Origin of the sequence: Janthinobacterium sp. LS2A, from assembly GCF_036543145.1 — a bacterium.
Taxonomy (GTDB): Bacteria; Pseudomonadota; Gammaproteobacteria; order Burkholderiales; family Burkholderiaceae_D; genus Janthinobacterium; species Janthinobacterium aestuarii.
Genome location: NZ_JAZHPB010000001.1, coordinates 572402 through 800716 on the forward strand (window position 1 = coordinate 572402; position 228315 = coordinate 800716).

Here is a 228315-nt window from a genome sequence, read left to right on the forward strand (position 1 = left end):
CTGGCGGCGGCCAGGCGCCGTTCGGCGGCGATCAGGTCGGGCCGGCGCCGCAGCAGTTCGCCCGGCGAGCCGCCGGCCGTGATGCGCGGCGCGCGCGCCATCACGCCGGCGGCTGCCATGTCATCGCCATAAGTGCCTGGCGCCGCGCCCAGCATGACGTCGAGCGCATGCAGCGCCACTTCGCGTGCCGTGTCCAGGCCGGGTACGACGGCGCGCGCCTGCGCCAGCGACGCTTCGGCCTGCCGCAGCGCCGGCTCGTTCGCCAACCCCTTGTCATATAACAGCGTGGCCAGTTCCAGCAGCGCCGCGTCCGTGCCGACCTGCCGGCGCGCCAGGTCGAGCCGCACCTGCAGCCCCTGGATCGTCAGGTACAGGTCGGCCGTTTGCGCCGCCACGGCCAGCCGCGTGGCGGCCCATCCCGCTTCGCTCGCTGCGTAATCGGCGCGCGCCGCTTCGCGTTCGCGGCGCAGGCCGCCGAACAGGTCGAGTTCCCACGATGCTTGCAGGTTCAATTCGCGCGCGCTGCCGGCGCGTTCATAGCCTGGCGTGGCGTTCAAGACCTGGCCCAGCGGCGTTTGCACGGACTGGTAGGCGCGCGCCGCCTGGCCGCCAAGGCTGGCCGACGGCAGCAGCGCGGCGTCGGCCGCACCGATGGCCGCCCGCGCCTGGCTGACCCTGGCCTGCGCTTGCGCCAGGTCGAGGTTTTGCGCGAGCGCCACCGTCACCAGGCGGGTCAGGCGCGGGTCGCCGAAGGCCGTCCACCACTGCCGCAGTTCGGCAGAGTCAGCGTCCTGGCGCGCGCCGAGCGCCGCCTGGTGCAGGTATTGCGCCGCTTGCGGCAGCTCGGGCCGGTGGTGATCGTTGCCGACGGTGCAGCCGGTGGCGGCCAGGCCGGCAGCGATCAGCAGAAAGGGGAGGCGCAGGCGTGGCAGTGGCATGGTGGTCTTCCAGTTCAAAAGAGAATAATGTGTGACTATAATACAGTTTGGTCACTTATTGTGCATTCCGGCGCGGCGCGTTAAGCTGTCGCCATGAATTCCACCACACCCGACACACCCAGCCCAGCACGCGGCCCCGCCGGCCACGACGTGCGCGACCAGATCGTTGCCGCCGCCACCGATTACTTCAGCCGCTACGGCTATGAAAAGACGACCGTCTCCGACCTGGCCAGGGCAATCGGCTTTTCCAAGGCCTATATCTACAAATTCTTCGAATCGAAGCAAGCGATCGGCGAGCATATCTGCGGCAACTGCCTGCACCAGATCGAGACCGAGGTGAAGGCGGCTGTCGCGGCGGCCGGGCGGCCGCCAGAGCAGCTGCGGCGCATGTTCAAGGCCAGCGTCGAGGCCAGCTTGCGGCTGTTTTTCCAGGACCGCAAGCTGTACGACATCGCCGCTTCGGCCGCCACCGAGCGCTGGCCGGCCGTGCAGGCCTACGAGCTGGCGATGGGGGCCTTGCTGCAGGATATCTTGCAGCAGGGGCGCAAGACGGGCGACTTCGAACGCAAGACGCCGCTCGACGAAACGGCCAGCGCGATCTACCTGGTGATGCGCCCCTATGTCAATCCCTTGCTGCTGCAACACAGCGTCGACAGCAGCGAAACGGCCGTGGTGCAGCTGTCCAGTCTGGTGTTGCGCAGTTTGTCGCCATAGCCGCTTCAATGATAAGTGACGATTGACTTAATTGGTCACTAGTACCAGAATGAGGGCTCTGATCACTCATTCATGGAATTCCTATGCGCTGGCCCCGCCTCGCTTCATCTGTTGTCATTTCCACTTTACCCCTGGTGTTGAGCGCCTGCGCCGACAAGGCGCAGGCCGATCCGCGCACGGCCACGCCGCTGGTGCGTGCCGTCACGGTGCAGGGCGCCGAAGCGGGCACGCGCAGCTTCACGGGCGTGGTCGCGCCGCGCGTGCAGAGCGATCTCGGTTTTCGCGTGGCCGGCAAGGTGCGCGAACGGCTGGTCGACGCTGGCCAGGCCGTGCGCCGTGGCCAGCCATTGATGCGCCTCGACGCCGACGACTTGCAACTGCTGGCGCAGGCGCGCCACGAAACAGTCGTCGCCGACCGCGCCCGCGCGCGCCAGGCGGCGGATGAAGAAGCGCGCTACCGCGACTTGCGCGGCACGGGCGCCATCTCGGCATCCAGCTACGACCAGGTAAAGGCGGCGGCTGACGCGGCCGCCGCCCAGCTCAAGGCGTCCGAAGCCCAGGCCGGGGTGGCGCGCAATGCGCTGCAGTACGCGGTGCTGCTGGCCGACGCCGACGGCGTCGTGATGGATACCCTGGCCGAACCGGGCCAGGTGGTCGCGGCCGGGCAGGTGGTGGTGCGCCTGGCCCATGACGGCCGGCGCGAAGCGGCGATCCAGCTGCCGGAAACCTTGCGTCCCGCGCTCGGCTCCACGGGCCAGGCCACCTTGTTCGGCCGTCCGGGCGCCGGCGTACCGGCCACCTTGCGCCAGCTGTCGCAGACGGCGGACCGGCAAACGCGCACCTTCGAGGCGCGCTATGTGCTCGACGCGGCGCTGTCAAGCGCGCCGTTGGGCGCCACCGTCACCTTGCGCCTGCCCGGCGCGCAAGCTGGCGCCACCAGCGTGCAAGTACCGCTGGCGGCCCTGCATGACGCGGGCAAGGGGCAGGGCGTGTGGGTGATCGGCGGCGCGCCGTCGCAGGTCAGTTGGCGGCCCGTCAGGTTGCTGCGGCTGCACGAGGATGGCGCCGACGTGAATGGCCTGAAGGCGGGCGAACGCATCGTCGCGCTGGGCGCCCATCTGCTGCGCCAGGGCGAGCAGGTCAGGGTCGAACAGGCGCCAGTGGCCGCCGCCGCGGGAGCGCGTCCATGAGCGCGGCCGGCTTCAACCTGTCCGCGCTGGCCGTGCGCGAGCGATCCGTCACCCTGTTCCTGATCTGTCTCATTTCGCTGGCTGGTCTGCTGTCGTTCTTCAAGCTGGGGCGCGCGGAAGACCCGGCGTTCACGGTCAAGGTGATGACCATCGTCACCGCCTGGCCAGGCGCCAGCGCGCGCGAAATGCAGGACCAGGTGGCCGAGAAGATCGAAAAGCGCCTGCAGGAGCTGCGCTGGTACGAACGGGCCGAGACCTATACCACGCCGGGCCTGGCCTTCACGACACTGACCCTGCTCGACGGCACGCCGCCCGACCAGGTGCAGGCCGAGTTTTACCAGGCGCGCAAGAAGGCCGGCGACGAGGCGGCCAATTTGCCGGCCGGCGTGATCGGCCCCATGATCAATGACGAATACGCCGACGTCACCTTTGCCCTGTATGCGCTGAAAGCCAAGGGCGAGCCGCAGCGCCTGCTGGTGCGCGAGGCGGAAACCCTGCGCCAGCGGCTGCTGCACGTGCCGGGGGTGAAAAAGGTCAATATCATCGGCGAGCAGGCCGAACGCATCTACGTGGAGTTTTCGCAGGAGCGCCTGGCCACCCTGGGCGTGCGGGCGCAGGACGTGTTCGCCGCGCTGAACGGCCAGAATGCCTTGAGCCCGGCCGGCTCGGTCGAGACGCGCGGGCCGCAGGTATTCATCCGCCTCGACGGCGCGCTCGACGCGTTGCAAAAGATCCGCGATACACCTGTGGCGTCACAGGGGCGCACCCTGGCCCTGTCCGATATCGCCACCGTGCGCCGTGGCCAGGAAGATCCGGCCAGTTTCATGGTGCGCAATGGCGGCGAGCCGGCGCTGCTGCTGGGCGTGGTCATGCGCGACGGCTGGAACGGGCTGGATCTGGGCAAGGCGCTGGACGGGGAAGTGACGGCCATCGGCGCCGCCATGCCGCTGGGCATGAGCCTGGTCAAGGTTACCGACCAGGCCGTCAATATCGGCGCGGCTGTCGACGAATTCATGCTCAAGTTCCTCGCCGCGCTGCTGGTGGTGATGCTGGTGTGCTTTGTCAGCATGGGCTGGCGGGTCGGCATCGTGGTGGCCGCCGCCGTGCCGCTGACGTTGGCCGTGGTGTTCATCGTGATGGCGGCGACGGGCAAGAACTTCGACCGCATCACCTTGGGTTCATTGATCCTGGGCCTGGGCCTGCTGGTGGACGACGCGATCATTGCCATCGAAATGATGGTCGTGAAAATGGAAGAGGGCTACAGCCGCATCGCCGCCTCCGCCTATGCCTGGAGCCACACGGCCGCGCCCATGCTGGCCGGCACCCTGGTCACGGCCGTCGGCTTCATGCCGAACGGCTTTGCCCGCTCCAGCGCCGGCGAATACACGAGCAATATGTTCTGGATCGTCGGCATCGCCCTGATCGCCTCGTGGGTGGTGGCGGTGGTGTTCACTCCCTACCTGGGCGTGAAGCTGCTGCCTGAACTCAAACACGTCGCTGGCGGCCATGACGCGCTGTACGATACGCCGCGCTACCACCGTTTTCGCCGGCTGCTGGGGCGCGTGATCGCCCGCAAATGGCTGGTGTTCTGCACCGTGATCGGCCTGTTCGTGCTGGCCGTGCTGGGCATGGCCATCGTCAAGAAGCAGTTTTTTCCCATCTCGGACCGCCCTGAAGTGCTGATCGAAGTGCAGCTGCCCTACGGCAGCGCGATCGGGCAGACCAGCGGCGCGGCGGCCAAGGTGGAAGCGTGGCTGGCGCGCCAACCCGAGGCGAAGATCGTCACGGCCTATGTCGGCCAGGGCGCGCCGCGCTTTTACCTGGCGATGGGGCCAGAATTGCCCGACCCGTCGTTTGCCAAGATCGTCGTGCGCACCGACAGCCAGCAGGCGCGCGACGCCCTGAAGCAGCGTTTGCGCGTGGCGGTGGCCGCCGGGCTGGCGCCCGAGGCCAGGGTGCGCGTCACGCAACTGGTGTTCGGCCCGTATTCGCCGTTTCCCGTCGCCTACCGGGTCAGCGGCCCCGATCCCGAGGTGTTGCGCGGCATCGCCGGCCAGGTGCAAGCCGTGATGCAGGCCAGCCCCTTGATGCGCACCGTCAATACCGACTGGGGCACGCGTATGCCGACCCTGCATTTCAGCCTGCAGCAGGAGCGCTTGCAGGCGATGGGCCTGACGTCGGCCGCGGTGGCGCAGCAACTGCAGTTCCTGCTCAGCGGCGTGCCTGTCACGGCCGTGCGCGAAGATATCCGCACGGTGCAGGTGGTGGCGCGCGCGGCCGGCGACGTGCGGCTGGACCCGGCGCGCATCGCCGACCTGACCCTGGCCGGCGCGAATGGCGAGCGCATCGCGCTGTCGCAGGTTGGCAGCGTCGAGGTGCGCTCGGAAGAACCGGTGATGCGCCGGCGCGACCGCCAGCCGACGATTACCGTACGCGGCGACATCGCCGACGGCATGCAGCCGCCCGACGTCTCGGGCGCCATCACGGCGCAGCTGCAAACGGTCATCGACAAGCTGCCGGCCGGCTACCGCATCGAGCAGGCCGGCTCCATCGAGGAATCGGCCAAGGCCACGCAAGCCATGCTGCCGCTGTTCCCCATCATGCTGGCATTGACCTTGCTGATGATCATCCTGCAGGTACGTTCGATCTCGGCGATGGTGATGGTGTTCCTGACCAGCCCATTGGGCCTGATCGGCGTGGTGCCTACCTTGCTGCTGTTCCAGCAGCCGTTCGGCATCAATGCGCTGGTCGGCCTGATCGCGCTGTCGGGCATTTTGATGCGCAATACCCTGATCCTGATCGGCCAGATCCACCAGAACGAGGCGGCCGGCCTGGCGCCGTTCGACGCCGTGGTGGAAGCGACCGTGCAGCGCGCGCGTCCCGTGATCCTCACGGCGCTGGCGGCCATTCTGGCGTTTATCCCGCTGACCCATTCGGTATTCTGGGGTACTTTGGCCTATACCCTGATCGGCGGCACGTTTGCCGGCACGGTGCTGACCTTGGTGTTCTTGCCCGCCATGTATGCGATATGGTTCCGGATACGGGGGCAGGCAACGGTGGCGGAGATTGAAAACAGCGGGCCGGAGACGCGGGCCTGAGAAAATGCCGAGGGCGGCGTTGCAGCTTCCTTGCCGTACTTGCGTACTGTCTGCGTCGCTGCGCCTTGCCCTCGGCATTTTTCAGGCTCGCTTGACCCGGGGAGCCTGGGTTTTGGACTTGGGCCGTTTCGTGGTTTGCCGGTTTGCTTGTTTCTTATTTCTTGTTTCTTGTTTCTTGTTGCTTGTTGTTTGTCTCTTTCTCTAGGCGCCAGTTGCATCCTGCCGGTAGCGCGCCGGCGGCAGTTCGAACTGGTTCTTGAAGAAGCGGGTGAACGCGCTTTGCGAGGAAAAGCCCAGGCGGTCGCCGATTTCCGCCACGCTCAGGCTTGTTTCGCGCAGCAAACGGCGCGATTCGCGGCTCTTGGCGCGCAGTTCCAGTGCGCGGAACGAGGTCTGCTCCTGTTGCAGCTGGCGCTGCAGGGTCCAGCGGTTCATCGCCAGGCCGTCGCACAGGGCCGGCAGCAGCGAGGCGCTATCGGCGTCGCCCGCGCCTTGCCGGCCCAGCAGATCGATGATGGCTTGCTCCACGCGGGCCGAAAACAGCTGCGCCCCCTGCAGCTGCTGCAATTGCCCCTGCGCATGCCGCAGCGCGTGCGGCGCCAGCATGGCGTTGAACTGGGCGAAGGGTCGGTCCAGCGCCGGTGCGTCGAACGTCAATGTATTGCGCGCCTGGCCAAAAGTGGCGGCGGCGCCGAAGCACTCGGAAATGGCCGGCGCGAACCATGGCGCCTTGCCCTGGAAGCCGGCACGGAAGGCGGTGGGCGCGCCATCGTCGTAGGCGCGCGCCACCAGCGACAGCATGCGGAAATTGGCCAGCGCCTGCATGGCGCCGCCCGACGGGCAGAACTCGGACAGGTATTCGATCTCGATGCGCGTACCATTTTCGCTCATCAGCATGAAATCGAATTCGCCGATCAATCCCCGCAAGTGCAGCAGCTCGTGCAGCGCGCTGCGCAGGGTGGGGCGGTTGAAGCAGACGTGGGCGATGCCCGAGTAATGCGCGAACCAGTGCGTTACGTCGAGGTCGAGCAAGCCGCGGTGCTGCGGCAGTTGTTGGGCGTAGGCCGTCATGCGGCGGTGCCGCTCGGCGTTGATGCGGCCGCCCGGTTCGTCCAGCTGCGCCGGCGTGATGCCCGTGCGCTGAAAAAACTCGGCGGGATCGTGGCCATCGGCCTGCATGGCGCGCGCGCATTGCTGCGCGATCCGGTTCGAAACCGTACGCGTGTCGGGTTTGTGCAAGGCTGTCTCCTGCTTATCCTGCTTGTTGTAGTAATTTTTCACAAATATTAGCACTTTGTAGGAGATTGTTGGTTGTTGTGCCATCTAACCAAAAATTGTTCTCGCGGGTATAAAACGCGTGCTGCGCGGTCAAGAAACTCACGCATTCTCACGCTATATTGTTTTCGGCCGGCCTTGCTGCCGCGCCTTGATACCTACAAAAACAGTCTTGGAGATAATGATGAATTGCACTTTGAAACCGATGGCCCGCATGGTCGCCGGCTGCGTCGCCACGCTTGCCCTGGCCGCCTGCGGCAATAACGGCAGCGTGGAATACAAGCAGCCCGTGTTCGGCACCACCACCTACAGCCAGATCCAGGTCGACGGCTATGCCTTCAAGGATATGAACCGCAACGGCAAGATCGAGCCGTATGAAGACTGGCGCTTGCCGGCCGAGGTGCGCGCCGACGATCTGCTGTCGCACATGAGCCTCGATGAAAAAGCGGGGCTGATGATGCACGGTACGGCGCCCACCGTGGCCGATCCCACCGGCATCGGCCAGGGCGGCGCGTATGATTTGACGGCCCTGCAAGATCTGATCGTCAAGCAGTACGTCAACACCTTCATCACGCGCATGGCGGGCGACACGGCCAACATGGCGACCCAGTACAACAAGGTGCAAGCGCTGAGCGAAACATCGCGCCACGGCATCCCGGTGTCCATCAGCACGGACCCGCGCCACCATTTCCAGTACACGGTGGGCGCCAGCGCCGGCACCAAGGGCTTCTCGCAATGGCCTGAAACCCTGGGCCTGGCCGCCATCGGCGACGATGCGCTGGTGCGCCGCTTCGGCGACATCGCGCGCCAGGAATACCTGGCCGTCGGCATCACGCAGGCCCTGTCGCCGCAGGCTGACCTGGCCACCGAGCCGCGCTGGTCGCGCATCAACGGCACTTTTGGCGAAGACGCGGACCTGGCCAAGCGCATGGTGCAGTACTATATCGAGGGCTTCCAGGACGGGAACACGGGCCTGCATGACGGCAGCGTGGTGGCCGTCGTCAAGCACTGGGTCGGCTACGGCGCCACGAAAGAGGGTTACGACGGCCACAATTACTATGGCCGCTACATGACCTATCCGGGCAACAACTTCGCCTACCACGTGAAACCGTTCGAAGGCGCCTTCACGGCCAAGGCGGCTTCCGTCATGCCGACCTATGCTCTGCCGGACGGCAATATCACGATCGACGGCATCACCCTGGAACAGGTGGCGGCCGGCTTCAGCAAGACCATGCTGACGGATCTGCTGCGCGGCAAATACGGTTTTGAAGGCGTGATCCTGTCCGACTGGGGCATCACCTCCGACTGCGACGCCAACTGCCGCAACGGCACGGCGCCTGGCGTCGCGCCTTCCTTCATGGGCTTTGGCACGCCGTGGGGCATGGAAGACGCCACCAAGGCCGAGCGCTACGTGAAGGCCGTGACGGCGGGGATGGACCAGTTTGGCGGCGTGACGGAAGCGCCGTACCTGACGCAAGCCGTGCAGCGCGGCCAACTGACGGAAGCGCGCATCAACGCGTCGGCGCGCCGTATCCTGATCCAGAAATTCAAGCAGGGCCTGTTCGAGCATCCGTTCGTCGATGCGGCCAAGGCGGCCACCACGGTGGGCAAGGCGGACTTCATCGAGGCTGGCCTGGACGCGCAGCGCCGCTCGCTGGTCTTGCTGGAAAACAAGGACAAGGTCTTGCCGCTGGCGGCCACCGTCAAGAAGGTCTACCTGTACGGCATCGATGCGGCCGTGGCCAAGCAGTATGGCTACACGGTGGTCGCCACGCCGCAGGAAGCGGACGTGGCCCTGCTGCGCGTGGCCGCGCCGTATGAAATCCTGCACCCGAACTACATCTTCGGCAGCATGCAGCATGAAGGGCGCCTGAACTATGTCGACGGCGACGCTGACTACGAGGCGATCAAGAACGCGGCAAAATTCGCGCCGAAGACGGTGGTCACCGTGTACCTGGACCGCCCGGCCATCCTCGGCAACGTGCAGGACAAGGCCAGCGCCATCGTCGCCAACTTCGGCGTGAGCGACGGCGCGCTGTTCGATGTCCTGACGGGCAAGGCCAAGCCGCAAGGCAAGCTGCCGTTCGAGCTGCCATCGTCGATGGCCGAAGTGCAGGTGCAGAAATCGGACGTTCCGTATGACACGGCGCATCCGCTGTACAAGTTCGGTTACGGCTTGGGCTACTAAACGCCGTTCAACGTACGGTAATCCAGCTGCGCTCTTGCATGGAGCGCCGCGCCGCGGCTATCAGCCGGTCCACCTCGTAGCCGTCGCGGAAGGTGGGCCAGACCGGCTGGCCGCTGGCGATGGCCTGCAGAAAGTCGCGCGCTTCAATGACGATTTGCTCGTTGTAGCCGGTGCCGTGCCCGGCGCCCTGGCTGAACGCCAGGTAGTCGGGGTGGGCGGGGCCCATCAGCAGGCGCTGGAAACCCTGGCGCTGCGCGGGGCGGCCGGCGTCGTACAGCCATAGTGCATTCTGGTCTTCCTGGTCGAAGGCGAGCGCGCCTTTCGTCCCCGTGATGCGGTAGGTGTAACCCATCTTGCGCCCGGCCGCCACGCGGCTGAAGGTCAGGGCGCCCAGCGCGCCGCTGGCAAAGCGCAGCATCACATTTCCCTGGTCGTCATTCTCCACCGCTTCCATGCCAGCCGGCCCTTGCCGCTGCGCGTGCACGGTGTTCATGTCCGCCACCAGCGAGTCGACGGGGCCGCCCAGGCGCAGGGCCAGGTTGAGCAGGTGCGAGCCCACGTCGGCCAGCGCACCTGCCCTGGTGGCCGTCGCTTCGCGCGTGCGCCACGAGGCAGGCGTGCGCGGGTCGTGCAGATAGTCTTCCACATGTTCGGCGGCGACGTGGATGATCTCGCCGATTTCGCCCGATTCGATGATCTGCCGCGCCAGCTGGCTGGCCGGCGTGCGGATGTAGTTATAGCCGACCATGTTGGCCACGCCCGCCGCTTCCGCCGCCTGCGCCAGCAGCAGGGATTCGGCGGCCGTCATGCCCAGCGGTTTTTCGCAAAACACGGGTTTGCCCAGGGCCAGCGCGGCCAGCACGATGTCCTTGTGCGTGGCCGGCGGCGTGGCGACGATGATGGCGTCGATGGCGCGATCATTGACCAGCGCGCGCCAGTCGCCCGTAGAGCGGTTCCAGCCCAGTTCCTGCGCGCTGCGGGCGGCGCCTTCCGCGCTGCTGGTGCTGATGCACTCGCATACGGGGTTCAAGGCTGTGTGAAAAATGCTGCGCACGGCCTTGTAGGCGATGGTGTGCGCCTTGCCCATGTAGCCAGCGCCGATCAGGCCGATGTTGATGTCTTGCATAGGGAGTCTCCGAGGTTGTCGCGGTAGGGGATTCAGGCTTGCTGGCGCCAGGCATGGCTGTCCAGGGCGTCGAGGAAGCGGGCGGCGGGCCAGTCCTGTGCCAGCGCTTCGTGCATGAGCTGCTGCTGCGTGGGCGGCGCCATGCCGGCTATGGGCTGGTCGCGATCGAGGTTGCTGGGGAAAGCATAGCCCTCGGCGCAGGCGGCAATCGCGTGGCCGATGCCGTCGCCGGACAGGGCACCCTGGTCGCGCAGCGCCTGCAGTGCCGGATACAGCGCGGCGCTCATGGCGCGGCGGTCCAGCGCTTCCATGGCGCGCCCGAACGGCGACGACACTTGCAGCAAATTCGCCATGCGGCGGATGTCGGACGAACGGTTATGGCCCGCCGCATGGAACAGGGCGGGATTGAAGAAGACGGCGTCGCCCTGGGAGAGCGGCAGTTGCACGCAATGCCGGGCGAAATAATCGCGGAAGGGCGGTTGCTGCCAGGCGAGGAAACCGGCCTGGTAGCGCTGCGAATACGGCAGGTACAGGGTGGGACCGGATTCGACCGGCATGTTGCAGTGGGCGACGGCACCCTGCAAGGTCAATAAGGCCGACATCTGGTGCACGGGAGCGGGATAGGCGGCGCAACTGGCGGCGCTCTGGAAGCCCAGGTGATAGTCGCGGTGCGGCGCCTGGGCGGCGGCGCCCGGGTTGACGACGTTGACTTGTGCCGTCATCTGGTAGGCGGGGCCCAGCCACGCCTCGGCGATCCACGCAAACACGGGATTGGCGTAGTAGCGCGCGAACGCTTCGGGCGCGCGCAGACACAGTTTTTGCTGGGCGTTCCAGATGCGCTCGTTCGCGCCCGGTTTGGCGAAATGGTCGCCGCCCGCCTGGCCGCTCGCGTGCTGTTCGGCGATCAGCGCGCGAAACACGCCGCTGGCCTGTTCCAGCGTCGCCGTGTCGTCGACGGCGCGCCGGAACACGATGACGCCTGGGCCATCCATCAGCGCCTTGCCCCATTCTGCCTGCAGCGCGCGCAGCGACGCGGTACTGGCGGCCAGAGTGCGCACCTGGTCGCAGTCGTAGACGAGGATATTGTCTTCCACCGCAGCGGCGTGGGGATAGTCGGCCAGCACCGTGCATTGGCTGACAGTGTGGATGAAATCATCGAGCTGGCAGTCTTGCGGCGACAGCCAGAAGGGGGCGGGCGGCGCGGCGTCTTGGGTGGTCATGCGGTGTCTCCTGAGTTTTACGTTGTAGAATCAGTATAGGGATGAAAATCCGCATTTTTCATCAGGAAATCCATCAAAAAACCATCAATGGATTGGACATGGCATGACGCATCCGTTTCCCGTCAAGGTCGTGGCGCTGCAGGCTGGCGTCAGCGTGGCGACCGTCGACCGCGTGATCAAGCAGCGCGGGGGCGTACACGCCAATACGGTGCGCCGCGTGATGCAGGCGCTCGATGAACTGGCGCGGCAAAGCACGCAGGTGGGCCTCGCCGGCAGGAAGTTCATGCTCGACATGCTGATGGTGGCGCCGCGCCGTTTTACGGATGCCGTGCGCGCCGCACTCGAATCGGAACTGCCGTCCCTGCATCCGGCCGTGCTGCGCTCGCGCTTTCACCTGCATGAAACCCTGGAAGTGGACGGCATCGTCGACCAGCTGGAACGCATCCGCAAGAACGGCAGCCACGGCGTGCTGCTGAAAGCGCCGGACTTGCCGTCGGTGGCCGAGGCGGTGGACCGGCTGGCGGCGGCCGGCATTCCCGTGGTGACCCTGGTGACGGACTTGCCAGCTTCCGCGCGCCGCGGCTACGTGGGCATGGATAACCGCGCGGCGGGCGAGACGGCCGCGTGTCTGATCGGCCAGTGGCTGGGCGCGGGCCAGCGGCCCAGGAAACAGCAAGTGCTGGTCACCCTGAGCAGCAACCGTTTTCATGGCGAGGAAGAGCGCGAGATCGGCTTTCGCCGCGCGCTGCGCGAACGGCACCGCCATTTATCCATCGTCGAAGTGAGCGAAGGCCACGGCATCGATGGCGCCACGGGGGCGCTGGTGCGTGAAGCACTGGCTACGCATCCAGGCATCGCCGCCGTGTATTCGATCGGCGGCGGCAATGCCGCTATCGTGCAGGCATTCGCGCAGGCGGGCCGGCCGTGCAAGGTCTTCATCGGCCACGACCTCGATACGGACAACGTGGCGCTGCTCAAGTCGGGCGCCATCCAGGCCGTGCTGCACCATGACCTGGGCCAGGACATGCGCCGCGCCTGCCAAGAGATACTGCGGGCGCAGGGCGCGCTGCCGGCCCTGGCGCAGGTGCCGCCCTTGTCCGCCATCCAGATCGTCACGCCATGGAACCTGCCGCGCTGAACGGGGTGAATTGACAGTTACCCGGGGCTGGCCGATACTCGCCGCTTCGCTCATCGCTCACCTCAGGAAGGAATCTCCCGATGTCCGTCACTCCGCAATTGTGCAAGACCGTGCTGGTAGCCGCACTCTCCATCGCGTTTACCATGCCCGCCATGGCCGCCGTCCCTGCCACTGCCGGCGCTTCATCGGCCTGGGTTGAAGCGAGCAACCGCAACGCGGCCATCGTGCTGGCGGCGCAGGCGCAGTTTTCGCCCGAAGACGCCTCCGACACGGGCTTGGCCCAGTACGACGGCCTGGCCGCCGACCTGGGGCCGAACATCACCGAGCGCCATGTGGCGGCCATGCAGAAGGCGCGCGCGCAATTGCAGCAAAAGCTGGAACTGGAACGCGACGAGCGCATACGCCAGGACCTGGAAATCCTGATCGGCGCCGTCGACCAGGAAATCATGGGCACGCAGCTGGAAGCCAAATACACCCTGCCGTGGGTCGATGTGCCGCAAATGGTCTTTGGCAGCATGCAAAGCCTGCTGCAGGAGCAGCGTCCGGCAGCGCGCCGCGCCAAGGCACTCGAACGCCTGCAACGCTACGTGGGCCAGTTCCCGGGCAGCACGCCGATCACGGCGCAGGCCAAGGCGCGTTTCACGGAAAAGATCGGCCAGCCTGGCCTGGCGGGCCCCGTGCGCCTGCAGGTGGAACAGTCGCTGGAAAACGTGCCGACGTATATCGCCGGCATCCGCAAGCTGTTCGCCGACATGAAGATCACGGGGGCAGAAAGCGCGTTGGCGGCCATGGAGCAGCAGCTGAACGAGTATGCGGCATGGGAAAAGCAAGTGGTGCTGCCCCTGTCGCGCACGGATTTCCGCATGGCGCCCGAGCTGTATGCATTCCGCCTGAAACAGGTGGGCATCGACATCGAGCCGCGCGCGCTGGTCGAACGGGCGCAGGTGGCCTATCTGGAAACGCGCGCCGCCATGCAGGCGCTGGCGCCCGTGGTGGCGGCCAAGCTGGCCTTGAAGGGCGTCGACGGCACGGACTACCGCCAGGTGCTGCGCGCGCTGAAAAGCGATTCCATCCCCAACGAGCAGCTCGAAGCGCACTACAAGGGTGTCAATACGCAGCTGGAACAGCGCATCGCCTGGCAGCGCGTGGTCGATATTCCTGCCCGCGCCATGACCATGCGCCTGGCGTCCGCCGCAGAATCGGCGGCCCAGCCGGCGCCGCATATGCGTCCGCCTCCGCTGATTGGCAATACGGGCGAGCACGGCCAGTTCGTCCTCCCCGTCAGCAATCCGGCCGCCAGCGGCAAGGGCGAAGCGTATGACGATTTCAATTTCGCGGGCGCCGCCTGGACCCTGAGCGCGCATGAAGGCCGCCCTGGCCACGAGCTGCAGTTCAGCGCCATGGTGGAGCGGGGCGTATCGCAGGCGCGTAGCCTGTACGCGTTCAACAGCGTCAACGTCGAAGGCTGGGCGCTGTACGCGGAAGCGGAGATGATCCCGTACGAGCCGGCCGAAGGCCAGTTCATCGCGCTGCAGTTCCGCATGCTGCGCGCGGCGCGCGCCATGCTCGACCCGATGCTGAACCTGGGGCAGGTCACGCGCGAGGAAGCGGGGCGCATCCTGACGGATGAAGTGATGCTGTCGAAACCGATGGCGCGCCAGGAGCTGGACCGCTACACCTTCAACATGCCGGGCCAGGCGGGCAGCTATTTCTATGGCTATACGCGCATCCTGCAGCTGCGCGCGGAAACGGAGCTGGCGCTGGGCGAGAAATTCGACCGCCTGGCGTTCAACAACTTCCTGCTGGGGCAGGGCTTGCTGCCGCCGGACTTGCTGGCCAAGGCCGTGCGCGAACACTTCATCCCCGAGCAGAGAAAAGCCAAAAGCTGACGCCATGGCACGGGAGCGGCAGGGAAGGGGAATTTTGCCGCTATTGTCCGCGGGCCAGTCGTATAATGACGCTCATTGTGCTGGCCCACCCAGGAGTTCCACTTGCAGCTACCGATCCGTTATCCGAACATGCCGCAACTGCTGCTGAAGGCCCGCGACAGCCTGCTCCAGCATTTCCGCCCCATCCTCAATCACTTCGGCGTGACGGAGCAGCAGTGGCGCATCATGCGCGCGCTGAATGAAAGCCCGACCCTGGAACCGCGCGAGCTGTGCGAGATCTGCCAGATTTCGAGCCCCAGCATGAGCGGCATCCTGGCGCGCATGGAAGAGATCGGCCTGATCGGGCGCAGCAAGTTCGAAGGCGACCAACGCCGCCGCAAGGTGCACCTGTCCGAAGCGGGCGCCAGTTTGCTGATGCAGATGGGTAAGCTGATCGACCTGCAATATGCGCATCTGGAAGCGGCGTACGGCAAGCAAGTGTTTGAAGACATGCGCCGCGCCCTGGAAGCGTTTATTGCTCTTGAAACTCTGCCGGTGGCGCCCGCCATCCTGCGCTGAGCGGCAACCCCGCTCCCATCTTTCCCTTTCCGTACGGCCTTCGGGCGCGTGTTTTTCAGCATGCGCTGCCGCTGCTTTTTCCATGCCTGTTCCTGTGATTTCCCCGTGCTGCCGGGCGTGCGTCCGCACGTCTGCCGGATTTGCTATAAGACACAAGAAAGTTTTGCTATAAGACTAAGCCCTACAGTCAATCACTTACATATGAGTAAATAAGCGTATAATTTGCTTCACTTGATCCAAGTCAAGAAGAACAGCGGACGCCCATATCCATGGATGGGGCGGCAACGCGGCGCCACGCCCGTATTTCGCCAGATAAAACAGCAAAGTCAGGAAAAAAATGAACACACCATGCATGCGCGCTGCGGCGCTCGCCGTCTCCACGCTCGTCGGCGCAAACGTTTGCGCCCAAAGCAATGTCACCATCTACGGCGTGGTCGACGCGGCCACCGCGTACGCGAGCAACCAGGGCGGCAAGTCGACTACCTATATGCGCAGCGGCAGCTTGTCCGCCAGCAAGATCGGTTTCCAGGGCGTGGAAGACCTGGGCGGCGACCTGAAGGCGCTGTTCCTGCTGGAAAACGGCTTTGAAAGCGATACAGGCGCGCAAAGTTCGGCCAGCGCCCTGTTCAACCGCCAGGCCTATGTGGGCTTGCAATCGGCAGCCTACGGCACCGTGACGGCGGGCCGCCAGTACACGCCGTACTACCTGCTCGTGGGTTCCCTGGCGTCGAGCAACGTCTTGACGGGCGCCACCGGCGCCCACCCGGGCGACATCGACGGCCTCGACACGACCGTGCGCATCAGCAATTCCGTCACCTACAGCATGCCCGCCTGGCGTGGCTTGCAGGCCAGCGCGCAATACGGCTTTGGCGAAGCGGCCGACGGCAATGCCGTGGGCAGCAGCTTCAGCGCCGCCGTCAAGTACAGCACGTCGCCAGCCGAATTCGCGCTCGGCTACCTGAAACTGAAAAATGGGAAGAACGGCGCCGGCTGGAGCGATAACGCATCGGGCAGCTTCGGCATCTCGGCCCTCAACCAGGGCTACGCCTCGGCGGAAAGCATAACGTTCATCGCCGCCAGCGCGCGCTACACCATGGGCAAGTGGATGGTGGGCGCGAATGCCAGCAACGTGCAATACCAGGCGGGCAGCCGCTCGGCCTTCCGCGACACGGTCATCTTCAACACTGCCGGCCTGATCTCGAGCTACCAGCTGACGCCGCAGTGGTTCCTGTCCGCCGGCTACAGCGACACCTTCGCCAGCCACGCCAACGGCATCGCCGATCGCGCGCGCTACCGCCAGCTGTCGTTCGAACAGAATTACGCGCTGTCCAAGCGCACGGCGATCTATCTGATCGAAGCGCGCCAGCTGGCGCGCGGCCAGACCCTGGGCCAGGACGGCGCGATCGTCAACGCCGTCGCCTCGGTCGGCGATTCGCAAAACGGCACGCCGTCGTCGAACGGCGGGCAGACGGTGGTGATGGTCGGTCTCAAGCATTCTTTCTGAACGGTTGCTGAACTCACGGGAGCTTCAATTGGACGCTACACACAATAAGGAGGGCCGCGGCCCTCTGAATCCCGGCCGCCGCATGGTGCTGGCCGGCCTGCTGTCGGCGTCGGCCGCGGCGCTGATTCCCTGGGCGCTGGCCGAACCGGTCGCCAATGCGGAGCAGGGCGCTTTCCTCGGCGTGTCGGCCATGCTGGTCGGGCGCCAGGTGCTCGACCCTGTGCTGGCCACACGCCTGTATGACGCGCTGGTGGCGCAGGACGCCGCCTTCCCCGCGAAGGTGCGTGCGCTGCTGGCGCTGATCAATGCGCAGGGCCTGCAGGCGGCCGGCTTGCAGGAAGCGCTCGACGCGCTGGACCCGGCCCAGTCGCCGCTGGCGGCCTTGCCGCGCCAGATCGCCAGCGCCTGGTACCTGGGCATCGTCGGCACGGGCGAGGCGGCCGTCTGCGTCGCCTACGAGCAGGCCTTGAACGCGGCCGTCGTCGCCGACGTGCTCAAACCTCCCACGTATTCCTACGGCGCCTACGGCAGCTGGGCCAGAAAACCAATTTAAGGAGCCATCATGGCTGAAGAACTCTCCGCCGATTACCTTGTGATCGGCTCCGGCATCATCGGTTCGCTGGCTGCGCGCAAGCTCGCGCTGGCCGGTGCCTCGGTGCTGATACTGGAAGCGGGTCCGCGCGTGTCGCGCGGCGAAATCGTCGCCCGTTTCCGCAACACGACGCGCCGCAGCGACTGGATGTCGCCGTATCCATCGGTGGCCACGGCGCCGCACCCGATCTACCAGCCGAAGGACAACGGCTACCTGGTGCAGGCCGGCCCGTATCCATACCCGGCCGAATACATCCGTCAGTTCGGCGGCACTTCGTGGCACTGGGCCGCGCAAGCGTGGCGCAACGTGCCGAACGACTTCCGCATCCATACCCTGTATGGCGTGGGCGTCGACTGGCCGATCAGCTATGAAGATCTGGAGCCGTTCTACCAGGAAGCGGAAGAGATCATGGGCGTTTCGGGTGCCGAGAACACGGGTTCGCCGCGCAAGCAGCCATTCCCAATGGACTCCGTGACGGAACCGTACGCCATGCGCCGCATCCGCGAGCGCCTCGACCCGTCGTTCAAGGTGGTTGGCAACACGGTGGCGCGCAACAGCGTCAGCTACGATGGCCGCCCGGCCTGCTGCGGCAATAACAGCTGCCAGCCGATCTGCCCCATCGACGCGCAATACCATGGCGGCATCGCCGCGCTGCAGGCGGAAGCAGCGGGCGTCAAGATCGTCTGCAACGCCAACGTCTACAAGCTGGAACACGATGCGCAGGGCCGCATCACGGCCGCCCTGTACTACGACGTCGACAAGAAGAGCCACCGGGTCACGGCCAAGACCTTCATCCTGGCCGCGAACGGCATTGAAAGCCCCCGTTTGCTGCTCGTTTCCGCCTCGGACAAATACCCGAACGGCCTGGCCAACAGCAGCGACATGGTGGGCCGCAACCTGATGGACCACCCGAGCACCTCGATCACCTTCGACGCCGATGAAGACCTGTGGCTGGGCCGGGGGCCGCAAAGCCCCAATTCCATCAACACCATGCGCGATGGCGATTTCCGCAGCCGGCATTCGCCGTACCGCCTGGATTTCACGAACATCTCGAGAGTCGATGGCGCCACCAGGGAATTGATCGGCAAGGGTGTGTTTGGCGAAGCATTCGAACAGCAGCTGCGTTTCCGCTCGGCGCGTGAAATGAGCTTGAAAAACGTGCTGGAAGTACTGCCGAACCCGGCAAACCGCATCGCCCTCAGCAGCGAGAAAGATGCCATGGGCATTCCCAAGCCACAGGCGCATTATGCGATCGACGAGTACACCAAGCGGGGCCACGAGCGCTCGAAGCAGGATTTCGAGCGCATCGCCAAGCTGATGGGCGGCACCAATCTGCGTCACAGCAAGGAAGGCGTGTTCGCCAACAACCAGCACATCTGCGGCACCCTGTCGATGGGTTCCGACCCGGCCAAGGCCGTATGCGACCAGTGGGGCCGTACTTTCGACCACGCCAACCTGTTCCTGTGCAGCACGGGCGTGCTGCCCACGTCCGGCACCTGCAATTCGACGGAAAACGGCCTGGCCGTGGCCCTGCGCACCGTCAAGCATATCCTCGACGAACAACAGGGAGGCACGGCATGATGGCGATCTTCAGACTGGCGGCCGGCGCCGCCTTGCTGTCCCTGGCCTTGCCCGTGCTGGCGGCACAAGCGCCGGGCGCGGACGTGCAGGCGATCGAACGCGGCCGCTACCTGGCCACGGCCGGCGACTGCATCGCCTGCCACAGCGTGCCTGGCGGGAAGCCGATGGCGGGCGGCCTGGCCCTGGCCACGCCGCTGGGCGCCATCGTCGCCACCAACATCACGCCGTCGACAACGCATGGCATCGGCAACTACACGCTGGCGCAGTTTTCCGCCGCCGTGCGCCACGGCGTGCGGGCCGACGGCGCCAATCTGTACCCGGCCATGCCCTACACGGCCTACGCCAAGGTGACGGATGACGACACGGCCGCCCTGTACGCCTACTTCATGCATGGCGTGGCGGCAGTGGACACGGCGCCGGCGCAAAAGACGGACTTGCCATTCCCGTTCAATATCCGTTTGTCGATGGCGGGCTGGAATCTGCTCTTCCTCGATAAAAAACCGTTCGTGGCCGATGCGTCGAAAAGCATGGAGTGGAACCGTGGCGCCTACCTGGCGCAAGGCCTGGCCCACTGCGCCACGTGCCATACGCCGCGCAACGCGCTGATGGCCGAGCAGCTGTCGAAGGAGCTGGGCGGCGCCGACCTGGGCACCTGGTATGCGCCGAACATCACGTCGGACGTCAACAGCGGCATCGGCAGCTGGAGCCAGCAGGAACTGGCCGGCTACCTGCGCTCGGGCCGCGCCGCGCACCGGGGCCAGGCGGCAGGCCCGATGGCCGAGGCCATCGACCATAGCCTCAAGCACCTGAGCGACGCGGACTTGAACGCCATCGCGCACTACATCAAGAGCGTGCCCGCCATCCGCGACAAGGCGGACGTGAAACCGGTGACGCAATGGGGCCAGGCTGGCGACGAGTTGAGCAGCATCCGCGGCGTGCCGCTGCCGCAAAACCTGAACACGATGTCGGGTGCGCAGCTCTACGATGCGCAGTGCGCCAGCTGCCACCAGGCCAAGGGCGAGGGCAGTTTCGATGGCAGCTTGCCGCCCCTGTTCCACAACTCGGCGACGGGCCGCGGCAACAGCAATAACCTGGTGATGGCGATACTCGATGGCGTGGAACGGCAGGGTGGCAAGGGTAGCCATGCCGGCCACCTGATGCCCGCATTTCGCCAGACCCTGTCGGACGAGCAGATCGTCACCCTCGGCAATTACGTGCAGCGGATGTACGGCAATCCCGCCATCAAGGTGACGGCGGAGCAGGTGACGACCTTGCGCAATGGCGGCGCACCGTCGAACCTGATCGGCCTGGCCCGCGCGGGCATCATCGTCGGCGTGCTGGTGCTGCTGGCTTTGCTGCTGTGGTGGCGGGGTCGCAGGCGCAAGGAAACATCAGCAGCGTAAAAAGACGTCCTGAAGCAAAGGCTGGGGCCAGACTGAAAAGTCTGGCCCTTTTTTACGCAAAAATTTGCAACTGGTTTGCATCTGTGGGGATTATGTACTATCATTAGTTACATGAGGCGCGACAGCAAACTATCATCGATCCTCCATGTGCTGCTGCACATGGCCCATGCGGGACGCCCGATGACGTCCGAGGAACTCTCCGGCTACCTGGATACGAACCCCGTGCTGGTGCGGCGCGTGATGGCTGGCTTGCGCGAGCGCGGCTACGTGGCGTCGGACAAGGGCCATGGCGGCGGCTGGCGCATCGTCTGCGACCTGCACAAGGTGACCCTGCAAGACATCTACGTGGCCGTGGGTTCGCCCACCATCTTCGCCATGGGCAACCGTGTCGATCAGCCGGGCTGTTTGGTCGAGCAGGTTGTCAACCAGTCGCTGGCCGGCGCCTTCGATGAAGCCGAGGCGCTGCTGATCCAGCGCTTTGGCGCCGTCACCCTGGCCGACCTGGCCGACCGTTTCAGCCAACAATACGCCACCCACAAAGGAGCACCACATGCACATTCCTGAATCGCCTGGCATCCCGTTCGATGCCATCATCGTTGGCGGCAGCTACGCGGGTCTGTCCGCCGCCACGCAACTGGCGCGCGCCCGCCGCCGCGTGCTGGTGATCGACGGCGGCCAGCGGCGCAACCGTTACGCCAGCCATTCCCACGGTTTCCTGACCCAGGACGGCAGCGGCACGGCCGCCATCGCGGCCGAGGGCAAGGCGCAGTTGATGGCGTATGCCACCGTCACCTGGCTGGACGGCATGGCCGTGCAGGCGGCGGCCAGCAGCGATGGCGATGGCTTCGGCGTGACCCTGGCGGACGGCCATGTCGTCCACGGCCGCCGCCTCGTGCTGGCCACCGGCGTGATCGATGAACTGCCGCCCGTCGATGGCCTGGCCGAGCGCTGGGGCGGCAGCGTCTTTCACTGCCCGTATTGCCACGGCTATGAACTGGAGCAGGGCGCCATCGGCGTACTGGCCACCGGCCCCCTGTCCATGCACCATGCCTTGATGCTGCCCGACTGGGGCACGGTCACTTTTTTCCTCAATGGCGCGTTCGAGCCTGATGCGGCGCAGCTGGCGCAACTGGAGGTGCGCGGCGTCAAGCTGGTGCGTACGGCCGTGGCGCGGATCGACGCGGTGGCCGACGTGGTCATGGCCGATGGCAGCCGCCACGCGATGGCCGGCCTGTTCGTGGCGACCCGCACCCGCCTGGCCAGTTCCCTGGCCGGCGAATTGGGCTGCGCGCTGGAAGAGGGGCTCATGGGACCGTTCGTGCGCACCGACGAGCAAAAGGCCAGCAGCGTGCCTGGCGTCTTTTGCTGCGGTGACGCGGGCCGCATGGCGGGCAGCGTGGCGTTTGCGGTGGCCGATGGCGCCATGGCCGGCGTGGCGGCGCACCGCTCGCTGATGTTCGGACTCGATCAGGCGGCAAAACCGCCATCGATCTTCAGCCCGGCGCCCGTGACGAACGCCGCTTCCGCGCTGGCCAGATAGGCGACCATGCCGGCGATTTCATCGGCCGTGCCGTGGCGGGCCAGGGCCATCAGGCCGTGCATCAGGTCGGCAAAGTCGCCCGTCGGCGGGTTCATGTCCGTGGCGACGGGGCCCGGTTCCACATTATTGATGGTGATGCCGCGCGGGCCCAGGTCGCGCGACAGGCCTTGCGTCAGGCCGCTCAGCGCCGATTTGCTCATGGCGTAGGCGGCCGCGCCGCCGAACGGCATGCGGTGCGCATTCGTGCTGCCGATATTGATGATGCGCCCGCCCGTCGGCATGTGCGCCACGGCCGCCTTGATGGCGACGAAGACGGCGCGCACGTTGACGTTCAAGGTCTTGTCGAAGTCTTCCAGCGAAAAATCGTCGATGGCGCCAGGCAGGAACACGCCCGCATTGTTGACGAGGATGTCGACACGGCCAAACTGCGCCGCCACCTTGGCGATGGCCGCCGTCAGGGCGGAGGCGTCGGCCGCATCGGCCTGCACGCCCAGGGCCTTGCCGCCGGCTGCCTCCACTTTGGCGGCCAGCGCCTGCGCTTCGGCGGCGGAGCTTTGATAGGTGAAGACGACGTTGGCGCCCTGGCTGGCAAGGCGGCGTACGATGGCGGCGCCGATGCCGCGCGAGCCGCCCGTCACGAACGCGATCTTGTCTTGCAGTGGCAGGGAGGTGCTGATGGTGGCTTGGGTTTGCATGATGAGCTTTCTGAGTGGGGAGTCGAGGAATTCAGTATCTGCCTTTCATTCCTGCCGCGCTAGCCATGAATCGCTACAATCACTTTCAACCATTGGTATCAAATGAGCGGGTAGAATAGGCGCATGGAAGCCCTCAATCACTTGCAATCGTTTGTGTTGTCTGCCGAGCTGGGCAGCTTTTCGGCCGCCGCGCGCCGCCTGGGCCTGACGCCAGCGGCCGTCAGCAAGAACGTGGCGCGGCTGGAAGCGAGCCTGGGGTTGCGGCTGTTCCAGCGCAGCACACGCCGTTTGACCCTGACGGAAGGGGGCGAGCGCTTCCTGCAGCAGATCGGCGGTGCCCTGTCCACCTTGCGCGAAGCGATTGCCGGCGTGGCGGAAGAGGGCGGCCAGCCGGCCGGCATACTGAAAATCAGTATGGCGCCGTCGTTCGGACGCAGCTATGTGGTGCCCTTGCTGGGCGACTTCATCGCGCGCTATCCCGGCGTCATTCCCGACTGCCATTTCGACAACCGGCAAGTGGACCTGGTCGGCGAAGGGTTTGACGTGGCCATCGGCGGCGGCATCGAGCTGACGCCGGGCGTGGTGGCGCGCGAACTGGGCCACGCCCACATCGTCGCCACGGCATCGCCCGCCTTCATGCGGGGCAAGGCCATGCCCATGCACCCGTCGGACCTGGCACAATTCGACGGCGTGGCGCGCCGCTCGGCCGGCAGCGGCCGATTGCGCAGCTGGATACTGCGCGACGGTTCGGGCGGCGAAGGCGTGGCCGAATGCCGGCCGCGCGCCATTTTCGACGATCCGGAAGCGATGGCGCAGGCGGCCATTCTTGGCGTCGGCGTGGCGCTGCTGCCCATGCCGCACGCGCTGGCCCATTTGCGCAGCGGCGCCCTGGTCCGGCTGCTGCCCGGCTGGCATGCCGATTCCGGCCCTTTGTCCGTGTACTATCCGAGCAAGAAACTGCTGCCCGCAAAGACGCGCGTGTTCGTCGATTTTTTGCTGGAACAGTTCCGCCAGCGCGATTTCGCCGCGCAGATACGGCCCGATTAATCGATGAAAAATCTTATGCCTGACAACTACAGCCTGTTTTACACCTTTGACCATGATCAGCCGGCCCGCTTCCAGGAAGCGCGCGTGTTCGGCACCACCGTGTGGACGGCCAGCGGCGCGGCCATGACCTGGGGCGCGGAGACGCGCACGCAGTATGCGAGCGTCGCCGAAGCGCAGGCTGCCTATCTGTCCCATTGCGATGCTGCTGTCGCCGGTGGCCATACCCTGGCGCGCGGCATGCTCATCGACCCGGCCGTCTTTGATTTCGCGCTGCTGCACACCCTGGTGGCGGACGCCGCGCGCCGGGCATTTGGGGCCGTGCGCCGTGCCCATCCTGATCAGCACATCGACGCTTTCGCGCTCGTCAGCGACGACAGCGCCATGACCATCGGCCCGGCGGCCAACAGCTGCGAAGCGCTGGCGGCCTCGGAGTACGGCGAAGAGATGCTGTGGAATCCGGCGGAATGGGCGTTTGATGACGGGGTCGCGTATTTCGACAGCGCCTACCGCTTGCTGCTGCAGGCGCACCGCGACTTGCCCTTCGACGTCGATTTCGATACCTTCCGCAGCGGCGTGTTCGACGCCTGCATCGCGGCGCTGGCGCAGCTCGATGCCGAAGGCTGTTTTGGTGCGGGCGCGCAGCGCGACGATTTCGTGCTGCTGTTCGAGGTCAGCGACAGCGAGGCGGTGGAAGGAGCGATGGAACGATTGAATCCGCCGGCCGTGGCGGCGCGTTTTGAGGTGTGGATGGCCAGCTGGGCCGATTAGGTTCTACGCCGCCACCAGCCTCAGTCTCGTAATCTCCGCCGGCGCGCCGATGCGTTTCGGCGGGCCCCAGTAACCGGTGCCGCGGCTCACATAAATCCACAAGCGGCCTTGCCGGTGCAGGCCCGCCACATACGGCTGCTGCAGCGGCACGAACAGATTCCAGGGCCAGAATTGTCCGCCGTGCGTGTGGCCCGACAGTTGCAGATCGTAGCCGGCCGCTTCGGCCCCGGGCGCGCTGCGCGGCTGGTGCGCCAGCAGAATGCGGGGGATATCGGCGGGTGCGCCGGAGATGGCCGCTTGCGGGTCGCTTTTCTGGGCAGGGTCGAAACTGGCCGCGTTGAAATCGGTGACGCCGGCCAGGGCCAGGCGTGCGCCGTCGTGTTCGAGCACCGTGTGCTCGTTCATCAGCACGCGCAAGCCCAGGCGGCGGAACTCCGCCACCCACGGCGCGGCGCCCGAATAGTATTCGTGGTTGCCCGTCACGAGGAAGACGCCATGGCGCGCGCGCAGCTCGCCCAGCGGCGCCGTGTGGCTGGCCAGTTGCGCCACCGTGCCGTCGACCACGTCGCCCGTGATGGCGATGATGTCGGCCCGCAGGCCGTTGGCGCGCGCGACAATGGCTTCCACGTAGGCGCGCTTGATGGTGGCGCCCACGTGGATGTCGCTCAGCTGCACGATGGTCAAGCCCTGCAAGGCGGCCGGCAGGCCGGCGATGGGCACGTCGACCTCGCGCACGCGCGCCACCCTGCGGGCGTTGAGGTAGCCGATGGCGGTGGCCAGCAGCGCCAGGAGCAGGACAAGCACGGCGGACGCCTGCGCGTGCTGGCGGGCGGCGGGAATCAGCATCAGCAGCTCGCGCAGCACCGTGAGCACGAACAGCGAGGAAAAAAAGCCCATGCACAGCGAGCCGGCCCAGCTCAAGCGGTCGGCCAGGCGCCCATCGTTGGTGACGGCGCGCGCGAAGATGGTCATAGGCATGAGCATGGTCGAAGCCAGCAAGACCAGGCCGCCCAGCAGCCAGCCGGCCAGGCCGACGGGCAGGGCAGGCAGCAGCAGCCAGCCCAGCAGGGCGTGCAGGGCGCCCAGTATCATGGTGATGCGCAGCAGCGGCGTGCGGGTTTTCATGGCGTGATTCCAGTGGTGGGGCGGCCGCCGATTATAGCGGACGCCCTGGCAACACGCAGCCGCCACCGCGCTCACGGTGCGATATGCAATCCCAGCATGGCCAGCTTGCCAAAATCGACAGGCTTGGCGAAGTGTTCGTTGAAACCCGACGCCAGGGCCGCCTGGCGGTCGTGTTCCTGGCCATAGCCGGTCAGCGCCACGAGCAGGAACTGCTGCGGTATCGGCAGCTGGCGCATTTTGACGGCCACGTCGTAGCCGCTCATGTCGGGCAGGCCGATGTCGAGAAAGACGATGTCGGGCTTGAATTCCAGGGTGCGCTCGGTTGCCTGCGTGCCCGTGTAGGCCGTGCGCACCGTGTGGCCGTACATTTCCAGCAGTTCGGCCAGGGTGTCGGCCGCATCGCAGTTGTCGTCGACAACGAGGATGCGCTGGCTGCTGCTGGTGGCCGCCTCCGGCGCTGGCGCGGCCGGCTGCGGCAGGTTGGCATCGAGCGGCAGGATGACTTCGAAGGTGCTGCCCAGCCCCACGCCAGGGCTGTGCACGCTGACCTGGCCGCCGTGCAAGGTCACCAGATTGCGCACCAGCGACAGGCCGATGCCCAGGCCGTCCTGCACCCGGTCGGGCGAGTGGCCGCTCTGCTCGAACAGGCCGAAGATGCTGTCGATGCTGGCGGCGGCGATGCCGATGCCGTTGTCGCTCAGGCGGATGCGCACGTTGTCGCCTTCGCGCACGGCGGTGATGGCGATGCGCCCGCCCGGCGCCGTGAACTTGGCCGCGTTGAGCAGCAGGTTGGCGACGATCTGCGACAGGCGCACGGCGTCGCCGCAGACCCACAGTTCTTCCTTGGGCAGGTTCACGTCCAGCGCATGGCCGCGCGCCTCGACGCTGTGCGAGCTCGTCTCCAGCGCGCTGCGGATCACGCTGGCCAGGCTCACGCTTTCCCATTGCAGCGAGATTTTGCCCTGCGAAATGCGCGATACGTCGAGCAGGTCGTCTACCAGGCGCACCAGGTGGTCGGTATGGCGCCCGATGGTGCGGCGCGCGTTGTCCTGCACTGCCGGCACGACCGGGTCGAGCTTGCACAGCAGGGCCAGCGCCGTGCGGATGGGGCCCAGCGGGTTGCGCAATTCGTGCGCCAGGGTGGCCAGGAATTCATCCTTGCGGCGGTCCACGTCGCGCAGCGCGCGCTCGACCCGTCCCAGGCGCAGCAGCGCCTTGACGTTGGCGATCAGTTCATCGGCCTCGATCGGCTCGACCAGATAATTGTCGGCGCCGCCATCGAGGGCGCGGATCTTGTCGGCCGTGCCGATGCAGGAAGCGGACGTCTGCAGCACCAGGATGGTGTTCGTCTCGGCGCCGCCCTTCAACTGACGGCACACTTCCAGGCCGTTGATGTCGGGCAGCTTGACGTCGAGGAGGATCAGGTTGGGGCGGTCCTGGCGGGCGCGCAGCAGCGCGTCGCCGCCGTTCGACGCTTCGATGACCTTGAAGCCGGCGCGTTTGAGGATGCGCGATTTGGCGTAGCGTGCGCCGTCGCTGTCATCGACGTTCAGGATCAGAGCATCGCTGTTGTTATCCGGTAGCATGCGCATTGTCCCATGTGGTTGTGCCTTGCGGCGGAGCCGGCTCTTGCCGGTGATGTGTATTGCCGATCAGCGCGCGCAGGGTCGCCAGCAATTGCTGGCGCGACAGCGGCTTGATGTAGTAGGCCTCGGCGCCCAGGGCCAGGCCCTTGCGCACGTCGTCGATCTCGGTGGCGACGATGACGGGCACCTGGCGCCGCAGCGGGTCGTTTTTCAGCTCGGCCAGCCAGTGCCAGGCCGTTTCGCCGTGCAGCAGGATGTCGAGGATGACGGCGGCGGGGCGCTGCTGTTCCCAGCGCTCCTGCGCCTCGCGCACGCTGCGCGCGGGAACGACGCGAAATTCGCTGCCGGCCAAAAACTTTTCATACAGCAGGCGCACGGGCGGATTGTCTTCCACCACCAGCACGGCGACGCGCTGGTCGTTGCCATTGTCGTTGGCCGGCGCGCATGGCGGCAGGCTGCCTTCGGGCGCATGGTAGCTGGTGGGCAGGACGACGGAAAACAGCGAGCCCTCGCCAGGCGTGCTTTCCACGGACACCGTGCCATTGAGCAGTGTAGCCAGGTTGCGGCACAGGGGCAGGCCCAGGCCCGTGCCCTTGACCTTGCGCTGCATGTGGTTTTCCACCTGGCTGAATTCCTCGAAGATCAGCTGCACGTCTTCGGCATCGATGCCGAGGCCCGTGTCGGAGACGGAAAAGCGGATGGCGTCCTGCTCCGGCAAGGGCGTGGCGCTGACGACGATGGCGCCGGCCTCGGTGAACTTGAGGGCGTTGGAGATGAAGTTGCGCAGGATTTGCGACAGCTTGCCTTCATCCGTATGGATGTGCAGCGCCGGGTCAGGGTCGATGAAGGTCAGGGTGAGCGACTCGGACACCAGCAGCGGGCGCAGCATGCCGCGCAGGGCGCTGAACAGGTCGGCCACCTGGAAGCTGTTGGCGTGCACGTCGACCTTGCCCGCCTCGATCTTGGCCAGGTCCAGCAGGTCGTTGACCAGGTCGCTCAGGCTGACGGCGCTTTGCAGGATGAACATCACCTGCTTTTCCTGCTCTTCCGACAGATCGCCGTCGATGCGGTCGAGCAGCAGCTTGGACAGGGCGCGGATGGAGCTGAGCGGGGTGCGGAATTCATGGCTCATGTTCGACAGGAAGCGCGATTTCATCTGGTCGGCGCGGCGCAGGTGGTCGGCTTTTTCGTCGAGTTCCGCGAACAGCGCCACCACGCCGCGGTTGGTGTCTTCCAGCTCGCGCGTCAGCTGCAGCAGGTCGTCCTGGCGCGTCTTCAGTTCGGCCAGCGTGGTCAAAAGCTCGCGGTTCTGCTGCTGCACTTCGGACAGCGTGATATCCGAAGGCAGCGCCTGCAGGCTGCCGGACAGCGTGCCGATCATGCTTCCGTCGAGCAGGCGCGCGTCGCGCGGGAACAGCTTGTGCAGCGTGATCTGCGTGCCTTCGCCGGGCGTGCTGTGGATATGGCAGCGGTCCATCAGGCGCTGGGCGCCCAGGATGCCCAGGCCCATGCCCGTCGGCGAGCGGTAGGTGCCGGCCAGTATCTTGTCGAGCTGTGCGATGCCGGGACCCTGGTCCTCGATGCGGATGCTGAGCACCTGCGGCGCCGTCTGGCCGTCGATGGCGAAATGCACCTTGCCGCTGCCGGCGTAGTTATAGACGTTGCGCGCCAGTTCCGACACGGCCGTGGCGATGCGCACCTGGTCCTGCACGCCGAAGCCGCACAGGGCGGCGATCTGCCGCGCACGCTGGCGTGCGCCCACCACATCGAGTTCGCTGCCGATATGGGCCGTCAATATGCGTTGCGTCATGCTGTTTCGCTCCTTTCCGCGGTGACGGCCTGGCATTCCTCATGTTCGCGCAGCACCACCACCGTGACGTCGTCGCGCCCGCGCGCAAAATCGCGGTACAGCACGGCGGCGACGAGGCTGGGGTGGCATTGCGCCAGGCCCGGATACTGTTCCAGGTCCCAGCGCGTGTGCAAGCCGTCCGAGTGCATGATCAAGGTCGTGCCCAGCTGCCATGGATAGCAGAACTCCTGCACCTTGCGCAGGTTGCTGCCGACGATGCCGTTATGCGACAGCAGATGCCGGCGCTGCTGCGCATCGAAGGCGCAGGCGGCGATATTGCCCACGCCCGCATAGCGCAATTCGCGGCGCGCGCTGTCGATATGCGCCACCGCCATGGCCGCGCCGCGCGTCGTGCGCAGGGCGCCGTGGGCCAGTTCGATGAAGGGGGCGGGCAGGGGCGGCAAGCCGGGCGTGTCGGTTTCCAGCAAGGCGCTGGCGCGTTCCGAGGCGCGCGCCGCCAACGGGCCGTGGCCCAGGCCATCGGCCACCATCAGGCTCAGTTCATGGCCTTCGCAGACCACGTTCCAGGCGTCGCCGCACACCTGTTCCGAGGCCAGCGGCAGGCACACGGCGCCGATGCGCCAGTTCGGATGGGCGGGGATGGCGCTGCTGGCGTGCTGCCCCCAGACCACCACCATCAGCACCGTGCCCTTGCCAGGCGCCGTGTACAGGTCGAATTCCTGGCCCAGGCGGCGTATCGCGCCCAGCCCCACGCCATAGGTGCCCGTGGTGGAATGGCCATCCTGCATGTGCTGGCGTACATTGGCCATGCCGGGGCCGTTGTCGATGGCCAGCACTTCGATGCCGCTGGTGCCGCCGCGCAGCACCTTGCGCAGCAGGATTTCGCCGCGCTGTGCGTGCTTGACGATGTTGGTCGCCGCTTCACTGATGATGATGGCCAGCTGGCCCGTGCGCACGTCGTCGAAGCCGATGCGGCGCGCCAGCTCGTTGCCGGCGCGGCGGGCCGCGGCGATCTCGCTCGGTTCGCCGATGGGAAAACTTCTTTGCCTGAGAATGTCAGGCTGTGGTTCCTGGTGGTTCAAAACAGCTTCCATTTCGCGATGGTGACGGTGGTGCCCGCGCCGGGCGCCGTGTCGATGTGAAATGCGTCGGCAAGGCGCTTGGCGCCGCCCAGCCCCAGTCCCAGCCCGCCGCCGCTGGTGTAGCCATCGGTCAGCGCCAGGGGAATATCGTCGATGCCCGGTCCCGCATCGACAAAGCGCAGCTCCAGTCCCTGCCGCGCGCCATCGCAGACGCGCGCGATGCGCGCTTCGCCGCCGCCGCCGTAGCGCAGGGTGTTGCGCGCCAGCTCGCTGGCCGCCGTGATGATCTTGGTCTGTTCGATCAGGCCAAACCCCATGGCGACCATGCTGTCGCGCACCTGCTTGCGCAGCCGCACGACGTCTTCGTCGCTGTGCAGGGGCAGGATCTGCTGCGTCTGCGGCCCTCCCGTCTGAGTCCGCTCCTGTGCCTGCGCGCCTAGCATGGCGCCCCCGTCATGCGCATGCGCCGCCCCGTTCCAGCATCCTGATGCCCAGCTCCACGTTGAGCGCCGTGCTCACGCCTTCCAGGGTCAGCCCCAGTTCCACCAGGGTGATGGCGACGGCTGGCTGCATGCCGACGACGACGGTGCGCGCGTCGAGGATTTTCGCCATCGCCGCCGTGTTGCTGATCATGCGGCCGATGAAGGAGTCGACGATGTCGAGCGCGGAAATGTCGATCAGCACGCCCGTGGCACGGTCCGTCACGATGCGGGTGGTCAGGTCGTCCTGCAAGGTCATCGCCAGGCGGTCGTGCATGTCCACCTGTATCGTCACCAGCAGCAGACGGCCCATGCGTAAAATGGGGATTCTTTCCATAGGCTCCTCAGTGTGCTTGCTGCTGGTAGCTGATGCTGGAGCCCGTGCGTTTCAGGGCCACGACGAAGGCGTCGGCCAAAGTGGCCTTGGTCATCACGTCTTCCAGGTTGACGCCCAGGTGCACGATCGTTTGCGCGATCTGCGGGCGGATGCCGCTGATAATGCAGTCGGCGCCCATCAGGCGCGCGGCGGCGATGGTTTTCAGCAGGTGCTGCGCCACCAGGGTGTCGACGGTCGGCACGCCCGTGATGTCGATGATGGCGATCAGGGCGCCCGTATCGACGATCTTTTGCAGCAGGCTTTCCATCACCACCTGCGTGCGTGCGCTGTCGAGGGTGCCGATCAGGGGCAGGGCCAGCACGTTTTGCCACAGTTGCACGACGGGCGTGGACAGTTCCAGCAATTCCTGCTGCTGGCGCAGAATCACCTGTTCGCGCGCCTTCTGGTAGATGGCGATGGTCAGCAGGCCCAGCTCGTCGAACAGTTTGCTGGTGCTGACGATGGCATCGCCCAGCTGCTCCGGCTGCGCCGTGATCGCCTTGCGCAGGTAGCCGAACAGCGGTTCCTTGAGGGCGAACATGAAGCTGGCCGTGTCGATCGGCGAATAGCCCTGGCGCACGCGCGACTGCGATATTTCCGCGATCAGCTGGCGCGTATCGTCCCAGGCGCCGCCTTCGATGTCGAACGAGTCGCCGCTTTCCAGCGCGCCCGCCAGCAGCGGCAGCAATTGCGATGCCTGCTGGCGCAGCTCGTTTTCCGCGATCTTGTCGCGCCGCACGAGGCGGGCGATCAGGCCGGCCATCCAGCCATCCAGCAGTTCCGTGTGGTGTTCGTTGATGATGCCGGCCAGTTGCTGCGCCTGGCCCGTGCCCGTTTTGTTTTTCATGCTCATCCTTGGCTTGAGTGGAGGGTGCGGCACGGCCGCAAACGGGCCCGCGCTGTGATGAGCAAATTATAGGCAGGCATCGCGGAAGCTTGTGTTCTGTGCCGCACATAGTGGCACATGTCGATTTACATTCCTCCAGGAAACGTTGAAGCTTTAAAGATGCATGTAATTTGCATGTTTATGCCAATTCCGCTACACTGGCTACACTCAACAAGAGAAAAACGCCATGAATATCGACAAATTCAAACAGCAGCATCTGGCCATCCTGGCCGCCATCGACGACTTGCGCCAGCTGGCGCGCGGCGGTGTGGCCGCGCAGGCGCAGGCCATTGCCGAACAGATCATCGCCATGAGCGGCTTGATCAAGCTGCACCTGGCCGTCGAGCAGCGCTACCTGTATCCGGCCGCGCAAGCGTCCGGCGTGGCCAAGGTGGCCCAGCTGGGGCGCCAGTACGAAAACGAGATGCACGGCATCGCCGGCGCCTATCTCGATTTCGCCGGCCGCTGGAATACGCCCGTGCGCCTGGAAGCCGAACCGGAAGCCTTCCGCAGCGAAGCCAATACCGTGCTGCACGCGCTGTTCCAGCGCATGCGCCGCGAAGACCATGAGTTATATCCAGCTGTAGAGACGCTGGCCTGAGACCGCTTACCCATATCCACACAGGAGTTTTACATGCTGACCCAAGAACAACGCGCCATCATCACGGCCACCGTGCCCATCCTCGAGCAGGGTGGCGAAGCGCTGACGCGCCACTTCTACAAGAATCTGTTCCGCGACCATCCGGAAGTGCTGCCGTACTTTAACCAGGCGCACCAGCACAGCGGCGACCAGCAGCGCGCGCTGGCCAATGGCGTGCTGATGTATGCCAAGCATATCGATCAACTGGATGCGCTGGGTGACCTGGTGGCCACCATCGTCAACAAGCACGTGGCCCTGCAAATTCGCGCCGAGCACTATCCGCTGGTCGGTGCCAGCCTGCTGCAAGCGATCCGCGAAGTGCTGGGCGCAGAGGTGGCCAGCGATGCCGTCATCGACGCCTGGGGCGCGGCCTACGGCCAGCTGGCCGACATCCTGGCCGGCGAAGAAGGGCGCATCTACAAGGCGCAGGCGGCCGCGCCCGGCGGCTGGAGCGGCGCGCGCGACTTTACCGTGCGCAGCAAGACGGTGGAAAGCGGCGAGATCACGTCCTTCCTGCTGGCGCCCGCCGATGGCCAGGCCGTGCTGGATTTTGCGCCCGGCCAGTACATCGGCGTGCTGGCCACCGTCGATGGCGTGCCCATGCGCCGCCAATACTCGCTGTCGGCCGCCAGCAATGGCCAGACGTACCGCATCAGCGTCAAGCGCGAAGCGGGCGGCAAGGTGTCGAACCATTTCCACGACCACGTGCAGGCGGGCGGCACTGTGCAGCTGACGCCGCCATCGGGCGACTTCGTGCTGAAAGACAGCGACAAGCCGCTGGTGCTGATCAGCGGCGGCGTGGGCATCACGCCGACCTTGGCCATGCTGACGGCGGCCCTGCGCGGCAAGCGTCCCGTGCACTTCATCCACGCGGCGCGCAACCACGGCGTGCATGCGTTTCGCGCGCAGATCGACGAGCTGGCCGCGCAGCACCCGCAGTTGCAGCGCTATTACTGCTATGCGGAACATGGTGGCGAGCACGATGCGCCGGATGCCGTCGGCTTGCTGAATAAAGAGCAGCTGAAAAACTGGCTGCCAGCCTCGCGTGACGTCGACGCCTATTTCCTGGGACCGCAGCCGTTCATGCGGGCCGTCAAGCAATACTTGCGCGAACTGGGCGTGCCGGAACAGCAGACGCACCATGAATTCTTCGGACCGGCTGCCGCCTTGAACTGATTTTTCTGCCTGCCTTGTGTTGTCCCCGCGAGAAAAAACGCTGCCGTAAGGGGCGGGTAAGCCTCGCGCTGTACTGTGAATCCAAGCTCGCACAAAAGAGCACGCTTTTACATAACAGGAGGCAACACAATGCATGACGATCTGGTTCAAAAAATCAAGAGCGACCCCAGCTATCATCAGCTGGTCAAGGTGCGTTCCCGCTTCGGCTGGGCGCTGACGGGCCTGATGATGCTCGTGTACTACGGCTACATCCTGCTCATCGCCTTCAACAAGGAATTCCTGGCCACGAAAACGGGCGCCGGCGTGATGACCTGGGGCATGCCGATCGGCCTGTTCGTCATCGTGTTTACCGTGCTCGTCACCGGCATCTATGTGCGCCGCGCCAACAAGCAATTCGACGACCTGAGCAACGCCATCCAGGCACGGGTGCAGGCATGAGCGCCGCCAAGCATGCGCTGCGCGGCGTGTCCTGTCTGAGCGTCCTGGCCTTGCTGGGTGCCAGCAATGCCGCGTTTGCGGCCGGTGCCGACCTCGGCCAGGCAGTCAAGCAACCGACCAACTGGACGGCGATCATCATGTTCGCCGCCTTCGTCATCTTCACCTTGTTCGTCACCAAGTGGGCGGCCGCGAAGACCAAGTCGGCTTCCGATTTCTACACGGCCGGCGGCGGCATCACGGGCTTCCAGAACGGCCTGGCCATCGCGGGCGACTATATGTCGGCCGCATCGTTCCTCGGCATTTCCGCCGCCGTCTTTTTGAACGGCTACGATGGCCTGATCTATGCCATCGGCTTTCTCGTCGGCTGGCCCATCATCACCTTTTTGATGGCCGAGCGCTTGCGCAATCTGGGCCGCTACACGTTTGCCGACGTGGCCGCCTACCGCTTCAAGCAGGCGCCGATCCGCATCTTTTCCGCGTCCGGCACGCTCGTCGTGGTGGCGTTTTACCTGATCGCGCAGATGGTGGGCGCGGGCCAGCTGATCAAGCTGCTGTTCGGCCTCGAATACTGGATCGCCGTCGTCCTTGTCGGTACCTTGATGATGATCTACGTGCTGTTCGGCGGCATGACGGCCACCACCTGGGTACAGATCATCAAGGCCGTGATGCTGCTGGGCGGCGCCACCTTCATGGCCGTTGCCGTGCTGGCGCAATTCAACTTCAGCCCGGAAGCGCTGTTCGCCAAGTCGGTCGACGTGCACGCCACCAAGGAAGCCATCATGGGCCCTGGTTCCTTCATCAAGGACCCGATCTCGGCCATCTCGTTCGGCATGGCGCTGATGTTCGGCACGGCCGGTTTGCCGCACATTTTGATGCGTTTCTTCACGGTGCCGAGCGCCAAGGAAGCGCGCAAATCCGTGTTCTGGGCCACCACCTGGATCGCCTATTTCTACATCCTGACCTTCATCATCGGCTTTGGCGCCATCGTGCTGGTGAGCACCAATCCCGAGTTCAAGGATGCGGCCGGCAAGCTGCTGGGCGGTAACAACATGGCGGCCGTGCACCTGGCCAAGGCCGTGGGCGGCAACGTCTTCCTCGGCTTCATGTCGGCGGTCGCGTTTGCCACGATTCTGGCCGTCGTGGCGGGCTTGACCCTGTCGGGCGCGTCGGCCGTGTCGCACGATCTGTATGCCACCGTCATCAAGAAGGGCAAGGCCACGGGCGCCAACGAATTGAAAGTGTCGCGCGTGACGACGATCGTGCTGGGCATCATCGCCGTGGTCCTCGGCATCGCCTTTGAAAAGCAGAACATCGCCTTCATGGTCTCGCTGGCATTCGCCATTGCCGCCTCGGCCAACTTCCCCGTACTGTTCATGTCGGTGCTGTGGAAGGATTGCACGACGCGGGGCGCCACCATCGGCGGCTTCCTCGGCTTAACCACGGCCGTCGCGCTGACGGTGGTGTCGAAGTCCGTGTGGGTCGACGTGCTCGGCCATGGCGAAGCGCTGTTTCCTTACGCCTCGCCGGCGCTGTTCTCGATGACGGCCGGCTTTGTCGGCATCTGGCTGTTCTCGGTGCTCGACAAGAGCCCGCGCGCGCGCATCGACCGCGCCGGCTACGAAGCGCAGCAAATGCGTTCGGAGACGGGCATCGGCGCGGCAGGCGCCAGCGCGCATTGATGTTTTAAATAGTCTCTGCAGGAAACAATGCCCGGTTCGCCGGGCATTGTTGTTTTTGGCGCGCCTACTTTGCCACGCGCAGGGGAATCACGCCGGCCGCCAGCGCGGGGGCGCCCGGCGTCGCTTCGAGTATCGACGCCAGGGTCACCGTGTCGAGCACGGCCAGGAAGGCGGCCGTTGCCTGGCCCAGCTTGGCTTTCAGCAGGCAATCGGGTGTCAGCGGGCAGGTATTGTTTTCCTTGTTAAAACATTCCGCCATGAAAAAATCGTTTTCCGTCTCGCGCACGACGGTGCCGATATTGATCTCGGCCGGATCGCGCGCCAGGCGCAGGCCGCCATTGCGCCCACGCACCGTTTCCACGATGCCGGACAGGCCCAGCTGGTGCACCACCTTCATCAAATGATTTTTCGAGATGGCATGCAGGTCGGCGATGTCCTGGATGGTGACGAGGCGGTCGCGGTGCACGCCCAGGTACATCAGGGTGCGCAGGGTGTAGTCGGTATAGGCAGTCAGTCGCATGGGAGTAGAGAGTAAACACCCGACAAAGCTACTGCGCGTCGCGATTTGCGGCCTGCGATGCTCACTGTGCATCCGCACAGCTGCGCATCTCGGCCACAACTCTCATCCGCTCGCTACGTTTTTGTCAGGTGTGTGAAAGATGTGGATTACATCCTTGTTTCATCCGCAGCATACAGGAGAGCGCCGGCCGTGTGTGTTGCGCCGTCACTTTTCCGCCTCGAAAGACAAAAGTTGATTGCCTTTCGCTTAAATGCGTAGTAAATTTTCATATTGTTGCCCTGGCAAACAGCTTGCAAGCCCTTGTTGACCCTTTGAGTAGGATTTTTTTTGATGGAAATCAAGAGGATGGTGAAGCAATAAGGTAAATTTACTACAAATTCGACGATGGGCGTTTCCCGGGCCGGGAAGCGCGAACTACGCAATCTGTGCGGTGCCGCCGTGGCCGCCCCAGGAAATACATACCATGCAAATGAATGAAGTGAAAGACGAGCTGCTGAGCAGCGATATCCGCCAGCTGGGCCGTCTGCTGGGCGACGCCATCCGCAACCATCTGGGCGACCCCGCCTTCGAGCGCATCGAACATGTGCGCCAGCTGGCCATCCGTTTCCGCCGCGACAATGATGAAGCGGCGCGCGCGCAGCTGTCGGACGCGCTGCAAGCGCTGTCGCAGGAAGAAACCACGCAATTGACGCGCGCTTTCAGCTATTTCTCGCTGCTGGCCAATATTGCGGAAGACCAGCATCACATCCGCCGCACGCGCGCCCACTTGATCGCCGGCTCGCCGCCGCGCCAGGGTAGCCTCAGCCATGCCGTCGGCAATGTGTTTGACGCGGGCAAGGCAGATGCATTGGAAACCTTCTTTGAAGATGCGTTCGTCAGCCCCGTCTTCACGGCGCATCCGACGGAAGTGCAGCGCAAGAGCATCCAGAATTGCCAGATGGCCATCGCCCGCCTGTTGAGCGAGCGCGACCGCGTGCAGATGACGCCGGAAGAAGCCGAGCAAAACGAAGAAGCGCTGGGCCGCGGCATCGTGACCCTTTGGCAGACGCGTTTGCTGCGTACGAGCAAGCTGTCCGTCATGGATGAAGTGGCCAATGGCCTGTCGTTCTACGACCACACGATTCTGCGCGAACTGCCAAAATTGTATTCTTCGCTGGAAACCATGCTGGCCCAGCGCGATGCCCGCTGGGAAGATGCGGAATTACCGAATTTCATGAAGGTCGGCAGCTGGATAGGCGGCGACCGCGACGGCAACCCGTTCGTCACGGCCGACATCCTGCGCAGCACCCTGCAAACGCAGGCCGACAAGGTGCTCGACTTTTACCTCGGCGAATTGCGCAAGCTCGCTTCGCAACTGTCGCTGGCGCAAATACTGAACGCCTGCAGCGAGCCGCTGCGCGCGCTGGCCGAACGCTCGGCCGATGCGTCGCCGCATCGCGTCGACGAACCATACCGCCGTGCCCTGCACGGCATCCATGCGCGCCTGGAAAACACGCGCGTGGTTCTTTCCGGCAAGGGCAAGCAAGCCGACGGTGTGCAGCCTTACGCCGCGGCTGCCGAACTGCTGGCCGACCTGGACGTGGTCCAGCATTCGCTTGTAAGCAATGGCTTGCGCGCACTGGCACGCGGCCGCTTGCGCCAGCTGCGCCGCGCCGTCAAGGTGTTTGGTTTCTCGCTGGCGCCGCTCGACTTGCGCCAGAATTCCGACGTGCATGAGCGTGTCGTGGGCGAACTGTTCGCGGGCGCCCAGCCGGGCCTCGTCTACCTGGACCTCGACGAAGAGCAGCGCATCAGCTTGCTGCTGGCCGAACTGGAATCGCCACGCCTGCTGGCGTCGCCGTATGCGCAATACTCGGAAGAAACCACGTCCGAACTCGACATCTTCCGCGCCGTGCGCGAAGCCCACGTCAAATACGGCAAGGAATCGGTGCCGAACTGCATCATCTCAAAGGCGGCCAGCGTGTCGGACTTGCTGGAAGTGGCCTTGCTGCTGAAAGAGGTGGGCTTGCTGCGCCAGGACAGCCGCGAAGCGGACGTCAACATCATCCCGCTGTTTGAAACGATCGACGACTTGCGCGCCGGCCCCGCCATCATGGCGCGCGCGTTCGGCTTGCCGTTCTACCGTGGCTTGCTTGCCTCGCGCGCGGACCAGCAGGAAGTCATGCTCGGCTATTCGGACAGCAACAAGGACGGCGGCTTTTTGACGTCGGGCTGGGAACTCTACAAGGCCGAGATCGAACTGGTGACCGTCTTCAAGGAGTATCAGATCAAGCTGCGCCTGTTCCACGGCCGCGGCGGTTCCGTGGGACGCGGCGGTGGACCCAGCTATGAAGCCATCCTGGCCCAGCCGGCAGGCGCCGTGCAGGGACAGATCCGGCTGACGGAGCAGGGCGAAGTCATCACGGCCAAGTATGCGAACCCGGAAGTGGGGCGCCGCAACCTGGAAGTGCTGGTGGCCGCCACCATCCAGTCGACCCTGCTGCCGCAGGCCCAGCTGCAGCCGAAGGCTTCGGCCGGCGCGGGCCACCTGGCTGCGATGGAAGAGCTGTCCGGCACGGCCCTGAACGCCTACCGCGACCTCGTGTATGGCACGGATGGCTTCGAGCAGTATTTCTGGGAATCGACGGTGATTGCGGAGATTGCCGCGCTGAACATCGGCAGCCGTCCCGCTTCGCGCAAGAAATCCACGTCCATCGAGGATTTGCGCGCCATTCCCTGGGTCTTGAGCTGGGCGCAATGCCGCTTGATGCTGCCGGGCTGGTTCGGTTTCGGTTTCGCCGTGCAAGCCTACCTGGCCGCCCATCCCACCGATGGCGCGGACGTGCTGCGCGGCATGTACACGGACTGGCCATTCTTCACGTCCTTGCTGTCGAACATGGATATGGTCCTGGCCAAGAGCGACATCGCCATTGCCGGCAAGTATGCGGAACTGGTCAAGGACAAGGCCTTGCGCGACGCCATCTTTACGCGCATCCGCGCCGAATACGCGGCCACCCTGGACGCCTTGAAGCTGATCACAGGCCAGGAAGAGTTACAGCAGGCCAATCCGCTGATGCAGCGTTCGATACGCAACCGTTTCCCCTATATCGACCCGCTCAATCACGTGCAAGTGGAGTTGTTGAAACGCTTCCGCGAGGGCAAGCAGGATGCGGCGGCGCGCACGGGGATCCATTTGTCGATCAATGGCATTGCGGCAGGGTTGCGGAATAGCGGTTAATTTTTAGGGCAGAGCCGCCGAAAATCCGGGGTCAGACCCGCCGGGTCTGACCCCAGCAGTTGCACTTTGGGTGGCTTTACGAACTCAGCAGAAAACATCAAGGAGACAGCATGACCATCAAAGTTGCCATCAATGGCTATGGCCGCATCGGCCGCAACGTCTTGCGCGCGTTTTATGAAGGCGGCAAGCAACAGGATATCGAGATCGTCGCCATCAATGACCTGGGCGACGCCAAGTCGAATGCGCATTTGACGCGCTACGACACGGTGCACGGCAAGTTTCCCGGCGTCGTCACCATCGACGGCGACAATATGCTCGTCAATGGCGACCGCATCCGCGTCTTCGCGCAGCGCGACCCGGCCCTGATACCGTGGGGCGAACTCGGCGTCGACGTGGTGCTCGAATGCACGGGTTTCTTCACGACCAAGGAAAAAGCGTCGGCCCACCTGAAGGGCGGGGCGAAAAAAGTCATCATTTCCGCGCCGGGCGGCAAGGACGTGGACGCCACCATCGTGTTCGGTGTCAACCAGCAGGTGCTGAAAGCCACGGACGCGGTCATCTCGAATGCCTCGTGCACGACGAATTGTCTCGCGCCATTAGTAAAACCGCTCAACGACGCCATCGGCATCGAATCGGGCTTGATGACCACCGTGCATGCCTACACGAACGACCAGGTGCTGTCCGACGTGATGCATGAAGACTTGCGCCGCGCCCGTTCGGCCACGCATTCGATGATTCCCACCAAGACGGGCGCCGCTGCCGCCGTCGGCCTCGTCTTGCCGGAATTGAATGGCAAGCTCGATGGCTTTGCCATCCGCGTGCCGACGATCAACGTCTCGCTGGTCGACCTGTCCTTTATCGCCAAGCGCGATACGACGGTGGAAGAGGTGAATGCCTTGCTGAAAACGGCGTCGGAAGGCGCGCTGAAGGGCATCCTGACGTACCAGACGGAACCGCTTGTTTCCATCGATTTCAACCATAACCCGGCCTCGTCGAATTTCGATTCGACCCTGACCAAGGTTTCGGGCCGCCTCGTGAAAGTGTCGTCGTGGTACGACAACGAGTGGGGCTTCTCGAACCGCATGCTCGACACGACGGTCGCCCTGATGGCGGCCAAGTAAGAACGTAGTACCGCTGATCCAGCGCACCAGGACGGCCGGCCCACAAGGCTGGCCCTTGTAGCAACTTATTTTAGAAAGCAGCAACCATGACCATGCAAGTACAGCAACGCGCCACCAAGATCGTTTCCACCATCGGCCCCGCTTCGAACGATATCGATACCCTGGTCCGCATGTTCAAGGCCGGCGTCGACGTCGTGCGCCTGAACTTTTCGCATGGCAAGGCGCAAGACCATATCGACCGCGCCCGCATGGTGCGCGAAGCGGCAGCCCTGTGCGGCCGGGAAGTGGCCATCATGGCCGACTTGCAAGGCCCGAAAATTCGCGTCGGCAAGTTTGAAGAAGGCAAGATTTTCCTGGAAAACGGCGCCAAGTTCATCCTCGACGCGAAATGGGGCGAGAACGGCGAACTGGGCAACATCGAGCGCTGCGGCCTCGACTACAAGGAATTGCCGCGCGACTTGCGCACGGCCGACGTGCTGCTGCTCAACGACGGCCTCATCGTACTGACGGTCGACAAGGTCGTCGGCAGCGAAATCCATACGACCGTCAAGATCGGCGGCGAGTTGTCGAACAACAAAGGCATCAACCGCCAGGGCGGCGGCTTGTCGGCGCCGGCCCTGACGGCGAAAGACATGGAAGACGTGAAAACGGCGATGAGTTTCCAGGCCGATTACGTGGCCGTGTCTTTCCCGAAAAACGCCACCGACATGGTCATGGCGCGCCAGCTGGCCAATATCGCCGGCGAAGCGTGGGACCACAAGCCGATGATGATCGCCAAGATCGAGCGCGCGGAAGCCATTCCTGCGCTGCAAGAAATTCTCGACGCGTCCGACGGCATCATGGTGGCCCGCGGCGACCTGGCCGTGGAAGTGGGCAATGCGGCCGTGCCGGCCTTGCAAAAGCGCATGATCAAGATGGCGCGCGCGTCGAACAAGCTGGCCATCACGGCCACGCAGATGATGGAATCGATGATCGTCAACGCCGTGCCGACCCGCGCGGAAGTGTCCGACGTGGCGAATGCCGTGCTCGATGGCACGGATGCCGTTATGACGTCGGCAGAAACGGCGTCGGGCCGTTACCCGATCGAAACGGTGGAGGCGATGGCCGCCATCTGCCTGGATGCGGAAAAGTGGGACACCTGCAAGCTGGACGCCGATTTCCTCAACGCCACGTTCTCGCGCATCGACCAGTCGATCGCCTACGGCGCCCTATTTACGGCCCACCATCTGCGCGTAAAGGCCATCGCCACCCTGACGGAATCGGGCTCCACGGCACTGTGGATGAGCCGCTGCAACATCGACATCCCCATCGTGGCGCTGACCCCGAGCGTGGGCACGCGCCGCAAGCTGGCTCTGTACCGCAACGTCAGCACCCTGGAACTGACGTCCGGCACGGACCGCGACAAGGTCTTGCAGCAGGCGGAAGATTTGCTGGTCGAACATAAAGTCGTGGCCAAGGGCGACACCGTCGTGCTGACCTGGGGCGAGCCGATGGGCAAGGTTGGCGGCACGAACGCGCTGAAGATCATGAAGATCGGCCAGCACTGATCGTATTACGACCCTATCCACCGCAAGGCAGATGCCCAATCTGCCATTGCGGTGGCCGCATTTCCGTGTCAGCATGGTTTTCCTGCCTTCCAGGGCGCCTCCGGAGTTCATGATGACCGAGTACCTGCCTGCCTTGATCTGGTCGCTGTCGGCCTTCGCCTGCCTCTTCATCGCCAAACGCCGCGCCTTACGAATAACGGCCATCCGTGCCATCCTGGTGACTTTCCTGGGTCCGTTTGCCATTCCCTTCGCGCTGGCGGCAAAGCCCGGGATGTACGGCTAAGCGTGTGGCCTGCGCGCATTCCTCTTTGCTATATTCAAACTTTTAGCTAGAGGAATGCCCATGAAGCGTAGCGCCACCTTGCTCCTGATGACTATTTTCCCCCTGTGCGCGGCCACGTTCGCTTCGGCGGCCGAGCCTGTGCAGCGCTTGCAACGCGCCACGGGGCTGTGGAAGGTGACGCCCGCCACCTCGCCATTTTCCTGGGAAATCTGCGTCGACCACGCGCGCGACCGCCTGATCGACGACGACCTGTGGTCCGGCTTCGAGCAGGAATGCAAGATCGAGTCGCAAAGCCGCCAGGGCGACAGCTACCAATTCGCGTCCAGCTGTCCGGACGCCAGGCTGGCCGGCACCTTCAAGGGCGATCTGGCCAAGGCATATACCCTGAGCGCCGACACCACCGTGCAAGTCAATGGCAAGAGCGAGGTGCAGCGCACGGAACTGGCAGCCGTGTTTCAGGGCGCTTGTCCGGCGGGGCTGGCGCCGGGCGCGAAGAAAATGCGCGGCGGCATGGTGATGAAGAGCTTGTATACCGACCGCTAGAAGAGCGCAGCCACGCTGAAACAACAGTTTCCTGGGATAGGCGGGCGCCGGCATTGACGCCAGCGGCAATGATTTGTGATAATGAGAATTATTATCAATTAGCCGCGCCTTGCCTTGCGCGCATCGGAGTCCAAGTGAACATTGCGCAGTCCAGCGAGTCGATAGCCGGCATCTACAGCCACCACCATGGCTGGCTGATGCGCTGGCTGCGCGCGAAGCTGCAGTGCGCCGACCATGCGGCCGACCTGGCGCACGATACCTTCGTGCGCCTGCTGATGGCGCCGCCGGAGAACCGGCAAAGTTTGCGCGAACCGCGCGCCTACCTGACCACCGTGGCGCAGCGCCTGCTGATCGACCATTACCGGCGCCTGTCGCTGGAGCAGGCGTGGCTGGAAACCCTGGCGCAGCAACCTGAATTGCTGATGCAATCGCCGGAAGAGCGGCTGCTCGTGCGTGAAGCTCTGCAGCGCATTGATGCCATGCTCGACGGCTTGCCGCCACTCGTGCGCAGCGCCTTCCTGCTGGCCCATGTCGACGGCCTCGGCTATGGGGAAATCGCCCGGCGCCTGGCCGTGAGCGAGCGCAGCATCAAGCGTTACATGGTGCAGGCGTTCGAGCGCTGCATCCTCTTGATCCTGTGAACGCCGCGATCGACCCACGCGCCGCCCGCGCTGCGGCGCAATGGCTGGTGCGCCTGCACGGGGGCGCCTTGACGCCAAGCGAGCAACTGGCGTTCCAGGCCTGGCGCGCCAGCGATCCCGCGCACGAAACGGCGTGGCAGCGGGCCGAGCTGGTGTGCAGCACCCTGGCCAGCGTGCCGCCTGCATTGCGCCAGACGGCGGACGCGTTGCCGCAGTCACCGCAGCGGCGCGCCGTGCTCTACGGGCTGGCTGGGCTGATCGCGGCCGGACCTGTCCTGTGGCTGGCCAGCCAGTCGGCGCCGTGGCAAGCGTGGCGCGCCACCATCCGCACGGCCAGGGGCGAGATCCGCCACATGACATTACCCGACGGCACGCAACTGGTGCTCAATACGGACACGGCCATCGACGTGCGTTTTGACGGCGCGGCGCGGCTGGTGGACTTGCATGCCGGGGAAATCCACGTCGCCACGGCGCACGACGCAGCCGTGCCCGCGCGCCCCTTCCTCGTGCGCAGCAGCAATGGCGCCGTGCGCGCGCTGGGCACGCACTTCAGCGTGCGCCACCTTGGCAACATGCTGGCGCCACGCACGCAGGTGAGCGTCAGCGAGGGTGCCGTCGAAATCCAGCCCGGCGAAGCTCGCGACGCCTTGCGCAGGATCGATGCGGGCCGGCAGGGCAGTTTCGATGACCGTGCCGTTTCTGCCTTGACGCCGCTGGCGCCGCATGCGGACGCTTGGCTGCGGGGCGTGCTGATCGCCGAACGCATGTCGCTGGGCGAGCTGCTGGAACAGGTGGCGCGCTATCGCTATGGGATGCTGCGCTGCGATCCCGCGCTGGCGGCCATGCCCGTGGACGGCATCTTCCAGTTGAGCGACCCCGACAACATCCTGCTGTTGCTGCAGCGCTCCTTGCCGATCCGGCTGGCGTACCGCACGCGCTACTGGATCATTGTCGAGGCGGTTTGAGCTAGCCCGCAGGACTTAAGCCGACAGGCAATACCGGCTGGCCTTGTCGGCTTACGCGCGGCTGCGCCCCGCTAAGCCGACCTACGGTTTGTGCGGATATGAGCAGCTTGGTGTGCTTGTGTAGGTCGGCTTAGCCCGCAGGGCGTAAGCCGACAGGCAATGCGGGCTGGCCTTGTCGGCTTACGCGCGGCTGCGCCCCGCTAAGCCGACCTACGATGTTCCGCCAATCCGACGCGCGCCGCTTATTTGCATTTCTCTTGTCCCTTTTTCCGGATTGCTTCGTCATACAAGGTAGAGAACGAACAATCCGAACCATCGAAAGGGTCCACATGGCTTTGCAGTACCGTAACTTTACCGCAGCACGCATGACGCTCCATCCCACCACCGGCGCCGTGCGCGCCGCGCTGGTCCTGTTGCTTGCCGTGGGCGCGGCCGGCGCCGTCTTGCCGCACATGGCGGTGGCGGCCGAGTCCAGCCCAGCCGCCACCGTGCGCGAGTACAGCGTTCCCGCCGGCAGCCTGCGCGATGCGTTACCCGCGTTTGCCATCGCCGCGGGGATCAACCTGTCCACCCAGGGCGTGGCGCTCGACGGGCTGGCCACGTCGGGTTTGCAAGGCCGCCATGTGGTTACGGCCGGCCTGCAAAAACTGCTGCAGGGCAGCGGCCTGGAAGCGATAGACGGCGGCAACGGCAATTACCTGTTGCGCAAAATGAATACCGGCACGGCTGATGGCGGCCTGGCCAGCATGCCGGCCGTTGTCGTCAGCGCCGAGGCGGACCGCGCCACGGAAGGCACGGGTTTATACACGTCGAGGAATATGTCGACAGCCACGGGACTGAATTTGTCGCAGCGCCACACGCCGCAAACGGTCAGCGTCATTTCGCGCCAGCAAATGGAAGATTTCGATCTGACCACCTTGCAGGACGTGGCGCGCGCCACGCCCGGCATCTATGGCAAGACGCAAGGCGTGTCCGACCAGGAAACCACGTATTTCGCGCGCGGCTTTGCCTTGAGCCACGTCAACGTCGATGGCTTGCCGCTGGACGTCACGGGTTTTAACGAGCGCAACGTCTCGGCCGACATGCTGATGTACGACAGGGTGGAAGTGGTGCGCGGCGCCACGGGCCTGATGGAAGGGGCGGGCGCGCCGTCGGGCAGCATCAATATGATACGCAAGCGCCCCACGGCCATGCCCTTGCTCAACGCTTCCGCTCACCTGGGCAGCTGGAAGGACAAGCAATTGACGGTGGACGCCAGCAATGCGCTGAACGCATCTGGCAGTGTGCGGGGACGGGTGGCGGCCAGCTGGCGCGACAGCGACAGCTTCGTCGACGTGGTCAACAACAAGAACAGCACCGTGTATGCGATCATCGAAGCGGACTTGACGCCGTCGACCACGGCCGGCATCGGCTTTTCGCGCCAGCACAGCCATACCGATGGCGTGTTCGTCGGCTTGCCGACCATGCTTGACGGCCGTCACATGGACTTGCCCCGCTCGACCTTCCTGAACAATGCCGACTCGTTCCAGAAGCGCGACAACAACGTCGTCTTCGCCGACCTGGAAACGCAGCTGGAGCAGGGCTGGCGCAGCCGCTTCGCCATCACGCGCATCGACGCTTCTTCCAGTACGCGCAACACCACCAACAGCCGCGTCGATGGCGAAATATACAAGCTGAGCCAGTCGGAAACGGGCTGGAAGTACAACACGGAACAAGTCGTGGCCGACTGGCGCCTGAGCGGCCCCGTCACCTGGTTCGGCCGCCAGCACGACGTGATCGTCGGCGCCAGTTACCGCCACGACGATTCGGACGCGGGCCAGAGCTGGGAAGGCGCTGCCACGCGCGTGATCGATATCCGCCAGTGGAATCCCTACGCCTACCCGATGCGCGGCGCGGCGTTCGAGCCCTACAACTGGGGCCGCAAGACGGACGAGAAGGGCATTTATGCGGCCGGCAACTTCAGCCTGGCCGATCCGCTGCGCCTGGTGCTGGGCGGGCGCTTCGGCTGGTATGCGCAGGATGTGACTGGCTGGTATGCCACCAACCCCGCCTGGCGCCGCGGCCTGACGGAAAACGCGAAATTCACGCCGTACGCAGGCCTCGTCTACGATGTGGATCGGCATCACTCCGTGTATGCGAGCGGCACGCAGATTTTCGAGCCGCAAAGTTCGCTGGATGTGCGCGGCAACACCTTGCCGCCGTTGAGCGGCACCAACCTGGAGGTGGGCGTCAAAGGCGAGTATTTCGGCGGCCGGCTCAACGCCAGCGGCGCGCTGTTCCGCATCAAGCAGAGTAATCGCGCCATAGCCGATGAGCTCAATTGCCCCACGGGCGGCGCCATTTATTGCGCCCGTGCTGCCGGGCAGGTGCAGAGCGAAGGCGTCGATCTTCAATTGTCGGGCTCGCCATTGCCGGGCTGGCAGATCGCGGGCGGCTACACCTATGTACTGGCCAAGTACACCAAGGACAGCGAGGCGGCGAATATCGGCCAGCGCATCGCCACGGACGAACCGAAGCAGCTGTTCAAGCTGATGACGAACGTACAGCTGGGTGGCAGCCTGGCGCAATGGAATGTGGGCGCCTCCGTCTACGCGCAGGACAAGATTGAGCGCCGCGACACGGCTTACCTGACGCGGCAGGGCGGCTACGCCATCGTCGGGCTGACGGCCGGCTACCGCATCAGCGAGCAGCTGCAGCTGCGCCTGAATATCGACAACGTGCTGGACCGCCGCTACTACCAGGCGCTCGGCTATGCATGGTCGGGCGGACTGGAACGCTACGGCGCGCCGCGCAGCGTGCTGCTGTCCTTGCACTACAAGATGTAGCCGTTGCGCCAGCAGAGCGCGTCCCTTGCGGCGCCTCTGCTACACTGCCGCCGTCTTTATCTTTTCACTTTGCCATGACCGCTACTCCTGTCCTCACACCCCTGAAAAGCGCTTTCCAGCAATCGCGCACCGAGAATAACATCGAGCTGATCCTGCCCGAACTGCTGGCCGCGCAATTGCACGTCGTTATCGGCGGGCAGAGCGAGCAGATCGACCTGTTCCTCGTGCCGTCGCCCAATCCCGAACGCCAGTGCGTGACGGTAGCGGAAGATCTGGCCTTTCTGGCCGGCATCGCGTTTCCGAAGATTCCCGTGACGGGCGCGCAACTGGTCGCCTCGATTCCCGCCGAGATCGAAATCGTCATCCTGCACGGCGATGGCGCCAATTATTTGACGCGCGAGCAACTGGCATGGTTCCGCGGCATGCTGGGGCAGAACGCCTGAGCGCAATAAAAAAAGCATGGCCGGCAACGCTGCCTTGACCCTGCGTCCCGTGTGCACGGCCAACGCCGAGGCCGTCATCGGGCTGCCGCTGCATGCGGCGCAACGCGATTTTATTGCCAGCAATGCCGAGTCGCTGGCGCTGGCCGCCAGCCACGCCAACATGCACGCGCGCGCCATCTATGCCGGCGACGAACTGATCGGCTTTGCCATGTATGCGCTGCCGGGCAGTGCGGGGCGGCAGGATACGCACGTGCTGTACCGCCTGATGATCGCGGCGCCGTGGCAGGGCCAGGGATTTGCCCGCGCCGCCCTGGCCCTGCTGCTGGACGAGATGCGTTCGCGCGGGGCGGGCAGGGTGGTGCTCTACTACGTGCCAGCCAACGTGCGCGCCCGGCAACTGTATGCGCAGTCCGGTTTCGTCGAGATGGGGCTCGACGGCGATGGCGAGATGATGGCCGAGCGCCTGCTTTCCTGAGCCTGTCGCATCGCAGCCGCAGAATAGTTTTCTTTTGGCAACTATATTGCTGAAGTCCTATGAATATTTTCGCAAAGCAACTATACTCATGGCTCTTTAAAAAATCATCGTCACGCTGGCGGCCAGACATCCGCGCCAGAGTTCGTACGCATTCCGCCTGTTCTCTCTGAACGGGCACCTTTCCCCCGCGCGGCAGGCGCGGGCGTGATGACCGAGCCTTGCCCTGGTCGACTGCTACCGTTGTCATTTCCGCTGTATTGCCGCTTTAGTAAAAAGCCTGGCGACGGCGCGCGGTGTGCCGTCATGTTTTGCGACGTTAGGTTTCACTCTCTTATGCCACGACAGTATGCTTAGTTCCATCTTTGCCGTATCGACCGATACCATGCAGTACATCTATGGCACGCACAATGCGTGGCTGGTGCTGTTTTCCATCGGTATCGCCGTCTTCGCCTCGTTCATGGCCTTGCAGATCGCCGGCATGGCGCGCAGCAGCGAGCGCGGCTTTCAGCGCCAGACGGCCATCATTACGGGCGCCATCGCGCTGGGCGGTGGCATCTGGTCGATGCACTTCATCGGCATGCTGGCCTTCGACATCTGCACGCGCGTGTCCTTCGACCCTGGCCTGACCCTGCTGTCGATGCTGCCCGGCATGGCAGCTTCGTGGGTGGCGCTGCACTTGCTGGCGCGTCCGAGCATCAACTGGCGGCAACTGGTGGTGGGTGGCGTGCTCGTCGGCGTTGGCATCGGCTCCATGCATTACAGCGGCATGGCCGCCATGCAGACGTCGCTGGCCTTGCGCTACGAGCCCTGGCTGTTCACCCTGTCGCTGCTCGTGGCCGTCACCTTGGCCATGCTGGCGCTGTGGGTACGCTTCGGCCTGAGCGCCATGCGCCAGCGCCTGAGCCCATTGACCTCCTTGCTGCTCAGCAGCGTGGTGATGGGCCTGGCCATTTCCGGCATGCACTACACAGGCATGCTGGCGGCGCGTTTTTCCGGCACGCCCACGGCAGGCGAGAACACGATCACGGTGCAAGCCTCGTTCGTGGCCCTGGCCGTGGCCCTGATCACTGTCACCCTGACCGTCTTCGTGGCGGCCGCGAACGGCTTGCTGCGCTACCGTCAGCTGTTGCGCCACGCCAGCGTCAGCGAATCGCGCCTGCGCGCCATCGTCGATACGGCGGCCGATGGCTTGATCACCATCGATGGCCAAGGCAAGGTGCGCTCCTTCAATCCCGCCGCAGAAAGCCTGTTCGGCTGGCGCGAAGCGGAAATCGTGGGGCGCGACGCCAGCGTGCTGCTGCAGCCGGCCGACGCGGCCGAATACGAAGGCTATCTGCGCGACTACCTGGAAACGGGCGCCTCGCGCATCCTCGACAGCGGACGCGAACTCGATGGCCGCCACAAGGATGGCGCCGTGCTGCCCATGCGCGTGGCGATCGGCAAGATCGATACGCCGGGCCAGCCCCTGTTCGTGGCGTTTGTCACGGACATGCGCTCGTCGCGCAGCATGGAGCAGGCGCTCAAGGACAGCGAGCGCCAGTACCGCACCCTGATCCGCAATATCCCAGGCGTGTCCTTCCACTGCAGCTTCGCGCCCGAATGGAAGATGATCTTCATCAGCGACGCCGTCTTCAACCTGACGGGCTGGCTGCCGCAGGACTTCGCCGAAGGGCGGGTCAGGCTGTTCGACCTCGTGCATCCAGACGACCGCCAGCGCGTCAACGACACCTGCGTGCAGGCGGCCGGCGAACGGCGCGATTTCGAGAACGTCTACCGCATGATCCACCGCGACGGGCGCGAGCGCTGGGTGCGCGAAAGCAGCGGCCCCGTGCTCGATAACGACGGCGTGGTGCGCTGGATCGACGGCGTCATCCTCGATATCACGGAAAGCGAATTGCGCAACGCGGAATACGAGGGCAAGGTGACGGCGATCTCGCGTGCGACGGCCGTCGCGGAGTTCGACCTGCAGGGACGCATCCTGGCGGCCAACCAGAACTTCCTCGACCTGGTCGGCTACCAGCTCGACGACGTGCTGGGCCTGCACCACAGCATCTTCTGCGAGCCGGGCTATGTGATCTCGCCCGACTACAGCGCGTTCTGGCAGCAACTGGCGCAGGGTGAATTCAACACGGGCGAGTACAAGCGCATCGGCAAGCATGGCAAGGAAGTGTGGATACAGGCTTCGTACAACCCGATCTTCAACACGGACGGCAAGCCGTTCAAGGTGGTCAAGCTGGCCACCGACGTGAGCGAGCGGCGCGCCATGCAGGAAAACCTGCGCGCGGCGAAAGACCGCGCCGAGCTGGCCGCCGAATCGAAGACCAGTTTCCTGGCCAACATGAGCCATGAAATCCGCACGCCGATGAACGCCATCATCGGCTTTACGGAAGTGCTGCTGGGGACAGCCCTGGACAGCCTGCAGCGCCGCCACCTGGGTACGGTGCGCCAGTCGGCCCGTTCGCTGCTCGAACTGCTCAACGACATCCTCGACATGGCCAAGCTGGAAAAGGGCGCGACCGAGCTGGAACTGGTGGACTTTTCGCTGCCGGACCTGGTCGACCACGTGGCCGCGTCCCTGCGCATCACGGCGCATGCGCGCGACCTCGTGCTGCATGTCGATGTCGATCCCGGCATGGGCCAGTTCTTCCTGGGCGACGCGCGCCGGGTGCAGCAGGTGCTGACGAATTTGATCGGCAACGCCGTCAAGTTCACGGAAGTGGGCCATGTGCGCGTGGCCGTCGGCATGCAGGGCGAGCAGGTGCATATCGCCGTGCACGACACGGGCATCGGCATCCCGGCCGACCGCCTGGACAAAATCTTCGCTCCTTTCACGCAAGCCGATTCCTCGATGAGCCGCCGCTTTGGCGGCACGGGCCTGGGCACGACGATTTCGCTGCAGCTGGTCGAGCTGATGGGGGGCACCATCACGGTGGAAAGCACCCTGGGCGTGGGCAGCGTGTTCCACGTGCTGCTGCCGCTGGCGCCGGGCAAGGCCGTGTCGCGCCGCAGCGAGCAGCCCGTGGTGGCCTTGCCGCCGCTGCGCATCCTGGCGGCCGACGACGTGCCGCAGAACGTCGAGCTGCTCCTGATCAGCCTGGGCGCGGCCGGCCACCAGGTGATCGCCGCCAGCGATGGCGAGAGCGCCGTGCGCGAGTTCAGCAAGGGCAGCTTCGATGTCGTCCTGATGGACGTGCAGATGCCGCGCATGGATGGCCTGGAAGCGACGCGTCTGATCCGCGTGCATGAGCGCGAACAGGGTTTGAAGGCGACGCCCATCATCGCCCTGACGGCCAGCGTGCTGGAACAGGACCGGCGCGCCGCGCAGACGGCAGGCATGAACGGCTTTGCTTCGAAGCCGCTGGAAATGCACAAGCTGACGGCGGAAATCGCCCGCCTGCTCGATATCGCCGTGTCCATGCCGCCGCCGGCGGCCGGCGCGGCGGCGCGTGCGGCCGCCGGCCAGGTCGACTGGCAGCGCGGCATCGCCCTGTGGGGCGGCCGCGAAGCCTTGCAGCGGGCGATTGGCCGCTTCGTGCAGGCCAATGGCGACTGCGCCGCCATGCTGGCGGCCGAACTGGAACGCGGCGGCAGCAGCGTGGCCGGCCATTTGCTGCACCGTATCAAGGGCGCTGCGGGCAACCTGTGCCTGGTGCAGGTCGAAAGCCTGCTGGGCCGCATCGAACAGGCGATCGCGCGCCAGCTGCCGGCGACCGAATTGCTGGTGCAGCTGGCCGCCGCCTTCATGGCGCTGGCCGGCGAACTGGAAGAATCGGGCATGCCGGCCGTGGCAGTGGGTACGCCGGCTGCCGGCGCGCCACTCGATGCCGACGCCGCTGGCGCGTTGCTGCGGCAAGCCATCGCCAGCCTGGAAGGCGGGCAGCTCGACGACGCCCTGATGGCGCAGATCGCGGCCATGCTGGCGCCGCACGGCCAGCAGCAGCGACTGCAGGCGCTGGCCAGCGCCATCGACGACTTTGAATTTGCGCGCGCCGCGGACGTGCTGCGCCAGCTGCTGGCGTGGCTGGAAACGCCTATGCCGGCCGACCTTTCCTGATATTGGGCTAACGATGACCTTACACGAAGACAAACCGATCCTGCTGCTGGTCGACGATGAAGCGACGAATCTGCAGGTGCTGCGCCAGATCCTGCAGGACGATTACCGCCTGCTGTACGCCAAGGATGGCGAGAAGGCGCTGGAGCTGGCGCAGAACAACCCCGTCGAACTGATCCTGCTCGACATCATGATGCCCGCGATGACAGGCTATGAAGTGTGCCGCCAGTTGAAGGCCATGCCGGCCACCGCGCCCATTCCCGTCATCTTTGTTACCGCCCTGTGCGACGTGAAGGACGAGGCGGACGGTTTTGACGCGGGCGCCGTCGATTACATCACGAAACCCGTCAGCCCGCCCATCGTGCGCGCCCGCGTGCGCACGCACCTGTCGCTGGTGGACGCCGAGGAGTTGCGCCGCTCGCGCCTGCAGGTGATCCAGACCCTGGGCCAGGCCGCCGAATACAAGGATAACGAGACGGGCATGCACGTCATCCGCATGAGCTATTACGCGCGCCAGCTGGCGCTCGCGGCCGGCTACAGCGCGGGCAGGGCGGAAGACCTATTGAATGCGGCGCCCATGCACGACGTGGGCAAGATCGGCATCCCCGACGCCATCCTGCAAAAGCCGGGCAAGCTCGATGCGGACGAGTGGCAAGTCATGCGCCGCCACGCGGAAATCGGCGCGGCCATCATCGGCGAGCACGCGAGCGGCTTGCTGAAAATGGCGCGCACCATCGCCCTGACGCACCACGAGAAATGGGACGGCAGTGGCTATCCGCAAGGCTTGAAGGGCGAGGAAATCCCGCATGAAGGCCGCATCGTCGCCATCGCCGACGTCTTCGACGCCCTCACCAGCGAACGCCCGTACAAGCGCGCCTGGACCATCGACGAAGCCATCGCCACCATGCAGCGCGACAGCGGCACGCACTTCGACCCGGAGCTGCTGGCGCTGTTCGTGGAACAGCTGCCAGCCATGCTGGAGATCAAGGACAAGTGGCGCGAGCCGGTATAGGGAATCTCAGCTCAGGGCGGATCCACGCGCAGGCGATCGGCCAGCAACTGTGCATACGCAGCGCTGTCGCCGAATGCCAGCTGTGAGCACGCCATGGTCTGGCCCAAGGTTGCCATGTGGCGCGATGAAATGGCATACGCAAGTTTGCCGGGCTGGCGGCGCGATGGATACATGAAACCGTGAATCGCGCCGGCTTCCTGTGCAATGATCTGATCCAGCTGCCAGCCCAGCCATTGGCACCAGCCGTGATCGGGGCTGCGCAATTGGTCAAAAATGCCGAGCCGGCTGGCGGCAAGCCCTGTCAGATCGAGCAATTGCAGCGGGGCGCTGAATGACAAGGTCGCGATCAGCGCTTGTTCCGCCCTGTGCGCGATGTAAAACGTGCCCGGGCGCGTGACGTCGTTGCGGCAAAGCTGGGCTTCCCAGGCAGCCGTGCAGGTATCTTCCGCGATATAGACCCAGTGATAGGGGAAGCCGTCGGCGTTGGCCAGCGTGGCAGGCGGGCCGAAGCGGTACGTGCGTTCGACCTTTGCAGGCCAGATGGATGCCGCGTTCCACGCTGCGCGTACCAGGGGCTGGCCCGATTGAATGGTGACGATATTGCTTAATAATTCCGTGCGCAGCGATTCGAGCGCTGGCAGATGTGCCGCCACTTCTGGCGGGACGGGTGTTTCTCTCAGTTGATGCGCCATGCTAGCCTATGATATCGGCCATGCCCCTGTGCTGCCACGTTGCCGCCGCAATAACCTTGCGAACCCTCTCGCGTGCCGGCAGATCCAGCAGCGCTTGCTGACTGGGATGTACCTCGGCCCGCGTTTCGAACGATTTTCCTGCAAGCATCTCTGCTGGCGATAATTCGTCGAATTCGTCGGCACTGCTGATCCAGAAGGCATGGATTTCACTACTCGGCTGGTCGGCAAGAATGGCGAGCGCTGGCGCAATCAGTTCTGGCACCGGTTGGACAAATTGCCAAGCCGGAAACTCCTTGCCGATACTGCGCCCTTTGGGTGTCACGCAATAAAACCGCTTGCTATCCACCGCGCGATACAGCGACGCTTGCGAAAGCGCCACCCATCCTTGTTCGATCACATCCGAAACCTTGAGTTTTGACACGGGAAGCTGGACCGGTATCGCAGACGGCGTGGCCCCAAGCGAAGCGCGTGCTTCATTCAGCGCACGCTTGGCCAGATCGATCATGTGGCTACGCTCGGGACCTTGCGCCAAGATATCGAAGCGCGCGGCTACGAGCTGCGAGAATTGTTCAATCACCCGAAGGTCGTTGTCTGTCAATTCCCGATGCTCGGGCGTCAGAACGCCGTAATCCAGATTCGGTGTCATCTTGTTTCCTCAGGCAAAGGCGGGTGGTGCGATCGAAGGATGCGTTGCTGTAATTCGCCAAACCCGCCCGGAGAGCACCAGGCCTTGAGTCGGTACGCAATGTAGCAGTTTTTGCAATGTCGCCACGAGCAAGCGATCTTTGTCGCGCTTGATTAGCAGTCGCATGTAGTACTTCTGCACTATATGCTTGAGGCGAGAACCTTCCGTCGTCATTCTGGCGTTCGTTACTGCTTCAAAAAACCGCAGGTAGCTCTCGCGAAAGCGCTGCATCGATTGCACTGCACGAAGACGTGCTTGCCTGACCTGAGCCAGGACGCCACTTTCCTGCTCGATAGTATCGAGTACGCGCAAGTGTTCGAAAGCATTTTTCAATGCCTGCCGTTCAATGGCGGAAAACAGTTCATATGGCGGCAATACGGTCATGATGATCTCTGTGCGCAAGTGTAATAAGGAATATCATATACAAGATTCTTATGTTTCGCAACTTTATCATTGGCAAGATCGTAAGTCCCGTCGACTATCCGCACGGCCTAATCTGCCCGCACTTCCACATCTCGTTTATAGTGGCGCCCTGACCGTCATCACAGGATTACCCATGGATTTCCAGAACCGCATTGCCGACTTTCTTCGGCAATGGTCGTTGCAAGCCGATGGTTTGCCCTTGCACACGCACGCGGCATGCCTGCTGCCCGTGTTGCACGGTGGCCAGCCGGCCATGCTGAAGCTGTCGACTGGCGACGATGAACGGCGTGCTGGCGCCGTGCTGCGCTGGTGGGATGGCGACGGGGCCGTACAGGTGTTGGCTGCGTCCCCGGATGATGACGTCCTGCTGCTGGAGCGGGTGATTTCGGTTCGTTCGCTGACCGGGCTGTCGCGCTCGGACGAGGCGGGCGATGCGGCTGCGACGCGCATCCTGTGCGCGGTGGCCGCGCACCTGCATGCAGCGCGGCCCATGGCGCCGGCGCTGCCGCCCTTATCCGATTGTTTCGCCGCGCTGGCTGCCGCCGCACCGCTGCACGGCGGCGTGTTCTCGGATTGTCACGGCGTGGCCCGCGAACTGCTGACGGCGCCGCAAGATATCGTCGTGCTGCATGGCGACCTGCATCACGAGAATGTGCTTGATGGCGGTGCGCGCGGCTGGCTGGCCATCGATCCGAAAGGTTATGTGGGTGAGCGGGGGTTTGACTTTGCCAATGTGCTGTGCAATCCGGATGCGGCGATGGCGACGGCGCCGGGCCGACTGGACCGGCAGGTGGCGCTGATCGCCCGTGAAGCTGGCCTTGATCGCGCGCGCCTGCTGGCGTGGGTGGCCGCATGGGCCGGCCTATCGGCCGCCTGGCACCTGGAGGATGGCACACCGCCGGAGACGGCGCTGGCCGTGGCCCGCATTGCGCTGGCTGCCTTGGCTTGATGGCGTTTAAGGGCTGTCCGCCAGCCGCAAAATCCGCCGTATCTCCAGGATCGCCTGCGGGCTTTCCTGCACGCTGTGCCACGAGGGGATGACTTTTTCCGACTGCGCGCCGTCGAGGTGGGCGCTGGCGTAGGGCACGACGCCGTCGCTCGATTCCGCCAGCGGCAGGTCCGGCGTGTCGTTGCCCATGATGGAGTAGTAGCGCACGTTCGGGCTGATGGGCAAGTCGGCCACCAGGCGCACGAACGGGTCCTTGTCGCTGAGGTTATCGATGCTGTTGGGGATGCGTAGCGGCTCGCTGCTGCCCGTGTCGAGCTGCGCCAGGCTGCCGGCCGCGTCGGACAACTGGTCGAGCATGGTGATGGGCAGCGTGACGAGGTTGGCGATCCAGCGCGCCACCTTGTGGTTGGCGAACGAAGTGCCGCGGTGCGGCGCGGCGATGAAGATGGCGCGGTTTACCTGCGGCATGGCCGTGAAATTCAGATAGGGGGCCAGTCCCGCACGGACTTTTTCCGCCTTCTTGCCCTTCAAATTGTATTCTTCCGTGATGGCGTCGAGCAGGGTGTTGCTGGCGTCGGAGACCATCAAGCGCGCCAGTACGCCGCCCATGCTGTGGCCGATCAAGACCATGTCGTTGGCCGCGTCGGCCTTGGCGGCAGGGTCGAACTGCGCCAGGGTCGCGTTCAGCGCCTTGCGGATGGCGGCGTTGTTGGCGGCCAGCGGCGCATTGCTCGGGTAGTACACTTGCCAGATCTGGTAGCGGCGGCGCAGCTGTTCGTCGCCCATCAGTTCATTCGCCACGTTGATCCACGCTTCCGGGCTGCTGGCCAGGCCGTGCAGCATGACGATGGTGCGCTTGTTCGGGTCATAGGGTTGCATCAGGTGCACCTGCGGGCGCGAGATGCCGTCGGCGCTGCCGAACAGGGTGCGCAGCGCCTGCACGCCGAAGCCGGAGCGGGCCAGCCACAGGCCATAGCCGGCCGTGAAGTTGGCCGCCACGGGCAGTTCCTGTCCCGCCATGCGCGTCGATTCGCTGCGCGTCGGATCGACCAGCATCACCAGCAGCTGCTGCGTGGCCAATACCTCCTGCAGGCTGTTGCCGTCGAAGCGGATCAGCGCCGTGACGACGGGGAAACGCGTCTCCTGGTATGGCACATACTCGCCTTTCGGCGCCCGGGGCTTGGGCATGACGGCCACGAGGTCGGCGCCGAAGCCGTCGCGCCGGTACACATTGCGCAGGCCGGAAAACGACAGCGAGGTGGCCGGCAGCAGTTCGTCGGGCAGGGTGCCGTCGTCGGGCAGGCGCAGGGCAGACAATTCGCTGTCGATCTGCCAGCCGGCGACGCGGATCACATTGCCGTCCGGCCGGTACTCGCCGCGGTGGCGGAACAGATTGCCGACGGCCTTTTGCACGGCATAGTTGTAGTAGTCGCGGATTTGCGTCTGGCGTTCCTCGAAGGCGCGCTGGCCCGGCGTGCGGGTTGTGTAGAACAGATAGGCATACGCGTAGCGGGCCGATTCGAGCCATGCGGCCAGCGTTTCGGCGCTCGGATGGCCGCCCTGTTTTTCTTCCGCCAGCGCGCTTCCCAGCCACAATTCGGACAGGGTCGCCAGGCGCTGCTCGTCGCTGAGCAGTTCGGAGCGGGCCAGGTCGGCGCGGCAGCTGCCCGTATTGGCTTCGCAGGCGGCGATGTCGCTGCCGATGATGCGCAGCACCTCGCTGGCCGAGGCGCTCAGTTTGCCCGTGGTGAGGATGTCGCCGCGCCGCTGCTGCAGATAGTCGGCCGGTGAAATGGAGCTGACGGTGACGGCGGCGCAGCCGCTCAGCAGCGCCGCCGCGCACAGCAGGGCGCCCAGGCGCAGGCGCCGCATCAGCGTGGCCCGCATGTCAGAACGAGTAGACCAGGGTCAGCGAGGTTTGCGTATCCGTGTTCTTCTTGTCGTCCGGCACGCGCGTGTCGTTGCGGGCGCTGAAGGCGGCCTTCATCTGCATGGTGCCGTTGATTTTCGTGCTGAGGGCCGTTTCGGCGATCGAGTGGGTGTTCGAGGTGCCCCGTTCCACGCTGACCGTCTGCGTGAACATGGCCGACTGGCTGATCTTCCACTTCATTGCGGCCGCACCGCGCACCGTCAGGCCGTGTTCCGACTCACCCGCGTCGTTGGTGCCGCTGAAATAGCCAGGACCGAATTCCACGTCGACGCTTTTGTCTGTCGACTGGTACCAGCGCGAGCCATGACCGACGGCCAGGGTCGAGTACTTGGTGTAGGCGCCGAACTTGTCGTTCACGTGCGAGGCCAGCACAAACAGTTTTTCATGGTCGGCCATCAGCTTGTAGGCGGCCTTTGCGGAGGCGGAAAAGCGTTCGGCCGAGCGTTCGCGGATCTTTTGCCCATCGTCGTTCGTCGTTTCGTCTTCCTTGAAGTAGCCGCTGAAGATGTACTGGTTGCTCCAGTCATCGAGCTCCTGGCGCGCGTCGATCTTGCCCGTGACGGAAGTGCCGACCGTGTTGCCCGAGGTGGTGATGGCGCCCAGTTCGGCGGAAGTGCTCCAGCTGCCGATGGGGATTTCATCGAACAGCATGCTTTGTTTGGTATCTGCTGCGGCGGCGCTGCCGCAAGTGATGGCCATGGCCAGCGCCAGTGCGAGAGAGTGGGTCGATTTCATGGCTGTATCGGTTTGTGGCGCGCGCCAGGCGCGCCTGATGTTCGTTAGTGGCAGTGATGGTTTGCAGGCCGCGGCAAGCCGGGAGGCGCCGAAAATATGCGCACATAATATGGGCACATGCGCGCGCGGGCGCGGCCAACAAACATTGTCGAGGCCGTATTGTACCCGACCCTGTGATCGCGCGCCGCACGCGGCGGGGCTGGCAAGTGGCGCGCGCCTGGCGTATGCTGCGCCTATTTGCTGCCTGATCTTTACAAGGAATCCCCCGTGCGCTGCCTGGTCATCGAAGACGAAGCCGAAACTTCCCGCTATATCTGTGCCGGCCTGCGCGAGGCGGGCCACGACGTTACCGCCTGCGGCAATGGCATCGACGGCATGCGCCTGGCCTGCGGCGAAGACTGGGACGCGCTGGTGCTCGACCGCCTGCTGCCCGGCGAGATCGACGGCCTGGCCATCGTCGCGCGCCTGCGCGGCATGGGCCGCAACACGCCCGTGCTGGTGCTGTCGGCCCTGTCCAGCGTCGACGAGCGCGTGCGCGGCCTGCGCAGCGGCGGCGACGATTACCTGTCGAAGCCGTTCGCCATCGACGAACTGCTGGCGCGCATCGAAGCGCTGCTGCGCCGCGCCGCGCCCGTGCCCGAATCGACGCAGCTGCAGGTGGCCGACCTGGTGCTCGACATGCGCACCATGCGCGTGACGCGCGCCAACCGCCAGATCGCTCTGCAGCCGCGCGAATTTCGTCTGCTCGAATACCTGATGCGCCACCAGGGCCAGTCCGTCACGCGCGCCATGCTGCTCGAAGCCGTGTGGGATTACCATTTCGACCCGCAGACCAACGTCATCGACGTGCAGGTGAGCCGCTTGCGCACCAAGGTGGACAAGGAATTTTCGCCACCGCTGATCCACACGGTGCGCGGCGTCGGCTACACGCTGGGCGTGATCGACAGTGCGTAATTTGCACCGCTCGATCGCGGCCCGCCTGGCGCTCGGCTATGGCGTGCTGGTGGTCGTGTCGATCAGCATCGTCTGCGCCGTGTTCTATTTCGGCACCATCGGCGTGCTCGATCGCAGCGTGGATCGCAAGTTGACCCTGCTCTCGGAGCGCCTCGCCGCGCTGTACGAGCAGGGCGGCAGCAGCCGCACGACGGCGGAAATCGCCCATCTGCTCACCGACCGCACCGATAGCGACACGGAGATCTTTTTGCTGGTGGATGCCGATGGCCGCCGCGTGGCGGGCAATCTGTCGTCCTGGCCCGACGTGGGCAGCCCCGTGGGCCACCTGCTGCACCGCGACGTCACGCGCGAAGGACGCAGGGTGCCCGCGCGCATGCTGATCCGCGACCTCGATGGCGGCGCGCGCCTGTTCGTCGGGCGCGACATGGAGGAGGGCAGGTCGATCCGCTCGCTGGTACTGCGCTCCCTGGCCTATGGCGGCGGGGCGGCCATCTTTCTGGTGGTGGCTGGCGCCTGGCTGTTCCGCCGCCAGCTCGAGGCGCGCATCGGGCAGATCCGCCGCACGGCGGGCGAGATCGAGGCGGGAGACCTGAGCCGGCGCATTCCCGTCTCCAGCGAGGATGAATTCGGCTTGCTGAGCCGCGACATCAACCGCATGCTCGACCGCATCGAACACCTGATGGAAGGCGTGCGCCACGTGTCGAACGCCATCGCGCACGATTTGCGTACGCCGCTGGGCCGCATCCGCAACAAGCTCGATGGCGCCTTGCGCCAGCAGCAGGGCGTGGCAGGCTACGAGAGCGCGGCGCAGGCGGCCATCGACGACATCGACGATCTCACGCGCGTGTTCGACAAGCTGCTGCAGATCGCGGCCGCCGAATCGGGCATGCGCCCCGAGAATTTCGACGACATCGACCTGCATCAGATCGGCGCCGATATCGTGGAAATGTATGAAGCGACGGCCGACGAGCAGGGCGTGTTGCTGGTGCAGATGTATGGCGACGGCGTGCCGGCGCGCGGCGACCGCAATCTGCTGGGCAGCGCGCTGGCCAGCCTGGTCGACAATGCCATCAAGTACGCGGGCCCGGGCGCCACGGTGGAAGTGTCGGCCGGCAGCGATGCGCAGGGCAACTGGCTGGCCGTGCGCGACAACGGCCCCGGTGTGCCAACGGAAGAACTGCCGAAGCTGACGCAGCGTTTTTACCGCCTCGACAAGAGCCGCCACTTGCCCGGCAATGGCCTGGGCCTGTCCATCGTCGCGGCCATCGCGGCCCTGCATGGGGGCAGCCTGGAGATCGAGGATGCGGCGCCGGGCTTGCGCCTGCGATTGCGGCTGCTGCGCTAGCATGGCGTATCGGCACATTACCAACTTGTAACCCCCTTCATTTTCACCTCCCCCTATCATCCGCTCTACCCGGCGTGGAGCGGCTGCCAGCGTGCAGCCGCCTGTTCCGGGCTGCCTGCGGCCGTCGCCGTGTCCCGTTCATCAGACCCGTCATAGAGCCGTTCGCATGCATACTTTTACCGCCACCGGCGACAACGCCGCGCCACAGCAGGCGCCACTGCGCCAGCATGGCCACCGTATCAAGGCCGCGCTGGGTGCCATCGTCTTTCCCCGGCAGCGCGCGCGCTGGCAAGCGTTCATCGCCGCGACGCCTGGACTGCCGGCGCTGGCGCAAGCCCATCCCAGTCTGCTGTACAAGATCTATCGTCCCTACGCCAACCGCCATTTCGGCTGCGCGGCGCGGGTGGACCTGCTGCGCGGGCATTACCGCTTCCTGTGGCAGGCGGGTGCGCGGCCGCTGGTGGAATACGCGGCGCGGCGCGCGCTGGTGCTGGCCGCCATCGAGGGCAAGGATGGCGCCACCTACCGCTTGCATCTGACGGCCATCCGCGACAGCCACCGCGAAGGGGACCTATGCCTGCGCCTGACGCGCGACGGCGTGCCGCTGTACCTGGCCAGTTTCCTGTTCCGCCCCCAGCCAGGCGGCGCCGTCATCCAGCTGGGCGCCTTGCAGGGCTTGCGTTCCCCCGCTGGCGCGCAGGCGGTGAAAGAGGCAACGCGGGCGCTGCATGGCTGCCGGCCGAAAAACCTGATGGTGGCCGCCTTGCGTGACTTCGGTGATTTCTTCGGCTGCGGCCATCTGGAACTGGTCAGCAACGCCAACCGCATCGCGCTGAACTGGCGCCGGCGCCGCCATATCTCGTGTGACTACGACCTGGCGTGGCGTGAACTGCATGCGCAGCCCGCCAGCGACGGCAATTTCCGCCTGCCATGCGGCCCCTGCCGGATGCCAGACCTGGCCTTGGTGCCGTCGAAAAAGCGGGCGGATGCGCGCCGGCGCGGCGCCATGCTGGTGCAACTGGCGGCCGACATGCGCTGGCAAGTGGCGGCCCTGCTGCACGCGCAATGACGGAGCGGGGCGGGTTTTTTGACCTGTGCGGCTTTTTTGCCGGGCGGTCCGGCGCAAGCGGCGCGATCGGCGTATACTTACCGGCGTTGTTAACCTGAAGCCAGTCACCCCATGCCAGCACAATTCCCCACTTCGCGCATGCGCCGCCTGCGCGCGACCCCGCAACTGCGCGAGCTGTTCCGCGAAACCGAGATCAATCCGCGCGACCTGGTCCTGCCGATCTTCGTCGACGAAGGCAGCAGCGATTTCATCGACATCAAGTCCATGCCCGGCGTGCGCCGCATTCCTGAAGCGAAGCTGGCGCAGGAAGTGGAGCGCTACGCGCGCGCCGGCCTGCGCTCCGTCATGACCTTCGGCATTTCGCACCACAAGGACAGCCACGGCACGGACACCCTGAACCCGGACGGCCTGGTGGCGCGCATGTCGCGCATCATCAAGGACGCCGTGCCGGAAATGGTGGTGATGTCCGACACCTGCTTCTGTGAATACACGGACCACGGCCATTGCGGCATCCTGCATGGCGACACGGTCGACAATGACAGCACGGTGCTCAACCTGGGCAAGCAAGCCGTCATCGCGGCCCAGGCGGGCGCCGATATCATCGCGCCATCGGCCGCCATGGATGGCCAGGTGGCGGCGATCCGTAGCGCGCTCGACGCGGCCGGTTTCCACGACACGCCCGTGATGGCGTATTCGACCAAGTTCGCCTCCGGCCTGTACGGCCCGTTCCGCGACGCGGCCGGCAGCACCCTGAAGGGCGACCGCAAGACCTACCAGATGGACCCGATGAACCGCCGCGAAGCCGTGCGCGAGTCCCTGATCGACGAAGCCGAAGGCGCCGATGCGCTGATGGTCAAACCGGCAGGCGCCTACCTGGACATCATCCGCGACCTGCGCGAAGTGACGCGCTTGCCGATTGGCGCCTACCAGGTCAGCGGAGAATACGCGATGATCAAGTTCGCCGCGCAAGCCGGCGCCATCGACGAGCGCCGCGTGGTGCAGGAAACCCTGGGCGCCATCAAGCGCGCGGGCGCGGACATGATCTTTACGTATTTTGCGATGGATGTGCTGAATAATCCGTATTGAGCATACCCGGCGTTTTTCTCACCCCGAAAGCAAATCCCGGGGTCAGACCCGGCGGGTCTGACCCCAGCATTTACGCTGTTGGGGTTCTTTCTGCATTCCCCGCCTCCCATGCCCCTGAAAATCTCCCGCATCCTGCACGCCGGCTATGTCTTCGAATGCGAAGGCACGGCCATCGCCTTCGATCCTATCGTCGAAAATCCGTTCAGCCGCAACTGCCACGCGTTTCCGCCCGTGCGCCTCGACCTCGATGCCGTGCGCCGGCTGCGCTGGGATGCCGTCTTCATCTCGCACTTCCACGACGACCATTGCTCGCTCGACAGCCTCGATGTGCTCGACCGCGCGACGCCCATCTACCTGTACTGCGTCTTCGACGAACTGTTCGCCATGATCCGCGCGCTGGGTTTTACACAGGTGCGGCGCCTGCACGTCGACGTGCCGGTGCGGGTGGGTGCCATCGAGGTGATCCCGCGTCGAGCGCTGGACGACGATGTCGACTCGCTGTTCCAGGTGCGCGCGGACGGGCTGAACGTGCTGAACGTCGTCGATTCCTGGATCGGCCCCGAGACGCTTGAACAGCTGGCCGCCTTTGCGCCGTGGGACATGGTGCTGTGGCCATTCCAGACCATGCGCGAGATCGCCGTCATCGCGCCGTCGCAAGCGCAGCCTGGCCCCGTCGAGCTTCCCGACGACTGGGTGCCGCAGCTGCGCGCGCTGGCGCCACGGTACATCGTGCCCAGCTCTTGCCAGTTCGTGCAGGAAGACTGGTCCTGGTACAACCACGCGATGTTCCCGATTACCTACCGCCGCTTTGCCGATGAAATCGGCGCCGCGCTGCCCGAGGCGCACATCTTCCGCCTTGATCCGTCCACCTCGGTGCTGCTCGACGCGCACGGCGTGACGCCAGCCACGCCGCTGCCCTGGGTCATCCCCGTGGGGCCGCAAGACGTGGATTTCGACTACCGTCCCGAGGCGCCGCCGCCCGCCACGGCGGACATCGCGCGCCGTTTCGCGCCCTTGAGCGATGCCGATGCGGCGCTGGTGCTCGATTTCTGCCACAACGGTTTGCTTGAACGCTACCGTGACATGGAGCTGCCTGAGGACAGCTACTTCCAGCAACCGCGTTTGTGGCGGCTGTCGCTGTATGGCCATGACGGCGCGGCCACCGTGCTCCATTACCGCACGCACGGCGACTTGATCGACCTCGTGCCGGAGACGGACGAGGTGCCCGGCTGGACCACCGAAGTGCCGCTGGTGAAATGCCATGCGGCGCTGGTGCTCGGCGAATCGCTGACGTCGATGTACATGCGCATCAACGATGGGCCTTTCGATGCTGAAGCGCGGGCGGAACTGGCGGAAGCCGACATCGTCGACGACCCGCTGATCCGCTGCCTGTTCAACGACGCCATCGGCGCCTATCAGGCGGCGCAGCTCAAACGCTTGCTGGCCCGCTGAAGAAAGTCGCGCGACAGAGTAAGATAGCTGCTTCTGACTAGAACGGGAAAGACACCATGGCACAAGACAATGAAACGGCCATCCTGGCCGGCGGCTGCTTCTGGGGCGTGCAAGACTTGCTGCGCCGCTATCCGGGCGTGATCGCCACGCGTGTGGGCTACAGCGGCGGCGACGTGGCCAACGCCACCTACCGCAACCATGGCACGCATGCGGAAGCGATCGAGATCATTTTCGACCCGAACACCATCAGCTACCGCAAGATCCTGGAATTCTTCTTCCAGATCCACGATCCCAGCACGGAAAACCGTCAGGGCAATGACCGCGGCACGAGCTACCGTTCAGCCATCTATTACACGAACGACGAGCAAAAAAGGGTAGCCGAAGACACCATCCGCGACGTCGACGCTTCCGGCCTGTGGCCCGGCAAGGTGGTGACGGAAGTGGCGCCGGCCGGCCCGTTCTGGGAAGCGGAACCCGAGCACCAGGATTACCTGCAGCGCTTGCCGCACGGCTACACCTGCCATTACATCCGGCCGGACTGGGTCTTGCCGCAGCGCGGGCAGTAAGGACGCAGATATGCGTTACTGGCGCGTCGAACGGCGGCAGGCGGAAGGGCAGCTGGACTTCGGGCGTACCCTGGAGCTGATGGCTGCCCTCGGCCATGCCGACGTGAATGCGGTCGCCGGGGCTATCCTGAAGACGGTCAGCACGGTCGCGCCGATTGCCCAGTGCACGATCTTTGCCTATGAATTCGGCAACCGGCCACGGACTGTCGCAGTGGCTGACCGGCGCGGCGGACGGTTCCTGCAAGATATTGCCGACAGCTACGCGCGCCATTACTACGCGCTCGACGGCAACCAGCGCGTGATCGCGCCGGCGCCGGGGCGGAAAATCGATCCCTCCATCGTGCTGCACCAGCAGGCCAGCGACGAGATCGACCATCCCGGCTACCGCGCCGCCTGCTATCAAAAACCGAATGTGTCGGACCGGCTATCCCTGCTGGTGCAGCCGGCCGGCGATATCTGGCTATCCGTCAATTTCTACCGCGACAGCAGCCAGGGCCAGTTCCAGGCCGGTGAAGTGGCCGGCATCGAAACCCTGTCACCGCTGTTTGCCCATGCCGTCAAGCATCACTACAGCCTGAACGGCCAGAATACGCAAGGCGTCGCGCCCATGATGCTGGCAAGGCTGCGCCAACATTGCCCGGCCTTGAGCAAGCGTGAACTCGATGTGCTGCGCTGCGTGCTCGAAGGTCTCACGGCCGTGGAAATCGCCGAGATCATGGGCGTGCAGCCGTCCAGCGTGACGACTTACCAGAAGCGCGCCTATAAACGCCTGGGCATTTCCAGCCAGCGCCAGTTGTTCGCCCTGTGCATGGCGCCAGCGCCTGTCTAGTTCCTTCGATGTAGCAATGGCTCCGCCTTTCTGACTGTTTTGGCCGCAAAATGTCCCCAAAATGGGGACAGCCGGCGGCATCGCCGTCTGCATACTGTGTTTCAAGCCGGGATCACCCGGCCGCTCTCACCCAAGAACAATAACAAGGGGAGGGCGACACCTTATGGAGACAAGCATGCCCCTCGCCAAAGCGGCCACCCCCGCCACTGCGCCCGTTCTCGACGCGGCCGCCGTCCAACTGGAACAGCAGGTGATGCGCAAGGTATCGCGCCATCTGCTGGGATTTCTGTTCCTGCTGTTCGTGTTTTCCTTTCTTGACCGCATCAATATCGGCTTCGCCGGCCTGACGATGATGCAAGACCTGGGCCTGTCCGGCACCCAGTTCGGCTTTGCCACCACCCTGTTTTACATCGCCTACATCGCCTGCAGCATTCCCAGCAACATCATGCTGGCGCGCATCGGCGCGCGTAAATGGATAGGCAGCATGATGATCGCGTGGGGGCTGGCCTCGACGGCGACCCTGTTCGCCAGCGGCCCTGTCAGCCTGTATGCGCTGCGCTTTTTAGTGGGCGTGACGGAGGCTGGCTTTCTGCCCGGCATGCTGCTGTACCTGACGTACTGGTTTCCCAGCGCCTACCGGGCGCGCGCCAATGCCCTGTTCATGATCGCCATGCCCGTCACGGCCGCCATCGGTTCGGCCTTGTCGGGCCTGATCCTGGGGCTCGACGGTCACTGGGGCTTGAAGGGCTGGCAATGGCTGTTCTTGCTCGAAGGCATGCCATCCGTATTCCTGGGGCTGGCCGTGTATGGTTACCTCGACGACTCGCCCAACAGGGCGAACTGGCTGAGCAAGCTGGAACAGCAGGTGCTGGAGCGCATGCTGGCGGCCGAGCACAAACCGGTGGCGCTGCGGCAGAACACCTCGGTGCTGGCGGAAATGCTGTCGCCCACGGTATTGAAATTCGGCGTCGCTTATTTTTGCCTGGTGAATACTTTGGCCATGGTGGCCGTGTGGACACCGCTGATCGTGAAAAGTTTTAACAGCAATGCCAGCAACACGCAGATCGGTCTGCTGGCCGCCATTCCGCAAGTATGCACCGTCATCGGCATGATTGCCTGGGGCCGCCGCTCGGACCGCTTGCAGGAACGCCGCTGGCACATCGTCTGGCCCATGCTGCTGTCGGCCGCCGGCTGGCTCTTCACGGCGTATTCGGCCAATCCCATCGTGCAGTTGCTGGGCGTATGCATGGCATCGACGGGCGCGTACACGGCCATGTCCGTCTTCTGGACCACGCCGGACCGTGCCCTGAGCCTGGGGGCGCGCGCCATCGGCATCGCCGTCATCAATGCGACGGGCAATATCGGCTCGGCCCTGAATCCCGTCGTCGTGGGCTGGCTGAAGGATTTCACGCACAGCTTTGCCACGGGCTTGCTGTACGCCAGCGTGCTGCTGGTGGCGGGCGCGGCCATCGTGCTGACCCTGCCCATCGCCCGTGGCGGCAAAGAACAATCTTGATTGAAGAGGACCTATCATGAGCGACATGTTCCACCCTTATCCCCATGTGCCGAAGGTGTATCCGCCCGGCAAGCCGGCGGGCACTGGCATCCAGCACGTTCCTGTCCTGATCGTCGGCGGCGGCCCCGTCGGCCTGGCCACGGCGCTGGGCCTGGCCCGCCACGGCGTACGCAGTGTGCTGATCGAAGCGGACGATGGCGTCTGCACGGGCAGCCGCGCCATCTGCATCTCGCGGCGCAGCCTGGAAATCATCGAACGCCTGGGCGCGCTCGACGGCTTTATCAGCAAAGGATTGCCGTGGGCCGGTGGGCGCAGTTTTTACCGCGACGAGGAAGTGCTGCACTTCACGATGCCGCAAGACGCGAACCAGAAGCTGCCGCCCATGGTCAACCTGGCGCAATACCATATCGAGCAATTCCTGCTCGATGCGGCCGAACGCCTGCCGGAGCTGATCGATATCCGCTGGCAAACGCGGGTCACTGGCGTGGATCGGCGCGCCGATGGCGCCACGGTCACGGTGGCCACGCCCGACGACACTTACCGGATCGACACGGACTGGCTGGTGGCGGCCGATGGCGGGCGCAGTGTCGTGCGCGAGGCGCTGGGCCTGAAATTGCAGGGCACCAGCTATGAAGGGCGCTATGTGATCGTCGATATCCACCTGAGGAGCGAGCGCCCGACGGAGCGGCTCGCATATTTCGACCCGCCATCGAATCCCGGTTCGACCGTGCTCGTGCACAAGCAGCCCGACGATATCTGGCGCATCGACTATCAATTGCGCGACGACGAGGATGCGCAGGCGGCCGTGCTGCTGGAAAACGTGGCGCCCCGCGTGGACAGCCTGCTGGCCATGATGGGAGAAACCGCGCCGTGGCATCCCGTGTGGATCACCATCTATAAAGCCAATGCACTGACCCTGGAAAAATACCGGCACGGCCCCGTGCTGTTCGCGGGCGATGCGGCCCATTTGGTGCCCATCTTTGGCGTGCGCGGAGCCAATTCCGGCATCGATGATGCGGATAACCTGGCCTGGAAGCTGGCCTACGTGGTCAAGGGCCAGGCGCCGCAGGCCTTGCTCGACAGCTATTCGGACGAACGCGTGTACGCCGCCCATGAAAACCTGCGCCACGGCACGAAAAGCACGGAATTCATGGCGCCGCCCACGTTCGCCTTCGATCTCATGCGCACAGCCGTGCTGGGCCTGGCGGGCAAGCACGCGCACGTGCGCTCCTTGATCAACCCGCGCCAGACGAGCGCCATCGCGTATGCGCAGTCGGCCGTGAATGTGTTCGATTCGGATGTGTTTTCCGCCGGTCCCGCACCAGGCTCGGTCTTGCCCGAGTGTCCGCTGGCGCTGCTGCACAACGGCGGGCAGAAAGCGCGGTATATTACCGATTTGGTGAACCGCGCCGATGGCGATTTTACGGGCCTGTATTTCAGCGACGATGGCGCCATGCCTGCCGAACTGCTGGCGCTGTGCGATACATTGCCCTTGACGACCGTGGCGATCGCCCGTAGCGGGGCGCAAGGGGACGCGTGGGACCACACGGCGCAGGTATTCCCGCTGTTCGATGCCTTGCCAGGCAGTTTTTACCTCGTGCGGCCGGATGGGCATGTGCTGGGGCGCTGGCGGCAAGTGCAGGCGGAGCAGGTGGCAGCAGCGCTGGCTAAATCCGGGGTCAGTCCCTTCGGGAGCGGTACGCGCCCCATTGGGGCGTGCACCCCCGCCGGGTCTGACCCCAGCACTTTGCGCAGCGGGTCAGTAAAAGTTATTAAGGAGATAGCATGACCGACATCGAACTGGACAATCTTTACACCGAGCTATGCCACACCATGGGCGGCCTGGGCGAACAGCGCTCGCCCCTGTTCCTGGCCCGCTTTGCCTTGCTGGCCATGGGCGCCATCGGCAAGGCTGACGTGGTGCAGGGCTTGCTGCGCGACGCGGCCGACGGCCTGGCGGAGCGCGCATGATAGGCGCCGGCTACCAGAGCGGCTTCGGCAACGAATTTGCCACGGAAGCCATCGCCGGCGCCTTGCCGCAAGGGCAGAATTCGCCGCAGCAGGCGCCGCTGGGGCTGTATGCTGAGCAACTTTCGGGCACGGCCTTCACGGCGCCGCGCGCACAGAACCGGCGCTCCTGGCTGTACCGCATTCGTCCCGCCAGCCAGCATCCGCCATTCACCTTGGTGGAAAACACCCGCATCGTCAGCGATTTCCACGCCATGCCGCCCACGCCACCGAACCAGCTGCGCTGGGATCCGCTGTCGCTGCCCGACAGCGCGACGCCAACGGACTTCATCGACGGCTGGCAAACGATGGCCGGCAATGGCAGCGCCGAAACGATGAGCGGCTGCGCCATCCACGTGTATGCGGCCAACCGTTCCATGCAGCGCTTTTTCTATTCGGCCGATGGCGAATTGCTGGTCGTGCCGCAGGAAGGCCGGCTGGCCATCGCCACGGAACTGGGCTTGATCGAGCTGGAACCGCAGGAAATCGCCGTGATCCCGCGCGGCGTGCGCTTCCGCGTGACCCTGCCCGACGGCGCGGCGCGCGGCTATGTCTGCGAAAACTTCGGCACGGCCTTCCGGCTGCCGGACATGGGCCCCATCGGCTCGAACGGCCTGGCCAACAGCCGCGACTTCCTCACGCCGCACGCGGCCTACGAAGACATCGATGGCGAGTGCGAACTGGTGGCCAAGTTCGGCGGCCATCTGTGGCGCACGACCCTCGACCATTCGCCGCTGGACGTGGTGGCCTGGCATGGCAATTACGCGCCCTACAAATACGATTTGCGCCGGTTTAACGTCATCGGCTCGATCAGCTACGATCATCCCGACCCGTCGATCTTCCTCGTGCTGCAGGCACCGAGCGAAAATCCGCTGCTGGGCGCGATCGACTTCGCCATCTTCCCGCCGCGCTGGCTGGCGGCCGAACATACGTTCCGGCCGCCCTGGTTCCACCGCAACGTGGCCAGCGAATTCATGGGCCTGATCCACGGCGTGTACGACGCCAAGGCGGCCGGTTTCGTGCCGGGCGGCGCCAGCCTGCACAACTGTATGTCCGGCCACGGTCCCGATGCGCAGACGTTTGAAAAGGCCTCGCACAGCGACACGAGCACGCCCGTGAAGGTGGCCGATACCATGGCCTTCATGTTCGAGACGCGCACCATCCTCAAGCCGACGCCATTCGCCTTGAACGGCGAACTGCTGCAGAATGACTATTTCGAGTGCTGGCAAGGCTTGCGCAAGCATTTCGATCCCGACCAGGCATAGTCAAACGGCGCTCAAGCGGCCCGCGCCAGCGTGTGCGGGTTGCCGGGCAGGCCACATTGCCTGCTTCGTTGCCACAGCAAGGTTCGGGCCCACGCCCCGCATATGCAAAATCTGGATAAGCAAGCGCGGCACCATTCGTTCACGCCGGGAGATGGAGCGCGGTATAGTCGGCCCATGGAACTCTTAGCCCACAATTTCAGCAGCGATTTCGCGCGCAGCGCCCACCTTGCCCGTGGCGCCGGCGGTGACGGCGACAGCGAGGCGCTGGTCGCCTTCCGCGACCCGCAGCAAATGAGCTTGCTGGTGCGCGCCACGGCCTTTGTCTTTGCCGATCCCCGTTCGCGCCAGTTGCACGAACTGATCGAACGTATCGCCCCCAGCGAGGCGACGGTGCTGATCACGGGCGAAACGGGGACGGGAAAAGAACTGATCGCGCGCCACGTGCACGGCTTGAGCGGGCGCGCCGAACAGACCTTTGTGGCGATCAACTGCGGCGCGTTTTCCGAAACCCTCGTCGAGAGCGAGCTGTTTGGCTATGAAAAAGGCGCGTTTACGGGCGCGCAGCAGGGCAAGCCGGGCTGGTTCGAGACGGCCAGCGGGGGCACCCTGTTCCTCGATGAAATCGGCGACTTGCCGCTGGCGATGCAGGTCAAGCTGCTGCGCGTGCTGCAGGAGCGCGAAGTGGTGCGCCTGGGCGCGCGGCGCGCCATCCCCATCGACGTGCGCCTGATCGCGGCCACCAACGTGGACCTGGCCGAAGCCGTGCGGGCAGGGCGCTTCCGCGAAGACCTGTATTACCGGCTGCAGGTGATCGGCCTGCCGCTGCGCCCCTTGCGCGAGCGTCCGGGCGACATCATGCCGCTGACGCGCCATTTTATGGCCATCTATGCGCAGCGATTGCACCTGGGCGAGGTGGAACTGGGCCCCGATGCGCAGCAGGCCTTGCTCGCTTATCCATGGCCGGGCAATATCCGCGAACTGGAAAATGTCATCCACCGCGCGCTGCTCGTCTGCCGCAGCGGCGTCGTGCGGGACGAGGACTTGAGTTTGTCTGGCTGGCACCGCGCGCCTGCCGCCGCACCTGTCTCTGTACCTGTTCCAGATGCGTGGGCCGGCGGCGCCGATATCGCGTATGCGGCCCATGGCGCGGCCGGCCAGGACGACTTGTTGGCCGCCGAGCGTTTTGCCCGCGCCTGGCAAGCCTTGCTCGACTCGGGCGAAGCCGTGGAGTTCGAAGCCATGCAGCAGGAACTGGTGCGCGCCGCGTGGGAGCGCAACGAGCGCAACCAGGTACGCACGGCCAGGCACTTGAACCTGAGCCGCAACATCTTGCGCACCTTTTTGAAAAAGGCGGGCGCCATCGACTAGGCGCTCGATGGACTTCCCGGAGCCGGACCCGCAGTGATGCGGCTCCGGCTTTTTTCATGGCTGCTGCGCGCGCAACACATTGCTGCCGTGGCTGCAGCCGATTGCTGCGCAAGCAGCAGTTTCGGGCGCCGATGGGTAGCCAGCGCATGGCATGTTTTCTGCGAGGAGGGAAGGGCAGATCGCCACGCACGATGCGCCGCGACCTTTTCTTTGACCCACGACAGGAGTCCATGCATGACCATCGAATTCATCTGGCAATTGCCCACCAGCGGCGATGGCCGTTACGCGGCGCCCGGCATTTCTCGCCGGGGCGAGCGAGCCGCTGGCGCGCCCAGTCCCTTACAGGCGGGCGTGAGTGACCCGCGCGGCGTGCGTCCGCCCTTCAATTATTTCGATTACCTGCACCAGATCGCCCGCGCGGCCGACCTTTCCGGCTTCGACGGCATCCAGATACGCCACGATACGCAGGGTGATGAAAGCTGGATCGTCGCGGGGTATTTGGCGCGCAGCACGCGGCATCTGAAACTGATCGCCGAATTCGACGCGGCCTGGGGTTCGGCCGTGTATGCGGCGAAGAACGCCGTCAGCTTCCAGCGCTTTACGGGCGGGCGTTTCGCCTGGCAGATCGGCCACGGCGGCGATGCGGCAGCGCGCCGGCGCCAGGGCGACGCAGTGCCGGACGCGGATATCTTGCCGCGCATCGATGAATTCATCACGGTGGCGCGCGGCGTGCAAAGCACATCACCGTTCAACTTCAAGGGCAAGTTCTTCGAGGTGCAGGACGGCGGCTTCAAGGGGCCGCTGGCGAACCATCCCATTAACACCATCTACCTGAATGGGGACAGCCCGGAGGCGCTGGCCCTGTCGGCGCGCCAGGCCGACGTGCACGTGTTCGATGCGGCGCCGCTCGCGGATTTGCAGCCGGCTATCGCCAGCCTGCAAGCGCAGGCGCGCCAGCTGGGCCGCACGGTGGCGGCAGGCGTGCGCATCGACGTGCTGGCCCGCGAAACGTCCGAGGAAGCACTGCGCGATGCGCGCCGCTACCGCAGCGGGGCAGGACTGCCTGACGATGCGCCATTCGATGCCGGTGCCGCAGCCTTCTGGCCAGGCTTTGCGCAAGCGCAGACGGGCGCCCGTGGCGCCCTGGTCGGCAGCTATGCACAGGTCAGCGCTGCGCTCGAGGCCTACGCGCAGGCGGGAATCTCTAGCTTCGTGCTGGCCGCCATCCCCCATTTCGAGGAAGCCTACCGTATCGGCGAACACGTGCTGCCGCTGGTGCGGGTGGCTTTGAACACGCAACGGCAAGCGGCCTGAATCCCCTAATTTGAAGGAGTACCACTACATGGCAATCGATTTTTTCTGGCGCATCCCCACGCATGGCGAACCGAGTTCGCACCGCGCCCGCACGCCGTTTCGCGGCGACTGGTTTCCCGGCAATGACAACCTGCGCCAGGCCGGCCTCGGTGGCGGCGGCGCCGACGGTTTTACGTATATCGACTATCTGGCGGAGATCGCCCGCGCGGCCGAGCTGTCGGGCTTCCAGGGCGGTTTGATTCCGTCTTTCCCCATGACGGATGAACCGTGGGCCATTTCCGCGCTGCTGGCGCGCGAGACGAGCACCTTCCGCTTCATGATCCCGTTCCAGCCCGGTTTTTTGAATCCCGTGGTGGCCGCGCGCATGACGGCCAGCCTGCAGCGGGCTACGGGCGGCCGCGCCCTGTACAACGTGATCACGGGCGGAGGCGGTCCGGCGCAGCTGTGGTGGGGCGATTCGGCCGGTCACGACGACCGCTACACGCGCACGACGGAATTTCTCGACGTGGTGCGCGGCGTGTGGCGCGGCGGGCCGTTTTCCTACCAGGGCAAGTTCTATCAGGTGGAAGACGCGGGCCTGGCCACACCGCTGTCGGAGCAGGATTTCCCCGAGATTTATTTTTCCGGCTCATCCGACGCGGCCCTCGGTTCCGCTTCCAAGCATGCCGATTACTACCTGACGTGGCTGGAACCGTTCGAGCAGCTGCGCGAGAAATTCGCCCGCGTGCATGAAAAGACGGCGCTCTTGGGCCGCAAGATCAAATGCGCCGTGCGCGTCGACATCGTGGCCCGCGCCACGGAAGAAGAAGCGTGGGACGAAGTGCGCAAGGGTTTTGACGCCGTGGACCCCGCCACCCTGCGCCAGTTCCTCGGCGCCGATGGCGGCGATTCCGTGGGCGCGGCGCGCCAGCGGGGCAACCGCCCGACGACCCTGAACAGCTATAAGGACTTGATCACGGCGCCGAACATCTGGTCCGGCTTCAACTTGCTGCGCGGCGGGCAGACGCAGGGCATCGTCGGCAGCTACCAGCAGGTGGCCGAACGCCTCGACGAACTGGTGCAGCTGGGTGCCGACGCCTTCATCCTGGCCAGCACGCCGCACCTGGAAGAAGCGTACCGGGTGGGCGAGGAAGTGCTGCCGCTCGTGCGCGGACACACGTCGGCACTCTTGCGCGCTGCCTGATCCTTTCCCTGTTGGCGCGACAGCAGCGTCACCGCCTGCTGTCGCGCAGGCAGCACGCGGCAGCGCCGCTGCTGCCAAATCAACAGCACTATCATGATGATAGTCTTCCTTTGAAATCAATCACTTGAGCACGATTTTGCTGCGCTGCGGCAGCGGGCATGCGCCTTGCAATACAGGTCATCACCATCTCGCGTTTTGACTTTACTCAAGGATAATTACCCATGCGCCGTTCGACTGCCCCCGCCGCCGTTTCTTCTTTCCCCTTTCATTTGACGCCGGTGCGCCGCGCGCTGCGCTCGGCCTTCGCCATCGGCGGCCTGATGCTCGCTTCCAGCATGGCCCATGCCGAAGCGCCCGGCGCCGATGCCATTGCCGCGGCCGACGCGAACGGCGGGGGCGAGGGCGCCTCCCTGCAATCGGTGACGGTGACCGCGCAGAAGCGCGAGGAATCGGCGCAGAAGGTGCCGAGCGCGATCACAGTCCTCGGTGGCAAGGAGCTGCTCGACACGGGCATCGGCCGCTCGGCCAGCGAAATCCTCAACTACGTGCCGAACGCCTCGGCCGGCACGCAGCAGCATGGCCGCCCCCGCTGGTGGATACGCGGCGTCGGCGCGGGCCAGCAGCAGATCGATTTCCCGAATCCCGTCGGCTTTTACCTCGACGACGTCTACATCAGCAATTCCAGCGCCACGGGCTTTCCCCTGTTCGACCTGGACCGGGTGGAAGTGCTGCGCGGCCCGCAAGGCACCTTGTGGGGCAAGAACACGACGGGCGGCGCCATCAACGTCATTTCGCGCAAGCCTTCGTTCAAGTCCAGTGGCTACGCCAAGCTTGACTACAGCAGCTACGACACCAAGCTGGCCGAAGGCGCCATTGGCGGCGCGCTGGTCGACGAGGTGCTGGCGGGGCGTTTGTCTTTCCACACGGAGCAGCAGGACAAGGGCCGCTTCCACAACCAGTTTACGGGCGAGCGCGATGGAAAACTCAAGGACAGCGCCATCCGCGGCCAGCTCAAGGCCCTGATCGGGCGCGACCTGACGGCGAACCTGAACCTGCATTACCGCGACTACACGACCAAGGGCGCCACGACGACGGTGGCCAGCTATGGCGCCAATGGCGTGTACCGCAATGGCTACATCCCCAGCACCAGTCCCGATGACGTGAGCACGAACGCACCGGCCGACAGCGACGTGAAACAGGGCGGCGCGCAGCTGAACCTGGAATATGCGCTGGGCGAGCTGACATTGACGTCGATCACCGGCTATGAAAATTTCAGGAACGAAGCGACGGGCGACAGCGACAACACGCCGCTGGAAGTGGGCCGCAGCCGCTCGAAGGCCAGCAGCCGGCAAGTGTCGCAGGAGCTGCGCCTGACGTCGCCGCAAAACGGCGCCGTGAGCTGGGTGGCGGGCCTGTTCTACTTCAATGAAAAGATCGATTCCGATTCGGCCGGCGCGCGCCTGCCCAACGGCACCGTGCCGGCGCTGGCGGGCAGCACCCAGCCTGTCGGCTACAACCGCACCATCTACCAGCACAAGGCGCGCAGCGCGGCCATCTTCGGCAGCACGACCGTCAACTTCAGCGAACAGTTCCTGTCCACGTTCGGCTTGCGCTGGACGACGGAAACCAAGGACCTGGACTTGCAGCGCGTGCAGGCCGCATCGAACACGGTGACGTTTGGCGATGCGGCCAGCTGGTGGAACACGGTCCGCGGCGGCAATTACGCAGCCGCCTCGGTGGCCAACAATAACTTCACGTCGAATCCTTCGACCACGTGGAACGCGCTGACCTACGACGTGACACCCGAATACCGCTTCAGCCGCACCTTGCGCGGCTACCTGAAATACGCACACGGCATCAAGTCGGGCGGCTACAACACGAGCGCCACGGACGTGAGGGCCCTGAACACGGTCAAGCCGGAAACCCTGAACTCGTTCGAGGCGGGCATCAAGTCGGAATGGCTGGACGGGCGTTTGAATTTCAACGCCAACGTTTTTCACTATGACTACAAGAACGTGCAGGTCAATATCACGGGCGTGTACAACGGCGACCCCACGCAAAGCGTCAATTACCTGCAGAACGTGCGCAAGGCCCACGTGAATGGCGCGGAATTCGAGATCGAGGCGCAGCCGACGGACAACTTGCACATCAACGCCAATATCGGCCTGCTGCGCACGGAATTCGACGATTTCGCCATCCAGAACAATGGCGGCGACCGCTCCGGCAATGAATTCGTGCGCTCGCCCCACGTGACGGCCTTGCTGGCGGCCGATTACCGCTACCCGCTGGGCAATGGCGCGCAGCTGGTCTTCAGCGGCGACGTACGCTACACGTCGAAGCAGTACTATTATGTCGACCCGCAAAACGCCGCGCGCGACCTGCTGAACCAGGGCGGCTTCGCGCTGGCCAATGCGCGCCTGTCGTATGTGCTCCCGGGCGGCAAGCACCGCATCACGGCGTATGCGAACAACCTGGCCGACAAGGTCTACCGCAACCACACCTTGACCAGCTTCGTGCCGGGCGCCGTCAACGGCGACACCGTCATCATCGGCCAGGGCCGCACGGTGGGGGCGTCCTACACGATCCAGTTCTGATGGCGATTGATTGATGTAAAAATGGCCGGCCTGGCGCAGCGGTAGGTCGGCTTAGCGCAGTGTAAGCCGACAACACCAAACTAGGCCGCCACCCTCAGCAGCGCCTCCAGCCGCCGCTGCGCTTCCTCCAGCGGCCGCCGGTCGATCCAACTCTCGATATCCACGTCGCGGTCAAGAAAACCGTGCTGCAGCTGAAAATCCTTCTGCTGGCGGAACAGCGCCACCTTTTCATCGGACAGGTCGGGCGCCAGGGTCAGATGAAAACCGTCCCGATAAGCTTCGGCCACGGCGCCGGCGCCGGCCCGCGTTTCGCCCTGCAGGATGGCCAGCACGTCGGCCTGGTGGCTGCGGGCCCAGTGCGCGGCGCGCAGCGTCTGCGTCAAAAAGCGCACGACCAGCTCGAAATGCTGTTCCAGCATGGTTTCATGTACGGTGATCGGGCGCGGCGTGCCGTTGTTCACGCGGAAGCGCCGGTCCGGCAGGGCGTCGATGTCGATCCCCACTTCCAGTCCCGCCGCGCGGGCCGCCTCGGCCGCCGCCGCGCCTTTCACGTAGACGGCATCGACTTCGCCGCGCAGCAGCGGCGCGATGCCTTGCCACAGTCCCGCGCCCAGATTGGCCGATGCCTGGGCGTCGGCTCCCACTTCCACCAGCCGTACATCATCGAGCGTGAGGCCGGTCGACGCCAGCACGCCCTTGTAGCCGGCCAGGCTCATGCCGCGCGCGATGCTGCGCCCGCGCCGGTTTTCGCGCAAGTCCTCGGCGCGGAAGACGGGCAGCGCCAGACGCTTGCCCTGCAGCTGCGCCGGCGTCGTGATGCCGGAACCGGGGCGCACGAGGATGGCTTGCCATTCATCGATCCACGTCAGGCCGATCAGGCGCGTGGGCGCCCCTTGCGCGCGCGCGGGCAGGGCCAGCAGGTTGCCGCCTTCGCGCACGAGCGTGGACAGGCCGTGGTCGTAATGGTGGCGCGCCAGTTCGCCGCCCACTTCCTGCAGGGTTTTCAAGGTGATGCCGTCGCGGGCGAATTCTTCGTCCAGCCAACCCAGTTTGTAGGCCAGGCCCGTGGCCGTGGGCACGGGGCAGCGGGTGAACCAGACGGTATCGACAGCGGAAGATGGTGCGGTAGTCATGGGATTCCTTGGTGGTGGGTGAAGCCTTGAGCCGTGCAGGAAACGTGCCCGCGCCGCTTGCTGGCTTGCCGACAGCGCGTGCGCACGCCACTGCTGCCACGCCAGCAGCGGCTGTTGCGCAGGCAGCAGCGCTCCACCATTTCCCCGGCCCTGGCGCTGGCACGCGTCTTGCAAAAGTAGAGGCATGACTGACCCGTATTCCAACCCCAAGCAAATGGAGCATGACATGACGGATGTGGCACAAGCGGAAGCACAACAAGTACAGGCACAGGAGTTGACGGCGGCCGAACTGGCCTTCGTCGAGCAGGTGCGGCGCGATGCGCAGATCGCCTTCGATGGCTTGCGCGAGACTGGCAGCCTGACGGCCAACGGCACGGTGGGCTTTGTCGAGCGCACCCCTGGCGGCGACAAGGTCGTGGTGGTCAACGATCCGGGCCCGTTCCGCCGCGGCCAGCCATTGAAGGCGGCCGTGCTGGCGCTCGATGGCACGGTGATCGTGGGTGACGCGAACAACGGCGGCGCGCGTTACTTAAAACTGTTCCGCGAACGGCCCGAGGTCACGTCTATCTCGCACGTCCACTCGCCGTCCTTGGGCGCGTGGGCGCAGACGCACCGCACGTTGCCGATCCGCTACGTGCCCGTGCAGCGCTTTCAGCTGATCCGCGAAATTCCCATCTATATCGACCGCCGCCAGCCGGAAGTCGATTTCATCCTCGGCGAAATCGCGCGCAATACGCATGCCACTGCCATCCTGGAGGCGAACGGCGGCGCCACCGTGTGGGGCAAGCAGGGCTTGCTGAAGCTGGCCGAATTCATCCTGCTGCTGGAAGAAGGCGCGCAGATACAGATCGCGGCCGAAGCCATCGGCGGTTCGCGCGATTTCGGTCCCGGCGTGCTGCTGCAGCAATGGAAGATGAGCAAGCTGATCGACACGGCGCGCGCCTTGTCGTTATTGCCCGCCACCGACCTGGTGTAACCCTTTCAAGAACAGGCCCCCGATGTCATTGAACTTCTTACGTTTGCGCTGGCGCAAGGTACTCGCTACCGCCGTGGTGGCCAGCTTGCTGGCGCCAACGATCGCGGCTGCCGCCGCGCCGTTGCCGGCCGCCGTGCGCATCGCCGTCGTGGCCCGTACGGCGCCGTCCGGTAAGACCGTGTTTGCCGGCTCGGCCGCCCAGGTGGCATCCCAAGGCTGGCTGGCGGCCGAGCTGGGCAAGCTGGGTGTGAAGCTGGAATGGGTGCCCGTCACGACCAATTCCGTGGCGACGCAAGTCAACGAAGCGTTTGCCAACCATTCGATCGACCTGGCCCAGTATGGCGATCTGCCATCGATTATCGCCAATGCCTCGGGCTTGCAGACGCGGCTGATCTTGCCCGGCGGCAGCGCCAACAATACCTATCTGGTGGTGCCGAACGGCTCCACGGCCAAGTCGATCAAGGACTTGAAGGGCAAGAAGATCGCCCTGCATCGTGGCCGGCCGTGGGAATACCCGTTCGCGCGCCTGCTGGAAGCCAATGGCATGACCCTGCGCGACGTCAAGATTCTCAACCTCAATCCGCAGGCGGGCGCGGCGGCCGTGGCCACGGGTGGCGCCGACGCCTTCTTCACCCTCAGCGACGCCTTTTTGCTCGAAGATAAAAAGGTCGGCAAGATCATCTGGGCCAGCAAGGCGCCGCCGCAGGACTGGAAGATGCGCGCCGAGCTGTGGGCCGACAGCGGTTTCCTGCAACGCTATCCGCAGCTGGCCCAGCTCGTGGTGACGGCCTATGTGCACGAGCACCACCGGGCCGCCGGCGCGGGCGGCGAAGATGAGTATGTGCGCACCGAGGCGGCTGCGGGCCAGGTGGAAAGCGTGGTGCGGCGCGAACTGGCGGGCGACCATACGCCGTGGCAGGCGCGCTGGTCGCCGTTGTTTACGGCCAGCCTGCGCCAGCATTACGTGGGCGAGGCGGCGTATGCGAAGAGCGCGGGGCTGATAGCGCGGCCCCTGCAGGTCGACAGCCTGTTCGCGCCCCAGTTCGTCAACCAGGCGCTGGCGCAGCTAAAATTGCAAACTTACTGGGCGCCATGACTTCCTTGACTATCGCCTTGCCGCGCGCCACTGCGCCAACGTGTGCGGCTTCTGTTCCCTGGCTGCGGCGCTTCGTGCGCTCGCCCTGGTCCGTGTGGGCATCGCCGCTGGTCTTGCTGCTGCTGTGGACGGCCGCCACCACCTTCGAATGGATGCCTGCGCACATCTTGATGTCGCCATGGCAAGTGCTGCTGACAGCGCGCGACCTGGCCGAGAGCGGCGAACTGGGCCAGCACCTGGGTATCAGCCTGTTCCGCCTGCTGGCCGGTTTCGGCCTGGGCGCCAGCGCGGGCCTGGCGTTTGGCGTGGTGCTGGGCTTGTCGCCTGGTTTGCGCAGCTATGTCGACCCCACCTTCAATGTCTTGCGCCAGCTGCCCACGGTGGCCCTGATCCCCCTGTTTATCTTGCTGTTCGGCATAGGCGAGAGCTTCAAGGTGTTTATCGTCGCCAAGGCCAGCTTCTTTATCGTCGCGCTGGCCGTGCATGACGCCATCCGCAACCTGTCTGCGCGCTATTTTGAAGTGGCGCAAGTGTATTGCTTCTCGCGCTGGCAGCGCATCCGCCTGATCGTCTTGCCCGCCATCGTGCCGGCCGCGCTGACGGGCATGCGCATCGCCCTGTCGCGCTCGTGGATGGTGCTGGTGGGCGCGGAATTGCTGGCCGCCGACAGCGGCCTGGGCCAGATGATGGAAATGGGCCGGCAAATGTTCCGCCTCGACGTAGTGATGGTGGGCGTGGTGCTGACGGGCGTGATCGGCTTTGGCCTGGACCGGCTCTGCCACGCGCTGGAAGTGTGGCTGATGCGCTGGAAACGCGGTGGAGAGTCCAAATGAAGCAGCGTTTAGTACTGATCATCAAGGGCGTGCTGCTGCCGCTGGCCTTGCTGGGCGCCTGGCAATGGGCCTCAGGACAGGGCGCGGCGGCCGCCTACATTTTTGTCTCCTTGGGTGACCTGGCGCACAGCTTGCGCGATCTGGTCTTGACGGGCGAACTGTGGGTGCATTTGCGCGCCAGCCTGGGCAGGACGTTGGCCGGCCTGCTGCTGGGCGGCAGCGCCGGCATCGTCACGGGCGCGCTGATGGCGCAGTCGCCGCTGGCGGACCGGCTGATCGGTCCGCTGTTCCACAGCATCCGCCAAGTCCCGCTGCTGGGTCTGATCCCCTTGTTGGGCTTGTGGGTAGGCAATGGCGATGGCGCCAAGCTGCTGGTGATCGCCATCGCCGCCTTTTACCCGACCGTGCTCAACACGTATGCGGGCATGCGCCAGGTGGAAGGGCGCTTGCGCGAAGTGGGGCAGGTGCTGACCCTGACGCGCTGGCAGACCCTGCGCCAGATTTTGCTGCCGGGCGCCATGCCGGCCATCGTCACGGGCGTTACGCATGCGCTGGCGTTTGCCTGGCTCGCTTGCCTGGGCGGCGAACTGCTGTTTTCGGCTGGCCCCGGCATGGGTTCCTTGCTGCTCAACGGCGAAGTGTCGGGCCGCATGGACGTCGTCCTGCTGGCCGTGCTCGTGATCGCCTTGCTGGCGCAAGCGATGAACGTGGCGTTTGCGCGCCTCGCGCGCCTGCTGGTGAAGGGGCGCAGCAGTGAGTGAATCGTTGCCATTCCAGCCAGACGCGACCGCCAGCGCCCGCGAAGGGGAGCTGCGCGCCTTCTTGCTGCGCTTTATCGGCCTGACCTTGCTGTCGGGCGTGACCATCGGCATGAACAAGGTGCTGGCCACCTTGCTGGGCTTGCACCTGCACGTGAGCAATTTCCAGCTGGCCGCGATCAGCAGCGCGGAAACCTTGGCCATGGCGCTCGGTACCATACCGGCCGGCTATATCTTGTCACGCGGTAATCCGAAGCATTTGTATGCGGGAGTGAGCCTGAGCCTGGCGCTGGCCTTCTGCGTGCTGCCGTGGCTGCCCGGCTGGCAATGGGTGGCCTTGCTGATGTTCGTGGTTGGCCTGTGCATCTCGCTGCGCATTGTTGCCATGAGCACGGTCTTCCTTGTGCGCTTGCCGGAACTGGGGCAGAGCAAGGCGGGCTGGTACAAGGGCACATTGATCCTCGGCATGCAGTTCCTCGGACCCTTGTGCGGCAATTACCTGATCGCGCAGCTGGGCCTGAAGGCGGGCTTCTTGATTTCCGCCCTGATGTTTGCCATCCTGGCCGTGCTGGGCTGGCAAGTGTTACCCAGCAATACGGCGCCGCGCAAGCTGGAAGGCCAGGCCTTGTTGCCCGGTGCGGCCAGCCTGCGCGAACTGCTGCGCCTGCCTATCGTGCGCGTGACGTACCTGTTTGAAATTCTCGCCAGCTTTACGGCGTCCAGCGTGGGCGTGTTTTCCATCTTGCTGGCCATCCGCGTCTTGCACTGGCCTGCGCATCACTCCGTCTGGCTGATGGCCGTGCAGGGACTCAGCTGCGTGCTCGTGCTGCTGTTCCTGGGGCGCTTCGTGCTGGCCAGCCGCTACCGCGAGCAATTGTATGGCGGCGCGCACCTGGCCATCATGGCCGCCTTGCTGATCCTCGGCCTGTGGCCGAACAGCATCGCCTACCTGGCGGCCTCCGTACTGCTGGGCCTGGGACTGGGCGTGAATAACCTCGTCAACACGGACAATATCGCCCGCGCGCCCGTCGACAAGGCCAGGGTTTCGGCCCACTTGACTCTGTTCGGCATGTTGGGTGGCACGGCTGGCGCGCTGGCGGCGGGCCGCCTGGCCGACCTGACGGGGCTGCGCAATGTGTTCCTGATCTGGCTGGCTCCGTGGCTGGCCGCCTGGCTGGTTTTCCACGGCAGTCGCTGGCTGCGCCGGGCGCCGTCCGCCGCCATTCCTTCCCTCGCCCCCACCGCAGAGAGTGCGCCATGAATGATTTCGTTTCCCCTTCGGCCTTGTCGCCGCAACAGCAGCACCTGAGCGGCGGCTTGCAAGTGCAGCACGTGAGCAAGTCGTTTTCGCTGAAAGGCGCGCCGCTGCCCGTGCTCGACGATATTTCGCTCACCATTGCGCCAGGCGAATTCGTCGCCATCGTGGGCGCGTCCGGCTGCGGCAAATCCACCTTGCTGCGCCTGCTGGCGGGCCTGGACACCGATTACACGGGCTTGCTGCTGCACGATGGCGTGCCGATCCGTGGCACGGACTTGCACCGGGGCCTCGTGTTCCAGGACCACCGCCTGTTTCCCTGGCTGACGGTGCAGCAGAACGTGGCCGTGGCCTTCAGCAATACCAAGGTGCCGCCGGCCGAGCGCGCATCGCGCGTGGCGGCGGAAATCACGCGCGTGGGCCTCGATGGCTATGCGGATGCCTATCCGCATCAATTGTCGGGCGGCATGTCGCAACGGGCCGCCATTGCCCGCGCCCTCGTGGGGCGGCCCGACGTGCTGCTGCTCGACGAACCGCTCGGTGCGCTCGACGCGCTGACCCGTTTGCGCTTGCAGCAGGAACTGCGCCGATTGTGGCAAGACGAAGGCATCACCATGGTCATGGTCACGCATGACATCGATGAAGCCGTCTATCTGGCCGACCGTATCGTCGTGCTCGACGCGCGTCCCGGCAAGGTGCGCCGGGTGCAGGAGGTGCCGCTGGCCCACCCGCGCCAGCGCGGCTCGCCCGGTTTTGTGTCCATCCGCGATGGCCTGCATGCGGATTTCAGCGACCTCGACGAATCGCATGCGCCTGTGGAGCAGGAAGAACACCCCAGCAGCTTGTGGGATGGCAATGAATGGGCGCGCAGGATGGCGCTGTAGTTTCCTTTTTGACCGGTTCACCCACTCTGGAGATACACCATGAGCAATAACAACGCACTCGACACCCTGTGGTACACGCGCTGCCCCGTCCCGACAGGCCTGGGGATAGCCTTGCAGCAAGGCTGGCTGGAAGAAGCGTTGCGCGCCAACGGCACCAGCTTGCGCTCCTTGCGCGAATCGGACCAGGAAGCCGTGCGCGAATCGCATTTCGACCATACCCTGCAAAATTCCGTGCGTCACGGCGGCAACATTCCCGCCCTGTGGGCGCGCGCGGCGGGACGCGAGACGCGCGTGATCGGCCTGTCGTGGTCGGACGAGACGCAGCTGATATTGACCTTGCCCGGCAGCGGCATCCAGACCGTGCGCGACTTGAAGGGGCGGCGCTTCGGCTTGCCTTTGTGGGCCAAGGCGCAGATCGACTTTGCGCGCGCGCAAGCCTTGCGCGGGCTGGAAAACGCGCTGAGCCTGGAAGGGCTGGCTGTTGCTGACGTGGAACTGGTCGATTACGTGATCGCGGCAGGGCAGAGCGAAGCACCACCAGAAAAGGGGGCGGCAACGAATCTGTTCAGCGGTGCGCGGCGCGGCGGCCAAAGCCCGGAATTGCTGGGACTGCTGCGGGGCGAGGTGGACGCCATCTTCCTGAAAGGCGCCTCGGCCGCGCAGCTGGCGCAGCAATTCGGCTTGCACACGGTGATCGACACGGGCATCCATCCGGAACCCTTGATCCGCGCCAACAACGGCACGCCGCGCACCCTGAGCGTCGATGCGCACTTGCTCGACAACCATTTCAATTCGGCCGTGACCCTGGTCGACCAGGTGCTGCGGGCCGAAGCGTGGGCGCGCGGCCATGCGGACGAGACGCGGCGTTTCCTCGCGCGCGAATCGAATGCCAGCGAGCACTGGGTGCAAGTGGCGTACGGCAAGGATGCGCATCTGCGCCTGGATACGGATCTGGCGGAAACGTCGGTTGCCGGCTTGCAGGACTTCAGCGACTTTTTGTTCCGCTGGAATTTCCTGCCCAGCAAGGTCGACGTGCGCGCGTGGATCGACCCGCGTCCTTTCGAAGCGGCGCTGGCGCAGACGCGCCGGGCGGCTTGAGCGGGAAACACGTCAACAGTGGCCATGTTCGATGATGAGGAGAATGCGATGCGGCGACGCACGGTGATGGGAGGGCTGGCTTTGCTGCCCCTGGCGGGACAGGCAGTGTCGGCGGTGTCGGCAGCGAAAGAGGCGGGGGCGCCGCCGGCGGCCCTGCGCATCGCCTCGACGGGTTTTGCGGAAAACGGCAAGGCGGAGCTGGGCGGCATCGCTTACCGGGTACAGCAGGAAGGCTGGCTGGCGCGCGAACTGAAGCAGCGGGGCGTGCGGCTGGAATGGCTGCCCGTCACGGGCGACACGGGCGCGACCATGAACGAGGCGTTCGCCAGCGGCCGCATCGACATGGCAGCGTATGGCGACTTGCCATCCGTCATCCTCAACGCGGGTGGCGTGCGCACGCAGGTGATCGTGCCGGCGGGCCGGGGCACGGACCAGTTCCTGCTGGTGCCCAGCGGTTCGCGCGCCACGTCCCTGGCCGAGCTGAAGGGCAAGCGCATCAGTGTGCACCGGGGCCGGCCGTGGGAACTGGGCTTGCGCCAGCTGATCGCCGACCAGCGCATGTCGCCCACGGATTTTCGTTTGATCAATATGGATTTGAAGCCTGGCACGGCCGCGCTGGCCACGGGCGCCGTCGACGCCTTGTTCATGATCAATGGCTATCCGCTGGAAGACAAGGGTATCGGCCGCATCATCTGGTCCAGCAAGGGGCTGCCCGAACGCAAGATGCGGGCGGAACTGTGGGCGCGGCGCGACTTTACGCAAGCCCATCCCGACATCGCCGAACTGGTGGCCACGGCTTGGCTGCGGGCCCAGCACTGGGCGGCGCTCGACGGCAACCGCGAAGCGATCATCAAGGATGGCACGCGCAATGGCACGCCCGACAGCGTGGTGCGGCGCAGCTACGACGATCCGGGCCTGCAGTGGAAGGAGCGCTGGTCGCCCCTGTACGACGACGCCGTGTACCGCCATTACCGCCGGGTGCTGGCGTTTGCGCAGGAACAAAAGCTGATCCGCCAGCCCTTGACGGCGGAGGAATTGCTGGAACCGCGCTTCGTGGCGGCAGGCTTGAAAAAGCTGGGCCTGGCCAATTACTGGGAGCCGGCCAAGGTGTAGCGCCAGCGTGGGGCGTGGTTCAGTGCGGCAAGCATACACGTCCCGCCACATTGACCACGTCGTCGCCCGCATGCGCGCGCAGTTGCAGCATCATCAGGGCCACGCCCAGCATCAGCGCCGCAGCGCAGAGTTTCTTGTGCATCGTCTTTCCTGTTCGTACGTTCGATGAGGTTTGCCGGCATATTATTGCCCAAATTCAGCGTGCGGGCTGAGCATGTGCCATGCGTGCTTTACAATTATGCATCTGCGCATCCGCGCCATCTGAATTCTATGCATAGTATGTGAAGGGAATGACAAGCCTGTGACTTCCAAGCCGATCAAGATCGCCGCCACCGTCGTCGTGGCTCTCGCCGCTGGGGCGGGTATTTACACGTTTACCCGCCCAGCCGCCACCGCCACGCCCGGCGCCCCGGCCTCGGGCAGCCCGGCCGCCGCGCCCCAGTCCACCGTCGATACGGCCGCCGTAGCCAGCCAGTTCCGCGACTTGCTGGGCAATTTCCGCAAGATTATCGTGCTGCTGGCCGACGAGCAAAGCTTGCCCGAAGGCGCGCGCGACGAAGCCCGCAAAGTGGGGCAGGCGCTGTTCCATGAAAACCAGGAACGCATCGCCAAGCTCGATGCGGCGCTCGACCAGCTGACGGCGCCCACCAATCCGGGCCGCTTCGAAGCGCTCGACAGCCTGCTGACGTATATCGAATCCGATCCCGGCCTGTACGACGCGGACCGCCTGGCGTTCCGCGAACTGCTGCAAAGCATGCTGGCCGACGTGGCCAAGGATTCGTCCTTGCCGGCGATCAAGCTGCACAAGCGTATTTCCGAAGACATGGACGCGCTGGGCGAGATCGAGCGCAACTACGAGAAGGAAATTCGGCAAATCTTCGGTAACCTGGGCCAGCGCGCCATCGAGCTCAAGCGCGAACGGTGGGATGATTACGTGGCGCAGCTGAAAAAGCTCTACAGCCGCGAACAGATCCTCAAAGAAAACGGCATCGTCGTGCCGTATGCGGTGCCGCCGGCAGGTTCTGTGCCCGAAGCCAAGCCCGTGCCAAAAAAAGACGAGGCGGAAATCTTTGGCCTCGGTTTGCCGAAGAAAACCATCGTGCTGACCTTTGACGACGGCCCGCACCGCCGCTATACGGAAGAAATCAGCGCCATTTTGAAACAATATGGCGTGCCCGCCGTGTTCTTCAACGTGGGCCGCAATCTCGGTTCGCTCGATGCGGACGGTCACGCCAAGCTGAACGCGGGCGCGGAAGTGAGCCGCAAGCTGATGAAAGAGGGCTATGCCGTGGGCAACCACAGTTTCAGCCACGCACAGTTATCCAAGCAGACTGGCGACAAGCTGAAAGGCGAAATCCTCGGCACCGACACTTTATTGAAAGCCATCAGCCCCGAGCGGGCCGCGCTGTTCCGCTTTCCGTATGGCGCGCGCAACAGCGAAGGCATGGCCGCGCTGGCCGATGCGCATTTGAAATCCGTGATGTGGAATATCGATTCCCTGGACTGGGCCGATCCCGTGCCTAGTTCCATCACGAACCGGGTGCTGGCGTCCGTCGACAAGGCGGGACGCGGCATCATCTTGTTCCACGACATCCACGAACGCACGGTCAAAGCCTTGCCGGCCGTGCTCGACAAGCTGATCGCCGAAGGCTATCAATTCGCAGGCTGGGATGGCACGAGTTTCCAGGTAGCGAAAAGCTCGGCGCCCGCGCCGGAAAAAGTGGCCGTCACCACCGGTTACGCCAATTCCTGGGCCGTCGTGATCGGCATCGACGATTATGCGAAATGGCCGAAATTGCAATATGCGGTGCGCGACGCGCAAGGCATTCGCGAAACCCTGATCGAAAAGTTTGCGTTCGCGCCCGAGCGTGTCGTCACCCTGAAGAATGGCGAAGCGACGCGCAACAACATCCTGGCCGCCTTCCATGACAAGCTGGCCCATGGCGGCGTGCAAAAGAATGACCGTATCTTCGTCTTCTTCGCCGGCCACGGCGCCACGCGCAAGTTGAGCTCCGGGCGCGACCTCGGCTACATCGTGCCCGTCGATTCCGACCCGGCGCAGTTCGCCACGGATGCGATCCCGATGACGGAAATCCAGAATATTGCCGAGTCCCTGACGGCCAAGCACGCGTTCTTCGTCATGGACGCCTGCTACAGCGGCCTGGGCCTGACGCGCGGCGCCGGTTCCAGTTCCTTCCTGCGCGACAACGCCAAGCGTATCGGCCGGCAAATGCTGACGGCCGGCGGCGGTGACCAGCTGGTGGCCGATGGCGGGCCGAACGGCCACTCCGTGTTCACGTGGACCCTGCTGCAAGGTTTGGCGGGCAAGGGCGACCTGAACGGCGACGGCCTGATCACGGCGACGGAACTGGCGGCCTACGTGGCGCCGGCCGTGTCCAGCGTGTCAAACCAGACGCCCGCGTTTGGCAGCTTGCCGGGATCGGAAGGGGGCGACTTCGTCTTTGAACTGCCAGGCGAGACGGAATTCCTCAGCCCGAACACGACACAGCTGTCGACGGAAGCCATCGCCCTGAACAGCAAGCTCGACGCCAAGCCGGCGGCGGCCAGCGTGACGGTCAAGGATTTGCAAGGCGGCGAACAGAAGATCGTCACGCCGGGCGCCGTGCCGAGCTCGACGCGTCAGCTGGCGCAGCGGGCCAACGACCGCGGCTTGCAGCTGTACAAGGAGAAACAGTATGCGGCGGCGGAAGCGCAATTTACGGAAGCGCTGAAACTGCGTCCCGATTTCGCGCTGGCGGCCAACAACCTGGGCTTTGTGTTCTACAAGCAGGAAAAATACCGCGAAGCGGCCCGCTGGTTTGAAAACACGGTCAAGATGGACCCGTCGCGCGCCATCGCCTATCTGAATCTGGGCGACGCGTATGCCAAGGCCGGCGATGCGGCCAAGGCGAAAGCCGCCTATAAAACCTATCTGGAACTGGCGCCGACGGCGGCCACGGCGCCGGCCGTGCGGCAAAAGATGGAGAAACTGTAGTTGGCCACTACTTTGCCCATCGTCCACGTATTTGCCTGCAGCGGCCGTTTCCCCAGCTGGGAGGCGCTGCAGGCCTACCTGTCGCCCACGTACACGGAGGATGGCGATGCCATGCCATCGCCATTCATCCTGGAAACGGGCCTCACGTGCTACGAGCCGGCCTGTTTTGAAAGCGCCATGCTGGCGTCGCCAGTGCCGCTGGCGCAGTTGCTCGATGGCGTGTCGTACCCCGACAGCTGGCTGGCGCAGGCGTGCGCGGACGCGGATGGGCAGGGCGTGCTGGCCGACACGGCCGTCTGCGTATTTGCGCCAAACCAGCTGGCGCACCCGCAGCGCAGTTCGCTGCATTACGTGGGCAGCTATGCCTACGCCGGTGGCTGAGCGCCATCCTCGCGCTGCTCATGCAGTAGCTTGTTGATTGCCGCCAGCAGGCTGGTGCCCGAGGTGGTGATGAAACGGGCACCGGCCGCCTGCGCTTCCGTGCCGTAGCTGGCGACCGTATCCTTGCTGCAATACACGACGATGGGCAGTTCCGGCAAGGTCTGGCGCACTTCGCGCACCGTGCGCACGCCCGCATCCTTGATGCGCCGGCGGTTTTCCACCCTTGCCATGTCCGTGATCAGCAGCGCATACGGTTTCTGTTGCAGCATGGCCAGTGCCTGGCGCGTCGACACGGCCTGGTCCACCTTGATGTTTTCCCGTTCCAGCTGTTCCACCAGCAAGGTATTGTTGCGCGGATGGTCGTCCAGCCACAGCACCAGGCTGGACGGCTTTTGCCCCGTCGGCACGCCGGCCAGGGCCGTGACTGGCGCGCCGCCATCGGGCGGGTAGGCCAGCAGCAGCTGCGTGACGGCTTCCTGCATGTCGTCGAGCGACTTTTGCTGCAAGCGGCTCAGTTCCGTCACCTCGATTTCCTTGCCGCTCTCCAGGCGCACGGATTCGTTCTTGACCATGCTGTCGGCCCGCTTGATCATGATGGACAGGTAGATGCGTGTAAGCAGGTAGCCGATCAGGAAACCATGCACGGAAAAGAACAGCATGATGCCGCCGACCACCGCCATCGCCGTGGCCGTATCCGTGGCCAGGCTGGGCGCGATAAAGGCGGCCATGCTGCGTGCGCTGCCGGGTAGGCTTTTGAGTTCGATCAAGCCCACGCCGACGATGATTTTCGTCAGCCAGTCCGACACTTCCACCAGATTCGAATTGATTTCCATGGGCGTGGGCGTGCCCAGGAACAGCGTATTGCTGGGGGCGGCGGCGGCCGTGTCGGTCCCTGCGGCCGGTGGCTCGTCCGTAGGACGGCTCTTGCCATTGTTCCGCTCGTCGGGAGGGGCGGCGCTGACGGTGCCAGAGGGCAGGCTGCGCGGGATGCCGAACAAAAAGCCCAGCAGCATGCCGCTGACGCAAAAGCCCAGGCTCCACAGCAGGGCCGGCACGGCCTGGTAGTAGGGCGGCAGCAGGGCGCCCGCCGTCACGGCCAGCAAGCCCGCCAGCAGGATGAACAGCAGGATGTAGGGGAGCGCATCGCGCTTGCGCACGGCCGCGGCGGCGGTTTTCGTTGCCTTGCCGGCACTGTCGCTCAGTTCCACGGTCGCTCCTTGAAAAATGCTGAATCCAAACAAGCAGCCGGCCGCGTATATATCCGGTAGGCTAGACCAAGCCCTGGACCCATACTGACATCATAAAAACTGGAGACGCGATGCGATTGAGAAAACGCAAACTGGTAGCAGCTTGTGCGCTGGCATTGCTGAGCTTGGGGCGCCAGGCGGCGGCCCAGGCCCAGTCCGAGGCGGCTCCAGTTGCCGATGAAACACGCACCGTGCGCGTGACTGGCCACTACGACAACGCCGTCGGCACGTCGGATGCGGCCAGCCAGGGCGTCATCACTACTGAGTTGATTGTCAACCGGCCCGCTTTGCGCACGGGCGAATTGCTGGAATTCGTGCCCGGGCTGATCGTCACCCAGCACAGCGGCGACGGCAAGGCCAACCAGTATTTCTTGCGCGGCTTTAACCTCGACCATGGCACGGATTTCGCCACTTACGTCGACGGCATGCCCGTCAATATGCGCACGCATGCGCACGGGCAAGGCTATTCCGACCTCAATTTCCTCATTCCCGAGCTGGTGCAGCGCATCGATTACAAGAAGGGGCCGTATTTCGCCGGTGAAGGCGATTTCGCCTCGGCAGGCAGCGCCCGCATCCGTCTGGCCGACAAATTGCCGCAGGGCCAGGCCAGCGTCTCCGTCGGCCAGCACGGTTATGTGCGCGGCGTCGTCGCCGATTCGTTGTCCGCCGGGCCAGGGACCTTGTTGGTCGGCCTGGAAGTGCACCGCAACAACGGTCCCTGGGACGTGCCGGAGCGCGTGCGTAAATACAGCGGCGTGCTGCGCTACAGCCAGGGCACGCCGGACGACGGCTTCAGCGTGACGGGCATGGCCTATAAAAACAGCTGGAACGCCACTGACCAGGTGCCGCTGCGCGCCGTGGAATCGGGCCAGATCAGCCGTTTCGGCAGTCTGGCGCCCAGCGACGGCGGCGACACCTCGCGCTACAGCCTGTCGTACGCGATGCGCAAGCGCACGGACAACCGGCTGTTCGAGCTCGACGCCTACCTGATCCGCTCGCAGCTGGAACTCAATAGCGACTTCACGTATTTCCTTGCCGATCCGGAACAGGGCGACCAGTTCCAGCAAAGCGAGCGGCGCACGGTGGCAGGCGTGAACGCCAGCGAAAGCTGGACCATGGAGCTGTTCGGTCTTCCCTTGCGCAACAAGCTGGGCGTGCAGGCGCGTTTTGACCGGCTGTCGCCCGTGGGTTTGTACAACACGGTGGAGCGCGTGCGGCAGAGCACGGTGCGCGAAGACCGGGTGCGCGAAAGCAGCATCGGTCTCTACGGCGAAAACACGGTGCAATGGCTGCCCTGGCTGCGTTCCGTGGCGGGCGTGCGCTATGACGCTTACCGTTTCAAGGTGGACAGCAGCATAGACGGCAACAGCGGCTCGGCGAATGACCACGTGGTGTCGCCGAAACTGTCATTGATACTTGGGCCGTGGAGCAAGACGGAATTTTTCGTCAACTACGGCAAGGGCTTTCACAGCAACGACGCACGCGGCACGACGCAGACGCGCTTGCCCGACGGCACGCCATCCACGCCTGTCACGCCGCTGGTGCCGACCAAGGGCATGGAATTGGGCGCGCGCACGGAATGGCTGCCGGGCCTGCAAAGTTCTCTGGCCCTGTGGCGCCTCGACATCGCGTCGGAACTGCTGTTCGTCGGCGACGCGGGCGAAACGGAAGCGAGCCGCGCCAGCCGCCGCCACGGCATCGAATGGAACAACCATTATATTGCCGCACCGTGGCTGCTGTTCGACCTGGACCTGGCCGCTTCGCGCTCGCGCTATACGGAAAATGATCCGGCCGGCAATTTTATTCCCGGTTCGATCGACAAGGTGGTGTCGTTCGGCGTGACCGTGACGGACCAGGGCCCGTGGTCGGGCGCCTTCCAGCTACGTTACTTCGGCCCCCGTCCCCTGATCGAGGACAACAGCGTGCGCTCGGCCTCGACCACCCTGGCGTATGCGCGCGTGGCTTACCAGATCAACCGCAAGACGCGCGTCTCGCTCGACGTATTCAACCTCTTCGACAAGCGCGCCAGCGACATCGATTATTACTATGCGTCGCGCCTGCCTGGGGAAGCAGCGGAAGGGGTGAATGACCGGCATTTCCATCCGGTGGAGCCGCGCTCCGTGCGCCTGACCTTGTCATATGCGTTCTGATAACGGTAGACTGGGAGCATGACAGATAACTTGGTACAAACCAGCAAATTCCTTTCCCTCATACTGCGTCACGCCCCCGAAAAAATCGGCCTCGCGCTCGATCCCCAGGGCTGGGCCGACATCGGCCAGTTGCTGGCGCTGGCGGCCCAACATGGCCGCAGCCTTTCCCGGGAACAATTGGATGAGGTGGTGGCGCGCGACAGCAAGACGCGCTACGCGATCAGTGCCGACGGCTTGCGCATCCGCGCCAACCAGGGGCATTCGCTGGCCGCCGTCGATATAGCCTTGCCGCCCGCCACGCCGCCCGCCATGTTGTACCACGGCACGGCCAGCCGCTTTGTCGACGCGATCCGCGCCGGCGGTTTGCTGCCGGGATCGCGCAACCACGTGCACCTGTCCAGCAACCACGAAACAGCCGTGGCCGTCGGCGCGCGCCACGGCAAGCCCGTCGTGCTGACGGTGGATGCGGCCGCCATGCAGGCGCAGGGCCACGTGTTTTATGTATCGGACAATGGCGTGTGGCTGACACAGGCCGTGCCAGTGGCCTTCATCGGCTTTGCCTGACTAATTAATGACTTAGCGCTTTGGCCCTGGCTTGTCCCTGGCGCTTGCGGCGCCAGATCAGCACGCCTGTCACGCTCAGGCCCGCCACCAGCACGCCCATGGCGCAAATGAACAGTTTGAAAGGCCAGCCCCACATCGAGGCCATGTGCAGGGCGCTGATCCAGCTGCGGATGGTGTCGCCGCTGGCCGCGCCCGTGGGTAGCCAGGTGGCCAGTTGCCGGCCGCTGGCCGCGTCGAAAAAGACGGTGGTGAGGCCCTTGTGAGCGCGCACGTCGCGGCTGCTGCGCACGTTGTAGCTGTACACACCCAGCGCGCGTTCGTAGGCCAGCGCGTTTTCCTCGATGATGGTGAATGCGTGCTGGCGCGCCAGCGCGTCCATCAACTGGCGGCCCTGCGTGCGCGCGGCCTGCCAGTCCAGCTGCGGCCCCGGCGACGGCGTGTGCCGCGCGACGATTTCCTCGGCACCCTGGTGGGCAAACAGCGGATGCATGACGGCCGCATAGGCGCCGTACAGGTTGAAGGCGACGCCGCTCCAGGCAAACACCAGCAGCATGGCCCACAGCCACAGGCCGCCCGCGCGGTGCAGGTCGAACACCAGTTTATAGCTGCCGCCGTTGCGGCGCAGCAGCCATGACGGGCGCCAGCGCAGCAGCCACGGTTTGCTGCCCGGCGAGCGTTTTTTCAGGCGGGCGGGAAAGGTCAGGGCGGCGCCGATGAAGCAGTCGACCGTCCACACGATGGCGATCAGGCCGAACATCAGCAAGCCCGTGTCGCCCAGCGCCAGCGCGTAATGCAGGCGCTCGATGAAGGGCAGCAGGTTGATGGCGCCCTCGCTGATTTCGCCCCAGCGGCGCTGACCCAGCACGGCCCCCGTGTAGGGATCGACGAACACTTCGTCGCTGGCCAGCGGCGCATTGCCGGACTGGCGCAGGTAGAACACCATGCTGTGGCCTTGTGGCGCCGACAGCGGCGCGTAGCTGACCTGCGCCTGGGGAAAGCGTGCGGCGATCGTCTCGCGCAGCAGCAGGGCGTCGAGCGGCGCCGCACCAGGCGTGGGCGGCGCCACGCGGAAGACGGCGGGCAGCATGGCCGCCTCCAGTTCATCCTTCCACGCGAGCGCGCTGCCCGTCACGCCGGTCACGATGAGGAAGCCGGCCATCAGCAGGCCCGCATAGCGGTGCAGCGCCGCCAGGACGGGGCGCATGTGCAGCGATGGCATCAGAAGCGGTACATGGCGCTGACGTTGGCCGTGCGTTCCGCATTGCGGTAGCACAGGTTGGGCAGGTAGCCGCAGTCATACAGGGTCTGCTTGTTCAGTACATTGTTGACGTTGAGGGCAAATTGCCACGGCCCGCGCGACACGCCCAGCGCCGCATCCCACTGCGTGATGCCGCCATTGCGGATGTTCAGGTTTTCGCCGTCGGAATTCGAGCGCATGGCGCCGAGAAAACGCATGCCCAGCGCCGCATACGCGGGCAGGCTGCCGGCCAGCGTGAACGATTGTCGGGCCCAGGCCGAGGCGCTATGGCGCGGCGCGCCCGCTTGCTGCAAACCCAGGTCGCCGTTATTGCTCTTTCTGACTTCCGTATCGAGGTAGGTGTACTGGGCGATCAGGCTCAGACGGCTGGCGAACTCCGTGCGCGCTTCCAGTTCGACGCCGCGCGACTTGACCTGGCCCGTCTGCAGCAGGAAACCCGGATTCCCGATGTCGGACGTGGAGACATTGTCGCGCACCAGGTCGAACACGGCTGCCGTATAGCTGGCGCGCTGGCCCACGGGTTCGTAGCGGACTCCGGCTTCAAACTGCTTGCCGCGCGACGGTTTCAAGGCGCCGCCGCCCATCGCCGTGCCCAGTTCGGGCGAGAATGAACTGGCATAGCTGACATACGGGGCCCAGCCGCCATCGAACAGGTAGACGGCGCCCAGGCGGCCCGTGGTGGCCGATGGCGACTGGTGGTAGTCGGGTTTGACGGCGCCGGTATTGAGGTCCGTGACGTCGCGCGATTGCGTGGCCTTGTCGCGGCGCAGGCCCGCCGTGACGACCCAGCGGTCCCATTTCAATTGATCCTGCGCGTACAGGCCCAGCTGGCGCGACGGCGCTTCGGCGCGCGTGGGCGCCTTGGCCGCAACCAGGGGCTGCTTGCCGTACACGGGCTGGTACAGGTCGAGCGGCTCGATGAAGCCCCGCTGGTGGCGGTAGTCGTCCGTGTTGCGGATGTTCGCGTAGTCGACGCCCAGCAGCACCTGGTGCGTCAGGCCGCCCGTGGCAAACTTCGCCTGCAGCTGCGTATCGGCGAACAGGCTTTTCGACGCCGTATCGACAGGCATGAAATAGCGCTCCACCGTGCCATCGTCATTCAGGCCCAGGGGAAACATGTCCGTGCGGTCGTTCTTCAGGCGCGTGTAGCGCAGGTTCTGGCGCAGCGACCACGTATCGTTGAATGTGTGCTCGAACTCGTAGCCCAGCATGGTGTTGCGGCGCTTGAAACGGTTGTCGTCGCCCATCAGGTTCAGACTTGGGTCGACCTGGCCGCGCGGGCCAGGCACCAGCAGCTGGTTGGGAAACGCGTACTGCTGGTTGTCCTGCTCGTAGCGGGCCAGCAGGGTCAACCGCGTGGCGGGTCCCGCCTGCCAGGTGAGCGAGGGGGCGAAGTACAGGCGGTTATCGCGGTCGCGGTCCAGCCGCGTATGGGCTTCGCGGCCCAGCGTGACGACCCGGTAGGTCCAGGCGCCCGGCGTGTCGAGGGTGCCGCCCACGTCGGCTTTCAGCTGGCGGCGCTGGTAGCTGCCGTATTCAATTCCCACTTCGCGCACGGCATCCGCGCTGGGACGCTTGCTGACAGCGTTGACCATGCCGCCCGGCGGAATTTGCCCGTACAGCACGGACGCGGGGCCGCGCAGCACTTCCAGGCGTTCCAGTCCGTATGGCTCGATCGAGGCGCCAAAAGTGCGGCCCGAATTGCGCAAGCCATCTTGCAGGATGCCGTTCGTCTCGATGGTGAAGCCGCGCAGCAGCGAGGAATCGTCGCTGCCCAGCGGGCGCTGGTTCGGCGTCACGCCGGCCGTGTAGCGCAGGGTTTCGTCGAGCGATTCGGCATTGCGGTCGCTGATTTCATCGGCCGTGACCACCGACACGGATTGCGGGTTTTCATTGAGCGCCGTATCCGTCTTGGTGGCCGAGCCGGCGCGCCGCGCCACATAGCCGCGCACGGGACCCGTCGCCGTTTCGCGTTCGCTGCTGGCATTGATGGTGATGGCGGGCAGGGTGGCGCTGGCCTGGGCCGGCGTGGCTGCCGGTGCCGGTGCAGTCTCCGCCCGCAGCGCGTACGCGCCGTTGGCGCCCGCCACCACGCGCACGCCCTGGCCGCGCAGCAGTTCCTCGAAACCCTGACGCACCGTGTAGCTGCCCGCCAGGCCGCCGCTGCGCTTGCCCTGCAACAGGGCCGCGTCGGCCGACAGTTCGACGCCGGCCGCGCTGGCGAACGTGGTCAAGGCCCGTTCCAGCGGTCCGGCGGGGACCGCGTACTGGCGCTTCGCTTGCGTACTCTCTAACGTCTGCGCGTGGGCGGCAGGGGCCGTGACGGCGACGGCGCCCACGGCGGCGCCTGCGAGGAAGAGGGCCTGGATGGCGGCGGCGAGGGGGAACGGACGCAGTTTGTGCGCAGGTGCGGTCAGGCGAGGGGGCATGGTGCAAATCCTTGGAAAGTGGCGGGAAAAAATCGGTTCTTCCCGTATTCCGAACGAAAAGCCAAAACCCTCAACGTTTTTTCACTTATTTTTTCAGATGGCCTGGCGCGGCCCCACGCTGACCCAGTAGCGCGTGCGGTAAACCAGCTGCACGGGCAGGCTGGCGGCCAGGTTGGCCAGCGAGCGGTCCGTGTCGCGCAGCGAATACACGCCCGTCACGCGCAGGCCGGCGATCGATTCGTCGCAGCGCAGCACGCCGTGGCGGTAGCGCCCCAGCTCGGCCAGCAGCTCGTCCAGGGGCATGCGCTCGGCCACCAGGCTGCCATCGGTCCAGGCGGCGGCGCTGTTTTCGACGTTCGTCACATCTTGTACTTCCAGGCGCGTGTAGCCAGCCTGCTGGCCCGCCTGCAGGTGCAGCGAGGGGGCGCCGTCCTGCATCGGCTGCAGGGCGACTGCCCCTTGGAACACGGCGACACGGCTGTCGCCGTCATCGAGGCGCACACTGAAGCGCGTGCCCAGCGCCGTGGCCGTGCCTTGCGGCGTTGCCACCAGCAGCGGACGGTAGACGGGCGCCGTTTCGTGCGCGCTGGTGACGAGGATGGCGCCCGCGTGCAGCACGATGCGCCGTTCATTGGCGCCGTAGCGCACGTCGATGGCGCTGGCCGTGTCGAGCACCACTTGCGTGCCGTCGGCCAGCACGATGGTGCGCGTCTCGCCGACCGACGTGCGGTAGTCGCTGGCGGCGCGCTGCCACAAGTCCGTTTCGTGCGCCAGCAGGGCCGTGCCCCCGCCCGCTGCGATCAGCCCCAGCAGTTGCAGGGCGCGCCGGCGGCCGGCGGCATGGCGCGGCGCCGGCGCCGGCGCCAGGGCGCTGCGCGCCACGTCGCGCGGCAAAGTGTCGAATTGCCGGGCGAAGCGCTGCAGCCGGGCCCAGGCCCGTTCGTGTTCGGGGTGGGCGGCGCGCCAGGCGGCGCAGGCGTCGGCATCGGCCGCGCTGGCGTCTTCCGCCCACAGCCGCGCCATCCACTCGGCGGCGCGCTGCAGCGCGGCGGGGGCGATGGGGGCGCTGTCCAGCTGGGAGCTCATGCGAATTGCGCCGCGCAGCAGGCCAGCAGCGCGCGGGCGATGTATTTTTCCACCGACGAGACGGAAACGTCCAGGCGCGCGGCGATGTCGGCGTAGCCCATGCCTTCGAGCTTGCACAGCAAGAAGGCGTCGCGCACTTTAGCGGGCAGGCTGGCGAGGATAGCATCGATTTCCATCAGTGCCTCGACGATCAGCGCGCGCATTTCCGGCGTGGGTGCGGCCGCTTCCGGCTGCGCGGCGATGGCGTCCGCGTAGGCTGATTCGATATGCCGGCGGCGGAACAGGTCGACCACGAGGCCATTGGCGATCTGCGCCAGGTGCTGGCGTGATTCGTCGCGGCCGGGCGCGCGGCCCCGCGCGAGGATGCGCAGATACGTGTCGTGCGCCAGGTCGGCCGCATCGAAGGCGTTGCCCAGCTTGCGGCGCAGCCAGCCCTGCAGCCAGCCGTGGTGGTCGCTGTAGAGCACTTCGATTTGTCGATGCAGTTCCAGTTCGGGGCGTAGCATGCAACCTTTCCATGCCATGGTCCGCGGACAAACAGGCCTTGATGCGATTGAGAATTGTTCGTATTGTAGCCCGGTTGTGCGCGCTTGTGGCTCGCTTGTGGCCGGCTAGTGGCTGTCCAACAACGCCATCAGCTTGAAATCAGCTTGATGTCGACCACTCTCTCCACCAGCCAGACGGCCGCCACCAGGGCGATGGCCAGCGAACCGACGGTCAGCACCTGCCGGTACAGCCACGTCTTGCGCAGCAGCCAGGCGGCGGGCAGGAACGCGGCGACGATGGCCAGTTGGCCCAGTTCCACGCCCACGTTAAAGCCCAGCAGGCTGACCATCAGGGAACCCTGCGGCAAGCCCAGGTCGCGCAGCACGCTGGCAAAGCCGAAACCGTGGATCAACCCAAACGCGAAGGCGGCCACGGGGCGCTTGCCGCGGAACAGCGGCAGCAGGTTGTTCAGCGCGGCCAGGATCACGGAGGTGGCGATCGCCGATTCCACCCAGCGCGATGGCAGCGAGATGAGCGACAGGCTGGCCAGGGTCAGGGTGATGGAATGGGCAAGCGTAAATGCCGTGACGACTTTCAGTACGTCGATGAATGCGCCTCTTAACCCCCAGCTCAAGACCTGGGGTCGGACCCGCCGGGTCCGACCCCGGCTCTCCGCTGCGGGGGGCAACGGATTCTGCGGCACGTTTGAGCGTGTGGACTGGTGGGCTTGAGGCAGCAGCACGGCCGGCAGCAGCAAGGACAGCAAAAACAAAATATGGTCGTAGCCGATCCAGATATGCCAGACGCCGTGTTTCACATAGGCGCCGAACTGCGCCAGGCGGTCGGGCGCGGCCAGGGAAAGCGTCTGGCGCGGGCTGTCCGGGTCGAAGATGGCCGTTTGCGTATTGCCACCGCTATCGATTTTGACGAGTCCCTTGTGCTGCGGATCGAGGTCGGCGAACAAGGTGTAGCCGATGGCGAGACTGGCCGGCGCAGCGCCGGGGCAGCTGGCCTGGAAGCGCAGCACGCTGTAGGCGCCGTCCGTATGGTTGTCGATCAGCTGCTCGACGGCTTTCAAGGGGCACGCGCCCTGGTCGCTGGCCACTTGCAGGCGCTGCAGCGCGTACGCGGCGATGGCCTCGTGGCGCGCGCGGATTTCATCCCAGGTCAGGGCGCCGTCGCCGTTGCCATCGAGGCCGATGGCGAAATCGAGGTCGCGCAGGGCGATATCCCATTGTCCCTCGATCTGCTGGCCGTGGATCTCCAGGCTCAGGTAGCTGTCGCTGGGCTTGTGGGCTTGTGCGGGCGCGAGCCAGGCGCATAGCAGCAGGATGAAAAGGCAGCGTTTCATAGCGCACCTGCTTTCTTCGCAGAACTGATTTTCGCATCATCCTGCGGCCCCAGCTGCCTGACGAGCCGCTGCAAGGCCACGTCTTCCACGCCATTGGCCGCGATCCAGGCCAGCACGGGCTGTGCCGCCGTATAGTTGCGTGCGGCCAGCGATGCTTCCAGCAAGATGCGCATGTCGGGGACTTCCTTCTGGATGGCCCAGTTTTTCTGCGCCAGTTGCAGGGCGGCGGGAATATCCTGCTGCAAAAACAGGGCGAAGCGGGCCTGTTCGCGCTGGTGCACGGTGTCGCCGCGCTGCATGGCCGCGTTGAAGCGGGCCGCCAGCTCCGCTTTCGCCGCCAGGAAGGCCGGCTGCTGACCAGGCTGCGCCTGCAGGGCCAGCGCGTAGCGCAGCAGCAGGGCATCGATGCGCTGCTGCTCTTTCAGCAGCTTGGCGACTTCCTGCGGGCGCTGCCGGTCGAGCAGGAAATCCGCGTAGGCGCCCAGCAGATAGCTGTCGCGCGGCTGCTGCGCCAGCGCCTTGGTGTAGCGCGCCTCGGCCAACGCCCACTCTCCGCGCCGGGTGGCCATTTCCGCCAGCAGGGTTGCGGCCCAGCTTTCCAGTTCGGGCGCCGCGCCGGCGCTACGCTGCAAGGTCAGGTCCAGCAAACGCTCGCTGGCGGCGGCGCGGCCCGTGACGCTGGCGATATTGGCAAGGCAGGTGACGGTGACGAGCTGCGTTGTCAAGGCGGACAGCCGGGCGCAGCTGGCGGTCGCTTTCGCATAGTCGCCCTGCACGGTGAGCACGGTGGCGCGCGTCAGCCACGCTTGCCCGTTGGCCGGCTCCTGCGCGATGACGGCGTCGAGATCCTGCAGCGCGGGGCCGAAATGGTGGGTGCTTTGCAAAATGGTGGCGCGCAGCAGGCGCACGGGGACGGGCGGCGCCGCTTGCCGCCACCACGGTGCCAGCGCCGCTTGCGCGTAGCCCAGGTAGCGCGGGTCCGTTTCGCTGCGCGCCAGCGCGATGTAGCGTTGCGCCAGGCCGCTGGCCAGGGCCAGGTCTTGTGGTTTGGCGTCCAGTTGCTGGCGCAGGCCGCGCAGGGCCAGTTGCGTGGCGTCGGCGCGGCGCGGCAGCTGTTCGATGACGGCGCTGCCATCTTTCGGCGTGTAGGGCGCGGCCCATGCCAGCAAGGGCAAACAGGCGCACAGCAGGGAAATCGGTGTTTTCATCGTGGACGCCATCGACGGGAATGGGTACGGGCGCCGGGGAGCTGACTCCCCGGCGCCCGATGGGGCTTACAGAGGCACCGGCTCCGTATTGTCCGGAGACGTCGCCATGATGGCGTCGATGCCGACGCCATCCTTGTCATCGCTGGTGGTCAGGATGACGTTGCTGACGGCCACATAAAATGCGTCAAGCAGGACGACGGGCGGAGGATTGACGCCGCCGTCGCCATTATCGCCACCGTGGCTGCTGCCGCCGCCACCGCAGCCGGCCAGCAGGGCCGTGAGCGCCAGGGCGCCGCATACATAGAGCTTTTTCATCACGTTCTCCTGGTTACAGCTGCGGCGAACCGGCCACGGGATTTTTCAGGTAGGGGAAGCCTGCCGTGAACGACGTTTCGTCGAGGAAGGCGCCATCCGTGAAGTGCAACCCGCCGGCGGGAGCGTCGGCCGGGGCGCAGCCGATGTTCAGGGTGCACAGCTTGCCCATGGCCACGCGCAGGACCACGTCGACCACGTCGTCGCCAGGGCGGCGGCCGTTCGGGAAGCCCGCGTTATCGCCGCCGATGACGCCGAGGCGGTTCTGCGCACCGACGTTGGTGGCGGCGATGGACGTATTCAGGCGCAGCATTTCCGATGCCGTCACGGTAACGGGCTGGTTCACGCCCTTGATGCCCGTCAAAAAGGTGGCGACCAGGTCGTTGCGGGGGAAGTTGGTGGGTGCCTTGGCGCCGGCCGAGCCGTACAGCACTTCCACCAGGGCAGGCGCCGTGGGGTTGGTGACGTAATCGGCAAATTGCGCGTCGCCCGACGGCTTGCTGGCGTTGAAGCGGTCCTTGTCTTTCAGGCCGATGACCAGTTCATTTACCAGCGGCATGCCCAGGCGCGACACTTGTACCCACGCGCCGCCTTCCTTCGACGCCGCGGTGGCCGTGCCCGGCGCCGGGTTCAGCAAACGTCCCTGGCGCAGGCTGGCCGTGGTCCAGCCGCCGATGACAGGGTCGGCGCCCGCCGTCAGGCAGGCGGTCGGCACTTCCATCTCGATGGCCGTGACGTTTTTCTTGGCCAGGTCATCCTTGGCGGCCGACTCCGCATTCGCGGCAAACTCCGTGGCGGGCGCCTTGATGTTGATCAAGTCGAACGTTTCACCCAAGTTCACGACGAACGGGTCCTTGCGCTGGCCGACGAACAGGCGCGCCGGCGTGGCGCAGCCGGGAATGTTGACGGCGTACACATGCTGCGCGGCATACGCGGCGTAATTGGGGATGGCCTTGTTGCCGATATTGTCGACCGGTTTGTCGAAGGTCGTGCCGCCGCCCGTGGCATTCGTGACGCTGCTGCGCGTGCCCGTGCGGCGGTCTCCCCGCACGACCGTCACGCTATAGGTTTCGCGCACGTTCAGGCCGGCCGGGTTGACGGAATCGATGGCGCCGCCATTGATGACGAGCGGAATCGAGACCTTCTTGCCGCCCACGGTGAACTGGCCATCCTTGATGGTGTTGGTGAAACGGAACTGGAAGGTGAGGTCTTCCTTGCCGTCGCCATTGTTGTCGATATGGATTTCGTACAGCGCGTTCGGGTCCATGGCGAAGTAATTCGGCCCGCCGTAGGCGTCCTGCAGGGGGATATAGTCGGCCACCAGCGTGGTGTAGGCGCCGCGCCCCGTTTCATAGCTGCGGAACATATAGAAGTCGGTGGCGTCGACCTTGGGGTTTTGCGTGATGAACGGCGCTTCGCGGTGGCTGGAGGCAAAGGCCGATGGCGTGATCGCCAAGGCCAGCAGGTTGCCCAGGAGGGCGGCGCCCAGTGCGGTTTTCGAGTGTAACAATGACATGTCGATTCTCCCTGATTGTTATGTGCATACGTAGGACTAGCGGGAATTACGGGGCTGCATCAGTTGTACGGGGCGCCAGCACGATCGGATTCATTCCTTGCAAATTATTTTTAGGCAGCGGAATGAACGGCCGTCGATCGTCAGGGGGCTGGCGCACGAGGTCGAATCTACGTGGATATTGCACGTCAGTAAGAAAAAATATTTTGTGGACAAGAAGAGACGCCGCCGCCAGTGATGGCGATAGCCTGTTGCGCTATGTCGCGGCGTTTGCGAAGGCGTGCACGGGGCACGTGGGAATGCGTGAGTATGCGGATATGGATACGATAGACGCTCGAAACCCGCTTGACCGGCGTCCCGCTTGCGGGGAGAGTGTGCTTACCAGGCCAGCACTTTGGGGCCGATGGCCGCGCCGATGGCAGTTGGCACCAGCATGCCCAGCACGTACCAGAAACCGACGAAACTGGCGGCCAGCTCGGGGCAGTGCAGGCAGTACACGAGGGCCGCCATGGCGCCGGCGGCAAACCCGGCGGCAGCGCCGGCCAGGCGCAGGCGCGTGGGCGCCAGCTGGCGCATCAGGCGCAGCACAGCGGCCAGGATGGGCAGCGACAGCAGGGCGATGAGCAAGGGACAGCTGCGCCAGGTGGCGCCCCAGAAAAGCTCGGCGCGTTGTTCGGGCAGGGCTGCCTGCAGGATGATGGCGCCCAGCGCCCACATCAGCAGCAGCGGCATGGCGAGCAGCAGGGGCAGGGCGCGCGTGGCGGCGCCCGGCACGCACAGGCGGCGGCTGACGTGCCAGGCCGCCAGGGAGAGGCAGATGACGAAACCGACCTTGATCCAGAAGTCGGGCAGCAGGGCCAGCTGTTCCAAATTGGGCCGCACGCCCAGCAGCATGACCATCAGCGTCACGCTGGCCAGCAGTCCGGCGCCCAACGTGGACGCGGCACGCCAGTGCGTGCCCGGGGGCGGGGCGGCTGCCACGTCGGGGCCGTTGGCCAGCATGGATATCAAGTCATCGGTTTTCATGGTGTCGTTATCCTCAAGTTGGCTGCCAGTGCCTTCAAGCCGCGATGTACTGCCACTTTGACGCTGGCTTCCGAAATCTGCATGGCCGCGGCCGTGTCGCGCACGGACCAGCCGTCGAGCTTGGTATGCACGATGGCGTCGCGCTGCTGCGCCGGCAAGGTGGCCAGCAGCTTGCCCAGGTCGCGGCTGGCCTCGGCCGCCTCGGCATCGGCGCTGGAAAACAGTTCCTGCGCGCTATCTTCTTCGTCATACGGCAAGTGCTGTGCCTCGCGCCGCCCATGCCGGCGCAGCCAGTCGATCAACTTATAGCGCGCGATCGCATGGATCCACGACGTCAGCGGCACCCCCGTGTCATACGTCAACCGCTGGTTGTGGATGGCCAGCAGACACTCCTGCACCAGGTCTTCCACCTCGTCCGGCCAGCGCAGCAGGCGGCGCCGGAAAAACGCGCGCAAGTGCTGGCTGCTTGCCTGCAAAAAACTGCGGTAGGCCGCCGCATCGCCATCGAGCCCGCGCAGCATCAAGCCATGCAGCCGCAATTCCGTGCCATGCAGGTGTTCGCTTACAGGTATTCGTTGCATGCAGGCCTTTGGTGACAGGCGTTGAAAAAAATAAATTCAAAAAATAATGGAGGGTGGCTGTAACCAATCCGCGGCATGCGGCGAATTGACAGGCAAGCACGCTTCTTCATTCACGCTTCTTATTTCAATATACCGGGTAACGACCATGGACATCAAGCACCGCCTTGCAACACTGCTTTTACCCGTACTGAGCATGGCTGTGGTCGCCCCGGCCATGGCGCAAATGGTATCCGGCCAGCGCTGCGCCGTGCAAAGCGGGCCGCAGACGGCGGCGCTGGTGGAGCTCTACAGCAGCGAAGGCTGCTCCAGCTGCCCGCCCGCCGACCAGCGCCTGAGCGCCTTGCGCAAGGAAGCGGGAGCGGCCAGCCTGATCGTGCCGTTGGCCTTGCACGTCACCTACTGGGACCAGATCGGCTGGACGGACCCGCTGGCGCAGGCGCAATTCGATGCGCGCCAGGCCGAATTGCTGCGCCACCAGCCGCGCCACGTGGCCTATACGCCGCAGTTTTTTGTGGGCGGCACGGAATTGCGCAGCTGGGATACGCAACTGCCGGCCGCCATCCGCCGCATCAACGCCACCGCCGCGCCCGTCAACATCGGCCTGTCCGCCACGCCGGAGCCCGGTGGGAAACTGGTGCTTGAGGCCAATGCCAGCGCGCCGGACGCGCAGACGCGCGGCCAACTGTACGTGGCCATCAGCGAAAGCGCCATCGTGTCCAAAGTGCTGCGCGGCGAAAATCGCGGCGCCACCCTGCATCACGATGCGGCCGTGCGCCTGTGGCTGGGGCCAGTTGCGATGTCGCAAGGCCGTGCCCAGCTGCGCCGTGAAGTCAAGCTGCCCGCCAGCTGGCGCCCGGAGCAGCTGCAAGTGGTGGCCTTCGTGCAGCGCAGCGACAGCAGCGCCATCCTGCAAGCCGTCAGCACGGCATCCTGCGCGAAGGGAGCGATGTGATGAACGGACAAGCAAGCGTGATCCATCCAGCCTGGCTGCGCATCACGCACTGGCTCAATGCCGTGGCCGTCGTCGTGCTGGCCACCAGCGGCTGGCGCATCTATAACGCGGCGCCATTCTTCCCGTTCGAGCTGCCGCGTGCCCTGACCCTGGGCGGCTGGCTCGGCGGCGCGCTGCAGTGGCATTTCGCCGCCATGTGGCTGCTGGTGGCCAATGGCTTGCTGTATCTGATCATTAATATCGTCTCGGGGCGGCTGCGGCGCCAGTTCTTTCCCCTGTCGCCGCGACTGCTGCTGGCCGATTTCATGGCCGCGCTGAAGGGCAAGCTGGCTCATTCTGACCCGCGCCACTACAACATGGTGCAGCGCGCCGCCTACCTGTTCGTCATGCTCGACTGCATCGTGCTGGTGCTGTCCGGCCTCGTGCTGTGGAAATCCGTGCAATTCCCCCTGCTGCGCGAGCTGATGGGCGGCTACGAGAGCGCGCGCAGGGTCCACTTCATCGCCATGGCGCTGCTGACGGGTTTTGTCGGCGTGCACCTGCTGATGGTGGCGCTGGTGCCGCGCACCCTGGTCGCCATGCTGCGCGGCCGCTAAAGGAGATGAGCATGAAAAAAACCATCATCGTGCAAGAGCAGGGCCAGGCCATGCTGGCCGACGCCTTGCGCCAGATCAAGCAGCCGTCGCGGCGCCTGTTCCTGCAGCGCAGCTTGACCTTGGGCGGCCTGTCCTTGCTGACGGGATGCAACGCCAGCGACCCGGCCAGCATCGAGACAGCCTTGACGGCAGTGTCGCGCTTCAATGACAAGGTGCAAGGCTGGCTGTTCGATCCGAGCAAGCTGGCGCCCACGTATCCCGATTCCATGATCACGCGGCCGTTTCCCTTCAACGCGTATTACGGCGAGGATGAAGTGGAAGAGGTCGATGGCGATGCCTGGCGCCTGGAACTGAGCGGCTTGATCGCCGACAAGAAGCCCTGGACCCTGCCGCAGCTGCGCGCCTTGCCGCAGGAAACGCAGGTGACGCGCCACATCTGCGTGGAAGGCTGGAGCGCCATCGGCAAGTGGGGCGGCGTGCCGTTTTCCCACTTCCTCAAGCGGGTGGGCGCCGACACGACGGCCAAATACATCGGCTTCAAGTGCGCCGACGATTATTTTACGAGCATCGACATGGCCACGGCCCTGCACCCGCAAACCATCATGGCCCTGACGTATGACAGCCAGGAATTGCCGCCCAAGTATGGCTACCCGATGAAGCTGCGCATGCCGATCAAGCTGGGCTACAAGAACCCCAAGCACATCCAGGCGATTTTCGTCACGAATTCCTACCCGGGAGGGTATTGGGAGAATCAGGGATACAACTGGTTCGGCGGCTCTTGATTACTTTTGGCAACACCTGTAGCACAGCAACAGCTTTACCACCGGGCAATCTCGCCCATCCCACACTGAGACAAGGACTTATCATGAAAACCACCATCACCGCCATCATCGCTTCCGCCATCCTCATGTCGGGCGCCGCTTTCGCCCAGGACGCCATGAAAAAAGATCCGATGGCCAAGGATGCTTCGGCCGACGCCATGCACAAGGATGCTATGGGCAAGGACGGTATGAAGAAGCCGATGGCCAAGAAACACATGAAAAAGGATCACATGGCCAAGGATGGCATGGCGAAAGACGGCATGAAAAAGGATGAAATGAAGAAAGATGGCATGGCCAAGGATGCGATGGCCAAGTAAGGATAAGTAAGGCGGCTTGCCTTGCGCCGCTGTCAGCCTCGACCGAAGCTGACAGCGACGCTAGTTGCATCAGAGTTCCATTGGGGCATGCTATATTTGCATTATCTTTCTCTCAATGCGGGAATTTTCCGATGCGCTATATCGACGTCACATGGTTCCATGAGAACAAGGCTGATCCGGTGCGCCTGATGTCCGAGCTTGACCGTAATGGTTATGAAACGCGCAAACTGGAATTTTTCATCGGTGGCGGCGTCGGTTTCGCCCATGTTACAGCGGCATCGATGGCTGTCGAACTGGGGAGCGTGCCAGTCCCACCGCTAGACGAGATCAATGCTCATGCCGAGTTTTCCGGGGTGGAAATTTGCCAGGCGGACTTCGAGCAGGCGTGGCGCCAGGCGCTAGGCAATCAATGCTAGTGCGGCGCAAGCTTGCTTGGCGTTGCCAAATCAAGATGATCCGCGCCGATTGGTGTAAGCTGATCGCCTCGTGATTTCCCGCATGTATCGTCATTCATGACCGACCCCTCCGCCACCGCGCTGTCCGCCACGTCCACCGCTACCGACAAGTCCCTGCGCCGCCGTTCGCTGTTCGCCGCCTGCAGCGCGCATGCCGTGCATGACGGCTTGACGGACGTGATCTATGTGCTCTTGCCCATCTGGCAGGCGCAGTTTGCCATCAGCTATGCCATGGTAGGGCTGTTGCGCGGTTCGTACTCGGGCATGATGGCCGGTTTCCAGTTGCTGGCCAGCCGCATGGCCAGGCGCTGGGGACGCGAGCGCCTGCTCGTGGGCGGCACGGCGCTGGCCGGCGTCGCCTACCTGGTCGCGGGGCAGGCGGGCGGCCTGGCCGTGCTGCTGTTCGCCTTGCTGCTGGGCGGTCTGGGCGCCAGCACCCAGCATCCGCTGGCCTCGTCCATCGTCACCGATACGCATGAGGCGGGCGGCGGCGTGAAGGAAGCGCTGTCGCACTACAATTTTGCCGGCGATATCGGCAAGACCTTGATACCCGCGCTGGTAGGCTTGCTGTTATTGGTCTGCAGCTGGCAAGCCAGCGTCTCGCTGCTGGGCTTGCTGGGGCTGGCGGCGGCCGGCTTGCTGTGGTGGCTGCTGCCCAAGCCCGGCGACATCCAGGCCAGCCAGAAAAAAGTCAGCAAGCCCATCGCGAGTAATGGCTCGCCAGCGAGTTTCCGCGCCTTGCTGGCCACGGGCACCCTGGACAGCGCCGTGCGCATGGGTTTTCTCACTTTCCTGCCATTCCTGCTGAAAAGCAAGGGGGCGGGCACGGCCGGCATCGGCGTGGCCTTATCAATGCTGTTCGTGGGCGGCGCCTTCGGCAAGCTGCTGTGCGGCTATCTGGGCGCGCGCATCGGCATGATGAAGACCGTGTGGCTGACGGAATCGATGACCTCGCTGCTGATCGTGCTGGCCCTGTGGCTGCCGCTGGCCGGCGTCATGGCCATGCTGCCCCTGCTGGGGCTGGCGCTGAACGGCACCTCGTCCGTGCTGTACGGCGCCGTGCCGGAACTGGCCGAGCCCGGCAAGCGCGAGCACGCGTTTGCCCTGTTCTACACGGGCAGCATCGGCGGCGGAGCGCTGTCGCCCGTGCTGTTCGGCGCGCTGGGCGACCATACGAGCGTGAACACGGCCTTGCTGGCGCTGGCGGCCGTATTGCTGCTCACTTTGCCGCTGGCGTGGAAGGTGCAGCGGGGTTTGGCAAACTGAGGGGTATGGAAAATTGCCTTTAAATTATCATTTGACGCATTTCAAGAGCTAAACATGCCACAACTCGCTAACATTGGGGATGCCCAGGCTGCTGAACTGGCCTGCGCGCATATACTTGCGCAAAAGGAATTGTTCTACAAAAATATGTTCTTTCATGAGGGCGATAATTTGCTCTGCGGCCGTCTTCTTGCTGCCTTGGGCAGCAAACCGGTATTCGGCAACAGCGGCATCGCGCCTGTCCTGTTGCTGCATTACTCGGACCAGGCCGGATTGGCGGAGTTTCGTGCCGGATCGTTTTGGACGCTCGGCGTTTCGCTGGACAGGGGGCGCATCCGGCGGCTCACGAATGTGCCAAATATGAGCGACATCAAGGCCGTGTATGCGATGCGCTATGCACAGGAGATGGCGCATGCCGATGGCACCCGTTCGGGTGAATATGCAAGCTTTGCGTTCACCAGGCAGGCAGGCGCTGAAGAAGTTACCTTGTTCCAGGACGTCGGCAGCGAATACTTTGTCTGCCTGCCGTTTTCCAATTGAACCATCCGGGGCGATGGCAGCACAGCTTGCCCGCGATCACCCCATCGTCTACACTCGCCGCATGAAAAATTTTGAAAAGCGGCGCGACCGCTATGACTTGTTCCGGGCGTTTGACAATCCCCTCGTCAACATCAACTTCCAGCTCGACGTGCCGGACTTCCGGCCCTGGTGCAAGGAACGGAAAATCCCCGTATTCCACTTTTTCCTGTTCTGCCTGCTCAATACAGTCAGGGAGATCGACAATTTCATGTACCGCATCCACCAGGGCGAAGTGATCAGGATCGACGATTTCCCCGCCTCGTACACCGTCATCAACGGCGACGAGAACCTCAACTACACGCGCTTCGCGATGACGGACCAGCTCGATCTATTCATCGCGCGCAGCCTGGAAGCGAAACGCCTGGCCGAAGCGAGCTGCGCGCTGATCAACACGGGTGAGGGAGAAACCGAGCGCGAGCAGCGCAACAATATCTTCATCACCTGCTTGCCATGGCTGGAGCTGGCGGCCATCGAGCATCCTGTCTACCGCCACGGCGACGCCGACATCCCGACCTTTACCTGGGGCAAGTTCGGCCCCGCGCAGGACGATGGCCGTATGCGCGTGCCGTTTTCCGCGCAAGCCCACCATGGCTTTGTTGACGGTTACCATGTGCAGAAACTGGCGCTGGCGCTGGCGCAGCGCATCGCCGCCATCATCTCCTAGTCCAGATAATCGCTGGGCGTCTGGCCCAGCACACGGCGGAAGGCGGCCGTGAAGGCGCTGGGGCTGGCATAACCGAGGTCGAGCGCGATCCTGGTGACGGCTTGCCCCTCGGCCAGCCGCGTGATGGCGGCCAGCAGGCACGCTTGCTGGCGCCATTGGGAAAAGGCCAGCCCCGTCTGGATGCGGAATTGCCGCGTAAAGGTGCGCCGGCTCATGCCGGCTTGCGCCGCCATCGCATCGAGATTGCTGTCCAGGCTCGGTTGCTGGAGCATGTTCATGCATAGCCGCGCCAGCCGTCCTTCCTGCGGCAAAGGCGCGCTCAGGGGCAGGGGCCTGGCAGCGGCAATCTCATCGAGCAGCAGGGCCATCAGCCGTCCGGCCCGCGATTGTTCCGCATACAGGGCGTCGATGGTCACGGCCTCGGCCAGCAACTGGCGCAGCAGCGGCGGTGTGTCCAGCACCTGGCAGTGGGGCGGCAAGCCGGCACCGTCGATGGCGGCTGCGTCGATAAACACGTTGTGCATGGTCACGGCGCCATGCATGCGCATGCCGTGGACGAGCTGGGCCGGCACCCAGCAAGCCCGTTGCGGCGGCACCAGCCAGTTGCCTTGCGGCGTGTGCACGCTGATGACGCCCTGCGCCGCATACGCAAATTGCCCGCGCGCATGGCTGTGGCTGGGAAACATCGCGCCTGCGCCATAGTCGCGCGCCGTGACGATCAAGGGGCGCGGCACTTCCGTATAAAAATCATCCATGGCCCGCACTCTACAGTATTTGACCTGCCATCGAAGGCGGGCCGCTTGCTGGCCGCTTACCATCACACTCTTTTTCAGGAGTGAATATGCACAACACCTATCATCGCGTGGGCCATGGCCCCCACGCCGTCATCGTCCTGCACGGCTGGTTTGGCGACGCGCACGCATTCGTGCCGATGGAAGCGGCCCTCGATGGTGGCGCTTTCAGCTATGTCTTCATGGACAATCGCGGTTATGGCGGCATGCGCGGCGCGGCAGGAACGTACTCGATGGACGAGGTCGCCCGCGACGCGCTGGCCCTGGCTGATGCGCTGGGCTTTGCCACCTTCAGCGTGGTGGGACACTCGATGGGCGGCATGGCGCTGGAACGGCTGGCCTTGCTGGCGCCCTTGCGCCTGCGCAAGCTGGTGGCCGTGGCGCCCGTGCCCAGTTGCGGCGTGGCGTTCGATGGGGTGGCGCGGCAACTGTTTCTCGACGCCAGTGGCAATGTGCAGGCGCGGCGCGCCATCATCAACCGCAGCACGGGCGAACGCTTGCCAGCCGCCTGGCTGGACTGGAAGGCGAAATATTCCTGGGAAAGTTCGGACCAAGCGGCGTTTGCCGCCTATTTTCTCGCGTGGAGCGGGACGGATTTCAGTGAAGACATCAAGGCGGCGCGCGTGGCATTACCGTTGCTGGCGCTGGTGGGGGAGCACGACCCCCGTTTTGATACGGCCCTGATGCGCCGCACGTATCTGGCGTGGTACCCGCAAGCCCGGCTCGAGGTGCTGGGCAATGCGGGACACTATCCGATGAATGAAACGCCGCTGGCCCTGGCGGCCAGCATCGAGGCGTTTCTACTGGCGTAATTACGCGGCCTTGCTGCGCAGGCGTAGCAGGCTCAGGCCCAGCAAGACGAAGGCGCCGCCCGTGATGCGGTTGAACAGCTTGGCGCGGCCCGGCGTGGCCAGCTGGGTTTTCAGCAGGCGCGCCAGGTTGGCGTAGAACAAGTGGGCCAGCATGGCGCAGGCGACAAACGAGGTCGTCAGCACGGTGAACTGGATGGCCACGGGTTCGCCCGGCGTGATGAATTGCGGGAACAATGCCGAGAAGAACAGGATGGCTTTCGGATTGGTCAGCGCGACCGTCAAGCCCTGGCGGAACAGTTTCCAGAACGAATTCGGATTCGCCGCGCCGGCCACCACGGGCGCATCGGCCACGACGCTGGTCTTGCTGCGCCATTGCTTGATGCCCAGGTACACGAGGTACAGGGCGCCAGCCAGTTTCAGCAGCATGAAGGCCGTGGCCGAGGTGGCCAGAACGACGCCCATGCCGGCCATGGCCACGCCGGAAATGATGAACAGGCCAAAACCATTACCCATGCTGCTGATCATCGCACGGCGCGGGCCGACGGCGATGGCATTCGAGATGGCCAGCAAGACGGCCGGACCGGGAGAAAACGTGACGAGCAGGGCGACGCTGCAGAAAAGCAGCCAGTTCGAGAGGTGCATGGATGTTCCTGGATGGGGCCGAAGCCGGTTTGAGAGTCAAAACACTCGTATTGTACGAAGTTTTCGGCTCCCGCGTCAGCGGCCCCGGCTTGAATCCGGCTCAAGGTCAGGCAAACAGGCTGGCAACCACGTGGTTGATGGCGGCGCCACCGGCGATCAGCCAGCAGAACAGGATGCCTGCCAGCAACAGGGGCTTGATGCCGGCGCGGCGGATGGCCGACATATGCGTCGTCAAACCCAGGGCCGCCATGGCCATGGCCAGCAGGACCGTGTCGAGTTCGGTGATGGTGGCCACGGTGCCCGCTGGCAGCAGGCCCAGTGAATTGAAGGCGACCACGGCAATGAAGATGAAGGCGAACCAGGGGATGGCCAGCTTGGCCGCTTTTTCCTTGCCACCGGCCTTCGCTTTGCCGCGCGCCAGCACGGCCGACAGGATGACGAGAAACGGCGCCAGCATCATCACACGTACCATCTTGGCGATCACGGCCGCATTCGCCGCTTCCTGCCCGATCGACTTGCCGGCTGCCACCACTTGCGCCACTTCATGCACGGTCGAACCGATGTACACGCCGAAGGCGGCAGGCGTGGCGCCCAGCAGATGCCAGCCTTGATTCAGCTGGTACAGCAAGGGATACAAAAAAATGGCGATGGTGCCGAACACCACGACGGTGGAGACGGCAACGGTGACATCCTCGCTGCGTCCCTTGACGACGGGTTCCGTCGCCATCACGGCCGCCGCGCCGCAAATCGAGCTGCCCGCACCAATCAAGATGGCGCTGTTGCGTTCCAGCTTGAACACCTTGGTGCCGAGGAACATGGCCAGGCCAAACGTGGACGCCAGCACCAGCGCATCGATGGCGATGCCGGCCAGCCCGACTTGCCCGATATCCTGGAAGGTTAAACGGAAGCCGTACAGGATGATGCCAAGTCGCAATAAAGTCTGTTTGGAAAAAGCCACGCCCGCGCCGCAGGTGGGCGCCAGGCGGCCGTACACGCTGTTACCCAGCACAATGCCCAGCATGATGGCCAGGGTCAGCGCGCTCATGCCGTGGCTTTGCATCCATTCCAGCTTGCCCAGCGCGATGGCTGCATAAGCGATTGCGCCGCTCAGCAGCAGGCCCGGCAGAAGGCGGCCATAGCGGTCGCTGAAACTTGTTGTGTTTGTTGTTGAGAGGGATGACATACCGTACTCCGTGTTCTGTATTCGTATGCCATGACTGTACAGTTCGCTAATTAAATGGTAAAACGGATTGTTTTTGTATGTTTAACTGAAAAAATAGGTAGATGAGATGGCGTTGACCTTGCGGCAGTTGCAGATTTTCCTCGCCGTGGCGGACACGGGCAGCACCAGCGCGGCTGGCGACCTGATTGCGCTGTCGCAATCGGCCACGAGCGCGTCCCTGAATGAGCTGGAAGCCTTGCTGGGCGCGCAATTGTTCGACCGGGTGGGCAAGCGATTGCTGCTCAACGACAATGGCCGGCTGCTGCTGCCGCAGGCGCGGCAGATGCGCGACGGGGCCGCCAGCATCGAGCGCCAGTTCGCGGGCGCCGACCCGTCCGTGCCCGTCAGCCTGCAGATCGGCGCCAGCACCACCATTGGCATCTATCTGCTGCCGCAGATCCTGGCGCAGGCGGCGCAGCAATACGGGCGCAGCATTCCGCAGGTGACGATAGCCAACACGGCCGACGTCGCGGCCGCCGTGGCGGAGTTCCGTGTCGATATCGGCCTGATCGAAGGGCCGTGCCACGAAGCGGGCTTGCTGGTAGAACCGTGGCTGACGGACCAGATGCTGATCGTGGCCGCGCCCACGCATCCGCTGGCGCAGCTGCGCCATCTGCTCAGCTTTACGGAACTGAACCAGGCAGGCTGGCTGCTGCGCGAAGCGGGCTCAGGCACGCGCGAAGCCGTGGAGCAGGCGCTGGTGCCTTATCTGCACTACCTGCGCGCCGCGGGCGAGTTCAGCAATTCGGAAGCCATCAAATATGGCGCGGCAGCGGGGCTGGGCATCGCCTGCCTGTCGCGCGTCGTCGTGGCCGATTTGCTGGCCAGCGGGCAACTGGTAGAACTGGAGACCATGCTGCCGCCATTGGAGCGCAACTTTTATCTGATCCGCCAGTCCAAGAAGATACTCTCGCCGCGCCTGGCCGGTTTCCTGGAGCTATGTCGCCATGCATCGCGCATGGCCGGGTAGTTGTGCCGGGTGTCATTTTGGCCGGGGAGGCTGGAGTTCCGCATCGGGCGGCGCCAGCGTGCCTGCGCGCAGCCGTTGGACGGCGACGGCCACGGCGCGCGCCACGTTGCGCACTTCTTCCTGCAAATTGGTGTCATGGTCGAGGGCATCGTGGCTTTGCGCGTAACTGTCGTAATAGCCGATGTAGCGGTCCAGCCGCGCCTTGGCGCCTGCGTCAACCAGGCCCATCCAGTCCAGCCAGTCGGACAGGCCCCGCCGCACGCCTTCGATGCCGGCCACGTCGCCATGCACGACGAGGCCATATGCGCGCCCGGCCAGGTGTTTCGGGTAATTCCAGCCTTGCAACTCCAAGGCCTTTGCTTCCGTGGCTTTCTTGCCATGCGTGGACGTGGGATCGGGATTGCCGCCATCGGCGCAGACGAGCCTGTCTATCATCAGCTTGAGTACGCTGGGCGTCTGGTACCAGTACACGGGCGTGAGGATGATGACGGCGTGCGCGGCCGTCCAGCGCTCGTAAATCTCCGCCATCCAGTCATTCGTCTGCCTTTCGCCATGGTTCGGGTAGCAACTGCATGGCCAGTGGCACAGGGGCATGGCCGTCGAGACACAGCCCTTGCACGGGTGAATGTGCAAATCATATGAAGAGGTCAGCAGGCTCAGGTCCAGCACGTCCGTTTCGATATTGTCGGCCTGCAGCACTTCCCTGGCCCATTGCGTCATGCGCCACGTTTTCGACATTTCACCGGGACAAGAGCCGTCATTGCGCGCGGCACCGCAGATCAGCAGCACGCGCGACGCCGTGGCGGGGTCTTTCTGGCGCGCTTCGGCGGCCAGCAGGCGGTCGCGCGTGGCTTTCCACTCCACGGACAAGTCGTAATCGGGGTCAAGAAAACCGGGCCCCGCCTTCTGTGTCACGGGCGCTTTGCGGCCATCCTGGTAATTCTTCCACGCCACTTCTTCCACCTGCACCAAGGCGCCGCGCACGGCGTCGAACGCGGGATCGGCATACGAGCGAATGAACTGCAAATGGAATTCGACTCTGCCCAGCGGCGCGGGCGCCTGGCCCAGGCGCGGCTGGGGAGTGGCGGGAGTGGAGGCCATGGCTTTTCCTTGAAGTGATGGCGTATCGTGCCTGGGGAGGGCTTGCTGGTCTGTGCGCTGAACAACTGTGCAGCAACTGCTTGCCAAGTTCTCTTTTATGGGATAAATTCCCATATATGGAAAATCCAACATTGACTGATAACGAGATGGAACAGCGGCTGGCGGCGCGTTTGAAACAGTTGCGCGTGGAGCAGGGCTGGTCGCTGGACCAGCTGGCCAGTGCCAGCCAGGTCAGCCGCGCCACCCTGTCACGCCTGGAAAATGGCGAAGTCAGCCCGACGACTAGCGTGCTGGGCAAGCTGTGCGCCGCGTATGGTTTGGCGATGTCGCGCCTGCTGCGCATGGTGGAGGACGATTTCCCACCGCTGTTGCGGCGGGCTCAGCAAAGCGTATGGACGGACCCGGAGACGGGTTTCCGGCGCCGCTCCGTTTCGCCCCCGTCACGCGCGCTGGCCGGCGAAGCGCTCGAATGCGAACTCGATGCGGGCGTGACGATCACTTATGCCGCCTCGCCCTGGCCCGGCATGGAACACCATCTGTTGCTGCAGGAAGGCAAGCTGAACGTGACCGTCGACGGCCGCGCGCACGATTTGCTGGCCGGCGACTGCCTGCGCTACCAGTTGCACGGTCCCAGCGCGTTCATGACGCCGCCAGACAGCGGCGCCCGCTATTTTCTCTTTCTTGTCTGAGGTCGCCATGTCCGCATCGCTACGCCATTTTTCGCCCACCGATATTTGTGAACGCTTGCCGGAACTGGGCGCCTTGCTGCAAGACTGCGTGCACGACGGCGCCAGCATCGGCTTTATCTTGCCCTTCGACACGGCGGCCAGCCAGGCCTTCTGGACCGATAACGTCTTGCCGGCCGTCACGCGCGGCGTGCGCCTGTTGCTGGTGGCCGAAGTCGATGGCCGGGTGGCGGGCGCCGTGCAGCTGGACTGGGACACCAATCCCAACCAGGCGCACCGGGCCGAAGTGCGCAAGCTGCTGGTCGGACCCGTTTTTCGCCGGCACGGCATCGCCCGCCAGCTGATGCAGGCGCTGGAAGCCCAGGCGCGCCAGTTGCCGCGCAGCCTGCTGACCCTGGACACGCGCAGCGGCGACCATGCGCAAGCGCTGTACTTGTCGCTTGGCTATGTGGTGGCCGGCAGCATCCCCGCCTATGCGCTGGCGCCGGACGGCGACCGCCTGGACGCCACCACCATCATGTACAAGCAGCTGCGGCAATGAGCTGCAGTTACCCGATGCGCGCTTTCGCCTGGCTTGTTGCCAGATAAAATCACCCGCCTGATTACAGAGTCTTCCTACTTCAATGCCCGGCATCGTCCGACTGGCGCATGCCGGTGCCGCGCCTACACTGTTCCTTGATAGACCCGGCGGCGGGTCCTTTCTTCTTACAGGAGGCTGATATGGCGAATATCCAGGCAGGATCGGACGGTGCGGCAAAACAGGAAATGTCGGCAAAGCGCTTGAACGTGGTCGACTGGATCTCGATGATCCTCTTGATCGTGGGCGGCTTGAACTGGGCGCTGGTGGGCTTGTTCGATATCGACATCGTGGCCAGCATCCTTGGCGCCATGACGGCCGCTTCGCGGGGCGTGTACGTGCTGGTGGGACTGGCGGCGCTGTATTCCATTTACCTGTGCCTGCGCAAGTTGCCGGCCAAAACGTAGACGGGAGGGGACATGCCTGTCGGTGCAAGCCCCAAGCGTGAACGCGAATTCAAGAAGCTGGAACGGGATTTCAAGCAGGAAGGACGCTATCCGGGCCGCGAGGAAGAAGTCGCGGCGCGCATCGTGAACAAGCAAAGGGCGCAGTCGGGTGAAACGAAGGAAGCGCAGGGGCGGAAAAAAGCCGGCGGCGCTGCCTCGGATGCGTCATCGCCTGACTTGCCCATCGCCGGGTACCAGCAATTGACGGTGGCGCAGATCCGCGACAAGCTCGATGGCCTGTCCACCGCCCAGCGCAAGCGGCTGCGAGCCTATGAAGCGGCGCACAAGAAGCGCAAGGGCGTGCTGCAGGCGCTGGAAGCTTGATCCGGCGTCAAAGGCTGGATGCGGTGTGCGCCTGTCCGTGCATGCGTTATGGGCTGGGCTTACTGCGTGCGCAGGTAGGCCAACAAGTCGGCCACCTGCTGCGCATTGCCGATACCCCAGAAACGCATGTTATTTCCAGGGATGAAATCGCTGGGCGCCTTGAGAAAGCCGGCCAGGTTTTGCTCGGTCCAGACGATATTCGCGTTTTTCATCGCCGCCGAATACTTGTAGTCGGTGGTGGCACCGGCTTTGCGCCCGATCACGCCCGTCAGCTTGGGGCCGAAGCCGCCGCGCGCCGATGGCCCCACCTGATGGCAGGAAGCGCATTTGCGAAACGCGGCCTTGCCTGCTTCCGCATTGCCCTTGAGGGCGGCCGGAGCGGCAGCTTGCGCGACGGCGACTGGCGCCAGCAGCACGGCTGCGGCAGCGAAAGGGGAGAGCAGGCGAAAAAGAAGTGTCGATGTCATCGGTGGGACAGAGTGGGCGATATGGCAAGCAATGACGCATTTTACAGGCGGGCATCAAAACCTGCCCGCCCGTCGAGCACTGCTAGCGCTTGCCGCCCTGTGCGCCGAGCGCCGCCATGGCCGACGCGAACACGATGCAGGCGATGGCCAGCCACTGCGTCAAACTCAGCATTTCTCCCAGCACCACCATGGCGGCCAGCGCGCTGACGGCCGGCGCCGCGCTGCTGAACATGCCGAACACGCCTTGCGGCAAGCGGCGCAGGGCAAAGATTTCCAGCGAATACGGCAGGGCGCTGGACAGCATGGCGATGGCCAGGCCCATCAGCGCAATCGATGGCGCCAGCAGTGCCGTACCCGAGTACGCGACGCCGATGGGTACCGTCACCATGGCTGCCACCGTCATGCCCCAGGCCACGGCCTGGCCGCCTTGCAAGGTCGATGCCCGCTTGCCGAAGATGATGTACAACGCCCAGCACAGCGCCGCCCCCAGCGCATACGCCGCGCCGACAGGGTCCAGGCTGCCCGGGCTGCCTTGCAGGGGCAGCAGCAAATACAAGCCGAACACGGCGCACGCCACGGCCAGCAAATCGCGCGGCCGGCGCGACGATAGCATGGCCACGGCCAGCGGCCCCGTCACCTCGATGGCGACCGCGATGCCAATCGGTATCAGCGCAAACGCCCGGTAAATCAGCAAGTTCATCAACCCCAGCACGGAACCGTAGACGAGCAAGTTCAGCACATCCTTGCGCGTCAGCCGGTAGCGCCACGGCCGGAAGATAGCCAGCAGGATCAGCGCAGAAAACCCCACCCGGTACGCCGTAATCCCCTCGACCCCGATGACAGGAAACAGATTCTTCGCAATCGCCGCCCCCAGGTTGACGGAAATCTGCCCTCCCAATACGGCCAGGGAAGGGAGCAGGATGCTGTCGGGGAGGGAAGAGGTCGAGGCGGGGGAGGTCATGGGACGCCATTTTAATACGCAACAGGCCGCCAGTCGCTGGTAGACATGCAAGCGACCGTAATTTATTGGCCTGTACTGGCAGCCGATATTGCAGATGGATGGCGATGCCAGTCGTTTTGGTGTTCACTGCCGGCATGGCAGGGTATTTCCCTGCGGACAAAACGAGTTATCCTTCATTAAATATCGACATAGCGAGGCAGCAAGTTCTGCTCGACCAGACGAATCTCAATGGCGTTGGCGATCCTGACATGCTCGGGGTTCTCATCAGAAAAAGGCTCGTCGGTGACACTGACGATGACGGTGCCGATCTGCTGGTCTTCACCTTGCTCGTCCATCGCCATCACGGGGATCAAGGCGCGGGCTTCTGGTACTTGCTGGATCGTCAGTACACGCGGCAAGTACAACATCCAGCCCACACCCGGACGATCCTTGAAGACTTGTTTTTTAAAATACTGATTACGTGCAACCGTGATCAAGACCGGCCGTAGGGAGCCACCGATAATGGATAGCAGTTCTTTCACACCATCAATGCCGAGCCGTCTGGCGGCTTGACCGTAATCGCTGATCTTGAAAGTCCGGGCGGGCCAATCACTGTCGCTGAACCCAAGCGCCATACTTGCACCCTCACCGTCTGCGAGCTCGCCATTCCAAGCACTGAGATATCGAAATTGTTCATCCTTGAACTCGGCCTCGAGTACGGCTTCGGCCGCAGTGGTGAGTTCGCCCGAAGCATCGAAAACCGGATACAGAAACGACTTTGCTTCTGTCTCCTGCGACAGAAACCAATTCTTTCCAAACGCCTCCGTTTTTTGCAAGAAGCGGATAATCGTCGCGATTTTCTGGACGGAAGGTCGGAACGCAATGGATGGGTTTGCTGCATCGCGTTTGAACAAAGATTTTATTATCATAATATTATTTGTGTAATAAGTGGTAATACCCAGTGCACTTAAACTGGGCAGCATGTGTTCATACGCGAGTGGCGTATGAAAGTGCCAAGTCTGCGAGGCCGGCGGGTTACAAGTCCTGCTATCAACCCCATTTCGTGCCAATCAGGCAGCCATTAATCCTTGCTTGCAATCGCGTGCGGCGGGGCGACAGCTTGCGAGAGTCGCTCTCGTGGCGATATTTATCCTTTAATATTGTCACAATGCTTGCAATTGAGAAAGATATATTACAAGATTGTTTTTTGAAAAAGTCTAACACCTCATGCTCAAGCTGTGGTGCGCCATTTGCATTATTCGGAGCACCCTTTTCGCTGCTGCACTGGTCGTCGGGACGGCTGTGCATGTGTCATGATATTGTAGAAAAAGGAGCAGTAAAATGAGTAAGGTTGGAAAAATTGCCGTGGGTCTCGCTGGTACCATCATTTGCGTTAACTCGTTTGCGGCTCAGGGGCGGTGGACTGAAGGTTTTGGGCAGGGAAATCTCGATTACTTTATCGATCAGGATGGAATGCGGCTGTATATTGGCTGTCCAACGCAAGATGGCAGTGCAGAATCCCAATCGAGCGTATCGCTTTCGCAATTGAATAATAATAAGGAAGTTGAGAAATTTACCGTTGACGTCAATGGCGTTTCTTATGATGGGCCATTCAGCGCCGACAGCCGCGCAGGTGATAATAACTTTATTTCCTTGCTGGAGAATCTGAGAAAAGGAAATGCCGTTGTGAAGTTTAATGGGAAGGCAATAAAAATCCCTAAAAGTAACGCAGCCAAGATTATTCCTGTTTATGGCAAGAAATTTAGCTGTAATCTTTCCATGTAGACTGTTACTGTCCAGTCCCATTTGATCATGTCCTGCGTCGCGCTCAGCGTGGTATGCAGTGTATGGGTCCGGTGCGAATGGTTTTGTACATCGTCCCGCTTGAGCCACTTGGCAGCCGTGCACGGGTGATATTGAAGACCTTGGCGGCTTCGCGGTCGGACAGTCCGGAGTCCTTGATTTCCTGCCGGATCTTCGGGGTGGTGCGGGCTTGGGCGGGAATGCGTGAGTTCATGGACTGAAGTCTATGCGATGTGCTGCAACCGATGGGACGATCTCGGTGGCAAACCGCCTATCAACTCGTCAAGCACAGCTCCGGCACGTAACAGGGCCATGTTGCGACGAGGAATATGATCACATGGCTAAACAGCTGGCGCATGTCACGGCATGGATGCCGTATGGAATCGGGACCATTTCGCTCGGCAAGACGCGCAGGGAAGAGCTGCTTGCCTATTGCAAGGCCTATGCATTGAACGCTGATGCCGATCTCAGCGAAATGTGAACATATTGGCAGAGCGCTTCGCTAATCTGCTGGCCTGTCGAGCAGTGCATTAACGTGTCAATCAGGAGTAGAAGGGCAATGTATATATTTAGTATCGGCGACACCAATTTTGAAGTGGATGTCGCGAAATCCCGGATCAGCCTTGAGGCGCGCGCCGATGGCATGCGGGAAATTAATATCACGATCGAGGCCGACGACGACGTGTTCATGCGGCTGACGGAAGAGGACGATGCGCCTTGGTCGTGGGCGCTGTATCCGCCGTCCTTCTCTTTGCAGGGCTTGCTCGTCGCGGGACCGGATGCCGCGCCCGTGCAGATGCTTGCCGTCGATGCCGGCAATCCACAGTGTGAATCCGCGCTCTACATGATGAAATACCGTGATGTCGCGGATCTGCGCCTGGAGGAATTGTCGGCACAACGCCTGGCAGTGACGGGCAGCGTGGACTTTTTTGGAAAAAGTCTGCCTTTTGTCATCGATATGCCGCGTACAAGGTAGCGGCAATCTTTAACACTCCTATCGTACATGGGGCAGCCATTGCTAGCCGCCCCATGGTGATTACTCCAGCTTCAAGGCCTTCGCCACATCCCCCCACGCCACATACTTGAAGTTCTGCGGTCCATCAGGCAGACGCTTGTAGCCGTCCTGAATCACCAGCATGCCTTGTGCATATGCGCCGCCCAGGTTGGCGGAGGTCACGTCCAGGCCATCCGTTTCCGAGGTGCCGTCGATGCCGGCAGGCAGGTTGAAGCCCACCTTGAAGCGGCCGCGCACCTTGTAGGGGGCTTTGGCGTCGAGCACCACGTAGCTGTTGTCGCCCTGGCTGGAGACGATCAGGTAGCCGGAATCAGCCTTGCCGCCAGGCTGGCGGTAGATGGCCATGCCTTCCACGTCGGCCGTCAACTGTGCGCCCACGGGCAGGACCATGGCGAGGGCATCGGGTTTGGCGGCGTCGGCCGAGGTGGTCCAGATGCCGCGCGTTTCCTCGCCGAGGAACAATCTGGCGTTGGCGTCGTCGGCCACGCAGCCTTCCGGTTGGGTGGCGACCTTGAAGCTGCGCAAGAGGGTGGCGCTGAACTTGTTGCCGCTCATGCCGCTCATTTCAACCTTGTATTGCTGGAAAGTGCCGTCCTTGTCGTTGATGAACGCTTCCACGCCGCCGCTGGCTGGCTGGTACAAGCACATGCCGTAGATGCTTTTCAGTCCGGTCGGGAAACGGCCCGCTTCCGCCACGACGCCATCGGCATTGATGGTGAACAGCATCATGCTGTTGTCGTCGCGCTGGGTGGCGACGGCCAGGTCGACCTTGCCGCCGCCAAGGCTGATGTTTTGGCGCAAGTCGACGTTGTTCAGGCGTCCCACTTCCAGCAGCTGGGTCTGCTTGCCTTGCAGGTCGTAGACGAGCAGCCCCTGCTTTTTGTTGGTGCCCAGGATGCGCGCATCGGCAGGGTTGCTGGACAGCCAGATGGCCGGATCGTCGGCCGCGTCGCCCTGGCGCGCCATCGGTTCCGTTTGGGCTTGCGGAGCGATGATGGCCACCGCAGGCGATGTTTCCGCTTGGCCAGCCCATTTCAAGGGCCGCGCATGCCAACCGTTCTTGCCGCGCAACATCAAGGAATTTCCGTCGAGCGCCAGCTGGCTGTCGCCCTTGCGCACGTTCAAGGCGACGGCTTGGGCTGGCTGTGCCGTCCATTTACTTCCCTGATGGGAGTACAGGTGCAGTTTTTCCGCCTTGCCGTCGAGCACGGCCACGCCGCCCGGCAGCACGGCCAGGGCGCCGGCACCGCCATCCAGCTGGCCATACGGCTTGCGCAGGGCCACCACTTCGCGCTTGCCCATGCCTTCGGAATCAGCTTCATACGACCACACGCCCATGTTGGCCTCGCTGACCAGCAGGCGCCGGGCGCCATCGTCGGCGCGGCAATGCTTGGCATGGGGCGGCAAAGCGAGTTTGCGAACCAGGCTGCGCTGTTCACCTTGCATCACCCACTGTTCCGCTTGCCCATCCTTGCCGATCAAGAACAGATGGTCGAGTTGCTGGGCGTCGCGGTACAAGCACGATGCTTCCACGGAGAACGTGGGAATGGGAAACGGCGCCAGGCGATTGAGCTTGCCGGCCTGCACGTCGACGGAGACGGGCAGCGGGCGCTGCGTGTCCGCTTCCAGGAAGACGGCCAGCACTTTGCCGCCATTGATGCGCGTGTCGAGCTGCTTGGCGCGCACGGCGATACGGTCCTGCTCCTGTCCGCTGGCGTTGAGCAGGCGCAAACCGTGCTTGTCCAGGGTCAGCCAGCCGCCGCCAGGCAGGCGCGCCAGTTCCTCGGCCTCTTGCGTGAAGGAAGGCAAAGTGTTGGCGGGGGCGGCGAAGACGGCACCGGTGGCGCAGAAGGCGGCCAGCAAGGCGCCGCAGAGTACGTTTTTTTTCATGTTAGTTGAAATCATCATCAGAAGGCGCTGGCTTTCAGGCTCACTTTGAAAGTGCGGCCGTATTGTTCGTTCTGCACGTTGTATTGCTTCGTGCCCTGGTAGACATAGTATTTCTCGTTGTTCAGGTTCGCCGCTTCGAACAGTACCTGGAACTGCTTGTTGATCTGGTACGACAGCGAAAAATCAAGCTGCTTCTGGCTGGCGACGATATGGTCCTGGCTTTGGTCAAGGATATCGTTACCCATTTCCAGCAGATACGGCGACTTGTAGTTGAGGGCCAGGCGGGCGCTGACAGGCCCCGTTTCATAGCCCAGCATCAAGTTCATTACCTGGTTCGACTGGCCCGGCAGGCGGATGTCGCGGTTGAGCTGCTTGTTCGTCGCCTTGTCGAAACGGCCGATTTGCGCGCTCGACGTGCTCAGGGTGCCGTTCACGCCGACAAGAAACTTGTTGAACGGTGCAGGCAGCATGCGCAGCGGCTGCATATAGGCCAGTTCGATGCCTTTCACTTTCGCCGCGTCGCCATTCGCATACGATGTCGCCGTCGTGTAGCCCGCCCACTGGCCCGTGCCGGCCAGGTTCGTCGTGTAAGTAAAATTCTTGATGTCCTTGTAGAAGCCGTAAGCCGACATCACGCCATCATTGCCCAGCACCCGCTCGATACCGAGGTCCAGATTGTTCGCCTTCAACGGTTTCAAGTCCGGGTTGCCGATCACGGCTTCCGTATTGCTGGCCAGGCTGATGCCCGGCGCCAGCTGGCTGAAGTTGGCGCGTACGACGGCTTGCGTCCAGGCAGCCCGCACGCTGGTCTTTTGATCGACGTCATAACGGGTTTGCAGGTTGGGCAGCCAGTTGGTGTACGAACGCTCGCGCGTCAAGGGCGTTGCCACGCCGGCGCTGTCCACTTGCGAGCCGGCCGCTTCAAAGCTGGTACGTTCGGCACGCACGCCGCCGAGGATGTGCCAGGCGTCGAAGTCGTAGCTGTTTTGCACATACATGGCGTTGATGTCTTCATGCATGCGGTAGTCGTTGATGATCGATTCCGTGGAAAGGCGCGCCTTGGCGCGGTCCAGTCCCGCGACGCGGGCGCGTATCAGGGCCGGGTCCAGCGCCACGCCGATGTTGCCCAGGTCGTAGTCGAGATTGTGGCCCTGCACGAAATTGCTCATCGACGTGGAACCGGTGCCCCAGTAATTGCCGCTGGTCGCCTTACTGCTGTTATACGCCCATTGATCCGTGTCATTGGTCTTTTCGCGGCGGCTGACCTTCGCGCCGAATTTCAGGGTGGCGATGTCGAACTTGCGCGCCAGGTCGATGCGCGCATGGTGTTCATTGTCCTTCGAGTAGCGCTTTTGCAGGGTGATGGCGTTGAGCGCGTAGCTGGCCGGGTCGTACAACGAGGCGGGGCCGCTCAGTTTCGGCTCCTGCGTATCCGTAAAGCTGATGCCGGCGAAATTGCTGGTGCCGCGGAAACGGCCATCGTTCAGGGATTCCGGTGTGTCTTCCGTGGCGCGGCTCATGCCGCCTTTCACGTCCAGGGTCCAGTCGCCCGATTTCTGTTGCGTGCCCAGCACGAGCGAGCGCACTTGCTGCGTGTACTTGCGCTGGCGGATGCGGCGCTCGGCGCGCGCGCTGGCCGTCTGGTCTTCGGCCAGGCTGCCGCCCGCGATATTGCTGATGGTCAGGCGGTCACGCACTTCATTGTCGGAAAATTCGCTGACGAACGAGCGCAAGAACCAGCTGTTGCCCGCTTCGGGGCGGTAATCGAGATTGACGGCCAGGGCGCCGCGCTTGCGCACGGGCAGGTAGTCGCGCAATTCCAGGCTGGACAATTTCCCCTTGCTCCAGGCGCCGCCCGTTTCCACGTCATCGGAGCCGAACGAGCGCTTTTCCGCGCTCAGGCCGGCTGCCACGCCCAGCTTGCCGTCGAGGAAGCGCTGGGCCCACAGGGCGCCGCCGCTGGGGCTGGTCTTGCCCGTCTTTTCATCGTAGCTGGCGCCCACGTTGGCCGACAGCAGCTTGCCCGGCAAGTCGAAGGCGGACAGCGATTTCACTTCGACCGTGGCGCCCAGCGAGTTGGCGTCCATTTCCGGCAGCAAGGTCTTCGAGACTTCCAAGGTTCGGATCAGGCCGGCTGGCAGGATATCGAGCGCCACGGCGCGGCGGCCCGCTTCCGGCGATGGCACGAGGGCGCCGTTGATGGTAACGGCGTTCAAATCCGGGCCCAGGCCGCGCACCGTGATGTAGCGGCCTTCGCCCTGGTCGCGCTGCACGGACACGCCCGGCAAGCGGGCCAGTGCTTCGGCCGCGTTTTTATCGGGCAAGCCGCCGATATCGTCGCTGCTGATGACGCTGATGATGTTGTCGGCTTTCTCTTGTGCCGCGATGGCGTTGCGCAGGCTGGCGCGCTGGCCGCTGACGACCACCGTGGCGGCTGGCTGGCCATCCGCATCTTGCACTTGCGCATGGCTTTGACCGCTGAAGACGGCCATGATGCCGAGGGCCAGGGCCGTCAGGCGCAGCGGGGAGGGTAAGGAAGTGTGCATGGTTTTCATGAAGAGCTCGGTTAGGGGAAGGAACCGGGCGGATTCTAGGCAGCAAATATGACGGTTGCGTGACAGGCAAGGACTTGCCACCCTGAAAACAACGGCCCGTGAACGCTTTCCGGCTGGAAATGGACCGTGGTGAGCTGAAATGACCTGCCACGGCAGGGCGCATGGGCAATGGCTAGCCGGATTTGCATGGGAGGCCATGGTAATGCTGAGCCGTTTGCACCTGCCGCACGGGCGCGGGGCATGTCATCGTGCCGTCATGGGCGGGCGCTATCGTGGCGACAGCACCACTTTTAAAGGTTTTCCCACATGCTGCCATTGCACCGTAACAGCCTGATTGCCGCCGCACTGGCCTTGCCCCTGTTCTTGTTCCTGTACGCCACGTTAGGGCACCCTAAACCGATTGCCATCTGGAAGTGGATGGACATCGTCTGCGAAGGCGGCACGGCCGTCATGGCGGGCATCTGGTTTTTGTTTACCCTCAGCAGCCGCCCGCGCGGGCTGGTGACGAGCCTGATCGCCGGCGGCCTGTGCGCCATCATGCTGGGCTCCTGGGCTGATTGCCTCGACGAATTCTTCGCCGTCGACAAGAGTGCCGTGTGGGATAACTGGCTCGAAGGCTTGATTCCGTTTGGCATGCTGCTGGTAACGATCGGCATGTATTACTGGCGCCAGGAACAGTTCCGCCTGAACGAGCACCTGCAAAAGCGCGAGCGCCTGTTCCGCGACCATCGCGCCTTCGACCGCATCACGCAGCTGGCCGACGCCAGCTACCTGCGCACGCAGATGCGCCTGGAACAGGAGCGCCGGCCCGGCCTCGATTGCGCGCTGGTCTTGCTCGATATCGATAGTTTTCACCTGATTAACCGCGAATACGGCCACCGCGAAGGCGACCGCGTGCTGCAAGCCGTGGGCCACATGCTGCTGCTGAACCTGCGCAATGACGATTTGCTGTGCCGCTATGCGGGTGACCGCTTCGCCGTGCTGATGCCGGGCGTGTCGCGCGAGGATGGAGCCGTGAAGGCGCGCCACCTGTGCGCCATGGTGGGGCAGATGCGCCACCACGCCAACGACAACCGTGAAATCCGCTTGAGCCTGCGCCATGCCTGCTCGCTCACCGATGGCGTGCCGGAAGTGGTGCTGGCCGAGCTGAGCCGTGCCGTGGAAACGCCGGGCCGGAGCACCGGTCCCCGGGCCGGCACCGCCGCGCCTGCCTGATGCCGCTGAACCAGCAAAGCGACCCCAGCATCGCAGCCCACCACCAGCCGGCGCTGGTGCTCGACTACGCGCGCAGCCGCGAGTTGCCCGTGGCGCCGCTGCTCAAGGGCACGGGCCTCGATGGCGGTGCGCTGCCGTCCGCGGAAAGCCAGGTCAGCGCCGCGCAATACCTGCAATTGCTGGCCAACGTGGCGCGCGGCCTGGACAGTGCCGACACGAGTTTCATGCTGGGCCAGCAAATGCTGCCCGGCCATTACGGCGCGGCCAGCCATGCCTTGCTGCAGGCACAGAACCTGCGCCAAGCCTTGACCATCCTGTGCGATTTTCATACCTTGCTGTGTCCGCTGCTGCAACCGCGTTTGCGCGAAGCGGGCGACATGCATGTGCTGTACTGGGTTGACGCGTTCGGTGCACCGAGCCAGCTGCCATTTCTCGTGGAAATGCACATGACGGCGCTGGCGGCCATGTGCCGCTGGCTGGCCGGAGAGTCCTTGCCGTGGCGCTTCTGTTTCAACCGCGCGCGGCCCCGTCACGTCGAGCAGCACGAAGTGCACCTGGGGCAGTCCCTGCGTTTCGATTGCCAGGTCGACGCCATGCTCATCGATTCCAGCTGGCTCGACAAACCCTGGCCGCGCGGCAATGCCACCGCGGCTGCGCTGGCCTTGCGCGCGGCGGCCTTGGCGCCCATACCGGCAGCGAGCCTGCTCGGTGCGCTGTACGATTATCTGCTGGCCAATATCCGCTGCGCGCCAACTCTGGAGCGCACGGCGCACGAGTTTGGCGTCAGTCCCGCCACCCTGAAACGCCACCTGGCGCGCCATGGCACGCATTTTCAGGCCGAGCTGGACCAGGTGCGCGCGCACAAGGCGATTTATCTGTTCCAGGCGCATGGCTACGACAACGACGCCGTAGCAGCCTATCTCGGCTTTCATGATGCCACCAACTTCCGCCGCTCGTTCAAGCGCTGGACGGGGCAAACGCCACAGTTGCTGCGTCATGCGCTGGCACTGTTTATTGCGGGATGAGCGCCGGCGTTGCGCGCCAGCGCCACGGAGAGTCGTTCCTGAGGGAACAATTGCCCGTTCTGCTACATCCATAGTACACTCGATCAGAGAGCGAACAGATGCGCTTTGAGGCGCTCCGGCACGGCGTCGCGCGACGCCGCAATACCGCCATTGCGATGGCGGAGCCGGCGGCAAACGACCGGTATGCCGTGCCTTAACCCAGCCTGGAATCTGGTGTCACCAGTGTGGTGCGCCGGAAACCGGGCAACTTGATAATGCTCAATCGTGTATTCACAATCGCAGATCGATCCAGTCGTCAGTTTCCGCAACACCCAGGGTGAGGCGGTGCGCGGCACGATTTTCAACTTGCAGCGCAATTCGCTGGTCATGGAAATCTACAATCCATACTCGATTGTGCAGGTCAGCGAGGTGCTCAATGACGTGACGGTGAGGATGGGGGCGAAAAACGCCTACGTCGGCAAGGCCGTCGTCATCAGCAGCGTCAATACGGGCCTGACCGCCATCGTTTCCGTGACCCTGATCGACGAGTGGCGCGAATTGAGCGACGTGGTCGTCGTCAAGGGCGCCGTATTGAAAGAGTCCAGCGCCTTTGTCGCCGGCTGGGGCGAGCGCTTCCGCATCCGCCGCGACTACCAGATCGTCGTCAACGAAATGCGCGCCTTTTTGTCGGAAGTGGCGCGCTGGGTCGAACAGGTCGACTTGTCCGACTCGCTGCCCAAGGAAAACGGCCGGCTGCGCCCCGATATCTTCGATGAGCTGGCCTTGCCGCTGATGGAGCAGACCCAGCTTTACTTGCGCCAGCTCGAGGTAGAAGCCTCGCTCGTCGAGGAAGAGCGGGCACCGGCCCACCGCGCATTTGCCCAGGCGGCGCTGCATCCTTTGATCCTGCGCGCGCCGTTCGTCTTCCGCACGTTTACCAAGCCGCTCGGCTATGCGGGCGATTACCAGATGGTCAACCAGCTGCTCGACGATCCGCGCCAGGGTCCGAGCACGTATTTTCAGATCGTCAATGCGGCCTTCTTGCAGGCGGCCGTAGCCACCGCGCACCGCAACCGCATCGATATCCTGACGGAATTCCTGTCGCAAAAGGCGGCCGCAGCGCGCGCCGCCGGGCGTGTGTACAAGGTGCTCAACGTGGGCTGCGGCCCGGCCATCGAGGTGCAGCGTTTTCTCGAGACGTGCCCCGATGCGCAGTGGCTGGCCTTCGAGCTGGTCGACTTCAGCAGCGAGACCCTGGACTGGACGCGCGCGCGCCTGACCACCATCATGCAGCGCACGGGGAGAGTGGTCGAGATCGATTATGTGCACGACTCCGTGCATAACCTGCTCAAGCGCCGCCATGGCTCTGGCATCACGGGCTTGCCCGGCAGTTTCGACGCCGTGTATTGCGCCGGCCTGTTCGACTACCTGTCCGACAAGGTGTGCGCGCGCCTGCTGATGCACTTCGCCTCGCGCGTGGGGCCGGGCGGACGTTTGCTCGTCACCAATGTGCATGCGAATAATCCGGGCAAATTCGGCATGGAGCATTTGCTCGAATGGCATTTGATCTATCGCAATGAAGCGGGCCTGTCGGCCTTGCTGCCCGAGCACGCGACGGATCCGCTGATCTATGTCGACGCGACGGGCGTGAATGTGTTCGCGGAAGTGAGCATTCCTTGATGGATACCCCAGGCCTGCACGCCGGCTACACGGCCGTTTTGCGCGACTTCCGCCTGGAATTCAGCCGCGGCGGGGCGTACACGGGCATCGTGCTGATCCTGCTGGGCATGGGCCTCGATTCGGCCCTGTATCCGGACAAGCAGTCGGCGTTTACCAGCGCGCGCATCGTCGTCTCCGTGCTGATCTTCTGTGTCGTGCTGGCCATGCGCACGCGCTGGGCGCAAGACCGCATCCAGGGGCTGACGTTTGTCTGGCTGATCCTGCCGCAAATCATGATCGCCTGGATGATCGCCATCACGGAAGGCGCCACTTCGATCTATTACGTGGGCATGACCCTGGCCATCTATTCGTCGGGCATCGTGCTCGCTTTCGGCTTGTGGCAAAACATGGTCTTTGGCGCCATCTCCTGCCTGCTGTACGTGGGCGCCTGCGCCTGGCATGCGGGCGGCTTCGACTTGCCGGGCACGTTTGTCGTCAACTGTCTGTTCCTCATCATGTCGGCCAGCATCAGCGCCGTCTTTACGTATTTCAACGAGCGCGCCCGCTTCATGCTGTTCCAGCTGAAGGCGGAAGTGGCGCAAAAGAACACGCAGCTGGAAGAAACCAACAAAAGCCTGGCCGATATCAAAGGGCAGATGCTGCAGCAGGAGAAAATGGCCGCCATCGGCACCCTGGCCGCCGGCATGCTGCATGAAGTCAATAACCCCGTGAATTTCTGCATGATGGCCATCGAAGTGGCCATCGAGGACCCGGTCGCCAAGCAAAGCGCGCTGGTCAGCGAATGCCTGGCCGACGCCAAGCAGGGCATGCTGCGCGTGCAGCACATCGTGTCCGACTTGAAGACCTTTGCCTACCGCAAGAGCGGCAACCAGCTGGAAACGGGACACTTCCAGTTCCGCAGCGCGCTCGACGCGGCCATCCGCCTGGTGGGCCATGAAACGAAGAATGTCAGCATCAGCCACGACTTGCCGGTCGACACCCTGGTGCGCGGCGACGAGGCGGCCATCGTGGGCGTGCTGATCAACTTGCTGGGCAATGCCGTGCTGTCCATGCGCAAGGGCAATGCGCCACCGTTCGAGATCCGCATCACTGCCCATTGGGATGACAAGCGCCTGCGCATCAGCGTGCGCGACAACGGTCCCGGCATCGCCCCGGAAAACCTGGCGCGTGTGTTCGAGCCGTTCTTTACCACGCGCGAAGTGGGGCAGGGACTGGGCTTGGGCCTGAGCATCAGCTATGGCGTGATCGAGCGCCACGGCGGAACATTGAGCGCCGAAAGCGAGCTGGGCAAATGGGCCAGCATGAATTTCGACTTGCAGCGCTCCGATTGGGAGGGCCGCTAGCATGGACAGCGATAGCCGCGCCAGCGTGCTGTACGTGGACGATGAAGCGCTCGCCTGCAAGTATTTCGAGCGCGCAGTCGGTCCCCGTTACCGCGTATTGACGGCGCAGAGCGTCGATGCGGCGCTGGCCTTGCTGGAAGACGAGGCCGGCCAGATCGACGTGCTCGTCACCGATTACCGCATGCCGGACCGCCTGGGTAGCGAGCTGCTGCAGGAAGTGGCGCAGCGCTATCCGCACATCGTCTGCATGCTGGTGACGGCCTATGCGGACAAGGACGTGCTGCTCGAGCTGATCAATGGCGGCACCTTGTTCCGTTTGCTGGAAAAGCCGCTCGACCTGGCCGCCATGCAAACGGCGCTGCAGCTGGCCGTGCAGACGGGCCGCGAACGGGCCGCGCGCCGCCAGGGCCTGGTGGCGATGGAAGAATCGCTGGCCTTCCTTGCGCATGAATTGAACACGCCGCTGGCGGCCATCGCCAATTTTGCGCGCGGCATCGCGCGGCGCGCGCAGGCGGACGCCGCGCCGCAGGCCGAGATCGGCGAAGCGGCCGCCTTGATGCACGACAATGCGCGCTATTGTTTGTCCGTTCTGGCCAGCTTTATCGACACGGTGCGTCTGGCTAGTGCCGGGCCCGGCATGCAGGGCGGACGCCGCGCCGGCAGCGCGCGCCAGCTGCTGGACGCCTTGCTCGACAGTTATCCCTTGAGCGCGGCCCAGCGCGCCGCCATCACGGTCGAAGTGGGCGAAGATTTTTCCATCGCCGAGTCGCCCAATTGCGTCGCGCTGATATTATCGTCCGTGCTGGCGAATGCCTTGCGTTCGGCAGGCGAGCAAGCCCGGCCTGCGATCGGCATCCGCATCGATGCCGGGCGCATCACGGTGCGCGACAATGGCGCCGGCATCGCCCCCGAGATTGTGGAACAGCTGTTGATCGACCCCGTCAGTGCCGGCGGCGGCGAAGGCAAGGGCTGGGGCATGGTGTTTTGCCACCGCATGATGCAGTCGTTCGGCGGCAACCTCGATATCGCCACCGAGTTTGGCACGTCCACCACGGTAACCCTGAATTTTCCAGTACATATAAGGAACGAGCATGATTGACGCCAATCTGCGTTTACCGGCTCAGCGTGAGCCGGCGCAAGGCTTGCCGACGATACTCTATGTCGATGACGAGGCCAACGCCCTCAAATACTTCCAGCGCGCCATCGCGCCGCTGGCCGACGTGCTGACGGCCACCTCGGTCGAGGAGGGCAAGCGCATCCTCGACGAGCAGGCCGACCGCATCGCCGTGCTGGTGTCGGATCAGCGCATGCCTGGCGCCTACGGCAACGAGCTGCTGTCGTACGCCTGGGATCGCCATCCGCACATCGTGCGCATTCTGACCACCGCGTATTCCGAACTCGAGCACACGGTGGAAGCCGTCAACCAGGGGCAGATCCACCGCTATATCCAGAAGCCGTGGGATATCGCGGCCCTGCGCATGGAACTCAAGCAGGCGCTGGAACTGGCGCGCTTGCGCAATGAACACGCCCAGTTGTTGCGCGAAAAGCTGATGGTGCGCCAGCGGCAAGCCGTCGCCAACCGCATCGGCACCCTGTACGCCCTGTGCGCCAGCCTGGCCGGTCCGGAACAGCAACTGCCCGTGGAAGCGTATCTGTCGGCGGCCCTGACGGCTGGCGTCACGCCGCCCGAGCCGGACTGGCTGCTGATGGATTATGCCGACCTGGTCAGCTCGGAAGCGTTCCGCGGCACGGCCTTTGCCGCCGCCGTACGCCAGCAGCTCGACACGCTCGAGCGCGAGCATCCGGGGCGTGGCGTGGAGCAGGCGATCGACATGCTGCTGCCCGTGTTTGGCGCGGCGCTGCAAAACCAGGGCGGCACGGCGCTGTTCCTCGATGGACGGCTGCTGACGGAATTCCTGGAAACGCCGACCACCACGCCCGTCTCGCCCATCCACTCGTTCTGGCTGGCCAGCTTGCTGTGGCTGGCGCGGCGCGGCTGGTCCCTGCAGTTGAGCAAGACGGAATCGGGCTTGCAGGGCAAGGTAGTGCAGGCTGAACCGGCGCTTACGCCAGACCACCTGGCCGCCTGGATCGAGCAGTTCTAAGCATGCCCCCGCAAGGGGGCGCCAAGTAAAACAGGGCCGCGCGGGCCCTGTTTCCTTTTGCTGCGAGCGGGCTTAGCGCTCCGCGGCCGCCTTCAGGTTGTTCAAGCCTTTTTCAAAATCCTTGCCGATCATCCTGTCCATGCTGACGAAGACCGTCATGACCTTGCTGACGTAAGGGCTGGGGCCCGTCATGGTCCAGTTCACCTTGGTGCTGTCGCCCTCGGGCGTCATGGTAAACGTGGTGGTGTTGTGGCTTTCGAAGGGCTTGAGGAAGTCCAGCTTGATGACGGTGCGTTCGGGCTGGGCCGCTTCCGTGATTTCCATGCGGCCGGCGCCCACCTTGTCATTGCCTTGCCATGCATATTGCGCACCCAGGCCATTGGCCGGCCCCGTAAACGTGCGGCGCATGGCCGGGTCGAGCTTTTCCCACGGCGACCAGGCGGCCCAGTAATGAAAGTCCGTGATCAGGGCGGCGATTTTCTCGGGCGGGGCCTTGATGGTGATTTCGCGCTGGACACTGAAAGTATCGGGCTTGGTGGTGGCATAGCCGAGGATGGCGGCGACGACGACAACGATCAGCAGCAGGGTTTTTTTGATCATATGCTCTCCAAATCTTGAATGGTCGATGCGAACGAATCTAGGCAATCTTAGCAGATATGAATGGCTGTGCGCGGCCTGTTGGCCTTTATTTGCGCCAGCTCTGCGCAGAGCCGCCCGTACGCCCATCTGCACGTCGCGCACAGGTGCGCACGCCAGGTTTATGCAGGTTTGTGGTGACGGCCGCCGTCCGCTAGAATGCTGGCCTGCAAAGATTTCACTTAGGGAAATATGATTCAACGATCGATCGCCAGGCTGACCCTGGCGTGCGGCTTGCTGGCTTCCGCCTTTGCCGCGAACCTGGCGCATGCCGATGCCTGTCCGGCCCATTACGTCGATGGCCGCAAGCCGGAAATCACCAACCCCAAGCTGGACGTGGCGACCAAGGAGCTGTGCTACAACGTGTTTGGCGTAATGCACTCGGGTATCACGCGCACGCCGCTGTGGTCGGCCGAGCACTTGACGGCGAACAATCTGGAAGCGGCGCAGGACTTGTCGCGCGAAAACTCCTTCCACGCCGAACGCAAGCTGCCTGCCGCCCAGCGTGCCGAGCTGGCCGACTATGCGCGCAGCGGCTTCGACCGTGGCCACATGGCGCCCAACGGCGACATGCCGGACCGCCAGAGCCAGCGCGACAGCTTTACCCTGGCCAACATGGTACCGCAAGATTCGCGCAACAACCGCTATGTGTGGGCCGGCATCGAAGGCGCCGTGCGCAAGATGGCGAAAAAAGAAGGCGACCTGTACGTGATCACGGGGCCGGCTTTTATTGGCGGCAACTTGCGCAAGGTGGGCCGGGTGATCGTGCCCAGCCATCTGTACAAGGCCGTGTACAGCCCGCGCCAGCGCGCCGGCGCCGCCTACTTCATTGAAAACGTCGATACCAAGACGTATGAAGTGCTGAGCATTGCGCAACTGGAAGACAGGATAGGCATCGATCTGTTACCGTCGCTGACGCGCCAGCAAAAGCTGCGCATGCTGAGTTTGCCCAAGGTGAAGAGCAAGTCCAAAAAATAAGACCGTCAAAAAGGAAATCCCATGTGCGCAAAGAAATTCGTCCCGTATGCCAATGAAAGCGATGTGCTGGAAATCGGCAGCCTGACCATCGAAAACCGGATCGACCGCATCAGCATCAGTGGCGACATCGATCTGACCCTGGACAAGCCGGGCCTGGCCCTGGCCAAACAGCTGCAAAAACTGCTGGGCGACGTGGTGGCGCAGCTGGAAAAGCAGGAACTGCCTGACCAGCTGCCGCCGCCCGAGGTGACGTCGGTGGCCAATCCCTTCGAGTAGTGGTCACAAAAAACGCCTCCCGAAGGAGGCGTTGGTCTCTGCGTGCGGTTAATTAAAACGTGTAGCGCGCATTGAAGGTGAAGTAACGGCCATAGGCGTTATGCAAGCCTTCGTTGTAACCCTCGAGTGGGTAGGCTGGATCGTATGGTGCGGCACGGTCGAACAGATTCTGGATATTGATGCCCAGGCTCAGGTTCTTGAAGCCGGTGTACGTATAGCCCAGACCCACGGTGGTCCAGCTGGCGACTTTGCAGTCCGGGAAGGCTGCTTCATAACCAGGGATCGTAGTATTGCGATCCGGCGCCGCGTCGGTAGGCTTCTTCGTGCCGTAGTAGCAGAAAGGCTGGTCGTAGGTCTCGGCGCCGTCGCGGTTGCGCTTGAGCGATACGCTGCCAACGAAGTTCAGCGAAGCATTGACGCTATGGTCGCCACGCGTCCAGTTGGTGGTCAGCGAAGCCTTGACCTTCGGCATGTCGGTGCCGGTGGACAATTGCCAGTCATAAATGCCTGGACGCGTACCGGTGACGTTGCTGACCGTGTCGCCTTCATGCTGTTCCAGCTTGTAGCTGTAGACGTAGGTGCCGCGCAAGGCGGTGCTGAGCGAGCCCCATTCGCCGAGCTTGTTACGCAGACGCGTTTCAAAGTCCACGCCGCGCAGTTCGGTGGAACCCTGGTTGGACCAAGGAGTCTTGACCGACAGCAAGGTGCCCGTGCCGGGAATCGCATTGCCGTTCGCATCGGTGATGAAGTTGGCTGGATTCGGATCGCGCAGGACGTTTTCCGGCGCGCGGTCTTCGTTCTTCAGCGCTTCGCTGGCCGTACCCAGCGCCACTTCTTTTTCCTTGCGCACGCGATACACGTCAACGACAAAGTCGATGTTGGAGGTCGGCGAGTAGATCAGGCCCAGCGAGTAGCTTTTCGACGTTTCCGGCTTCAGGTCCGGATTGGCGCCACCGACGCCAGAGATCGATTTGCTGCAGTCGGCCGTCACGCCACCTGGACGCGGGGTGCTTTCATCTTCCTGGCAGCGTTTCGGATCCCACACGCCGGACAGGAAGAATTGCGCGCCGCCTGGTGTCACTTGCGACAGTGCCGGAGCGCGGAAACCTTCGGCATACGTGCCGCGGAAGGCCAGCGTATCCGTAGCGGTCCATTTGGCGCCCACTTTTGGCACGAAGTTGGTTTTGATGCCAGGGTATTTGTCTACCCGGCCGGCAAAGTCCATCTCGAAGCTCTTGGTGAATGGCGTACGCAGCTCGACGAAGGCCGACTTGACGTTGCGTTGGCCGTCGATAATGGTATTCGACTGTCCGTAGATCTCGCCCTTGGCCACCTTGCTGTCCGGATCGATGCGGATTTTCTCCTGGCGCAGTTCGAAGCCGACGGCCAAGCCCATGGCACCGCCGCCCAGCTTGCCGAATTCCGTGCTGGCCTTGCCGTCGAGCTGGAAGATTTCCGCCAAGCCTTCGCTTTTCGGATCGTAGCCGATGGTCGGGTCGGCAGCCAGTTGGGCCAGCGACGTGCCGGTATTGAGTTTGCGCAAGGTAGGCAGGTACAGGCGGCCATATTGCGTTTCATCGCGTTCCGAACGGTTCCACAGCAGGCCGGTGTCCCAGCTCCAGCCGAAGTGATCGCCTTGCAGGCCCGTCAGCAAACGCATGTTCTGGTTGACCGTTTCCGAGCCGCCGCGCAGGTTTTCAAAGCGGTAGGCAACCGAGGCGCGGGCATTCGTCAGCGGATTGTCCGGATGGCCAATCGGCAGGATGGCCTGGAATGGATCGGCCAGGCCCGTCGCCATGTAGTTGGTGACGGAGGTCGTGCCGAGGGTGATCGGCACGCCCGTGTACGAACGCGAGGAGCGCGTGTAAGCCGCTTCGGCGTAACCGGTGATGCTGCTGCTGAGCTTCAAGGTGCCGCGGCTAAGCACGCTGGCATCGCGGCCGTCGCCCTGGCTTTCGAGGAATCGGTCGGCATCGTAATTACAGAAGGTGCGGCCAATCAGGATGCTCGTCGGCAGCAGGCCATCCTTGGTGCCGCCCGTGATGCGTTCCGACGGGTCGCAGCCCAGATTGAACGTCACGCGCTGTGGCGCGTTCGCTTGCGTCACGCCGAAGTTGCGCGAGCCTGGCGACGATTCGCGGTACACGGTCGCGTACTTCGAGATGGAACTCGAGTAGTTGGAGCGGAAGCGGCCGTTCAAGTCCTGGTAGGTCGAGTAGGCGATATCCTTGGCGTCGCGGCGGGCAACGCGGTCGCGCTGCGAGAAGTCGGCTGCGACGAAGACGTTGTAGCCATCGGTTTCGAGGTCGCCCGTGCCGAAGAAGCCACTGACGTTCTTGCGGCGGAACAAACCATCGTCGTTGGCGCCTGCATTGCCGGCGATTTGCGCACCGCGATAGTTCGATTTGGTGATGAAGTTGATGACGCCGCCGATGGCATCCGAGCCGTAGACGGCCGATGCGCCGTCTTTCAGGATTTCGACGCGGTCCAGGGCGGACAACGGGATGCTGTTCAAGTCATACAGGGTGGAGTTGCCGTTGTTCGGGTCGGCGTAGGCCGATGGCGTCATGCGCCGTCCGTTCAACAGGATCAGGGTGGAGCTTGAGCCCAGGCCGCGCAGCGAAGCGGTGGCGACACCCTTGGCAAAACCGGAACCGCCGAGCTGGTCCTGGTTGGTATCGGTGCCCATCGATGGCACCAGTTTCATCAGTTCGGCAACGGTCGATGCGCCGCTGTCCTTGATATCCTTGGCGGTAATCACGTCGACAGGGGAGGTGCCTTCCTTGTCGGCCCGCTTCAAGTTCGAACCGGTAATGAGAATTTTTTGCAGCGCTGGCTCCTGCGGTGCCAGTTGCGCGTAGACCAATTGCGAGGAAGACAAGGTCAAGGCGACTGCGATCACACTTTGTTTTAAGACTATTTTTTTAAGCAAAATATTCTCCATCGAATTTCAACTGCTGAACACATGGTCGGACATCGTTGTACGATGCGCGACTTTCCCGGTCTAGTGGATCGCTTCAGCGATTTTTGTTGCAAAACCGTATAAACAGTATTGCCTAGACCTTTATCAAAACATTTTCAGAAAAGTTGCGCCATGCTTTTTTCAACATTGTCACGTTGACACAACAGTTTATACAGAATATTTTTATGCTTACATATTTGGTAAAAAATTGATGGCAGGAAAAAGATTTTATGTTAAGAAATGTCTTGAAATTGATAAATAATTAATGAAAAAAACACAACATAATATTATTAACTTATTGTTTTATAAGGAATAATTTAAAATTATTCTCTGTCATTGTTACTTTTTGTTGTTTTGCGGATGTCCATTCAAGTTGCAAACTTTTACATTTGTAATATGTTGCAGATGCACTATTCTGGTGCGGTGGCGGAGCCTCTATGATGTTCCCGGCGAGGCGAGATAATATCGGCAGATAATCGTAATCTGATGTTGCGATGCGCCATTTCTGTGCATAAAAAAAGCCGCCAGCTTTATGCTGGCGGCCATGATTGCATTTACTTGGTGCGTTATTTTTTGCTGCGCTTACTTCGCGAACGCCTGCGCCGCCGGTGTCACCGTGACGGCCGCCGGCTGGATGTCCAGCTTCATCGCGCCGATGACCTTGTCTTCATCGAGCAGCGCTTGCGGCTTGTTGCCGTCGTACTTGATGGGAGAAAACGCGTCGCTGACGAGCTTTTCCTTCAGGCCGGCCGCATCCTTGGCGACGATCACCACGGACAGGTTCTTTGCCGACAAATGTTGCTTGATGGCGCGGTTGACGTCCGCCAGCGTCAGTGTCGACAATGCATCACGCATCAGCTTGGTGAACTCGGGCGTGCCATACCATTGCGAATCGAGCGCATAGCCCAGTTGCTGGTCTTGCGTCGACGTCATGACGAAGACGTTCTTCATCAGGTAGTCGCGCGTGGTGGCGAAATCGTCCTGCGTCAGGCCGTTGTCGATCAGCTTGCCCAGCTCCGTCAGGGCCACGCGCAGCGCGAAGTGGGCGTTGTCCGGCGCCACGGGGCGGATCCAGATTTCGAACAGCTGCGCCTTGCGGCCCAGGTTCGGGTTCGGAAAGAACTGGAACATGCCGCGCGGGAAGGCTTCAATGTACGCGTAATCGCCATAGTTCATGCCGCGGATTTCACGGATGCGCTGGTACAGATAGGAATTCGAGGCGCGATGCTCGCCCAGCCATGTCTTCGCCAGCCACAAGGCGGGGAAGTCCGGGTGCGTGCGCGTCACCTCCAAAGGCAGGCCGAAGGAAATGGCCGTGGCGCGCGTGTTTTTCTCGATGATTTCCACTTCCAGGCCGTTTGCCTTGCGGCCCGCGGGTTTCACTGTGGCAGGCAAGCCTGGGCCGGCCGGCAAGCTTGCCAGCGCCTGCGTCAGTGACGCCGTCATGGCCTCGGAGACGTCGCCGGAAATGCCCACCTTGACGGCGCCTTGCGCATACGCGCTCTTCCAGAACTGTTTCACGTCGTCGAGGGTGATGGCGTCGATGCCGGCGACCGTGCCCAGCACCGGGTGGCCGTACGGCGTGCCCGCATACACATTCGTTTGCAGGCGTTCCTTGGCGAATTCCTCTTCGTTATTGTCTTTCAGGTCCAGCAGCAGCGCGTTCTTTTGCGCATCTTTCAGGCGGCGGAAGTCGTCTTCGCGGAAACCGGGCGACAGCAGCAGCGGCAGGGCGATGGTGTTGAACTGCGTCCAGTTATCCTTGTGGATGGAGCCCGTAAACGTCGTCATTTCCTTGTCCGTCTGCTGGCTGAAACTGCCGGCCAGCGGGAACAGGGCCTGGTTGACTTCGTCGATCTTGCGCTCGGACGAGCCGCCGGACGCCACCATGGACGCCGTCAGCGCGGCCAAACCTTCCTTGCCTTGCGGATCTTGCGCGGAACCTGCCATAAACAGCAGCTTGTAGCGGATTTGCGGCAGCGCGGACTTTTGCACCAGCACGTCGAACTTCGCGTTCGAGGCGGCCGGCAGCAGGCTGGCCAGCTTCGGCGTGGTGGCGATGGCGGCGGCCATTGGCTGATGCGACAGGGTCGTGACCACCAGGCCATCGTCCGTCAGGTATTTGCGCGCGGCTGCCTGCAGGTCGGCCGGCGTGAGCGTATCGATCAGGCGGTAGTACTGGTTGATGGTGGCATACGAGCGGTCGAAATGCACGAACGACGCCAGGGTGCCGGCGATCTGCTCCGTGTTGTCGAGCGAGCGTATCAAACCGTATTTTTCCGCCGACTTGGCGTCCGCCAGGTCTTTTTCGCTCACTGGCGTGTCGCGCAGCTGCGCCACGGTAGCCAGGATGGCGTCGCGCACGTAGACGGCGTCATCGATATTTTTCACGCGCGCGCCCAGCACGGCCAGGGTCGGGTCGACCCGGTCCGGCGTCATCTCGAACAGCTGGTCAACCTTTTGCTCGTTTTGCACGAGGCGTTTATACAGCGGCGAGGTGCGGCCGAACGACAGCGACAGCAACGTTGCCAGTGCCGCCTGGTCCTTGTCCTTCACGGAAAACGCGGGCGCGTGGAAGCCGACGGCCACCCATGGCAGGGTCGGCGTGGGCCAGGCCACATGCTTGTAGACGGGGCCGCGCGGCGAGGGTTCGACGGGCACGGCCGCCTGCTGCTTGCCGCGCTGCCAGCCGCTCCAGTATTTTTCCACCAGCGCGATGGCTTGCTGCGGTTCCACGTCGCCGGCGATGATGATGGTGGTGCGCTCGGGACGGTACCAGCGGTCGAAGAAGATCTTCGAATACGCGTACTGGTTCGGCATGTCTTCGATGTCCTGGATAAAACCCATCGTCGTGTGCTTGTAGGTATGCGTCGTGTAGGCGCTGTCGCGCATCACTTCGAACAGTTTCGAGACGGGATTGGCGCTGTTCTTGTTGTATTCGCCCAGCACGGCCCGCGATTCCGTCTTGAATGCGTCTTCTGCGTAGTCGAGGTGCTGGAAGCGGTCCGCTTCCACCTTCAGCACGGTTTCCAGGTCCTGCTTGGCAAACGTCGTGTGGTAATTGGTCAGGTCGTCGCTCGTATACGCGTTCTGGCGTGCGCCGGCGCGGGTGATCACTTCCTGGTATTTTTCGGGCGGATACGCTTTGGTGCCGCGGAACATCATGTGCTCGAAGAAGTGGGCAAAGCCGGATTTGCCTGGCTCGACTTCATTGCGCGAACCCGTCTGCACGGGAATCTGCAAGGAAACGAGGTTCGGGAAGCCGGTCGGCACGATGATGATCTTCAAGCCGTTGGGCAAGGTCTTTTCCGTGGCCTTGAACGGCAGCAAATCGGCCTTGCTGGCGGCGGCGCTATGCGCGGCGGCCGGTTTGACGGGCGCGGCGCCCAAGTTCGACGAGGCCATGGCCGACAGGGCCAGGGCGAAAGCGGGTAATAAAACGGGCATGATTCTTGACACGGGGGCTCCTTCTTTTTTGGAAATGTGGAAAGTGCAACGCCGCAGCATAGAATATTCGTGCCGCCCTGCATAGGGGCTACAAGTCGGGCCGCAGGATGCGGGCCGTGAGATGGCTGAGAAAATCGCGCCGGGTGGGCAGGAACATGCGGATGTACACGATGTCGTGCGCGCGGTCATGGTGGTAGACGACGCGGATCTCTTCGCACAGGCGTTGCCGCACATCCATGCCGACTTCGCGGGCTGCTTCGACGGGCGTGCCGCTGTCGGGAAAGGTTTTCAGATCAGAGAATAATTGCCGGAAAGCGACGATGAACTGCGCATGGGCGGCGGCAGTGTGGCGCGCCCTGAAATCGCTGCGCAGCTCATTGAAATCGGCTTGCGCGCTTTTCAGCACGACGATGCGCGTCATCTCAAGCCTGGTCGAGGCTGGCCAGGAAATCTTCTTCGGACACGACGTCGCCGCGCGCGATGTCCTGGTTGCCCATGGCGATCAGTTTCATGAACGCATGCTGTTCCTGCATCTGCTGCGCTTGCCGCTTGCCTTCCTGATACGCGTGCATGGACAGCACGACCATTTTCGCTTCGCCATTTTGCGTGATGATGATGGGCTCGTCCTGGCCAGCGTCAAAGCCGTTGACGATCTCCGTCGTATTGGCCTTGAGGTAGGAAATCGGCTTGATGCGTTCCTTGAGGTTCATGGCGGCTCCGGATGCGAAAAATTGTGACAGGACCAAATATACACCAAATTTGGTCGTGTTTCCTGATGCTGGTACTTGTTGCTTACGTCAGCGTCGTTTCCGGCAGGCTGATGCGGTTGCGGCCCAGGTGCTTGGCGCGGTAGAGGGCGCAGTCGGCCGTATGGATCAGCTGCCCCAGTTCCGTGCCGGGACCGGGCAGGGCCGTGGCGGCGCCGATGCTGACGGTGACGCAGGCGCCGTCCGGACGCTTGCGAGGCAGTTGCAGCCGCTCCACGCGATGGCGGATGCGTTCAGCCACGATGGCCGCGCCCTTGAGGGACTGGTTCGGCAGGATGACGGCAAACTCTTCGCCGCCGTAGCGCGCCACCAGGTCGTTGGCGCGCATTTCGCTGGCGACGGCGCCGGCGACCTTGCGCAGGCACAGGTCGCCGCCCTGGTGGCCGTGGCTGTCGTTGTATTCCTTGAAATTGTCGACGTCAACCATCAGCAGCGACAACGGCTGGCCCTGCCGCTGGGCGCGCTGCCACTCGGCCAGGATGGTGTCGTCGAAGCAGCGCCGGTTGGCCAGCCCCGTCAAGCCGTCGCGCGTGGCCAGGCGTTCCAGTTCCACGTGTGCGCGCTTTTCATCCGTCATGTCGCGCAGGGTTTCGACGACGGCGATCAGTTCGCCGTGATTGCCGTAGATGGGGCTGGCATCGACGGCCAGGTAGCGCCGCCGTCCCGTGCGCGGCATGTCGCACCAGTTTTCCGCGCACAGATTGCTGCCCGTGCTGCTGCGGTATTGCTGCTGGGTATGCAGGGCGCGCATGTCGCCGCCGCGCCCGGCCAGCAGCAGGTCGGCCAGCGTGGGGCGCTCGTCGTTGTAAAAGCAGCGGCCCGGTTCGCGCGCACCCAGCACTTCGGCCGCCGGTACGCCCGTCAACTGCTCGCAGGCGCGGTTCCAGATCATCACCTTGCCATGCACATCGAGTACAAAGGTGGGCACGACCAGCAATTCCATCATCTTGACGGCGAAACCCTGGGCTTCACCATATGGCGATGGGCTGGCATGTGCGTGGCTATCCGGCATGAAAGCATCCTTCTCGGGCGTGAATGGGGCTGGCTCGTTGGCCATGATGCAGCGTGGGGTAGTGACGGTGTTGATATTGAGCAATATTTTCAGTGATGGACCATTGCTTCGTCGTGGCAGACCGGCAGGGGCAGCGACACGCGCAAGGTGGTGCCGGCGCCGCTGCGGCTGTCGATGTGCAGGCTGCCGCCGGCGGCGGCCACGCGCTCATGCATGCCGGACAGGCCGCAACCGAGGCGCGGCGGCGAGCCCGACAGTCCGATGCCGTCGTCGCTGATGCGGCAAGCCACGGTGGCGCCCGTTTGCTGAAGACACAGCTGGACATGCGTGGCGTGCGCATGGCGGGCAATGTTCGCCAGCGCTTCCTGCACCACGTGATACAGCAAGGCACCATGCGTGCGGCCGGCGGCGGCGTCGAGCCGGTAGTCGCAGCCGCAGCCGATGCCGGTGGTGCGCGTGAAGTCGGCCAGCAGTTCGTCGCATGCCGCTTGCAGGCCGGCGTCGAGGGCAGGCGGGCGCAGGTCATGGATGACGCAGCGCAGCGCCGCGATAGTCAGGTCGACATTGCGCGCGATCACGGCCAGCTGTTGCGCCAGCTGGGGCGCCGCGTCATGAGTGCTGGTCTGCAGCATGGACAGGTCGATCTTCAGGGTCAGCAGATGCTGGCCCAGGTCGTCGTGAATGTCGCGCCCGATGCGCAGGCGTTCCTGTTCGCGCGCCTGCTGCTGCCCGCTGGTCAGGCGCGCCTGCTCGGCCTCTTCGCGCAGCTGTTCCAGCGCCTGCAGACGCAGCGCCAGGCGGTGCTGGCGCCACAGCAGCAGCGCGAGCGCGCAGAGCAGGATAGCGCAGGCCAGCATCAAAGGGGAGGGCGCACCGGCCGGCAGCTTTGGCCCGGCCGCGTATCCGGCGTGCAGGGTGGCGAGTGCGCTGGCCGCCAGACAGGCCAGAATGCTCAGACGGTACGGCAGGCGTAGCCAGCGTTGCATCATTTCTCGCTCCCCAAATGTTTTCCAGAAGGCAATCTTATTACAGAAAATATATTAACTGTGGGCTATTTATATTGTCTAAACGCAAAAGCCGCGCAGTTATGCCTTTCGCCGTGGCTTTCTGGTCCTTTGGCGCCGCACGGCCAGGTGACGGGCACGGCATTTGCACGGGAAGTGTCGTGGCGGCATATAATAGAGGGTTGTCAATCGGCTTTTGCGGTTCCGGCGGTATGCGCCGGCATCGCTGCGTACGCCCTGCGCGAGGACGCCAGCCAGCTCTTAGGAAATACAGTGACTTATAGCATCAAAGAGATTTTTTACACCCTGCAGGGCGAAGGTGCGCACGCGGGCCGTCCGGCCGTGTTTTGCCGCTTTTCCGGCTGCAACCTGTGGACGGGCCGCGAAAGCGACCGCGCCACGGCCGTGTGCCAGTTCTGCGACACGGATTTCGTCGGCACGGACGGCGAACTGGGCGGCAAATTCAAGACGCCCGAGGAACTGGCCGCGCTGATCGACAGCCTGTGGCCGGCCAGCTACGCACCGAGCAAATACGTGGTGTTTACGGGCGGCGAGCCGCTGCTGCAACTGGATACGGCCCTGATCGACGCCATGCACGCGGTCGGCTTTACCATCGCCATCGAAACCAACGGTACCTTGCCCGTGCCGGCCGGCGTGGACTGGATCTGCGTCAGCCCGAAGATGGGTTCGACACTGGTCGTCCACAAAGGCAATGAAATCAAGGTGGTCATTCCCCAGTTCCAGCAAGACCTGGCTGCCTACGAACAACTGGATTTCGAGAACTTCTTCGTGCAGGCGATGGATGGCCCCCTGGCCGCGCACAACATGAAGCTGGCCATCGAAACGTGCAAAAGCAACCCGAAGTGGAAGCTGAGCCTGCAAACCCATAAACTCCTGCAAATACCTTAACAAAACAATATGCTGACTATCACACGCAAGCTCGAATTCGACGCGGGCCACCGCATTCCCGACCACAAAAGCCAGTGCCGCAACCTGCACGGCCACCGCTACACGGTGGAAATCACCCTGGTCGGCAAGGTCATCGAAGCGGAAGGCAATTCCGACAATGGCATGATCATGGACTTTTCCGACGTGAAAACCCTGGCCAAGCAGCACCTAGTCGACGTGTGGGACCACGCCTTCCTCGTCTACGAAAAAGACACGGCCGTGCGCGACTTCCTGGCCAGCCTGCCCGACCATAAAACCGTCGTCATCGACCGCATCCCGACCGTGGAAAACCTGGCGCGCATCGCCTTCGACATCCTCAAGGCCGCATTTACCGACCATTTCGGCACGGGCTTGCACCTGCATAAGCTGGTGCTGCATGAAACGCCGAATTGCTGGGCAGAAGTCACCGATGACTGAAACGCACGCTAGCGCGCAGGACGCGCGCTACATGCAGCTGGCCCTGGAGCAGGCCCAGCACGCGTGGGACCTCGGTGAAGTGCCCGTTGGCGCCGTCGTCGTCAAGGATGGCGAAGTCATCGCCGTCGGCTACAACCAGCCCATCGGCCGCCACGATCCGACCGCGCACGCGGAAGTGATGGCCTTGCGCGCGGCCGCCGAAAAGCTCGGCAATTATCGCTTGCCCGGCTGCGAGCTGTACGTGACCCTGGAGCCGTGCGTGATGTGTTCGGGCGCCATGCTGCATGCGCGTCTGGCGCGCGTGGTGTATGGCGCGGGCGACCCGAAGACGGGCGCCTGCGGTTCCGTGCTGAACCTGTTCGAGCAGCCGGCGCTGAACCACCAGACGGCCATCGTCGGCGGCGTGCTGGCCGATGAGTGCGGCGCTTTTCTCAAGCGTTTCTTTGCCGAGCGCCGCCGCGCGCAAGCCGAGGCGCGCAAGCTGGCCCATCCGCCAGCCTGACATCAGCCCAAGATGCCTGCCATGCCAGCCCTCCAGGCTGGCATTTTTATAATTGTTGCGAAATAACATCTGTCTAGACCAATTGTCATTCTCAAATGAGAATGATTCGTGTTACAGTATTGTTTTCGCCAGCAAACTTCCCTTGCGCATCGTTATCGATCCGGGTTCAAGAGCCAGCCTTTACTCTTAGACCGGACCATCATGACTACTGTGCTTCCGCAGCGCACCGCTGCACCCGTCGTATCTTCAGCCCATCAGCCTGCCCGCCGCCACAACCTGGTGCTGCGCGCCGCCTTGCTGGGCCTGTTCGCAGCGCCGATGCTGCCTGCCGTTGCGCAAAATGCCGCCATCAACGCGGGCACGGCCGCCCAGGAACCGGCCAAGCTGCCGGTTTTCCCGGAAATCGTCGTGAACGCCAAGCAAGACTACGAACGCCGCGCCGGCACCAAGACGGTCGTCACGGCGGAAGACCTGGAGCGCCGCAATGTCACGGGGATGGGCGGCATCGTGCGTTATTTGCCATTGATCAGCGCGCCGGCAGCGGCTTCGGGCAGCGGCAGCGTGTGGGATGGTTCGGGCAACACTGGCTATAACATCCGCGGCCTGGAAGGCAACCGGGTCAGCCTGGACGTCGATGGCATTTCCTTGCCCGACGCGGCACCTAAGCCCGATGGCAATACCCTCAACGCCTTCGGCACGGGCCGTGATTATTTCGATCCTGAAACCTTCCGCGAAGTACGCATCGATTCGGGCACGACGGCCGTCAGCGGCGCCAGCCCTGGCCTGGGCGGTGGCGTGGCCTTTGTCACCAAGTCGCCCGAGGATTATCTGGGTGAAGGGCAAGACCATTACGTGGCCTATAAATACGGCCGCGCCACGGCCGACCGCAGCAATGCGCACACCCTGACGGGCGCCGCCAAGCTCGGCGCCAGCCTGCAAGGCCTGGCCGTGTACGTGCACCGCGATGGCGAGCAGCTTGACAGCCGCGGCAGCGCTACCGTCAATCCCGACGACTGGCATTCGAACGCCTTGCTGTCCAAGCTGGTGTGGACTTTGCCGGGCGAACAGAAGCTGGACTTGACGGTCGACATGTTCGAGCGCAAGAACAAGCGCGATCTGCGCAACAAGGTCAGCACGTATTATCCGACGGGCGTGCAGCAGGATTCCACCACCAAGCGCACGCGCGTCAGCCTGGGCCACGACGTGGTGCTCAAGGATTTCGCCCTGTTCGACCGCCTGACGTCGAAAGTGTATCTGCAGAATGCGAAAACCGATGACAAGACGCAAGGCCTCTACACCTTCGGCAGCCCGGCACAGCGTACCATCGACACCAGCTTCAAGAACGACAGCATCGGCCTGACGTCGGAAGCGTTCAAGCAGCTCAATGCGGACAACGCGCTGCTGTACGGCGTGCAGCTGGAACAGCTGAAAACGCGCCGTCCGTGGCGCGAAGACCGTGTCATCGTTGCCACCGGCCAGCATCAGATCACCAACAAGAACCGCATGGCCGACATGGAGACGACCAAGCTGGCACTGTATGTGCGCGACGATCTCAGTTTCAATCTGGCCGGCAAGAAAGCCGTGCTGACGCCGGGCTTGCGTGCCGACTACCGCAAGAACGAGCCGAAAAACCTGCAAAACTATGTGATCGCCGTGCCGAACGCGGCCAAGGAAGTGCGCAAGGAAAGCGACACGTATTTCACGCCGAGCCTGAGCCTGTCCGTGGAAGTGTTGCCGCAAATGAACGCGTATGCCACCTTCACGCGCGGCACGCGCCTGCCGACGGCGGCCGAGCGCACCGGTACCTACGATTCCTTCAGCTACACGGGCAGGGGGACGGGCTATGCCGTGCTGGGCAATGCGAATTTGCGCAAGGAAACCAGCCAGGCCTATGAACTGGGTTTGAAGGGCGACATCGTCAAGGGCTTGAGCATGCACGCGTCCGTCTACCAGACGGAATACAAGAACATGATCGAGTACGTGATGCAGGAAGATGATCCCGTGAACTATCCCACCATCGTGCAGGGTTTGTTCCGCCCGGAAAACATCGGCGACGCCCGTACCTGGGGCGGCGAGCTGACCCTGCGCGCGGAGCTGGGCGCCTGGGCGCCGGCCATGCAGGGTTATCGTGTCGACCTGGCCACGGGCGTGGCCAAGGGCCGCTCCTTCAATACCCGGACGGGCGAGAGCGGCGGCCTGGCCTCGGTGGCGCCAGCCAAGACGGCGCTGACCTTCGGTTACGACCACGGCAACATGCTGTTCGGCCTGGAACTGACGGCGCTGCATGCCGGCGAGAAGCAGGCGCCGAACGACTTGCTGATGGGCACGACCGCGCCGCGCTTCAAGGTGCCGTCGTACACCATCTTCGACTTGTCGACTTACTGGAACGTGCACAAGAACGCGAAGATCGTCGTCGGCGTGTACAACTTGACGGATCGCAAGTACTGGGATTACGCCGCTTCGCGCAGCCTGTCCGCCGGCACCACGGCCGCCAGCCGTGCCGAGATCGAGCGCTACGCCAAGCCGGGCCGCAACGTCGCCGCCAGCCTCAGCCTGAACTTCTAAATTTTTTACCGGGGAGGGGTGCTTGCCCCTCTGTTTTTCCATGTTTGATTGAATGGTCTTTCTATGAAGTTATCCAAACTCGTTCTATCCCTGCTAGGCAGCCTGCTGATCGCAAACGCATACGCGGCCCCAGCCACTTTGGCGGAACGCTGGTCCACCTTGCGCACGGAACAGCCGAAGCTGCAGATCCGCGACGCGGCGCGCGCGCTGGGTGTGTCCGAAGCACAATTGCTGGCAAGCAATATCGGCAAAGGCGTCACGCGCCTGCAGGCCGACGGTAACCAGCCGCGTGAAATCATGCGCGCCGCGCTGGACCTGGGCACCGTGCAAGCGATCACGCGCAATGAAAACGGCGTCATCGAAACGACGGGCGTCGCCAGCAAGTTCAAGCAGGCGGGCGACAAGTCGGAACAGGCCGACGCCAAGCAAGACCCGGAAACGGAAGCGCGCCAGCGCAATATCGCGGGCGGCTACCTGGGCGGCCAGATCGACCTGCGTTTCCACTTTGAAAACTGGAAATATGCATTTGCCGTGGAACAAGCGGGCCGCGATGGCAAGCCGACGCGCAGCCTGCAATTCTTTGACGCCAACGGCACGGCCGTGCACAAGGTCTACCTGCGCAACGAGCCTGGCGTGGCCGTCTACGACAAGCTGGTGGCGACGTTCCGCATGCCTCAGCAAAGTGCCGAGCTGAACGTGCTGGCCGTGGCGCCCAAGGCCGCTGAAAAGCCGGACGCCGAAATCGACGTCAAGGAATTCCAGCTGGCGTGGAAAGACATGACGGACGTGCACCAGTTTGCGCAAATCATGCGCGAATTCCATCTGTCGCGCGAACAGGCGCTGCGCCTGGCGCCGGCCGGCGTGGTCGAGCGCGTGACGCCGGAAGCGCTGCGCACCCTGCTGGAAAGCGCGGCCAAGGACAAGGTCGCCATCATGGTGTTCCTGGGCAATGAGGGCTTGACGCAGATCTACAGCGGCAAGATCGAAAAAACCATGGCCGCCGGCGGCTTCTTCAATGTGCTGGACCCGGACTTCAACCTGCACATCCGCGACACGGCCCTGCGCAGCGGCTGGGTCGTCAAGCGCGGCGGCGTCACTTCCGTCGAATTCTTCGACAAGGAAGGCACGCAAGTGGTCTCCTTCTTCGGCGTGCGCGAGCGCGGCAAACCGCAGCCGCAAGCGTGGGTGGATCTGGCTGACAGCCTGCCAAAGGAAAAATAATGTTTTTTGCAAGTTGATGAGTATCAGCACGTGACAGAACCGTAGCGAGCGGAAGCGAATTGTGGTCGAGAAGCGCAACCGTACTTTAGGTACGGTGAGCATCGCAGGCCGCAAGTCGCGACGCGCAGCAGGTTCTGTCATGTGCAAGCAGAGCAACACTTCAGTGTGAGTGCCGCGTGCCGGTCTCATGTCTGAAGCACAATAGTGGTATGCTGGTTGCAAGGCCGCAGCGATCGTGCCTGCGTGCTGGTTCCTGTAAGAGAGGCAATCATGGCAACCATCATGGCGAACGGCCTCAACATAGCTTATGAAAGCCACGGCGACCCCAACGATCCGTGCGTGCTGCTGATCATGGGCCTGGGCATGCAACTGATTGCCTGGCCGGCGGACTTCGTCGAAGGCATCGTCGAGCAAGGTTTTCACGTGCTACGTTTCGACAACCGCGACAGCGGCCTGTCGAGCAAGATGGCGCTGGCGGGCAAACCGTATCTGCCGCTGGCCTACGTGAAAAACTTGCTGGGCTGGCCCCTCAAAACTTCCTACACCTTGAATGACATGGCGGACGATGCGCTCGGTTTGCTGGCGGCCCTGCGCATTGCGCAAGCGCACGTGATCGGCGTGTCGATGGGCGGCATGATCGCGCAAGTGATGGCGGCGCGCGCGCCGCTGCAGGTGCTCAGCCTGACGTCCATCATGTCGAGCAGCGGCCGGCGCGGCTTGCCCGGCCCCACGCGGGCCGCGCGCAATGCGCTATTGCAACGTCCGAAGCGCAATGCCAGCCGCGCCGAACTGATGGCGCACATGGCGGCCACCGTGCGCGTCATCGGCAGCCCCGCCTATCCCGTGTCGGAAAAGCTGCTGTACCAGCGCATCGAGGCGGCGCTGCAGCGCGGCAGTTGCCCGGAAGGCGTGGCGCGGCAGATGGTGGCGATCGCCGCCTCGGGCGAGCGCACGGCCTTGTTGCCGAGCATCAGTTGCCCGGCGCTGGTGATCCATGGCGCGGCCGACCCCCTGATCCCCGTCGCCTGCGGCATCGATACGGCGGCGCTGATCCCGGGCGCCCGGCTTGAGGTGATCGAAGGCATGGGGCACGACATGCCGCCCCAGCTGATCGAGCGCCTGCTTGCCTTGATCGATGTGCATCTGCAAGGTAAGATGGCGCCCCAGATGCGCTCCCAGCCAGCCTAGGCGAAGCGCACCCACCACTTGACTAGCCAGGCATATTTTGAAGACACCTGAGATTGGCATCGCCATCGTCGCGCCGGGCGGTTATGCGCCCGACGCGGCGGCCTTGGCGCGCGGCATCGCCCGCTTGCAGGCGCAAGGCGCCACCGTCCATAATTACTACGACCCCGACCACACATTCCAGCGCTTCGGCGGCACGGATGCGGGCCGCCTGGCGCAGCTGAACGCGGCTGCTGCCGACCCGGACGTGCAAGTGGTGATCGCCTTGCGCGGCAGCTACGGCATCAGCCGCATCCTGCCCGACATCGACTTTACCGCCATGGCCGATAGCCGTAAACTGTTTGTCGGCTACAGCGACTTCACGGCCTTCCACATGGGCTTGATGGCGAAAACGGGTCGCGCCAGCTTTGCCGGCCCCATGATCTGCGACGATTTCATCCGCGACGAGCCCGAGCAATTTACGCTCGACCAACTGTGGTCGTGCCTGGCCGGCCCTACGCACACGGTCACGGGCACGGCGGCGGGCAATCCGCAGGTCGCGCTGCAAGGCAAGCTGTGGGGCGGCAATCTGGCCATGCTGGTCCACTTGCTTGGCACGCCGTATTTCCCCGAGATCGATGGCGGCATTTTGTTCCTGGAAGACGTCAACGAACACCCATACCGGGTCGAACGCATGCTGCTGCAATTGCTGCACGCGGGTGTGATTGGCCGCCAGCAAGCCGTGGTACTCGGCGATTTTTCCGCCTATAAATTGAGTCCGATGGACAATGGCTACGATTTCGACGCCATGCTGGCCTACGTGCGCGAACGCGTGCCCGTGCCCGTGCTGACGGGGCTCGAGTTCGGCCATATCCGCCGCCGTGTTACCTTGCCGTTCGGCGGCCACGCGCGCCTGCAATCGGATGCGTCCGGCTTCAGCCTGCAAGTGACCGATTACCCAACCCTGGCGCGCCCCTGAACGCCATGAGCGCCAAGCCCGGCAGGCTGCTGCAGCTCGACGTGCTGCGCGGCATCGCCGTGTTTGGCATCCTGCTGGTGAATATCTGGGGCTTTGCCTGGGGCACCTTGTCCCTGCGCTACGGTACCTTGCCGGCGCAGCCGCCCGTGCTGGATCAGCTCGTCATTTTCGGCGTGGCGGCGCTGGCGCAATTCAAGTTCTATCCCATCTTCGCCTTTTTGTTCGGCGCCGGCTTTGCCCTGCAGACACGTTCCCTGCAACGCCAGCTGGGCAGCTGGGAGCAGGCGCAAGCGGCCTATCGGCGCCGTTTGCGCTGGCTGCTCGTGTTTGGCTTGCTGCATGGTTTCCTTATCTGGAGCGGCGACGTGCTGACTTCGTATGCGGTGGCCGGCATGCTGATCCTGCCGCTAGCAGCGGCCAAACTGAGCCGCATACGCAACCGCGCCTGGCTGGTGGCCGCCGGTTTTCTGCTGTTCATGTGCTTGCTCATTCCCGTGGGCCAGCAGGGCGGTGCGCCGGACATTGCGCGCGACCTGCAAGGTTTTGCGGAGCGTTACGCCATCTACACGCAGGGCAATGTGCTGGCCGTGGCCAGACTGCGCGCCAACGATTTCCTCGTTTCCCTGCTGTACGCCATCGTCATGCTGCCGCACATCATCGTGCTGTTCCTGCTGGGCATCCTGTCCGCGCGCCTGGGCTGGCTGACGCAGCCGCAGCGCCACCAGCTGCTGTGGCGCCGCGTGTGCGCCGTGGGACTGGGTGTGGGCTTGCCGTTCAACCTGCTGGCGGCGGGCGCCGTCGCGTGGCAGGTGGCCGATCCGTATCAAACCGTGTTCGACACGGCCCTGTTCGAAGTGGGCCTGTTCGCCGGCGGCCCCGTGCTGGCGGCCGGCTATGTGGCGGCGCTGATGCTGGCCGGTCCTTTCATGCTGCGCTGGCTAGCGGTATGGCTGGCGCCCGTGGGACGCATGGCGCTCAGCAATTATCTGCTGCAATCGCTGATCGGCACCTGGCTGCTGCAGGGATCGGGCCTGGGCTGGGGCGCAACACTGCGTCCGGCCGAGATGCTGGGACTGGCCGTGCTGATCATGGCAGGGCAGGTGCTGCTGAGCCGCTACTGGCTGCGACATTTCCGCCAGGGGCCGATGGAAGCGCTGTGGCGCCGTCTGGCGCGATTGCCCGCCTGAGTTAGTCGCCCCAGTCGAACGCGCCTTGCGCCGCGGCCGGTGGCGGCGGCTTGGGTTTGGCCGATGGCACGAGCGGATTATCGACGGCATGCCATTCGAACAGCTCCTCGTCGAGCATGCAGGTGCGCGCCAGGTGCAGCGCCTGCTCCGGTGTCAAAGCGGGGTCGAGCCAGCGGTGCGCGTCTTCCAGGCTGACGGCCACGGGCCGGCGGTCGTGGATGTCGACCATGCCGCCGAGGCTGTCGGCCGTCACCAGCACGAAACCCGCTTCTTCGCGGCTGTGCTTGTACGGCCCGAACTGGGCCAGCGCCAGCAGGAACAGGGGCGCGCGGTCCTTGCGGTGGATGTGCCACGGCTGTTTGCTGCCTTTTTCTCCCGTCCACTCATACCAGCCGTCCACGCAGACGATGCCGCGTCCCGCGCGCAGCAGGGGCTTCCAGTAGGACCCGGCGAGTTTTTCCAGGCGGGCATTGATGGCGATGGGGATTTTTTTCTTGCCGGGCGCGGGCACGGCTTGCGCGGCCCAGGCGGGGCGGTAGCCCCAGAAGACATCGTCGACCCTGTGCACGCCATCCTGGATATGCAGCACGGGCCGGTAAGTGCCAGGCGACACGTTCAGGTGCGGTTCGGCCTCGCTGTCGAACACCGCGTCGGTCCAGCCGAATGATGACGCCAGCTCGGGCGCCGTGCCATTTTGATCGAGTCGTCCACACATGCTGAAATCATACCTGATTGCCGGGCGCCGAGAGGCAGGCGCGTGCGTGCTTTCTGTGTGTGATCAAACGTACAGACTGCTTACGCGCGCGGGCGCACAGTGAGGTCTGTCAGGTCCCTGACGCTCTCGCCTCGGAGGAAATATGTCTTTTGAAAATCCCACCATCCACAAAGGTTTTATCATCAGCGCCACGGCCAGCCAGCGCCGCGATGGTCGCTGGGTAGGTTCGTATGTCAGCCAGAACCAGGCGTGCGGCGCCTATGCGGATACCTGCGACTATGAAGATTGCAGCAATGAAAAAGAAGCGCAGCAACTGGCCTTGTCGATCGGCTGGCGCCTGGCCGATGGCGTGCCGGCACGCTGAGGCGGCCTTAGCGCTTGCCCCGCAAGGCCAGCAACAGGCCGGCGAACGGCAGCAGCAGGGCGGCGCCCAGGCGTACGGAGGTCAGCGATGCGGTCTCCACGCCCAGCACATGGGGCAAGGCCAGCAGTAGCAGGGGTGCGGGAACGGCAATTGCGAAGAAAAACAGATACCAAGAGTAGCCGTTTTTCTTGGCCAGCAAGGCGATCAGCGCGCAGCCGACGAGAAAGACCAGCGGTAAATTCACAAATTCCATGGTGTTGAGTTTTCATCCGGGAAAGCGCGTCATTATACGCACGGTCCCGAATGACCGGATGGGCTTGCCCGTGTCAGTTGCCGACGAAATCCGGCGGCTGCGACGCCTGTTTTCCAGCCAGTTGAGCATCGGCCGGCAGCAAGGCCTTGATGGCGCCGTTATAGATGAGTTCCTGCGCATACGCCGATGCCTCGATCAGGGCCGCATGCACGGACTTGAAACTGCTCGGCGTTTCTATCAATACGGGCTTGGCATACACCTGCTGCGTATCGCCGCGCTTGCTGATCAAAATCATGCCCCGGTAGCGCCCATCCTTCTCCAGCGCCCCCGCCACATGAAATTCATAGCCCCTGATCTGGTGTTTTTGTCCCTGATCCATGTCTCCCGCCTCCAGACCTGATTGTCATGGCTTTGGACTATCCATTCGATTGGAACGGTTGAGTGTTTGATTTGAATCAATACGTTCACAGAAAAGCTTTAACGAGCGTATCGACGTTTGCCGCAAGCGTAGCGAGCGGAGGGGATGTGTGGCTGAGAAGCGCAACCGCACTGAAGTGCGGTGAGCATCGCCAGCCGCAAGGCGCCCCGCGCAGTAGCTTGCGGCAGCCGTCATCACCCAGCGCGAATGGCGCGGATCTGCTGGGCCGTTTCCTCAATCTCCCGATAGGCTTCCTGGATATAGCCATTGATCGGGTGCCCATCCATCCACTCGAAATAGGCGCGCTCGTCATGTTTGATGGCAAAAGGAACGTGGTGGTCGCGTATCGATTCGGCCGTTTCGCGCACCAGCGAGGCAAAAAGCAGCTCAATAGTTTCCATGATGGTCACCTTGTGAGACAGGAATGCAGAGCATTGAATGTAGCACAAAGCGCGCCGCCGGGGCCGCGCGCATCGGTTGTCCGGACCTCAGGCCGGATGGCCAATATGCTCGTACAGGATCACGCAGCCGATGACGATCAGCACGAGGCCGCCCACCAGTTCGGCACGCCGGCCCGCCACCGTGCCCAGCACGCGGCCCAGCATCACGCCCAGGGTCACCATGACGAAGGTGGAAAAGCCGATGGCGGCGGCTGTGACGACAATATTCGCACCCAGCAAGGCCAGGCCCGCGCCCACGACCATGGCGTCGATGCTGGTCGCCAGACCGGTGACGGCCAGTACCCAGAACGAGTGCGACTGGGCCGGCGCTTCCTCCTCGTCGCTATCGCTCAAGGCATTGCGTATCATCAGCAAGCCAATGATGCCCAGCAGGCTGAAGGCGATCCAGTGGTCCCACGCTTCCACGTAGGGCGCCGCCACGCTGCCCAGGGCCCAGCCGATGATGGGCGTGATGGCTTCGATGACGCCAAAAATCAGGCCCGTGCGCAGCGCCTCGCGCCATTGCGGCTTGTGCAGGGCGGCGCCCTTGCCCACGGCGGCCGCGAAGGCATCGGTGGACATGGCAAGCGAGAGGGCGGCGGTGGCGGCGAAATTCATCGTTGGCTTTCAGTAGAACCTGGCTGGGATGGGTAGTTGCAAACTATAAACCCGGCGATTTTACCCTACGTACAGCACCACCAAGGAGGCCAGCAGGCAATACGCGCCAAAGAAATGCCAGCGCCCCTGTTCCAGCCAGCGCGACAGCCAGCGCAGGGCCAGCAAGCCGGCCAGGAACGACAGCAGCATGCCCAGCAGGCTGGGGCCGAGCAGATGCAGCAGGCTGTTGCCGTGTTCCAGATGGTCCAGGCTGCCATTTGCCACGGCTTGGTAAAAGCGCCAGCCTTCCTTGACCAGCACGGCCGGCGTCAGCACGACGGCCAGGGCGAAGCTGAATTCTTCGGCGCGGCGCTGCGGCACGCCCATGGCGATGCCGGCGGAAATGGTGGCGCCCGAGCGGGAAAATCCCCGGAAGGGCAGGCACAGGCCTTGCACGGCGCCGATCACCATCGCCTTGCCGATGGACAAGGTGCCATGCTGGCGCGCTTGCTGGCGTGAGGACACAATGATCAGTACGCCGGCGGCGGCCAGCGCGGCGGCCATCAGTTTCGCGTTGCCGAACAGGTGTTCGATTTCAAAGCCGGGCGCATCCTTGCTCATGACGTGCGTAATGCCCTTCAGCAAGCCAAAGCCGACAATGCCCGTCAGGGCCGTGGCTGCTGCAAGCAGCAGGACATTGCTGCGAAAGGCGCTGGCCGAACTGAAATACGTGGCGCGCCAGGATGTCCAGAAATACACGATGACGGCGAACATGGTGCCCGTGTGCAGCATCACCAGCAGCATGGTCAGCTCCGGCGACGTGGGATCCAGCCCCATCAATTTCTCCGCCATGATGACGTGGGCGGAGCTGGACACGGGCAGCAGCTCGGCGAAGCCCTGGACGATGGAAAGAATAAATAGTTGAAGAAAACTCATGGGTATCGGTAATCGTGCGGGGAAAGAAGGGCCGCCGATTTTACCCGCCCGATGTGGCGGGCAAGCCCCGCGCCAGATTACAGTTTGTCCATGTCTTGCTGCCCGGCCGCTTATTGCGGTTTGAACACGGCGCGGAAAGCCTTCAGGGCTGCCGGGTGATAGATCGTGCCATGGGTTTCTTCTGGCATTTTTTCCACATGCCATTGCAAGCCGGGCGGCGCCTGTTTCTCCAGCACGTCGGCCAGGCGCTGCACTTCGATGGCGATGCCTGACTCGCTGCTCGACGCCAGGTACAGGCTGCGCTTGCCTGGTTTGCCCTTGGCCAGCAAGGCTGCCGCTTCGCGCGGCAGGGCGCCGCGATTCCACCACAGGCTGGGGTCGAATGCCAGGTAATGGTCGAACAGCTGCGGTTCCATCAGATACGTTTCCACGACGAACAGGCCCGCCAGCGATTCGCCGACGATGGCCGTTTCGCCCGTCGTGCGGTAGCGGCGCGCAATTTCCGGCATCAGTTCATCGCGGATGAAGGCCCGGTAGGCGGACGCGCCGCCCACCACGGGGGCGATCTTGCGGTCTTCCACGCTGTCCGTCGGCCCCGTCAAGTCGCGCCGGCGCTGCGTGTTTTGCATGCCGACCAGCATGAAGGGGCGCATCGTGCCATTCGCTACCGACACTTGCAGCAAGCCGGCCACGTGCAGGAAATCTTCCGCAACGCCGCCGTCCGGCATGTACAGCACGGGCAGCGGTGCATCGGGCGCTGTATCCCAGGCGCGCGCCATGTACACATTGATGTGGCGCTTTTCCTGCAGCGCCTGCGAATCGATGTTGAAACTTTCACCGATGATGAGCGGCGTGGCCGCGCTGGAGGCCGCGGTAACGGCGGGCGCGGCAGTGGCGAGATGGAAGGGGCTGGACAGCAGCAGGGCGGCGGTGAGGTGCAGTGCAAGGCAGGGGCGGCGCATGTTTTCCTGTGATAAGAGTTGGATCGATGGCATGTACTCGTATGGACATGCCATCGGGCGATTCTATCTTATCTTTGATGCAGCATTACTTGATCGTCAAGAGTTGCCGCTCGCGCACGATGCCGGCCTTGTCGAGCGTGTAGGCAATCAGCAGCGCGCCATCCTCGGCGCAGGCATGGCAGGTCATCAGGGGCGTGGAAAACAGCAGGCGCTGGCCGCCATCGTCCGTGGCCGTGCTGCCGACGAAATCGCCGGGCGCAAACGGGACGGAGTCCGGATGGGCGGCGGCAAACGCGCGCCAGGCCGGCGTGGCGCGGTCTTCCTCGCGCACGGAACCTTCGTCGACGTCGATGGCCGCGCCATCGCTGCCGATCAGCAAGGTGCCTTCATTCGTGTTGGCGCGAAACGGATAGGTGACGGTGGCCAGAGCCGCCTTGCCCAGCGGACGCCAGGCCGAGATGAAGCCCGCCTTGTTTGCCTTGACCAGCATCCTGGCCGCGGCGATGGCTTGCGGACGCGCGCCGCTGCGCTGCATGGTGCGCAGCAGGCAGACGTCGGGCGCCGTCGGTGATTGTTCGCTGCGGCAAGCCGACAGCGAGCGTTCCTGCCAGACGACGCGCGCGTCGATGGGGCCGATGGGCAGGAGGCTGGCCGCCTGCGCGGCCGCCAAGTTGGATAAGGCCAGCACGGCGCAGCAAAATACGTGGCGGAAAAATCGTGTGGGCATGGGCGTCTTTCAATAGCGGAAACAAGAGAGCTTGCGATTATAGAAGGGGGCTGGCGTTCTTGCGTGCACGGAACGGCCAGCTTGCGCCCCGGTCAGCGCTTTTTTGCCGCCGCCTGGCGCAAGGCCTTGGCTTCCTGCTTGTTGGGGATGTGCGGGCGCGTGGCCAGCTCGGCCTTGACGGCGGCGATGGCGGCGCCGAACAGCTGTTCGGCCTGCTCGACGCTGGCGCCCGCATAGTGTTGCTGGTTGGACTGGGCGGCACGCAGCCGGCGCAGCAGCGCCAGCAATTGCTTGCCGTTCAGGGCGTGCAGATCTTGCGCCAGCACTTGCGCGCCCAGCGTGACCTCCACATGCTCGGGGGCGAGCATGCGCAGCAAGGCCAAGCCTGCGGGCTGGGCGACTGGGGTCAGTTTGGGCTTGTCCATCGGCAGTGTATAGCTCCGTGAAAGATTACAGGTATTCCCAGATCTCATCGAAGGTTTCGCGCGCGAAATCGTTGCGCCAGGCTTCCGAGTTCTTTTCGCGGCTGACGGCAAACACGGCGCGCCATGTCTGCTTTGGCGAGCTCGTGTAGGTTGCGGCGATCTTTTGCAGGCCGGCCGTGCATTGCTCGACCTTGCAGCCGCTCTTCGCCAGTTGCTGGGCGGCAGGCGCCCATGCCACGGGCACCTTGACGACCTGGCATTCGAAGCTGACGGCCGTCGTTTGCATGCCGTTTTGCACCGTCACGGGGTCCGCCTTCGTGGCCTGGCACACGGCGCCATTCTTGGCGGCGATGACATTGGCGGCCAGCAGTTCGGCGGCCGGCGTGACGGCTGCGCGCATGTCGGCGGGGAACAGGTCGGCGATCAGCTTGCCTGTTTGCGTTGGAAACTGGGCGTCCGCTGCCTTCAGGGCGCTGTACGACGCGTATTCGGCGCTTTGATGGCCCGCCAGGCGCGTGGGGCGCAGGTAGGCGTTGAGTTTGGCGACGCTGGCTTCATCCTGGTTGATGATGGTCTTGATATACAGGTCGGCGACGGCCAGCGGCGCCAGTTCGACGGCCGTGGGTTCAGCCGCCATGGCGGGCTGCATCAGCGCGGCGGCGAGGGTGGCGGCCAGCAGTCTGGCGGCAGGAAATGGCTTGTGCATGTGTTTTCTCCATGATTCAATGTCTGGCGCCAAAAGATGCTTTGTGGAAATTTCGGCGCCCGCATTATAGATGGTGAAAGTCATAACGTTGCACACTTCAGGCGTGCGCCTTGCTGGCCGCTTCAAGCAAGGCCAGCAGCAGCTCCTTGCGCCGGCCTTGCGCCTTGCGCGCCAGTGCCGCCAGTTTTTCCAGTTTGCCCCAGACGGGATACAGCATGTGCTCGACCAGATAGCCGTCCAGCCCTTGCAGTTGCTGGCAGAACAGGTCCAATTTTTCCACCTCCTCCAGTTCCGCCTGGATCTTGACCTTTGCGTTATCCGTGCATGCGCGCAGGCACGCCGCCAGCACGGGAGCGGAGTCGCGCGTGATGCCGTGTTGTTCGGCAAAGGCCGCCGTGAACTGGTCCTGCACGGACTGGTGTTCCTCGTCGACGTTGGCCATGTAGTGCTGCACGAGCGGGAAATAGCGGGCATCGAGCAAGCCCAGCCCAAACACGGCATAGCTGCCGGGCATGCAATTCTTTTCGCCTTCCGTGTCGGCATAGAATTCGAATTGCTCGATGGCGGCGCGCGCATACGCTTCCAGTTGCGGCCGCAGGGACGCATGGGCGAGGGCGTTGGCAAAGAAGCGGTGCGTATCGGATTTCGCCAGTCCCTTGATCGGCAAATATGCCTTGGCCTTGGATTTGAGCTTGATCTGATAGCTTTTCGGAAAGCCGGCTTGCAGCAAATGCGTGATGAAGGCCAGCGCCTGCGCATACGCGCCTTCTTCTTCCTGCGTGATGGTGATGTTGATCGTGGCAAACACATCGTTGGCGCGGCATTCCAGCAGCGTATTTTTTACGTGGATGTCGGCATCGGGGAAGGTGCCGCTGCCTTCCTTGAGCATGCGCACGGCCCGTTCGCTGCCCAGCTCGCGCGCGATTTCCAGGAATGTGAGGCCGGTCGATTTGGCATAGCTCGGTTCGTGACGCAAGATCATCACAGCGCCATACAGCAGCAGGTCGATCGCTGGCAGCGCTTGCGCATCGGGCGCCGTGTCCGCTTTCAAGGTGTACTCCGCGCTGCGGTAGCTTGATTTCTGCACATCATAAAATCGCGGCAGGAACTGTTTTTCCGCCCACGCCGACACGGCCCGGATGATATCGCCGCGATGTTCGGTCAGTGCCTGCGGGCGTGACTTGTTCAGCTGCTCGATGCGTTCGAATTGCGCGATCGTCCAGGCGATATCGGGCTGCGGAAACAGCTGGGGATCGAGCAGGTGGCGCGTCAGGAAGAAGGTTTCCAGCTTTTTCGTCGGCCTGCTGCCATGCGTGAGCTTTTGTTCGATATACGCATGTATGTTTTTCAGCAAGGCCTGGCGCTTGCCGTCGTTGACGTGTTCCAGCAAGGTCAGGTGCAGCTTGCCCTGCGCCGTCTGGAACTTTCCGCGCAAGGTGAAGCGGTAGTCGATCATCGGCGTGTCCACCAGCGGCGCCAGGCGGGCTTGCACCAGCGCCACCAACTGTGGCGCGATCAAGTCACGCACTTGCGCATCATCAAGGCGCGCCGGCGTCCGGGGACGCACGTCGTCGCCGAAGCCCAGGTCGATTTCATCGGCAGTGGTGCGGCCCGGTTTGTAGTCGAGTAATAAATCATTGAAGACACCCATCTGCAAGGTGGTCCGGTTCACAGCGTCTTCCAGGTCCGTGCGCTGCAGGCGCTCATCGAACCAGGCGTGGATGGCCGTCGTCATTTCTTGTGTTGCCTGCTCTAACAGTGTGCTCATTGACTTCCTTGCATTGCGCGCGGCAGCGCCACCGGTTGCCGTCACGATCATGTTTAATATAAAGCATTATTTTAGGTGGCCGGACCTGATCGCAACAAGGGCCGCACGGTTGTCAGGAGGGGGCGGTGAGGAAGCGCTCGTCGATTTCATCGGACTGCGGTCCCACGGTGATCGTGGTATGCCAGCCGGAAGGCTTGTCGTTGCCATCAAACAAAGCTATGCGCGTGTGGACGAACAGGACCGAATACACGCCGGATTTCATGTCGCGGTTCAAGTCCCAGTGCATGAGTTCGATCGCTTCGCCCATGCGCGGCAGATGGGCGCCTGGCGGCAGCAGGATGTTTTGATTGATGAATTCCCTGCTCGGGCCCGGTTCCTTGTGGCGCGGATCGATGTAGCGGAACGAGACGCTGGTAACGATGTTGCTCATGCATGGCTCCTGCCTGGTGATGTGTCCGATGACAATAGCATATGGGGATGCCGGATGCGTCCTGTGCGCAACGATATGCGGGTAAACAACTATGTTCGGTAACAGACGGTGGCTTGCGTGTGCTACCGGTAGTCTTGGTTGCTTGTCAGTCATTATAGATAGCAGGAAACAGCATGATGCATTTATTCCTAGCGGATAATCGCGCCGAGCTTGAGCGCCGTTGCCGTGAAAAAGTCGCCAAGAGGCCCTTGCGCTTGCCGAGCGAGCGTCAGTTGCAACATGGCGTTCCCATCTTTCTCGATCAGCTGATCCGTACCCTGAGGGCGGAAGAAGCAGGCAAGATAGCGCAAAGCCTGGCCATTTCCGGCCCCGCCGATGGCAGTGCGAAAGGCACATCGGAACTGGCCCACAGTGCCGCGACGCACGGCGGGCAATTGCTGGCGCTCGGCTATTCCGTCAGCCAGGTCGTACACGACTACGGCGACCTGTGCCAGGCTGTCAGCGACCTTGCCGTGGTCATGGAGGAGCAATTCTCCGTCGAGGAATTCAGGACGCTGAACCGTTGCCTCGACAACGGCATCGCCGAAGCCGTGTCCGAATTTATCCAGCGGCGCGATGTGCTGATCGCTGACGAACAGGCATTGGCACTGAGCCAGCGCATCGGCTACCTGGGCCATGAACTGCGCAATCACCTGGGAACGGCCAGCCTCGCCGTCGCCGCGCTCAAGCACGGTGGCATGGGTCTGTCGGGCGCGACTGGCGCCGTGCTCGACCGCAGTCTGGTGGGTTTGCGCACCCTGATTGACCGTTCCCTGGCGGACGTGCGGGTCGAGGCGGGCCTGACCTTGCAACGTTCGTTTTTTTTCTTGAACAACTTCATTAGTGAACTGAGCTATTCGGCTCGCCTGGAAGCGGACTTGCTACGCTGCACCCTGGTCGTGGAAGAGGTCGCCCCCTTGCTGCGGCTCAATGCGGACAAGGATTTGCTGCTCTCCGCCGTGGGGAACCTGCTGCAGAATGCCTTCATGTTCGGCGCGCGGAATGGCACCGTGGTTCTGCGCGCGTATGCCAGCGGCGAGCGGCTCAAGATCGAGGTGGAGGACAACGGCGCCGGCCTGTCGCCAGAGGCGGCGGATGACATGTTTCTGCCATTTACGCAAGGCGGCGCGAACAATAGCGGCCCGGGATTAAGCCTGTCGATTGTCCGGCGCAGCGTGGAGGCGAATGACGGCGTGTTGAGCGTGGAAAGCGTCCTTGGTCATGGCTGCGTCTTCATCATCGACCTGCCACGGTATGCCGATCCTGCCGCCCCGTTCACCACATGAACGGGCGCGCCCGGCCAGCGCATGCGGCCTACCGCAGGGAGAGAGACCATGCCTTATGAAATCCTGCGCGACAGCATCGCGCTCGAGCAGGCGGGTGACGCCATCCGCTTCCATTTGTCCGTCTTCGGGGCGGAAAAGACCTGCCGCATCACCGTCACGGCATTGCACAGCCTGGACCAGGGGCAGGGCGGCGACTTGCTGGCCATCTTCGACACTCACCGCCTGCGCATCGGCCAGCGTGCCTTCTCCTACCTGAGCCGCGATCTGCTGGTCAGCGGCGTGGTGTTGCGCGCACTTGATTTCTAGTCACTTTTTCCTGCGACCATGCCCGTGACCTGGCCAGGTATGGTATTTCCGCACAGATCGTCAAGTAAATGCAGGTATGGCTGGACGGAAATGTTACATCTCGGTATTCTGCGCATGATACTTATTTCTATACAGAAAAAGGTAAGAGGGCGGTTCGGGCCGGCGGCAACGCGGCGCGCGCTGCCACGCAAGGTCAGGCATGCAAAGGTGAAGTCGTCCGCTTGCTGAGCGAAACGGTCGTGTTTCGGCTCGCGGCGGGCAGGGAACAGTGCTGTCATCTTTAAAATAGTAGGAGAGGTTGCTCATGGATGCAGAAAAGGATGTTGTGTACGGTACAGAAGATTTGTTGATGAGTTTGTGCAACTCGGTGGTTCGGGTGCTCAACGTTGCAACGCAAAGCAAGGTCAATTATTCGGGCATGGTGCAGCGCATCACCAAGACGGGCCTGAAGCCGGACATCGGCTGCTTCGTGATGTTCGATGGCGGTTTCACGGGCCTGGTCGTGCTCAATTTTGCCGCCGATACGGCGATGGAAATCTACGAGCGCTACATGTTGCACATGGGTATGCCGAAGTCGGAGCTGGCCAGCTTCTACACGTCGGACGAAGTGTCGAACATCATGGGCGAGCTGATGAACCAGATCGTGGGCGACTTTACGGGCAAGGTACGCCGCGAGCTGCAAACGAACATCACCCAGAGCCAGCCGAAGATGCTGGTGCTGAACAAGCAGGTGATGCTCAGCGTCGACACGCCGCTGGACCGCCCGGAAATGCGTCGCGTCACTTTCTACACGGAAAAGAACAATATTTTCTACCTGGAACTGGCGATCGACCGTACCGAGTTCATCAAGCTGCACGATTTCGATTCGCGCGAAGTCGACGCCGACTCGCTGATGGATGGCGAATTCGCGAACCGCGAACGTAACGCCGCCCCCGCACCTGCGGCGGAACCGGAAGACGACGACAACGCCGATCTGCTCAAGTCGCTGGGCATGTAAGCAGCGCTTGTTGACCGTGGTTGACAGTGGCTGGTGGCAGCGTTGCCGCCAGCCATTACTGTTTACAGCCTACAAGGTCTTGCTCATGAATACCCGGCTCGTCCCTTCTGGACTGCAGGCAATGTCGGCGAAGCGGCGCCAGCCGCGGCGCTCGTAAAATTCGGGCGCCTGGAAACTGATGGTGTACAGCACCGCCGAGCCGCAGCCGCGCCGGCGTCCTTCTTCTTCGAACTGCCCCAGTATCTGGCTGCCCAGGCCCAAGCCTCGCAAGGCGGCGGGCAAGTAAAACAAATCGAGAAACAGCAGGCCCAGCGAGGTCCGGCCCATGGCGCCGCCCAGCACCCGCTGGCTGTCGCGGTCGCGCACGACCACGCTCAATACCTGCCTGTCCTGGTATCCCGTGATCGCATCGTTATAGGCGTTCAAGCCCTCGAGGATGGTTTGTTCGACCTCCGCGTCGATCGTGGCGCTGACACAGATGGTGTAGGGTAATTCGCTGAGCGGGTGTGCAGGCATGCTGGGCAGGCAAATAGTAAATAACTGTATAAATATACAGTATTTTGACTATTTTCGCCCGCTTATTATTGCAACGTCAATGTGTCCATGCGGCGCTTGCCGACCATGCCGCCTTGCTGGCTGTCGTCGAGCGACCAGTACTCAAGCGCATACGCATAGCTGCCATCGATGATGGTCAGCGTTTCCTTCTGGCGGCCGTTGGGCGCCTTGTAGTACAGGCGCCGCGCGGGCCTGCCATCCACCGTCTGCTTGAACGATTGCGCCGCCATGCTGGCGCGCTTGCCCGTCTTGCCCGCCATCGACATCGCCGTGATCGTCACGTAGGCCCGGTCCGGGCAGCGGGCCAGCAGGTGGGCGCCGCTGAGGACGGTGGGCTGCGCTGGATCGAGCGGGAAACCGAACGGTTGCACGCCGACGATATCCTGGCATCCCATCTGTCGCGCCAGGCCGGTCAGCGTTGCCGGATCGAGCGCGCTCGTATGGTGTTTTTCAGCGGCCTGCGCCTGTCCCAATGCCAGGCGGCGCTCCAGTTCGGCTAGCGAGATGTCGCTGGGCACGGGCAGCAGGGCGGGGGCGTCATGATCGGCGGCCGTGGATGTTTCCGCCCGCATGCGCGAGGTGACAGAATGGCTGCTCCCGGTCGTGCCATCGAGGGCATGGGCGAGTGGCGTGGCGCTGGCAAGGGCGATTGCCAGCGATAAAGCTGGGTGTTTCAGCATGAAATTTCCCGGTTAACGTGCAGCCATCGCCGACGCAATCTCGATCGAACTCAGTTTCCAGCCCCACACGCCATGGCGCAGCAGGACCAGCGCGCCGTCCTGTGCATTGCCATTTTTCGCGCGCACGACGAAGGTGTTCACACCGGCGTAGCCTGCCGAATACTCGGCCTTTTTCTGCGCGCCGTCGGCGGGCGTATCCGCGTTCGTATTCGCATCCGCCTGCGGGCTGATGGCGCTCTTGTTGACCAGCGCGACGACACCTGCGGGCGAGACCATGGTGTCGACCATCTTGCCCAGCATGGCGCTGGCGATCGACTGGCCCAGCACGGCCAGCGGGTTGTCGCTGCCGGCGGTCGCCGCGATGCTGCGCGCCATGCTGGCCTCCAGTTGTGTCTTGACGCTGGCGCGCAGGGCGGGGAAGTCCACGTGTTCAGCCAGGGCGTCGGCATTGCGTTCGGCCAGCGCGGTCTTGATCTGGTGCAAGGCATAGTAGGGCGAAGCGTAGGCGGTGACAGCGAGGGCAGCGGCGGCCACGGCGGCGGCGATGGTGATTTTTTTCAAGTGATGCCTGTAAGGTGGAGGGGAGAAAACGGATGCCGCGCAGCGTATCTGCTAAATGGAAATACGGCAATCATATTTTCTTGCCATTATTTCTCTGCATGCACTCGTGGCGCCCTCGGCGGACCACTATAGAGTGATGAGGGTGGGTGCTGTATAATGGGAGAAAAGTATTTAACTAGCTGTTTTAACTGAATAAAGACCCAATATCACATGCTATCTACAGCAAATATTACGATGCAGTTTGGCGCCAAGCCATTGTTTGAGAATATCTCCGTCAAGTTCGGCGACGGCAACCGCTATGGTTTGATCGGCGCGAACGGCTGCGGCAAGTCGACGTTCATGAAGATCCTGGGCGGCGACCTGGACCCGTCGGGCGGCAACGTCATGCTCGATACCAACGAACGCCTGGGCAAGCTGCGCCAGGACCAGTTTGCGTTTGAAGACATGCGCGTCCTCGACGTCGTCATGATGGGCCACACGGAAATGTGGGCCGCCATCCAGCAGCGCGACGCGATCTACGCGAACCCGGAAGCGACGGACGACGACTACATGCAGGCGGCCGAACTGGAAGGAAAAGTGTCCGAATACGACGGCTACACGGCCGAATCGCGCGCCGGCGAACTGCTGCTGGGCGCCGGTGTCGCCATCGACCTGCATCAAGGCCCGATGAGCAATGTGTCGCCAGGCTGGAAGCTGCGCGTGCTGCTGGCGCAGGCGCTGTTCTCGAACCCGGACATCCTGCTGCTCGACGAGCCGACGAATAACCTGGACATCAACACGATTCGCTGGCTGGAAGACGTGCTCAACGAGCGCAACTCCACCATGATCATCATTTCCCATGATCGCCACTTCCTGAACCAGGTGTGCACCCACGTGGCCGACATGGACTACGGCACCCTGAAGATTTATCCAGGCAACTACGACGAATACATGTTCGCCTCGACCCAGGCGCGCAACCAGCAGCTGGCCAACAACGCGAAAGCGAAAGACAAGGTTGCCGAGCTGCAGGAATTCGTGCGCCGCTTCGCCGCGAACAAGTCGAAGGCCCGCCAGGCCACGTCGCGCGCCAAGCAGATCGAAAAGATCAAGGTCGACGACATCAAGCCATCGTCGCGCGCCTATCCGTTCGTGCGGTTCGACGGCGAAAAGAAATTGCACCGCCTGGCCGTGGAAGTCGAGAACATCTCGAAAGGTTTCGACCGCCAGCTGTTCAAGAACTTTTCCATCATGGTCGAGGCGGGCGAACGCATCGCCATCATCGGTGCCAACGGCGCCGGCAAGACCACCATGCTGCGCTGCATCGCTGGCGATATCGCCGGCTTGCAGCCTGATCAAGGCCGCGTGAAGTGGGCGGAAAACGCCAACGTCGGCTACATGCCGCAAGACCCGACGGAAGATTTCGCCAAGGACACGAACCTGACCGACTGGATCGGCCAGTGGACGAAAGAGGGCGACGACGACCAGGCCGTGCGTTCCATCCTGGGCCGCTTGCTGTTCGGCGGCGACGATGTCAAGAAGGCCGTCAAGGTGCTGTCCGGCGGTGAAAAAGGCCGCATGATGTACGGCAAGCTGATGCTGGGCCGCCACAACGTGCTGATGCTCGATGAACCGACCAACCACATGGACATGGAATCGATCGAGTCCCTGAACATCGCGCTGGAAAAATACGCGGGCACCCTGATCTTCGTGTCGCATGACCGCGAATTCGTTTCTTCGCTGGCCAACCGCATCATCGAGATCAAGGAAGATGAAGTGGTCGATTACCGTGGCAATTACGAGGATTACCTCAAGAGCCAGGGTATTGATTAATTTTTAGGGTAACGTTGTGTCGGATTACGCGCTGTGCGCTAATCCGACCTACGTCAGGGTGAGTTGGTCGCGTAGGTCGCGTAGGTCGGATTAGCGCAGCGTAATCCGACATTACAACGTCATCCGCCAGCACCACACCGACGCGCCGCGGTCCATTCGTTCCGGCGCAACTGCTTTATTGCAATCGTGCCGGTCTATCCCGTTTTTGTTTGACACAGCCATGCAAACTTTAGCCATCAAATCCGTCGAGTACGAACATCCACAAGACGGAGCCAGCTGCACTGCCCACGCCTGGGCACGCACGCCAGCGACGCCGTCCCCGGCTGAAAAAGCCGAACTGATCACGCGCATCAAGCGCCTGCTGATCGAGCGCGAAGCCGTGCTCGTTGCCCACTATTACGTTGATGCTGACCTGCAAGACCTGGCCGAAGCCACGGGCGGCTGCGTCTCCGATTCCCTGGAAATGGCCCGTTTCGGGCGCGACCATCCGGCCAAGACCCTCGTCGTGGCCGGCGTGCGTTTCATGGGTGAAACGGCAAAGATCCTCAGTCCCGAGAAAACGGTATTAATGCCCGACCTCGACGCGACCTGTTCACTCGACCTCGGCTGCCCGGTCGATGAATTCACGGCCTTCTGCGACGCGCATCCGGACCGCACGGTGGTGGTGTACGCCAACACCAGCGCGGCCGTCAAGGCGCGCGCGGACTGGATGGTGACCTCGTCCATCGGCCTCGACATCGTGGCCCACCTGCATGCGCAGGGCAAGAAAATCCTGTGGGCACCCGACAAGCACCTGGGTTCCTACATCCAGAAGCAGACGGGCGCCGATATGCTGCTGTGGCAGGGGAGTTGCCTCGTGCATGACGAATTCAAGGGCATCGAACTCGATCTGCTCAAGGAAGAATATCCGCAAGCCAAGGTGCTCGTGCACCCGGAGTCGCCTGCCAACGTGGTGGCGCTGGCCGACATGGTGGGTTCCACGTCGCAAATGATTGCGGCAGCGCAAACCATGGACACGGACACTTTTATTGTCGCCACCGACAACGGCATCCTGCACAAGATGCGCGCGGCCGCGCCAGGAAAACGCTTCATCGAAGCGCCCACGGCCGGCAACAGCGCCACCTGCAAGAGCTGCGCGCACTGCCCGTGGATGGCCATGAACGGCTTGCTGAACCTGGCGCAGACGCTGGAAAATATGCACAACGAAATCCACGTCGATCCTGCCGTCGGCCAGCTGGCCGTGCGCTCGATCAACCGCATGCTCGACTTCGCCGCCGCCAAGAAGGCGGGCCTCAAGCCGGGCGCGGACCTGGCAAAAGAAACCACATTGTTCCAAGGAATCGGTCCAGCATGAGTACCCTCGTTAATTCTTTCGCCCCTTTCGATCCGGCCCTGGCGCGTGCGTTCGAAGGCAATTTGCTGGCTGCTTTGCTGGAAGACGTGGGCCAGTGCGACCTGACGGGCGAGCTGGTGCCGCCCGACCACATCGTCACTGCCCGTGTGATCGTGCGCGAAGCGGCCGTGCTGTGCGGCGCGCCGTGGTTCGAAGGCATCATGAAAAGCCTGGATCGCAGCATCGACATTGCCTGGCATTACGCCGAAGGCGACATGATGACGGCCGACAGCGTCGTCTGCACGATTGAAGCGCCGGCGCGCGCCTTGCTCACGGCCGAGCGCAGCGCCCTCAATTTCCTGCAACTGCTGTCCGCCGTGGCCACGGCCACGCGCCAGTATGTCGACGTGATCGCCGGCACCAAGGCGTCCATTTTAGATACGCGCAAGACCTTGCCGGGCCTGCGCCTGGCGCAAAAGTATGCGGTGCGCGTCGGTGGCGGCAAGAACCAGCGCCTGGCCCTGTACGACGGCATCCTGATCAAGGAAAACCATATCGCGGCCGCGGGCGGCGTCAGCCAGGCCCTGGAAAACGCGCGCAATCTCGACGCGGGCGTTCCCGTGCAAATCGAGGTGGAAACCCTGGCGCAATTGCGCGAAGCGCTCGATGCGGGCGCTGTCTCCGTCTTGCTCGATAACTTCAGCAACGACATGATGCGCGAAGCCGTGGCCTTGACCGGTGGCCGCGCCTTGCTCGAAGCGTCGGGCGGCATCAATTTCAACACCGTGCGCGCCATTGCCGAAACGGGCGTGGACCGCATCTCGATCGGCAGCCTGACCAAGGATGTGCGGGCCACCGATTACTCCTTGCGCATCGTCGGCTGATGAAAAAAGCGGGGCGGCGCCTGCTGGCCTTGGCGCTGCTGTGGCCGGCATTTGCCGCGCCCCTGCAGGCGCGCGAGCTGCTGGCCGTGGGCGCGCAGTTCGAACGCGTGTTCGAATATCAGGAGGGTGGCGAGTATGGCGGACTGGGCGCGGAACTGCTGCGCCTGATGGCGGCACGCACGGGTAACACCGTGCGTTTTCGCATGGTGCCGTGGGCGCGCGCGCAAGCCATGCTGGTGCAGGGCCAGGCCGATATCCTGATCGGTCCCTACAAGACGCCCGAGCGCATTGCCAGCATGGCCTTTTCCGACAAGCCGTTTTACCAGGACCAGATGGTCTTTTATACGCGCCAGAACGCCAGCTTCAGCTGGGACGGCGACTACGCGGTGCTGAATAACCGCAGGGTGGTGCTGCTCAATGGCTGGGCGTATGGCGCGGAATGGGAGCGCATGCGGCCCGGCTTGCAGGTCAGCGTGGCCAACAACGTGGAAAATGGCTTGAAGATGCTGGTGCACAATCACGTCGACGTCTTCGTCAGCAACCGCCGCAATACCGATCCCGTCATCGCCCGCCTCGGCTATGGACGCCAGGTGAAACCCCTGCCCAGAATTATCGAACTGCAAAACGGCTATTTTGCCTTCCCCCGTTCGCCCACTTTCGACAAGTTGCGTGTGCAGTTCGACCAGGAACTGAATAACCTGATCGAGACGGGCGAGCTGAAAAGACTGGGCAAGCGCTACGACGTCAGCTTGCCCTGATAGACGCATGCCGGCCGGCAGGGCGGCATGCGTGTGTCCTCGTGAATCATTTACAACTGGCGTGCCTCGAAGGTATTGCACTGGGCAATCTGACCGCTCTCGATGCCCTTGGTAAACCAGCGTACGCGCTGCTCCGAGGTGCCGTGTGTAAATGAGTCCGGCACGACATGGCCTTGCGCCTGGCGCTGCAGCGCATCGTCGCCGATGGCCGTGGCCGCTTTCAGGGCCGCTTCCACATCGCCTTGCTCGAGGATCTTGCGGTCGGCGTTCGCGTGATACGCCCACACGCCGGCAAAGCAGTCGGCCTGCAATTCCAGGCGCACGGACATGGCGTTGGCCTGGCGCTCCGATTGCGTGCGGCGCGCATTGTCGACCTTTTCGGACAAGCCCATCAGGTTTTGCACGTGGTGGCCCACTTCATGCGCGATCACGTACGCTTCGGCAAACTCGCCCGAGACCTTGAAACGCTGCTGCATCAGATTGAAGAAATCGAGATCCAGATAGACTTTCTGGTCGCCGGGGCAGTAGAAGGGCCCGCTGGCGCTCTGGCCCGTGCCGCAGGCCGTCGGCGTGCTGCCCGAGAACAGCACCAGCTTGGGTTTCACATAGCTGCCGCCCTCGGCCTTGAACAGGGCGCCCCACGTGTCTTCCGTATCGGCCAGCACGGTTTTCACGAAGCGGGCCATCTCGTCCGATTCGGGCGGCTGGCGCGCCGGCGCCTGGCTTTGCTGGGTGCTGATCTGGCCGCCACCGCCGCTGAGCAGATTGAGCAAGGTCAAGGGATTGACGCCCAGTACATACGAGCCGACGAGGGCGATGACGATGGTGCCGATGCCGATCGAGCGCCCGCCAAAACCAAAGCCGCCACCGCCGCCTCCGCCGCCATCTTCGCCACGGCGATCTTCCACATTGTCGCTTTCGCGATTGCCTTCCCATTTCATGATATTTACTCCTGCTGCGATTTGCGATTGATTGGTGACGCCTGAATATGTTTCTTGCGACGAATCTTGTTATTATCGCAGTAAACTGCGTCGCGACAGAGGTGACAATGTTACCCTTTGCAACTTTCCACCCACTCCACAACAGGTACACGCATGGCGCTTGCCAACGATACACTCATTTCGCCAACGGCGGTGGTCCAGGCGCAACTGGACGCCTACAACGCGCACGACGTGCCGGCCTTGCTGGCCATCTACGCAGATGATGCGCAGCAATTCCAGCACCCCGATACCCTGCTGGCACAGGGCGGCGCGCAGATCGGCCCCCGTTTCACGGCCCGTTTCGCGGCAAGCCGGCCGCGGGCGCAGTTGCTCAATCGTATAGCCTGCGGCAAGCTGGTGATCGACCATGAAATCGTCCATGGCGATACGGACGATGGCGTGTCGGCACAGGAACTGGTGGCGACGTATGAGGTAGAGCAGGGACGCATCAGCCGTGCCTGGTTCAACTTTGGCGCGTTGACGCGCTTGCGCGTGGCGCTGCCGGCCGATGTGCCGGCAATGAATGCGCTGATCGCCCGTTCCGGCGTGGCGCTGAGCGCGGGGTTTTATACGCAGGAACAGGCCGAGGCCGTGACGCGCCACGTGTTCGGCGTCGATACGCAGCTCGTGGCGGACCGGACGTATTTCGTGATCGAACGCGATGGCGCCATGCTGGCTTGCGGCGGCTGGAGCCAGCGCGCCACCCTGTATGGCGCCGACCGCGCCAAGAGCGGGCCGGACCCGTTGCTCGATCCGGCCAGCCAGCCGGGCCGCATCCGCGCCTTTTTTGTCGAACCAGGCGCCGCGCGCCAGGGCCTGGGCAGCATGCTGATGCGCCATTGCGAACGCCAGGCGCTGGCCGCCGGTTTTACCGCCCTGGAACTGGCCGCCACCTTGCCCGGCGTGCCGCTGTACCTGGCCAGCGGCTTTGCCGTGACGGAAGAGTTTCACCTCGACTTGCCCGATGACATCAAGCTGCCGCTGGCGCGCATGCACAAGCAGCTGTAAAGCTGCGGCGGGCAGGCGTTCACCGTGGCTGGTGCTTCAACGCCTCGCGGTAGCTGAGCGCAGACAGTTTCTGGCGGTGCGCGTTGGCAAACGCCGTCACGGCTTCGGGCGCGTGGCGCGCGTAATCGCGCAAGGCCCAGCCGATGGCCTTGCGGATGAAAAACTCGTCTTCATGGGCCAGCGCCAGCGCCGCGCCGAATAGCCAGCCGGCACCTGTGTCGGCGCGCCAGCCCAGCTGGTGCAGCATGGCGATGCGGCGCAGCCAGAAGTCTTCATGGAGCAGCGCGTCATCCATGTGCGCATGGCCGTCGCCGCCGCGCTGGTGCTCCGCCTGCAGCACCTCGCCGACGATACCCGCCATGCCGTCGACGCTGTCCCACCAGGCCCGCTGGCGCGCCAACGCCAGCAGGGCGGGGAGGTGAGCGATGTTCAGCTGGCGCCAGTGCAGCGCCAGCATGTCGAGCGCCACGTGCTGGTATTCGCGCTGCGGCTGTTGCCACAGCAGCTGCGCGTGCTCGAGCAAGGTCGCGGCATCGATGCCCTTCAAGCCCGCCAGCAAGTCCCTGGCGGCCAGCCGCCGCTGCGGCGCTGCCACGCCCAGGAAAATGAACTGGTCGCGCATATACGCCTGCATGGGCGCTGCACGGCCCGGTTCGGCAGCAGCTTCGAGTGCGATTTTTAATCCGACGTGCAAGTCCATGCTGTTTCCCCATGTTCAGACGTAAAAAAAGCGCTCCGTGGAGCGCCTTTTCATCTTCATCCGATATTACTGGATTTTTGCTTTCTTCATCAACTCATCGCGGTAAGCGGCGAGTTTCTTCTGTTGCAGCGACTCGGCCACTTGACCCTTGACTTCTTCCAGTGCCGGCAGCTTCGTCGGACGGGTTTCTTCCAGCTTGATCACGTGGAAACCGAATTGCGATTGCACTGGCGTTTGCGTGACCTGGCCTGGTTTCAAAGCAACCATGGCGTCGGAGAATGGCTTCACGTACGAAGCCGGGCTAGCCCAGTCCAGGTCGCCGCCATTGGCTGCGGAACCGTCTTTCGATACTTTCGCCAGTTCTTCGAACTTGGCGCCGCCTTTCAGCTTGGCGATGATGTCTTTCGCTTCCGCTTCGGTGGCCACCAGGATGTGGCGTGCATGATATTCCTTGTCGCCCGCTTGTGCCTTGAACTTGTCGTACTCGGCCTTGATTTCAGCGTCCTTGACAGGGTTCTTCTTGACGTAGTCGGCCAGCAGGGCGTTGATGATGATGCTTTGACGGGCATTGTCGATCTGCGACTTGACTTCCGGACGCGTGCCGTAGCCTTGCTTGTCGGCTTCCTGGATCAGCACTTCGCGGCCGATCAGGTCTTTTTTGATGGCTTCGCGCAATTGCGGCGAATCCGCTTGCTTGCCTTGGGCGACGACTTGCTTGACGACCTGGTCGACGCGCGACGATGGGATGGCCTTGCCATTCACGGTGGCGACGTTTTGCGCGAACGCAGGGATCGCTACAACGGCGACCAGGGCTAAGATCAAACGGGCTGGCTTCAAAATCATGTTCATTCCTAATAAATATACTAAAAATCGATACGCGCGGCTGTCGCGCAGTGCGCATTCAGGCGCAGAATACACGACCGGCGCCGAAAAGGGCGCCGGGGAGGTCCGTTCTTACTGAACTTTCGCTTTTTTGATCATTTCTTCCTGATACGCTTGCAGTTTCTTTTGCTGCAGCGCTTCGGCGATCTGTGGCTTGACTTCTTCCAGGGTCGGCAGTTTTGCCGCGCGGGTGTCGTCCAGCTTGATCACGTGGAAACCGTTAGGCGTTTGCACCGGGGTGTCGGTGACCTGGCCTTTTTGCAGTTTCACGAAGGCGTCCGAGAATACTTTCGGGAACGACGATGGTGCTGCCCAGTCCAGGTCGCCGCCGTTGTCGGCCGAACCGGTATCTTTCGATTGCTTGGCCAGGTCTTCGAACTTGGCGCCGCCTTTCAGCTTGGCGATGATGTCTTTCGCTTCCGCTTCGGTGCCGACCAGGATGTGGCGCACGTGGTATTCCTTGTCGCCGGTCTGGGCCACGAACTTGTCGTATTCGGCCTTGATTTCAGCGTCGTTGACCGGGTTCTTTTTCAGGTAGTCGCCGACCAGGGCGTTGATGACGATGGCCTGGCGTGCGTTCTCGATTTGCTGCTTGACTGCTGCATCTTTACCGAAACCTTTGTTTTCCGCTTCTTGCATCAGCACTTCACGGCCGATCAAGTCTTTCTTGATCATTTCGCGCAGTTGCGGCGAATCCGGTTGCTGGCCTTGGGCGACGACTTGCTTGACGACTGCATCAACGCGCGACGATGGGATAGGCTTGCCATTAACAACGGCAACATTTTGCGCAAAAACAGGTACCGCGACAACGGCGAGTAGTGCGATCAGCAAGCGGGCTGGCTTAAAAGTCATTATTAAATCCTGTTAGGGAAAGTTTCGTAAAAAACGCATGGGAAGAAAACGCGTGCATGGCGCTTGCGGCAAACGGCATACCAAGTTGCCCCGGTACGCCAAAAACGCCGTCCTTACACTACTTCGGACGGCGCCAGGGCCACAATCGCCAATGCATGTATCTCATTATGCATCATATCGTGCACGGAATCATACACCAGTCGATGGCGCATGACGAGCCTGAGCCCCTCAAATTGACTAGAAATTATGCGTAGATTGTAATGGCCTCCGCCCGAGGCGGCGCCCGCATGGCCCCGGTGGCGCGCCGAGTCATCTTCCAGCACACATTCCAGAGGGGAAAGTGCCGTTTCCAGGCGGGTACGAATGCGCTCCATGCGCGTTGCCGTGTCGTTCGTCATCATGCGTCTTCCTTGATATGTTTGGCCAGGAACAGGGTTTGCGCCACGATAAAGGCAAAGAAGATGCCCGTCGCGCCGAACGCCTTGAAGCTGACCCAGGCGGCCATGTCGCCCTTGTACAGCACGAAGGCCACGAACAGGTTCAGCGCGCCGATGGCGCCAAAGAAGATGATCCATGCGGCCAGCAGCTGGTTCCACACAACTTCGGGCAATTGCACTTGCGCTTCCATGGTCTTGCGGATCAGGTTTTTCTTGAAACCCACGTGGGCGATCAAGAGGGCCAGGCCGGACAGCCAGTAGATCAGGGTCGGCTTCCATTTCAGGAAGAAATCGTCATGCAGGTAAATGCTGGCGCCGCCGAACACGACAAAGATGAACAGCGACAGCCACAGCATGCCGTCCACCTTGCGCCCGCGCAGCAGCAGATAGCTGACCTGGCAAGCGGTGGCGACGATGCCGACGAGGGTGGCAAGTATCCACGGCGCCTGGTCGGCCTTGATCAAGCCGCCAGACACGAAGCCGGACAGATATTGCTGCACGAAATCGTGCGTGGCCGCTTCATACATGCCGCCCAGCTTGAAGGCGGCGAAGAAGGCGATCAGGGGGAATAGGTCGAATAGAAATTTCATGGCGAGACTTTACACGGGTCTTGTTACATTCATCTTAGGAATGGCTTAGGAGCAAGATGCCCGCCCGCCATTCCAGTGTCTCACGGTTGCGGATCGAAGCGCAGCGATGCCGAATTGATGCAATAGCGCAAGCCGGTTGGCGGCGGGCCGTCCGGGAAGACGTGGCCCAGGTGGGCGTCGCAGACGGCGCAGACGATTTCCGTGCGCACCATGCCATGGCTGCGGTCGACGATTTCCGTCACGTTGGCCGGGTCGAGTGCCTGGAAATAGCTGGGCCAGCCGCAGCCCGAGTCGAACTTGGTGTCCGAGGCAAACAGGGGGGTGTTGCAGCAGACGCAGGTGTAGACGCCATGTTCATGGTGGTCCCAGAACTTGCCCGTGAAGGCCCGTTCCGTGGCCGCGTGGCGCGTGACTTCGTATTGCATCGAATCGAGCATGGCGCGCCATTCGGCGTCGGTTTTCTTGACTTTATTCGTGGTCATAATGACTCCTCAGGATGAGCAACTGACTTCAAGGTGGCTGGCCCAGTCGGGCGGCAGGGCCGCATAGTGCTGGTGTTCGGGCTGTTCGTCAAATGGCTTTTGCAAAACTTCCAGCAATGTCGCCACTTCCGTGTAATCCTGCTGCTGGGCTTTTTCGATGGCCACTTGTGCCAGGTAGTTGCGCAGCACGTATTTCGGGTTGACCTGGTTCATCGCCGCTTGCCGCTCGGCATCGACGCTGTGCTCCTGCCGCAGGCGCGCGCGGTATTGCGCCGCCCACGTATCGAAGGCGGGGCGGTCGATGAACATGTCGCGCAGCACGGTGTCGTGCTCGGGGGCGGTCACCTGCAGTGTCGCCAGGGCACGGAAGAAGTTGGTGAAATCCACGTGATTGGCTTGCATCAGCGCAAACATGCTGTCGAACAGCACCGTGTCTTCGTCTTGCACTGTGCGCAAGCCCAGCTTGGCACGCAGCAAGGCATTCATCTTCTCCGCAAAAGCGGGCTGGTAGCTGTCCAGCGCCGCCTGCGCCAATGCCACTTCGCCGATCAACGGCAGCAGCGCCTGGCCCAGCGCATAGCAGTTCCAGTGCCCGACCTGCGGCTGGTTGGCGTAGGAATAGCGGCCTTGCTGGTCCGTATGGTTGCAGATGTGCTCGGCGTCAAACGCTTCCATGAAGCCGAAGGGGCCGTAATCGAGGGTCAGGCCCAGGATCGACATATTGTCCGTATTCATGACGCCATGCATGAAACCCACGGCTTGCCACTGTGCAATCATGTGCGCCGTGCGCACGCATACTTCGGCCAGCAAGGCTTGATATGGATTTGATGCGGCGCGCAAGTCGGGGTAGAAGCTGTCGATGACGTAATCGGCCAGGATTTTCAGCTCGTCCGGCTGCTTGCGGTAAAACCAGTGTTCGAACGAGCCGAAGCGCACGAAAGTGGGCGCCATGCGCGTGACGACGGCGGCAGTCTCGACTGTTTCGCGCATGATGCCTTGCTGCGAACCCATGATGGACAGCGCGCGCGACGTGGGAATGCCCAGCGCCGCCATGGCTTCCGAGCACAGGAATTCGCGGATGGACGAGCGCAGCACGGCACGGCCATCGCCCATGCGCGAATACGGCGTGGCGCCGGCGCCTTTCAGCTGCAGTTCCATGGGGCCATCAGCCGTGGCGATATCGCCGAGCAAGATGGCGCGGCCATCGCCCAGCTGGCCGGCCCAGACGCCGAACTGGTGGCCCGAATACACGGCCGACAGGGGCATCGAACGCTCGGCCACGGCATTGCCGCTCAGCAGCGCCACATAGTCGGGTTCGGCCAGGCGCGCCGCATCGAGGCCGATGAGGGCCGCGGCTGGCGCGCTGGCGGCCACGAAATACGGGGCGGGCAGGGGCGTGGGCATCAAGCGCGTATAGAACGCGGGCGGCAAGGCCGCAAAGGCGTTATCCAGTGGTAAGGTATGAGCGGTGATGGCAATTCCAGTCAAATAAGAGGTGGCGGCACGGTGCGCCAGCCTGGAATGCGATTTTACCGCACAGCGCCAAGGCGCGTGGCGGGCGTCGTAGTGGGTATCCGCACGGCAAAAAACGGAACCGAAAATTCCATGCTGCATCGCAATATCGAAATGCGTTGACGATTTCCGCACGACCGTACGAAACTAGGGAAAATCTTTAAATTCCAACAATAAGCAAGTATCCAACCCAGGAGACACGATGTCGGCATTCCCCTTGAGTCCAGTGATGGGCCAGATGATGAATCAGCCCCTGCTGATTTCCAGCATTATCGAGTTTGCAGCGCGTCATTATGGGGGCAGCGAAATCATTTCGCGGCGGGTGGAAGGCGATATGCACCGCTACACCTACCGCGATTGCCACCAGCGCGCGCGCCGGCTGGCGAACGCCTTGCACGGCCTCGGTGTCGGCATGGGCGACCGCGTCGCCACCCTGGCCTGGAATGGCTACCGCCACCTTGAAGCGTACTATGCCGTGTCCGGCTCGGGTGCCGTGCTGCACACGATCAATCCGCGCCTGTTTCCCGACCAGATCGCCTACATTTCCAATCATGCGGAAGACCAGGTCTTGCTGTTCGATTTGACTTTCCTCCCCGTGGTGGAAAAGATCGCCGCCGACTGCACCTTCGTCCGTCATTTCGTGCTGATGTGCGACCGCGAACGCATGCCCGCCAGCAGCACCATCCCCGATCTGCTGTGCTATGAAGACTTGATCGCCACGCATTCCGACGACTACACGTGGCCCCTGTTCGACGAGAATTCAGCCGCCACCCTGTGCTACACGTCGGGCACGACGGGCAACCCCAAGGGCGCCCTGTATTCGCACCGCTCGACCGTGCTGCACGCGTACGCGTCAGCCATGCCCAGCGCCCTGAACGTGCGCGCTTCGGACACCGTGCTGCCCGTCGTGCCCATGTTCCACGTGAATGCCTGGGGCTTGCCGTATTCCGTGCCCCTGTCCGGCGCGCGCATGGTGTTTCCCGGCGCGGCGCTGGACGGCAAGTCGTTGTATGAACTGTTCGAGGCGGAAAAAGTAACGTTCTCGGCCGGCGTGCCTACCGTCTGGCTGGGCCTGCTCAACCATGCCTTGCAGAATAATCTGCAATTTTCCACCTTCCGCCGCACCGTGATCGGCGGCGCGGCGTGTCCGCCAGCCATGATGGATACCCTGATCGACAAGTTCGACGTGGAAGTCATCCACGCCTGGGGCATGACGGAAATGTCGCCGCTGGGCACGGCGGGCGGCTTGCAGACCAAGCACCTGGACTTGCCGAAGGACGAGCAGCGCAAGATCCTGCAAAAGCAGGGCCATGCGATCTACGGCGTGGACATGAAGATCGTCGACGACGATGGCAAGGAATTGCCGTGGGATGGCGTGGCGTATGGCCACCTGCTGGTGAAGGGGCCGTGGATCATCTCGTCGTATTACAAGAACGAGGGCGGCGAGGTGTTGCAGGATGGCTGGTTCCCCACGGGCGACGTGGCCACCATCGACACGGATGGCTACATGCAGATCACGGACCGCAGCAAGGACGTGATCAAGTCGGGTGGCGAGTGGATCGGCACCATCGACCTGGAAAACCTGGCCATGGCGCACCCGGCCGTGCTGCAGGCGGCTTGCATCGGCGTGTTCCACCCGAAATGGGACGAGCGCCCCGTGCTCGTCGTCGTGCTGCGCCCCGGCATGACGGTCACGCGCGAAGCGTTATTGCAATTTTTTGAAGGCAAGATCGCCAAGTGGTGGACGCCCGATGACGTGCTGTTCATCGACGCCTTGCCCATGGGCGCGACGGGCAAGATCCAGAAAAACAAGCTGCGCGAGCAGTTCAAGGGACACCAGCTGCCCGGCATGTAGCGCTAGGCCGCCTGCGGCAGCGCCGCCCCCAGCTTTTCCAGCAGATGGTCGCACTGGAAGACGGACAGGGTCTGGCGCTGCGCATCCGTGCCGATATCGATCATCTCATCCATTTCGCTGCGCAAGTCCTCATGTTCTCCCGTGCGGATGATTTGCGGTGCGGCAAAGCGCTGGCTGTCGGAGATGGTCATGATGTTGTCGACATGGTCGACGAGAAAGCCGTAGCGCTCGGCGCCCCGTTCCACGATCAGAATCTTGCCGGTGCTATCGTCCGGCAAGGCCGGCATGGCATACAACTGGCGCAGATCGATGATGCTGATCATTTGCTGGCGCAAGTTGAGCATGCCGCGCATGCAGGCCGGCATGCCCGGCGGCGTCGTGATGGCGCCGCTGAAATCGATGATTTCGCGCACTTGCCCGATTTCCACGGCGAAGCGGCTTTCCACCGTAAACGTGATGTAGACACGGCGCTGTGCCTTGTGCGTGGCGGCGGCCGTTTCCGTGTCGGCCGGATACAGGCGCGCGTGGCCGTCGCGCATCTCGATAATTTCCGCCTGCGACAGGATGCCCTTGTGGTCGAGGAAAATGATGTCGCCCAGCCCCTCTTTCGTGATGCAGCCGGCGAACATGGCGGCGCGCGCCTTGCTCAGCAGGGGAATCGGCAGCACTTCGTCGCCAAAGAAATGCACGATGCTGTCGACGGAGTCGACGAGGAAGCCCACGGTCGTGTCCTCGAGGCGCACGACGATGATGCGTTGGTCCAGCGTGGCCGCCGTGCCGGATGCGGGCGCCTGCAGCAGGGCGCCGAAGTCGACGACGGCCACCTGGCTGCCGCGGAAATGCATGCGCCCCAGGCACAGCTCGCTATTCAGCAGGGAGCTGTGCAGTTCCGGCACCCGTATGATTTCCTGGATGGCCAGCATTTCGAAGGCAAACGTGGCGCCGGCCGCGTGGAAGCTGACGCACTGGCGGCGTTCGCTTTGCGCGTGGTAGCGGGCCGTGCTCAGCTTGGCGCCCGTTGCCTGCAGGGCTAGCACATGGGGCACGTTTTCAATGCGCAGCAGGGCGTGCGGGTCGAGCACCTGCAGCAGGCGTGCGCCGCCATCGAGCAGGATCGTGCCGGCGATGACGGCGTGGCTGTCGCCGGCCGCATATTGCAGGGCGCTGCGGGCGCTGGCGGGCACGCGCAGGATCTCTCCCGTATCCTGGAAGACGATGCCGATCAGCACTTGCTGGAAGTCCAGAATGGCGATCTTGTCCGTGGCCATGGCGCGTGGCGCATCGGCGCGGAACAAGCGGCCCAGGTTGACCACCGGGATGACGCTGCCGCGCAAGGTGAACATGCCTTCCAGATACGCGGGCGACAGGGGCAGGGCGGTGACTTTCGCGGGATAGTTCACCACTTCGCGGATGCAGCTGGCGGGCAGGGCGAATTCATCGCCGCCCAGGTGGAAGGAGCCGAACAGTTCGGTGGCCGTGTCGCTTGTGCCCTGCGCTTGCAAGCCCGTCGCTTCATGCATATCCATATGCGCCTTCCTTGCGTGGAATCAATTCAGGTTGCGCCACCACATCGGTGACGGCGTAGCTGTGCCGGGCGCAATCGATCAGCAACTGGCGCCCGTGGCGGCCGCCCAGCGCGCAAAAGCTGACGTGCAAGCCGCACTGGTCCAGGTATTTTTGCGCCGCTTCCGCGTTTTGCCGGCCTATCTGCAGCCGCCCGTTGCGCGGACCAAACATGCTGGCGCCGCCCGCCAGCACCACGTCAATGTCGGCGTAATCGGCCTGGCGCACGCCCATCAGGCGCAGCAGCGAAGGCACGGCCTGGCTCACATAGCGCGCGCCAGGGGCGCTGTCGGCGCCGGGCGCTTCCGGCAACAGACAATGGGCCAGGCCGCAGCATGGGCCATTTTTCCAGATGAAGCCGATGCCGATGCAGGAGCCGAGCAACGCTTGCAGCTGCTCGCCGTGCGTGCCCACGCTCAGTTGGCCCATGCCGACATGGTGCAGCGGCAGGCGATGATCGATGATGATGCTCATGCGGTACCCGCCTTATAAATCATGGGAAACTCGAATTGGTAGCCGGTGCCGAGGCGGGTGATGGTTTCCGATTCGCCCAGGATCAGCCGGCCTTCATCCTTGAGACTCACGCGCGCCTGGCGCAGCACGGTTTCCTGGTGCTCGGCATCGAAATAGATGAGCACATTGCGCAGGAACACCAGGTCGAACTGCCGCGCCGGGCGCAGCGCTTCGAGCAGGTTATGCTGGGCAAAGCTGACGTGTTGCCGCAATTCCTCGTTGACCTGGACGCCATACGGTGCTGGCGTGAAATATTTGCGCAGCAAGTCCGGGTGCGACAAGCGGATGCGCTCGACGGAGCGCCCGCTGTACTGGCCCGCCCGCGCCGCGCCCAGGATCTGCTGCGAAATGTCGCTGGCCAGGATCTGGTAGCGGAAAGACGGCGCTTGCAGCCTGAATTGCTCGCACAGCATGGCGATCGAATACAGCTCCTCGCCGCTGGCCGCCGCCGCCGACCAGATGGCCAGGCAGCCATCCGGATGCGCGCGCGCCCAGGCGGGCAGGTAGCGGTCGCGGAAGTAATCCCAGATCTGCGGCGTGCGGAAGAACAGCGTGTCGTTGGTGGTCACCAGGTCGATGAAATGGGCCACCTCGTCGCGGTCGCTGGCCACGCGCTCCAGGTAAGCCTGGTAGCTGTGCAGGGACAGTGCCTGCAGCCGTGGCTGCAAACGCCGTTCCAGCAAGACGCTCTTGCGCGCCGTCATGGCGATGCCCGTGTGCTGGCGTACCAGCGCGATCAGGGTCGTCAGCACCTCGGGCGTCAAGGTGGCCGCGTGGCTCATCGCCTACACCACGAAGCCGGAGACAGTCTGGTTCAGGCTGCCCGCGCGTTCGTTCAATCCATCCGTCGAGCGGGCGATGCTGTCGCAGTTGGCGGCCGACTTTTCCGTTTCCTCGGCGATATACTGGATCGCGGTCGACACTTCGCGCGCCGTCAGCAGCTGCTCGTTGGCCGCCTTCGAGATGTCGGAAATGGCCAGGGTGGTTTTCGCCACGCCCGAGACGATCTTGTCGAAGGCGTCGCTGGCCTGGCGCGAAATCTCGCTGCCGGTCGACACGCGCTTGACGGATTCGTTGATCAGCTTGGAAATTTCCTTGGTCGCCTGCGACGAGCGCTCGGCCAGCTTGCGCACCTCGTCGGCGACGACGGAAAAGCCCAGGCCGTGTTCGCCCGCGCGCGCCGCCTCGATGGCCGCGTTGAAGGCCAGCATGTTGGTCTGGTTGGCGATCTCGCTGATGACCTTGACGATTTCGCCGATGTCTTCCGACGAGCGGTTGATCAAGTCCATCGCTTCGATCGATTTGGCGACGGCGCGCGCGCCCGCTTCCGCTTCCTGCTGCGTGGCTTTCGCCAGGGAATCGGCGTTCGAGGTGTTTTCCGCGATGGAATTGATGGAAAACGTCAGGCCGTCGATGGACGCGTTCATTTCTTCCACCGTGGCGCCCAGCGCCTGCGTGCCCACGGCGACGCCCGTGGCCCGTTCGGCGATGGCGTTCGACGCGTCGGCAAAGCCGTTGGCGGCCGACACCACGTTGCCGATCACGCCGCGCAAGTCGACGATCATCTTGCTGATGCCGCCGGCCAGCAAATCGATCGGTTCGCTGCCTTCGGGCACGATATTGCAGGTCAGGTCGCCTTGCGCCGCGCGCGCCACCGAGTCGAGCAGGGCATTGACCTTGCGGCTGTCGTTGGCGGCCTTGGCCTGGATGCTGTTTTCCAGGTTCACCTGGTCCGTGATGTCGATGGCGAACTTGACCACTTTATACGGTTTGCCGTTCAGGTCCAGGATGGGGTTGTAGGTGGCCTGTATCCACACCACCTTGCCATGGTTGCCCAGTCGCTTGTAGCGGCCCGCGTCGAATTCTCCGCGGTTGAGCTTTTGCCAGAATTTCTTGTACTCGGTGCTGCTGGCATACTCGGGTTCGCAGAACATGCGGTGGTGCTCGCCCTGGATATCGCTCAAGTCGTAGTCCATGACGGCGAGGAAATTGTCGTTGGCGTCCAGCACATTGCCCTGCATGTCGAATTCGATCACGGCCTGCGCCTTGCCGATGGCGCTGACCTTGCCTTCGTATTCGACATTGCGTTTTTTCAGGGCTGTGATGTCGGTAGCGAACTTGATGACTTTATACGGCTTGCCGTCCGCGTCGAGGATGGGATTGTAGGAAGCATTGATCCACACTTCGCGCCCATCCCTGGCGCGGCGCTTGTATTCGCCCTGGTCGAATTCGCCGCGTCCCAGCTTGGCCCAGAAGTTGCTGTATTCGTCCGTTTTGACATACTCGGGGTCGCAGAAGATGGCGTGGTGCTTGCCTTGCACTTCGGCCAGGGTATAGCCGACGACGCGCAGGAAATTGTCATTCGCATGCAGGATGGTGCCGTCAAGCTCGAATTCGATGACGGCCTGGACACGGTTCAATGCAGTATTTATCGCTTGTAAGTCCAGATCCTGCGAGTGGCTGACATGGCTGGCTGCGTCCATAGTATTTCCTTCGGGGTGAGAAGAGGAATGGGAACGATAAGGCTGCTGTTATTATTTTTTCCGCTATCGGTTTAAGGCAGGGATTAAGGCGGCGATGTTATTGCATTGCCGGCATCTGGTGATAATCGGTGAGAATGTGCGCGATCAACGGCCGCCAGTGTTCGCCCTGCGGTTTGCCTTTAGTAGATAAATTGTAGAGTATTGATTTGAATCAACAATTTTATTATTCCCCAGCGTCTGGCGAAAAACAAGGGGCGGGAATAAATAATGTAAAAACTGTCGTAATTGCCCCATGTCGGCATATAACAAACCCATTCTTCTACATAATAAAACGTTGTTATTATTGTTGTGGTTTTATTATTTAAATGAATATCCAAGTGATAGCTTCTACAAGAGCTTGCCGCTTGCAGCAGAATCTTTCCGCAAACGATGTTGTACCATGGCGTAGCATGCTGGCGCCGGGCGCGTCACGACAAAAATAATACGAGCGTTCTTTTATGCGGTATAGTGAAGCTTCATCCCTTGCAACCACCTCATCGCTGAGCAAAAATCAATAAGGAAGAGACATGAGTGCTGAATATCAAGTAAACGGCGCCGTTGCCGTCATTACCCTGGCCAACCCGCCCGTCAATGGCCTGGGCCTGGCGACGCGCACGGCCGCCGTGGCCGGCATCCGCCAGGCGCTGGCCGACGAGGCCGTCAAAGCCATCGTCATCACGGGCGCCGGCAAGGCCTTTTCGGGCGGCGCCGATATCAAGGAATTCAATTCGCCCAAGGCGCTCACGGAACCGACCCTGCACACCCTGATCAACGTCGTCGAACAATCGACCAAGCCGGTCGTGGCGGCCATCCACAGCGTCTGCATGGGTGGCGGCCTGGAGCTGGCGCTCGGTTGCAACTACCGCGTGGCCGCGCCTGGCGCGCAGATGGCCTTGCCGGAAGTCAAACTCGGCATCTTGCCGGGCGCGGGCGGCACGCAGCGCCTGCCGCGAGTGCTGGGCCTGGAAATGGCCCTGAACATGATCGTCTCGGGCACGCCCGCCGCGTCCGAAAAACTGGCCGGCACGGCCCTGTTCGACGAAGTCATCGCGCCTGGCGCCGATTTGCTGGCCGCCGCCGTGGCCTTCGCCACGAAAGTGGCCGACGTGCGTCCGCTGCCGAAAGTGCGCGAGCGCAAGGTCGACTACCCGAACCACGAAGCGTTTTTGCAGTTTTCGCGCAATACCGTCAAAGCCATGTCCGGTCCGTTCCCCGCACCGCTCAAATGTGTCGATGCCGTGGCGGCCGCCGTGACGATGAAATTCGACGACGGCTTGAAGTACGAGCGCGAACTGTTCATGCAGCTGGTGCAGTCGCCCGAGTCGAAAGCCCTGCGCCACGCCTTCTTTGCCGAGCGTGTCGCCAGCAAGGTGCCCGACGTGCCGTCCGACACGCCAGTGCGCGCGATCGCCAGCGCGGCCATCGTCGGCGCCGGCACCATGGGCGGCGGCATCGCCATGAACTTCGCCAACGCGGGCATCCCCGTGATGCTGCTGGAAACCAAACAGGAAGCGCTGGACAAGGGCCTGGCCACAATCCGCAAGAATTACGAGAACACGGTGAAGAAGGGCAAGCTGACGCAGGAGAAGGCCGAGCAGCGCATCGCGCTCGTTTCCGGCACCTTGGCGTATGCGGACATTGCGCAAGCCGACATCGTCATCGAAGCCGTCTTCGAAGAGCTGGGCGTCAAGGAAACCGTCTTCAAACAGCTCGACGCCGTCATGAAGCCGGGCGCCATCCTCGCCTCGAACACATCGACTTTGGACCTTGACAAGATCGCCGCGTTCACCAAACGCCCGCAAGACGTCATCGGCACGCATTTCTTCAGCCCCGCGAACGTCATGAAGCTGCTGGAAATCGTCCGCGGCGCGAAGACTGGCAAGGACGTGCTGGCCACCGCGCTGGCGCTGTCGAAAAAGCTGAAGAAGACAGGTGTCGTCTCGGGCGTGTGCGACGGCTTCATCGGCAACCGCATGATCGAGCAATACAGCCGCCAAGCCGGTTTCCTGCTGGAAGAAGGTTGCCTGCCGGAACAGGTCGACAAGGCGGTCGAGAAATTCGGCTTCGCCATGGGACCGTTCCGCATGGGCGACCTGGCCGGCAACGATATCGGCTGGGCCATCCGCAAGCGCCGCTACGTGGAAAAGCCGGACGTCACGTATTCGAAGACGGCCGATTTGCTGTGCGAACTGGGGCGGTTTGGCCAGAAGACGGGCGCCGGCTGGTACGATTACAAGCCGGGCGACCGCAAGGCGTATCCGTCGGAACAGGTCAATGCCATGATTATCCAGCACTCCGCCGACATCGGCGTGGCGCGGCGCAAGATTAGCGACCAAGAAATCGTCGAACGGCTCGTGTATGCGCTCGTCAATGAAGGCGCGCGTATCCTGGAAGAGGGCATCGCCTTGCGTGCCTCGGACATCGACATGGTGTACTTGACCGGTTACGGCTTCCCGCTGTTCCGCGGCGGCCCGATGTTCTATGCGGACACGGTCGGCTTGCCGAACGTGCTCGACACGATTGCCGGCTATGCCAATGGCCGCCACGGCGAAGCGTGGACGCCGGCGCCGCTGCTGGTGAAGCTGGCGGGCGAGGGCAAGGGGTTTAATAGCTAAGCCGACGCCAACAATATTGTCGGATTACGCGCGGCTTTGCCGCGCTAATCCGACCTACGCCTCTACGAGGGCTCAAGAGCCGGGTAGGTCGGATTAGCGCGCAAGCGCGTAATCCGACACCACCACGGACGCCAGCAAGCATGTTTACTTCTTCTTCGCCACCATCTTGACCGCCTCGTTGACGATGACGGGGTTGTCTTTCTGGATGTAATAGCCGGCGCCCGTGATGCGCTCGATGGCTGGCGCGCCGGACAGGCGCTGCCAATCCTTTTCCTGGGCCCGCACCACGTTTTCAAACGAGCCCATTTCCTCGATGCCGAACTTGTCGCGCACCAGCAGCATGGCGGGCACGCGCAGCGGGCTGCTCATGTCGACGTGTTGCAGACACTGCGTCTGGGCATCGAATTCGGTCGATTCCGTACTGTTGAACATGAGTTTACGCCGCGTTTTGACGAGCATGGCGTAAGTGGACGCGTCCGTCTGCAGGCGGTTCCACTGCTGCGGGTGGGTAGGATCGAGCAGGACGAGGCCGGCCACGTCCTGCGGATACAGCCTCGCATACACATATTGGTACAGCCCGCCCAAGCCATGGCCGACGAGCACATACGGCGGCTTCAGGCCCGCTTGCGTCAGCAGGGCCCGCTGCTGGGCGGCGATGGTGCAGGGATCGCGCGGCGTGGTGGTTTTCTGGCTGTCGCCGTAGCCGGGGCGGTCGTAGACGAGCACGCGGTGCTGCTTGGCCACTTCGGGCACGACCTTGGCCCACACATCCTTGCCGTCGCCCATGGCCGACTGGAAGACCACGGGCAAGCCGTTCTGGCCGCTCAGGGTATAGGCGATACTGGCGTCGGGCAGGGCCGCGGTGGCGGGAATACCTGGCGTGACTGGCGTGGATGGCAACAGGGAGCAGCCGGAAAAACAGCCAGCCAGCAGCAAGCCGGCGCTGGAGAAGAGCATGGTGCGCGCGGGGCGGCCGACGAATAGATGATGCATGAATCTCCTTCTTTGTTCACGGACCGGTATGGCGTGCCAGCCATTATAGGCAAATCGTCCCGAAGTGGAAATGCCGAACAGAGCCGGGTTTCCCGTCCTGTCAGCTGGCGTCGGCGCGATGGCAGACGGCTTCGATGCGGTTGCCGTCCGGATCGAACAAAAAGGCCGCGTAATAACTGGTGTGATAGTGGCGCAGTCCGGGCGCGCCCAGGTCGATGCCGCCATGCGCCAGACCCGCCTGCCAGAACGCTTCCACGGCCGCGCGCGAGGAAGCCTTGAAGCAGCAATGGCGGCGCGGCGCGTCGTCGGGCTGCGGGCCCAGCCGCACGGAAAAGTAGCTGCGCTCAGGATGCTGCGCGTCGCTGCGCTCGCCATAGCCTATCCAGGCGTTGGCATGGTCGCTGCCCACCTTGGGCACGTCGAGCGCGGCAAAGACGGCGTCATAGAAGCGCTCGGCGCGTTCCAGGTCGCTGACGGTGAGGGAAACGTGATCGAGCATGGGCACTCCGCGGTAAAGAAGACGGTCATAGCATAGCCCGGATCAGGGCGGCCGTGGGCGGGAGTGACCGAGTGGTACTGCCGGCGGACGACTGCCGGTCAAGCGCTGCTGGCGAGCCGGGCCACGATGTTGCGGCTCATCAGCTGCACGCGGGGCGCGAACAGCATCACGGCGCAGAAGGCCACTGGCCAGGCGGCAAAGAAGGCATGGCGCCAGCGGGGCAGGAAATCGGCCTGCAGGCCGATATTGAGCCAGGTGACCCAGGCGCTCATCAGCAGGGTCATGAGCAGCGACATCAGGAAGGCAAATACGCAGCGCAAACGCAGGGCTTCGGACATGGAGCACTTTCAAATGGTGAAGATATGGCAGCGTAACGACTTGCAGCAATCTATACTAGAGCCATATTTTTAATTTCAAATTCCGAAAATGCAATCATGCTCGACGAATCATGCTTGATGACTTAGCCCTGTTTGTCTCCATTGTCGAGGCGGGCAGCCTGCATGCGGCGGCCGTCAAGGAAGACTTGCCCGCCGCTACCGTCACGCGTCGGCTGCAAAAGCTGGAAAGCCAGCTCGGCTACCGCTTGCTCAACCGCAGCGCGCGCCGCCTGCAGCCGACGGCGGAAGGCTGGCAATACTACGAGCAGTGCCGGCCCCTCGTGCATGCCTTGCGGCAAGCGACGCAGCAGCTCGACGCCAGCCTGTCGGCCGTCTCGGGCAGCATCCGCGTGCTGGCGCCCGTCAACTTCGCCAGCGGCTTGCTGACGCCGGCCTGGGTCAGCTTCATGCAGAAGTACCCGGATATCCGCCTGGAGCTGGAACTGTCGAACCTGCTGCAAGACCTCGTGGGCAGCGGCGCCGACCTGGCCATCCGCGTGGGCGCGCTCGACGATTCCTCGCTGATGCAGCGCCGGCTGGGCAGCGCTTCGCTGGTGATGGTGGCCGCGCCAGCCTACCTGGCTCGCGCGGGCGTGCCGCGCGACTTGCAGGAACTGGAACAGCACGAGCTGATCGTGGCCGAGCCGCTGCGCAGTTGGCGCTTGCGCCGGCCCGGCGATGGCGCCGAAATGGTGATCGAACCGCAGGCGCGCCTGCGCGTCAATGAAATGCGCCTGGCCGTGGAGATGGCCGACGCAGGCATCGGCATCCTGCTGTGTCCGCTTCTGCAATGCCGCGACGAAGTGGCCAGCGGCAGCCTCGTGCGCGTCCTGCCCGACTGGATGCCGCAGCCGCGCCACGTGTACGCCGTGTGGACGCAGCGGCGCTACCTGCCGGCCCGCGTGCGCGTGCTGCTCGAGCACCTGGCGGCGTTCGCTGCTGGAAATCCGCTGTTGAACGAGGATGCCAGCGCCGGTCAGCTCGTTGCGCCAGGAATCCTTTCCATTTAGTAATACCGAGCGCTTGTACTTTCCGCCGGGATCGCGTTAAGATAAAGCTGCTTGCTTATCCAGCGGGCAATCTGGTGTTTTTCGCGCAATCCCGTCCCTATCCATGAGAGTAGCAATGAAATATCTGATCGTTCCCTTCTTGCTGGCGATGACCGGCTGCGAAGTACTGTATGACGCGAACCGGGACAAGATCGGCGAGTATTGCAACAGCCTCAATAATTTCGACGACCGCAATGCCTGCCGCAAGCGCAACCAGACCAGTTACCAGGAATACGTGCAGCAGCGCGACCAGCTGAAAAAGGGCGAGAGCGACAAATAAGCTTGCCTCCGTATAAAAAAACGCCGCTGACCAGTCAGCGGCGTTTTGCTTTGCGGGCCCCGGCCTTGCGGCCGGGGCTTGCGCCGTATCAGTCGTCGGCGTAGATATTGTTGTCCTTCGTTTCCTTGACGAACAGGGTGCCGATCACGACAGTCGCCAGGGCGACGACGATCGGATACCACAGGCCGTAATAGATATCGCCCTTGAAAGCCACCAGCGCGAAGGCTGTGGTCGGCAGCAAGCCGCCGAACCAGCCGTTACCGATATGGTAGGGCAGGGACATCGAGGTGTAACGGATACGCGTCGGGAACATTTCCACCAGCATGGCGGCGATCGGGCCGTACACCATGGTCACGTACAGCACCAGGATGAACAGCAGCAAGACGACCATCGGCTTGTTGATCTGGTCCGGATCGGCTTTCGCAGGGTAGCCCGCTTCCTTGATGCCGGCGCCCAGTTCTTTCTTCAGCGCCGCTTCTTTGGCCTTGCTGTCCGCATCGAAGTTCAGGCCGTCCGGCGTCATGACGGCGTTAAACGACGTGAATTCCTTCGTACCGATGCGTACCTTGGCGATGCTGCCGGCCGGTGCGTCTTCCTTCGTGTAGTTCACCGAGCTGTTCGACAGGAAGCCGGTGGCGATGTCGCACGACGATGGGAATTTCTTCGTGCCCGTCATGTTGAACTGGAAGTGGCAGGAAGCAGGATCGGCCACGACCACCACTGGCGAGTTCTTCAGAGCCGCTTCCAGCTGCGGGTTGGCAAAGTGGGTCAGGCCGTTGAAGATCGGGAAGTAGGTGGCCGCGGCGATCAGGCAGCCGCCGAGGATGATGTACTTGCGGCCGATGCGGTCGGACAGGCTGCCGAAGAACAGGAAGAATGGCGTGGCCAGCAGCAGGGCGATGGCGACGAGCACATTGGCCGTTGCCAGGTCCACTTTCAGGGTCTGGATCATGAAGAACAGGGCGTAGAACTGGCCCGTGTACCAGACGACAGCCTGGCCGGCAGTCAGGCCGATCAGGGCCAGGATGACGATCTTCAGGTTTTTCCACTGGCCGAACGCTTCCGTCAGCGGGGCTTTCGAGGTCTTGCCCTCGGCCTTCATCTTGGAAAACGCCGGCGATTCATTCATGGCCAGGCGGATCCACACTGAAATACCCAGCAGGATGACGGAGACGAGGAAGGGAATGCGCCAGCCCCACGCTTCGAAATCCTTCTCGCCGGTCGCCAGGCGGGTGCCCAGGATGACCATCAGCGACAGGAAGAAGCCCAAAGTGGCCGTCGTTTGTATCCACGCCGTGAACGCGCCGCGCTTGCCTTCAGGCGCGTGCTCGGCCACATAGGTGGCTGCGCCGCCATATTCGCCGCCCAGCGCCAGGCCTTGCAGGATGCGCAGGATGACGAGGATGATCGGCGCGGCGATGCCGATGGACGCGTGGCCCGGCAGCAAGCCGACGATGAAGGTGGAGCCGCCCATGATCAAAATGGTGATCAGGAAGGTGTACTTGCGGCCGATCATGTCGCCCAGGCGGCCGAAGACCAGCGCGCCGAACGGACGCACGATGAAGCCGGCGGCGAAGGCCAGCAGCGCGAAAATGAAGGTGGTGGTGGGGTCGCCGATGAAGAATTGCTTGGCGATGATGGAAGCGAGCGAACCGTACAGATAAAAATCGTACCATTCAAAAACGGTGCCGAGCGAGGACGCAAAGATGACCTTGCGTTCCTCGGGCGTAATCGGCGTTCCCTTGGTCGAAGTTTTCCGTACGTCGGCCGAGCCGGATGGTGATGCCATGGTTTGTCTCCCTATGTTTTATATAGTGAACTGGTGCCGCAGTCTTTTTGACCATTCTTGCAACAGCTGGAGGCGAGTGTGTTCTCCGAACCTTACGTCATGCTTGCTTGAAACTTACACCAAGCTTACAAAACGATGTCCGGCAGAACTTTGCGAACGACCGTACTTAAATGTGCTATTCTCATTCCACAGATACCCCACCCAATAATATCCCCACAAGGAGACACAGCATGAATGAAGCCGTCATCGTATCGACCGCCCGCACGGGCCTGGCCAAGTCCTGGAAAGGCGCGTTCAACATGACGCATGGCGCCACCCTGGGCGGCCACGTGCTGGCGGCCGCCGTCGAGCGCGCGCGCATCGAGGCGGAGGAAGTGGAGGACGTGCTGGTCGGCTGCGCCTTTCCCGAAGGCGCGACAGGTGGCAATATCGCGCGCCAGGTGGCCTTGCGCGGCGGCTGCCCCGTGACGACGGCCGGCATGACCGTCAACCGTTTCTGCTCGTCGGGCCTACAGGCGATCGCCCTGGCCGCGCAGCGCATCATCGCCGGCGAAGGCGATATCTATGCGGCGGGCGGCGTGGAGTCGATTTCCTGCGTGCAAAACGAAATGAATACGCATATGTACCGCGAAGTCTGGCTGCAGCAGCACAAGCCGGAACTGTACTGGCCCATGCTGCAGACGGCCGAAACCGTGGCCAAGCGTTACCAGATTTCGCGCGAGCGCCAGGATGCCTACGGCGCGCAAAGCCAGCAGCGCGCAGCAAGTGCCCTGGCCGCCGGCCGGTTCGACGCGGAAATCGTGCCGATGACCACCATCATGGGCGTGGCCGACAAGGCCAGCGGCATGCTCGTGTCGCGCGAAGTGACGATTGCCGCCGACGAAGGCATCCGCGCCGACACGACCTACGACGGCGTGGCGAAGATCCGCCCGGCCATTCCTGGCGGCGTCATCAGCGCCGGCAATGCCAGCCAGTTTTCCGATGGCGCGTCCATGGCCATCGTCATGAATGCGAAAGTGGCCGAAGCGAAAGGCTTGCAGCCGCTGGGCATCTTCCGCGGCTTTGCCGTGGCTGGCTGTGAACCCGATGAAATGGGCATCGGCCCCGTCTACGCGATTCCGAAACTGCTGAAAAAGGCGGGCTTGACTGTCGCCGACATCGGCCTGTGGGAACTCAACGAAGCGTTTGCCGTGCAAGTGCTGTATTGCGCCGATACCCTGGGCATTCCCATGGACCGCCTGAACGTCAACGGCGGCGCGATCGCCGTCGGCCACCCGTACGGCGTGTCGGGTGCCCGCCTGACGGGCCACGCCTTGATCGAAGGCAAGCGCCGCGGCGTCAAATACGTGGTCGTGACCATGTGCATCGGCGGCGGGCAGGGCGCGGCCGGGCTGTTCGAAGTGCTGTGATGTTTGCGTGAACCCAGTCAGCGGGCGGCTTCCAGAGCCGCCCGTTTGCATTGCGCGCCCGGTTCCTGCAAGGCGCGCCGATAGCGGTTACAGTAATGCTTCATTAATAAACAAGCAGCCTGCCACCATGATCAAGCACATCGTTTTCTGGAAACTCAAAGACCAAGCCGAAGGCGCCGACCGCGCCACGAACGCCTTGAAACTCAAGGCTCTGCTCGATTCCTGTTCCGGCCTGGTGCCCGGCATATTGAAATTCGAAGCCGCCGTGGCCCAGCCGGGCCTGGAAGCGACCTACGACATCGTCCTGTACAGCGAGTTCGCCAGCCGCGAAGCGCTCGACGCCTACCAGAACCATCCAGAGCACGTGAAAATCAAGCCGTTCTTTGGGGCGGTGCGTGAAGCGCGGCAATGCATGGACTATGAAGTGTAATGACAGCGTAAATCCGGGGTCAGACCCGCCGGGTCTGACCCCAGCTCTTGCTTTACGGGCTAAATTCTGAACTTCACCCCACAAACAGGATCCCATATGACCACCTACCAACGCATCGTCCTCGCCTCGCGCCCCGCCTCCAATGAGGAAGTCCAGCCGGCACATTTTCGCCTGGAAACTCAAGAGATTCCCGCCATCACGGATGGCCAGTTGCTGGTGCGTAACCAGTACCTGTCGCTCGACCCTTACATGCGCGGGCGCATGAGTGCCAATAAAAGCTATGCGGCACCGCAGGCGCTCGATGAAACGATGATCGGCGGCACGGTGGGCGTGGTGCTTGAGTCGAAGCATCCGAAGTTTACCGTGGGCGACATGGTCGTGGGTACCCTGGGCTGGACGGAAGTGGCTGTATCGGACGGCACGATGCTGCGCAAGGTCGACACGACACACATTCCTGCTTCGGCTTACCTCGGTTCCGTCGGCATGCCGGGCATGACGGCCTGGTATGGCTTGAACCAGATCATGGCGCCGAAGGCGGGCGAAACGGTGGTCGTGTCGGCCGCCAGCGGCGCCGTGGGCAGCGTCGTGGGCCAGCTGGCGAAATTGAAAGGTTGCCGTGTCGTCGGCATCGCGGGCGGGGCGGAAAAATGCCGCTATGTTGTCGAGGAACTGGGTTTCGATGCCTGCGTCGACTACAAGGCGGGCAATCTGGAGGCCGATTTGGCGGCGGCGACGCCCGACGGCATCGACGCCATCTTTGAAAACGTGGGCGGCGCGATCTTCGATGCGGCGCTGGCGCGTACCAATGCGTTTGGCCGCGTGGCCGTGTGCGGCTGGATCGCCGGCTACAACGGCGAGCCGACGCCGCTCGACAATGCCCGCCTGATCCTCACCAACCGCCTCACCGTGCGCGGCTTTATCGTTTCCGAGCAGCCGGAATTCTGGCCGCAGGGACTGGCGGAACTGGGTTCCCTGGTGGCGACGGGCAAGCTGAAATTCCGCGAATCCGTGGCCGATGGCCTGGCCAGCGCGCCGGAAGCGTTCATCGGCCTCTTAAAAGGGCGCAACTTCGGCAAGCAGCTGGTGAAGTTGTAAGCGGGCTGTTTTGAAATGACCGAGCGCGCCGCCAGTTCCTTGCCCGGCTGCGCCCGGTAGCACAGCAATGCTTTCAATAGATCGGCAGCGTGAAATCCTCGTCGATCCTGCGCGCCCTGGTCTTGGCGTTCGCTTGCAACAGCGACTGGATCAATGCGCTGCCGACGCACCGTTGCAACAGATGCGCGATGGCTATGCCGAGCCGCGTCCGCACGTGCATGAGCCGGATGAGACGAGGGCTGAGCTCCTGCTGCGTACGCTCGGCATACGGGCGCAGGATGCGTTCATATGCCTCGAAAGCCTCGGTGTGGGTCGCGCACCTCTTGATTTCCCCTGCCAGCACGTAGGCTCCCACCAGCGCCAGCGCCGTGCCCTTGCCCGTGAATGGCGTCGGACAATGCGCCGCATCGCCCAGCAAGACCAGCCGGCCTTTTGACCAGGTCGATGCTTGCACCTGGCTCATCGGTCCGAAGTAGAAGTCCTGGACGGTATCCAGCTCGGCGATGATACGATCGGCCACCTTGCCCCGGCCTGCCAGTGCCGTGCGCAGCATCTCGCGTGGCGACGGCGCCGTCGGACTCCGCACACCAGGCTCAGCGGCTGGAAAGGTCATCAGCACGGTAGTGTCCGTCAAGCCACCTGGCCTGAGGTTGATCATCGTACCGCCTATGCCGTTGACGGAGCAGGCCCAGAAGTCGTCTTCCGGCCGCCGGGGAATGTTGAAAAACGCCATGTAGGCGCCGAGGTAACGCATGCGCGTTTCAGCGGCCAGCACCAGGTCTCTGGTCGGCGAGCTCACGCCGTCGGCGCAGATCACCAGCGCGAAGTCCTCTGCCGTGCCATTGGCAAAGGTTGCCCGCACACCATTTTCAATCTCTTCAACGCCGCTGACGGACGTGCCAAAACGGTATTCGCAAGTGCCGCGGGTCGCATCGAACAAAATACGGGCGAAATCGCCGCGCAGGATTTCGAAATCGCAGGTCAGTCCACCGATACTACCTTTGGGAAAAACAGCCACCACCTTGCCGGCCGCGTCGAGCCACTTCTGTCCGCATTCCAGCGTGTCGCGTGCCTCGACCTGTTCCGTCAAACCCATGCGCTTGATGACCTGCTGCGCGGCGTCCTTCACATCGACGTTCTGCCCGCCGACCCTGAGCGCGCCGGCCTTTTCGACGAGCACCACGGAGTAGCCGTACCTGGTCAGCCACCAGGCACACGCAGGGCCGGCGATGCCGCCGCCGCAGATCAGGATTTTCTTCGTTTGTTCCATATGACAGCTTTCGTGGTTGTGATGTCAGCGCCCATGTTAGGCGCGCCACGTGTTGGTCACAATGAGCCAACAGGCCATGTTATATTGAATTCTTGCCACTGATTCTGACCCTTGAAAGGTGCCCGATGCCTGTTTTCAGCGACGATTCGTCCAGCGACTGGGAAGATCCCGACTGCGTGCCAAGGCCGGTGGTCACGCTTGGCGCCGTTGGCCGCGAGATGGATAGCCGCAAGGAGAGGGATTTTCATCACCATCGAAAAGGCCAATTCCTGCTCTGGATGCGCGGTGTGCTCACCTGCGAGGTGGACGGCGGCTTCTGGCTGGTGCCTCCAGGAAGCGCCATTTGGGTCCCCGGCGGCACACAACATCGAATGGATGGGGCCGGCACGGTCGATTGTTATGTCGTGTATGTCGACCCTGCGGTGGACGACGCCTTGCCGCGGGAATGCTGCACCTTGTCGACCACGCCGCTGCTGCGTGAATTGGTGATCCGTTCAGCGGCATTGCCGATGCGCTATGAAGAGGGCGGCATGGCGTCACGACTGATGACACTGCTTCTCGACGAAATGGCGCTGGCGCAGCCCGGCCAGGTTCATCTTCCCCTGACGACAGACAAGCGGTTACGCAAACTGGTCGAGTGGATCATGGCCCGTCCGTCCGATCCAGGCAACATCGAATCGTGGGCGCAGCGGATAGGCATCAGTGCGCGCACGCTGTCACGCCTGGTGTCCCGGGAAACCGGCATGAGTTTCGGACGCTGGCGCAGGCAACTGCATATCCTGCTCGCCTTGCAATGGATGGCCAGGGGCGCCACGGTCCAGCATGTCGCAGAGGGCCTGGGCTACGAGAACGCAAGCAATTTTGTCGTCATGTTTCGCAAGGTACTCGGAGAAACGCCTGGACGTTACCTGAAATCGAACGCTTGAGCCGCACGGCCTGCCAAGGCGTGGCAGGCCGTGCGACAATGGCGGCCTGATTTTTTCTACCGTACACCATGACCAAGCACACCATCCGCCTCGGCGACTGGGCCACCCTGGGCCCTGACGCTACCGCCATCCGTTTTGAAGTCTTCGTCGATGAACAGAAAGTGCCGGCCGAGATCGAACTCGACGACATGGACGCCGTCTGCCTGCATGCCGTTGCCTATGACGATGCCGGCAATGCCATCGGCACGGGCCGGCTATTGCCAGACGGCCACATCGGCCGCATGGCCGTGCGCCAGCCGGGCCGCGGCACGGGCGTGGGCGGCGCCATTTTGACCTTGCTGATGGACAAAGCCCGCGAGCGCGGCGATGCAGCGGTGGTCTTGAATGCGCAAACCGTGGCCGCGCCATTCTATGCGCGCCACGGTTTCGTGCAGCAGGGGGAACAATTTGAAGAGGCGGGGATTGCGCATGTGGAGATGCGGCTGGAGTTCTAGGGTGTTGTCGGATTACGGCCTGCGGCCTAATCCGACCTATGCCGACCTGTTACGTCAATGGTAGGTCGGGTTAGCGCAAAGCGCGTAACCCGACGCACCACGTCACAATCAGTTCTGCGCGTGCGACTGGCGCCATTTGTCGAGGATCACGGCCAGCACGATCACGACACCTTTGGCCACATACTGCCAGAACGACGACAGACCCAAAATCGTCAAGCCATTGTTCATCACTCCGATGATCAGGGCGCCGATGACGGTGCCCCAGACGGAGCCCACGCCGCCCATCAGGCTCGTGCCGCCGAGCACGACGGCCGCAATCGCGTCGAGTTCATAACCGGTACCCCAGTTGCCGTTGGCCGCATACAGACGGCTGGCCGACATGGCGCCGCCCAGGCCGGCGAACAGGCCGCTGATCGTGTAGACAAACATCAGGACGAGGCCGACCTTGATGCCGGTCAAACGTGCCGCTTGGATATTGCCGCCGACGGCGTAGATATGCAGGCCCAGTGTCGTTTTGCGCAGGATGAACCAGGTCAGCAGCACCACGGCCGCGGCCAGCCAGATCAGCCAGGGCACGGCCAGGAAGCTGCCGTTGCCCATCCATTCGAAGCTAGGGATTTCCGTGTTCAGCACGCTGGTGCCGTCGGCCAGCAGGTAGGCGGCGCCGCGCAGGGCTGTCATGGTGCCCAAAGTTACGACGAAGGGGTTCAGGCCGACGAGAGCGACCAGCACGCCGTTCAGCGCGCCCAGCAGCAGGCCGACGATGAGGAAGGTGGGGATCGAAAAGCCGGCGAACTGGGCCGACAGCGACATCAGCATGCCTGCCACGGCCGAGACGGCCAGCACGGAACCGACGGACAGATCGATGCCGCTGGTCAGAATGACGAAAGTCATGCCGGATGCCAGCACGATGTTGATCGACACCTGGCGGAAGATGTTCATGGTGTTATTGCTGGTCATGAACGTCGACGTGCCGTCGGCAGAGAAATACACGGTCAGGCCATACATGGCCAGGTACAGCACCACCAGCACGGGCAGCATGCCCAGGCGGCGCATCAGGTTCGAGGCATTGAAGGGTTCGCCGGCGCGCGCGGCGCCGCTGGTGGTACTCGTTGTCATGGTTTATCTCCTGAATGATTATGCTAATACTATTCTTGGAACGCCTAACAAAACCGTAGCGAGCGGAAGCGAGTTGTGGTTGAGAAGCGGAACTGTGCGAATGCACAGTGAGCATCGGAAACCGCGACCCGCGACGCGCAGTAGGTTTTGTTGTGCGTTCTTATGCCGCTTCCAGATGGGTGGCATAAGCAAGGATGTTTTCCTGCGTGATATCGTCGCCCGTGACTTCGCCCGTCATGCGTCCTTCGCACATCACCATCACGCGGTCGCAGATGCCGACCAGCTCGGCCAGTTCGCTGGAAATGCACAGCACGGCCGTGCCCGCGTCCGCCAGCTGGTGGATGATCTTGTAGATTTCGCTCTTCGCGCCCACGTCCACGCCGCGCGTCGGTTCGTCGAGGATCAGCACTTTCGGGGCGATGGCCAGCCAGCGCGCCAGCAAGACTTTTTGCTGGTTGCCGCCGGACAGGCCGCCGACGATGCCGTCCGGTCCCGACACTTTCACGTTGAGGTTGGCAATCGCCTCGCGCGTCAGCTGGGTCAGGGCGCCACGGTTGACGACGCCCGCCGTCGCATGCTTGGACAGGATATTCATCGACATGTTTTCCATGGCCGACAATTGCATGAACAGGCCCAGGCTCTTGCGGTCCTCGGGCAGGTAGCCGATGCCGTGGCGGATGGCTGCCAGCGGCCGGTGGATGTGCACTTCCTGGCCATCGAGCCATACTTGCCCCGTTTGTTTCTTGTCCGCGCCAAAGATCAGGCGCGCCAGTTCCGTGCGGCCCGCGCCGACGAGGCCGGCAAGACCCGTCACTTCGCCCGCATGCAGGGTGAACGAGGCAGGCTTGACCTTGCCGCCGCCCACGTTTTCCACGCGCAAGCGTTCGGCGCCGCGCGTGGTGCGCCGCTGGTGCGAATAAAAGTCGTCGGCGGGGCGGCCCACCATCATTTGCACGACTTTCTTTTGATCGAGTTCATCCTTGCCCAGCTCGCCCACATAGGCGCCGTCGCGCAGCACCGTGATGCGGCGCGCCAGGCGCTCCACCTCGGCCATGCGGTGGCTGATGTACAGCACGGCCAGGCCCTTGTCGCGCTGCTCTTCGATGATGCGGAATAATTGTTCTGTTTCCCGGTCGGACAGGGCGGCAGTAGGCTCGTCCATGATCAGGATGCGGCTTTCGTGTACGAGGGCGCGGGCGATTTCCACCTGCTGCTGCTCGGCGATCGACAGCGTCGAGACCATGGTGTCGGCATCGAAACGGGAACCGAGGTCGGCCAGGATGGCGTTCGTGCGCGCGCGCATTTCGCCGGCCTTGACGGTAAAGAACGGTCCCTTCGGCTCGCTGCCCATGAAGACGTTCTGCGCCACCGTCATGTTCTTGGCCACGCTCAGTTCCTGGTAGATCAGGTTGATGCCCAGCGCGCGTGCCTCGCCCGGGTTGCGGATGCGGATCGGCTTGCCGTCGAGAATGATCTCGCCCGCGTCCGGCGTGTACACGCCCGATAAAATCTTCATCAAGGTGCTCTTACCGGCGCCATTTTCGCCCATCACGGCATGGATTTCGCCGCTGCGCACCGTCAGGTGCACGCCGCGCAGCGCGCGCGTGGCGCCAAAGCGCTTCTCGATGCCGCGCATTTCAAAAATAATATTGTCGCTCATGACTGTCCTTCCTTGCTTTTGAAACTGTTGCCCGCCCTTGGCCCGGGGCCGGGCGGGCAACACGTGGTTCAGGTCAGGCAGATCAGTTCTTTACCCAGCCCGTGTAGGTGGCGACGTTTTCCTTGGTGATGGCCGGGGTCGGCAACAGCACCATCGTTTGTTTCGGCGTGCGGCCGTTCATGATGTCGTAGCCCATTTGCACGGCGTCGGTGGCCATGCGGTACGGGTTTTGCGCCGAAGTGGCGGCAAACAGGCCAGCCTTGTTTTTCAGGGCGTTCTGGCCATCGGGCGCGCCATCGACGGCCGTGATCAGTTTGACGTCCGTGCGCTTCGCTTGCTTGATCGCCAGTTCGGCGCCGATGCCGGTAGGATCGTTGATGGCGAACACGCCGTCGATCTTCGGATAGGCCGTCAGCAGGTTCGACATCACGGTCATGCCGCCGTCGCGGCTGCCGCCCGCGTTCTGGTTGTCGGACAGGATCTTGATATCCTTGAACGCGGCCAGGGTTTTTTTGCAGCCGTTGACGCGGTCGATCACGGACGTGACCGGCGGGCCGTTGAGGATCACGACATTGCCCTTGCCGCCGATCTGCTTGGCCAGGTAGGCGCACGACACGTCGCCAGCCATGGTGTTGTCGGACATCACGGTGGCCGACGCGCCCACGGCACCCACGTCGACGGCGATCACGACCACGCCCGCATTGCGCGCTTTCTTGATGGCCGGGGCGATGCCCTTGGAATCGACGGCGTTCAGGATGATGATGTCGGTCTTGTTGGCAATAAAGTTTTCAATCTGGTCCACCTGGGTGTTCAGGTCATACTTGCTGGACACCGTGGTGACTTTCACGCCAGGGCCGCCCAGCTTTTTCGCGCTTTCTTCCGCGCCGCGGCCGATGGCGACAAAAAACGGGTTGGCCAGGTCGCCCACGCTCACGCCGATGGATTTCAGCGGTTTGTCAGCGGCGAAAGCGCCACAGGCGGCGGACAGCAACAGGGAGGCGGTAATGACTTTTTTCATGAGGATCTCCAAGGGTTTTTATTGTCAAAAGCAAACGGTGCTACGGGTAAAAAACTGCGTGCAAACTTATTGATTGCGTAATTTCTCGATCATGGCGTCCAGCTTGCCCGCGTCGACGGCAAAGCCGCGGATGCCTTCAGCCAGCTTTTCGGTCGCCATCGCGTCGTCGTTCAAGGCGTAGCGGAAAGCCGCCTCGTCATACGTGACGGCAGGCTGTGCCGCGCCCAGGTCGGCACCCAGGGCGCGCTCGAATGGCACGTCGGATGCTTCGAGTTTCGCCAGCAGGTCGGGGCTGATGGTCAGCAAGTCGCAGCCGGACAGGGCCGTGATCTGCCCCACGTTGCGGAAGCTGGCGCCCATCACTTGCGTGGCGATGCCATGTTGTTTGTAGTAATTGAAGATGCGCGTGACCGACTGTACACCCGGATCGTTGGACAGGCTGCGCGCCGCTTCGTCCCATGCCGCGCCCATCGATTTCTTGTGCCAGTCGTAGATGCGGCCCACGAATGGCGAAATCAGGCGCACTTTCGCGTCGGCGCAGGCGATGGCCTGGCAAAACGCGAACAGCAGGGTCAGATTGCAAAAGATGCCGTCTTTTTCCAGCTCGCGCGCCGCCTGGATGCCTTCCCAGGTGGCGGCGACCTTGATCAGCACGCGCTCGCGGCTGATGCCAGCCGCTTCATACAGGGCGATCAGGCGGCGCCCGCGGGCCACGGTGGCGTCGCGGTCAAAGCTCAAACGGGCATCGACTTCCGTCGATACGCGGCCCGGCACCACTTTCAGGATTTCCAGGCCGAAGCGCACCAGCACCTGGTCGACGATATCGTCGAGCGATGCATGTTTGTGGGCAGCGACCGTGCTTTCCAGCAAAGGCGCGTAATCGGGCTGCAGCACGGCTTTTAAAATCAGCGACGGGTTGGTGGTCGCGTCCTGCGGCGCGAAGCGCGCCAGTTGCAGGAAGTCGCCCGTGTCGGCGACGACGGTGCTGTACTGTTTTAGTTGTTGCAGCTGATTCATTACTATTCCTTATCACTGAGTTGGTGCAAGGCTTGCACGGCGGGAAACAGGCTACGGTAGCGGCCGTAACGGATGCTCAAGGCTGCGCTATGCGCGGCATCGGGCAGGAAAGTGTTTTTGATGGGCAAGCTGGTGGCCAGCAACTGGCGCTGGCCAATGGCGGCAAAGCCCAGCTTGGCCGCGCCCAGGCTGGCCGACAGTTCGCTGTTGTGCAGGGTGCGCATCTCGCGGCCCAGCACATTTGCCAGCAACTGCGCCCAGTACTGGCTGCGTGCGCCGCCGCCCACCAGCATGCAGTGGGGAACGACGGCGCCCGTCGACGTGACGGCCGCCATGGCGTCGCGCAAGGCAAAGGCCACGCCTTCGAGCACGGCATAGCCAAGCTGCGCCGGCGTGCTGTCATGGCCCAGTTGCAAGAAAGCGCCGCGCACTTGCGGGTCGTTGTGCGGCGTGCGCTCGCCCGACAGATACGGCAGGAACAGGGGCGCGGACGGCGCGATGGCGCTGTCCAGCGGCAGGGCGCTTTCCACGAGGGCCAGCAGGGCTGCCTCGTCGGGCTGGCCCAGCACGCCGGTCGCCCAGCGCAGGCAGCTGGCGCCCGACAGGATCGCGCCCATCGCATACCAGCGGCCGGGCAGGGCGTGGCAAAAGCTGTGCACGCCGCCGGCCGGGTTGCCCAAAGGCGCTTCGGTGACGGAAACGATGGCGGCGCTGGTGCCCAGCGAAATGAAACTGTCGCCGCCATTGACGGCGCCAATGCCTACGGCCGAGACGGGGTTGTCGCCGCCGCCGGCTGCCACCACCACGTCCGATGGCAAACCGAGCTTGTCTGCGACGGCGGCCAGCACGGTACCCGTGGCGGCATCGCCTTCGGCCAAGGCCGGCATCTGTTCCGGCGCCAGGCCGCAGGCGGCCAGCATGGGGGCGAACCAGGCACGCTTGGCCTCGTCCAGCCACAGGGTGCCGGCCGCGTCGGACATGTCGGTGACCTTGTTACCCGTCAATTGCAGGCGCAGATAATCCTTGGGCGACAGCAGGCAGGCGATGGCATTGAAAGCGTCAGGCTCGTGCGTTTGCAGCCACAGCAGTTTCGGCGCCGTCAGGCCTGCCATGGGCAGGCTGCCCGTCACGTCCGCATAGGCGGGATAGTCGCGCGCCAGGGCAGCCGCTTCGGCTTCGGCACGCGCATCGTTCCACAGGATGGCCGGGCGGATCACAGCATCGTTGGCATCGAGCAGCACGGCGCCATGCATCTGGCCCGACAGGCCGATGCAGGCGATGCGCGCGTATTCCTGCGGCCAGCCGGCGCGCAGCTGGCCCAGCGCGTTGACGCAGGCGGCCCACCAGTCTTGCGGCGCTTGTTCGGACCAGCCCGGCTGCGGGCGGTTGGTATCGATGCGCACGGAAGCCTGGCCGCATACCGTGCCCATGCTGTCCATCAGCACAGTTTTCAGTTCGGAGGTACCGAGATCGATACCGAGGGAAATCGCTGGATGCATGTTGATCTACTGTAAAAGGTCAGGGGCAGCCGCAGGAATTGCGCACGCGCAGGGTCGGCGACAAGCGCTGCACGTGCCGGGCGCGGCCCGGATTGGCGATGCGGTCAATCAAGAGGTCGACGGCCATGGCGCCCAGCTCTTCGAGCGGCTGCGCCATCACCGTCAGGCGGGGGCTGAAATAATCGGCCCAGTCGAAATCATCGAAGCCTGCCAGGGACACGTCTTGCGGTACCGCAATGTGCGCGTCGCGCAAGGCGTGCATGGTGCCGATGGTCATCAGGTTATTGCCGGCAACGATGGCTGTGGGACGCTGTCCGGCGGGCAGGGCCAGCAATTCGCGCGTGGCCGCGCCGCTGCGCTCGAGGTTGGAGTCGCCCGAGCGCAGCAGCGCTGGATCGAAAACGATATTGGCGCGCTGCAAGGCCAGGCGGTAGCCGTCGATACGCTCGTCCGTCGTGGACAAGCCCGGCGCGCCCGCGATGAAGCCGATGCGGCGGTGGCCGTGGACGGTGATCAGGTGGCCGACCAGTTCGGCCGTCGCCTCGATATTTTCCACGCCCACCTGGTCGAACGGCTGCGCCGACATGCGGTCGACCAGCACGGAAGCGATCTTGTTGCTGGTCAAATAGTCGAGCGTGCGGTGGTGCGTGTCGCCCGACGGCGCCAGCACGATGCCGTCGACCCGGCGCTGGTGCAAGTTCTGCACCACTTTGAGTTCCTGCTCGGGATCGTCATGCGTATCGGAAAACAGCATCATCAAGCCGTGGCGCGTGCAGGCCGCCTCGATGGCGCGTACGGTTTCGCTGAAGTAATGATTGGTGAAGGCGGAAATGGCCACGCCGATGGTGCCAGAAGAGGAACCGGCGAGGGCGCGCGCCAGCATGTTCGGCACATAGCCGATCTGCTGCATGGCCGCGTTGACGGCGGCGACGGTTTTCGGGCTGACCTTGCGGGTGCCGTTCAGTACGTGCGAGACGGTCGACAGCGATACGTCCGCCGCCCGCGCTACATCTTCCATGGTGGCCATGGTGTCTCCTGATGGTTTTATTATTATTGTGTGCTGCGATTGAGTACGGCTGTGTCGCCGCGTTTGAATCTATCGTAAACAAAAGAAAGCGCTTGCGCAAGCGCTTTCTTTTTTGTGCGTGCGGATGGATAGAGGTTTTTTGATGCGAGTCGGGAAGCGGGCGTAGGTCGGATTAGCGCGCCGCAGGGGCGCGTAATCCGACGTTGGGGACGGCGGTGATGCCGGTTGAGTGTGGTGGTGTTGTCGGGTTACGCGCTTGCGCGCTAACCCGACCTACTGAATCACCAGCTCATGCAGTTCGCCGGGAGAGTCCGGGAACAGTTTCACGACGGTGGACGTGCGCGTGCCGTAGCCAGGCGTTTCGATGCAGACGGCGGACAGCACGCGCTCGAGGTCGAGCGGAACGCCCGTGTCCGGCAAGCGGAAGTCGGGCGCGCGCGTGGTGTCGGCAAGCATGTCGAAATACGCTTCGTCGGGCGCGCCCTGGCACAGCAGGCTGGCGAACTGGGCCTTGGTCTTCAGGACCTTCGGCCACGGCGCGTCGAGCAGGGCGTTCGACAGGCCGTAGATGCCCGGTTCCAAAGGCTGGCCATTGCGCGCATCGCCATCGCCCCGGTTGGAAAACCAGATCAGGGTATCGGCGTCACCGAGCACCAGATTGAAACCGTTGTAGGCACCGCTGCCGGGGCGGATTTGCGCGATGTAGTCTTGCGGCGACATGTTGCCGGCCAAATAGTCGGCCACGAGGGCGCCGCGCGAGGGGGCGTCCGGGTTGCGGTCTTGCGGGCTGCGGATATTCGTGATGGCGGCAAAGCGCGAGCTGCCGCCGCCGGCCTGGGTGATGCCCATCCAGCTGCCGCCCGCCTGCAGGTCGCGGCCCGCATACACTTGCGGGTGTTCGGGCCAGGCGCCGGCGGGGGCGCTGGCGCGTTCATAGAATTCGTCGCGGTTGGCGGCGGCAATCAGCGGGATGTGCGGATTGACTTTCCAGGCAAAAACGATCAGGCACATGGAGGTAAATCCATGAACACTTCCGTATGGCGCGCGCCAGCCGTCAGGGACAGCAAGCCCGCTTCGTCGGATGCGCCGGCCAGCAGCTCCGTAAAACCTTCACCGACGACAGGGTAGATCTCCATCCACGTCTGCAAGCCATCCTTGGCTTCCGGACGGCGCTTCAGCTGCGGCGCCACGCCGGACGCGGCCGCCAGTTTCGCCTGCATGGCGCGGACCCGGGCTTCCAGCGCCTGGGCGTGCTCTTCTTTTACCTGATAGTAAACGTACAGATCTTTCATGGCATTCTCACAAGTCGAGTGCGTCGAGCACGTAAGGCATGGGCAGGAATTGCACGGCAACGCCCTGGGCCGAGCCGTAGCGCACGGCGCCGGCGGCGCTTGAACCTTCTTCGATCGCCCCCAGCTTCATTTCAACGAGGGCGTCGATGCCGCCCACGCCGTTCGGCGCCGCGTTGACGACCATGCCGCACGGTTGCTCGGGGTCGCTGACGGCGAACAGTTCGCCGCCGGCCACTACCGAGGGATCGGCGATGCTGACGAGGGTGGTACGGCGCTTGAGCTTGCCCAGGTACTGGCTGCGCGCGACGATTTCCTGGCCCGGGTAGCAGCCTTTCTTGAAATTGACGCCGCCCAGCAGCTCGAAGTTGACCATCTGCGGCACGAACTGCTCTTGCGTGGCGGCCGTGATCTGCGGGATGCCCGCATGGATATCGGACAATTGCCAGGCGTCATTGCCGCCCTTGGCGAGAGTTTCGGCCAGCTGCTGCCACACGTCCTGCGCCGTGGCGGCCGACGTCAGCCATTCATAGCGGGCGCTGCCGAACGCATCGGCCACGCGCAGCAGGGTGCCCAGTGCATGCTCGACCTTGCTGAACGGCGTGGCGGGCAGCGCCGGGAACCAGGCGGACAGGGCCGCGCTGGCCCTTTGGCCGCCCAGGCCCAGGACGACTTGATTGGCATCATCGGCGGACGCATCGTGCAGCTTGGCCTTGGCGCGCAGCACGAACATCTGCAGCCGCTTCTGGATGGCCGGCTGTATGGCGCGCGGCAATTGCAGATAAATGGTGGTGGCGTTGCGCCACATCAGGAAACTGGCCAGCAGGCGGCCTTTCGGCGTGCAGTAGCCGGCCAGGCGCACTTGCTCCTGGTTCAGGTGTTCCACGTCGTTGGTCAGCTGGCCGTGCAGGAAACTGGCTGCATCGTCGCCGTTCAAGCCGATCAAGCCCTGGTCCGTGATGGCTGCGACAAAACCTTCTTGCAGCTGGGCCACTGTCAGGGACTGGCCGAAATCGGCGACAGGGGAGTTTGCGGTGCCGTCAGGCGCGCCATCGGCGGCAACGGGGCGGGCGCCTTGAGCGGTTAAAAATTGATTCCAGTTATTCATAATTTCCATTAGATCAGCGATTAAGCATTATCATTACGGGTTCATTATAGTGATGTCGCGCAAATTGCGTCGGCAGCGGCAAGATTGCCAGTGTTGGCGCCGCTTTGCGCGCACTTGCTTCACAAATGAACGATCATAACAAGCGCGCGGTGCCTGCCAGCGGGCGCATCACAAGAATCGGAACAATGGCTTTCTTTAAAAAACTTGTAGTCAGTTCAGTCATCGCCGCCATCGGCGTCGGCGGTACTTTTGTGTATTGGGCGCAGCAGCCCATCACCACGGACGGCGAAGCGATCCCGTTTACGATCAGCCCGGGCAGCGGCGCGCATGCGGCCGGCCAGCAGATCGCGGACGCGGGCGTGCCCATCGTGCCCATCCTGTTCAACATGCTGGCGCGCATCGAAGGCAAGACCTCGAAGATCAAGGCCGGTTCCTACGAATTGAAACCGGGCACCACGCCGCAGCGTCTGATCACGCAGCTGGCACGCGGCGAGTTCGCGCAAGAGTCGCTGACCATCATCGAAGGCTGGACGTTCAAGCAGATGCGCCTGGCGATGGCGAATCACCCGGGACTCAAGCACGATACCGTGGGCCTGTCCGACAAGGAACTGATGGCGAAGATCAGCCCTGAATATGTGCTGCCGGAAGGTCTGTTCTTCCCGGACACGTATCTGTTCGCCAAGGGCGCCAGCGAAATGCAGATTTTCAGGCAGGCGCACACGGCCATGATCGGCCGCCTGTCCGAAGCGTGGGACAAGCGCGATCCGGCCTTGCCATATAAAAACCCGTACGAAGCGCTGATCATGGCTTCCATCGTGGAAAAGGAAACGGGACAAAAGTCCGAGCGCGCCATGATCGCCGGCGTGTTCGTCAACCGCCTGAAGACGGGCATGCTGCTGCAGACGGACCCGACCGTGATCTATGGCATGGGCGACAATTACCAGGGCAAGATCCGCAAACGCGACCTGGAAGCTGACACCCCGTACAATACCTACACGCGCGGCGGCTTGCCGCCCACGCCGATCGCCCTGGCCGGTGCGCAATCGCTGACGGCGGCGCTGGCGCCGGCCCGCACGCAGGCGCTGTATTTCGTCGCCCGCGGCGACGGCACCAGCCAGTTCTCGGCCAACTTGCCCGACCATAACCGCGCCGTGAACCAGTATCAGCGTTAATATCATCACAAGATTAAGAGTTTCATGACACAACACTATCAACCCCGCTTCATCACCTTCGAAGGCATCGATGGCGCGGGCAAGTCGACGCATATCGGCTTTGTCACCGACTACCTGCGGCAAAGGGGCGTGAGCCTCGTCTCGTCGCGCGAACCGGGCGGCACCAGCCTGGGCGAAAAGCTGCGCGAACTGCTGCTGCATGAAAAAATGCATCTGGAAACGGAAGCCTTGCTGATGTTCGCCAGCCGCCGCGAACACATCGCCCAAGTCATCGCACCCGCCCTGGAACGGGGCGAGTGGGTCATTTCCGACCGCTTTAGCGATGCCAGCTTCGCCTACCAGGGCGGCGGCCGCGGCATGGATCTGGGCAAGATGGAAGCGCTGGAAGCATGGGTGCACCCGCACTTGCAGCCGGACCTGACGTTTTTGTTCGACGTGCCGCTGGCCGTGGCCCGCGCCCGCCTGGACGCCACGCGCGCGCTCGACAAGTTCGAGCAGGAGCGATCGGACTTCTTTGCCGCCACGCGCAACGAGTACCTGCGCCGCGCGGCCCAGTTCCCGGAACGCTTCCGCATCATCGACTCCACGCAAAGCATTGCCGACATCCAAGTGCAACTTGCGCAATTACTTGATATTTTGCTCGAACAAAGCGTCGCAACACACTGATTTACAAAGAATAAAATGACCAGTTCTCTCTATCCGTGGCAACAGGACGCCTGGCAGCAATTGCAAGCCTTGCGCCCGCGCATGCCGCACGCCATTTTGTTCCATGGCGCGCAGGGCATCGGCAAGGCCGACTTCATCGAGCATTTTGCGCAAGCGCTGCTGTGCGAAGACGTGCGCGCCGACGGTCATGCCTGCGGCGCTTGCGCCTCGTGCGGCTGGTTTAGTCAGGGCAACCATCCCGATTACCGCCGGGTCCGTCCGGAAGCGCTGGAAGACGAGGTGGCCGACGACGGCGAAGAGGGCGAAGGCGCGAAGAAAAGCGCCAAGACCAAGACGCCGTCGAAAGACATCAAGATCGAGCAGATCCGCAACCTGGCCGATTTCATGAACATCTCCACGCACCGCCAGGGCTTGCGCGTGGTGGTGCTGTACCCGGCCGAGGCGCTGAACACGCCCGCGTCGAACGCCTTGCTGAAGACGCTGGAAGAGCCGCCGCCGGGCACCTTGTTCCTGCTGTCCTCGAACAGCCTGGACCGCTTGCTGCCGACGATTCTGTCGCGCTGCAGGAAATTCGCCTTGCCCATGCCCAGCCACGAGCAGGCCTTGACGTGGCTCAAGCAGCAAGGCTTGAACGATGCGGACAGCTGGCTGCGCGAGCAGGGCGGCGCACCGCTGGCCGCGCTGGCCCAGTCCGAGTCGGGCGGCCGCGAAGAGACGGAACAGTTGCTGCAAGTGCTGGCCAATCCCGGCGTCGAAGCGGCCCTGAAGGCTGCCGACAAATTGCAGAAGGCGCCGCTGGCGCCGCTGGTGGCATCGCTCCAGCGCTGGCTGTACGATGTGTTTTCCGTCAAATTGTCGGGCACCATCCGCTACTACCCGCGCCACAGGCGCGAACTGGAAGCCTTGGCAGGACGCATCAACGTGAGCCGTTTGATGGCCGCTATCAAGGCGGCGAACGAGCGCCGGGCGATTGCCGAGCACCCCTTGTCGCCCAAGCTGTTCCTCGAAGATATGCTGCTCGATTACGCTTCCAGTTGCCAATAAAATCAAGTGCTTGCGTTGCTGATTTAATGTAACTTCTCTTTGTTTCGTTTGCCACGCTTGGCCCCTAGTGTTACAGTCAAGGCACTGGACAGCAATGGAGGCGTGCATGAAACGAGTCACTGGCATCGGCGGCATCTTTTTCCAGGCGCAAGACCCGGCCTCGCTGCGCGCCTGGTACCAGCGCCACCTGGGTCTGGACGTGCAGCCGTGGGGCGGCGCCGCCTTTAGCTGGACGGATGCGGACGGCCAGCCCACGGCGGGCACCACCATCTGGTCCGTAGCAGCCAAGGGCAGCGAGCAATTCCTGCCCGGCAAGGCTTCCTTCATGATCAATTACCGGGTCGACGACCTCGATGCGCTGTTGCAAGCCTTGCGCGATGAAGGCTGCACGGTGCTGGACAAGGCGCCCGATTCGGAATACGGCCAGTTCGGCTGGGTCATCGATCCAGAAGGCAACAAGGTGGAGCTGTGGCAGCCGCCACAGGGGCAGTAGGCGGAACCTGCCTCGTTCAGCGATAATACCGGCTCAGATAACGATCCCTATTTATTATGCGCGACATTATTGCTGGATTCCTACGCTTCCAAAAAGAGGTTTTTCCTGAGCGCCGCGAGTTGTTCAAGACCCTGGCCACGGGACAAACCCCGAAGGCCCTGTTCATTTCCTGCTCGGACAGCCGCATGGTGCCGGAACTGGTGACGCAGCGCGAGCCCGGCGAACTCTTCGTGATCCGCAACGCGGGCAACATCGTGCCATCGTATGGCCCCGAGCCTGGCGGCGTGAGCGCCACGGTTGAATTTGCCGTGTCCGCCTTGAACGTGAGCGACATCGTCATTTGCGGCCATTCCGATTGCGGCGCGATGAAGGCAATCGCCACCTGCGCCTGCCTCGATCACATGCCGGCCGTGCGCAGCTGGCTGCACCATGCGGACGCGGCGCGCATGATCAACGAATCGGTCGACCATCCGACGGAGCAGTCGCGCATCGACGGCATGGTGCGCGCCAACGTGGTCGCGCAACTCAATAACCTGCGCACCCATCCTTCGGTGGCGCTGGCCATGGCGCAACACCGGCTGACCCTGCACGGCTGGGTGTACGACATCGAGAACGGTTCTCTCGACGCGCTCGACGAGTCGACCGGCAACTTCGTGCCGCTCGCGGAACACCCGGCCTCGCAGATGTAATCGGCTGCAAGCCTCCGAACCGCTCCGGCAGGGGATGCGCGCCGCCGCCGTTCCCCTGCCAGTTTTCTCTCCCTCCGGTACAATCCCGCCTTATGTATATCGATTCCCATTGCCATATCAATTTCCCCGAGCTGGCCGCTCGCATGCCCGAGATCCTCGCCAAGATGGCCGAGAACAAGGTGACGCACGCTCTGTGCGTGTCCGTCGACTTGCCGGACTTCCCGCAGGTGCTGGCCCTGGCCGAGCAGTATCCGCATATCTTTGCGTCCGTCGGCGTGCATCCCGACTATGAAGACACGCCTGAACCGTCCGTGGAAGACCTGGTGCGATTGGCGGACCACCCGAAGATCATCGCCATCGGCGAGACGGGCCTCGATTATTTCCGTTTGACGGGCGACCTCGAGTGGCAGCGCGAGCGTTTCAGAACTCACATCAAAGCTTCAAGAATCACGCGCAAGCCCTTGATTATTCACACAAGAGCGGCCAGTGAAGACACGATACGCATCATGCGCGAAGAGGGCGCTGGCGTGGCCGACGGCGGCGTGGCCGGCGTCATGCATTGCTTTACGGAATCGCTGGAAGTGGCGCGCGCCGCCATCGACATGGGTTTCTATATTTCGTTTTCCGGCATCGTCACGTTCAAGAGCGCCAAGGATTTGCAAGCCGTGGCCCTGGAAGTACCGCTCGAGCGCATCCTCATCGAGACGGATTCGCCGTACCTGGCGCCCGTGCCGTTCCGCGGCCGCATGAACGAACCGGGCTATGTGGCCCACGTAGCGGAATACCTGTCGACCCTGAAAGGCATCCCACTGGAGCAGGTGGCGTGCCAGACGACGGACAATTTCTTCAAGTTATTCAACCAGTTGCCATAACTTCTTAAGGTCATACATGATGAAAAAACTCGCGCTGGCGATGCTGCTGTGCTGCGCTAGCGCCAGCCACGCGGCGCCGGAACCGGACGCCTTCTTCCGTGCCGTGTCCGTCAACAACGCCAGCGGCGTGCGCGACATGCTGGCCGAGGGCATGAACCCGAACCAGCCCGACGCGCAGCGCGGCGACATTCCCCTCGTGCTGGCCTTGCGCGACGATGCGGACCGGGTTTTCAAGGTGCTGCTAGACGCACCCGGCATCGACATCGAAGCCCGTTCGGCCAACGGCAACACGGCGCTGATGATGGCCGCCTATAAACACAAGCAGGACGCCGTGGAAGCCTTGCTGGCCAAGGGCGCCAAGGTCAACCAGAGCGGCTGGACGGCGCTCCATTATGCGGCTTCGGCGGGCGACCTGCCGATCATGAAGATCTTGCTCGACCGCGACGCCGCCGTCGATGCGCGCGCGCCCGCCAACGTCACGCCGCTGATGTTTGCCGCCCGCGAGGGACAGGAGGGTGCCGTCAAGCTGCTGCTGTCGTGGGGCGCGGACGCCAGCCTGAAAAGCGACCATGGCTGGACTGCCGCGCAGTTCGCCCAGGCCGGCGACAAGCCGGGCGTGGTCGCCATCATCGAAGCGGCACAGAAGGCGCGCGCGGCCAGAAAGTAATCTTCTGGTAATATTTTCCATGCCAGCGCTGAAACTGGCATGGAATTGCCTCTCAGCTCAGCCCTTTGTTCTCCGTGCCGATTAACGATAATGATCGTGTCGCATTAATCAGGAGATTTTTCGCATGGGCAATCACATCAACGTCAGGCGCCGGCTGGTTTGTCGCCGCCCCTCGCGCAGCCCGTGCGATAACACTGCTTTCTGGAATGACAAAACCGATCGGCCATCGGAGCCAGACTCCAAGAGGACAGACATGCTGAATGAACGAGAAATCGAGAGTTGTTACCTGGGGCAATTTATCCCCGTCCATTACCACCACAATATGTTGATGGACCAGAACCGCATGCACGGGTTCAAGTCGGCGATCGATTACGCGGTGAAGCCTGGCATGAAAGTGCTGGAGCTGGGCGGCGGCACGGGTGTGCTGTCGTGGTTTGCGGCCGCGCGCGCCGACAAGGTGTGGTGTGTGGAGTTCAATCCGGACATGGTCAAGGAAGCGCGCAAGATGCTGGCGCTCAATCCCAACGGTGAAAAAGTGGAAGTCGTCCACGCGGACGCGTTTGAATACCTGCCGCCCGAGCCCGTCGACGTGGTCATCTGTGAAATGATCCATGTCGGCATGCTGCGCGAAAAGCAGGTGGAAGTGATCGAATCGTTCAAGCGCCGCTACCTGGCCCGCTTTGGCGGCCCGCTGCCCATCTTCCTGCCCGAAGCCGTCATTATGGCCGTGCAGCCGATGCAGCAGGAATACGATTTCGAGGGCTTTTATGCGCCCATCGTGCAATTCCAGGAAACCACGGCCATCCACCCTGGCGTGCAGGAGCTGGCGCCGCCGTCCGTCTACAGCATCATCGACTTCAGCCAGCCGACGGACAGCGTGTTCGGTTTCGACGGCAAGTTCGTCGTCGAGCGCAGCGGCACCCTGAACGCCTTGCGTTTCGTCACCAAAAACATCCTGGCCGTCGTGCCCGAACGCTCGACCACGATCGACTGGCTGAACCACTACATGTGCTTGCCGCTGGCCACGCCGGTCGCCGTGAAGGCGGGTGACGTGCTGCAAGTGAGCTTCCAGTACCGCGCCGGCGGCTCGATTCCTTCGCTGGAAACGTCGATCCGCGCGCAGGTGATCTATGACGTGAACCTGCAGCCTGCCACGCAGAACGCCGTCTACGCATAAGTAGCATTAATTCAAAGGCAACGCCGCAGCGATTTCGTCCTGCGGCGTTTGTCCATTCAGGGTATATTTCGTCTTTTACCCACTGGACAGCTTTACTATCATGGAACAGATCGATCAGCGTTACCTCGTGCAACAGAACAAAATCAGCGACGGCGAGACCAAACCGCCCGTGTTTGCCAAGGTAATGCGCAGCAAGGAAGGCGTGTTTGAAGGCGTGTCCTTCATCAAGTCGAAGGACAAGGCCTCCATCCTGACCATCGAAGATGCCAACCAGGCCATCAAATGGGCCACCAGCAAGAAGCCGAACGCGCATGAATACATCACGAAAGTGATTTGCGTCGGCCAATAAAGGTCTCCGCAGGCGCCGTTCATTCCCGTTTTTGCACCGTTCATCCCCCCAGCACGCAGTTCATCGCACGGCCGTTGCGGCCGTGGCGGCGCTTGCATATAGTGGCCTCACGGTAGCGGGGCAAGCACGGCTTGCTCCGCACATTTCATTCTAGGGGGACGCAATGCTGGGATTTGTGCTGTGGCTGCTGCTCTTGCTCGTATGCTGGCCCCTGGCCTTGCTGGCCCTCGTGCTGTATCCGCTGGCCTGGCTGCTGTTGCTGCCATTCCGCTTGATAGGCATCGGCGTGGAAGGCGTGTTTGAATTGCTGCGCGCCATCGTCATGCTGCCGGCCCGCGTGCTGGGCGGCGGCCCGCGATAAACCAGATATTTTCCATAAAAAATGGCGCCCTCGGCGCCATTTTTGTTTGCGGTACTGTTTAGCTTACAGGTCGACCATGAAACCGGCGCCGATCGATTTCTGCGAATAGTTGTAGTCGATCAAGCTCTGGCCATAGCCGGAGAACAGTTGCAGATAGCCTTTCAGGTTGGCCTTCAATGGGAAAGCCCAGCTTGCCTGCATGGAGCCATGCTTCTTGCTGAAATTGCGGCGGGCCGTCACGGCATACTCGTGGCCCTTGTTGCGGTAGCTCACGCGCAAGTCGCCATGCCCCAGGTAATCGGTGATGTCGATATTGTCATTGTCGGTCTTGCCATTGTCGAGGCGGTGCCAGACACGGGCCGTGACGGCCAGATTGTCTTTTTCCATGCCCAGTTCGGCATACACGCGGTTCCAGCTGCGCGACAGGGTCGACGTCTGGCCGTTGGACTGGTGCACGAGGCCGAAGTTCAGGTAATTGAATTCGACACCCGCGAAATTCTTGTTGATCGGCATGATCAGCATCAGTTCCGGCTGGTAATTGGTCTCGCGGAACGGGCTCGAGGCCTTGCGGTTATACGCTTGCCAGAAACTTTGCTGCGTGTAGCCGAACCACATGTCGAGCGGCGTGCCGGCGATGTCTTCCAGCAGCTTCATCTTGAAGCTCAGCTGGAACGTCAGTTCCACATGCTGGCTCTTGATGCCGGCCGGCGTGAAATCCTGGAACGGCTCGTCGTTGGACGCATCGCTGTAATTGGCCAGCAGCAGATAGGTGTCGCGGTGCGGGCGGAAGTTGAACAGGCCGCGTTTCGAGGCCTCGTTCAGTTCCCACGATTGCTGCGTGCGCGAAATCGGCGCTTCCGGCGGCGCAGCGCCTGTCTGTGCGACGGCGGGAATGGCCGCGTTGACAGCGTCCGGCGTGGCCACGCCAGGCGGGCTGACTGGCGTGATGGGGGCGGCCTCGGCTGCCGCTGCCAGGGTGACGGCCGCGGTGGCGGAATCACCTCCGGCGGCGATGGTGGCTTTTTCCGCCGCCTTGGCCAGGGTGTCGAAGCACCCCAGGCGGGCGCTGGCGTCGCCAAGCACGGCGCAACGCTGCATTTGCTGTTCCAGTTCGCCGGCCATGGCCAGCGCCGGCGATGCCAGCAGGGAAGAGAGGATTATTTTTCTTAGTTGGATAGTCATAGGCTGAGTAGGGCATGTCGTTCGGTGCGCACCTGGGCTGCATGCCGGCGGCGTCGCCTTGCATGGCAGGATGCCATGCGTATTGATTTTTATTAATCTTTGTTGAATTAAAGTTCAAAAATTAACGTCTGGAAGTATAGCCGAATCCGCAATTAGTCTCCGTGCGCCTGACGTGTGTGCGCCTGCCAGTGTTGCGTGCATGGTAAACAGCCCGCCGCCGTGTCGGCCAAATCGATGTCTGCTACACTGCAAAACCGGCGCAAACCGAGGCGTGCCGGGGCTAGCCATGGAGATTGTGATGACCCGCAAAACACCTATCGAGCGCTACCGCAACATCGGCATCAGCGCCCATATCGACGCCGGCAAGACCACCACCACCGAGCGCATCCTGTTTTATACGGGGGTCAATCACAAGATCGGCGAAGTGCACAATGGCGCCGCCACCATGGACTGGATGGAGCAGGAACAGGAACGGGGCATCACCATTACCTCGGCCGCCACCACGGCCTTCTGGAAAGGCATGGCCGGCAACTTCCCCGAACACCGCATCAACATCATCGATACGCCCGGCCACGTGGATTTCACGATCGAGGTCGAGCGTTCGATGCGCGTGCTCGACGGCGCCGTGATGGTGTATGACGCCGTCGGCGGCGTTCAGCCGCAATCCGAGACCGTCTGGCGGCAAGCCAACAAATATCACGTGCCGCGCATCGCCTTCATCAACAAGATGGATAGGGTGGGGGCCGATTTCCTGCGCGTGCGCAAGCAGATCGCCGACCGCCTGAAGGGCGTGGCCGTGCCCATCCAGTTGCCGATCGGCGCCGAAGACCATTTCACGGGCGTGATCGACTTGCTGAAAATGCGCGCCATCACCTGGGACGACGCCAGCCAGGGCGTGCAGTTCAGCTATGGCGAGATTCCCGCCAAGCTACAGGCGCAGGCACAGCAGTGGCATGAGCACATGGTCGAACACGCGGCCGAGGCCAGCACCGAGATGACGGAACGCTACCTGAATGGCGACACCTTTACGGAAGCCGAACTCAAGCAAGCCTTGCGCGCGCGTACCATCCGCAACGAAATCGTGCCCATGCTGTGCGGCAGCGCCTTCAAGAACAAGGGCGTGCAGGCGATGCTCGACGCCGTCATCGAATACCTGCCGTCGCCCATGGAAGTGCCGCCCATCATGGGCCATGACGAGCACGACAACGAGGTGGAGCGCCATCCGACGGACGACGAGCACTTTGCCGCGCTGGCCTTCAAGATAATGACGGACCCGTTCGTGGGACAATTGACCTTCTTTCGCGTGTATTCGGGCGTGGTGAACTCGGGTGACATGGTCTACAACCCGACCAAGAGCGCGCGCGAACGGCTGGGGCGCATCCTGCAGATGCATGCGAACGAGCGCAAGGAAATCAAGGAAGTGTATGCGGGCGACATCGCCGCCGCCGTGGGCCTGAAAGCCGTCACCACGGGCGACACCTTATGTGCCATTGACCACATCATCGTACTGGAAAAGATGATCTTCCCGGAACCCGTGATTTCGCAGGCGGTCGAACCGAAGACCAAGCCTGACCAGGAAAAGATGGGCATCGCCCTGAACCGCCTGGCGCAGGAAGACCCGTCGTTCAAGGTGCATACGGACGAGGAATCGGGCCAGACCATCATGTCTGGCATGGGTGAATTGCACCTGGAAATCCTGGTCGACCGCATGCGCCGTGAATTCGGCGTGGAAGCCAATGTCGGCAAGCCTCAGGTGGCGTACCGCGAAACCATCACGCGCGCGGTGGAAGACGTGGAGGGCAAGTTCGTCAAGCAATCGGGCGGGCGGGGCCAGTACGGCCACGTGGTGCTGAAACTCGAACCGTTGGAGCCGGGCACAGGCTACCAGTTCGTCGACGCCATCAAGGGCGGAGTGGTGCCGCGCGAATTCATTCCCGCCGTCGACAAGGGCATCGTCGAAACCTTGAAGTCGGGCGTGCTGGCCGGCTACCCGGTCGTCGACGTGAAGGCGACCTTGACCTTCGGCTCCTACCACGACGTCGATTCAAACGAAAACGCCTTCCGCATGGCCGGCTCCATCGCCTTCAAGGATGGCATGCGCAAAGCACACCCCGTGCTGCTCGAACCGATGATGCAGGTGGAGGCGGAAACGCCGGAAGAGTTCATGGGCAACGTCATGGGAGATTTGACGGCCCGCCGCGGCATGGTGCAGGGCGTCGACGACATCCCCGGCGGCGCGGGCCGCATCGTCAAGGCCCTCGTACCGCTGGCCGAAATGTTCGGCTATTCCACCACCCTGCGTTCGCTGACCCAGGGCAGGGCCACCTACACGATGGAATTCAAGCATTATGCTGCCGTACCCAAGCATATCCTCGACCAGGTGGCATCTGCTGGCAAAGCCAAGTAGGTCGGGTAGGTCGGATTAGGCCCTCCGGGCCGTAATCCGACACCATTGTTGGCCTGGTCCGTTGATGGTGTCGGCTTACGCGCTGCGCGCTAACCCGACCTACGCTCAAGATGGCGTACGGGCCTTTCCCATTTTCGGCGTCACTGTTACATTAACTGCCAGTCCACCAACACAGGAGAGAGCATGGCCACCGCAGAACAGAAGCAGGAAGGACAGCACCGCGACAGTAGCGACTTTGTCATCACGCAAACCTTCGACGCGCCGCGCGAACTGGTGTTCCGTTCGTGGGTCGAACCGGAGCGCCTGGCACAGTGGTGGGGCCCCGTCGGCTTCGAATTGAGCGTGCTGGCGCTGGACCTCAAACCGGGCGGAGTCTTCCACTACGGCATGCGCGCCGACAATGGCTACGAGATGTGGGGCAAGTTCACCTACCAGTCTATCGAAGCGCCTGAACGCATCGTTTCCATCCTGTCGTTTGCCGACAAGCAGGGGAATGCGGTGCAGCACCCCGTCAGCGCTACTTGGCCGCTGGAATCGTTCAATGTCATGACGCTTAGCGAAGAGAATGGCAAGACGACGATGACGTTACGGTCGACGCCGCACAAGGCGACGGATGAGCAGCATGAGACTTTCAAGCAGGGGTTTGAGTCGATGACGCAGGGGTTCAAGGCGACCTTCGCCCAGCTGGCCCAGTACCTGGCGCGTGTTCAGTGATCGTATTGTTTTGAACAGCGGGCCAGAGCCGCGGGCCTGAGAAAATGCCCATGGCTGCGTTGCTTGGGCTCGCCGTACATGCGTACTGTCTTCGCCCGCGCGCCTTGCCCTGGCCATTTTTCAGGCCCGCTGGGCCCGGGGAGCCTGAGTTTGGGACGGGAGCCTATTCGTATTGATCTTGGATATGTTTTTTGTTGAAGAGCGTTTATACGCCAAAGCACCTTGTTGAAGTAACCAGGTAGCATTTTTGAAGCTCGCGCCGCACCTATAGCGTGATAGCGGAGCAGACCTGGCACATTTAAAATGGGACTTCACCTTCGTAATGGTTTGACACATCAACCATATAAATAATCTGCGATGCGCAAACTGCTAATACGTACTCAGCCACTTCCGCTGTTGCAATACCTCCCGCTGCGCCTCCATGCCCGATTCCATCTCCTCCGCTCCGATATGCATAAATTCCAGTTATGGTTTGAGCAATTGCTTTAGGTACTGAAACGTCTTTTGTTGACGAGAACCATTTCGCTAGGTCTCCCAATGTAGCAGCCTTCGCAGCAGGGAATAGAATTTTCCCCGCTGCTTCGACAGCACAAACTACCTCCTTCACGCAATTTTCATAGTCCGGCTTTGCTGGACTGCGAAAGAATTGCATTGCCTTGTCATAGTGTCGACGAGCACTTGCGAGCCGGCTATCACCGAGAACTACCTGTGCCCTAGTAGTCACCTCAACAGTATGTTTTCTGCCTCTCCTGCGAACTAATCCTTCTGTGAATTCAAAAGCCAATTCCTCTTCCGAAAATAGCCGCTGTAATTCAGCCGTGATAAATGCCTGCACTTCGGACTTTGGAGTGGTCACTTCGTATATGTCGTTGTAGCTATACCCAACTTCCTTTGCCAAGTGGTTATGTAAACGCTCACAAAAGTCATAGTTTTTGTCCCAACTTAGCGTAGCAAGCGCTACCTCAACGTCGATTTTCGCTTGTTGAATACTAGCGGACTTCGAATTGTTATACTCGACAGGTGGTAGACGTGCGATACGTTGGATCTCTCGTGCCAATGGGGCCCACCCGGCAATATAATCACGGTCTATTAAATCTAAAAGAAGATGCAATAGCCCTACTTGCGCACTTTGAGGAAATTCCGTATCGATTTTGCGGTGCACGCCTCTATTTCTAGCCGAAAATGGTGTTTGATCAAAGCTTGACATTCGTATGATTCCGATTTATTTGAAAAGTTCTTGTTGATCTAAATTTCACATCTCACGGCCTCGCCTTGCCGGTAGCACCTGATCTATTTTCGTATTGTTACGCTGGGTGGCACTAAAGAAAAAGTTTAAAGAACTACAAATGCACGGCTTATGCCACCCGCTTCAGGCCGCGCTTTCATCGTTGCGCCTCCATCCCCAACATCCCCCGAACCACCACCAAAATCATCCCCCACGCATTCGACGTCGCCGCAATCTCGTCATAATGACTTGCCCCAGGCAAAATCAGCACTTCCGCATGGTCGCCAGCCAGCGTGGCCTTGGCCGCATAGTCGTGCGCCACGCGGGGAGGGGAGATGGTGTCGAGTTCTCCCGTGGCCAGCACAGTGCGGCTGCCGTTGGGGATCAGGTCGGCGGCGTTGGTGTCGCTGTAGATGTCGGGGCGCGTTGCGCTGGGCTGGCCTGCCAGCTGGGCGATGTCGCGCTCGCAGCTGGTCTTGATCAAGTCCTTTTCATGGCGCAGGTCGGCCAGGCCGCCCAGGCTGACGATGTTTTTCACTGGCAGCAACTTGTCGCGGTACAGGGGGCTGGTCTTTGGCAGTTTTTCCCGTCCGGCGATCCATTGCACCAGCTGGCCGCCGGCCGAGTGGCCCATGGCGACGATGCGGTTCACGTCCAGCTGGTATTGGGGCGCGTGCTGCCGCAGGCTGTCGAGTGCCGCGTGCATGTCTTCGTAGGTGCCCGGATAGCCGCCGCCCGGCTCGTCGACGCGGCGGTACTCGACATTCCACACGGCGATGCCTTGCGCGACGAGGGCGCCGGCCACGTTACGCATCTGCTTGATGCCGCCGAAGGCCACCGTCCAGCAGCCGCCATGCACGAGCACGACGACGGGGAACGGGCCGCTGCCTTCGGGCCGGAACAGCTGTGCGTATTGCGACGGCGCGGGGCCATAGGGGATCTGCGCCGTAGGCGGGGGGCCGTTCAGGGCCAGGTAGTCGTCCAGGCTCATGGGGGCGGCGACGGCGCCGTGGGCACAGGCGAGCAGGGCGGTGGCGATCAGGGAGGACGGCAGGGAAGTAGGCATGCTGGAACTCGCTTGAGAAGAGAGCAACACTTTAGCATAGGGGCACGTGCACGTAGAGATCAAGCGATGCGCTGTTTCCTCCTGCAAGAGGGTTGCCACATGGTATATTCCGGGCATCAGTTTTCCCCTTATCGACACGGTGCACGCAAACAACATTCTTTCCTTGCTGGACGCCGAGCATAGTGCGCTGGGCAGCATCGCGGCAGGCGCCGACCTGGCCCATGCATTGGAGCATTTGTTGCTGGCGCTGCAAGCGCTGGCCGATGGCGGCGCGCATGCCTGCCTGGTGCTGATCGACGAGTCCGACCGCTTTTGCGGCTTGTCTGCACCCAGTCTGCCACAAGACCTGTGCCTGGCCTTGCGCCATGGCGGCGAACAGCCATCCCCGTTCGGCACGGCGGCCTTTTCCGGCGCGCCCGTGTATTGCGGCGACATCACGCGCGACGTGCATTGGAGCGCGGGACGCAAGGAAGCCTTGCTGCACGGCTACCGCGCCTGCTGGGTCGCCCCCGTCTTTGGCGCCAAGGGGCATATCCTGGGCGTGCTGGGCCTGTTTTTCCAGGCGACATGCCATCCCACGCAACCCGAGATCGAACTGCTGGCGCTGGCCGCGCGCGTGGCCGCGCATGTCATCGAGCGGGGCCAGCTGGAACAGGCGCTGCACGACAGCCGCGAACACTTTCATTACGCCATCGAACTGAACACGCAAGTGCTGTGGACGGCCGATATCGACGGCAAGCTCGACTATGTCGCGCAGCGCTGGCGCGAATGGACTGGCGGCAACGGCCTGGGCACCAGCTGGCTGGAAGCCATCCACCCCGAAGACATTCCCCATTCCTTGGCGGCCTGGAGCGAAGCGGTGGGCAGCGGCCAGCCTTTCGACCAGGAAATGCGCGTGCGCCGGCAGGATGGCCAGTACCGCTGGGTGCATTCGCGCGCATATTGCCGGCGGGACGAGCGCGGCCAGGCCGTGAAATGGTATGGCTCGTGCGAGGATATCGACGAACACTGGCAGGCGCGCAATGCCTTGCTCGACAGCGAGGCGCAGTTCCGTTCGCTCGCGTCCACCATGCCCAACCAGGCCTGGCTCGCGCATGGCAGCGGCGCCACCTACTGGGTCAACGAACAGGTGTGCGAATACACGGGGCAATCGATGAAGTCGCTCGTATCCAGCGGTTTCCGCCACTGCGTGCATCCGGACGACGTGCAGACCACGCAGAGAAGCTGGGACCGGGCCGTCGCCACGGCCAGCGCCTATGAGCAGGAGTTCCGCATGCGTCGCGCCAGCGACGGCGCTTACCGCTGGTTCCTCGCGCGCGCCTTGCCCCTGTTCGACGAGGCGGGCAAGGTACTTCGCTGGGTGGGCACGAATACGGACGTGCAGGAACAGAAGAACGTGCTGGAAAAGATGGCCTACCTGAATTCCTCGCTGGAAGTGGAAATGGCCAACCGCACGGCCGACCGCGACCGCATGTGGCGGCTGTCGACCGACATCATGCTGGTGGCGGATTTGTCCGGCATGATCATCGCCGTCAATCCCGCCTGGAGCAAGATACTCGAGCGCCCGGAAGTCGAATCACTGGGTATGGACTTCATCAGCCTCGTGCATCCCGACGACCGCATGGCGGCCTTGCAGGACTTGTCGCGCCTGGCCCATGGCGCGCCCACCTTGCGCATGGAAAACCGCTACCGGCGCCGCGATGGTGGCTACCGCTGGATTTCCTGGACGGCCGTGCCGGCGCAAAAGCTGATCCATGCCATCGGCCGCGACGTCACCGATGAAAAAGAGGCGCGGCTGGCGCTGGTGCGCAGCGAGCAAGCTTTATTGCAGGCGCAAAAGCTCGAATCGATCGGCAAGCTGACGGGTGGCGTGGCCCACGATTTCAATAACGTCCTGCAGATCATTTCCGGCAATTTGCAGTTGCTAAAACTGACGGTGGCCGACAATCCGCAGGCGGCCCGCCGCCTCGATTCGGCCGCCTCGGCCGTCGAGCGGGGCGCCAAGCTGTCGTCGCAGCTGCTGGCCTTTGCGCGGCGCCAGCCGTTGAAACCGCTGGTGACGGACCTGGGCCGTTTGCTGCGCCGCATGCATGAGCTGATCCGCCGCGCGCTGGGCGAGGCGATTACCGAGGAAACCTTCATCAGCGACGGCCTGTGGCATACGCTGGTCGACCCGAATCAGATGGAAAACGTGCTGCTGAACATGGCCATCAACGCGCGCGATGCGATGGACAAGGGCGGGCGCCTGACTTTTACCTTGAGCAACGTCACGCTAGACGCCGCCTACGCCAGCCAGCATGCGGACGTGCTGGAAGGACAATACGTGCTGCTGACCATCACCGACACGGGCCACGGCATGGAACGCGACGTGATCGACCAGATCTTCGAGCCCTTCTTTACCACCAAGCGCGAAGGCGAGGGCACGGGCCTGGGCCTGTCCATGGCGTACGGTTTCATCCGCCAGAGCGCGGGCCACATCAAGGTGCACAGCGCGCCGGGCGCCGGCACGACGTTCAAGATTTATCTGCCCCGTTCGCTGGAAAAACTGGCCGAACCGCCACCGAGCCTGACGGGTCCCGTGCTGGGCGGTGGCGAGACCATCCTCGTCGTGGAAGACGATGCGCCCGTGCAGCACACGGTGGTCGACATGCTGCGCGGCCTAGGCTACGACGTGCTGCATGCCGATGACGGCGCCTCGGCGCTGGCCCTGCTGGGCACGGGCGTGGCCATCGACCTGCTGTTTACGGACGTGGTCATGCCCGGCCCCGTCAGCAGCAAGCAACTGGCGCAGCAGGCCAGGCTGCTGCTGCCGGAACTGGCCGTATTGTTTACCTCGGGCTATACGCACAATGCCATCATGCAGGGTGGGCGGCTGGACCCGCGCGTGGAGCTGTTGAGCAAACCGTACCAGCGCGAAGACCTGGCGCGGCGCATCCGCCATTTGCTGGCCGACCGCCGCCTCGTGGGCGCGCCCGACCCGTCCGGGAGGCGCATCCTGCTGGTGGAAGACAATGACGATGCGCGTGAAATGACGACGGAAATGCTCAATATGCTGGGGCACACCGTGCACGGCGTGGCCAGCGCGGAAGCGGCCATGCCGCTGTTGGCCATGCCGGGCCTGGACGTGCTGGTGACGGACATCAGCCTGCCCACGATGTCCGGCCTGGAACTGGCGCGCCATGCGCGCGCACACTGGCCGCAGCTGGACGTGGTGTTTGCTTCCGGACACGACTGGGGCGCCAGCCTGATGCAGGACGCCAACGCCCGTTTCCTACGCAAGCCGTTTGGTCTGGAAGAGCTGGCCGGCGCACTGAAGGCGCGCCGGCTCGACGTTTACTAGTTTGGTGTCAGCAAGGCTTGCTGCAATTGCTCGACGCTAAATGGTTTGACGAGGAAGCGCGCTTGCGGGTCCAGCACGCCGGAATTGGCCGGCGCATGGCCGGTGGAAAACACCACTTCCAGCCGCGGCTGCTCGCGGGCCGCCAACTGGGCCAGCTCGACGCCCGACATGCGCGGCAGGCTGATATCGGTCAGCAGCAGTTCCAGTCCCGGCGTGCCCAGCAGGGGCAAGGCTTCTTCGGCCGTGCCCACGGCCAGCACCGTGTGGCCCAGCATGGCCAGCAGGTCGCCTGTCATCGCGCGCGCGTCCGCATTATCTTCCACCAACAAAATATGTCGTCCCGCCGGCTGTGCGGGTGCGGCAGGTTGCGGCGGCGCCAGCTGCGCGCGATACTGGTGCAGGGCCGTCACGTGGCGGCCGTTGGCCAGCAGGTGGCGGATGCGCCGCGCCAGGTCTTCGCGCCGGTAAGGCTTGCTCAACAACTCCACGCCCGGTTCCAGCCGGCCGCCCTGCATCATGGCGTCCTGCGTGTAGCCCGAGGTAAACAATACGGCCAGCTGCGGCAGCAGCACGCGGGCCTGGCGCGCCAGCGCCGTGCTGGCCACTTTGCCTGGCATCACCACGTCCGTAAACAGCAGGTCGATGGGCACGCCGCTGCCGATGACGGCCAGTGCGCTTTCGCCATCGCTGGCGCGCAGCACGACGTAACCGAGGCCGCGCAGCATGTCGACCACCGTCGTCTGCACCTGCACGTCGTCTTCCACGACGAGGATGGTTTCCTTGCCGCCCAGCACGGGGCCATCCAGCTGCAGCGGCAGTTCCGTTTCCGCTTCCAGCGAGCGCGGCAGGTAGATGCGGAAGGTGCTGCCATGGCCAGGCAGACTGTCCACCGTCAGGTGGCCGCCGCTCTGGCGCAGGAAGCCATAGGCCATGGACAGGCCCAGGCCCGTGCCTTCGCCTTCTTTCTTTGTCGTGAAGAACGGCTCGAAAATCTTGTCCAGCAGCTCGGCCGGAATGCCCGCGCCCGTATCCGAGACGGCCAGCAGCACGTAGTCGCCGGGCGCCACGTCCGCATGGCGGGCCGCGTAATCGCTGTCCAGCACGATGTTGCTCAGTTCGATGGTCAGCTGGCCTTGGCCATCCATGGCGTCGCGCGCATTGATGGCCAGGTTGAGGATGACGTTTTCCAGCTGGTGCGGGTCGACCAGGGCACGCCAGCAGTCGTCGGCCAGCAGCCAGCGCGTTTCGATGGTTTCGCCCGTGGCGCGCCGCAGCAGCTCTTCCGTCGAGCGCAGCAGCTGCGCCAGGTCCGTCACCAGCGGTTTCAATGGCTGGCGCCGCGCAAAGGCCAGCAGCTGGGCCGACAGCTTGGCGCCCCGTTCCACGGCGGCCGAGGCGCTGGCGATACGCTTGGCGGCCAGCGGGTCGTTGTCCAGGCTCAGCTGCAGCAGCTGCAGATTGCCCGAGATAATTTGCAGCACGTTATTGAAATCGTGGGCCACGCCGCCCGTCAGCTTGCCCAGCGCTTCGAGCTTTTGCGATTGCAGCAAGGCCATCTCGCTGTGGCGCAACGATTCCTGCATGAGGCGCAAGGTGTTTTGCGCCTCTTTTTCCACGGTGACATGGCGCCCGGTGGCAAATATCAGGTCGCCTTCGGTGGCCGTCACCCACGACAGCCAGCGGTGGCCGCCATCGCGGTGCCGG

General features: G+C 63.3%; 215 protein-coding genes and 1 pseudogene (2 of these 216 only partly in view). 123 read left to right on the forward strand and 93 right to left on the reverse strand.

Going from position 1 to position 228315, the window contains the following annotated elements; translation table 11 throughout:
- A protein-coding gene (locus tag V3C40_RS02640; protein ID WP_331776414.1) for an efflux transporter outer membrane subunit crosses the window boundary here: on the reverse strand, positions 1–938 show its 5' portion. The gene continues 532 nt to the left of window position 1, outside the view; the window shows 938 of its 1470 coding nt (coding positions 1–938); it begins with the start codon at positions 936–938; its stop codon lies beyond the left edge, outside the window.
- A gap of 93 nt (positions 939–1031) precedes the next feature.
- On the opposite strand from V3C40_RS02640, the gene V3C40_RS02645 reads away from it, so the two are divergent.
- From V3C40_RS02645 to V3C40_RS02655, 3 genes are all read left to right on the forward strand, one after another.
- On the forward strand, positions 1032–1652 hold the full coding sequence (locus V3C40_RS02645) for a TetR/AcrR family transcriptional regulator (RefSeq protein WP_331776415.1): 621 nt from the start codon (positions 1032–1034) through the stop codon (positions 1650–1652).
- 83 nt (positions 1653–1735) lie between these two features.
- Positions 1736–2842, forward strand: a complete 1107-nt coding sequence (locus V3C40_RS02650; protein ID WP_331776416.1) for an efflux RND transporter periplasmic adaptor subunit — start codon at positions 1736–1738, stop codon at positions 2840–2842.
- Positions 2839–5940: an efflux RND transporter permease subunit gene (locus tag V3C40_RS02655; protein ID WP_331776417.1), complete on the forward strand. Its 3102-nt coding sequence runs from the start codon at positions 2839–2841 to the stop codon at positions 5938–5940. Before V3C40_RS02650 ends, V3C40_RS02655 begins: the two co-directional genes overlap by 4 nt.
- Before the next feature lie 201 nt (positions 5941–6141).
- On the opposite strand, the gene V3C40_RS02660 is transcribed toward V3C40_RS02655, so the two are convergent.
- A complete protein-coding gene (locus V3C40_RS02660; RefSeq protein WP_219328745.1) occupies positions 6142–7179 on the reverse strand; it encodes a helix-turn-helix transcriptional regulator in 1038 nt (345 codons plus the stop codon).
- A 217-nt stretch (positions 7180–7396) separates the two neighbouring features.
- On the opposite strand from V3C40_RS02660, the gene V3C40_RS02665 reads away from it, so the two are divergent.
- Positions 7397–9403, forward strand: a complete 2007-nt coding sequence (locus tag V3C40_RS02665) for a glycoside hydrolase family 3 protein (RefSeq protein WP_331776418.1) — start codon at positions 7397–7399, stop codon at positions 9401–9403.
- A gap of 7 nt (positions 9404–9410) precedes the next feature.
- Here V3C40_RS02665 and V3C40_RS02670 read toward each other — a convergent pair whose 3' ends face one another.
- Complete coding sequence (locus tag V3C40_RS02670) at positions 9411–10529, reverse strand: Gfo/Idh/MocA family protein (protein ID WP_331776419.1); 1119 nt, start codon at positions 10527–10529, stop codon at positions 9411–9413.
- Between the two features lie 32 nt (positions 10530–10561).
- Complete coding sequence (locus tag V3C40_RS02675) at positions 10562–11749, reverse strand: phytanoyl-CoA dioxygenase family protein (RefSeq protein WP_331776420.1); 1188 nt, start codon at positions 11747–11749, stop codon at positions 10562–10564.
- 103 nt (positions 11750–11852) lie between these two features.
- Between V3C40_RS02675 and V3C40_RS02680 the strand changes: the two genes are divergently transcribed.
- The 9 genes from V3C40_RS02680 (at position 11853) to V3C40_RS02720 (ending at position 21954) form a co-directional block, all read left to right on the forward strand.
- A complete protein-coding gene (locus tag V3C40_RS02680; RefSeq protein ID WP_331776421.1) occupies positions 11853–12887 on the forward strand; it encodes a LacI family DNA-binding transcriptional regulator in 1035 nt (344 codons plus the stop codon).
- An 80-nt stretch (positions 12888–12967) separates the two neighbouring features.
- Positions 12968–14776, forward strand: a complete 1809-nt coding sequence (locus V3C40_RS02685; RefSeq protein WP_331776422.1) for a DUF885 domain-containing protein — start codon at positions 12968–12970, stop codon at positions 14774–14776.
- Between the two features lie 102 nt (positions 14777–14878).
- Positions 14879–15334, forward strand: a complete 456-nt coding sequence (hpaR, locus tag V3C40_RS02690; RefSeq protein WP_223278727.1) for a homoprotocatechuate degradation operon regulator HpaR — start codon at positions 14879–14881, stop codon at positions 15332–15334.
- A 337-nt stretch (positions 15335–15671) separates the two neighbouring features.
- Positions 15672–16838 carry a porin gene (locus V3C40_RS02695; protein WP_331776423.1) on the forward strand — a complete coding sequence of 389 codons (1167 nt, stop codon included), beginning with the start codon at positions 15672–15674 and terminating at the stop codon, positions 16836–16838.
- Positions 16839–16866: 28 nt separating this feature from the next.
- Complete coding sequence (locus V3C40_RS02700) at positions 16867–17391, forward strand: sugar dehydrogenase complex small subunit (RefSeq protein WP_331776424.1); 525 nt, start codon at positions 16867–16869, stop codon at positions 17389–17391.
- A 9-nt stretch (positions 17392–17400) separates the two neighbouring features.
- Entirely contained in the window at positions 17401–19011 is a 1611-nt protein-coding gene (locus tag V3C40_RS02705; RefSeq protein ID WP_331776425.1) for a GMC family oxidoreductase, read from the forward strand.
- The gene (locus V3C40_RS02710; protein WP_331776426.1) at positions 19008–20414 is read left to right on the forward strand and encodes a cytochrome c; all 1407 of its coding nucleotides are present in this window, start codon (positions 19008–19010) and stop codon (positions 20412–20414) included. Before V3C40_RS02705 ends, V3C40_RS02710 begins: the two co-directional genes overlap by 4 nt.
- A 111-nt stretch (positions 20415–20525) precedes the next feature.
- Positions 20526–20978, forward strand: coding sequence for an RrF2 family transcriptional regulator (locus V3C40_RS02715; RefSeq protein WP_331776427.1), 453 nt, complete (start codon positions 20526–20528; stop codon positions 20976–20978).
- A complete protein-coding gene (locus tag V3C40_RS02720) occupies positions 20965–21954 on the forward strand; it encodes an NAD(P)/FAD-dependent oxidoreductase (RefSeq protein ID WP_331776428.1) in 990 nt (329 codons plus the stop codon). Before V3C40_RS02715 ends, V3C40_RS02720 begins: the two co-directional genes overlap by 14 nt.
- Here the strand turns inward: V3C40_RS02720 and V3C40_RS02725 are convergent.
- Positions 21882–22649: an SDR family oxidoreductase gene (locus V3C40_RS02725; RefSeq protein WP_331776429.1), complete on the reverse strand. Its 768-nt coding sequence runs from the start codon at positions 22647–22649 to the stop codon at positions 21882–21884. The genes V3C40_RS02720 and V3C40_RS02725 overlap by 73 nt on opposite strands.
- 123 nt (positions 22650–22772) lie before the next feature.
- Between V3C40_RS02725 and V3C40_RS02730 the strand changes: the two genes are divergently transcribed.
- Positions 22773–23696: a LysR family transcriptional regulator gene (locus V3C40_RS02730; RefSeq protein ID WP_070302670.1), complete on the forward strand. Its 924-nt coding sequence runs from the start codon at positions 22773–22775 to the stop codon at positions 23694–23696.
- Positions 23697–23711: 15 nt separating this feature from the next.
- Positions 23712–24464 (forward strand): DUF4303 domain-containing protein, encoded by a 753-nt coding sequence (locus V3C40_RS02735; RefSeq protein ID WP_331776430.1) that lies wholly within the window; start codon positions 23712–23714, stop codon positions 24462–24464.
- A 3-nt stretch (positions 24465–24467) separates the two neighbouring features.
- Here the strand turns inward: V3C40_RS02735 and V3C40_RS02740 are convergent, their stop codons facing one another.
- The 7 genes from V3C40_RS02740 to V3C40_RS02770 form a co-directional block, all read right to left on the reverse strand.
- On the reverse strand, positions 24468–25589 hold the full coding sequence (locus V3C40_RS02740) for a metallophosphoesterase (protein WP_331776431.1): 1122 nt from the start codon (positions 25587–25589) through the stop codon (positions 24468–24470).
- Between the two features lie 71 nt (positions 25590–25660).
- Positions 25661–27175 carry an ATP-binding response regulator gene (locus V3C40_RS02745; RefSeq protein WP_331776432.1) on the reverse strand — a complete coding sequence of 505 codons (1515 nt, stop codon included), beginning with the start codon at positions 27173–27175 and terminating at the stop codon, positions 25661–25663.
- A complete protein-coding gene (locus V3C40_RS02750; protein ID WP_331776433.1) occupies positions 27162–28985 on the reverse strand; it encodes an ATP-binding protein in 1824 nt (607 codons plus the stop codon). Before V3C40_RS02750 ends, V3C40_RS02745 begins: the two co-directional genes overlap by 14 nt.
- Positions 28982–30067, reverse strand: coding sequence for an ATP-binding SpoIIE family protein phosphatase (locus V3C40_RS02755; RefSeq protein ID WP_235194301.1), 1086 nt, complete (start codon positions 30065–30067; stop codon positions 28982–28984). Before V3C40_RS02755 ends, V3C40_RS02750 begins: the two co-directional genes overlap by 4 nt.
- Complete coding sequence (locus V3C40_RS02760; protein ID WP_070302665.1) at positions 30064–30510, reverse strand: ATP-binding protein; 447 nt, start codon at positions 30508–30510, stop codon at positions 30064–30066. Before V3C40_RS02760 ends, V3C40_RS02755 begins: the two co-directional genes overlap by 4 nt.
- 10 nt (positions 30511–30520) lie before the next feature.
- Entirely contained in the window at positions 30521–30883 is a 363-nt protein-coding gene (locus V3C40_RS02765; protein ID WP_319991462.1) for an STAS domain-containing protein, read from the reverse strand.
- Positions 30884–30890: 7 nt separating this feature from the next.
- Entirely contained in the window at positions 30891–31769 is an 879-nt protein-coding gene (locus V3C40_RS02770) for an STAS domain-containing protein (protein WP_034756446.1), read from the reverse strand.
- Between the two features lie 226 nt (positions 31770–31995).
- On the opposite strand from V3C40_RS02770, the gene V3C40_RS02775 reads away from it, so the two are divergent.
- From V3C40_RS02775 to V3C40_RS02790, 4 genes are all read left to right on the forward strand, one after another.
- Positions 31996–32409: a hemerythrin domain-containing protein gene (locus V3C40_RS02775; RefSeq protein WP_070302663.1), complete on the forward strand. Its 414-nt coding sequence runs from the start codon at positions 31996–31998 to the stop codon at positions 32407–32409.
- 33 nt (positions 32410–32442) lie between these two features.
- Positions 32443–33624, forward strand: coding sequence for an NO-inducible flavohemoprotein (gene hmpA, locus V3C40_RS02780; RefSeq protein WP_331776434.1), 1182 nt, complete (start codon positions 32443–32445; stop codon positions 33622–33624).
- A gap of 129 nt (positions 33625–33753) precedes the next feature.
- Positions 33754–34062 carry a DUF485 domain-containing protein gene (locus V3C40_RS02785; protein ID WP_034755744.1) on the forward strand — a complete coding sequence of 103 codons (309 nt, stop codon included), beginning with the start codon at positions 33754–33756 and terminating at the stop codon, positions 34060–34062.
- Entirely contained in the window at positions 34059–35741 is a 1683-nt protein-coding gene (locus tag V3C40_RS02790) for a cation acetate symporter (RefSeq protein ID WP_331776435.1), read from the forward strand. Before V3C40_RS02785 ends, V3C40_RS02790 begins: the two co-directional genes overlap by 4 nt.
- A 64-nt stretch (positions 35742–35805) precedes the next feature.
- On the opposite strand, the gene V3C40_RS02795 is transcribed toward V3C40_RS02790, so the two are convergent.
- Positions 35806–36261 carry an RrF2 family transcriptional regulator gene (locus tag V3C40_RS02795; protein ID WP_070291511.1) on the reverse strand — a complete coding sequence of 152 codons (456 nt, stop codon included), beginning with the start codon at positions 36259–36261 and terminating at the stop codon, positions 35806–35808.
- A 463-nt stretch (positions 36262–36724) separates the two neighbouring features.
- Here V3C40_RS02795 and ppc point away from each other — a divergent pair, with 463 nt between their 5' ends.
- The 12 genes from ppc (at position 36725) to V3C40_RS02855 (ending at position 53384) form a co-directional block, all read left to right on the forward strand.
- Positions 36725–39478, forward strand: a complete 2754-nt coding sequence (ppc, locus tag V3C40_RS02800; RefSeq protein WP_331776436.1) for a phosphoenolpyruvate carboxylase — start codon at positions 36725–36727, stop codon at positions 39476–39478.
- A 110-nt stretch (positions 39479–39588) separates the two neighbouring features.
- On the forward strand, positions 39589–40599 hold the full coding sequence (gene gap / locus V3C40_RS02805; RefSeq protein WP_331776437.1) for a type I glyceraldehyde-3-phosphate dehydrogenase: 1011 nt from the start codon (positions 39589–39591) through the stop codon (positions 40597–40599).
- Between the two features lie 86 nt (positions 40600–40685).
- Positions 40686–42146: a pyruvate kinase gene (pyk, locus tag V3C40_RS02810; protein WP_080698726.1), complete on the forward strand. Its 1461-nt coding sequence runs from the start codon at positions 40686–40688 to the stop codon at positions 42144–42146.
- A gap of 109 nt (positions 42147–42255) precedes the next feature.
- Positions 42256–42429, forward strand: coding sequence for a hypothetical protein (locus V3C40_RS02815; protein WP_331776438.1), 174 nt, complete (start codon positions 42256–42258; stop codon positions 42427–42429).
- 60 nt (positions 42430–42489) lie between these two features.
- Positions 42490–42972 carry a DUF3617 domain-containing protein gene (locus V3C40_RS02820; protein ID WP_034755759.1) on the forward strand — a complete coding sequence of 161 codons (483 nt, stop codon included), beginning with the start codon at positions 42490–42492 and terminating at the stop codon, positions 42970–42972.
- A 134-nt stretch (positions 42973–43106) separates the two neighbouring features.
- On the forward strand, positions 43107–43613 hold the full coding sequence (locus V3C40_RS02825; protein WP_100427438.1) for a sigma-70 family RNA polymerase sigma factor: 507 nt from the start codon (positions 43107–43109) through the stop codon (positions 43611–43613).
- Complete coding sequence (locus V3C40_RS02830) at positions 43610–44578, forward strand: FecR family protein (RefSeq protein WP_331776439.1); 969 nt, start codon at positions 43610–43612, stop codon at positions 44576–44578. The genes V3C40_RS02825 and V3C40_RS02830 overlap by 4 nt, the downstream gene beginning before the upstream one ends.
- Before the next feature lie 365 nt (positions 44579–44943).
- Positions 44944–47403 (forward strand): TonB-dependent siderophore receptor, encoded by a 2460-nt coding sequence (locus tag V3C40_RS02835; protein WP_331776440.1) that lies wholly within the window; start codon positions 44944–44946, stop codon positions 47401–47403.
- A 74-nt stretch (positions 47404–47477) separates the two neighbouring features.
- Positions 47478–47846: a hypothetical protein gene (locus tag V3C40_RS02840; RefSeq protein WP_331776441.1), complete on the forward strand. Its 369-nt coding sequence runs from the start codon at positions 47478–47480 to the stop codon at positions 47844–47846.
- Positions 47847–47862: 16 nt separating this feature from the next.
- The gene (locus V3C40_RS02845) at positions 47863–48321 is read left to right on the forward strand and encodes a GNAT family N-acetyltransferase (RefSeq protein WP_331776442.1); all 459 of its coding nucleotides are present in this window, start codon (positions 47863–47865) and stop codon (positions 48319–48321) included.
- A gap of 346 nt (positions 48322–48667) precedes the next feature.
- Complete coding sequence (locus tag V3C40_RS02850; protein WP_331776443.1) at positions 48668–52375, forward strand: PAS domain S-box protein; 3708 nt, start codon at positions 48668–48670, stop codon at positions 52373–52375.
- Positions 52376–52388: 13 nt separating this feature from the next.
- The gene (locus V3C40_RS02855) at positions 52389–53384 is read left to right on the forward strand and encodes a response regulator (RefSeq protein ID WP_331776444.1); all 996 of its coding nucleotides are present in this window, start codon (positions 52389–52391) and stop codon (positions 53382–53384) included.
- An 11-nt stretch (positions 53385–53395) separates the two neighbouring features.
- Here the strand turns inward: V3C40_RS02855 and V3C40_RS02860 are convergent, their stop codons facing one another.
- From V3C40_RS02860 to V3C40_RS02870, 3 genes are read right to left on the reverse strand one after another with little or no spacing between them, the layout of a single operon-like run.
- Positions 53396–54076, reverse strand: coding sequence for an RES family NAD+ phosphorylase (locus V3C40_RS02860; RefSeq protein ID WP_331776445.1), 681 nt, complete (start codon positions 54074–54076; stop codon positions 53396–53398).
- A gap of 1 nt (position 54077) precedes the next feature.
- Positions 54078–54722, reverse strand: coding sequence for a hypothetical protein (locus V3C40_RS02865; protein ID WP_331776446.1), 645 nt, complete (start codon positions 54720–54722; stop codon positions 54078–54080).
- 9 nt (positions 54723–54731) lie between these two features.
- On the reverse strand, positions 54732–55145 hold the full coding sequence (locus tag V3C40_RS02870; protein WP_331776447.1) for a hypothetical protein: 414 nt from the start codon (positions 55143–55145) through the stop codon (positions 54732–54734).
- A 172-nt stretch (positions 55146–55317) separates the two neighbouring features.
- On the opposite strand from V3C40_RS02870, the gene V3C40_RS02875 reads away from it, so the two are divergent.
- Positions 55318–56133, forward strand: a complete 816-nt coding sequence (locus V3C40_RS02875) for an aminoglycoside phosphotransferase family protein (protein ID WP_331776448.1) — start codon at positions 55318–55320, stop codon at positions 56131–56133.
- A gap of 6 nt (positions 56134–56139) precedes the next feature.
- Here the strand turns inward: V3C40_RS02875 and V3C40_RS02880 are convergent, their stop codons facing one another.
- Entirely contained in the window at positions 56140–58020 is a 1881-nt protein-coding gene (locus V3C40_RS02880) for an esterase/lipase family protein (protein ID WP_331776449.1), read from the reverse strand.
- 1 nt (position 58021) lies between these two features.
- Positions 58022–58798 (reverse strand): DUF481 domain-containing protein, encoded by a 777-nt coding sequence (locus tag V3C40_RS02885; RefSeq protein ID WP_072453458.1) that lies wholly within the window; start codon positions 58796–58798, stop codon positions 58022–58024.
- Positions 58799–59065: 267 nt separating this feature from the next.
- On the opposite strand from V3C40_RS02885, the gene V3C40_RS02890 reads away from it, so the two are divergent.
- The 15 genes from V3C40_RS02890 (at position 59066) to V3C40_RS02960 (ending at position 77346) form a co-directional block, all read left to right on the forward strand.
- Positions 59066–59752, forward strand: a complete 687-nt coding sequence (locus V3C40_RS02890; RefSeq protein WP_072453459.1) for a winged helix-turn-helix domain-containing protein — start codon at positions 59066–59068, stop codon at positions 59750–59752.
- Positions 59745–61097 carry a sensor histidine kinase gene (locus V3C40_RS02895; protein WP_331776450.1) on the forward strand — a complete coding sequence of 451 codons (1353 nt, stop codon included), beginning with the start codon at positions 59745–59747 and terminating at the stop codon, positions 61095–61097. Before V3C40_RS02890 ends, V3C40_RS02895 begins: the two co-directional genes overlap by 8 nt.
- Positions 61098–61263: 166 nt before the next feature.
- Positions 61264–62166, forward strand: coding sequence for a VirK/YbjX family protein (locus V3C40_RS02900; RefSeq protein WP_331776451.1), 903 nt, complete (start codon positions 61264–61266; stop codon positions 62164–62166).
- A gap of 111 nt (positions 62167–62277) precedes the next feature.
- Positions 62278–63252: a porphobilinogen synthase gene (gene hemB, locus V3C40_RS02905; RefSeq protein ID WP_035819309.1), complete on the forward strand. Its 975-nt coding sequence runs from the start codon at positions 62278–62280 to the stop codon at positions 63250–63252.
- 108 nt (positions 63253–63360) lie between these two features.
- Complete coding sequence (locus V3C40_RS02910; RefSeq protein WP_331776452.1) at positions 63361–64704, forward strand: MBL fold metallo-hydrolase; 1344 nt, start codon at positions 63361–63363, stop codon at positions 64702–64704.
- Positions 64705–64760: 56 nt separating this feature from the next.
- Positions 64761–65270, forward strand: a complete 510-nt coding sequence (gene msrA, locus V3C40_RS02915; RefSeq protein ID WP_331776453.1) for a peptide-methionine (S)-S-oxide reductase MsrA — start codon at positions 64761–64763, stop codon at positions 65268–65270.
- Between the two features lie 10 nt (positions 65271–65280).
- On the forward strand, positions 65281–66099 hold the full coding sequence (locus tag V3C40_RS02920; RefSeq protein WP_219328712.1) for a helix-turn-helix domain-containing protein: 819 nt from the start codon (positions 65281–65283) through the stop codon (positions 66097–66099).
- 175 nt (positions 66100–66274) lie between these two features.
- Positions 66275–67615 (forward strand): MFS transporter, encoded by a 1341-nt coding sequence (locus V3C40_RS02925; protein WP_331776454.1) that lies wholly within the window; start codon positions 66275–66277, stop codon positions 67613–67615.
- 16 nt (positions 67616–67631) lie between these two features.
- Positions 67632–69404, forward strand: a complete 1773-nt coding sequence (locus tag V3C40_RS02930) for an FAD-dependent oxidoreductase (protein ID WP_331776455.1) — start codon at positions 67632–67634, stop codon at positions 69402–69404.
- Positions 69401–69586 carry a DUF2783 domain-containing protein gene (locus tag V3C40_RS02935; RefSeq protein ID WP_034755818.1) on the forward strand — a complete coding sequence of 62 codons (186 nt, stop codon included), beginning with the start codon at positions 69401–69403 and terminating at the stop codon, positions 69584–69586. Before V3C40_RS02930 ends, V3C40_RS02935 begins: the two co-directional genes overlap by 4 nt.
- A complete protein-coding gene (gene hmgA / locus V3C40_RS02940; RefSeq protein ID WP_331776456.1) occupies positions 69583–70887 on the forward strand; it encodes a homogentisate 1,2-dioxygenase in 1305 nt (434 codons plus the stop codon). Before V3C40_RS02935 ends, hmgA begins: the two co-directional genes overlap by 4 nt.
- Before the next feature lie 174 nt (positions 70888–71061).
- Complete coding sequence (locus V3C40_RS02945) at positions 71062–72255, forward strand: sigma-54 interaction domain-containing protein (protein ID WP_442907215.1); 1194 nt, start codon at positions 71062–71064, stop codon at positions 72253–72255.
- 234 nt (positions 72256–72489) lie between these two features.
- Complete coding sequence (locus V3C40_RS02950) at positions 72490–73569, forward strand: LLM class flavin-dependent oxidoreductase (RefSeq protein WP_331776457.1); 1080 nt, start codon at positions 72490–72492, stop codon at positions 73567–73569.
- 28 nt (positions 73570–73597) lie between these two features.
- Entirely contained in the window at positions 73598–74752 is a 1155-nt protein-coding gene (locus V3C40_RS02955) for an LLM class flavin-dependent oxidoreductase (protein ID WP_034755824.1), read from the forward strand.
- 221 nt (positions 74753–74973) lie between these two features.
- Positions 74974–77346 (forward strand): TonB-dependent receptor, encoded by a 2373-nt coding sequence (locus tag V3C40_RS02960; RefSeq protein ID WP_331776458.1) that lies wholly within the window; start codon positions 74974–74976, stop codon positions 77344–77346.
- Between the two features lie 80 nt (positions 77347–77426).
- On the opposite strand, the gene V3C40_RS02965 is transcribed toward V3C40_RS02960, so the two are convergent.
- A complete protein-coding gene (locus V3C40_RS02965; RefSeq protein ID WP_331776459.1) occupies positions 77427–78479 on the reverse strand; it encodes an ABC transporter substrate-binding protein in 1053 nt (350 codons plus the stop codon).
- 226 nt (positions 78480–78705) lie between these two features.
- On the opposite strand from V3C40_RS02965, the gene V3C40_RS02970 reads away from it, so the two are divergent.
- From V3C40_RS02970 to V3C40_RS03005, 8 genes are read left to right on the forward strand one after another with little or no spacing between them, the layout of a single operon-like run.
- Positions 78706–79455 (forward strand): class II aldolase/adducin family protein, encoded by a 750-nt coding sequence (locus tag V3C40_RS02970; RefSeq protein WP_319991487.1) that lies wholly within the window; start codon positions 78706–78708, stop codon positions 79453–79455.
- Between the two features lie 22 nt (positions 79456–79477).
- Complete coding sequence (locus tag V3C40_RS02975; RefSeq protein WP_331776460.1) at positions 79478–80551, forward strand: ABC transporter substrate-binding protein; 1074 nt, start codon at positions 79478–79480, stop codon at positions 80549–80551.
- Positions 80548–81384: an ABC transporter permease gene (locus V3C40_RS02980; protein WP_331776461.1), complete on the forward strand. Its 837-nt coding sequence runs from the start codon at positions 80548–80550 to the stop codon at positions 81382–81384. Before V3C40_RS02975 ends, V3C40_RS02980 begins: the two co-directional genes overlap by 4 nt.
- A complete protein-coding gene (locus V3C40_RS02985; RefSeq protein WP_331776462.1) occupies positions 81381–82145 on the forward strand; it encodes an ABC transporter permease in 765 nt (254 codons plus the stop codon). The genes V3C40_RS02980 and V3C40_RS02985 overlap by 4 nt, the downstream gene beginning before the upstream one ends.
- On the forward strand, positions 82138–83403 hold the full coding sequence (locus V3C40_RS02990) for an MFS transporter (protein WP_139248247.1): 1266 nt from the start codon (positions 82138–82140) through the stop codon (positions 83401–83403). The genes V3C40_RS02985 and V3C40_RS02990 overlap by 8 nt, the downstream gene beginning before the upstream one ends.
- Positions 83400–84281 carry an ABC transporter ATP-binding protein gene (locus tag V3C40_RS02995; protein ID WP_319991492.1) on the forward strand — a complete coding sequence of 294 codons (882 nt, stop codon included), beginning with the start codon at positions 83400–83402 and terminating at the stop codon, positions 84279–84281. Before V3C40_RS02990 ends, V3C40_RS02995 begins: the two co-directional genes overlap by 4 nt.
- 39 nt (positions 84282–84320) lie before the next feature.
- Positions 84321–85379 carry an ABC transporter substrate-binding protein gene (locus V3C40_RS03000; protein ID WP_331776463.1) on the forward strand — a complete coding sequence of 353 codons (1059 nt, stop codon included), beginning with the start codon at positions 84321–84323 and terminating at the stop codon, positions 85377–85379.
- 48 nt (positions 85380–85427) lie between these two features.
- A complete protein-coding gene (locus V3C40_RS03005) occupies positions 85428–86492 on the forward strand; it encodes an ABC transporter substrate-binding protein (RefSeq protein WP_331776464.1) in 1065 nt (354 codons plus the stop codon).
- A gap of 19 nt (positions 86493–86511) precedes the next feature.
- Here the strand turns inward: V3C40_RS03005 and V3C40_RS03010 are convergent, their stop codons facing one another.
- Complete coding sequence (locus V3C40_RS03010; protein WP_331776465.1) at positions 86512–86634, reverse strand: hypothetical protein; 123 nt, start codon at positions 86632–86634, stop codon at positions 86512–86514.
- Positions 86635–86793: 159 nt separating this feature from the next.
- On the opposite strand from V3C40_RS03010, the gene V3C40_RS03015 reads away from it, so the two are divergent.
- On the forward strand, positions 86794–89487 hold the full coding sequence (locus V3C40_RS03015; RefSeq protein ID WP_331776466.1) for a polysaccharide deacetylase family protein: 2694 nt from the start codon (positions 86794–86796) through the stop codon (positions 89485–89487).
- Positions 89488–89868: an immunity 22 family protein gene (locus tag V3C40_RS03020; RefSeq protein ID WP_331776467.1), complete on the forward strand. Its 381-nt coding sequence runs from the start codon at positions 89488–89490 to the stop codon at positions 89866–89868.
- Here the strand turns inward: V3C40_RS03020 and V3C40_RS03025 are convergent.
- A complete protein-coding gene (locus V3C40_RS03025) occupies positions 89853–91076 on the reverse strand; it encodes a response regulator (RefSeq protein ID WP_034755852.1) in 1224 nt (407 codons plus the stop codon). The two genes, V3C40_RS03020 and V3C40_RS03025, sit on opposite strands and share 16 nt — an antisense overlap.
- Before the next feature lie 110 nt (positions 91077–91186).
- On the opposite strand from V3C40_RS03025, the gene V3C40_RS03030 reads away from it, so the two are divergent.
- Complete coding sequence (locus tag V3C40_RS03030; protein WP_331776468.1) at positions 91187–93265, forward strand: TonB-dependent receptor; 2079 nt, start codon at positions 91187–91189, stop codon at positions 93263–93265.
- Positions 93266–93283: 18 nt separating this feature from the next.
- Positions 93284–93829: an RNA 2'-phosphotransferase gene (locus tag V3C40_RS03035; protein ID WP_331776469.1), complete on the forward strand. Its 546-nt coding sequence runs from the start codon at positions 93284–93286 to the stop codon at positions 93827–93829.
- A gap of 4 nt (positions 93830–93833) precedes the next feature.
- Here V3C40_RS03035 and V3C40_RS03040 read toward each other — a convergent pair whose 3' ends face one another.
- The 10 genes from V3C40_RS03040 to V3C40_RS03085 all read right to left on the reverse strand — a co-directional run bounded on the left by V3C40_RS03040 (position 93834) and on the right by V3C40_RS03085 (position 105079).
- Entirely contained in the window at positions 93834–95048 is a 1215-nt protein-coding gene (locus tag V3C40_RS03040; RefSeq protein WP_331776470.1) for a PepSY-associated TM helix domain-containing protein, read from the reverse strand.
- Positions 95048–97516: a TonB-dependent siderophore receptor gene (locus V3C40_RS03045; protein ID WP_331776471.1), complete on the reverse strand. Its 2469-nt coding sequence runs from the start codon at positions 97514–97516 to the stop codon at positions 95048–95050. Before V3C40_RS03045 ends, V3C40_RS03040 begins: the two co-directional genes overlap by 1 nt.
- A gap of 93 nt (positions 97517–97609) precedes the next feature.
- The gene (locus V3C40_RS03050; RefSeq protein ID WP_331776472.1) at positions 97610–98602 is read right to left on the reverse strand and encodes a FecR family protein; all 993 of its coding nucleotides are present in this window, start codon (positions 98600–98602) and stop codon (positions 97610–97612) included.
- Complete coding sequence (locus tag V3C40_RS03055) at positions 98599–99108, reverse strand: sigma-70 family RNA polymerase sigma factor (protein WP_219328914.1); 510 nt, start codon at positions 99106–99108, stop codon at positions 98599–98601. The genes V3C40_RS03050 and V3C40_RS03055 overlap by 4 nt, the downstream gene beginning before the upstream one ends.
- Positions 99109–99236: 128 nt before the next feature.
- Positions 99237–100439: a HupE/UreJ family protein gene (locus V3C40_RS03060; RefSeq protein WP_331776473.1), complete on the reverse strand. Its 1203-nt coding sequence runs from the start codon at positions 100437–100439 to the stop codon at positions 99237–99239.
- Positions 100436–101647 (reverse strand): hypothetical protein, encoded by a 1212-nt coding sequence (locus V3C40_RS03065; protein ID WP_331776474.1) that lies wholly within the window; start codon positions 101645–101647, stop codon positions 100436–100438. The genes V3C40_RS03060 and V3C40_RS03065 overlap by 4 nt, the downstream gene beginning before the upstream one ends.
- A 66-nt stretch (positions 101648–101713) precedes the next feature.
- Complete coding sequence (locus V3C40_RS03070; RefSeq protein ID WP_128143105.1) at positions 101714–101962, reverse strand: hypothetical protein; 249 nt, start codon at positions 101960–101962, stop codon at positions 101714–101716.
- A gap of 13 nt (positions 101963–101975) precedes the next feature.
- Positions 101976–103475, reverse strand: coding sequence for a DUF4331 domain-containing protein (locus V3C40_RS03075; protein ID WP_081368009.1), 1500 nt, complete (start codon positions 103473–103475; stop codon positions 101976–101978).
- A 375-nt stretch (positions 103476–103850) separates the two neighbouring features.
- A complete protein-coding gene (locus tag V3C40_RS03080; RefSeq protein ID WP_331776475.1) occupies positions 103851–104498 on the reverse strand; it encodes a DUF1109 domain-containing protein in 648 nt (215 codons plus the stop codon).
- Positions 104495–105079, reverse strand: coding sequence for a sigma-70 family RNA polymerase sigma factor (locus V3C40_RS03085; RefSeq protein WP_219328919.1), 585 nt, complete (start codon positions 105077–105079; stop codon positions 104495–104497). The genes V3C40_RS03080 and V3C40_RS03085 overlap by 4 nt, the downstream gene beginning before the upstream one ends.
- Positions 105080–105224: 145 nt before the next feature.
- On the opposite strand from V3C40_RS03085, the gene V3C40_RS03090 reads away from it, so the two are divergent.
- The 8 genes from V3C40_RS03090 to V3C40_RS03125 all read left to right on the forward strand — a co-directional run bounded on the left by V3C40_RS03090 (position 105225) and on the right by V3C40_RS03125 (position 110726).
- A complete protein-coding gene (locus tag V3C40_RS03090) occupies positions 105225–106031 on the forward strand; it encodes a DUF1223 domain-containing protein (RefSeq protein ID WP_331776476.1) in 807 nt (268 codons plus the stop codon).
- Positions 106031–106627, forward strand: coding sequence for a cytochrome b/b6 domain-containing protein (locus V3C40_RS03095; RefSeq protein ID WP_331776477.1), 597 nt, complete (start codon positions 106031–106033; stop codon positions 106625–106627). Before V3C40_RS03090 ends, V3C40_RS03095 begins: the two co-directional genes overlap by 1 nt.
- 5 nt (positions 106628–106632) lie before the next feature.
- On the forward strand, positions 106633–107409 hold the full coding sequence (locus tag V3C40_RS03100) for a molybdopterin-dependent oxidoreductase (RefSeq protein ID WP_331776478.1): 777 nt from the start codon (positions 106633–106635) through the stop codon (positions 107407–107409).
- A gap of 83 nt (positions 107410–107492) precedes the next feature.
- On the forward strand, positions 107493–107765 hold the full coding sequence (locus tag V3C40_RS03105; RefSeq protein WP_046682828.1) for a pentapeptide MXKDX repeat protein: 273 nt from the start codon (positions 107493–107495) through the stop codon (positions 107763–107765).
- Positions 107766–107896: 131 nt separating this feature from the next.
- The gene (locus V3C40_RS03110) at positions 107897–108181 is read left to right on the forward strand and encodes a DUF6881 domain-containing protein (protein WP_331776479.1); all 285 of its coding nucleotides are present in this window, start codon (positions 107897–107899) and stop codon (positions 108179–108181) included.
- Between the two features lie 96 nt (positions 108182–108277).
- On the forward strand, positions 108278–109486 hold the full coding sequence (locus tag V3C40_RS03115) for an MFS transporter (RefSeq protein ID WP_331776480.1): 1209 nt from the start codon (positions 108278–108280) through the stop codon (positions 109484–109486).
- A 54-nt stretch (positions 109487–109540) separates the two neighbouring features.
- Positions 109541–110023 (forward strand): hypothetical protein, encoded by a 483-nt coding sequence (locus V3C40_RS03120; RefSeq protein WP_331776481.1) that lies wholly within the window; start codon positions 109541–109543, stop codon positions 110021–110023.
- A 61-nt stretch (positions 110024–110084) separates the two neighbouring features.
- Positions 110085–110726, forward strand: a complete 642-nt coding sequence (locus tag V3C40_RS03125) for a CatA-like O-acetyltransferase (protein WP_331776482.1) — start codon at positions 110085–110087, stop codon at positions 110724–110726.
- Here V3C40_RS03125 and V3C40_RS03130 read toward each other — a convergent pair.
- Positions 110723–111481, reverse strand: a complete 759-nt coding sequence (locus V3C40_RS03130) for an AraC family transcriptional regulator (RefSeq protein WP_331776483.1) — start codon at positions 111479–111481, stop codon at positions 110723–110725. The two genes, V3C40_RS03125 and V3C40_RS03130, sit on opposite strands and share 4 nt — an antisense overlap.
- Before the next feature lie 86 nt (positions 111482–111567).
- Here V3C40_RS03130 and V3C40_RS03135 point away from each other — a divergent pair, with 86 nt between their 5' ends.
- Positions 111568–112329, forward strand: a complete 762-nt coding sequence (locus V3C40_RS03135; protein WP_331776484.1) for an alpha/beta fold hydrolase — start codon at positions 111568–111570, stop codon at positions 112327–112329.
- Here V3C40_RS03135 and V3C40_RS03140 read toward each other — a convergent pair whose 3' ends face one another.
- Both V3C40_RS03140 and V3C40_RS03145 read right to left on the reverse strand, forming a co-directional pair.
- Positions 112330–112971 carry a LysE family translocator gene (locus V3C40_RS03140; protein ID WP_034755914.1) on the reverse strand — a complete coding sequence of 214 codons (642 nt, stop codon included), beginning with the start codon at positions 112969–112971 and terminating at the stop codon, positions 112330–112332.
- 106 nt (positions 112972–113077) lie between these two features.
- A complete protein-coding gene (locus V3C40_RS03145) occupies positions 113078–114154 on the reverse strand; it encodes a YeiH family protein (protein WP_331776485.1) in 1077 nt (358 codons plus the stop codon).
- Positions 114155–114260: 106 nt separating this feature from the next.
- Between V3C40_RS03145 and V3C40_RS03150 the strand changes: the two genes are divergently transcribed.
- Positions 114261–115163, forward strand: a complete 903-nt coding sequence (locus V3C40_RS03150) for a LysR family transcriptional regulator (RefSeq protein ID WP_331776486.1) — start codon at positions 114261–114263, stop codon at positions 115161–115163.
- Positions 115164–115175: 12 nt separating this feature from the next.
- Here the strand turns inward: V3C40_RS03150 and V3C40_RS03155 are convergent, their stop codons facing one another.
- Entirely contained in the window at positions 115176–116264 is a 1089-nt protein-coding gene (locus tag V3C40_RS03155; protein WP_331776487.1) for a flavodoxin family protein, read from the reverse strand.
- A gap of 116 nt (positions 116265–116380) precedes the next feature.
- On the opposite strand from V3C40_RS03155, the gene V3C40_RS03160 reads away from it, so the two are divergent.
- The 4 genes from V3C40_RS03160 (at position 116381) to V3C40_RS03175 (ending at position 118297) form a co-directional block, all read left to right on the forward strand.
- A complete protein-coding gene (locus V3C40_RS03160; RefSeq protein WP_331776488.1) occupies positions 116381–116953 on the forward strand; it encodes a helix-turn-helix domain-containing protein in 573 nt (190 codons plus the stop codon).
- A gap of 7 nt (positions 116954–116960) precedes the next feature.
- Positions 116961–117491 (forward strand): GNAT family N-acetyltransferase, encoded by a 531-nt coding sequence (locus tag V3C40_RS03165; RefSeq protein ID WP_331776489.1) that lies wholly within the window; start codon positions 116961–116963, stop codon positions 117489–117491.
- A 179-nt stretch (positions 117492–117670) separates the two neighbouring features.
- A complete protein-coding gene (locus V3C40_RS03170) occupies positions 117671–117934 on the forward strand; it encodes a DUF378 domain-containing protein (RefSeq protein ID WP_070302572.1) in 264 nt (87 codons plus the stop codon).
- Between the two features lie 12 nt (positions 117935–117946).
- Positions 117947–118297: a hypothetical protein gene (locus tag V3C40_RS03175; protein WP_331776490.1), complete on the forward strand. Its 351-nt coding sequence runs from the start codon at positions 117947–117949 to the stop codon at positions 118295–118297.
- Between the two features lie 59 nt (positions 118298–118356).
- Here V3C40_RS03175 and V3C40_RS03180 read toward each other — a convergent pair whose 3' ends face one another.
- The 3 genes from V3C40_RS03180 to V3C40_RS03190 all read right to left on the reverse strand — a co-directional run bounded on the left by V3C40_RS03180 (position 118357) and on the right by V3C40_RS03190 (position 120687).
- Entirely contained in the window at positions 118357–118764 is a 408-nt protein-coding gene (locus V3C40_RS03180; RefSeq protein WP_219328935.1) for a c-type cytochrome, read from the reverse strand.
- A gap of 82 nt (positions 118765–118846) precedes the next feature.
- A complete protein-coding gene (locus V3C40_RS03185; protein WP_331776491.1) occupies positions 118847–119725 on the reverse strand; it encodes an EamA family transporter in 879 nt (292 codons plus the stop codon).
- A gap of 176 nt (positions 119726–119901) precedes the next feature.
- A complete protein-coding gene (locus V3C40_RS03190) occupies positions 119902–120687 on the reverse strand; it encodes an immunity 52 family protein (RefSeq protein WP_331776492.1) in 786 nt (261 codons plus the stop codon).
- Between the two features lie 358 nt (positions 120688–121045).
- On the opposite strand from V3C40_RS03190, the gene V3C40_RS03195 reads away from it, so the two are divergent.
- On the forward strand, positions 121046–121489 hold the full coding sequence (locus V3C40_RS03195; RefSeq protein WP_331776493.1) for a hypothetical protein: 444 nt from the start codon (positions 121046–121048) through the stop codon (positions 121487–121489).
- On the opposite strand, the pseudogene V3C40_RS28330 reads toward V3C40_RS03195, so the two are convergent.
- Positions 121459–121721, reverse strand: a pseudogene (locus tag V3C40_RS28330) (IS481 family transposase); the annotation flags it as partial. The gene V3C40_RS03195 and the pseudogene V3C40_RS28330 sit on opposite strands and share 31 nt — an antisense overlap.
- A 123-nt stretch (positions 121722–121844) precedes the next feature.
- Here V3C40_RS28330 and V3C40_RS03200 point away from each other — a divergent pair.
- Complete coding sequence (locus tag V3C40_RS03200) at positions 121845–121988, forward strand: hypothetical protein (protein WP_331776494.1); 144 nt, start codon at positions 121845–121847, stop codon at positions 121986–121988.
- 78 nt (positions 121989–122066) lie between these two features.
- Positions 122067–122483, forward strand: a complete 417-nt coding sequence (locus V3C40_RS03205; protein ID WP_331776495.1) for a hypothetical protein — start codon at positions 122067–122069, stop codon at positions 122481–122483.
- Positions 122484–122543: 60 nt separating this feature from the next.
- Here V3C40_RS03205 and V3C40_RS03210 read toward each other — a convergent pair whose 3' ends face one another.
- Together V3C40_RS03210 and V3C40_RS03215 are read right to left on the reverse strand one after the other, a co-directional pair.
- Complete coding sequence (locus V3C40_RS03210) at positions 122544–124412, reverse strand: phytase (RefSeq protein WP_331776496.1); 1869 nt, start codon at positions 124410–124412, stop codon at positions 122544–122546.
- 17 nt (positions 124413–124429) lie between these two features.
- Entirely contained in the window at positions 124430–126958 is a 2529-nt protein-coding gene (locus V3C40_RS03215) for a TonB-dependent receptor (RefSeq protein ID WP_331776497.1), read from the reverse strand.
- 315 nt (positions 126959–127273) lie between these two features.
- On the opposite strand from V3C40_RS03215, the gene V3C40_RS03220 reads away from it, so the two are divergent.
- The 6 genes from V3C40_RS03220 to V3C40_RS03245 all read left to right on the forward strand — a co-directional run bounded on the left by V3C40_RS03220 (position 127274) and on the right by V3C40_RS03245 (position 134314).
- Positions 127274–128182, forward strand: a complete 909-nt coding sequence (locus tag V3C40_RS03220; RefSeq protein ID WP_070302561.1) for a GGDEF domain-containing protein — start codon at positions 127274–127276, stop codon at positions 128180–128182.
- The gene (locus V3C40_RS03225) at positions 128182–129207 is read left to right on the forward strand and encodes an AraC family transcriptional regulator (protein ID WP_331776498.1); all 1026 of its coding nucleotides are present in this window, start codon (positions 128182–128184) and stop codon (positions 129205–129207) included. Before V3C40_RS03220 ends, V3C40_RS03225 begins: the two co-directional genes overlap by 1 nt.
- Positions 129208–129471: 264 nt before the next feature.
- A complete protein-coding gene (locus V3C40_RS03230; RefSeq protein ID WP_072453508.1) occupies positions 129472–130866 on the forward strand; it encodes a class I SAM-dependent methyltransferase in 1395 nt (464 codons plus the stop codon).
- Positions 130866–132209, forward strand: coding sequence for a sensor histidine kinase (locus V3C40_RS03235; protein WP_034755965.1), 1344 nt, complete (start codon positions 130866–130868; stop codon positions 132207–132209). The genes V3C40_RS03230 and V3C40_RS03235 overlap by 1 nt, the downstream gene beginning before the upstream one ends.
- Before the next feature lies 1 nt (position 132210).
- Positions 132211–133308, forward strand: a complete 1098-nt coding sequence (locus V3C40_RS03240; RefSeq protein WP_331776499.1) for a hybrid sensor histidine kinase/response regulator — start codon at positions 132211–132213, stop codon at positions 133306–133308.
- On the forward strand, positions 133301–134314 hold the full coding sequence (locus V3C40_RS03245) for a response regulator (protein WP_219328945.1): 1014 nt from the start codon (positions 133301–133303) through the stop codon (positions 134312–134314). The genes V3C40_RS03240 and V3C40_RS03245 overlap by 8 nt, the downstream gene beginning before the upstream one ends.
- Positions 134315–134386: 72 nt before the next feature.
- Here V3C40_RS03245 and V3C40_RS03250 read toward each other — a convergent pair whose 3' ends face one another.
- Complete coding sequence (locus V3C40_RS03250) at positions 134387–134914, reverse strand: SRPBCC family protein (RefSeq protein WP_070302552.1); 528 nt, start codon at positions 134912–134914, stop codon at positions 134387–134389.
- 228 nt (positions 134915–135142) lie between these two features.
- Between V3C40_RS03250 and V3C40_RS03255 the strand changes: the two genes are divergently transcribed.
- Positions 135143–135928 carry a DNA/RNA non-specific endonuclease gene (locus V3C40_RS03255; protein ID WP_034755976.1) on the forward strand — a complete coding sequence of 262 codons (786 nt, stop codon included), beginning with the start codon at positions 135143–135145 and terminating at the stop codon, positions 135926–135928.
- Positions 135929–135949: 21 nt separating this feature from the next.
- The gene (locus V3C40_RS03260) at positions 135950–136204 is read left to right on the forward strand and encodes a hypothetical protein (protein WP_319991534.1); all 255 of its coding nucleotides are present in this window, start codon (positions 135950–135952) and stop codon (positions 136202–136204) included.
- Positions 136205–136256: 52 nt separating this feature from the next.
- On the opposite strand, the gene V3C40_RS03265 is transcribed toward V3C40_RS03260, so the two are convergent.
- The 6 genes from V3C40_RS03265 to V3C40_RS03290 form a co-directional block, all read right to left on the reverse strand.
- Entirely contained in the window at positions 136257–139091 is a 2835-nt protein-coding gene (locus tag V3C40_RS03265; protein WP_175560463.1) for a TonB-dependent receptor, read from the reverse strand.
- A 657-nt stretch (positions 139092–139748) separates the two neighbouring features.
- Positions 139749–142625 (reverse strand): M16 family metallopeptidase, encoded by a 2877-nt coding sequence (locus V3C40_RS03270; protein ID WP_331776500.1) that lies wholly within the window; start codon positions 142623–142625, stop codon positions 139749–139751.
- A 76-nt stretch (positions 142626–142701) separates the two neighbouring features.
- The gene (locus tag V3C40_RS03275) at positions 142702–143034 is read right to left on the reverse strand and encodes a type II toxin-antitoxin system RelE/ParE family toxin (RefSeq protein ID WP_331776501.1); all 333 of its coding nucleotides are present in this window, start codon (positions 143032–143034) and stop codon (positions 142702–142704) included.
- 1 nt (position 143035) lies between these two features.
- Positions 143036–143323 carry a type II toxin-antitoxin system Phd/YefM family antitoxin gene (locus V3C40_RS03280; protein ID WP_070302789.1) on the reverse strand — a complete coding sequence of 96 codons (288 nt, stop codon included), beginning with the start codon at positions 143321–143323 and terminating at the stop codon, positions 143036–143038.
- An 82-nt stretch (positions 143324–143405) separates the two neighbouring features.
- Positions 143406–144392, reverse strand: coding sequence for a sensor domain-containing diguanylate cyclase (locus V3C40_RS03285; protein ID WP_257620405.1), 987 nt, complete (start codon positions 144390–144392; stop codon positions 143406–143408).
- 89 nt (positions 144393–144481) lie between these two features.
- Complete coding sequence (locus V3C40_RS03290) at positions 144482–145381, reverse strand: sensor histidine kinase (RefSeq protein WP_331776502.1); 900 nt, start codon at positions 145379–145381, stop codon at positions 144482–144484.
- 288 nt (positions 145382–145669) lie between these two features.
- Between V3C40_RS03290 and queE the strand changes: the two genes are divergently transcribed.
- The 8 genes from queE to V3C40_RS03330 all read left to right on the forward strand — a co-directional run bounded on the left by queE (position 145670) and on the right by V3C40_RS03330 (position 154379).
- A complete protein-coding gene (gene queE / locus V3C40_RS03295) occupies positions 145670–146305 on the forward strand; it encodes a 7-carboxy-7-deazaguanine synthase (protein ID WP_034755996.1) in 636 nt (211 codons plus the stop codon).
- A gap of 9 nt (positions 146306–146314) precedes the next feature.
- Entirely contained in the window at positions 146315–146761 is a 447-nt protein-coding gene (queD, locus tag V3C40_RS03300) for a 6-carboxytetrahydropterin synthase QueD (RefSeq protein WP_034755997.1), read from the forward strand.
- Positions 146754–147263: a tRNA adenosine(34) deaminase TadA gene (tadA, locus tag V3C40_RS03305; protein ID WP_034755999.1), complete on the forward strand. Its 510-nt coding sequence runs from the start codon at positions 146754–146756 to the stop codon at positions 147261–147263. The genes queD and tadA overlap by 8 nt, the downstream gene beginning before the upstream one ends.
- A gap of 201 nt (positions 147264–147464) precedes the next feature.
- Positions 147465–149828: a TonB-dependent hemoglobin/transferrin/lactoferrin family receptor gene (locus tag V3C40_RS03310; RefSeq protein ID WP_331776503.1), complete on the forward strand. Its 2364-nt coding sequence runs from the start codon at positions 147465–147467 to the stop codon at positions 149826–149828.
- 63 nt (positions 149829–149891) lie between these two features.
- On the forward strand, positions 149892–151049 hold the full coding sequence (locus tag V3C40_RS03315; protein ID WP_331776504.1) for a hemin-degrading factor: 1158 nt from the start codon (positions 149892–149894) through the stop codon (positions 151047–151049).
- Positions 151050–151319: 270 nt separating this feature from the next.
- Complete coding sequence (locus V3C40_RS03320; RefSeq protein WP_331776505.1) at positions 151320–152237, forward strand: alpha/beta fold hydrolase; 918 nt, start codon at positions 151320–151322, stop codon at positions 152235–152237.
- Positions 152238–152274: 37 nt separating this feature from the next.
- Positions 152275–153192 carry a muramoyltetrapeptide carboxypeptidase gene (gene ldcA, locus V3C40_RS03325; protein ID WP_331776506.1) on the forward strand — a complete coding sequence of 306 codons (918 nt, stop codon included), beginning with the start codon at positions 152275–152277 and terminating at the stop codon, positions 153190–153192.
- Positions 153193–153197: 5 nt separating this feature from the next.
- Positions 153198–154379 carry a DUF418 domain-containing protein gene (locus V3C40_RS03330; protein ID WP_331776507.1) on the forward strand — a complete coding sequence of 394 codons (1182 nt, stop codon included), beginning with the start codon at positions 153198–153200 and terminating at the stop codon, positions 154377–154379.
- A 1-nt stretch (position 154380) separates the two neighbouring features.
- Here V3C40_RS03330 and V3C40_RS03335 read toward each other — a convergent pair whose 3' ends face one another.
- Positions 154381–155094: an SOS response-associated peptidase gene (locus V3C40_RS03335; RefSeq protein WP_331776508.1), complete on the reverse strand. Its 714-nt coding sequence runs from the start codon at positions 155092–155094 to the stop codon at positions 154381–154383.
- Positions 155095–155236: 142 nt separating this feature from the next.
- On the opposite strand from V3C40_RS03335, the gene V3C40_RS03340 reads away from it, so the two are divergent.
- Positions 155237–155458, forward strand: coding sequence for a hypothetical protein (locus tag V3C40_RS03340; protein ID WP_331776509.1), 222 nt, complete (start codon positions 155237–155239; stop codon positions 155456–155458).
- Positions 155459–155465: 7 nt separating this feature from the next.
- Here the strand turns inward: V3C40_RS03340 and V3C40_RS03345 are convergent, their stop codons facing one another.
- The 11 genes from V3C40_RS03345 to V3C40_RS03395 all read right to left on the reverse strand — a co-directional run bounded on the left by V3C40_RS03345 (position 155466) and on the right by V3C40_RS03395 (position 163120).
- On the reverse strand, positions 155466–155711 hold the full coding sequence (locus V3C40_RS03345) for a hypothetical protein (RefSeq protein WP_331776510.1): 246 nt from the start codon (positions 155709–155711) through the stop codon (positions 155466–155468).
- A 73-nt stretch (positions 155712–155784) separates the two neighbouring features.
- A complete protein-coding gene (locus V3C40_RS03350) occupies positions 155785–156090 on the reverse strand; it encodes a hypothetical protein (protein WP_139089211.1) in 306 nt (101 codons plus the stop codon).
- Between the two features lie 233 nt (positions 156091–156323).
- Positions 156324–156530: a hypothetical protein gene (locus V3C40_RS03355; RefSeq protein WP_034756014.1), complete on the reverse strand. Its 207-nt coding sequence runs from the start codon at positions 156528–156530 to the stop codon at positions 156324–156326.
- A gap of 87 nt (positions 156531–156617) precedes the next feature.
- The gene (gene mntP, locus V3C40_RS03360; protein WP_034756017.1) at positions 156618–157187 is read right to left on the reverse strand and encodes a manganese efflux pump MntP; all 570 of its coding nucleotides are present in this window, start codon (positions 157185–157187) and stop codon (positions 156618–156620) included.
- Positions 157188–157247: 60 nt separating this feature from the next.
- Entirely contained in the window at positions 157248–158102 is an 855-nt protein-coding gene (locus tag V3C40_RS03365) for an undecaprenyl-diphosphate phosphatase (protein WP_331776511.1), read from the reverse strand.
- A 110-nt stretch (positions 158103–158212) separates the two neighbouring features.
- Positions 158213–159064 carry an alpha/beta hydrolase gene (locus V3C40_RS03370; RefSeq protein WP_331776512.1) on the reverse strand — a complete coding sequence of 284 codons (852 nt, stop codon included), beginning with the start codon at positions 159062–159064 and terminating at the stop codon, positions 158213–158215.
- A gap of 85 nt (positions 159065–159149) precedes the next feature.
- Complete coding sequence (locus V3C40_RS03375) at positions 159150–159791, reverse strand: hypothetical protein (RefSeq protein ID WP_331776513.1); 642 nt, start codon at positions 159789–159791, stop codon at positions 159150–159152.
- Positions 159792–159883: 92 nt separating this feature from the next.
- Complete coding sequence (locus tag V3C40_RS03380; protein ID WP_331776514.1) at positions 159884–160216, reverse strand: hypothetical protein; 333 nt, start codon at positions 160214–160216, stop codon at positions 159884–159886.
- A 25-nt stretch (positions 160217–160241) separates the two neighbouring features.
- Positions 160242–160922, reverse strand: a complete 681-nt coding sequence (locus V3C40_RS03385) for a hypothetical protein (protein WP_219328964.1) — start codon at positions 160920–160922, stop codon at positions 160242–160244.
- Positions 160923–161019: 97 nt separating this feature from the next.
- Positions 161020–162690 carry a DUF6138 family protein gene (locus tag V3C40_RS03390; protein WP_331776515.1) on the reverse strand — a complete coding sequence of 557 codons (1671 nt, stop codon included), beginning with the start codon at positions 162688–162690 and terminating at the stop codon, positions 161020–161022.
- 112 nt (positions 162691–162802) lie between these two features.
- Positions 162803–163120 (reverse strand): hypothetical protein, encoded by a 318-nt coding sequence (locus V3C40_RS03395; RefSeq protein WP_070302530.1) that lies wholly within the window; start codon positions 163118–163120, stop codon positions 162803–162805.
- Between the two features lie 173 nt (positions 163121–163293).
- Here V3C40_RS03395 and V3C40_RS03400 point away from each other — a divergent pair, with 173 nt between their 5' ends.
- From V3C40_RS03400 to V3C40_RS03410, 3 genes are all read left to right on the forward strand, one after another.
- Positions 163294–164445 (forward strand): sensor histidine kinase, encoded by a 1152-nt coding sequence (locus V3C40_RS03400; protein WP_331776516.1) that lies wholly within the window; start codon positions 163294–163296, stop codon positions 164443–164445.
- Between the two features lie 48 nt (positions 164446–164493).
- The gene (locus V3C40_RS03405; protein WP_034756033.1) at positions 164494–164751 is read left to right on the forward strand and encodes a DUF1488 family protein; all 258 of its coding nucleotides are present in this window, start codon (positions 164494–164496) and stop codon (positions 164749–164751) included.
- Between the two features lie 304 nt (positions 164752–165055).
- Positions 165056–165748, forward strand: a complete 693-nt coding sequence (locus V3C40_RS03410; RefSeq protein ID WP_034756036.1) for a DUF3334 family protein — start codon at positions 165056–165058, stop codon at positions 165746–165748.
- Between the two features lie 69 nt (positions 165749–165817).
- On the opposite strand, the gene V3C40_RS03415 is transcribed toward V3C40_RS03410, so the two are convergent.
- The 3 genes from V3C40_RS03415 to V3C40_RS03425 all read right to left on the reverse strand — a co-directional run bounded on the left by V3C40_RS03415 (position 165818) and on the right by V3C40_RS03425 (position 167544).
- Positions 165818–166264: a GNAT family N-acetyltransferase gene (locus V3C40_RS03415; RefSeq protein WP_331776517.1), complete on the reverse strand. Its 447-nt coding sequence runs from the start codon at positions 166262–166264 to the stop codon at positions 165818–165820.
- A 65-nt stretch (positions 166265–166329) separates the two neighbouring features.
- Positions 166330–166983 (reverse strand): hypothetical protein, encoded by a 654-nt coding sequence (locus tag V3C40_RS03420; protein WP_331776518.1) that lies wholly within the window; start codon positions 166981–166983, stop codon positions 166330–166332.
- Positions 166984–166995: 12 nt separating this feature from the next.
- On the reverse strand, positions 166996–167544 hold the full coding sequence (locus V3C40_RS03425; RefSeq protein ID WP_331776519.1) for a DUF2939 domain-containing protein: 549 nt from the start codon (positions 167542–167544) through the stop codon (positions 166996–166998).
- A 210-nt stretch (positions 167545–167754) separates the two neighbouring features.
- Between V3C40_RS03425 and V3C40_RS03430 the strand changes: the two genes are divergently transcribed.
- From V3C40_RS03430 to V3C40_RS03445, 4 genes are all read left to right on the forward strand, one after another.
- Positions 167755–169353 carry an ABC-F family ATPase gene (locus V3C40_RS03430; protein WP_034756044.1) on the forward strand — a complete coding sequence of 533 codons (1599 nt, stop codon included), beginning with the start codon at positions 167755–167757 and terminating at the stop codon, positions 169351–169353.
- Positions 169354–169573: 220 nt separating this feature from the next.
- On the forward strand, positions 169574–170707 hold the full coding sequence (gene nadA / locus V3C40_RS03435; protein WP_034756048.1) for a quinolinate synthase NadA: 1134 nt from the start codon (positions 169574–169576) through the stop codon (positions 170705–170707).
- The gene (gene nadC, locus V3C40_RS03440; protein WP_331776520.1) at positions 170704–171570 is read left to right on the forward strand and encodes a carboxylating nicotinate-nucleotide diphosphorylase; all 867 of its coding nucleotides are present in this window, start codon (positions 170704–170706) and stop codon (positions 171568–171570) included. The genes nadA and nadC overlap by 4 nt, the downstream gene beginning before the upstream one ends.
- The gene (locus V3C40_RS03445) at positions 171570–172328 is read left to right on the forward strand and encodes a substrate-binding periplasmic protein (RefSeq protein WP_331776521.1); all 759 of its coding nucleotides are present in this window, start codon (positions 171570–171572) and stop codon (positions 172326–172328) included. The genes nadC and V3C40_RS03445 overlap by 1 nt, the downstream gene beginning before the upstream one ends.
- Positions 172329–172378: 50 nt before the next feature.
- Here V3C40_RS03445 and ypfJ read toward each other — a convergent pair whose 3' ends face one another.
- A complete protein-coding gene (ypfJ, locus tag V3C40_RS03450; protein WP_331776522.1) occupies positions 172379–173269 on the reverse strand; it encodes a KPN_02809 family neutral zinc metallopeptidase in 891 nt (296 codons plus the stop codon).
- A gap of 153 nt (positions 173270–173422) precedes the next feature.
- On the opposite strand from ypfJ, the gene V3C40_RS03455 reads away from it, so the two are divergent.
- Positions 173423–174316 carry a GNAT family N-acetyltransferase gene (locus V3C40_RS03455; RefSeq protein ID WP_331776523.1) on the forward strand — a complete coding sequence of 298 codons (894 nt, stop codon included), beginning with the start codon at positions 173423–173425 and terminating at the stop codon, positions 174314–174316.
- A 19-nt stretch (positions 174317–174335) separates the two neighbouring features.
- On the opposite strand, the gene V3C40_RS03460 is transcribed toward V3C40_RS03455, so the two are convergent.
- From V3C40_RS03460 to V3C40_RS03490, 7 genes are all read right to left on the reverse strand, one after another.
- Positions 174336–175016: a DNA alkylation repair protein gene (locus tag V3C40_RS03460; RefSeq protein WP_331776524.1), complete on the reverse strand. Its 681-nt coding sequence runs from the start codon at positions 175014–175016 to the stop codon at positions 174336–174338.
- A 66-nt stretch (positions 175017–175082) separates the two neighbouring features.
- Positions 175083–175859, reverse strand: a complete 777-nt coding sequence (locus tag V3C40_RS03465; protein WP_034756072.1) for a peptidylprolyl isomerase — start codon at positions 175857–175859, stop codon at positions 175083–175085.
- A gap of 111 nt (positions 175860–175970) precedes the next feature.
- Complete coding sequence (locus tag V3C40_RS03470) at positions 175971–176750, reverse strand: peptidylprolyl isomerase (RefSeq protein WP_034756076.1); 780 nt, start codon at positions 176748–176750, stop codon at positions 175971–175973.
- 113 nt (positions 176751–176863) lie between these two features.
- Positions 176864–177151, reverse strand: a complete 288-nt coding sequence (locus V3C40_RS03475) for a BolA family protein (RefSeq protein WP_058048143.1) — start codon at positions 177149–177151, stop codon at positions 176864–176866.
- On the reverse strand, positions 177148–177777 hold the full coding sequence (locus V3C40_RS03480) for a septation protein A (protein ID WP_219328973.1): 630 nt from the start codon (positions 177775–177777) through the stop codon (positions 177148–177150). The genes V3C40_RS03475 and V3C40_RS03480 overlap by 4 nt, the downstream gene beginning before the upstream one ends.
- A gap of 80 nt (positions 177778–177857) precedes the next feature.
- A complete protein-coding gene (gene msrB, locus V3C40_RS03485; protein ID WP_034756083.1) occupies positions 177858–178259 on the reverse strand; it encodes a peptide-methionine (R)-S-oxide reductase MsrB in 402 nt (133 codons plus the stop codon).
- A 9-nt stretch (positions 178260–178268) separates the two neighbouring features.
- Positions 178269–179774, reverse strand: coding sequence for a protein adenylyltransferase SelO (locus tag V3C40_RS03490; RefSeq protein ID WP_442907226.1), 1506 nt, complete (start codon positions 179772–179774; stop codon positions 178269–178271).
- A gap of 199 nt (positions 179775–179973) precedes the next feature.
- Between V3C40_RS03490 and V3C40_RS03495 the strand changes: the two genes are divergently transcribed.
- Positions 179974–181626, forward strand: coding sequence for a 3-(methylthio)propionyl-CoA ligase (locus V3C40_RS03495; protein ID WP_331776526.1), 1653 nt, complete (start codon positions 179974–179976; stop codon positions 181624–181626).
- A gap of 2 nt (positions 181627–181628) precedes the next feature.
- Here V3C40_RS03495 and V3C40_RS03500 read toward each other — a convergent pair whose 3' ends face one another.
- From V3C40_RS03500 to V3C40_RS03515, 4 genes are read right to left on the reverse strand one after another with little or no spacing between them, the layout of a single operon-like run.
- Positions 181629–183152, reverse strand: coding sequence for a chemotaxis protein CheW (locus V3C40_RS03500; protein ID WP_331776527.1), 1524 nt, complete (start codon positions 183150–183152; stop codon positions 181629–181631).
- Positions 183139–183663: a chemotaxis protein CheD gene (locus tag V3C40_RS03505; RefSeq protein ID WP_331776528.1), complete on the reverse strand. Its 525-nt coding sequence runs from the start codon at positions 183661–183663 to the stop codon at positions 183139–183141. Before V3C40_RS03505 ends, V3C40_RS03500 begins: the two co-directional genes overlap by 14 nt.
- The gene (locus V3C40_RS03510) at positions 183660–184484 is read right to left on the reverse strand and encodes a CheR family methyltransferase (protein ID WP_331776529.1); all 825 of its coding nucleotides are present in this window, start codon (positions 184482–184484) and stop codon (positions 183660–183662) included. Before V3C40_RS03510 ends, V3C40_RS03505 begins: the two co-directional genes overlap by 4 nt.
- A 3-nt stretch (positions 184485–184487) precedes the next feature.
- On the reverse strand, positions 184488–186185 hold the full coding sequence (locus V3C40_RS03515) for a methyl-accepting chemotaxis protein (RefSeq protein WP_034756094.1): 1698 nt from the start codon (positions 186183–186185) through the stop codon (positions 184488–184490).
- Between the two features lie 566 nt (positions 186186–186751).
- Here V3C40_RS03515 and V3C40_RS03520 point away from each other — a divergent pair.
- Entirely contained in the window at positions 186752–188839 is a 2088-nt protein-coding gene (locus V3C40_RS03520; RefSeq protein WP_331776530.1) for a 3-hydroxyacyl-CoA dehydrogenase NAD-binding domain-containing protein, read from the forward strand.
- A gap of 144 nt (positions 188840–188983) precedes the next feature.
- Here the strand turns inward: V3C40_RS03520 and V3C40_RS03525 are convergent, their stop codons facing one another.
- The 3 genes from V3C40_RS03525 to V3C40_RS03535 all read right to left on the reverse strand — a co-directional run bounded on the left by V3C40_RS03525 (position 188984) and on the right by V3C40_RS03535 (position 190669).
- Positions 188984–189832, reverse strand: coding sequence for an alpha/beta fold hydrolase (locus V3C40_RS03525; RefSeq protein ID WP_331776531.1), 849 nt, complete (start codon positions 189830–189832; stop codon positions 188984–188986).
- Between the two features lie 100 nt (positions 189833–189932).
- Positions 189933–190331: a VOC family protein gene (locus V3C40_RS03530; RefSeq protein ID WP_072453540.1), complete on the reverse strand. Its 399-nt coding sequence runs from the start codon at positions 190329–190331 to the stop codon at positions 189933–189935.
- A 98-nt stretch (positions 190332–190429) separates the two neighbouring features.
- Entirely contained in the window at positions 190430–190669 is a 240-nt protein-coding gene (locus V3C40_RS03535) for a DUF2798 domain-containing protein (RefSeq protein ID WP_070302497.1), read from the reverse strand.
- Positions 190670–190779: 110 nt separating this feature from the next.
- On the opposite strand from V3C40_RS03535, the gene V3C40_RS03540 reads away from it, so the two are divergent.
- Both V3C40_RS03540 and V3C40_RS03545 read left to right on the forward strand, forming a co-directional pair.
- A complete protein-coding gene (locus V3C40_RS03540; protein ID WP_072453541.1) occupies positions 190780–191718 on the forward strand; it encodes a LysR family transcriptional regulator in 939 nt (312 codons plus the stop codon).
- A gap of 115 nt (positions 191719–191833) precedes the next feature.
- Positions 191834–192037, forward strand: coding sequence for a hypothetical protein (locus V3C40_RS03545; protein WP_331776532.1), 204 nt, complete (start codon positions 191834–191836; stop codon positions 192035–192037).
- A gap of 88 nt (positions 192038–192125) precedes the next feature.
- On the opposite strand, the gene V3C40_RS03550 is transcribed toward V3C40_RS03545, so the two are convergent.
- Positions 192126–193826: an MFS transporter gene (locus tag V3C40_RS03550; RefSeq protein WP_331776533.1), complete on the reverse strand. Its 1701-nt coding sequence runs from the start codon at positions 193824–193826 to the stop codon at positions 192126–192128.
- A gap of 230 nt (positions 193827–194056) precedes the next feature.
- On the opposite strand from V3C40_RS03550, the gene V3C40_RS03555 reads away from it, so the two are divergent.
- From V3C40_RS03555 to V3C40_RS03565, 3 genes are all read left to right on the forward strand, one after another.
- Complete coding sequence (locus V3C40_RS03555; protein WP_331776534.1) at positions 194057–195235, forward strand: acetyl-CoA C-acyltransferase; 1179 nt, start codon at positions 194057–194059, stop codon at positions 195233–195235.
- Positions 195236–195362: 127 nt separating this feature from the next.
- On the forward strand, positions 195363–195665 hold the full coding sequence (locus tag V3C40_RS03560; protein WP_219328980.1) for a Dabb family protein: 303 nt from the start codon (positions 195363–195365) through the stop codon (positions 195663–195665).
- Positions 195666–195761: 96 nt separating this feature from the next.
- Entirely contained in the window at positions 195762–196760 is a 999-nt protein-coding gene (locus V3C40_RS03565; protein WP_331776535.1) for an NADP-dependent oxidoreductase, read from the forward strand.
- Between the two features lie 73 nt (positions 196761–196833).
- Here V3C40_RS03565 and V3C40_RS03570 read toward each other — a convergent pair whose 3' ends face one another.
- A complete protein-coding gene (locus V3C40_RS03570) occupies positions 196834–198030 on the reverse strand; it encodes an FAD-dependent monooxygenase (RefSeq protein WP_331776536.1) in 1197 nt (398 codons plus the stop codon).
- A gap of 125 nt (positions 198031–198155) precedes the next feature.
- Here V3C40_RS03570 and V3C40_RS03575 point away from each other — a divergent pair, with 125 nt between their 5' ends.
- Both V3C40_RS03575 and V3C40_RS03580 read left to right on the forward strand, forming a co-directional pair.
- The gene (locus V3C40_RS03575) at positions 198156–198956 is read left to right on the forward strand and encodes an AraC family transcriptional regulator (RefSeq protein WP_331776537.1); all 801 of its coding nucleotides are present in this window, start codon (positions 198156–198158) and stop codon (positions 198954–198956) included.
- Positions 198957–199024: 68 nt separating this feature from the next.
- Entirely contained in the window at positions 199025–199450 is a 426-nt protein-coding gene (locus V3C40_RS03580) for a GNAT family N-acetyltransferase (protein WP_331776538.1), read from the forward strand.
- Positions 199451–199558: 108 nt separating this feature from the next.
- On the opposite strand, the gene V3C40_RS03585 is transcribed toward V3C40_RS03580, so the two are convergent.
- The 9 genes from V3C40_RS03585 to ygfZ all read right to left on the reverse strand — a co-directional run bounded on the left by V3C40_RS03585 (position 199559) and on the right by ygfZ (position 209196).
- On the reverse strand, positions 199559–200569 hold the full coding sequence (locus V3C40_RS03585) for an ABC transporter permease subunit (protein WP_034756126.1): 1011 nt from the start codon (positions 200567–200569) through the stop codon (positions 199559–199561).
- 160 nt (positions 200570–200729) lie between these two features.
- On the reverse strand, positions 200730–202229 hold the full coding sequence (locus V3C40_RS03590; RefSeq protein ID WP_070302480.1) for a sugar ABC transporter ATP-binding protein: 1500 nt from the start codon (positions 202227–202229) through the stop codon (positions 200730–200732).
- A gap of 82 nt (positions 202230–202311) precedes the next feature.
- Positions 202312–203247: an ABC transporter substrate-binding protein gene (locus V3C40_RS03595; RefSeq protein WP_161781521.1), complete on the reverse strand. Its 936-nt coding sequence runs from the start codon at positions 203245–203247 to the stop codon at positions 202312–202314.
- 66 nt (positions 203248–203313) lie between these two features.
- A complete protein-coding gene (gene tal, locus V3C40_RS03600) occupies positions 203314–204264 on the reverse strand; it encodes a transaldolase (RefSeq protein WP_331776539.1) in 951 nt (316 codons plus the stop codon).
- A gap of 2 nt (positions 204265–204266) precedes the next feature.
- Positions 204267–205751, reverse strand: a complete 1485-nt coding sequence (gene xylB, locus V3C40_RS03605; RefSeq protein ID WP_442907227.1) for a xylulokinase — start codon at positions 205749–205751, stop codon at positions 204267–204269.
- A 31-nt stretch (positions 205752–205782) separates the two neighbouring features.
- The gene (locus tag V3C40_RS03610) at positions 205783–206790 is read right to left on the reverse strand and encodes a LacI family DNA-binding transcriptional regulator (protein WP_072453547.1); all 1008 of its coding nucleotides are present in this window, start codon (positions 206788–206790) and stop codon (positions 205783–205785) included.
- 273 nt (positions 206791–207063) lie between these two features.
- Positions 207064–207801 carry an NRDE family protein gene (locus tag V3C40_RS03615; RefSeq protein ID WP_034756140.1) on the reverse strand — a complete coding sequence of 246 codons (738 nt, stop codon included), beginning with the start codon at positions 207799–207801 and terminating at the stop codon, positions 207064–207066.
- Positions 207792–208082: a DUF4936 family protein gene (locus V3C40_RS03620; protein ID WP_070302473.1), complete on the reverse strand. Its 291-nt coding sequence runs from the start codon at positions 208080–208082 to the stop codon at positions 207792–207794. Before V3C40_RS03620 ends, V3C40_RS03615 begins: the two co-directional genes overlap by 10 nt.
- Before the next feature lie 7 nt (positions 208083–208089).
- Positions 208090–209196 carry a CAF17-like 4Fe-4S cluster assembly/insertion protein YgfZ gene (gene ygfZ / locus V3C40_RS03625; protein ID WP_331776541.1) on the reverse strand — a complete coding sequence of 369 codons (1107 nt, stop codon included), beginning with the start codon at positions 209194–209196 and terminating at the stop codon, positions 208090–208092.
- A 176-nt stretch (positions 209197–209372) separates the two neighbouring features.
- On the opposite strand from ygfZ, the gene mltG reads away from it, so the two are divergent.
- The 10 genes from mltG to V3C40_RS03675 all read left to right on the forward strand — a co-directional run bounded on the left by mltG (position 209373) and on the right by V3C40_RS03675 (position 216677).
- Positions 209373–210359, forward strand: coding sequence for an endolytic transglycosylase MltG (gene mltG / locus V3C40_RS03630; protein ID WP_034756592.1), 987 nt, complete (start codon positions 209373–209375; stop codon positions 210357–210359).
- 24 nt (positions 210360–210383) lie between these two features.
- Positions 210384–211025, forward strand: coding sequence for a dTMP kinase (gene tmk / locus V3C40_RS03635; RefSeq protein ID WP_034756150.1), 642 nt, complete (start codon positions 210384–210386; stop codon positions 211023–211025).
- Positions 211026–211040: 15 nt separating this feature from the next.
- The gene (locus V3C40_RS03640; protein WP_034756153.1) at positions 211041–212069 is read left to right on the forward strand and encodes a DNA polymerase III subunit delta'; all 1029 of its coding nucleotides are present in this window, start codon (positions 211041–211043) and stop codon (positions 212067–212069) included.
- 106 nt (positions 212070–212175) lie between these two features.
- Positions 212176–212562 carry a VOC family protein gene (locus V3C40_RS03645; protein WP_034756595.1) on the forward strand — a complete coding sequence of 129 codons (387 nt, stop codon included), beginning with the start codon at positions 212176–212178 and terminating at the stop codon, positions 212560–212562.
- 56 nt (positions 212563–212618) lie between these two features.
- Entirely contained in the window at positions 212619–213251 is a 633-nt protein-coding gene (locus V3C40_RS03650) for a carbonic anhydrase (protein ID WP_034756156.1), read from the forward strand.
- A 92-nt stretch (positions 213252–213343) separates the two neighbouring features.
- Positions 213344–214123 carry a TatD family hydrolase gene (locus tag V3C40_RS03655; protein WP_331776542.1) on the forward strand — a complete coding sequence of 260 codons (780 nt, stop codon included), beginning with the start codon at positions 213344–213346 and terminating at the stop codon, positions 214121–214123.
- A gap of 16 nt (positions 214124–214139) precedes the next feature.
- Complete coding sequence (locus V3C40_RS03660; RefSeq protein WP_331776543.1) at positions 214140–214790, forward strand: ankyrin repeat domain-containing protein; 651 nt, start codon at positions 214140–214142, stop codon at positions 214788–214790.
- A 253-nt stretch (positions 214791–215043) separates the two neighbouring features.
- The gene (locus tag V3C40_RS03665) at positions 215044–215967 is read left to right on the forward strand and encodes a methyltransferase domain-containing protein (RefSeq protein WP_331776544.1); all 924 of its coding nucleotides are present in this window, start codon (positions 215044–215046) and stop codon (positions 215965–215967) included.
- A 100-nt stretch (positions 215968–216067) separates the two neighbouring features.
- On the forward strand, positions 216068–216316 hold the full coding sequence (locus tag V3C40_RS03670; protein ID WP_034756165.1) for a hypothetical protein: 249 nt from the start codon (positions 216068–216070) through the stop codon (positions 216314–216316).
- A gap of 163 nt (positions 216317–216479) precedes the next feature.
- Positions 216480–216677: a hypothetical protein gene (locus V3C40_RS03675; protein ID WP_128143192.1), complete on the forward strand. Its 198-nt coding sequence runs from the start codon at positions 216480–216482 to the stop codon at positions 216675–216677.
- A 63-nt stretch (positions 216678–216740) separates the two neighbouring features.
- Here the strand turns inward: V3C40_RS03675 and V3C40_RS03680 are convergent, their stop codons facing one another.
- Positions 216741–217859 (reverse strand): phospholipase A, encoded by a 1119-nt coding sequence (locus V3C40_RS03680; protein ID WP_070302464.1) that lies wholly within the window; start codon positions 217857–217859, stop codon positions 216741–216743.
- 298 nt (positions 217860–218157) lie between these two features.
- Here V3C40_RS03680 and fusA point away from each other — a divergent pair, with 298 nt between their 5' ends.
- Together fusA and V3C40_RS03690 are read left to right on the forward strand one after the other, a co-directional pair.
- Positions 218158–220266 carry an elongation factor G gene (gene fusA, locus V3C40_RS03685; protein WP_331776545.1) on the forward strand — a complete coding sequence of 703 codons (2109 nt, stop codon included), beginning with the start codon at positions 218158–218160 and terminating at the stop codon, positions 220264–220266.
- Between the two features lie 183 nt (positions 220267–220449).
- Positions 220450–220980 (forward strand): SRPBCC family protein, encoded by a 531-nt coding sequence (locus V3C40_RS03690; RefSeq protein ID WP_230516024.1) that lies wholly within the window; start codon positions 220450–220452, stop codon positions 220978–220980.
- Between the two features lie 298 nt (positions 220981–221278).
- Here the strand turns inward: V3C40_RS03690 and V3C40_RS03695 are convergent, their stop codons facing one another.
- Positions 221279–222187 (reverse strand): hypothetical protein, encoded by a 909-nt coding sequence (locus V3C40_RS03695; RefSeq protein ID WP_331776546.1) that lies wholly within the window; start codon positions 222185–222187, stop codon positions 221279–221281.
- 175 nt (positions 222188–222362) lie between these two features.
- Positions 222363–223271 carry an alpha/beta hydrolase gene (locus tag V3C40_RS03700; protein WP_331776547.1) on the reverse strand — a complete coding sequence of 303 codons (909 nt, stop codon included), beginning with the start codon at positions 223269–223271 and terminating at the stop codon, positions 222363–222365.
- Between the two features lie 139 nt (positions 223272–223410).
- On the opposite strand from V3C40_RS03700, the gene V3C40_RS03705 reads away from it, so the two are divergent.
- Positions 223411–226611, forward strand: coding sequence for a PAS domain-containing protein (locus V3C40_RS03705; RefSeq protein ID WP_331776548.1), 3201 nt, complete (start codon positions 223411–223413; stop codon positions 226609–226611).
- Here V3C40_RS03705 and V3C40_RS03710 read toward each other — a convergent pair.
- Positions 226608–228315: the 3' portion of a hybrid sensor histidine kinase/response regulator gene (locus tag V3C40_RS03710; protein ID WP_331776549.1), read on the reverse strand. 1181 nt of this gene lie beyond the right edge of the window; the window shows 1708 of its 2889 coding nt (coding positions 1182–2889); its start codon lies off the right edge, out of view; the stop codon is at positions 226608–226610. The genes V3C40_RS03705 and V3C40_RS03710 overlap by 4 nt on opposite strands.

Excerpts from the sequence above, each read along its gene's own strand:
- V3C40_RS03110 (WP_331776479.1), top strand. The coding sequence starts at position 107,897 with ATGCGCTATATCGACGTCACATGGTTCCATGAGAACAAGGCTGATCCG.
- V3C40_RS03090 (WP_331776476.1), top strand. The coding sequence starts at position 105,225 with ATGGACATCAAGCACCGCCTTGCAACACTGCTTTTACCCGTACTGAGC.
- V3C40_RS03420 (WP_331776518.1), bottom strand. The coding sequence starts at position 166,983 with ATGCTGAAACACCCAGCTTTATCGCTGGCAATCGCCCTTGCCAGCGCC.
- ppc (WP_331776436.1), top strand. The coding sequence starts at position 36,725 with ATGCAAATGAATGAAGTGAAAGACGAGCTGCTGAGCAGCGATATCCGC.
- V3C40_RS03125 (WP_331776482.1), top strand. The coding sequence starts at position 110,085 with ATGAAAAATTTTGAAAAGCGGCGCGACCGCTATGACTTGTTCCGGGCG.
- V3C40_RS03405 (WP_034756033.1), top strand. The coding sequence starts at position 164,494 with ATGCCTTATGAAATCCTGCGCGACAGCATCGCGCTCGAGCAGGCGGGT.
- V3C40_RS03530 (WP_072453540.1), bottom strand. The coding sequence starts at position 190,331 with ATGCTCGATCACGTTTCCCTCACCGTCAGCGACCTGGAACGCGCCGAG.
- V3C40_RS02920 (WP_219328712.1), top strand. The coding sequence starts at position 65,281 with ATGCGTTACTGGCGCGTCGAACGGCGGCAGGCGGAAGGGCAGCTGGAC.
- V3C40_RS03140 (WP_034755914.1), bottom strand. The coding sequence starts at position 112,971 with ATGCACCTCTCGAACTGGCTGCTTTTCTGCAGCGTCGCCCTGCTCGTC.
- V3C40_RS03115 (WP_331776480.1), top strand. The coding sequence starts at position 108,278 with ATGACCGACCCCTCCGCCACCGCGCTGTCCGCCACGTCCACCGCTACC.
- V3C40_RS03540 (WP_072453541.1), top strand. The coding sequence starts at position 190,780 with ATGCTTGATGACTTAGCCCTGTTTGTCTCCATTGTCGAGGCGGGCAGC.
- V3C40_RS03150 (WP_331776486.1), top strand. The coding sequence starts at position 114,261 with ATGGCGTTGACCTTGCGGCAGTTGCAGATTTTCCTCGCCGTGGCGGAC.
- V3C40_RS02650 (WP_331776416.1), top strand. The coding sequence starts at position 1,736 with ATGCGCTGGCCCCGCCTCGCTTCATCTGTTGTCATTTCCACTTTACCC.
- V3C40_RS03670 (WP_034756165.1), top strand. The coding sequence starts at position 216,068 with ATGGAACAGATCGATCAGCGTTACCTCGTGCAACAGAACAAAATCAGC.
- V3C40_RS03195 (WP_331776493.1), top strand. The coding sequence starts at position 121,046 with ATGAGTAAGGTTGGAAAAATTGCCGTGGGTCTCGCTGGTACCATCATT.
- V3C40_RS03395 (WP_070302530.1), bottom strand. The coding sequence starts at position 163,120 with ATGAGCAACATCGTTACCAGCGTCTCGTTCCGCTACATCGATCCGCGC.
- V3C40_RS03595 (WP_161781521.1), bottom strand. The coding sequence starts at position 203,247 with ATGAAAAAAGTCATTACCGCCTCCCTGTTGCTGTCCGCCGCCTGTGGC.
- V3C40_RS03465 (WP_034756072.1), bottom strand. The coding sequence starts at position 175,859 with ATGATTTTGAAGCCAGCCCGTTTGATCTTAGCCCTGGTCGCCGTTGTA.
- V3C40_RS03105 (WP_046682828.1), top strand. The coding sequence starts at position 107,493 with ATGAAAACCACCATCACCGCCATCATCGCTTCCGCCATCCTCATGTCG.
- V3C40_RS03555 (WP_331776534.1), top strand. The coding sequence starts at position 194,057 with ATGAATGAAGCCGTCATCGTATCGACCGCCCGCACGGGCCTGGCCAAG.
- V3C40_RS02735 (WP_331776430.1), top strand. The coding sequence starts at position 23,712 with ATGCCTGACAACTACAGCCTGTTTTACACCTTTGACCATGATCAGCCG.
- V3C40_RS02840 (WP_331776441.1), top strand. The coding sequence starts at position 47,478 with ATGACCGCTACTCCTGTCCTCACACCCCTGAAAAGCGCTTTCCAGCAA.
- V3C40_RS03260 (WP_319991534.1), top strand. The coding sequence starts at position 135,950 with ATGTGCGCAAAGAAATTCGTCCCGTATGCCAATGAAAGCGATGTGCTG.
- V3C40_RS03200 (WP_331776494.1), top strand. The coding sequence starts at position 121,845 with ATGGCTAAACAGCTGGCGCATGTCACGGCATGGATGCCGTATGGAATC.
- V3C40_RS03055 (WP_219328914.1), bottom strand. The coding sequence starts at position 99,108 with ATGCTACGCCCCGAACTGGAACTGCATCGACAAATCGAAGTGCTCTAC.
- V3C40_RS02715 (WP_331776427.1), top strand. The coding sequence starts at position 20,526 with ATGAGGCGCGACAGCAAACTATCATCGATCCTCCATGTGCTGCTGCAC.
- V3C40_RS02995 (WP_319991492.1), top strand. The coding sequence starts at position 83,400 with ATGAATGATTTCGTTTCCCCTTCGGCCTTGTCGCCGCAACAGCAGCAC.
- V3C40_RS02835 (WP_331776440.1), top strand. The coding sequence starts at position 44,944 with ATGACGCTCCATCCCACCACCGGCGCCGTGCGCGCCGCGCTGGTCCTG.
- V3C40_RS03250 (WP_070302552.1), bottom strand. The coding sequence starts at position 134,914 with ATGATCAAAAAAACCCTGCTGCTGATCGTTGTCGTCGTCGCCGCCATC.
- V3C40_RS03075 (WP_081368009.1), bottom strand. The coding sequence starts at position 103,475 with ATGTCATTGTTACACTCGAAAACCGCACTGGGCGCCGCCCTCCTGGGC.
- fusA (WP_331776545.1), top strand. The coding sequence starts at position 218,158 with ATGACCCGCAAAACACCTATCGAGCGCTACCGCAACATCGGCATCAGC.
- V3C40_RS02680 (WP_331776421.1), top strand. The coding sequence starts at position 11,853 with ATGACGCATCCGTTTCCCGTCAAGGTCGTGGCGCTGCAGGCTGGCGTC.
- V3C40_RS02790 (WP_331776435.1), top strand. The coding sequence starts at position 34,059 with ATGAGCGCCGCCAAGCATGCGCTGCGCGGCGTGTCCTGTCTGAGCGTC.
- V3C40_RS03145 (WP_331776485.1), bottom strand. The coding sequence starts at position 114,154 with ATGTCATCCCTCTCAACAACAAACACAACAAGTTTCAGCGACCGCTAT.
- V3C40_RS02645 (WP_331776415.1), top strand. The coding sequence starts at position 1,032 with ATGAATTCCACCACACCCGACACACCCAGCCCAGCACGCGGCCCCGCC.
- V3C40_RS03005 (WP_331776464.1), top strand. The coding sequence starts at position 85,428 with ATGCGGCGACGCACGGTGATGGGAGGGCTGGCTTTGCTGCCCCTGGCG.
- V3C40_RS03660 (WP_331776543.1), top strand. The coding sequence starts at position 214,140 with ATGATGAAAAAACTCGCGCTGGCGATGCTGCTGTGCTGCGCTAGCGCC.
- V3C40_RS02925 (WP_331776454.1), top strand. The coding sequence starts at position 66,275 with ATGCCCCTCGCCAAAGCGGCCACCCCCGCCACTGCGCCCGTTCTCGAC.
- V3C40_RS02750 (WP_331776433.1), bottom strand. The coding sequence starts at position 28,985 with ATGACGCAACGCATATTGACGGCCCATATCGGCAGCGAACTCGATGTG.
- V3C40_RS03415 (WP_331776517.1), bottom strand. The coding sequence starts at position 166,264 with ATGCCTGCACACCCGCTCAGCGAATTACCCTACACCATCTGTGTCAGC.
- V3C40_RS03280 (WP_070302789.1), bottom strand. The coding sequence starts at position 143,323 with ATGAACCTCAAGGAACGCATCAAGCCGATTTCCTACCTCAAGGCCAAT.
- V3C40_RS03315 (WP_331776504.1), top strand. The coding sequence starts at position 149,892 with ATGAAGTTATCCAAACTCGTTCTATCCCTGCTAGGCAGCCTGCTGATC.
- V3C40_RS03285 (WP_257620405.1), bottom strand. The coding sequence starts at position 144,392 with ATGCCGGATAGCCACGCACATGCCAGCCCATCGCCATATGGTGAAGCC.
- tal (WP_331776539.1), bottom strand. The coding sequence starts at position 204,264 with ATGAATCAGCTGCAACAACTAAAACAGTACAGCACCGTCGTCGCCGAC.
- V3C40_RS03475 (WP_058048143.1), bottom strand. The coding sequence starts at position 177,151 with ATGATGACGAACGACACGGCAACGCGCATGGAGCGCATTCGTACCCGC.
- tadA (WP_034755999.1), top strand. The coding sequence starts at position 146,754 with ATGACTGAAACGCACGCTAGCGCGCAGGACGCGCGCTACATGCAGCTG.
- V3C40_RS03080 (WP_331776475.1), bottom strand. The coding sequence starts at position 104,498 with ATGAAAACCGATGACTTGATATCCATGCTGGCCAACGGCCCCGACGTG.
- V3C40_RS03210 (WP_331776496.1), bottom strand. The coding sequence starts at position 124,412 with ATGAAAAAAAACGTACTCTGCGGCGCCTTGCTGGCCGCCTTCTGCGCC.
- V3C40_RS03375 (WP_331776513.1), bottom strand. The coding sequence starts at position 159,791 with ATGCCCACACGATTTTTCCGCCACGTATTTTGCTGCGCCGTGCTGGCC.
- V3C40_RS03190 (WP_331776492.1), bottom strand. The coding sequence starts at position 120,687 with ATGCTGCCCAGTTTAAGTGCACTGGGTATTACCACTTATTACACAAAT.
- V3C40_RS03380 (WP_331776514.1), bottom strand. The coding sequence starts at position 160,216 with ATGGACAAGCCCAAACTGACCCCAGTCGCCCAGCCCGCAGGCTTGGCC.
- V3C40_RS03310 (WP_331776503.1), top strand. The coding sequence starts at position 147,465 with ATGACTACTGTGCTTCCGCAGCGCACCGCTGCACCCGTCGTATCTTCA.
- V3C40_RS02885 (WP_072453458.1), bottom strand. The coding sequence starts at position 58,798 with ATGAAATCGACCCACTCTCTCGCACTGGCGCTGGCCATGGCCATCACT.
- V3C40_RS03455 (WP_331776523.1), top strand. The coding sequence starts at position 173,423 with ATGGCGCTTGCCAACGATACACTCATTTCGCCAACGGCGGTGGTCCAG.
- V3C40_RS03335 (WP_331776508.1), bottom strand. The coding sequence starts at position 155,094 with ATGTGTGGACGACTCGATCAAAATGGCACGGCGCCCGAGCTGGCGTCA.
- V3C40_RS02935 (WP_034755818.1), top strand. The coding sequence starts at position 69,401 with ATGACCGACATCGAACTGGACAATCTTTACACCGAGCTATGCCACACC.
- V3C40_RS02965 (WP_331776459.1), bottom strand. The coding sequence starts at position 78,479 with ATGACTACCGCACCATCTTCCGCTGTCGATACCGTCTGGTTCACCCGC.
- V3C40_RS03675 (WP_128143192.1), top strand. The coding sequence starts at position 216,480 with ATGCTGGGATTTGTGCTGTGGCTGCTGCTCTTGCTCGTATGCTGGCCC.
- V3C40_RS03580 (WP_331776538.1), top strand. The coding sequence starts at position 199,025 with ATGACCAAGCACACCATCCGCCTCGGCGACTGGGCCACCCTGGGCCCT.
- V3C40_RS02730 (WP_070302670.1), top strand. The coding sequence starts at position 22,773 with ATGGAAGCCCTCAATCACTTGCAATCGTTTGTGTTGTCTGCCGAGCTG.
- hemB (WP_035819309.1), top strand. The coding sequence starts at position 62,278 with ATGCCAGCACAATTCCCCACTTCGCGCATGCGCCGCCTGCGCGCGACC.
- V3C40_RS03180 (WP_219328935.1), bottom strand. The coding sequence starts at position 118,764 with ATGACATCGACACTTCTTTTTCGCCTGCTCTCCCCTTTCGCTGCCGCA.
- V3C40_RS03590 (WP_070302480.1), bottom strand. The coding sequence starts at position 202,229 with ATGAGCGACAATATTATTTTTGAAATGCGCGGCATCGAGAAGCGCTTT.
- V3C40_RS02970 (WP_319991487.1), top strand. The coding sequence starts at position 78,706 with ATGACGGATGTGGCACAAGCGGAAGCACAACAAGTACAGGCACAGGAG.
- V3C40_RS03620 (WP_070302473.1), bottom strand. The coding sequence starts at position 208,082 with ATGAAAGATCTGTACGTTTACTATCAGGTAAAAGAAGAGCACGCCCAG.
- V3C40_RS03220 (WP_070302561.1), top strand. The coding sequence starts at position 127,274 with ATGCTGCCATTGCACCGTAACAGCCTGATTGCCGCCGCACTGGCCTTG.
- V3C40_RS03560 (WP_219328980.1), top strand. The coding sequence starts at position 195,363 with ATGATCAAGCACATCGTTTTCTGGAAACTCAAAGACCAAGCCGAAGGC.
- V3C40_RS03010 (WP_331776465.1), bottom strand. The coding sequence starts at position 86,634 with ATGCACAAGAAACTCTGCGCTGCGGCGCTGATGCTGGGCGTGGCCCTG.
- V3C40_RS03470 (WP_034756076.1), bottom strand. The coding sequence starts at position 176,750 with ATGACTTTTAAGCCAGCCCGCTTGCTGATCGCACTACTCGCCGTTGTC.
- V3C40_RS03645 (WP_034756595.1), top strand. The coding sequence starts at position 212,176 with ATGAAACGAGTCACTGGCATCGGCGGCATCTTTTTCCAGGCGCAAGAC.
- V3C40_RS03245 (WP_219328945.1), top strand. The coding sequence starts at position 133,301 with ATGATTGACGCCAATCTGCGTTTACCGGCTCAGCGTGAGCCGGCGCAA.
- V3C40_RS03355 (WP_034756014.1), bottom strand. The coding sequence starts at position 156,530 with ATGGAAACTATTGAGCTGCTTTTTGCCTCGCTGGTGCGCGAAACGGCC.
- V3C40_RS03365 (WP_331776511.1), bottom strand. The coding sequence starts at position 158,102 with ATGAGTTTTCTTCAACTATTTATTCTTTCCATCGTCCAGGGCTTCGCC.
- V3C40_RS02770 (WP_034756446.1), bottom strand. The coding sequence starts at position 31,769 with ATGAAAAACAAAACGGGCACGGGCCAGGCGCAGCAACTGGCCGGCATC.
- V3C40_RS02745 (WP_331776432.1), bottom strand. The coding sequence starts at position 27,175 with ATGCTACCGGATAACAACAGCGATGCTCTGATCCTGAACGTCGATGAC.
- V3C40_RS03205 (WP_331776495.1), top strand. The coding sequence starts at position 122,067 with ATGTATATATTTAGTATCGGCGACACCAATTTTGAAGTGGATGTCGCG.
- V3C40_RS03060 (WP_331776473.1), bottom strand. The coding sequence starts at position 100,439 with ATGAAACGCTGCCTTTTCATCCTGCTGCTATGCGCCTGGCTCGCGCCC.
- V3C40_RS03155 (WP_331776487.1), bottom strand. The coding sequence starts at position 116,264 with ATGGCCTCCACTCCCGCCACTCCCCAGCCGCGCCTGGGCCAGGCGCCC.
- nadC (WP_331776520.1), top strand. The coding sequence starts at position 170,704 with ATGAGTACCCTCGTTAATTCTTTCGCCCCTTTCGATCCGGCCCTGGCG.
- V3C40_RS02980 (WP_331776461.1), top strand. The coding sequence starts at position 80,548 with ATGACTTCCTTGACTATCGCCTTGCCGCGCGCCACTGCGCCAACGTGT.
- queD (WP_034755997.1), top strand. The coding sequence starts at position 146,315 with ATGCTGACTATCACACGCAAGCTCGAATTCGACGCGGGCCACCGCATT.
- V3C40_RS03430 (WP_034756044.1), top strand. The coding sequence starts at position 167,755 with ATGCTATCTACAGCAAATATTACGATGCAGTTTGGCGCCAAGCCATTG.
- V3C40_RS03130 (WP_331776483.1), bottom strand. The coding sequence starts at position 111,481 with ATGGATGATTTTTATACGGAAGTGCCGCGCCCCTTGATCGTCACGGCG.
- V3C40_RS02655 (WP_331776417.1), top strand. The coding sequence starts at position 2,839 with ATGAGCGCGGCCGGCTTCAACCTGTCCGCGCTGGCCGTGCGCGAGCGA.
- V3C40_RS02775 (WP_070302663.1), top strand. The coding sequence starts at position 31,996 with ATGAATATCGACAAATTCAAACAGCAGCATCTGGCCATCCTGGCCGCC.
- V3C40_RS03390 (WP_331776515.1), bottom strand. The coding sequence starts at position 162,690 with ATGAGCACACTGTTAGAGCAGGCAACACAAGAAATGACGACGGCCATC.
- V3C40_RS03040 (WP_331776470.1), bottom strand. The coding sequence starts at position 95,048 with ATGCCATCGCTGCACATGCGCCCCGTCCTGGCGGCGCTGCACCGCTAT.
- V3C40_RS03120 (WP_331776481.1), top strand. The coding sequence starts at position 109,541 with ATGCCACAACTCGCTAACATTGGGGATGCCCAGGCTGCTGAACTGGCC.
- V3C40_RS03610 (WP_072453547.1), bottom strand. The coding sequence starts at position 206,790 with ATGGCCACCATGGAAGATGTAGCGCGGGCGGCGGACGTATCGCTGTCG.
- V3C40_RS03175 (WP_331776490.1), top strand. The coding sequence starts at position 117,947 with ATGCCTGTCGGTGCAAGCCCCAAGCGTGAACGCGAATTCAAGAAGCTG.
- V3C40_RS03585 (WP_034756126.1), bottom strand. The coding sequence starts at position 200,569 with ATGACAACGAGTACCACCAGCGGCGCCGCGCGCGCCGGCGAACCCTTC.
- V3C40_RS03535 (WP_070302497.1), bottom strand. The coding sequence starts at position 190,669 with ATGTCCGAAGCCCTGCGTTTGCGCTGCGTATTTGCCTTCCTGATGTCG.
- V3C40_RS02955 (WP_034755824.1), top strand. The coding sequence starts at position 73,598 with ATGGCAATCGATTTTTTCTGGCGCATCCCCACGCATGGCGAACCGAGT.
- V3C40_RS03340 (WP_331776509.1), top strand. The coding sequence starts at position 155,237 with ATGTCTTTTGAAAATCCCACCATCCACAAAGGTTTTATCATCAGCGCC.
- V3C40_RS03570 (WP_331776536.1), bottom strand. The coding sequence starts at position 198,030 with ATGGAACAAACGAAGAAAATCCTGATCTGCGGCGGCGGCATCGCCGGC.
- nadA (WP_034756048.1), top strand. The coding sequence starts at position 169,574 with ATGCAAACTTTAGCCATCAAATCCGTCGAGTACGAACATCCACAAGAC.
- V3C40_RS02685 (WP_331776422.1), top strand. The coding sequence starts at position 12,968 with ATGTCCGTCACTCCGCAATTGTGCAAGACCGTGCTGGTAGCCGCACTC.
- V3C40_RS02855 (WP_331776444.1), top strand. The coding sequence starts at position 52,389 with ATGACCTTACACGAAGACAAACCGATCCTGCTGCTGGTCGACGATGAA.
- V3C40_RS03385 (WP_219328964.1), bottom strand. The coding sequence starts at position 160,922 with ATGCACAAGCCATTTCCTGCCGCCAGACTGCTGGCCGCCACCCTCGCC.
- V3C40_RS03070 (WP_128143105.1), bottom strand. The coding sequence starts at position 101,962 with ATGAAAAAGCTCTATGTATGCGGCGCCCTGGCGCTCACGGCCCTGCTG.
- V3C40_RS03240 (WP_331776499.1), top strand. The coding sequence starts at position 132,211 with ATGGACAGCGATAGCCGCGCCAGCGTGCTGTACGTGGACGATGAAGCG.
- V3C40_RS03520 (WP_331776530.1), top strand. The coding sequence starts at position 186,752 with ATGAGTGCTGAATATCAAGTAAACGGCGCCGTTGCCGTCATTACCCTG.
- V3C40_RS03665 (WP_331776544.1), top strand. The coding sequence starts at position 215,044 with ATGCTGAATGAACGAGAAATCGAGAGTTGTTACCTGGGGCAATTTATC.
- V3C40_RS02820 (WP_034755759.1), top strand. The coding sequence starts at position 42,490 with ATGAAGCGTAGCGCCACCTTGCTCCTGATGACTATTTTCCCCCTGTGC.
- V3C40_RS03525 (WP_331776531.1), bottom strand. The coding sequence starts at position 189,832 with ATGCATCATCTATTCGTCGGCCGCCCCGCGCGCACCATGCTCTTCTCC.
- V3C40_RS03400 (WP_331776516.1), top strand. The coding sequence starts at position 163,294 with ATGATGCATTTATTCCTAGCGGATAATCGCGCCGAGCTTGAGCGCCGT.
- V3C40_RS03480 (WP_219328973.1), bottom strand. The coding sequence starts at position 177,777 with ATGAAATTTCTATTCGACCTATTCCCCCTGATCGCCTTCTTCGCCGCC.
- V3C40_RS03505 (WP_331776528.1), bottom strand. The coding sequence starts at position 183,663 with ATGAGCATCATCATCGATCATCGCCTGCCGCTGCACCATGTCGGCATG.
- V3C40_RS03370 (WP_331776512.1), bottom strand. The coding sequence starts at position 159,064 with ATGCGCCGCCCCTGCCTTGCACTGCACCTCACCGCCGCCCTGCTGCTG.
- V3C40_RS03100 (WP_331776478.1), top strand. The coding sequence starts at position 106,633 with ATGAGCATGAAAAAAACCATCATCGTGCAAGAGCAGGGCCAGGCCATG.
- V3C40_RS02695 (WP_331776423.1), top strand. The coding sequence starts at position 15,672 with ATGAACACACCATGCATGCGCGCTGCGGCGCTCGCCGTCTCCACGCTC.
- hmgA (WP_331776456.1), top strand. The coding sequence starts at position 69,583 with ATGATAGGCGCCGGCTACCAGAGCGGCTTCGGCAACGAATTTGCCACG.
- V3C40_RS02760 (WP_070302665.1), bottom strand. The coding sequence starts at position 30,510 with ATGCTAGGCGCGCAGGCACAGGAGCGGACTCAGACGGGAGGGCCGCAG.
- V3C40_RS02960 (WP_331776458.1), top strand. The coding sequence starts at position 74,974 with ATGCGCCGTTCGACTGCCCCCGCCGCCGTTTCTTCTTTCCCCTTTCAT.
- V3C40_RS03170 (WP_070302572.1), top strand. The coding sequence starts at position 117,671 with ATGGCGAATATCCAGGCAGGATCGGACGGTGCGGCAAAACAGGAAATG.
- V3C40_RS02880 (WP_331776449.1), bottom strand. The coding sequence starts at position 58,020 with ATGCGGGCCACGCTGATGCGGCGCCTGCGCCTGGGCGCCCTGCTGTGC.
- V3C40_RS03330 (WP_331776507.1), top strand. The coding sequence starts at position 153,198 with ATGAGCGCCAAGCCCGGCAGGCTGCTGCAGCTCGACGTGCTGCGCGGC.
- ygfZ (WP_331776541.1), bottom strand. The coding sequence starts at position 209,196 with ATGGAAATTATGAATAACTGGAATCAATTTTTAACCGCTCAAGGCGCC.
- V3C40_RS03575 (WP_331776537.1), top strand. The coding sequence starts at position 198,156 with ATGCCTGTTTTCAGCGACGATTCGTCCAGCGACTGGGAAGATCCCGAC.
- V3C40_RS03215 (WP_331776497.1), bottom strand. The coding sequence starts at position 126,958 with ATGCACACTTCCTTACCCTCCCCGCTGCGCCTGACGGCCCTGGCCCTC.
- V3C40_RS03655 (WP_331776542.1), top strand. The coding sequence starts at position 213,344 with ATGTATATCGATTCCCATTGCCATATCAATTTCCCCGAGCTGGCCGCT.
- V3C40_RS03545 (WP_331776532.1), top strand. The coding sequence starts at position 191,834 with ATGAAATATCTGATCGTTCCCTTCTTGCTGGCGATGACCGGCTGCGAA.
- pyk (WP_080698726.1), top strand. The coding sequence starts at position 40,686 with ATGACCATGCAAGTACAGCAACGCGCCACCAAGATCGTTTCCACCATC.
- V3C40_RS02720 (WP_331776428.1), top strand. The coding sequence starts at position 20,965 with ATGCACATTCCTGAATCGCCTGGCATCCCGTTCGATGCCATCATCGTT.
- V3C40_RS03345 (WP_331776510.1), bottom strand. The coding sequence starts at position 155,711 with ATGGAATTTGTGAATTTACCGCTGGTCTTTCTCGTCGGCTGCGCGCTG.
- V3C40_RS02675 (WP_331776420.1), bottom strand. The coding sequence starts at position 11,749 with ATGACCACCCAAGACGCCGCGCCGCCCGCCCCCTTCTGGCTGTCGCCG.
- V3C40_RS03050 (WP_331776472.1), bottom strand. The coding sequence starts at position 98,602 with ATGAGCTCCCAGCTGGACAGCGCCCCCATCGCCCCCGCCGCGCTGCAG.
- hmpA (WP_331776434.1), top strand. The coding sequence starts at position 32,443 with ATGCTGACCCAAGAACAACGCGCCATCATCACGGCCACCGTGCCCATC.
- V3C40_RS03690 (WP_230516024.1), top strand. The coding sequence starts at position 220,450 with ATGGCCACCGCAGAACAGAAGCAGGAAGGACAGCACCGCGACAGTAGC.
- V3C40_RS03500 (WP_331776527.1), bottom strand. The coding sequence starts at position 183,152 with ATGGATATGCATGAAGCGACGGGCTTGCAAGCGCAGGGCACAAGCGAC.
- V3C40_RS03085 (WP_219328919.1), bottom strand. The coding sequence starts at position 105,079 with ATGCAACGAATACCTGTAAGCGAACACCTGCATGGCACGGAATTGCGG.
- V3C40_RS03550 (WP_331776533.1), bottom strand. The coding sequence starts at position 193,826 with ATGGCATCACCATCCGGCTCGGCCGACGTACGGAAAACTTCGACCAAG.
- V3C40_RS03225 (WP_331776498.1), top strand. The coding sequence starts at position 128,182 with ATGCCGCTGAACCAGCAAAGCGACCCCAGCATCGCAGCCCACCACCAG.
- gap (WP_331776437.1), top strand. The coding sequence starts at position 39,589 with ATGACCATCAAAGTTGCCATCAATGGCTATGGCCGCATCGGCCGCAAC.
- V3C40_RS03320 (WP_331776505.1), top strand. The coding sequence starts at position 151,320 with ATGGCAACCATCATGGCGAACGGCCTCAACATAGCTTATGAAAGCCAC.
- mntP (WP_034756017.1), bottom strand. The coding sequence starts at position 157,187 with ATGAATTTCGCCGCCACCGCCGCCCTCTCGCTTGCCATGTCCACCGAT.
- V3C40_RS03410 (WP_034756036.1), top strand. The coding sequence starts at position 165,056 with ATGGATGCAGAAAAGGATGTTGTGTACGGTACAGAAGATTTGTTGATG.
- V3C40_RS02785 (WP_034755744.1), top strand. The coding sequence starts at position 33,754 with ATGCATGACGATCTGGTTCAAAAAATCAAGAGCGACCCCAGCTATCAT.
- V3C40_RS02740 (WP_331776431.1), bottom strand. The coding sequence starts at position 25,589 with ATGAAAACCCGCACGCCGCTGCTGCGCATCACCATGATACTGGGCGCC.
- V3C40_RS03160 (WP_331776488.1), top strand. The coding sequence starts at position 116,381 with ATGGAAAATCCAACATTGACTGATAACGAGATGGAACAGCGGCTGGCG.
- V3C40_RS03680 (WP_070302464.1), bottom strand. The coding sequence starts at position 217,859 with ATGACTATCCAACTAAGAAAAATAATCCTCTCTTCCCTGCTGGCATCG.
- V3C40_RS03695 (WP_331776546.1), bottom strand. The coding sequence starts at position 222,187 with ATGTCAAGCTTTGATCAAACACCATTTTCGGCTAGAAATAGAGGCGTG.
- V3C40_RS02930 (WP_331776455.1), top strand. The coding sequence starts at position 67,632 with ATGAGCGACATGTTCCACCCTTATCCCCATGTGCCGAAGGTGTATCCG.
- V3C40_RS02875 (WP_331776448.1), top strand. The coding sequence starts at position 55,318 with ATGGATTTCCAGAACCGCATTGCCGACTTTCTTCGGCAATGGTCGTTG.
- V3C40_RS03350 (WP_139089211.1), bottom strand. The coding sequence starts at position 156,090 with ATGGATCAGGGACAAAAACACCAGATCAGGGGCTATGAATTTCATGTG.
- V3C40_RS03640 (WP_034756153.1), top strand. The coding sequence starts at position 211,041 with ATGACCAGTTCTCTCTATCCGTGGCAACAGGACGCCTGGCAGCAATTG.
- V3C40_RS03095 (WP_331776477.1), top strand. The coding sequence starts at position 106,031 with ATGAACGGACAAGCAAGCGTGATCCATCCAGCCTGGCTGCGCATCACG.
- V3C40_RS02665 (WP_331776418.1), top strand. The coding sequence starts at position 7,397 with ATGATGAATTGCACTTTGAAACCGATGGCCCGCATGGTCGCCGGCTGC.
- V3C40_RS03165 (WP_331776489.1), top strand. The coding sequence starts at position 116,961 with ATGTCCGCATCGCTACGCCATTTTTCGCCCACCGATATTTGTGAACGC.
- V3C40_RS02975 (WP_331776460.1), top strand. The coding sequence starts at position 79,478 with ATGTCATTGAACTTCTTACGTTTGCGCTGGCGCAAGGTACTCGCTACC.
- V3C40_RS02985 (WP_331776462.1), top strand. The coding sequence starts at position 81,381 with ATGAAGCAGCGTTTAGTACTGATCATCAAGGGCGTGCTGCTGCCGCTG.
- V3C40_RS03135 (WP_331776484.1), top strand. The coding sequence starts at position 111,568 with ATGCACAACACCTATCATCGCGTGGGCCATGGCCCCCACGCCGTCATC.
- tmk (WP_034756150.1), top strand. The coding sequence starts at position 210,384 with ATGACACAACACTATCAACCCCGCTTCATCACCTTCGAAGGCATCGAT.
- V3C40_RS02710 (WP_331776426.1), top strand. The coding sequence starts at position 19,008 with ATGATGGCGATCTTCAGACTGGCGGCCGGCGCCGCCTTGCTGTCCCTG.
- V3C40_RS03650 (WP_034756156.1), top strand. The coding sequence starts at position 212,619 with ATGCGCGACATTATTGCTGGATTCCTACGCTTCCAAAAAGAGGTTTTT.
- V3C40_RS02945 (WP_442907215.1), top strand. The coding sequence starts at position 71,062 with ATGGAACTCTTAGCCCACAATTTCAGCAGCGATTTCGCGCGCAGCGCC.
- msrB (WP_034756083.1), bottom strand. The coding sequence starts at position 178,259 with ATGACCACGAATAAAGTCAAGAAAACCGACGCCGAATGGCGCGCCATG.
- V3C40_RS03275 (WP_331776501.1), bottom strand. The coding sequence starts at position 143,034 with ATGACGCGCATCGTCGTGCTGAAAAGCGCGCAAGCCGATTTCAATGAG.
- V3C40_RS02950 (WP_331776457.1), top strand. The coding sequence starts at position 72,490 with ATGACCATCGAATTCATCTGGCAATTGCCCACCAGCGGCGATGGCCGT.
- V3C40_RS02845 (WP_331776442.1), top strand. The coding sequence starts at position 47,863 with ATGGCCGGCAACGCTGCCTTGACCCTGCGTCCCGTGTGCACGGCCAAC.
- V3C40_RS03185 (WP_331776491.1), bottom strand. The coding sequence starts at position 119,725 with ATGACCTCCCCCGCCTCGACCTCTTCCCTCCCCGACAGCATCCTGCTC.
- V3C40_RS03615 (WP_034756140.1), bottom strand. The coding sequence starts at position 207,801 with ATGTGCCTGATCGTTTTTGCCTGGAAAGTCAATCCGCACATCCCGCTG.
- msrA (WP_331776453.1), top strand. The coding sequence starts at position 64,761 with ATGGCACAAGACAATGAAACGGCCATCCTGGCCGGCGGCTGCTTCTGG.
- mltG (WP_034756592.1), top strand. The coding sequence starts at position 209,373 with ATGGCTTTCTTTAAAAAACTTGTAGTCAGTTCAGTCATCGCCGCCATC.
- V3C40_RS02705 (WP_331776425.1), top strand. The coding sequence starts at position 17,401 with ATGGCTGAAGAACTCTCCGCCGATTACCTTGTGATCGGCTCCGGCATC.
- V3C40_RS03235 (WP_034755965.1), top strand. The coding sequence starts at position 130,866 with ATGGATACCCCAGGCCTGCACGCCGGCTACACGGCCGTTTTGCGCGAC.
- V3C40_RS03460 (WP_331776524.1), bottom strand. The coding sequence starts at position 175,016 with ATGGACTTGCACGTCGGATTAAAAATCGCACTCGAAGCTGCTGCCGAA.
- V3C40_RS02765 (WP_319991462.1), bottom strand. The coding sequence starts at position 30,883 with ATGGAAAGAATCCCCATTTTACGCATGGGCCGTCTGCTGCTGGTGACG.
- V3C40_RS02815 (WP_331776438.1), top strand. The coding sequence starts at position 42,256 with ATGATGACCGAGTACCTGCCTGCCTTGATCTGGTCGCTGTCGGCCTTC.
- V3C40_RS02725 (WP_331776429.1), bottom strand. The coding sequence starts at position 22,649 with ATGCAAACCCAAGCCACCATCAGCACCTCCCTGCCACTGCAAGACAAG.
- V3C40_RS03700 (WP_331776547.1), bottom strand. The coding sequence starts at position 223,271 with ATGCCTACTTCCCTGCCGTCCTCCCTGATCGCCACCGCCCTGCTCGCC.
- V3C40_RS03045 (WP_331776471.1), bottom strand. The coding sequence starts at position 97,516 with ATGCCCCCTCGCCTGACCGCACCTGCGCACAAACTGCGTCCGTTCCCC.
- V3C40_RS03445 (WP_331776521.1), top strand. The coding sequence starts at position 171,570 with ATGAAAAAAGCGGGGCGGCGCCTGCTGGCCTTGGCGCTGCTGTGGCCG.
- V3C40_RS03290 (WP_331776502.1), bottom strand. The coding sequence starts at position 145,381 with ATGATGCAACGCTGGCTACGCCTGCCGTACCGTCTGAGCATTCTGGCC.
- V3C40_RS03030 (WP_331776468.1), top strand. The coding sequence starts at position 91,187 with ATGCGATTGAGAAAACGCAAACTGGTAGCAGCTTGTGCGCTGGCATTG.
- V3C40_RS03515 (WP_034756094.1), bottom strand. The coding sequence starts at position 186,185 with ATGGACGCAGCCAGCCATGTCAGCCACTCGCAGGATCTGGACTTACAA.
- V3C40_RS02850 (WP_331776443.1), top strand. The coding sequence starts at position 48,668 with ATGCTTAGTTCCATCTTTGCCGTATCGACCGATACCATGCAGTACATC.
- V3C40_RS03255 (WP_034755976.1), top strand. The coding sequence starts at position 135,143 with ATGATTCAACGATCGATCGCCAGGCTGACCCTGGCGTGCGGCTTGCTG.
- V3C40_RS03035 (WP_331776469.1), top strand. The coding sequence starts at position 93,284 with ATGACAGATAACTTGGTACAAACCAGCAAATTCCTTTCCCTCATACTG.
- V3C40_RS02860 (WP_331776445.1), bottom strand. The coding sequence starts at position 54,076 with ATGGCGCATCAACTGAGAGAAACACCCGTCCCGCCAGAAGTGGCGGCA.
- V3C40_RS02910 (WP_331776452.1), top strand. The coding sequence starts at position 63,361 with ATGCCCCTGAAAATCTCCCGCATCCTGCACGCCGGCTATGTCTTCGAA.
- V3C40_RS03000 (WP_331776463.1), top strand. The coding sequence starts at position 84,321 with ATGAGCAATAACAACGCACTCGACACCCTGTGGTACACGCGCTGCCCC.
- V3C40_RS02670 (WP_331776419.1), bottom strand. The coding sequence starts at position 10,529 with ATGCAAGACATCAACATCGGCCTGATCGGCGCTGGCTACATGGGCAAG.
- V3C40_RS02865 (WP_331776446.1), bottom strand. The coding sequence starts at position 54,722 with ATGACACCGAATCTGGATTACGGCGTTCTGACGCCCGAGCATCGGGAA.
- V3C40_RS02795 (WP_070291511.1), bottom strand. The coding sequence starts at position 36,261 with ATGCGACTGACTGCCTATACCGACTACACCCTGCGCACCCTGATGTAC.
- V3C40_RS03495 (WP_331776526.1), top strand. The coding sequence starts at position 179,974 with ATGTCGGCATTCCCCTTGAGTCCAGTGATGGGCCAGATGATGAATCAG.
- V3C40_RS02900 (WP_331776451.1), top strand. The coding sequence starts at position 61,264 with ATGCATACTTTTACCGCCACCGGCGACAACGCCGCGCCACAGCAGGCG.
- ypfJ (WP_331776522.1), bottom strand. The coding sequence starts at position 173,269 with ATGAAATGGGAAGGCAATCGCGAAAGCGACAATGTGGAAGATCGCCGT.
- V3C40_RS03565 (WP_331776535.1), top strand. The coding sequence starts at position 195,762 with ATGACCACCTACCAACGCATCGTCCTCGCCTCGCGCCCCGCCTCCAAT.
- V3C40_RS03065 (WP_331776474.1), bottom strand. The coding sequence starts at position 101,647 with ATGAAAACACCGATTTCCCTGCTGTGCGCCTGTTTGCCCTTGCTGGCA.
- V3C40_RS02870 (WP_331776447.1), bottom strand. The coding sequence starts at position 55,145 with ATGACCGTATTGCCGCCATATGAACTGTTTTCCGCCATTGAACGGCAG.
- V3C40_RS03510 (WP_331776529.1), bottom strand. The coding sequence starts at position 184,484 with ATGAGCCACGCGGCCACCTTGACGCCCGAGGTGCTGACGACCCTGATC.